The organism is Falsiroseomonas frigidaquae (genome assembly GCF_012163145.1).
Classification (GTDB): domain Bacteria; phylum Pseudomonadota; class Alphaproteobacteria; order Acetobacterales; family Acetobacteraceae; genus Falsiroseomonas; species Falsiroseomonas frigidaquae.
Window position 1 is genome coordinate 555407 of record NZ_JAAVTX010000004.1, and the last position, 193820, is coordinate 749226.

At 69.7% G+C, this 193820-nt stretch carries 188 protein-coding genes, 1 tRNA gene and 7 pseudogenes (1 of these 196 cut by a window edge); 130 read left to right on the forward strand and 66 right to left on the reverse strand.

The window, feature by feature from the left end; translation table 11 throughout:
* Window positions 1–741 carry the 3' portion of a WD40/YVTN/BNR-like repeat-containing protein gene (locus HB662_RS15320; RefSeq protein ID WP_168050663.1) on the forward strand. It extends 342 nt beyond the left edge of the window, so the window shows 741 of its 1083 coding nt (coding positions 343–1083); the start codon falls outside the window, past its left edge; it ends in the stop codon at window positions 739–741.
* 3 nt (window positions 742–744) lie between these two features.
* A complete protein-coding gene (locus tag HB662_RS15325; RefSeq protein ID WP_168050664.1) occupies window positions 745–1008 on the forward strand; it encodes a ubiquitin family protein in 264 nt (87 codons plus the stop codon).
* Here HB662_RS15325 and HB662_RS15330 read toward each other — a convergent pair.
* Window positions 1005–1604 (reverse strand): HupE/UreJ family protein, encoded by a 600-nt coding sequence (locus HB662_RS15330; RefSeq protein ID WP_168050665.1) that lies wholly within the window; start codon window positions 1602–1604, stop codon window positions 1005–1007. The two genes, HB662_RS15325 and HB662_RS15330, sit on opposite strands and share 4 nt — an antisense overlap.
* A gap of 121 nt (window positions 1605–1725) precedes the next feature.
* Between HB662_RS15330 and HB662_RS15335 the strand changes: the two genes are divergently transcribed.
* Both HB662_RS15335 and HB662_RS15340 read left to right on the forward strand, forming a co-directional pair.
* A complete protein-coding gene (locus HB662_RS15335) occupies window positions 1726–3033 on the forward strand; it encodes a DUF1800 domain-containing protein (protein ID WP_168050666.1) in 1308 nt (435 codons plus the stop codon).
* Entirely contained in the window at window positions 3030–4250 is a 1221-nt protein-coding gene (locus HB662_RS15340; RefSeq protein WP_168050667.1) for a DUF1501 domain-containing protein, read from the forward strand. Before HB662_RS15335 ends, HB662_RS15340 begins: the two co-directional genes overlap by 4 nt.
* An 8-nt stretch (window positions 4251–4258) precedes the next feature.
* Here HB662_RS15340 and HB662_RS15345 read toward each other — a convergent pair whose 3' ends face one another.
* From HB662_RS15345 to HB662_RS15355, 3 genes are all read right to left on the reverse strand, one after another.
* Complete coding sequence (locus tag HB662_RS15345) at window positions 4259–4729, reverse strand: DUF2269 family protein (RefSeq protein WP_168050668.1); 471 nt, start codon at window positions 4727–4729, stop codon at window positions 4259–4261.
* Window positions 4729–6021 (reverse strand): SDR family oxidoreductase, encoded by a 1293-nt coding sequence (locus HB662_RS15350; RefSeq protein WP_168050669.1) that lies wholly within the window; start codon window positions 6019–6021, stop codon window positions 4729–4731. Before HB662_RS15350 ends, HB662_RS15345 begins: the two co-directional genes overlap by 1 nt.
* A gap of 105 nt (window positions 6022–6126) precedes the next feature.
* Complete coding sequence (locus tag HB662_RS15355; RefSeq protein ID WP_168050670.1) at window positions 6127–7230, reverse strand: DNA topoisomerase IB; 1104 nt, start codon at window positions 7228–7230, stop codon at window positions 6127–6129.
* 92 nt (window positions 7231–7322) lie between these two features.
* On the opposite strand from HB662_RS15355, the gene HB662_RS15360 reads away from it, so the two are divergent.
* Window positions 7323–8111: an exodeoxyribonuclease III gene (locus HB662_RS15360; RefSeq protein WP_168050671.1), complete on the forward strand. Its 789-nt coding sequence runs from the start codon at window positions 7323–7325 to the stop codon at window positions 8109–8111.
* A 9-nt stretch (window positions 8112–8120) separates the two neighbouring features.
* Here the strand turns inward: HB662_RS15360 and HB662_RS15365 are convergent, their stop codons facing one another.
* The 5 genes from HB662_RS15365 to HB662_RS15385 form a co-directional block, all read right to left on the reverse strand.
* On the reverse strand, window positions 8121–8486 hold the full coding sequence (locus tag HB662_RS15365) for a hypothetical protein (protein WP_168050672.1): 366 nt from the start codon (window positions 8484–8486) through the stop codon (window positions 8121–8123).
* Between the two features lie 127 nt (window positions 8487–8613).
* Window positions 8614–9543 carry a PRC-barrel domain-containing protein gene (locus tag HB662_RS15370; protein WP_168050673.1) on the reverse strand — a complete coding sequence of 310 codons (930 nt, stop codon included), beginning with the start codon at window positions 9541–9543 and terminating at the stop codon, window positions 8614–8616.
* Between the two features lie 86 nt (window positions 9544–9629).
* Complete coding sequence (locus tag HB662_RS15375) at window positions 9630–9806, reverse strand: CsbD family protein (protein ID WP_168050674.1); 177 nt, start codon at window positions 9804–9806, stop codon at window positions 9630–9632.
* Between the two features lie 145 nt (window positions 9807–9951).
* Complete coding sequence (locus tag HB662_RS15380) at window positions 9952–10437, reverse strand: PepSY domain-containing protein (protein WP_168050675.1); 486 nt, start codon at window positions 10435–10437, stop codon at window positions 9952–9954.
* Window positions 10438–10634: 197 nt separating this feature from the next.
* A complete protein-coding gene (locus HB662_RS15385; protein WP_168050676.1) occupies window positions 10635–11735 on the reverse strand; it encodes an AI-2E family transporter in 1101 nt (366 codons plus the stop codon).
* 184 nt (window positions 11736–11919) lie between these two features.
* Between HB662_RS15385 and phnD the strand changes: the two genes are divergently transcribed.
* Genes phnD through phnE (HB662_RS15405) form a run of 4 tightly spaced genes read left to right on the forward strand, consistent with a single transcriptional unit; the run spans window position 11920 to window position 15362 of the window.
* Entirely contained in the window at window positions 11920–12915 is a 996-nt protein-coding gene (gene phnD / locus HB662_RS15390; protein WP_168050677.1) for a phosphate/phosphite/phosphonate ABC transporter substrate-binding protein, read from the forward strand.
* 13 nt (window positions 12916–12928) lie between these two features.
* A complete protein-coding gene (phnC, locus tag HB662_RS15395) occupies window positions 12929–13729 on the forward strand; it encodes a phosphonate ABC transporter ATP-binding protein (RefSeq protein ID WP_408871631.1) in 801 nt (266 codons plus the stop codon).
* Window positions 13726–14544 carry a phosphonate ABC transporter, permease protein PhnE gene (phnE, locus tag HB662_RS15400; protein WP_168050678.1) on the forward strand — a complete coding sequence of 273 codons (819 nt, stop codon included), beginning with the start codon at window positions 13726–13728 and terminating at the stop codon, window positions 14542–14544. Before phnC ends, phnE (HB662_RS15400) begins: the two co-directional genes overlap by 4 nt.
* The gene (phnE, locus tag HB662_RS15405; RefSeq protein WP_168050679.1) at window positions 14544–15362 is read left to right on the forward strand and encodes a phosphonate ABC transporter, permease protein PhnE; all 819 of its coding nucleotides are present in this window, start codon (window positions 14544–14546) and stop codon (window positions 15360–15362) included. The genes phnE (HB662_RS15400) and phnE (HB662_RS15405) overlap by 1 nt, the downstream gene beginning before the upstream one ends.
* Here phnE (HB662_RS15405) and HB662_RS15410 read toward each other — a convergent pair whose 3' ends face one another.
* Genes HB662_RS15410 through HB662_RS15435 form a run of 6 tightly spaced genes read right to left on the reverse strand, consistent with a single transcriptional unit; the run spans window position 15363 to window position 22273 of the window.
* A complete protein-coding gene (locus HB662_RS15410) occupies window positions 15363–16430 on the reverse strand; it encodes a mandelate racemase/muconate lactonizing enzyme family protein (protein WP_168050680.1) in 1068 nt (355 codons plus the stop codon). It lies immediately after the preceding gene.
* The gene (locus tag HB662_RS15415; protein ID WP_168050681.1) at window positions 16427–17209 is read right to left on the reverse strand and encodes a tellurite resistance TerB family protein; all 783 of its coding nucleotides are present in this window, start codon (window positions 17207–17209) and stop codon (window positions 16427–16429) included. The genes HB662_RS15410 and HB662_RS15415 overlap by 4 nt, the downstream gene beginning before the upstream one ends.
* 49 nt (window positions 17210–17258) lie before the next feature.
* Window positions 17259–17972: a phytanoyl-CoA dioxygenase family protein gene (locus HB662_RS15420; protein WP_168050682.1), complete on the reverse strand. Its 714-nt coding sequence runs from the start codon at window positions 17970–17972 to the stop codon at window positions 17259–17261.
* Window positions 17972–18694 carry a hypothetical protein gene (locus HB662_RS15425; RefSeq protein WP_168050683.1) on the reverse strand — a complete coding sequence of 241 codons (723 nt, stop codon included), beginning with the start codon at window positions 18692–18694 and terminating at the stop codon, window positions 17972–17974. The genes HB662_RS15420 and HB662_RS15425 overlap by 1 nt, the downstream gene beginning before the upstream one ends.
* A complete protein-coding gene (locus HB662_RS15430; RefSeq protein WP_168050684.1) occupies window positions 18691–21201 on the reverse strand; it encodes an ATP-binding cassette domain-containing protein in 2511 nt (836 codons plus the stop codon). The genes HB662_RS15425 and HB662_RS15430 overlap by 4 nt, the downstream gene beginning before the upstream one ends.
* Window positions 21185–22273, reverse strand: a complete 1089-nt coding sequence (locus HB662_RS15435) for an ABC transporter permease subunit (RefSeq protein ID WP_342449516.1) — start codon at window positions 22271–22273, stop codon at window positions 21185–21187. Before HB662_RS15435 ends, HB662_RS15430 begins: the two co-directional genes overlap by 17 nt.
* A gap of 36 nt (window positions 22274–22309) precedes the next feature.
* Here HB662_RS15435 and HB662_RS15440 point away from each other — a divergent pair, with 36 nt between their 5' ends.
* The gene (locus tag HB662_RS15440) at window positions 22310–24112 is read left to right on the forward strand and encodes an extracellular solute-binding protein (protein WP_168050685.1); all 1803 of its coding nucleotides are present in this window, start codon (window positions 22310–22312) and stop codon (window positions 24110–24112) included.
* Window positions 24113–24121: 9 nt separating this feature from the next.
* On the opposite strand, the gene HB662_RS15445 is transcribed toward HB662_RS15440, so the two are convergent.
* Window positions 24122–26434, reverse strand: a complete 2313-nt coding sequence (locus HB662_RS15445; protein ID WP_168050686.1) for a TonB-dependent hemoglobin/transferrin/lactoferrin family receptor — start codon at window positions 26432–26434, stop codon at window positions 24122–24124.
* Between the two features lie 405 nt (window positions 26435–26839).
* Window positions 26840–27322, reverse strand: a complete 483-nt coding sequence (locus HB662_RS29725; RefSeq protein ID WP_168050687.1) for a methyltransferase family protein — start codon at window positions 27320–27322, stop codon at window positions 26840–26842.
* Window positions 27323–27441: 119 nt separating this feature from the next.
* Between HB662_RS29725 and HB662_RS15455 the strand changes: the two genes are divergently transcribed.
* Window positions 27442–27516 (forward strand) — tRNA-Gly (locus HB662_RS15455).
* A gap of 112 nt (window positions 27517–27628) precedes the next feature.
* Here the strand turns inward: HB662_RS15455 and HB662_RS15460 are convergent.
* Window positions 27629–27832 (reverse strand): hypothetical protein, encoded by a 204-nt coding sequence (locus HB662_RS15460; RefSeq protein WP_168050688.1) that lies wholly within the window; start codon window positions 27830–27832, stop codon window positions 27629–27631.
* Between the two features lie 410 nt (window positions 27833–28242).
* Window positions 28243–28365: a hypothetical protein gene (locus HB662_RS29730; protein WP_280864605.1), complete on the reverse strand. Its 123-nt coding sequence runs from the start codon at window positions 28363–28365 to the stop codon at window positions 28243–28245.
* A gap of 83 nt (window positions 28366–28448) precedes the next feature.
* On the opposite strand from HB662_RS29730, the gene hisD (HB662_RS15465) reads away from it, so the two are divergent.
* The 9 genes from hisD (HB662_RS15465) (at window position 28449) to HB662_RS15505 (ending at window position 37975) form a co-directional block, all read left to right on the forward strand.
* A complete protein-coding gene (gene hisD, locus HB662_RS15465) occupies window positions 28449–29756 on the forward strand; it encodes a histidinol dehydrogenase (protein WP_168050689.1) in 1308 nt (435 codons plus the stop codon).
* 1 nt (window position 29757) lies between these two features.
* Window positions 29758–30522: an SDR family NAD(P)-dependent oxidoreductase gene (locus tag HB662_RS15470; protein ID WP_168050690.1), complete on the forward strand. Its 765-nt coding sequence runs from the start codon at window positions 29758–29760 to the stop codon at window positions 30520–30522.
* Window positions 30519–31592: a LacI family DNA-binding transcriptional regulator gene (locus HB662_RS15475; protein WP_168050691.1), complete on the forward strand. Its 1074-nt coding sequence runs from the start codon at window positions 30519–30521 to the stop codon at window positions 31590–31592. The genes HB662_RS15470 and HB662_RS15475 overlap by 4 nt, the downstream gene beginning before the upstream one ends.
* A gap of 125 nt (window positions 31593–31717) precedes the next feature.
* Entirely contained in the window at window positions 31718–33034 is a 1317-nt protein-coding gene (locus tag HB662_RS15480) for an ABC transporter substrate-binding protein (protein WP_168050692.1), read from the forward strand.
* A gap of 6 nt (window positions 33035–33040) precedes the next feature.
* Entirely contained in the window at window positions 33041–33922 is an 882-nt protein-coding gene (locus HB662_RS15485) for a carbohydrate ABC transporter permease (protein WP_168050693.1), read from the forward strand.
* Entirely contained in the window at window positions 33919–34764 is an 846-nt protein-coding gene (locus HB662_RS15490; RefSeq protein ID WP_168050694.1) for a carbohydrate ABC transporter permease, read from the forward strand. Before HB662_RS15485 ends, HB662_RS15490 begins: the two co-directional genes overlap by 4 nt.
* A gap of 6 nt (window positions 34765–34770) precedes the next feature.
* Window positions 34771–35832: an ABC transporter ATP-binding protein gene (locus HB662_RS15495; protein WP_168050695.1), complete on the forward strand. Its 1062-nt coding sequence runs from the start codon at window positions 34771–34773 to the stop codon at window positions 35830–35832.
* Window positions 35833–35837: 5 nt separating this feature from the next.
* Complete coding sequence (locus tag HB662_RS15500) at window positions 35838–36836, forward strand: cupin domain-containing protein (protein WP_209443300.1); 999 nt, start codon at window positions 35838–35840, stop codon at window positions 36834–36836.
* A gap of 11 nt (window positions 36837–36847) precedes the next feature.
* Window positions 36848–37975: a cobalamin-independent methionine synthase II family protein gene (locus tag HB662_RS15505; RefSeq protein ID WP_168050697.1), complete on the forward strand. Its 1128-nt coding sequence runs from the start codon at window positions 36848–36850 to the stop codon at window positions 37973–37975.
* 9 nt (window positions 37976–37984) lie between these two features.
* Here HB662_RS15505 and allE read toward each other — a convergent pair whose 3' ends face one another.
* Window positions 37985–38776, reverse strand: a complete 792-nt coding sequence (allE, locus tag HB662_RS15510; protein ID WP_168050698.1) for a (S)-ureidoglycine aminohydrolase — start codon at window positions 38774–38776, stop codon at window positions 37985–37987.
* Between the two features lie 429 nt (window positions 38777–39205).
* Here allE and HB662_RS15515 point away from each other — a divergent pair, with 429 nt between their 5' ends.
* Window positions 39206–39796, forward strand: a complete 591-nt coding sequence (locus HB662_RS15515; RefSeq protein ID WP_168050699.1) for an NADPH-dependent FMN reductase — start codon at window positions 39206–39208, stop codon at window positions 39794–39796.
* 50 nt (window positions 39797–39846) lie between these two features.
* Here HB662_RS15515 and HB662_RS15520 read toward each other — a convergent pair whose 3' ends face one another.
* The 3 genes from HB662_RS15520 to HB662_RS15530 form a co-directional block, all read right to left on the reverse strand.
* Window positions 39847–40035, reverse strand: a complete 189-nt coding sequence (locus tag HB662_RS15520; RefSeq protein WP_168050700.1) for a hypothetical protein — start codon at window positions 40033–40035, stop codon at window positions 39847–39849.
* A 159-nt stretch (window positions 40036–40194) separates the two neighbouring features.
* Window positions 40195–41040 carry a DUF6920 family protein gene (locus HB662_RS15525; RefSeq protein ID WP_168050701.1) on the reverse strand — a complete coding sequence of 282 codons (846 nt, stop codon included), beginning with the start codon at window positions 41038–41040 and terminating at the stop codon, window positions 40195–40197.
* Between the two features lie 152 nt (window positions 41041–41192).
* A complete protein-coding gene (locus HB662_RS15530) occupies window positions 41193–41672 on the reverse strand; it encodes a (2Fe-2S)-binding protein (RefSeq protein WP_342449517.1) in 480 nt (159 codons plus the stop codon).
* Window positions 41673–41830: 158 nt separating this feature from the next.
* Between HB662_RS15530 and HB662_RS15535 the strand changes: the two genes are divergently transcribed.
* Both HB662_RS15535 and HB662_RS15540 read left to right on the forward strand, forming a co-directional pair.
* Window positions 41831–42553, forward strand: a complete 723-nt coding sequence (locus HB662_RS15535; protein WP_168050702.1) for a response regulator — start codon at window positions 41831–41833, stop codon at window positions 42551–42553.
* Window positions 42550–43974, forward strand: coding sequence for an ATP-binding protein (locus tag HB662_RS15540; RefSeq protein WP_168050703.1), 1425 nt, complete (start codon window positions 42550–42552; stop codon window positions 43972–43974). The genes HB662_RS15535 and HB662_RS15540 overlap by 4 nt, the downstream gene beginning before the upstream one ends.
* On the opposite strand, the gene HB662_RS15545 is transcribed toward HB662_RS15540, so the two are convergent.
* On the reverse strand, window positions 43937–44464 hold the full coding sequence (locus HB662_RS15545; protein WP_168050704.1) for a TetR/AcrR family transcriptional regulator: 528 nt from the start codon (window positions 44462–44464) through the stop codon (window positions 43937–43939). The genes HB662_RS15540 and HB662_RS15545 overlap by 38 nt on opposite strands.
* A 72-nt stretch (window positions 44465–44536) precedes the next feature.
* Between HB662_RS15545 and HB662_RS15550 the strand changes: the two genes are divergently transcribed.
* Window positions 44537–46648, forward strand: a complete 2112-nt coding sequence (locus HB662_RS15550) for a phytoene desaturase family protein (protein ID WP_168050705.1) — start codon at window positions 44537–44539, stop codon at window positions 46646–46648.
* Between the two features lie 1039 nt (window positions 46649–47687).
* Here HB662_RS15550 and HB662_RS15555 read toward each other — a convergent pair.
* The 5 genes and pseudogenes from HB662_RS15555 to HB662_RS30065 all read right to left on the reverse strand — a co-directional run.
* Window positions 47688–48149 (reverse strand): DUF6525 family protein, encoded by a 462-nt coding sequence (locus HB662_RS15555; protein ID WP_168050706.1) that lies wholly within the window; start codon window positions 48147–48149, stop codon window positions 47688–47690.
* 38 nt (window positions 48150–48187) lie between these two features.
* Window positions 48188–48574, reverse strand: a complete 387-nt coding sequence (locus HB662_RS15560) for a hypothetical protein (protein WP_168050707.1) — start codon at window positions 48572–48574, stop codon at window positions 48188–48190.
* 101 nt (window positions 48575–48675) lie between these two features.
* Window positions 48676–49533: an alpha/beta fold hydrolase gene (locus tag HB662_RS15565; protein WP_168050708.1), complete on the reverse strand. Its 858-nt coding sequence runs from the start codon at window positions 49531–49533 to the stop codon at window positions 48676–48678.
* Window positions 49534–49579: 46 nt separating this feature from the next.
* A complete protein-coding gene (locus tag HB662_RS15570; protein WP_245185679.1) occupies window positions 49580–50008 on the reverse strand; it encodes a Bug family tripartite tricarboxylate transporter substrate binding protein in 429 nt (142 codons plus the stop codon).
* Window positions 50009–50032: 24 nt separating this feature from the next.
* Window positions 50033–50149 (reverse strand): annotated as a pseudogene (locus HB662_RS30065) (IS481 family transposase); the annotation flags it as partial.
* Here HB662_RS30065 and HB662_RS15575 point away from each other — a divergent pair.
* Window positions 50114–50299, forward strand: a pseudogene (locus HB662_RS15575) (erythromycin esterase family protein); the annotation flags it as partial. The pseudogenes HB662_RS30065 and HB662_RS15575 overlap by 36 nt on opposite strands.
* Window positions 50300–50532: 233 nt before the next feature.
* Here the strand turns inward: HB662_RS15575 and HB662_RS15580 are convergent.
* Window positions 50533–50643, reverse strand: a pseudogene (locus HB662_RS15580) (integrase core domain-containing protein); the annotation flags it as partial.
* A gap of 268 nt (window positions 50644–50911) precedes the next feature.
* Here HB662_RS15580 and HB662_RS15585 point away from each other — a divergent pair.
* The 19 genes from HB662_RS15585 (at window position 50912) to HB662_RS15675 (ending at window position 69206) form a co-directional block, all read left to right on the forward strand.
* A complete protein-coding gene (locus HB662_RS15585) occupies window positions 50912–51091 on the forward strand; it encodes a Flp family type IVb pilin (protein WP_168050711.1) in 180 nt (59 codons plus the stop codon).
* Between the two features lie 45 nt (window positions 51092–51136).
* A complete protein-coding gene (locus tag HB662_RS15590) occupies window positions 51137–51640 on the forward strand; it encodes a prepilin peptidase (RefSeq protein WP_168050712.1) in 504 nt (167 codons plus the stop codon).
* 15 nt (window positions 51641–51655) lie between these two features.
* A complete protein-coding gene (gene cpaB, locus HB662_RS15595; protein WP_168050713.1) occupies window positions 51656–52516 on the forward strand; it encodes a Flp pilus assembly protein CpaB in 861 nt (286 codons plus the stop codon).
* 11 nt (window positions 52517–52527) lie between these two features.
* Entirely contained in the window at window positions 52528–54033 is a 1506-nt protein-coding gene (locus HB662_RS15600; protein ID WP_168050714.1) for a type II and III secretion system protein family protein, read from the forward strand.
* 5 nt (window positions 54034–54038) lie between these two features.
* A complete protein-coding gene (locus HB662_RS15605) occupies window positions 54039–54350 on the forward strand; it encodes a hypothetical protein (RefSeq protein WP_168050715.1) in 312 nt (103 codons plus the stop codon).
* The gene (locus HB662_RS15610; RefSeq protein ID WP_168050716.1) at window positions 54340–55563 is read left to right on the forward strand and encodes an AAA family ATPase; all 1224 of its coding nucleotides are present in this window, start codon (window positions 54340–54342) and stop codon (window positions 55561–55563) included. The genes HB662_RS15605 and HB662_RS15610 overlap by 11 nt, the downstream gene beginning before the upstream one ends.
* Window positions 55560–56921: a CpaF family protein gene (locus tag HB662_RS15615; RefSeq protein ID WP_168050717.1), complete on the forward strand. Its 1362-nt coding sequence runs from the start codon at window positions 55560–55562 to the stop codon at window positions 56919–56921. Before HB662_RS15610 ends, HB662_RS15615 begins: the two co-directional genes overlap by 4 nt.
* Complete coding sequence (locus HB662_RS15620) at window positions 56911–57873, forward strand: type II secretion system F family protein (RefSeq protein ID WP_168050718.1); 963 nt, start codon at window positions 56911–56913, stop codon at window positions 57871–57873. Before HB662_RS15615 ends, HB662_RS15620 begins: the two co-directional genes overlap by 11 nt.
* Window positions 57874–57877: 4 nt before the next feature.
* A complete protein-coding gene (locus HB662_RS15625; protein WP_168050719.1) occupies window positions 57878–58828 on the forward strand; it encodes a type II secretion system F family protein in 951 nt (316 codons plus the stop codon).
* Complete coding sequence (locus HB662_RS15630; RefSeq protein ID WP_168050720.1) at window positions 58825–59574, forward strand: tetratricopeptide repeat protein; 750 nt, start codon at window positions 58825–58827, stop codon at window positions 59572–59574. The genes HB662_RS15625 and HB662_RS15630 overlap by 4 nt, the downstream gene beginning before the upstream one ends.
* A gap of 526 nt (window positions 59575–60100) precedes the next feature.
* Window positions 60101–60937 carry an alpha/beta fold hydrolase gene (locus tag HB662_RS15635; protein ID WP_209443301.1) on the forward strand — a complete coding sequence of 279 codons (837 nt, stop codon included), beginning with the start codon at window positions 60101–60103 and terminating at the stop codon, window positions 60935–60937.
* A gap of 669 nt (window positions 60938–61606) precedes the next feature.
* A complete protein-coding gene (locus tag HB662_RS15640; RefSeq protein WP_168050722.1) occupies window positions 61607–63130 on the forward strand; it encodes a sensor histidine kinase in 1524 nt (507 codons plus the stop codon).
* Window positions 63127–63732 carry a response regulator transcription factor gene (locus HB662_RS15645; protein WP_168050723.1) on the forward strand — a complete coding sequence of 202 codons (606 nt, stop codon included), beginning with the start codon at window positions 63127–63129 and terminating at the stop codon, window positions 63730–63732. Before HB662_RS15640 ends, HB662_RS15645 begins: the two co-directional genes overlap by 4 nt.
* A gap of 272 nt (window positions 63733–64004) precedes the next feature.
* Entirely contained in the window at window positions 64005–64361 is a 357-nt protein-coding gene (locus HB662_RS15650; protein ID WP_168050724.1) for a hypothetical protein, read from the forward strand.
* Window positions 64362–64453: 92 nt separating this feature from the next.
* Entirely contained in the window at window positions 64454–65107 is a 654-nt protein-coding gene (locus HB662_RS15655; RefSeq protein ID WP_168050725.1) for a hydrolase, read from the forward strand.
* Window positions 65108–65114: 7 nt separating this feature from the next.
* Window positions 65115–65351, forward strand: a complete 237-nt coding sequence (locus tag HB662_RS15660) for a DUF1427 family protein (RefSeq protein ID WP_168050726.1) — start codon at window positions 65115–65117, stop codon at window positions 65349–65351.
* Window positions 65348–67216, forward strand: a complete 1869-nt coding sequence (locus HB662_RS15665; RefSeq protein WP_168050727.1) for an amidohydrolase — start codon at window positions 65348–65350, stop codon at window positions 67214–67216. The genes HB662_RS15660 and HB662_RS15665 overlap by 4 nt, the downstream gene beginning before the upstream one ends.
* The gene (locus HB662_RS15670) at window positions 67213–67602 is read left to right on the forward strand and encodes a DoxX family protein (RefSeq protein WP_245185649.1); all 390 of its coding nucleotides are present in this window, start codon (window positions 67213–67215) and stop codon (window positions 67600–67602) included. Before HB662_RS15665 ends, HB662_RS15670 begins: the two co-directional genes overlap by 4 nt.
* Entirely contained in the window at window positions 67599–69206 is a 1608-nt protein-coding gene (locus HB662_RS15675) for an MFS transporter (RefSeq protein ID WP_168050729.1), read from the forward strand. Before HB662_RS15670 ends, HB662_RS15675 begins: the two co-directional genes overlap by 4 nt.
* A 266-nt stretch (window positions 69207–69472) precedes the next feature.
* On the opposite strand, the gene HB662_RS15680 is transcribed toward HB662_RS15675, so the two are convergent.
* A complete protein-coding gene (locus tag HB662_RS15680) occupies window positions 69473–70174 on the reverse strand; it encodes an FCD domain-containing protein (protein WP_168050730.1) in 702 nt (233 codons plus the stop codon).
* Window positions 70175–70297: 123 nt separating this feature from the next.
* On the opposite strand from HB662_RS15680, the gene HB662_RS15685 reads away from it, so the two are divergent.
* The 7 genes from HB662_RS15685 (at window position 70298) to HB662_RS15715 (ending at window position 77877) form a co-directional block, all read left to right on the forward strand.
* Window positions 70298–71743 carry an aldehyde dehydrogenase gene (locus HB662_RS15685; protein ID WP_168050731.1) on the forward strand — a complete coding sequence of 482 codons (1446 nt, stop codon included), beginning with the start codon at window positions 70298–70300 and terminating at the stop codon, window positions 71741–71743.
* Between the two features lie 6 nt (window positions 71744–71749).
* Window positions 71750–72778, forward strand: a complete 1029-nt coding sequence (locus tag HB662_RS15690; RefSeq protein ID WP_168050732.1) for an NAD-dependent epimerase/dehydratase family protein — start codon at window positions 71750–71752, stop codon at window positions 72776–72778.
* Window positions 72779–72862: 84 nt separating this feature from the next.
* Window positions 72863–73834 carry a Bug family tripartite tricarboxylate transporter substrate binding protein gene (locus HB662_RS15695; RefSeq protein WP_168050733.1) on the forward strand — a complete coding sequence of 324 codons (972 nt, stop codon included), beginning with the start codon at window positions 72863–72865 and terminating at the stop codon, window positions 73832–73834.
* A gap of 10 nt (window positions 73835–73844) precedes the next feature.
* Window positions 73845–74510: an RraA family protein gene (locus HB662_RS15700; protein ID WP_168050734.1), complete on the forward strand. Its 666-nt coding sequence runs from the start codon at window positions 73845–73847 to the stop codon at window positions 74508–74510.
* A 5-nt stretch (window positions 74511–74515) separates the two neighbouring features.
* The gene (locus HB662_RS15705; protein ID WP_168050735.1) at window positions 74516–75454 is read left to right on the forward strand and encodes an NAD(P)-dependent oxidoreductase; all 939 of its coding nucleotides are present in this window, start codon (window positions 74516–74518) and stop codon (window positions 75452–75454) included.
* Window positions 75451–76875: an FAD-binding oxidoreductase gene (locus tag HB662_RS15710; RefSeq protein ID WP_168050736.1), complete on the forward strand. Its 1425-nt coding sequence runs from the start codon at window positions 75451–75453 to the stop codon at window positions 76873–76875. The genes HB662_RS15705 and HB662_RS15710 overlap by 4 nt, the downstream gene beginning before the upstream one ends.
* A 36-nt stretch (window positions 76876–76911) precedes the next feature.
* The gene (locus HB662_RS15715) at window positions 76912–77877 is read left to right on the forward strand and encodes a tripartite tricarboxylate transporter substrate binding protein (protein WP_168050737.1); all 966 of its coding nucleotides are present in this window, start codon (window positions 76912–76914) and stop codon (window positions 77875–77877) included.
* Window positions 77878–78021: 144 nt separating this feature from the next.
* Here the strand turns inward: HB662_RS15715 and HB662_RS15720 are convergent, their stop codons facing one another.
* Genes HB662_RS15720 through HB662_RS15735 form a run of 4 tightly spaced genes read right to left on the reverse strand, consistent with a single transcriptional unit; the run spans window position 78022 to window position 82300 of the window.
* Window positions 78022–79620 (reverse strand): ABC transporter substrate-binding protein, encoded by a 1599-nt coding sequence (locus HB662_RS15720; RefSeq protein ID WP_245185650.1) that lies wholly within the window; start codon window positions 79618–79620, stop codon window positions 78022–78024.
* A 30-nt stretch (window positions 79621–79650) separates the two neighbouring features.
* On the reverse strand, window positions 79651–80520 hold the full coding sequence (locus tag HB662_RS15725) for a BKACE family enzyme (protein ID WP_168050738.1): 870 nt from the start codon (window positions 80518–80520) through the stop codon (window positions 79651–79653).
* A 47-nt stretch (window positions 80521–80567) separates the two neighbouring features.
* Window positions 80568–81449, reverse strand: a complete 882-nt coding sequence (locus HB662_RS15730) for a BKACE family enzyme (RefSeq protein WP_168050739.1) — start codon at window positions 81447–81449, stop codon at window positions 80568–80570.
* Window positions 81450–81466: 17 nt separating this feature from the next.
* The gene (locus HB662_RS15735) at window positions 81467–82300 is read right to left on the reverse strand and encodes a TIM barrel protein (RefSeq protein ID WP_168050740.1); all 834 of its coding nucleotides are present in this window, start codon (window positions 82298–82300) and stop codon (window positions 81467–81469) included.
* Window positions 82301–82525: 225 nt separating this feature from the next.
* On the opposite strand from HB662_RS15735, the gene HB662_RS15740 reads away from it, so the two are divergent.
* The 4 genes from HB662_RS15740 (at window position 82526) to HB662_RS15755 (ending at window position 86952) form a co-directional block, all read left to right on the forward strand.
* Window positions 82526–83956 carry an amidase family protein gene (locus HB662_RS15740; RefSeq protein ID WP_168050741.1) on the forward strand — a complete coding sequence of 477 codons (1431 nt, stop codon included), beginning with the start codon at window positions 82526–82528 and terminating at the stop codon, window positions 83954–83956.
* Between the two features lie 11 nt (window positions 83957–83967).
* Window positions 83968–84933, forward strand: a complete 966-nt coding sequence (locus HB662_RS15745; protein WP_168050742.1) for a Bug family tripartite tricarboxylate transporter substrate binding protein — start codon at window positions 83968–83970, stop codon at window positions 84931–84933.
* Window positions 84934–84995: 62 nt separating this feature from the next.
* Window positions 84996–86279: an amidase gene (locus tag HB662_RS15750; RefSeq protein WP_168050743.1), complete on the forward strand. Its 1284-nt coding sequence runs from the start codon at window positions 84996–84998 to the stop codon at window positions 86277–86279.
* Window positions 86266–86952 (forward strand): GntR family transcriptional regulator, encoded by a 687-nt coding sequence (locus tag HB662_RS15755; RefSeq protein ID WP_168050744.1) that lies wholly within the window; start codon window positions 86266–86268, stop codon window positions 86950–86952. The genes HB662_RS15750 and HB662_RS15755 overlap by 14 nt, the downstream gene beginning before the upstream one ends.
* A 239-nt stretch (window positions 86953–87191) precedes the next feature.
* On the opposite strand, the gene HB662_RS29735 is transcribed toward HB662_RS15755, so the two are convergent.
* From HB662_RS29735 to HB662_RS15770, 4 genes are read right to left on the reverse strand one after another with little or no spacing between them, the layout of a single operon-like run.
* Window positions 87192–87314: a hypothetical protein gene (locus HB662_RS29735; RefSeq protein ID WP_280864632.1), complete on the reverse strand. Its 123-nt coding sequence runs from the start codon at window positions 87312–87314 to the stop codon at window positions 87192–87194.
* A gap of 27 nt (window positions 87315–87341) precedes the next feature.
* Window positions 87342–88298, reverse strand: a complete 957-nt coding sequence (locus HB662_RS15760; protein ID WP_168050745.1) for an SDR family oxidoreductase — start codon at window positions 88296–88298, stop codon at window positions 87342–87344.
* 25 nt (window positions 88299–88323) lie between these two features.
* Entirely contained in the window at window positions 88324–88764 is a 441-nt protein-coding gene (gene trxC, locus HB662_RS15765; protein WP_168050746.1) for a thioredoxin TrxC, read from the reverse strand.
* A 14-nt stretch (window positions 88765–88778) separates the two neighbouring features.
* Window positions 88779–89051: a hypothetical protein gene (locus tag HB662_RS15770; RefSeq protein ID WP_168050747.1), complete on the reverse strand. Its 273-nt coding sequence runs from the start codon at window positions 89049–89051 to the stop codon at window positions 88779–88781.
* A gap of 320 nt (window positions 89052–89371) precedes the next feature.
* Here HB662_RS15770 and HB662_RS15775 point away from each other — a divergent pair, with 320 nt between their 5' ends.
* Entirely contained in the window at window positions 89372–90568 is a 1197-nt protein-coding gene (locus tag HB662_RS15775; RefSeq protein ID WP_168050748.1) for a M20 aminoacylase family protein, read from the forward strand.
* Between the two features lie 82 nt (window positions 90569–90650).
* Here HB662_RS15775 and HB662_RS15780 read toward each other — a convergent pair whose 3' ends face one another.
* Entirely contained in the window at window positions 90651–92054 is a 1404-nt protein-coding gene (locus HB662_RS15780; protein WP_168050749.1) for a M20/M25/M40 family metallo-hydrolase, read from the reverse strand.
* Between the two features lie 349 nt (window positions 92055–92403).
* Here HB662_RS15780 and HB662_RS15785 point away from each other — a divergent pair, with 349 nt between their 5' ends.
* Window positions 92404–93900 carry a M81 family metallopeptidase gene (locus HB662_RS15785; protein WP_168050750.1) on the forward strand — a complete coding sequence of 499 codons (1497 nt, stop codon included), beginning with the start codon at window positions 92404–92406 and terminating at the stop codon, window positions 93898–93900.
* Window positions 93901–93943: 43 nt separating this feature from the next.
* Complete coding sequence (locus tag HB662_RS15790; RefSeq protein WP_168050751.1) at window positions 93944–95521, forward strand: ABC transporter substrate-binding protein; 1578 nt, start codon at window positions 93944–93946, stop codon at window positions 95519–95521.
* Between the two features lie 76 nt (window positions 95522–95597).
* Here the strand turns inward: HB662_RS15790 and hisD (HB662_RS15795) are convergent, their stop codons facing one another.
* Window positions 95598–96875, reverse strand: a complete 1278-nt coding sequence (hisD, locus tag HB662_RS15795; protein ID WP_342449519.1) for a histidinol dehydrogenase — start codon at window positions 96873–96875, stop codon at window positions 95598–95600.
* A 481-nt stretch (window positions 96876–97356) separates the two neighbouring features.
* On the opposite strand from hisD (HB662_RS15795), the gene HB662_RS15800 reads away from it, so the two are divergent.
* The 12 genes from HB662_RS15800 to HB662_RS15855 all read left to right on the forward strand — a co-directional run bounded on the left by HB662_RS15800 (window position 97357) and on the right by HB662_RS15855 (window position 111213).
* The gene (locus tag HB662_RS15800) at window positions 97357–98520 is read left to right on the forward strand and encodes a thiolase domain-containing protein (RefSeq protein WP_342449522.1); all 1164 of its coding nucleotides are present in this window, start codon (window positions 97357–97359) and stop codon (window positions 98518–98520) included.
* A 5-nt stretch (window positions 98521–98525) separates the two neighbouring features.
* Entirely contained in the window at window positions 98526–98918 is a 393-nt protein-coding gene (locus tag HB662_RS15805; RefSeq protein WP_168050753.1) for a Zn-ribbon domain-containing OB-fold protein, read from the forward strand.
* On the forward strand, window positions 98915–101005 hold the full coding sequence (locus tag HB662_RS15810; RefSeq protein ID WP_168050754.1) for a 3-hydroxyacyl-CoA dehydrogenase NAD-binding domain-containing protein: 2091 nt from the start codon (window positions 98915–98917) through the stop codon (window positions 101003–101005). The genes HB662_RS15805 and HB662_RS15810 overlap by 4 nt, the downstream gene beginning before the upstream one ends.
* Window positions 101005–102213 (forward strand): acyl-CoA dehydrogenase family protein, encoded by a 1209-nt coding sequence (locus HB662_RS15815; RefSeq protein ID WP_168050755.1) that lies wholly within the window; start codon window positions 101005–101007, stop codon window positions 102211–102213. Before HB662_RS15810 ends, HB662_RS15815 begins: the two co-directional genes overlap by 1 nt.
* A gap of 3 nt (window positions 102214–102216) precedes the next feature.
* Window positions 102217–103353, forward strand: a complete 1137-nt coding sequence (locus HB662_RS15820) for an acyl-CoA dehydrogenase family protein (RefSeq protein WP_168050756.1) — start codon at window positions 102217–102219, stop codon at window positions 103351–103353.
* 23 nt (window positions 103354–103376) lie between these two features.
* Window positions 103377–104354, forward strand: coding sequence for a tripartite tricarboxylate transporter substrate binding protein (locus tag HB662_RS15825; protein ID WP_168050757.1), 978 nt, complete (start codon window positions 103377–103379; stop codon window positions 104352–104354).
* Window positions 104355–104356: 2 nt separating this feature from the next.
* Window positions 104357–106468, forward strand: a complete 2112-nt coding sequence (locus tag HB662_RS15830; RefSeq protein ID WP_342449520.1) for an acetate--CoA ligase family protein — start codon at window positions 104357–104359, stop codon at window positions 106466–106468.
* 75 nt (window positions 106469–106543) lie between these two features.
* Complete coding sequence (locus HB662_RS15835; protein ID WP_168050759.1) at window positions 106544–107170, forward strand: TetR/AcrR family transcriptional regulator; 627 nt, start codon at window positions 106544–106546, stop codon at window positions 107168–107170.
* A gap of 84 nt (window positions 107171–107254) precedes the next feature.
* Window positions 107255–108451 carry a CaiB/BaiF CoA transferase family protein gene (locus HB662_RS15840; protein ID WP_168050760.1) on the forward strand — a complete coding sequence of 399 codons (1197 nt, stop codon included), beginning with the start codon at window positions 107255–107257 and terminating at the stop codon, window positions 108449–108451.
* Complete coding sequence (locus tag HB662_RS15845; protein ID WP_168050761.1) at window positions 108448–109272, forward strand: enoyl-CoA hydratase; 825 nt, start codon at window positions 108448–108450, stop codon at window positions 109270–109272. Before HB662_RS15840 ends, HB662_RS15845 begins: the two co-directional genes overlap by 4 nt.
* A 4-nt stretch (window positions 109273–109276) precedes the next feature.
* Window positions 109277–110110 carry an alpha/beta fold hydrolase gene (locus HB662_RS15850; protein WP_168050762.1) on the forward strand — a complete coding sequence of 278 codons (834 nt, stop codon included), beginning with the start codon at window positions 109277–109279 and terminating at the stop codon, window positions 110108–110110.
* A 128-nt stretch (window positions 110111–110238) separates the two neighbouring features.
* On the forward strand, window positions 110239–111213 hold the full coding sequence (locus tag HB662_RS15855) for a Bug family tripartite tricarboxylate transporter substrate binding protein (RefSeq protein ID WP_168050763.1): 975 nt from the start codon (window positions 110239–110241) through the stop codon (window positions 111211–111213).
* 65 nt (window positions 111214–111278) lie between these two features.
* Here HB662_RS15855 and HB662_RS15860 read toward each other — a convergent pair whose 3' ends face one another.
* Entirely contained in the window at window positions 111279–112004 is a 726-nt protein-coding gene (locus HB662_RS15860) for a GntR family transcriptional regulator (RefSeq protein ID WP_168050764.1), read from the reverse strand.
* Window positions 112005–112152: 148 nt separating this feature from the next.
* Between HB662_RS15860 and HB662_RS15865 the strand changes: the two genes are divergently transcribed.
* From HB662_RS15865 to HB662_RS15905, 9 genes are all read left to right on the forward strand, one after another.
* Window positions 112153–112722: a carboxymuconolactone decarboxylase family protein gene (locus tag HB662_RS15865; protein WP_168050765.1), complete on the forward strand. Its 570-nt coding sequence runs from the start codon at window positions 112153–112155 to the stop codon at window positions 112720–112722.
* A gap of 95 nt (window positions 112723–112817) precedes the next feature.
* Complete coding sequence (locus HB662_RS15870) at window positions 112818–113795, forward strand: Bug family tripartite tricarboxylate transporter substrate binding protein (RefSeq protein ID WP_168050766.1); 978 nt, start codon at window positions 112818–112820, stop codon at window positions 113793–113795.
* Window positions 113792–114868 (forward strand): ketopantoate reductase family protein, encoded by a 1077-nt coding sequence (locus HB662_RS15875; RefSeq protein ID WP_168050767.1) that lies wholly within the window; start codon window positions 113792–113794, stop codon window positions 114866–114868. The genes HB662_RS15870 and HB662_RS15875 overlap by 4 nt, the downstream gene beginning before the upstream one ends.
* A complete protein-coding gene (locus HB662_RS15880) occupies window positions 114865–115686 on the forward strand; it encodes an alpha/beta fold hydrolase (protein WP_168050768.1) in 822 nt (273 codons plus the stop codon). Before HB662_RS15875 ends, HB662_RS15880 begins: the two co-directional genes overlap by 4 nt.
* A gap of 4 nt (window positions 115687–115690) precedes the next feature.
* Window positions 115691–116530, forward strand: coding sequence for a polysaccharide deacetylase family protein (locus HB662_RS15885; protein WP_168050769.1), 840 nt, complete (start codon window positions 115691–115693; stop codon window positions 116528–116530).
* The gene (locus HB662_RS15890) at window positions 116527–117147 is read left to right on the forward strand and encodes a carboxymuconolactone decarboxylase family protein (protein WP_168050770.1); all 621 of its coding nucleotides are present in this window, start codon (window positions 116527–116529) and stop codon (window positions 117145–117147) included. Before HB662_RS15885 ends, HB662_RS15890 begins: the two co-directional genes overlap by 4 nt.
* A 36-nt stretch (window positions 117148–117183) precedes the next feature.
* Entirely contained in the window at window positions 117184–118155 is a 972-nt protein-coding gene (locus HB662_RS15895; RefSeq protein WP_168050771.1) for a Bug family tripartite tricarboxylate transporter substrate binding protein, read from the forward strand.
* 4 nt (window positions 118156–118159) lie between these two features.
* Window positions 118160–118945: an SDR family NAD(P)-dependent oxidoreductase gene (locus tag HB662_RS15900; protein WP_168050772.1), complete on the forward strand. Its 786-nt coding sequence runs from the start codon at window positions 118160–118162 to the stop codon at window positions 118943–118945.
* A 10-nt stretch (window positions 118946–118955) separates the two neighbouring features.
* Entirely contained in the window at window positions 118956–119804 is an 849-nt protein-coding gene (locus tag HB662_RS15905) for an aspartate/glutamate racemase family protein (protein WP_168050773.1), read from the forward strand.
* A gap of 1 nt (window position 119805) precedes the next feature.
* On the opposite strand, the gene HB662_RS15910 is transcribed toward HB662_RS15905, so the two are convergent.
* The 3 genes from HB662_RS15910 to HB662_RS15920 are packed head-to-tail and all read right to left on the reverse strand — an operon-like array spanning window position 119806 to window position 122960.
* Window positions 119806–121008, reverse strand: coding sequence for an MFS transporter (locus HB662_RS15910; RefSeq protein WP_168050774.1), 1203 nt, complete (start codon window positions 121006–121008; stop codon window positions 119806–119808).
* Window positions 121005–121991: a dihydrodipicolinate synthase family protein gene (locus HB662_RS15915; protein WP_168050775.1), complete on the reverse strand. Its 987-nt coding sequence runs from the start codon at window positions 121989–121991 to the stop codon at window positions 121005–121007. The genes HB662_RS15910 and HB662_RS15915 overlap by 4 nt, the downstream gene beginning before the upstream one ends.
* A gap of 3 nt (window positions 121992–121994) precedes the next feature.
* The gene (locus HB662_RS15920) at window positions 121995–122960 is read right to left on the reverse strand and encodes a tripartite tricarboxylate transporter substrate binding protein (protein WP_245185652.1); all 966 of its coding nucleotides are present in this window, start codon (window positions 122958–122960) and stop codon (window positions 121995–121997) included.
* A 111-nt stretch (window positions 122961–123071) separates the two neighbouring features.
* On the opposite strand from HB662_RS15920, the gene HB662_RS15925 reads away from it, so the two are divergent.
* The 17 genes from HB662_RS15925 to HB662_RS16005 all read left to right on the forward strand — a co-directional run bounded on the left by HB662_RS15925 (window position 123072) and on the right by HB662_RS16005 (window position 145613).
* The gene (locus HB662_RS15925; RefSeq protein ID WP_168050777.1) at window positions 123072–123902 is read left to right on the forward strand and encodes an alpha/beta fold hydrolase; all 831 of its coding nucleotides are present in this window, start codon (window positions 123072–123074) and stop codon (window positions 123900–123902) included.
* 166 nt (window positions 123903–124068) lie between these two features.
* Window positions 124069–125535 (forward strand): MocR-like pyridoxine biosynthesis transcription factor PdxR, encoded by a 1467-nt coding sequence (pdxR, locus tag HB662_RS15930; protein WP_245185653.1) that lies wholly within the window; start codon window positions 124069–124071, stop codon window positions 125533–125535.
* Window positions 125536–125608: 73 nt separating this feature from the next.
* Window positions 125609–126934 (forward strand): aminotransferase class III-fold pyridoxal phosphate-dependent enzyme, encoded by a 1326-nt coding sequence (locus tag HB662_RS15935; protein WP_168050778.1) that lies wholly within the window; start codon window positions 125609–125611, stop codon window positions 126932–126934.
* Entirely contained in the window at window positions 126931–128181 is a 1251-nt protein-coding gene (locus HB662_RS15940; protein WP_168050779.1) for an aminotransferase class V-fold PLP-dependent enzyme, read from the forward strand. Before HB662_RS15935 ends, HB662_RS15940 begins: the two co-directional genes overlap by 4 nt.
* A gap of 2 nt (window positions 128182–128183) precedes the next feature.
* Complete coding sequence (locus HB662_RS15945; RefSeq protein ID WP_168050780.1) at window positions 128184–129665, forward strand: M81 family metallopeptidase; 1482 nt, start codon at window positions 128184–128186, stop codon at window positions 129663–129665.
* Between the two features lie 4 nt (window positions 129666–129669).
* Window positions 129670–131163, forward strand: coding sequence for a M81 family metallopeptidase (locus tag HB662_RS15950; RefSeq protein WP_168050781.1), 1494 nt, complete (start codon window positions 129670–129672; stop codon window positions 131161–131163).
* 14 nt (window positions 131164–131177) lie between these two features.
* Window positions 131178–132809, forward strand: a complete 1632-nt coding sequence (locus tag HB662_RS15955; RefSeq protein WP_168050782.1) for an ABC transporter substrate-binding protein — start codon at window positions 131178–131180, stop codon at window positions 132807–132809.
* Window positions 132806–133810 carry an ABC transporter permease gene (locus tag HB662_RS15960; RefSeq protein WP_168050783.1) on the forward strand — a complete coding sequence of 335 codons (1005 nt, stop codon included), beginning with the start codon at window positions 132806–132808 and terminating at the stop codon, window positions 133808–133810. Before HB662_RS15955 ends, HB662_RS15960 begins: the two co-directional genes overlap by 4 nt.
* Window positions 133807–134712 carry an ABC transporter permease gene (locus HB662_RS15965; RefSeq protein WP_168050784.1) on the forward strand — a complete coding sequence of 302 codons (906 nt, stop codon included), beginning with the start codon at window positions 133807–133809 and terminating at the stop codon, window positions 134710–134712. The genes HB662_RS15960 and HB662_RS15965 overlap by 4 nt, the downstream gene beginning before the upstream one ends.
* Complete coding sequence (locus HB662_RS15970) at window positions 134709–135545, forward strand: ABC transporter ATP-binding protein (protein ID WP_168050785.1); 837 nt, start codon at window positions 134709–134711, stop codon at window positions 135543–135545. The genes HB662_RS15965 and HB662_RS15970 overlap by 4 nt, the downstream gene beginning before the upstream one ends.
* On the forward strand, window positions 135542–136306 hold the full coding sequence (locus HB662_RS15975; protein WP_168050786.1) for an ABC transporter ATP-binding protein: 765 nt from the start codon (window positions 135542–135544) through the stop codon (window positions 136304–136306). Before HB662_RS15970 ends, HB662_RS15975 begins: the two co-directional genes overlap by 4 nt.
* A 488-nt stretch (window positions 136307–136794) precedes the next feature.
* Entirely contained in the window at window positions 136795–139200 is a 2406-nt protein-coding gene (gene ppsA, locus HB662_RS15980; RefSeq protein WP_168050787.1) for a phosphoenolpyruvate synthase, read from the forward strand.
* On the forward strand, window positions 139197–139529 hold the full coding sequence (locus tag HB662_RS15985) for a hypothetical protein (protein ID WP_168050788.1): 333 nt from the start codon (window positions 139197–139199) through the stop codon (window positions 139527–139529). The genes ppsA and HB662_RS15985 overlap by 4 nt, the downstream gene beginning before the upstream one ends.
* Before the next feature lie 111 nt (window positions 139530–139640).
* Entirely contained in the window at window positions 139641–140627 is a 987-nt protein-coding gene (locus tag HB662_RS15990) for an HlyD family secretion protein (protein ID WP_245185654.1), read from the forward strand.
* Window positions 140624–143353, forward strand: a complete 2730-nt coding sequence (rbbA, locus tag HB662_RS15995; RefSeq protein ID WP_168050790.1) for a ribosome-associated ATPase/putative transporter RbbA — start codon at window positions 140624–140626, stop codon at window positions 143351–143353. The genes HB662_RS15990 and rbbA overlap by 4 nt, the downstream gene beginning before the upstream one ends.
* 3 nt (window positions 143354–143356) lie before the next feature.
* Complete coding sequence (locus HB662_RS16000) at window positions 143357–144484, forward strand: ABC transporter permease (RefSeq protein WP_171970251.1); 1128 nt, start codon at window positions 143357–143359, stop codon at window positions 144482–144484.
* A gap of 85 nt (window positions 144485–144569) precedes the next feature.
* Window positions 144570–145613: a TauD/TfdA family dioxygenase gene (locus HB662_RS16005; RefSeq protein WP_168050791.1), complete on the forward strand. Its 1044-nt coding sequence runs from the start codon at window positions 144570–144572 to the stop codon at window positions 145611–145613.
* A 50-nt stretch (window positions 145614–145663) separates the two neighbouring features.
* Here the strand turns inward: HB662_RS16005 and HB662_RS16010 are convergent, their stop codons facing one another.
* A complete protein-coding gene (locus HB662_RS16010) occupies window positions 145664–146335 on the reverse strand; it encodes a response regulator transcription factor (RefSeq protein WP_168050792.1) in 672 nt (223 codons plus the stop codon).
* Between the two features lie 301 nt (window positions 146336–146636).
* Here HB662_RS16010 and HB662_RS16015 point away from each other — a divergent pair, with 301 nt between their 5' ends.
* Window positions 146637–146945: a hypothetical protein gene (locus HB662_RS16015; RefSeq protein ID WP_168050793.1), complete on the forward strand. Its 309-nt coding sequence runs from the start codon at window positions 146637–146639 to the stop codon at window positions 146943–146945.
* Window positions 146946–146964: 19 nt separating this feature from the next.
* Here the strand turns inward: HB662_RS16015 and HB662_RS16020 are convergent, their stop codons facing one another.
* Both HB662_RS16020 and HB662_RS16025 read right to left on the reverse strand, forming a co-directional pair.
* Window positions 146965–148035 (reverse strand): endonuclease/exonuclease/phosphatase family protein, encoded by a 1071-nt coding sequence (locus HB662_RS16020; protein WP_245185688.1) that lies wholly within the window; start codon window positions 148033–148035, stop codon window positions 146965–146967.
* 49 nt (window positions 148036–148084) lie between these two features.
* Entirely contained in the window at window positions 148085–149533 is a 1449-nt protein-coding gene (locus HB662_RS16025; protein ID WP_168050795.1) for a Do family serine endopeptidase, read from the reverse strand.
* 827 nt (window positions 149534–150360) lie between these two features.
* Between HB662_RS16025 and HB662_RS16030 the strand changes: the two genes are divergently transcribed.
* From HB662_RS16030 to HB662_RS29260, 18 genes and pseudogenes are all read left to right on the forward strand, one after another.
* Complete coding sequence (locus HB662_RS16030) at window positions 150361–152292, forward strand: methyl-accepting chemotaxis protein (protein WP_168050796.1); 1932 nt, start codon at window positions 150361–150363, stop codon at window positions 152290–152292.
* A gap of 13 nt (window positions 152293–152305) precedes the next feature.
* Window positions 152306–153895, forward strand: a complete 1590-nt coding sequence (locus tag HB662_RS16035; protein WP_168050797.1) for a chemotaxis protein CheW — start codon at window positions 152306–152308, stop codon at window positions 153893–153895.
* 21 nt (window positions 153896–153916) lie between these two features.
* Complete coding sequence (gene cheB / locus HB662_RS16040) at window positions 153917–155002, forward strand: chemotaxis-specific protein-glutamate methyltransferase CheB (protein ID WP_168050798.1); 1086 nt, start codon at window positions 153917–153919, stop codon at window positions 155000–155002.
* A gap of 17 nt (window positions 155003–155019) precedes the next feature.
* Window positions 155020–155658 carry a HEAT repeat domain-containing protein gene (locus HB662_RS16045; protein WP_168050799.1) on the forward strand — a complete coding sequence of 213 codons (639 nt, stop codon included), beginning with the start codon at window positions 155020–155022 and terminating at the stop codon, window positions 155656–155658.
* The gene (locus HB662_RS16050) at window positions 155658–156545 is read left to right on the forward strand and encodes a CheR family methyltransferase (RefSeq protein ID WP_168050800.1); all 888 of its coding nucleotides are present in this window, start codon (window positions 155658–155660) and stop codon (window positions 156543–156545) included. Before HB662_RS16045 ends, HB662_RS16050 begins: the two co-directional genes overlap by 1 nt.
* Window positions 156546–156547: 2 nt before the next feature.
* Window positions 156548–156988 (forward strand): response regulator, encoded by a 441-nt coding sequence (locus HB662_RS16055; RefSeq protein ID WP_168050889.1) that lies wholly within the window; start codon window positions 156548–156550, stop codon window positions 156986–156988.
* Complete coding sequence (locus tag HB662_RS16060) at window positions 156985–159303, forward strand: chemotaxis protein CheA (RefSeq protein ID WP_168050801.1); 2319 nt, start codon at window positions 156985–156987, stop codon at window positions 159301–159303. Before HB662_RS16055 ends, HB662_RS16060 begins: the two co-directional genes overlap by 4 nt.
* 28 nt (window positions 159304–159331) lie before the next feature.
* The gene (locus tag HB662_RS16065) at window positions 159332–159589 is read left to right on the forward strand and encodes a hypothetical protein (RefSeq protein ID WP_168050802.1); all 258 of its coding nucleotides are present in this window, start codon (window positions 159332–159334) and stop codon (window positions 159587–159589) included.
* Window positions 159590–159592: 3 nt separating this feature from the next.
* Window positions 159593–159964 (forward strand): response regulator, encoded by a 372-nt coding sequence (locus HB662_RS16070; protein WP_168050803.1) that lies wholly within the window; start codon window positions 159593–159595, stop codon window positions 159962–159964.
* A 2-nt stretch (window positions 159965–159966) separates the two neighbouring features.
* Window positions 159967–160407, forward strand: a complete 441-nt coding sequence (locus HB662_RS16075) for a hypothetical protein (RefSeq protein ID WP_168050804.1) — start codon at window positions 159967–159969, stop codon at window positions 160405–160407.
* Window positions 160404–161549, forward strand: coding sequence for a methyl-accepting chemotaxis protein (locus HB662_RS29960; protein ID WP_168050805.1), 1146 nt, complete (start codon window positions 160404–160406; stop codon window positions 161547–161549). The genes HB662_RS16075 and HB662_RS29960 overlap by 4 nt, the downstream gene beginning before the upstream one ends.
* Window positions 161550–161609: 60 nt before the next feature.
* On the forward strand, window positions 161610–163118 hold the full coding sequence (locus HB662_RS16085; protein WP_168050806.1) for an ATP-binding protein: 1509 nt from the start codon (window positions 161610–161612) through the stop codon (window positions 163116–163118).
* Window positions 163096–163497, forward strand: coding sequence for a response regulator (locus tag HB662_RS16090; RefSeq protein WP_168050807.1), 402 nt, complete (start codon window positions 163096–163098; stop codon window positions 163495–163497). Before HB662_RS16085 ends, HB662_RS16090 begins: the two co-directional genes overlap by 23 nt.
* Window positions 163494–164348, forward strand: coding sequence for an STAS domain-containing protein (locus HB662_RS16095; protein WP_168050808.1), 855 nt, complete (start codon window positions 163494–163496; stop codon window positions 164346–164348). The genes HB662_RS16090 and HB662_RS16095 overlap by 4 nt, the downstream gene beginning before the upstream one ends.
* Entirely contained in the window at window positions 164348–164713 is a 366-nt protein-coding gene (locus HB662_RS16100) for an STAS domain-containing protein (RefSeq protein WP_168050809.1), read from the forward strand. The genes HB662_RS16095 and HB662_RS16100 overlap by 1 nt, the downstream gene beginning before the upstream one ends.
* Before the next feature lie 56 nt (window positions 164714–164769).
* Window positions 164770–165135 (forward strand): anti-sigma regulatory factor, encoded by a 366-nt coding sequence (locus HB662_RS16105; protein WP_209443303.1) that lies wholly within the window; start codon window positions 164770–164772, stop codon window positions 165133–165135.
* On the forward strand, window positions 165123–166145 hold the full coding sequence (locus tag HB662_RS16110; protein ID WP_168050810.1) for an ATP-binding protein: 1023 nt from the start codon (window positions 165123–165125) through the stop codon (window positions 166143–166145). Before HB662_RS16105 ends, HB662_RS16110 begins: the two co-directional genes overlap by 13 nt.
* Before the next feature lie 282 nt (window positions 166146–166427).
* Window positions 166428–166529: pseudogene (locus HB662_RS29260) on the forward strand (IS481 family transposase); the annotation flags it as partial.
* 89 nt (window positions 166530–166618) lie between these two features.
* Here HB662_RS29260 and HB662_RS30070 read toward each other — a convergent pair.
* The 4 genes and pseudogenes from HB662_RS30070 to HB662_RS16130 all read right to left on the reverse strand — a co-directional run.
* A pseudogene (locus tag HB662_RS30070) lies at window positions 166619–166858 on the reverse strand (IS3 family transposase); the annotation flags it as partial.
* Window positions 166855–167148 (reverse strand): transposase, encoded by a 294-nt coding sequence (locus HB662_RS30075; protein WP_408871632.1) that lies wholly within the window; start codon window positions 167146–167148, stop codon window positions 166855–166857. The gene HB662_RS30075 and the pseudogene HB662_RS30070, both read right to left, overlap by 4 nt.
* 35 nt (window positions 167149–167183) lie before the next feature.
* Window positions 167184–168337 (reverse strand): IS3 family transposase gene (locus HB662_RS16125; protein WP_168050812.1). Its coding sequence is split into 2 segments (ribosomal slippage): window positions 167184–168088 and window positions 168088–168337, totalling 1155 coding nucleotides; the frame shifts between segments, so codons are not numbered across the junction.
* A gap of 27 nt (window positions 168338–168364) precedes the next feature.
* Window positions 168365–168523, reverse strand: a complete 159-nt coding sequence (locus HB662_RS16130) for a hypothetical protein (RefSeq protein ID WP_209443305.1) — start codon at window positions 168521–168523, stop codon at window positions 168365–168367.
* Window positions 168524–168768: 245 nt separating this feature from the next.
* On the opposite strand from HB662_RS16130, the gene HB662_RS16135 reads away from it, so the two are divergent.
* Window positions 168769–169251, forward strand: coding sequence for a phage tail tube protein (locus HB662_RS16135; RefSeq protein ID WP_342449521.1), 483 nt, complete (start codon window positions 168769–168771; stop codon window positions 169249–169251).
* A gap of 68 nt (window positions 169252–169319) precedes the next feature.
* Here the strand turns inward: HB662_RS16135 and HB662_RS16140 are convergent, their stop codons facing one another.
* Entirely contained in the window at window positions 169320–170297 is a 978-nt protein-coding gene (locus HB662_RS16140) for an alpha/beta hydrolase family protein (RefSeq protein WP_168050813.1), read from the reverse strand.
* Between the two features lie 191 nt (window positions 170298–170488).
* Here HB662_RS16140 and HB662_RS16145 point away from each other — a divergent pair, with 191 nt between their 5' ends.
* The 3 genes from HB662_RS16145 (at window position 170489) to HB662_RS16155 (ending at window position 171658) form a co-directional block, all read left to right on the forward strand.
* Complete coding sequence (locus HB662_RS16145) at window positions 170489–170839, forward strand: hypothetical protein (protein WP_168050814.1); 351 nt, start codon at window positions 170489–170491, stop codon at window positions 170837–170839.
* A gap of 164 nt (window positions 170840–171003) precedes the next feature.
* A complete protein-coding gene (locus HB662_RS16150; RefSeq protein WP_168050815.1) occupies window positions 171004–171156 on the forward strand; it encodes a hypothetical protein in 153 nt (50 codons plus the stop codon).
* A 178-nt stretch (window positions 171157–171334) separates the two neighbouring features.
* Entirely contained in the window at window positions 171335–171658 is a 324-nt protein-coding gene (locus HB662_RS16155) for a hypothetical protein (protein WP_168050816.1), read from the forward strand.
* An 86-nt stretch (window positions 171659–171744) separates the two neighbouring features.
* On the opposite strand, the gene HB662_RS16160 is transcribed toward HB662_RS16155, so the two are convergent.
* From HB662_RS16160 to HB662_RS16180, 5 genes are all read right to left on the reverse strand, one after another.
* On the reverse strand, window positions 171745–172533 hold the full coding sequence (locus HB662_RS16160; protein WP_168050817.1) for a substrate-binding domain-containing protein: 789 nt from the start codon (window positions 172531–172533) through the stop codon (window positions 171745–171747).
* A gap of 134 nt (window positions 172534–172667) precedes the next feature.
* The gene (locus HB662_RS16165; protein WP_168050818.1) at window positions 172668–173336 is read right to left on the reverse strand and encodes a DsbA family protein; all 669 of its coding nucleotides are present in this window, start codon (window positions 173334–173336) and stop codon (window positions 172668–172670) included.
* A complete protein-coding gene (locus tag HB662_RS16170; protein ID WP_168050819.1) occupies window positions 173333–175507 on the reverse strand; it encodes a protein-disulfide reductase DsbD family protein in 2175 nt (724 codons plus the stop codon). The genes HB662_RS16165 and HB662_RS16170 overlap by 4 nt, the downstream gene beginning before the upstream one ends.
* Window positions 175504–176898 carry an ATP-binding protein gene (locus HB662_RS16175; protein ID WP_168050820.1) on the reverse strand — a complete coding sequence of 465 codons (1395 nt, stop codon included), beginning with the start codon at window positions 176896–176898 and terminating at the stop codon, window positions 175504–175506. The genes HB662_RS16170 and HB662_RS16175 overlap by 4 nt, the downstream gene beginning before the upstream one ends.
* On the reverse strand, window positions 176895–177560 hold the full coding sequence (locus tag HB662_RS16180; RefSeq protein WP_168050821.1) for a winged helix-turn-helix domain-containing protein: 666 nt from the start codon (window positions 177558–177560) through the stop codon (window positions 176895–176897). The genes HB662_RS16175 and HB662_RS16180 overlap by 4 nt, the downstream gene beginning before the upstream one ends.
* Window positions 177561–177727: 167 nt before the next feature.
* Between HB662_RS16180 and HB662_RS29270 the strand changes: the two genes are divergently transcribed.
* Window positions 177728–178531 carry a prolipoprotein diacylglyceryl transferase family protein gene (locus HB662_RS29270; RefSeq protein ID WP_168050822.1) on the forward strand — a complete coding sequence of 268 codons (804 nt, stop codon included), beginning with the start codon at window positions 177728–177730 and terminating at the stop codon, window positions 178529–178531.
* 10 nt (window positions 178532–178541) lie between these two features.
* On the opposite strand, the gene HB662_RS16190 is transcribed toward HB662_RS29270, so the two are convergent.
* From HB662_RS16190 to HB662_RS16205, 4 genes and pseudogenes are all read right to left on the reverse strand, one after another.
* Window positions 178542–179987: a bifunctional metallophosphatase/5'-nucleotidase gene (locus tag HB662_RS16190; protein ID WP_168050823.1), complete on the reverse strand. Its 1446-nt coding sequence runs from the start codon at window positions 179985–179987 to the stop codon at window positions 178542–178544.
* Between the two features lie 19 nt (window positions 179988–180006).
* A complete protein-coding gene (locus HB662_RS16195) occupies window positions 180007–180912 on the reverse strand; it encodes an MBL fold metallo-hydrolase (protein WP_168050824.1) in 906 nt (301 codons plus the stop codon).
* Window positions 180913–181037: 125 nt separating this feature from the next.
* Window positions 181038–181468 (reverse strand): annotated as a pseudogene (locus HB662_RS29275) (IS701 family transposase); the annotation flags it as partial.
* A gap of 70 nt (window positions 181469–181538) precedes the next feature.
* Window positions 181539–181922, reverse strand: coding sequence for a winged helix-turn-helix transcriptional regulator (locus tag HB662_RS16205; protein WP_168050825.1), 384 nt, complete (start codon window positions 181920–181922; stop codon window positions 181539–181541).
* An 84-nt stretch (window positions 181923–182006) separates the two neighbouring features.
* Between HB662_RS16205 and HB662_RS16210 the strand changes: the two genes are divergently transcribed.
* Window positions 182007–182876, forward strand: coding sequence for an alpha/beta fold hydrolase (locus HB662_RS16210; protein ID WP_168050826.1), 870 nt, complete (start codon window positions 182007–182009; stop codon window positions 182874–182876).
* 60 nt (window positions 182877–182936) lie between these two features.
* On the opposite strand, the gene HB662_RS16215 is transcribed toward HB662_RS16210, so the two are convergent.
* On the reverse strand, window positions 182937–183830 hold the full coding sequence (locus HB662_RS16215; protein ID WP_168050827.1) for a LysR family transcriptional regulator: 894 nt from the start codon (window positions 183828–183830) through the stop codon (window positions 182937–182939).
* Between the two features lie 102 nt (window positions 183831–183932).
* Between HB662_RS16215 and HB662_RS16220 the strand changes: the two genes are divergently transcribed.
* Complete coding sequence (locus HB662_RS16220) at window positions 183933–184748, forward strand: SDR family NAD(P)-dependent oxidoreductase (RefSeq protein ID WP_168050828.1); 816 nt, start codon at window positions 183933–183935, stop codon at window positions 184746–184748.
* A gap of 118 nt (window positions 184749–184866) precedes the next feature.
* Here HB662_RS16220 and HB662_RS16225 read toward each other — a convergent pair.
* Window positions 184867–185313 (reverse strand): annotated as a pseudogene (locus HB662_RS16225) (transposase); the annotation flags it as partial.
* Window positions 185314–185358: 45 nt separating this feature from the next.
* Here HB662_RS16225 and HB662_RS16230 point away from each other — a divergent pair.
* The 4 genes from HB662_RS16230 (at window position 185359) to HB662_RS29965 (ending at window position 188725) form a co-directional block, all read left to right on the forward strand.
* The gene (locus HB662_RS16230) at window positions 185359–186144 is read left to right on the forward strand and encodes a sigma 54-interacting transcriptional regulator (protein ID WP_168050829.1); all 786 of its coding nucleotides are present in this window, start codon (window positions 185359–185361) and stop codon (window positions 186142–186144) included.
* Between the two features lie 230 nt (window positions 186145–186374).
* Window positions 186375–186641, forward strand: coding sequence for a hypothetical protein (locus HB662_RS16235; protein WP_168050830.1), 267 nt, complete (start codon window positions 186375–186377; stop codon window positions 186639–186641).
* Between the two features lie 342 nt (window positions 186642–186983).
* Window positions 186984–187586, forward strand: coding sequence for a Crp/Fnr family transcriptional regulator (locus HB662_RS16240; protein ID WP_168050831.1), 603 nt, complete (start codon window positions 186984–186986; stop codon window positions 187584–187586).
* A complete protein-coding gene (locus tag HB662_RS29965; protein ID WP_168050832.1) occupies window positions 187583–188725 on the forward strand; it encodes a molybdate transporter family protein in 1143 nt (380 codons plus the stop codon). The genes HB662_RS16240 and HB662_RS29965 overlap by 4 nt, the downstream gene beginning before the upstream one ends.
* Before the next feature lie 43 nt (window positions 188726–188768).
* On the opposite strand, the gene HB662_RS16250 is transcribed toward HB662_RS29965, so the two are convergent.
* Window positions 188769–189518 (reverse strand): acetolactate decarboxylase, encoded by a 750-nt coding sequence (locus HB662_RS16250; RefSeq protein WP_168050833.1) that lies wholly within the window; start codon window positions 189516–189518, stop codon window positions 188769–188771.
* Window positions 189519–189649: 131 nt separating this feature from the next.
* Here HB662_RS16250 and HB662_RS16255 point away from each other — a divergent pair, with 131 nt between their 5' ends.
* The 4 genes from HB662_RS16255 to HB662_RS16270 all read left to right on the forward strand — a co-directional run bounded on the left by HB662_RS16255 (window position 189650) and on the right by HB662_RS16270 (window position 193498).
* Complete coding sequence (locus HB662_RS16255) at window positions 189650–190234, forward strand: hypothetical protein (RefSeq protein WP_168050834.1); 585 nt, start codon at window positions 189650–189652, stop codon at window positions 190232–190234.
* A gap of 269 nt (window positions 190235–190503) precedes the next feature.
* Window positions 190504–191661, forward strand: coding sequence for an efflux RND transporter periplasmic adaptor subunit (locus tag HB662_RS16260; protein ID WP_168050835.1), 1158 nt, complete (start codon window positions 190504–190506; stop codon window positions 191659–191661).
* On the forward strand, window positions 191658–192791 hold the full coding sequence (locus tag HB662_RS16265; protein ID WP_168050836.1) for an ABC transporter permease: 1134 nt from the start codon (window positions 191658–191660) through the stop codon (window positions 192789–192791). Before HB662_RS16260 ends, HB662_RS16265 begins: the two co-directional genes overlap by 4 nt.
* A gap of 20 nt (window positions 192792–192811) precedes the next feature.
* Window positions 192812–193498: an ABC transporter ATP-binding protein gene (locus HB662_RS16270; RefSeq protein WP_456305475.1), complete on the forward strand. Its 687-nt coding sequence runs from the start codon at window positions 192812–192814 to the stop codon at window positions 193496–193498.
* Between the two features lie 126 nt (window positions 193499–193624).
* On the opposite strand, the gene HB662_RS28820 is transcribed toward HB662_RS16270, so the two are convergent.
* Window positions 193625–193820, reverse strand: a 196-nt coding sequence (locus HB662_RS28820; RefSeq protein WP_209443307.1) for a hypothetical protein, incomplete at its 5' end; no start/stop codon positions are given.

The following is a 193820-nucleotide window of genomic DNA, read 5'->3' on the forward strand; positions in this document are numbered from 1 at the left end:
AGCGCCGATGGCGGCACCAGCTTCACCCATGTGCAGGGGCTGCGCGACCATCCCTCCCGCCCCGAATGGCAGCCGGGCGGCGGCGGGCTGATCCTGCACGGGCTGCTGCCGCATCCGGCGGACCCGGAGCAGTTCTGGGTGGCGATCTCGACCGGTGGCGTGTTCCACACCGCCGATGGCGGGCGAAGCTGGGCGCCGCGCAACCGCGGCACGCGACAGGACTACGCGCCGGAGGACCAGCGCTACCCCGAACACGGGCAATGCGTGCATTGCCTGGTGATGGCGCCGGGCCAGCCGGACCTGCTGTACCAGCAGAACCATTGCGGCATGTACCGCAGCGAGGATGGTGGGCGCAGTTGGACCAGCATCGAGCGGGGCCTGCCCTCCTCCTTCGGCTTTCCCGCCGCCACCCATCCGCGCGACCCGTCCACGCTGTTCCTGCTGCCGCTGAATGGCGACCAGGCCGGGCGCTACGTGCCGGATGCGAAGGCCGCGGTCTGGCGCACCCGCGATGGCGGCGCCAGCTGGCAGGCGCTGCGCGAGGGGCTGCCGCAGCAGGACGCCTATTTCGGCGTGCTGCGCCAGGCGATGGCGACCGATAGGCTGGACCGGGCCGGGGTGTATTTCGGCACCAGCGGCGGCGAGCTTTACGCCAGCGCCGATGAGGGCGAGAGCTGGCGCTGCATCGCGCGCCACCTGCCCACCATCTCCTCCGTCGAGACCCTGGTGCTGGACGGCTGAGCGATGGTGCAGGTGCTGCTGCCGGCCTCCCTGACCCGCCTGTTCCCCGGCGCGCCACGGCAGATGGAGTTGGAAGCGGCCTGCGTTGCGCAGGCGATCGCGGGGCTGGAGGCGCGCTGGCCCGGCATGGCCGACCGGATCTGCGATTCCAGCCCCGCCATCCGCCGCCACCTCAAGGTCTTCGTCGATGGCGAATTGGCGGGGCTGCAATCCCCGCTGCGGCCAGGGGCGGAGATGCTGGTGATGACGGCGATGAGCGGCGGCTAGACCAGCGCGAAGACGCCTACCGCCAGTACCGCCGCCCCCACCAGCCGCGGCACCGGCCCGGCCGCCAGCCCCGGCACCTGCCGCGCCAGCCAAGCCACCAGCGCCACCAGCGCCCCCTGCACCACCGCCAGGCCGATCAGGTAGCCGAGGATCGGCGTCGCCTCCGCGCCGAGCAGTTCCGCCGCATAGGCCTGGCCATGCGCGATGCCGGCCACCGCCAGCAGCGCCATCCAGGCGGCCACCGGAACCGCCCTGCCCGCCAGCAGCGCAGCCCCCGCGGCCAGCACCGTCGCCGCCACGATCCATTCGACCGCCGGCAGCAACAGCCCGAGCCAGGCCGCGGCGACGCCGGCGAGCGAGGCCAGCACGAACAGCATCGGCCGCGCCAGGCCCCAGCCCGCCAGCCCCGCCACCAGGCCGATCGCCAGCAGGAAGGCCAGATGGTCCGGCCCGATCACCGGATGCGCGAGGCCGGAGGCCAGGCCATGCCACAGCGTGGACGGTACCTCTCCGCCCATCGGGTGATGCGCCAGGGCGGCGCCGGGCAAGGCCAGCAGGCCGGTGACGAGGGCAAGGCGGTGGCGAAGCTGTCGCATGTGGCGATGTCCCGTTCTGGTTCGGGGACAGGCTAGGGGAGGCCCGGCGCGGCGGGAACCCTCACGCACACGTCACGGACTTTGCACGGGTTTGGCCACAATTACGGTGTGTGATCCACCCATGGACACACGCTCCCAGATCGCGGCCGTCCGCTTCGGCACCGGTCCGCGCGCCCCGCACTCGCTGCCGGATGATCCGGTCGCCTGGCTTGACCAGCAGACCCGCGCCGCGCCCGCGCCCCTGCCGCCACCGGACGGGCGGGACGCGCCGGCCTCGCTGGAGGAAGGTTATTCTGCCTGGATCGCGCATGACGCGACCCCGCCGCCCGCCGGCCAGGCCAGCGTGCCGACGCAGCTGTTCCGCGCCGAGCAGCAGGCCTGGGTGCGCCATCTACTGACCAGCGACGTGCCCTTCCACGACCGGCTGACCAATTTCTGGCTGAACCACTTCACGGTGGCGGAGCGTGGCGGCTTCGGCATGACCACGGGCTTCCCGCATTTCCTGCGCCAGGCGATTCGCCCGCATGTCACCGGCCGCTTCGTGGACATGCTGCTCGCCGCCTCCAAGGCGCCGGCGATGCTGTACTACCTGGACCAGGTCGCCTCGGTCGGGCCGAACAGCAATTTCGGCAAGCGCAGCGGCCGCGGGCTGAACGAGAACCTGGCGCGGGAAATCCTGGAACTGCACAGCGTCTCCCCCGCCGCCGGCTATACCCAGGCGGATGTGACGGAATTCGCGCGGATCATGACCGGCTGGGGCGTCGAGCGCCTGCGCCCGCCCTTCGACCTGGTCTTCCGCCCCGGCAACCACGAGCCCGGCCCGAAGACCCTGCTTGGCAAGAGCTACGCGGAGGGGCCGGAGGCCTATGAGGCGGCGCTCCGCGACCTGGCCGCGCACCCCGCCACGCATCGCTTCCTGGCGGATCGGCTGGTGCGCCATTTCGTCGCCGATGCGCCGCCGCCGGCCGCGGTGGCGCGGATCGAGGGCGTGCTGCGGGACACGCAGGGCGACCTCGGCGCGGCATCCCGCGCCCTGGTCCGCCTGCCGCAGGCCTGGGGGCCGCCGCTGACCAAGCTGCGCGCGCCGCTGGATTATGTGGTGGCGATGCACCGCGCCGCCGGCGCCACCGATCCCGGCCCGGTGCTCGGCGCGCTGTCGGCGCTCGGACAGCCGCTGTGGAACGCGCCGCAGCCGAATGGCTGGCCGGACACCGCCGCCGGATGGGCGGCGCCGGAGCCGATGATGCAGCGCCTCGACATTGCCTATGAGACCGCCGGCCGCCATGCCCGGCTGGACCCGCGCCAGGTGCTGGAGACCGCGCTCGGCCCGCTGGCGCGGGAGGAAACGCGCAGCGCCCTCAGCCGCGCCGGCAGCGCGCGGGATGCCATCACCCTCGTCTTCGCCAGCCCGGAGATGCAACGCCGATGAGCCAGACGCACCTGCCCCGGATCGGCCGCCGCGGCTTCCTGCTCGGCCTGACCGCCCTTGCCGCCGCTGGCCCCGCCCGTCTGGCAGTGGCCAATGTGGCCGCGCCGGGCGCGCAGATCATGGACCGCCGCCTGGTGGTGATCCTGCTGCGCGGCGCGATGGATGGGCTGCATGCCGTGGTGCCCTATGCCGACCCGGATTACGCCGCGCTGCGCGGCGCGCTGGCGCTCGGCGAACCGGGCGCGGAAGGCGGCGTGCTGGACCTCGGCGGGACCTTCGGGCTGCATCCGAAGCTGACCGCGCTGCACGGGATGTATGCGCGGGGCGAGTTGCTGCCGGTGCATGCGGTGGCCGGCCCCTATCGCACCCGCAGCCATTTCGACGGGCAGGACCTGATGGAGGGCGGCGGCCCGCAGCGGCTGGAATCCGGCTGGCTGAACCGCGCTTTGACGCACATCCCTGAATCCGCCGGCCAGCCCGCCCGGACCGGCCTGGCGCTCGGCCTCGACCTGCCGCTGCTGATGCGCGGGGATGCGCCGGTCGGCATGTGGGCGCCACCACGGGCGACGCGGCCGGAACCGGATCTCTATGCCCGCATGGCGGAGCTGCTGCATGGCGACCCGGTGCTCGGCCCCAGCGTGATGGAGGGGATGCGCGGCCGCGGCTACGCCACCGGGGCGCTGGCCGCCGGCGCGCCGATCCCGACCAACCAGGGCGGCTTCACCCGGCTGGCCAATGCGGCAGGGAGGATGCTGGCGCGCGCCGATGGGCCGCGCGTGGCGGCGCTGGAGCTCGGCGGCTGGGACACCCATGCGGGCCAGGCGCAGCGCATCGACCCGGTGCTGCTGCAGCTCGACCGCGGCATCGCGGCGCTGCGGACGCAGCTCGGCGAGGCCTGGTCGCGCACCGCGGTGCTGGCCATCACCGAATTCGGCCGCACGGCGCGCGCCAATGGCAATCTCGGCACCGACCACGGCACCGGCGGCGCCGCCTTCCTGGCCGGTGGCGCCGTGCAGGGCGGGCGGGTGCTGGCGAACTGGCCCGGGCTGAAGCGGGACGCCCTGTTCGAGAACCGGGACCTGCAGCCGACGCGCGACCTGCGCGCCCTGGCCAAGGCGCTGCTGCGCGACCATCTGCGGCTGCCTGCCAGCGCCGTGGCCGCCGCCTTCCCGGGCAGTGAGGCGGTGGCGGCGGAGATCGGGCTGCTGCGCGCCTAGGATCCGCCTCAGAGGTTGGGCTTGGCCACCATCAGCCAGACGATGCCCAGCACCGCTGCGAAGGCCGGGAAGCCCAGCAGGAACCACAGCCTGAACAGGCGAAAATACTGGCCGGGCAAGGGCGCGCCCGTGGCGACCGCCTGGCGGGCCAGATCCCGCAGGCGGAGCTGGATCCACACCACCGGCAGCCAGCACAGGCCGGTGACGACATAGAGAACCAGACTCAGCCCGATCCATCCCGACAGCAGCGGATAGCCGGCCAGATGGGCCAGGGCCGCGCCGGTCATGGGCTGCAGGACCACCGCCGAGGCCGTGAACACAGTATCGGCCAGCACCACGATGCTGGCGGTGTGGGCGATCAGCGCCGGATCCCGCGCGCGATGCGCCATCAGCATGAAGAAGGCGATGCCGGCCCCGGTGCCAAGCAGCACCGCCGCGCCAACCACATGCGCGACCTTGAGCAGAGTCTGGAGGTCCATCAGCGCTCGTCCAGCGTCGCCAGTGCAGCCAGGGCCAGGAAGGCGGCGGGAATGCTCTTGAGCAGCGGGCCCATCGGGTCGAGCCACATATCCGGGCGCAGCAGGGCAGCGGCCAGCAGATAGCCCGCCGTGACCAGCATCATGCCCTGCAAGGCACGGGCAGCGGTCGGTCGCCAGATCAGCAGCAGGGCCAGGGCGATGTCGACCAGACTGCCGCCGATCACCGCGCCGGCCGCCAGCCGGGCATCCATGCCCGCGGCGGTCAGGATGGCGATGGCGTCCTGCAAGCCGACCGTCAGGCCGATCAGGCCTGACAGCAGCCAGAAGGCGAACAGGCAGGCCAGGATGGCGGGCTTGGCGAAGTAGGTGCGGGCGAACCAGCGCTCCTGCACGCCCGATGGGGCGGCGGCGAGCAGGGCGTCGAAGGATCGCGGCACCAGGCCCAGCCGCGCCGCGTCTTCGGCCTGGCCTCGAACGCCCATCCGCAGTTGCTCCAATGCGGCGGTGCGCATCGGGCTGCGCCAGCCCAGCCAGGCCAGGGCATCGCTGACGGCGGCCGTCGCGCGGGCCAGAAGCAGGGGCAGGCGGAGCGTCGGCACGGGTCGCAAGCCCAGCCAGCCGCGCAGACGCCCGACGAGGTCGATCAGGGTCAGCGCCTCGCCGTGGACCAGGTCCAGGCTGACGCGCCTGGGCGCATCCGGCGCCAGGCAACTTGCGACCGCGACCGCCAGGTCCTCGGCACCGATGGTCTGTACCAGGCTGTCGCCGAAGACCACGGGGCTGGCACCGGGAAAGCCGGCCAGGCCGCGCAACAGGGCCGTGCCGCCATAGGCGGCGGGGGCGAATACAAGGCCCGGACGCAGGATGATCCAATCCAGCGGGCTCCGGGCCAGAAGGGCCTCGGCCTCCAGCTTGGTGGCGTTGAAGGCGGTGCTCCGTCCCGGCCCCACCCCGGCCGCCGAGATATGCACGAGACGGCGGACGCCTGCCGCCTCGCAGGCCTCGGCCAGTCGACGCAGCCCTTCGACATGGACGGCCTTCAGGTCGTCGCGCGGACTGTCCTGAAGGGCGCCGGCGCAGTTGACCACGGCCTCGGCACCAGCGAGCACGGCGACCCAATCCGCGACGGAGGCGGTGGCCAGGTCGGCGCGCTTCCATTCGAGGGCGGGGAAGCGGCGGCGGGCCGCCTCGACGTCGCGCCCGACGCCGACGGTCCTATGACCGTCAGCCGCGAGGCGGGCGGATACATAGGATCCGATGAGCCCATAGGCTCCGATGATGACGATGCGCATTGACGGCGCTTAGCGTCTCGGCCCCTAACGGGAAAGCAACGGTTTTCTTTGGTGGGCGCGACCGAGGAGGGGGTTGTGCGAGACCCTGTGTCTGGTCGGGGCCCGCTAGGCCCGCGCCATCTCCCGCAATGGGCCGAGGAGCAGGGCCAGCACGGCCGCTTCCTCCGGCCGCAGGCGGTCGATCCCCTCCCGCAACTCCGCCTTCGCCTCCGCCGCCACCTCCAGCGCCAACTCGCCGCCCAGGTAGGTCTCCAGGATGGTCGGGTGGACGTAGCATTTGCGGCAGATGGTGGGCGTGTTGCCGAGCCGTGCGGCGACCCGCTCGATGGCCGCGCGGACATTGCGCTTGGCCGCCGCCTGGCTGTCCACCCGCTGGTATTCCTGCAGGGCGAGTGCCGCCAGCACGGTGCCAGCCCAGGTGCGGAAATCCTTTGCCGTGATCTCCTGCCCCGCGATCTCCCGCAGATAGGCATTCACATCGGCGGAGGTGACGTCGTGCAGGGTGCCGTCGGCGTCGCGGTACTGGAACAGCTCCTGCCCCGGCAGGTCCTGGCAGGCGCGGACGATGCGGGCGACGCGGCGATCCGTCACGCGCAGATTCCAGCTCTTGCCGCTTTTACCCTTGAAGGCGAAGCGCAGCTCGCTGCCCGCCACCGCCACATGGCGCGTCTGCAGCGTGGTCAGGCCGTAGCTGTCGTTCTGCTTTGCGTAGTCGTCATTGCCGACGCGGATCAGCGTGGTCTCCAGCAGATGCACCACCGTCGCCAGCACCTTCTCCCGCGCCAGGCCGGTGCGGCGCATATCGGCCTCGACGCGGGCGCGCAGGCCGGGCAGCGCGCGGGCGAAATCCACCATGCGGTCGTATTTCGCGGCGTCGCGCACTTCCCGCCATTTCGGATGGTAGCGGTACTGCTTGCGGCCCTTCTGGTCGCGCCCGGTAGCCTGGATGTGGCCATCGGGGCGCGGGCAGATCCACACCTGCGTCCAGGCCGGCGGCACGGCCAGCGCACGGATGCGCTTCAGCTCCGCCGCATCCCGCAGCGCGCCGCCCTTCGGCAGGCGAAAGCTGAATCCCTTGCCGGCACGGCGCCGGGTGATGCCCGGCGTCTCATCGGAGACGTAGCGCAGCCCGGCCTCGAGGGCCGCCTCGCGCGGGTCGATGATGGGGGATTGGCCGGCTTCGTCTCTACCTGGGTCGTCGCGCGGCATGGGCGCGGGGCCTCCTCCCGAGCGGATTGGGATAACCCCTGGCGGAGCAACCGGTTGCAGGCACGAATTGCGGCGCGCGGCGTTGGCAGGCCATGAAGATCGCGACCTACAACATCAACGGCATCAACCGCCGGCTGCCGAACCTGCTTGGCTGGCTGGAGCAGGCTGCGCCCGATGTGGTGTGCCTGCAGGAACTGAAGGCGCCGCCGACGCAGTTTCCCGCGCAGGCGCTGCGGGATGCAGGGTATGAGGCGGTCTGGCAGGGCCAGCGAAGCTGGAACGGCGTCGCCATCCTGTCGCGCGGCGTCCTGCCGGTCTGCACCCGCCGCGCCCTGCCCGGAGACGAAGCGGACCGGGAGGCCAGGTACATCGAGGCGGCGGTGCAGGGCGTGCTGGTGGCCTGCCTGTACCTGCCCAACGGCAATCCGCAGCCAGGGCCGAAATTCGACGCCAAGCTGGCCTGGTTCCGCCGCCTGAACGCGCATGCGAGGACGCTGCTGGAGGCCGCCGTGCCTGCCGTGCTGGCCGGCGACTTCAACGTGGTGCCGGAGCCGCAGGACATCTACCCGACCAGATCCTGGGATCGCGACGCGCTGGTGCAGCCCGAAAGCCGCGCCGCCTTTGCCGGGTTGCTGGCGCAGGGCTGGGTGGATGCGCTGCGCCGGAAGCACCCCACCGGGCCGCTATTCACCTTCTGGGACTATAAGCGGAACCGGTGGGCACGTGATGCCGGGCTGCGGCTGGACCACATCCTGCTCAGCCCGGAACTCGCCCCGCGGCTGTCGGCCGCAGGGGTTGATCGCGCGGCGCGCGGCGCCGAGGGCGCCAGCGACCATGCGCCCGCCTGGGTCACGCTGCGGCGTGTTGCGCGCCGCGCCTGACCCGGCAGGTCAGCGCGTCGGGCCGCCGCCGCCACTCGCGCCCGCATCCGGGCTGCCGGTGCCGGTTGCCGTGCCGGACGGCGCCGTCGTGCCAAGCCCCGGGGTGGTGGTGACGCCGGTCGCGGTGCCGGTCCCGGGCGGCAGCGGGTTCCGCGAGCCGATCGGCGCGGTGCCGCTGGAACCCGGCACGCTGACGCCGGCGCTGCCGGTGGTGCCGGTGCCGCCGGCGGTCGGCGAGGATGTAGCGCCCGACTGGCCGGTGCGGGTCTCGACCGGCACGTCAGTCCGCTCGGAGGTCTCCACGGCGTCGTCACAGGCGACGAGCCCGAGCGCCAGGAAGGCGGCCAGGGCGGGTACGATCAGGGGGCGGGTCATCGGATTCTTCCTTCTGTGCATACCCACTTCAGCGCGGCAGCCGGCTTCAGGTTGCCAGCCCCGGCCCGGGCGGCGGCCCCACGAGCCGCAAGGGGTTCGCCTTCGGCGGCCCCATGCGGAGCGGGCGCTATCGGTATGTGCGGAGCGCGCCCCAGCCATCCATGCGGCCGTATTCCTCCAGGCGGTCCGGATCGTAGCGCGGCAGGCGTTCAAGCTGGTCCCGCGTCAGATCCATGCGGACGCGTTCATCCGGCGCACCGAAGGTCAACTGCTCGACCGGCACCACTGAACGGCGTGCGCCGATGCCCAGGAAGCCGCCCCACTCCACCACCGCGGCGCGAACCTGGCCGCCGCTGTCGATCAGCAGGTTCTCGATCTCGCCCGCATCGCGACCCGTGCTGGCGACCACATTGGTGCCGACGAGGTTGGAGGCGCGTGAAAGCTCCACGCCGCCCGCCGTGCGCGCGGCCGCCTGCTGGCCCATCCCGCCCGATTGCGCGGGCGCCGGGGCGGCGCTGGCGCCGGTCGCCGGGGTGCCCGGCTCACCCTGTCGCATCGTCGCCACCACCGGCGGCAGCGCGGCCAGCACCTCGTCGATAGCCAGGCGCGCCTGCAGCGCATCCGGCGTTTCCGATGCCAGCACGCGTCGCGCCTGGTCCACACGCTGCTGCAGGGCGTTGGTCGCGCCCTGCGTCAACCGGCCGGGCTGCGACTGGTCGATGCTGCGGCTGACGCCTTCCAGCGCCAGCCGGGCGCGGCGCAGCGCCTGCGGCGAAATGTCGTTCTGCGCGGCAGCCATCTGCTGGTGCGCGACGCGCAGTTCCTGCTCCGCCTCCGGCATCGATCGGGGCAGCGCACGCGGCAAGGCCTCATCCTGGCGCGCATCCGGCTGGGCGTTCTGCTCCGCAGGGGCAACCCTCGGCGGATCGCTGGTCACCTGGCTGTTGGCGCCGCTGGCGAAGGCGAGTGCGAGCGCCGCGGCGGTCGCCGTGGTCGCCAGCAGGTTCGGCCGGGAGCGGGCGGCCACATGCGGGGGCGAGATATGGTTCTTGGCCATCATGTCCTCCTGGGGTGAACGCACGACGCCGCGCGACGAGCCGGAGGCTCGCCGCACGGCGCGGCATGGGTCAGAGGCTGGGTGGCTCAGTCGCTGTCGCGCGCCTTGTCCTTGGCACCGCCGACGGCGTTCAGGACCTTGCCTTCAGCCTTGTCCGCCTTGCCCTCGACCTGCATGGAGGTGTCACCCGTAACCTTGCCGACACCCTCCTTGACGGCGCCCTTGGCCTGCTTGCCGGCGCCTTCGATGCGATCCTTGTCCATGCTGGCTCTTCCTTCCGTTGTGGGCCTCACCGATGCCCGGCGTGATGCCTGGGCGGGCGGCCCTGGCGGAGCTTCGCCTGCCCGCCGCGGGTGACTAACGACCGAACCCCGCCCCCGGTTGCCCGGGGGCGGACTGGCAGGGTGCTCAGTTGCTCGCCTGCTGCTGCGTCACGGTGCCGGTCTCGGCATCGATGCGCACCTGCCACTCCCGGTCGTTCTGGGTCGCTGTGGCGGTGATCATGTCGTCGTCGCGGCTCACATCGGTGACGTCGGAATAGCCGCGATCCTCAAGCAGGCGCTTCGCCTGGTCCTCGCTCAGCCGCTCCTCGTCCTGCACCTGGCCGGTCCGGGCATCGACGCGCAGATCCTCGACATCCTTGCCGTAGCGCTCGGCGGAACCGATGCTGAAGCTGTCGCCATCCCGCTCCATGTCTTCGAAATCCGAGTAGCCGCGGGCGCCGAGGATGGTGCGGACCTGATCCTCGTTCATGCGCGGGGCTTCCACGGTGCCGACACGGCTCGACGAGGACGCGCCCTGCTGGCTCGTGCTGCTGTTCTGCGCCGCGGCGACGCCATAGCCACCCAGGACCAGCGTGGCGGCGAGAGCGGTGGCGTTCAGGAAATTGGTCATCGGATGACCTCCAGTTTGAAGACGTACCGCAGTTTGACCCACCACTTGTTGCTACCGGACAGTTCTAGGGAAGCTGTGGGTGTGATCGTCTGCGGCACCATCAAGGATTGCTGCCCGGCTGTTCGATACAACACGCCATGCCGGGCTGCGTTCGCTGACCTTCCGCCTCGCCAAGGACTTTCCTGACCGGGTGGTTGCTAGTTCTTCTTCTGCTCTTCAGTTTCATCTTCTTCACCTGGGACCTCGGTGTCCTGTCCCAGCGTCTCCCGCACATACAGCATCTTGACCAGCACGAAGGCCACCACGGTGATCGGCGCGGCCAGGATCACGCCCGGCAGCCCGAACAGCAGGCCCACCGCCACCACCGCGAACAGCATCAGCGCCGGCGGCATGCTGACCATGTGCTTTTCGACCAGCGGCAGGATCATGTTGGATTCAAGCTGCTGGATGCCGAGGAACAGCAATCCGGTCCACAGGAAGGCATTGCCGCCCTCCGCCAGCGCCAGCAGCAGGGCCGGCACGGCGCCCGCCACGGCCCCGATCAGCGGCACGAAGCCGGCAAGCCCCGCGAACAGCCCCAGCGCCAGCGGCGAGGGCAGACCCAGCATCCAGGTGCCGAGCCCGGCCAAGGTGCCGACGATGGTCATGGAGATGAGCTGCGCGCCGAGCCAGAGCCGCAGCGCACGGCCGCTGGCCACCAGCGCCTCATCCGCCCGCGCATGCTGTTCCCGCGGCAGCAGCTTCTCCACGCCGCGCCGGTACAGCGACGGGTTGGAGGCCAGGAAGAAGCCCCCGACGACGGCGACCACCAGGGCGGAGGCGGCATCCAGGAAGATCCGCCCGGCGGTGGCCGCATGGCCGGCCAGGGTGCCGATCAGCGAGGTATCCAGTCCCGCCGGTCCCTGCTCGGCGCGCTGCACGCCCTCCATGGAGGGCAGATCGACATCGAAACGGTCCTCGAAGGCGCTCACCGCCTCGGGCAGCCGGCTCCAGAGCTGGCCGACCTGGGCCGTGACCTCGCTGCCCACCAGCATCCCGGCCAGCCCCAGCCCGAGGCAGATCAGCACGCCCACCAGCGCCAGCGACCAGGTCCGTGACAGGCCGGCATGCCGCTCCAGCGGGGCTGCCGCCGCCAGCAGCATGGCCGCCACCACCACGCCGCCGAAGGCGAGCAGCAGCGCATAACGAATCTGCCACAGCGCCAGCAGCAGCAGCACGACGGCCGCGACGATGAGCACGCGGCGCAGGAAGGCCACTTCCCCCGGTCCGCCACGGTTCCACGAACGAACACGATCCATGCGCCAGCAACTCCCATTCACGGCCGGAGAAGCGGTGTTGCTGCGAAAGGGTTGCATCACGAAACGCCCGGATCGGGGCTTGCTGCCACTGTCACGCGCCGGCAATCTTCATAAATCTGACGTCGAAGCCTTTCGGACTGTCCCATAGAAGGCAGCCGCACCAGCACCACAGGGAGTTACCGCCATGCTGCGCCGCCTTTTCGCCTCCAGTGTCCTGGCCACATCGGCCCTCGCACTCGGGCTGTTCGCCGGCCAGCCGCGCACCGCCGCGGCCCAGGAATGCCCGCGCGGCACGCTCGATGCCCGCTACTGCGACCGCGACGGTGACCTGGTAGCCGACGCGCCAACCGCGGCGCGGGAGCAGGTGGACCCCTCCACGCTGATCTTCGCCTATACCCCGGTGGAAGACCCCGCGGTCTACCGCACCGTCTGGCAGCCCTTCATGGACCACCTGGCGCGCGAGACCGGCAAGCGGGTGCAGTTCTTCTCCGTGCAGTCCAACGCCGCGCAGATCGAGGCGATGCGCGCCGGCCGCCTGCACATCGCCGGCTTCAACACCGGATCGAACCCGCTCGCCGTGAACTGCGCCGGCTTCGTGCCCTTCGCCATGATGGCGAGCAACAACGGCGCCTTCGGCTATGAGATGGAGATCATCGTCCCCGCCTCCTCCGACGCGCAGCGCATCGAGGATCTGCGGGGCCGCACCATCGCCTTCACCTCCGAGACCTCCAACTCCGGCTTCAAGGCGCCGTCCGCCCTGCTGGCCAGCGAGTTCAACATGCGCGCCGGCCGCGACTTCACCGCCGCCTTCTCCGGCCGCCACGACAATTCCATTCTCGGCGTCGCCAACCGCGACTATGATGCGGCGGCCATCGCCAATTCCGTGCTGACCCGCATGGTGGCGCGCAACGTCGTGCGGATGGACCAGATCCGCAACATCTACCGCAGCCAGTCCTTCCCGACGACCGGCTATGGCCACGCGCATAACCTGGCGCCGGCGCTGGCGGAGAAGATCCGCGCCGCCTTCTTCAACTTCAACTGGAGCGGCACCGCGCTGGCGACCGAATTCGGCAAGAGCGAGCCGCCGGCGGAGAAGTTCATCCCGATCACCTACCGCGAGCATTGGAACGTGGTGCGGCAGATCGATGCGGCGATGGACGTCTCCTACGCCTGCCGCTGAGGATCATCACACCGTGCTGCTGTCGATCGAAGGGCTGACCAAGCGCTACCCGACCGGTGACCTCGCACTCGACAAGGTCGATCTGCAGGTTCCGGCGGGCCAGGTGATGGCGCTGATCGGCCCTTCGGGCGCCGGCAAATCCACGCTGATCCGCTGCGTCAACCGGCTGGTGGAACCCTCCGCCGGCCGGGTGATGCTGGACGGGGTGAACCTCACCGCACTCGGCTCCGGCGCGCTGCGCCGGGCGCGGCGACGGATGGGCATGATCTTCCAGGAATACGCGCTGGTCGAACGCCTGACGGTGATGGAGAACGTGCTGTCCGGCCGGCTCGGCTATGTCGGCTTCTGGGCGTCCTGGTTCCGCCGCTTTCCGCGCAAGGATGTCGAGGAAGCTTTTCGACTTCTGGACCGCGTGGGGCTGGCGCATATGGCGGACAAGCGCGCCGATGCCCTGTCCGGCGGCCAGCGCCAGCGCGTCGGCATCGTGCGCGCGCTGATGCAGGACCCGAAGCTGCTGCTGGTGGACGAACCCACCGCCAGCCTCGATCCCAAGACCAGCCGGCAGATCATGCGGCTGATCGTGGAGCTCTGCGCCGAACGCGGCCTCGCCGCCATCATCAACATCCATGACGTGGCGCTGGCACAGCAATTCGCGCGCCGCATCGTGGGGCTGCGCGCCGGCCGTATAGTCTTCGACGGCCCGGCCGAGGATCTGCGGGCCGAGGGCCTGACCGACATCTATGGCGAGGAGGATTGGTCGCAGACCATCCGCAAGGCCGAGGAGGAGGACGAGGCAGCCGAGGTCTTGGCATGAGCGCCACGCATTTCGACGCCGCTGCCGCCGCCCGCGCCTGGCGCCCGCCGCCGCTGATCGAGACGCCCTGGCTGCGCTACGCCGTCTATCTCGGTGCGCTGGCCTATGCGCTGGTCGCCTTCTCCACCATCGAGGTGAACTGGACCCGCGCGGCGGAAGGCGTGGAACGCGCGGGGCGTTTCCTCAGCGGCTTCTTTCCGCCGGACTTCGTCACCAAGGGCGACGACATCCTGGCCGGGCTGCTGGAGAGCCTGACCATGACGGTGGTCTCCACCGGCATCGGCATCATCCTGTCCATCCCGGTGGCGCTGGGGGCGTCGCGCAACCTGGCGCCGCTGCCGGTCTACCTGTTCTGCCGCGGCATCATCGCCATCAGCCGCACCTTCCAGGAAATCATCATCGCCATCGTCTTCGTCGCCATGGTGGGCTTCGGTCCGCTGGCCGGCACGCTGACGCTGGCCTTCGCCACCATCGGCTTCATGGCGAAGCTGATCGCGGAGGATATCGAGGATATCCAGGCGAGCCAGGCGGAGGCGGTGCGCGCCACCGGATCATCCTGGTTCCAGCTGCTGGCCTGGGGCGTGCTGCCCCAGGTGCGGCCGCGCCTGATCGGGCTTTCGGCCTACCGCCTCGACATCAATTTCCGGGAGAGTGCGGTGCTCGGCCTGGTGGGTGCCGGCGGCATCGGCGACACGCTGAACACCAGCTTCGACCGCTACGAATTCGACACCGCCGCGGCGGTGCTGATCGTCATCATCGTCATCGTGCTGGCCTGCGAATACGCCAGCGGGTACATCCGCCGGCAGGTGCAGTAATGGCCATCCTGACCCGCGCGGACGGCACGCCGGATTGGCGCCGGCGCACGCCGAAGGCGGATCTGCTGGTCTGGGCCGGCTGGTTCGGCGCCGTGGCGCTGACCGTGGCCTGCTTCCAGTTCATCTCCGACCGCACCATCTGGCCCTTCGTCTGGGATGCGCCGGCGCAGGGCGCGGACCTGATCGGCCGCATGTTCCCGCCGCGCTGGTCCTATGCCAGCCAGTTGTGGAAGCCGCTGCTGGACACCATCAACATGGCGACCATAGGAACGGCGCTGGCCATCGTCATCGGCGTGCCGCTGGCCTTCCTCGCCGCGCACAACACCACGCCGAGCCGGCTGGTGGTGCGGCCGGTGGTGCTGTTCATCATCGTCGCCAGCCGGTCCATCAACTCGCTGATCTGGGCGTTGATCCTGGTGATCATCCTCGGGCCCGGCATCCTCGCCGGCATCATGGCGATCGCGCTGCGCAGCGTCGGCTTCATCGCCAAGCTGCTGTATGAGGCGATCGAGGAGATCGATGCGACGCAGGTCGAAGCCGTGACCGCCACCGGCGCCTCCCGCCCCCAGGTGCTGGGCTGGGCCATCGTGCCGCAGGTGATGCCCGCCTTCGCCGGCATCAGCGTGTTCCGCTGGGACATCAACATCCGGGAGGCGACGGTGCTCGGCCTGGTGGGCGCGGGCGGCATCGGCATGCAGATGCAGGCCAGCATCAACGTGCTGGCCTGGCCGCAGGTGACGACGATCTTCGTGCTGATCCTCGGCACCGTGCTGGTCAGCGAATGGCTGTCCGCAAGGGTGCGGCACGCGGTGATCTAGCTACAGGCTGGGCTCCAGCCCCAGCCCGGGCCCGCCCGGCACCGCCACGCGGCCATCCCGCGGCACCAGCGCCGGGTAGACCGGCGTGGCGAGGTCGGCGAAGTAGATCTCCAGCGGCGCCGGCTGTTCCGCCGCGGCCAGCACATGCAGCGTGGCCAGCAGGCCCGGCCCGAAATAGGGCGAATGCGGTACCACCCGCACCCCGGCCTCCGCCGCCAGCGCCGAGACCTGCAACAGGCCGGAGACGCCGCCATGCTTGGTGGCACTCGGCTGCGCCACATCCACCGCGCCGGCGGCGAAGAGCCGCGCGAAATCCTCGGCACCGCCCAGGTTTTCGCCGGCCGAGATCGGCACCCCCGCCTCCCCGCGCAGCGCGGCCAGCCCGGCGAAATCCTCGGGCGGCCAGAGCGGTTCCTCGACCCAGCCGATGTTCAGCCCGCGCACCGCGGCGCAGAACTCCAGCGCCGGCGCCACGCGGTCCCAGGCGCAGTTCACGTCCAGCATCAGCGGCAGGTCGCCCGCCGCATCGCGCGCGGCGCGGATGCAGTCCGGATCCACCTCATGCAGCTTGATCTCGCGGTAGCCGCGGCGCCGCGCCTCCGCCGCGTTGCGCGCCACATCCGCGGCCGCGCCGTAGCGCAGCAGGCTGGCATAGGCCGGCACCTCCGCCCGCCTGCCATTGCCCAGCAGCACATGCAGCGGCACGCCGGCCGCCTTGCCGGCGATGTCCCACAGCGCGATGTCGATGGCGGAGATGGCGAAGCCGACCGGCCCGTTGCGGCCGAAATTGTGGAAGCGCCGCGCCAGCATCCGGCCGAGGCCGGCGATGTCGCGCGCATCCTGGCCGATGCAGGCGGGGCCGATCAGCCGCTCCACCACATCCTGCGTGGTCTGCGCCAGGGTGAAGCCGAAGCCCTCCCCCCAGCCATGCAGCCCGCCCTCCGTCTCCACCCGCACCAGCAGCGTGTCCATGCGGGTCAGGCGCAGATTGCCGCCCATGGAGGTCGGGCCCGCGCCATAGGTGAAGTCGCTGCGATGCAGATGCGTCTCGACGCGGGTGATCTTCATGCCGCGGGGGCGGCGTCGATCTGGCGGTCGAGATGCGCGACCAGCCCGGCGGGCAGCTTCAGCCGGTGCGCCAGGGCCTCGAGATAGGCGCGCTCCGCCGGATGGTCCGGGTCCACCGCGAGGCGGGAAACCAGGTAGATCTCGCTGGCCTGTTCCTGGGTCTGCGCCGCGGCCGCGACCTCGCTGACGCCGATCGGGGATTCGAGGGCGTCGAAGACGAAGGCCTTGGCCTCCGCATCCAGCCCGGCCTTGTCCACATGCGCGAAGATGCGGGCGCGTTCCTCGGCATCGATATGGCCATCGGCGCGGGCGGCGCCGATCATGGCGCGGATCAGGGCGAGTTCGAAGGCCTCGCCGCCCGCGGCCGGGGTGGCGCCGGGCAGGAAGCGCGGCTCCACCGCCGCGGCGTCCTGCGGGGTGGCGGGGGGCGCGGTGGCCGGCGCCTGGCCGGCCTGCCAGTTCTGCCAGGCCCGATGCGCCAGCGCGCCGAGCACGGCCGCGCCGCCATGGCTGATCAGCCCGCCGCCACGACGCATCCCCTTGCCGCCCAGCAGCAGGCCCAGGATGCCGCCCGCGGCCGCGCCGCCGGCGAAGCCGCCCAAGCCGGAGCCACCACCGCCGGCGCGCTGCAGCGCCTGGCGTGCCATGTCCGCCAGCCCGCCCGATCCCTGCTGGGACACGGCGGGCGGCTGGCCCTGGGCGGGATTGGTCCAGGGCGAGGGCGCGGCGCCCTGGCTGGAGCCGAGGAAGCGGTCGAGGAGGGATTTGGCGTCGATCATGCCCCGGATGTTGCCATTGGCGATGCCCGCTGCAAGCGCCGGCCGGTCATCATCCCGTCAGCCAGCGCGGCGGGCGGCGCAGCAGGTTCGGCGCAAGGCCGGTCTGGGATTCGCGGCTGCGCGTCGCCACCGGGTCATCCCACCGGCCCCATTGCACCACCAAGTTGCGCCGGGCGCTGGCGGAGCGGTTGGGCGCGCCGCCATGCAGCACCCGCGGATGGATCAGCACCATCGCCCCCCTGCGGCAGCGCGGCACCACCTCCGGCCGCCCCGGGCCGCGATGCGAGCCGGGGCGGAAGCCGGTGCCGCCATTGCCGGGGTGCATGCCATCCAGGCACAGCATGGCGCGCAGGAAGCGGCTGCGCCGGGTCGGCATGTATCGGTTGGCGGCATCCCGGTGCCAGGCGATGCCGCTGCCGAAGCGCGCGGCCTTCATGGTGACATTGGCGAAATGCAGCACCAGCCGCCGCGTGCCCAGCGCCCGCGCCACCGCCGCCAGGACGCGCGGATGCGCCGCGGCGGCGGCGAAGGCGGGATGCAGGCGGGTGGGCTCGCCCAGGATGAAGGGCGCGTCCTGGCCCGGCGGCAGCGGCGCGCCGCGCTGGGCCTCCCGCACGCCCGACTCCATCACGCAGCGCGCGGCTTCGGCCGCGCTCAGCCGGCGTCGTGCCAGCCGGCCGAGCAGCGCGCGCAGCCGGTCCTGCAAGGCGGCCGGCGGGCCGGGCAGGATGGCAAAGCCGCCCCGCGCCAGCGACGGGCGCATCAGCCGAAGCCGGCCAGCGCCGCCTCCGCCGCCGCATCCAGCGGGCGCAGCACCAGGCCGGTCTCGGCGCCTGCCGCATCCAGCGCCGCCAGCCCGGCCTCCCCGCGCCGGAAACCGCTGACGGAGCCGCCGCGCAGATGCAGGTGGAAATCGGGGCGGATGATGTTGGCGTAGCCCATCATGCCCCTCACCTCCTCCACCGCGCCGCGCCAGGCCTGGCTGGCGCCGGCCTCCTGGAAGCGTATCTCCACCTGGCCGCCGCTGGCGCGCAGCGCCTCCAGCGCCGCAGTGCCGGCATCGGCCTCGGGCGGCTGTTCGGTGGGGGGCAGGTCCGGGCGCGGCGGTGTCTCAAGCTCCGCGCCGACATGGCCGCGCACGGCGGCGTCGTACTGCTCCGGCCCATCCATCGCGGTGACGGACATCAAGGTCGCATCCGCCGCGTCCTTGAACTCGAAGCGCGGATAGGATTTGCCGCGCATCACGCTGCTGCGGTCGCCCACCACGCGCACCACGCGGTCCAGCGCCAGTTCCGAATCATGCAGCGGCCCCTGGATGCGCAAGGTATCGCCGGTGCAGGTCGCGGCTTCGATCACGCCGATGCGTTCATGCGTGGTGCCACCGCCGCTGATGCCCACCATGGCGCGACCGATGGCGGGCAGCAGGGCCGCGACCTCGGCCGGGGTGGCATCCAGCAGAAAGCGTCGCGGCAGGGTCTCGGTCATGCGGGGATCTCCTTCAGGACTGTGCGGCGGGGCAGCGCGCGGAAGCCGGCGATGCGGCCAGCCTCCAGGCGCAATTCGTCATCGGCGAGCGCCGCGACCACGCGCGGGTCGTGGGTGACCAGCAGGCAGGCGAAGCCGCGCGCGGCCTGCAGCCGGGCGATCAGGGCCAGCACCTCCGCCTCCACGCTGCGATCCAGCGCCGAGGTCGGCTCATCCAGCACCAGCACATCCGGCCCGGCGATCAGCGCGCGGGCGATGGCGACGCGCTGGCGCTGGCCGCCGGAGAGTGCGGCGGGGCGGCGGGTGACGAACGCCGGGTCCAGCCCCACCTCCTCCAGCGCCGCCCGCACCCGTTCGGCGCGCAGCCGGGGCGAGAGGTTGGGCAGGTGCAGGATCAGCGGCTCCGCCAGGATGGCGCCGAGGGTCAGGCGCGGGGACAGGCTGCCGGCGGGGTTCTGGAACACCACCTGCACGCGGCGGCGCCAGGCGCGGCCGGGCGGTAGCGGGCGGCCATCCAGCAGCACTTCCCCTTCCGCCGGCAGCAGCCGCAGCAGCGCCAGCGCCAGGGATGTCTTGCCGCAACCGGAGGGGCCGACCACCGCCAGCGTCCGCCCGGGCTGCAGGGTCAGGTCCACCCCCTCCAGCACCTGCGTGGTGCCATGGCGCAGGCCGAGGCCGCGCGCCGCCAGCACGGGGCGGCCGGGGGGCGGCGGATTGCGCGGCGGCGGGGGCAGCGGGTGCAGCAGGCGGCGCAGCGCCGGCTCCCGCGCCCGGTCCAGCCCGGCCATCGGCAGCTCGGCCAGGATGCGCCCCTGGTCCATCACCGCGATGCGGTCGGCCACGGCGCGGGCCGCATCCACATCATGCGTGATCAGCAGCAGCGCCATGCCGAAGCGCCGGCGCAGCCCATCCAGCAGTTCCAGCAGCGAGCCGCGCAAGGCGGCATCCAGCGAGGCGGTGGGCTCATCCGCGATCAGCAGCAGCGGGTTGCGGGCGATCGCCATGGCGATGACGGCACGCTGCAACTGCCCGCCGGAGAACTGGTGCGGCAAGGCGCGCGGCCGCAGCACCGGCTGCGGCAGGCCGACCAGGCGCAGCAGCTCCGCCGCGCGCGCCTCGGCCGCGGCGGCGCCGAGGCCCGCGGTGGCCGCAGCCTCCACCACCTGGCGCAGCACCGGGTGCAGCGGGTTGAAGGCGGCGCCGGTTTCCTGGAAGACCAGCCCGATGCGATCGCGCAGCGCGGCGCGGCGCGCGGCTTCGGGTGCGCCCAGCAGCTGCTCGCCGGCCAGGCGGATGCTGCCGGACAGGCGGCTGGCCTGCGGCGGCAGCAGCCCGGCGATGGCCAGGCCCGTGACGGTCTTGCCCGAGCCTGATTCGCCCAGCAGCGCCACCGCCTGCCCGGCCTCGATCGTCAGATCCACGCCGCGCAGGGCGCGGGTGGCGCCGAAATCCAGCTCCAGCCCACGCACCTCCAGCAGCGCGTCGCCGGCGGGGGCGGGGCGCGGCTGCAGCAGGCGGCGGGCGGGGGCCAGGCGCGGGTCCATCGCATCCCGCAGATGCTGGCCGACCAGCGTCACCAGCAGCAGCAGGCCGCCCAGCGTGCCGACCGCCGCCGCCGCCAGCCAGGGCGCGTGCAGGTTGTTGCGCGCCTGCGCCAGCAGCTCGCCCAGCGAGGGCGTGCCCGGCGGCATGCCGAGCCCGAGCAGGTCCAGCCCCGCCAGCATGGTCATGGCGCCGGCCGCCAGGAAGGGCGCGACGGAGAGGGTGGGCGCCAGGGCATTGGGCAGGATGTGGTGGAAGATGATGCGCGGCGGCGGCGCCCCCATGGCCACGGCCGCGCGCACGAAATCCTGCCCGCGCAGGCGCAGGAACTCCGCCCGGGTCAGCCCGGCGATGCCCATCCACAGGAACAGCGACAGCACGCCGGCCAGCACCCACAGATTGGGCGCGATGGCGCTGGCCACCATCATCAGCAGGAACAGCAGCGGCACGCCGCCCCAGATCTCGGTCAGGCGCTGCAGCAGCAGGTCGGTGGCGCCGGCGAAATAGCCCTGGATGGCGCCGAGGGTGAGGCCCAGGGCCAGGCTCAGCAGCGTGACGATGGCGGCGAAGCCGAGCGACAGGCGCAGCCCCCAGACCAGCCGTGCCAGCACGTCGCGGGACTGGTCATCGGTGCCCAGCCAATGCTGGGCGGAGGGCGGCGCGGGGGCGGCCTGCGGCACGCCGGGTGCGACCGTATCCGGCGCGAAGCGGATCGGCGGCCAGATCTGCCAGGCGCCGCGCACGGCGAGCAGCGCCTGCACGGCGGGGTCGTGGAAATCGGCCGGGATCGGCAGCACGCCACCCAGCGCCCGTTCCGTCGGCCGCGCCAGGGCGGGGGAGGAGACGGCGCCGTCCAGCAGCAGCAGCAACGGCCGGTCATTGGCGATGAATTCCGCCGGCAGCACCAGCAGCACCACCAGCGCCAGCAGCCGGACCGGCCAGGCGCGTCTAGTTGCGGCGGCCATCGAAGCCGATCCGCGGGTCGATCGCGACATAAAGCAGGTCCGAGGCCAGATGCATCAGCAGGCCGAGCAGCGTGAACAGCCAGAGCGTGCCGAAGATCACGGGGAAATCACGCGACAGCGCCGCATCGATGCCGAGCAGGCCGAGACCCTGCAGTCCGAACAGCGCCTCGATCATCACCGCGCCGCTCGACAGCTCCATCAGCAGGGCCGCGGGCAGGCCGGCAGCGACGACCAGCATGGCGTTGCGGAAGACATGGCCGAAGAGCACGCGGCGCGGCGCCAGCCCCTTGGCCTGGGCCAGCAGGACATAGGTCTTGCCCAGCTCCTCCAGGAACAGGTTGCGCGTCATCAGCGCGAGGGAGGAGAAGCCGGCAATGACCATGGCGGCCACGGGCAGCACCAGGTGCCACAGCCAGTCCAGCAGCAGGCGCGGCCAGGAAAAGCTGGCGGCATCGGCGGAAAGCAGGCCGCCGGCGGGGAACCACTGCCAGAAGCGCCCGCCGGCGAAGACCACCAGCAGCACCACGGCGATGACCATGCCCGGCAGCGCATGGGCCGCCACGGTCAGCGCGGTGGCGGCCCGGTCGAAGCGGCTGCCGCGGCGCACCGCCAGCGCGATTCCGAGCGGCACGGCGATGAGATAGGTGAGCAGCATGGACCAGGCGCCGAGCGAGGCGGTGACGGGCAGCCTCTCCCACAGCAGCTGCGCCACCGGGCGGTCGAGGAACAGCGAACGGCCGAGGTCGAAGGTGACCAGCCTTTGCAGCAGCAGCCAGAAGCGTTCCAGCGGCGGCTTGTCGAAGCCGAATTGCCGCTCGATCTCGGCCACCAGGCGCGGGTCCATGCCCTCGCTGCCGCGGTAACGCAGCGCCGGGTCCAGCGGCTCCTCCACCGCCTGGGCGCCGAGCACGCGTTCCGCCGCATCCTGCACATCGCCGGACAGCGTCGCGATCATGTGCTCCACCGGGCCGCCGGGGGCGAGTTGCGCCACCGCGAAGTTCAGCGCGACGATGGCGAGCAGCGTCGGCGGCAGCAGCAGCAGGCGACGGAGGATGTAGCGGTGCAGAAGCATCTTGCCCTTGGGCGGCGTTGGCTCTGATATATGCGAATGACTCGCATTTGCATATACGCCCTATCCACCCTGCCGTTTCTTTTCAGCCCGGCGGGCGCGCAACCCGCCCGCACGGATGCGATCGCGGCGCATGGCCCCCCTGCCCTGCCGCCCGGCTTCGCGCATTTTCCGCATGTGAACCCGGCGGCGCCCAAGGGCTGCACCATCCGCATGGTGCAGCCCGGCACCTTCGACACGCTGAACCCCTTCACGCTCCGTGGCCGCATGGTGATGGGGGTGTGGAGTTGGGTGCATGACTCGCTGCTGATGGAGAGCCCGGACGAGCCGCAGGCCGCCTATGGCCATCTTGCGGAGCGCTTCGAGATCGACGCGGCGGCGCGCGTGGTGCGCTTCACACTGCGGCCGGAGGCGCGCTTCAGCGATGGCACGCCGGTGACGGCGGAGGATGTGGTCTTCACCGCGCAGATCCTGGGCAACGAAGGTCGGCCGCATCTGCGCGCGCTGTTCGAACATGCCGACCCGGTGGCGGAGTCCCCGCATGTGGTGCGCTTCCGCCTGCCGGAGGGCGACCCGGCGCGCGCCGTGCTGCGGCTCGGCACCGTGCAGATCCTGCCGCGGCATGACTGGCAGGGGCGGGAATTCGGCGCGCTGACGATGGACCTGCCACTCGGCAGCGGCCCCTATCGCGTGACGGAGGTGGAGCCCGGCCGCCGCGTGGTGTTCGAGCGCAACCGCGACTGGTGGGCCCGCGACCTGCCCACGGCGCGCGGCCGCTGGAATTTCGACCGCATCGAGATGACCTATCACCGCGACCGCATCGCCGCCTTCGAATCGCTGCTGGCCGGCCGCGCCGACTGGATGGTGGAAGGCGACACGCGCCGCTGGGCGGTGGGCTACGACACGCCGGCGGTGCGCGAGGGGCGCACCCGCCGCGTCGAGCAGCCGCAATTCTTCACCACCGGCATGAACGGCTTCGCCTTCAACCTGCGCCGCGCCCGCTTCGCCGATGTGCGGGTGCGGGAGGCGCTGACCCTGCTGCTGGATTTCGAATGGGCCAATGCCGCGCTGTTCCACAACAGCTACCGCCGCACCGCGAGCTTCTTCGAGAATTCCGACCTGGCCGCGACGGCGGCGCCGGATGCGGCGGAGCGTGCGCTGATGGCGAATTTTTCCGCGTTGTTCCCAGCCGAGGCATTCGAGCGCGCTTGGCAGCCGCCCGTCAGCGATGGCAGCGGCCGCGACCGCGCCATGCTGGAACGCGCGCTGGCGTTGCTCGACGCCGCCGGCTGGGCACCGCGGGAGGATGATGGCCGCCTGGTGCACAAGCAGACCGGCGAGGCCTTCACCCTGTCCGTCCTGGCGCAGAGCAACGCGCAGCAGCCGCTGATCACCGTCTGGTTCCGCGCGCTGCGGCGCATCGGCATCGCGCCGCGCTTCGAGATCCTGGACGCCTCCACCTTCGCGCAGCGCACCCGCGCGCGGGATTTCGACCTGGCCTTCCGCTTCACCATCCCGCCCGACTGGCCGGGTGCGGAACAGCGCAACCTCTGGTCCTCCGCCACCGCGGACCGGCCGGGCAGCGGCAACCTCAGCGGCGTGGCGGACCCGGCGCTGGATGCGCTGCTGGACCGGCTGGTGGCGGCGCCGGACCGCGCCACCATGCAGACCACGGCGCGGGTGCTGGACCGGGCGCTGCAATGGCAATGGCTGGTGGTGCCGTCCTACTACAATCCGGTCCGGCGCCTGGCGGTCTCCGCCCGCTTCACCGCGCCGCCCCGGCCGCCGCGCCATGGCTATGGCGACGACGCCTGGTGGTGCCGCGAGGCCGCGGCACCATGAGGCACGGCTTCAGAAGGTGATGCGCGCGCCGATCCGGAAATTGCGGCCTGGCGCCACCTGAAGCTCGATCGGGTTCGCCGCCTTCGTGGCATCGGAGGCGAATTCCGAACGGTTGTAGGTGGTGCCGCCCGGCGACAGCGGCAGGTAGCGCGTATCCAGCAGATTGAAGATGCCGCCATTCAACTCGAGATTCGGCAGCGGGCGCCAGGAGGCCAGCAGGTCGAACACCTGGTAGGATTTCGGCATGTAGAGCTGCGAGGAACTCGCCTCCGTCACCTCCGCGGCATAGGTGCCGTTCAGCGTCACGCTGGTGCGCAGGTCGCGGTTGTCATAGGTGACGCCGGCCGTCGCCGTCAGCGGACGCGCGCCGTCGAAGGCGGTGCGGGCGGCGCCCGGCGTGGCGCGCTGCGTGCCTTCCTGCCAGGACGCCGCGCCATTCAGCGTCCAGTCCCGCGCGAAGCGCCAGCCGCCGGCGAATTCCACGCCCTGCACCGTCACCTCGCTGAGGTTCTGGTAGGTGATGTCGATGGTGCCGGGGATGCTGACGAAGCTCTGGATGAAATCGGTGTAGTCGGCGCGGAACACGCCCAGGCTGGCATAGGCGTTGGGAAGCTGCATGCGGATGCCGCCTTCCACGCTCGTCACCTCCTCCGGCCGCAGGCCCGGGTTCGGCACCAGGTTGAAGGTGGTGCTGGGCAGCGAGGTGTAGAGCTGTTCCGCCGTCGGCTGCTTGAAGCCCTCGCCGTAATTCGCATAGAGCGAGAACACCTCATCCAGCCGCCAGATGGCGCCTAGGCCGAGCGAGACGTTGCTGTCGTCCTGCACCCGCGGCTCCGCCCCCGCCACCGGCTTGTAGTCGCCATCCGGGCGCGGCGAGATGCGCGTGGTGGAATAGCGCAGGCCCGGCACCAGGGTCAGCCGCCCGCCGAACAGCGTGATCTCGTCCTGCGCGAAGCCGTCGATGCGGCGGGTATCGGCGTTGGAGAAGTTGAAGCCCCCTGCCCGGGTCACCGTGCGGACGCCGGTGTTCAGGTTGGTGGCGATATCCTCGCGCTCGTAGTCCGTCTCGGTGGTGCTGGCGGAGACGCCGTAGGTCAGGACGTGGCGCGTGCCCAGCAGGTTGAAGCTGGAGCCGAGCTGGATCTCGCCCTGCAGCACATTCTCGGAATAGGTCAGCCGGTCATAGGTGCTGGTGCGCTGGCCATTGGCCAGCTGGCGCAGGCGCGTGCCGGTACGCTCGATCTCCTGCGGCGAATAGCCGGCCATGACGCGCAGGCTGTCCAGCCAGCCATATTCCGGGCGCCATTCGGCATCGGTGGAAAACAGGCCGCGCTGGATCGCCTGGCGACGGTGGTAGTCGAGGTTGGTGATGCCGCCGCTGGCCGGGCCAAGGTCGTAGCGCTGATCCACATCCGTGGCGCGCTGCAGCACATCGGCGGTGACGCGCAGGCGGAAATTCGGCAGCGGGTCCCAGACCACGCGGGCGAAGTAGTTGTCGGCGGCGACGTCGGTCGGGTTGAACTGGTTGCAGGGCGTGGCGCCGAAGGACAGGTTGCGCGTGCAGTTCCAGATGCCGTCCGGCGAGCGGGAGTTGTTGCGCGACGGCTCGCTGGCATCGCGGCGCTGGTAGGAGAACATGGCGGAGAATTCGGCCGCCTGTGCGGCGACGGTCAGCCGGCTCTGCAGGCTGTTGTCCACCGAGCCGAAGCTGGTGCTCGCCTCGCCGCCCCAGGTCTCGCCGGGGCGGATGTAGTCCGAGGGATTGCGGGTGATGTAGTTGACCACGCCACCCAGCGCGTCCGAGCCGTAGAGCACGGAGCCGGGGCCGCGCACCACCTCCACCCGGCTGAGATTCCAGGGGTCCACCACGTCGCGCGTGTTGTCGGTGATGCGTTCGATGGTGCGGAAGCCGTCCACCACCGTCAGCACGCGGTTGCCGCCGACGCCGCGCACCGTGATGCCGCCGAGGCTGGCGAAGGGATCCGTGCCGGTTGTCTGGCGGTTCACCGTGATGCCGGGGGTGTAGCGGAACACATCCTCCGCATTGCGCACCATCTGCCGGTCCAGCTCCGCGCCCGGGATGACATCGACGGTCGCTGGCGTGTCCATCAGGCGGCGCTCATTGCGCAGGCCGGTGGTGTTGACGGGCGGCAGCAGGGTCAGCGGCGGCAGGCGCACCTCATCCCGCGCCGTCACTGGTGCGTCCTGGGCCGGCGAATCCTGGGCCTGGGCGGGGACGGCGGAGAGGATGGCGGCGGAGGCGAGCAGGAGCGCTCGCCAGCGCCATGGATGCGGGCGGGAGACATGTGGCGTGCGCGACATTTGCGGTAACCCCCTCGTGAGTGGGAGCTCATGCAAATGCGAATCATTCGCATTGTCAACGGTGACCGACCTGCGCGCTTGGATTTGCCGCCCGCGTCGCGCGAACTGCCTGGCTGCTGGTTAGCTGAACCAGATGTTAGCGTGAGCGAGTGCTGCGCCAGCAGCGGGGCTTCATCAGCTGGGTGCGGAGCGCCTGGATCTGGCGCCGCCTTTTCTTCATGCTGCAGCAGCAGTGCCCGCTCAGGCGGGCCAGCTTGAGGCTGACGCTGTCGCATAGCCCGGTCGCCTCCGATGCGGCTGCAGCCGAAAGGGCTGCCTGATGCGCCGCACCGTGGAGACCGACAGACCGCCGGCGGGCATCAGGCCGGGCGAACTGCAGCGCTTGGAAGACGCAGGCGGGCTCTCCTAGCGGCCGAACCAGCGGGCGGTACGCTGCCGGTAGGCCAGCCAACTCGGACCGAAGAGAATCTCGAGATGCGCCTCCTCTCGCCGGATCGCGAGATGCGTGACCGCCACGGCGGCGGCAGCGGCGGCCGGCAGGAACCACGGGTTGCGAAGGACCAAGCCGAACCCGATCAGCATCAGCGTGTTGCCGAGATAGATCGGGTTGCGCGACCACGCGAAGGGCCCCGTTGTCACCAACGCCGTAGCGGCCCGATGCGGCAGGATATTCGCGCGATGGCGGCGCATGGTGGCCATCGCCCAGAGATCCAGTCCGCCCCCAGCCGCCAGCACCAGCCATCCGAGTCCAGAAAGGACCTCAGCCACCGGCCAGTCCGGCCTCGGCCAAGCGCAGCCCAAGCCGAGCGCTACCAGGGCTGCCAGCAGATAGATCAGTGGCGGCCAGGGAACCCGGTTGGGCGGCCTGGTCGGATCGGCGGCTTGCATACCCCGATCTAGGGTCGCAGGAGGCGATCCGCCAGAACTTGTCACCTGTGTGCAAGAAGTCGGCGAAGGGCGCCTTGCAATCCCGCTCCGGCATGGTAGAGAGCGCCTACCGACGGAGCGCGGGCGTAGCTCAGGGGTAGAGCACAACCTTGCCAAGGTTGGGGTCGAGGGTTCGAATCCCTTCGCCCGCTCCAGTCGGCCTCAAGTAAAACAACGGTTTCCGGCTCGGTCCTCCAGATCGGGCCGTTGTTGTTTCTGGGCCTTCCGGGCAGCCAATTGGGCACCTGTTGGGCAAGGCCGCGGTCATCACCCGGTGGCCGGCTGTACCGCCTTCGCGACCTTCATGGCCATCCAGCCCGGCCGCAGGTTGCCGTCATCATGCGGCCGAAGGTGACCAAGGCCGCGCCTTGATCCTGTCCGTTTCGAGATCCGCGATCCGCGCATGCGGCGGAGATCACCTCCGGGGCCGGGGGATGCGACGCCGACGATCGGCATGATCATCACCATCATGGACGCAGTCAGCGGCTCCATCGCGTCTGGAGGCGTCCGTGGCGTCGGTCAAGGGCCTTCGCCAACCAAGCTCAACCAGCCCGAGAACTTGCGTAGACCCCGGACCAGAGACAGGGGCGGGGCCAAGGAAGCCAGCTCTCTCATCACAGGTGGATCCCAGGCAGGGGGAAAGGCCACTCGGTGTTCGTCTTGCAGACGCGACCAGGGTTGCTGCGCGATCCGCATGTGGTCCAGCTGCGGGACTTCCTGCTGGCGGGATGGTAGCATGGGCTGTCAGCCGCCATTCCGGCTTGCGGACCGAGACGGCGAAGCGCCTAGGTGCCATCAGGCGAGCGCTGCATCGAACCCGGCCGCGCGCCCGGACCAGTCGTCGCGCCTCTTCTCCTTGAGGTTGGAATTGTCGGTCCGGTTCACGGCAGGGCCGCGTCGATCATCGGGGTGCCGCGCTGCGATGGCTCGGCGACGAGGTCCACGCCATGGTGCGGCCGCAGACCGGGCCGTCGAACATCCGCCGGGCGTGCTGGTCGGTTCATGCAGCTGCCGCCCTCCCCGGACGCATCTTGCATACGCATGCAGCTTACGGGCAATCTCATGCCGGATCGAAGGGGAGAACAACATGGCGACCTGGCTCAAGCGCTCGATCGGTGCCGCCGACAAGGAAGCCGCGCAGACCGAGGTGCGCGCCACGGTGGAGCGCCTGCTGGCGGATATCGCCGCGCGGGGTGACACGGCGGTGCGGGAGATGTCGGCCCGTTTCGACGGGCTGGAGCGCCCGGATTCCCGCCTGACCGATGCCGAGATACGCGCCTGCCTGGCGGAGCTGCCGGCTCGCGCGCTGGACGATATCCGCTTCGCCCAAGCCCAGGTCCGCAACTTCGCCGAGCACCAGCGCGCCGCGCTGCGCGACATCGAGGTGGAGACGCTGCCGGGCGTGGTCCTCGGTCACAAGAACATCCCGATGAACTCGGTGGGCTGCTACGTTCCCGGCGGCAAGTATCCGCTGCTGGCTTCCGCCCATATGTCGGTGGTGACGGCGAAGGTGGCCGGCGTGCCGCGCATTGTCACCTGCGCCCCACCTTATCAGGGCCGCCCCGCCCCGGCCATCGTCGCGGCGCAGCACCTGGCCGGCGCCGATGAGATCCACTGCCTCGGCGGCGTGCAGGCAGTTGGCGCCATGGCGCTGGGCACCGAGACCATCGCGGCGGTGGACATGCTGGTCGGGCCCGGGAATGCCTATGTCGCGGAGGCCAAGCGGCAGTTGTTCGGCCGCGTCGGCATCGACCTGTTCGCCGGCCCAACCGAGACGCTGATCATCTGCGACGAGACGGTGGATGCCGAAATCTGTGCCACGGACCTGCTCGGCCAGGCCGAGCACGGCCCGACCAGCCCCGCCATCCTGCTCACCACCAGCGAGAAGCTGGCGCGCGCCACCATGGCGGAGGTCGAGCGCCTGCTGACCATCCTGCCAACGGCCGCCGTCGCCGGAAAGGCCTGGGCGGATTATGGCGAGGTCATCGTCTGCGAGGACCGTGCGGAAATGCTGCGCGAGGCCGACCGCATCGCATCCGAGCATGTGCAGGTCATGACGGCGGATGACGACTTCTTCCTGGCTAACATGACCAACTACGGCGCGCTATTCCTCGGCCCGCGCACCAATGTCAGCTATGGCGACAAGGTCATCGGCACCAACCACACACTGCCGACCATGGGCGCGGCGCGCTACACGGGTGGGCTCTGGGTCGGCAAGTTCCTGAAGACGGTGACCTACCAGCGCGTCCTGACGGATGAGGCGAGCGCGATGATCGGCGCCTATTGTTCCCGGCTCTGCATGCTGGAGGGGTTTGTCGGACATGCCGAGCAGGCGAATATCCGCCTGCGCCGCTATGGTGGCAGCAATGTGCCCTATGGCCAGGCGGCCGAGTAGCATGACCCTGCCTCGCACCCCCTCCTTCCGGCTGGACGGACGCCGTGCGCTGGTGACCGGCGCGGGCCGTGGAATCGGCCTGGCCGCGGCTGCGGCGCTGGCGCAGGCTGGCGCGCATGTCGTGCTAGCGGCGCGGTCTCGCGACGAGATCGAGGCGGCCGCGGCGGAGATCCAAGCCGAGGGCGGCAGTGCGGAGGCGCTGGTGCTCGACGTCGCGGATATCGAGCAGGCGGCCGCGCAGATCGCCGCGCTGCCGCCTTTCCACGCGCTGGTGAACAATGCCGGCACCAACCGCCCCGCCGCCTTCCAGGACGTGACGCCGGAGGATTTCGACGCGGTGATGGCGCTGAACCTCCGCGCTGCCTTCTTCGTCGCGCAGGCTGTGGCGCGCGGCATGATCGCGGCCGAGATTCCGGGCACAATTCTGCATATCTCGTCGCAGATGGGCCATGTCGGCGGCGCCCGGCGCAGCGTCTACTGCGCCTCCAAATGGGCGATCGAGGGCGTGGCGCGGGCCATGGCCATCGACCTGGCGCCGCACGGCATTCGCGTGAACACGCTATGCCCGACCTTCATCGAGACGCCGATGACGCGGCCCTTCCTGCAGGATGAGACATTCCGGACGCAGGTGATGCAGAAGATCAAGCTCGGCCGGCTTGGCCAGGTGGAGGATCTGATGGGCGCCATCCTGTTCCTGTGTTCCGACGCGGCGTCGCTGATGACTGGCTCCTCCCTGCTCGTGGATGGTGGCTGGACGGCGGGATGAGCCCGAAGCGGCACGCCACGGCGACCGATGTCGCGCGTCTCGCCGGGGTTTCGCAATCCGCCGTCAGCCGCGCCTTCACGCCCGGCGCCTCCATTGCCGAGGAGACGCGGCTGCGCGTGGCGGAAGCGGCGCGCCAACTCGGCTATCGCCCCAATGCCATTGCGCGGTCGCTGACCACGCGGCGTAGCCGCATCATCGGTGTTGCCGCCAGTTATCTGCAGAATCACTTCTACCCGGATGTGCTGGAGGCGCTGTCGCGCGGCCTGCAGGCGCGCGGCTACCAGATGCTGCTCTTCATGCCCGATGCCGGCCGCCACGCCGACCCGCAACTGCAGGAGGTGCTGGCCTGGCGCGTCGATGCGTTGATCCTGGCCTCCACCACCCTGTCCTCCGAGCTCGCGGACCAGTGCCAGGCGGCCGGTATTCCGGTGCTGCTGTTCAACCGCACCAGCCGCGCGCCAAGCGTTTCCTCCGTGACAGGTGAGAACCTGCGCGGTGGCCGTCTGATCGCGGAGTTCCTGGTGACCGGCGGCCATCGCCGCCTTGGTTTCCTGGCAGGCATCGAGAACTCCTCCACCAGCCGCGACCGCGAGCGCGGCTTCTGCGGCTGGCTTGAGGAGCATGGGCATCGGCCGCCACTGCGCGAGGTCGGGCTGTACCGCTTCGACGAGGCCTCCGCCGCCGCTCGCCGGCTGCTGGCGCGGCCGGACCGGCCGGATGCGATCTTCTGCGGCAACGACCACATGGCGACCGCGGTGGCGGAGGTGGCGCGACACGAATTCGGCCTGCGGATTCCGCGCGACCTGTCGCTGGTCGGCTTCGACGATACCGGCCCGGCGCGCTGGCCCAGCTTCTCCCTCACCTCCTTCTCCCAGCCGGTGCAGCCGATGGTCGATGCAACCGTCGCGCTGGTCTGCGAGATGATCGAGAACCCCGCGGCGCCGACGCGGCATGAGGTGGTGCGGGGAGAGTTGGTGGTGCGCGGATCCGCTCGGATGCCGACCGAAGGCTGTGTCAGCCTGGCGGAGCAGCTCGTCTGGCGCCCTGCGGTAGTCGACGCCGCCGGTTGAGGCTTGCCAGCCGGGGAAACACGCGGCTAGGGTTGCATGCGTATGCAAGCTGGCGCGGCCGAAGGTCCTGCCAGGCAAGAAAACGGCGCGGCGATCAGCCGACGCCAAGGGAGGAGGGACCGACCATGGCGATCCGCCGTCGTGAACTTTTGGCCGCAGCCGCAGGAGGCGCCGCCTTCGCGGCCGCCGCGCCGGCCCGCGCCTCCGTCACCGCGACACCCGGCCTGCGTCCGGGAAAGCCCTTCGCCGGGCAGGAATTGAAGGTGCTCTGCGTGGTATCCTCGCAGTTCCGTGCGCATGAGGCGCGGCTCGCCGCTTTCACCGAACAGACCGGCATCACCGCAAAATACACCTTCGTTCCCTTCGCCAGCATGCGTGAGGCGCTGACGGCCGAGATGGTCGGCGGCGGCGGCGACTACGACCTCGCCATCGCGATGGACCAGTGGGTCGCCTCGCTGAACAACCTGTTCGACCCGATCGATGACATCGTACGCGCCAAGTCCATTCCGCTGGATCGCTGGCCGGAGGCGCATCTGCGCCAGGGCCGCGTCAACGGCAAGCTGCTCGGCCTGCCAAGCCGCGGCCATGTGCAGCTGTTGTTCTACCGGCGCGACCTGTTCGAGAAGCATAACCTGACCGTGCCGGCGACCTGGTCCGCACTGGTCGAGACCGCCAAGGCGGTACAGGAGAAGGAGAGTGGCATCGCCGGGGTCTCCGTGCCCTACGGCCGCGGCAACGGCCAGAACCTGATGGTCTGGTACAACTTCCTCTGGGGCCGTGGCGCCAGCCTGTTCGATGACCGCGGCCAGCCCGCCTTCAACAGCGCGGCCGGCCTGCAATCAGTGCAGGATTATGTGGATCTGCTGCGCGTCCATCGCGTGGTGCCGTCCGGCGCGCTGTCCTTCACGGAACAGGATGCCGTGAACAGCATGGGCCAGGGCAATGCGGCGATGCTGCCGGTCTGGTGGTGGGTGCGCTCCACGCTGCTCAATCCGCAATCCAGCCGGCTCACTGAAAGCCAGATCGGCTTCGCTCCGATGCCGTCCTATGAGGGCCGGCCGCGCACCACCTTCACCAATACCTGGGTATGGGGCATCCCGCGCCGCTCGCGCCGCAAGGAAGCCGCCGCGGAACTGCTGGCCTGGATCGCCAATCCGGCGCTGGAGCGCGAGATCCTGCTCGACCCGCGCGAGAACGACGTGGTGGCCGTGATGCAGCCGAACCTGCTGGATGAGGCGGTGAACGCCCGCTTCGGCGGCATGCACCGCTTCGCCGCGGAGGGTCTGGCCCGCACCGAGAGCATCACCTACGGCCCCGAATGGCCGCAGATCAGCGAGGCACTGGAGACGGCGATGAGCGAGGCGGCAACGGGCACCCGCAGCGTGCCAGATGCCTTCAACGGCGCCGCCGCCCAGGTGCGCCGCATCATCCGCCGCGGCTGATCGGCGATGCAGGACCGCCGGCTCAAATATGTGTTGATCCTGCCGGCGGCCCTGCTCGTGTTGGGTACGACGATCTGGCCGCTCGCCGTCTCGCTGGTCACCAGCTTCCGGGACTGGCGGCTGACGCGGTCGCTGACGCCCGGGCCGTTCATCGGGCCCGAGCACTACGTGACGGCGCTGACCGACGACCCGGACTTCGCCAATGCCCTGCAGGTGACGGCGAGCTTCGTCGCCATCGATGTGGCTCTTACTGTGGTCTGCGCGCTCGGCCTGGCGCTGCTGCTGCGTCGCGCCGGCGTGCTCCACAGCATGACACGCGCGGTGCTGATCCTGCCCTTTGCCGTCTCCCCTGCCCTCGTCGGCATCTCCTTCCGCTTCATGTTCAACGCGGAGATGGGCGTCTTCACCTGGCTGGCGGGCACGCTGGTGCCGTGGCTGCAAGGCTACGTCTGGCTCGGCGACCCGGTAGCTGCCCTGCTGGTGCTGGTCTTCTCCGATGCCTGGCGCTGGATCCCGTACATGACGCTGGTGGTGCTCGGTGGACTCTCGGCCTTGCCGAAGGAGCCGGAGGAAGCCGCGCGCATCGACGGCGCCAGCGAATGGCAGGTGCTGCGCGACGTGACGCTGCCGGCGCTGATGCCGGTACTGGCCGTGGTCGCCATCCTGAAGACCGTCTTCGCGCTGAAGATGTTCGACCAGGTGGTGACCCTGACGGGCGGCGGCCCGGGCCAGTCCACAGTCACCCTCGCCTACCTGGTCTATTCCATCGCCTTCCGCTGGTACGACATGGGCTATGCCTCGGCGGTGGCCTGGATCCTCACCGCGATGCTGGTGTTCCTGGCGGTCTGGTACATGAAGCTGATCCTGCGCAAGCCAGGTGGAGCATGAGCGGGACACGTGCGGCAGCGGCGCGCAGGCGCAAGCTGGTACTGAAGGCGCTGGAATCCGCCATCCTGCTGCTGGCGCTGTTCCTCATCCTGTTCCCGATCGTCTGGATGGCGCTGACCGCCTTCAAGCGGCCGGTCGACCTGTTCGACCTCACCGTCCTGTTCACGCCGACGCTCGACAATTTCCGCACGATCTTCGCCGCGCCCTGGAACATCGGCGCGGCGGTGTGGAACAGCACCGTCGTTGCCGGACTGACGGTGCTGATCTCCATCCCCTGCTCCACCATGGCGGCCTATGCCTTCAGCCGCTTCGAGATGCGCTTCAAGGGCGCGCTGTTCTTCACCATCCTCGCAACCCAGTTCATCCCGGCCGTGGTGGTGGTGCTGCCGTTCTATCTGTTGTTCCGCGATCTGGGACTGCTCGACACCCATCTGGCGCTGGTCATCGTCAACCTCGCCATCGTCACGCCTTTCGCGGTCTGGATGCTGAAGGGCTTTCTGGATGCGGTGCCGACCGAATCCGAGGAAGCGGCGCTGGTCGATGGCGCGACGCGGATGCGCGTGATCCTCGATATCGTCGTGCCAATGGTCTGGCCGGGCGTGCTGGTGACGGCCGTGTTCTGCTTCATCCTGACCTGGAACGAGTTCCTGTTCGCGCTGATCCTGACGCGCGACGACGCGGTGACGCTGCCCGTCGGCATCACCCGCTTCCGCACAGAGCGGGGCGACCTGTGGGAGCTGATCGCCGCGGCCGGCATCCTGATCTCCATTCCAATGTTTCTTCTGTCCTCCGTCATCCAGCGCCATTTCGTGCGCGGCATGACCGGCGGCGCGGTGAAGTGAGGGACCATGGCTGAAGTCAGCCTGCGCAACGTCACCAAGGCCTGGGGCAGCTTCACCGCCGTGCGCGATCAGTCGCTGGAGATCCGCGACGGCGAGTTCATGGTGCTGCTCGGCCCATCCGGCTGCGGCAAGACCACGACGATGCGCATGATCGCCGGGCTGGAGGAACCGAGCGCCGGCGACATCCTGATCGGCGGCCAGCGGGTGAACGACCTGCCGCCGCGCGACCGCGACATCGCCATGGTGTTCCAGTCCTACGGCCTCTATCCGCACATGACGGTGGAGGACAACATCGGCTACCCGCTGAAGCTGCGCGGCATCAAGGGTGCCGAGCGCAAGGCGCAGGTGCGCGCCGCGGCGGCGAAGGTGGAGCTGGAAGCACTGCTGCATCGCAGGCCGAAGGAGCTGTCCGGCGGCCAGCGGCAGCGCGTGGCGCTGGCCCGCGCCATCGTGCGGCGGCCAACCGTGTTCCTGATGGACGAGCCGCTGTCCAATCTCGATGCCAAGCTGCGCGTCTCGACGCGGGCCGAGATCAAGCATCTGCAACACGAGCTTGGCGTCACCACGGTCTATGTCACCCATGACCAGATCGAGGCGATGACGCTGGCGCACCGTGTCGCGGTCATGCAGGGCGGCGAGATCCGCCAGCTCGATACGCCGGAGGTGATCTATGATCGCCCCGCCGATCTCTTCGTCGCGGGCTTTATCGGATCCCCGCCGATGAACCTGGTGACAGGCGACCACGCTGATGGCCGCTTTACCGCACCCGGCGGCTTCCAGGCCGCCACCGGCGTCGCCCGCCACAGGGGCAAGGCTGTGCTGGGTGTACGGCCGGAGGATGTCACCGTGGCGCCCGCCGGCAGCGGCGACCTCGATGCCAGCATCTATGCGGTGGAACTCACCGGCGATGCGGTACTGGTCACCGTGCAGGCCGGCGAATCGCGGATCATCGCCAAGGCGGATCGGGCCTGGCGGGCCGAGATCGGCAGCACGGTGGCCCTGCGCCTCGACGCCTCCCGCCTGCATCTTTTCGACGCCGCTTCCACCAAGCGCCTGCAACCGGAATGACCGCCATGCTGACCGATCGCCTGATCCGCTATGCGGACCTCATCCCCTGCCGCAACGCCTTCGTCGACAGCCGCACGCCCGGCTCCGACGCCAAGGAGAATTTCACCCTCATCGGGCCCGGCGTCAGCGAAAATCCGAACCAGCATGTGCATATCCCGGAGGCGCATGGCTTCAACATCGGTGGCGCGCGGCAGCCGCCGGGCTGCCTGAACAGCCAGCACAGCCACGAGACGGCGGAGGTCTTCATCGTCCACAAGGGACGCTGGCGCATGATCTTCGGCGTGAATGCCGATGAGGGTGACGTGGTGATGGAGGAAGGCGATACCATCTCCATCCCCACCCACATGTATCGCGGCTTCGAGAATATCGGCACGGAGACCGGCTTCCTGTTTGCCGTGCTGGGCCGCGACAATCCGGGCAAGGTCACCTGGGCGCCGCGCGTCTTCGAGTTGGCGCAGCAATACGGCCTCGTGCTGCTGGAGGGCGGCCGCCTGGTGGACACCACGGTCGGCGAGAGCGTGCCGGCCAATGCCGTGCTGCAGCAGCCGCCCGGGCCGGAGCAGATCGCGGCGCTGGCCACCCCGCCGGCGGATCGCCTGCAGGGCTGCGTCATCAAGGCCGGCGACCTCCGCGCCAATCCGCACTCGCCGCTGGCACGGGAAGGTGTGGAGGAACTGCCCATCATCGGCCCCGCCAGCACCGGCGACGGTTTCGAGCCTGGCCCGCTCATCGGCTGGTGGCCGCACGGCTTCAACCTGCGCGCGCTGCGCCTGGAATCCGGCGCCAGCGTGCCGAGCCATGTGCGGGATGAGGAGGAGGTGATCTTCGTGCATCGCGGCGTGCTGCAGATCACGACGCCGGAGGGCGAGGTCATCCTGGGACCGGGCGATACCTTCACCACGCCAAAGGGTCTGGCACGCAGCTTCCGCGCCAGTTCCTCCAACGGTGTGGCCGCCTATGTCGTGCGCGGCGGCGATGCCCCCGCCGCACCGCGCTTCCTCTGAGGCATCGCAGCATGACCCGTATTCGCACCACCCATGTCGGCTCCCTGCCGCGCAACCAGATCGTCGCCGACTTCCTGTTTGCCCGTGAGCGCGAGGAAGCGATCGACCCCGCCGCCTATGACGCCGCGATGGACCACGCGACGCATGAGGTACTGCGGCGGCAGAAGGAGATCGGCATCGACATCCCCTCGGATGGCGAAACCTCCAAGATCTCCTACGCCACCTATATCAAGGACCGGCTGACCGGCTTCGCCGGCGACAGCCCACGCCGCATGCCGGCCGACCTCGGCGACTTCCCGGCCTATGCGGAGAAGATCGCGCGTGGCGGCGGCACGCCGACCTATCGCCGGCCGCGCTGCACCGGGCCGATCGGCGTGAAGTCGATGGACCCGCTGGCGCATGACCTGCGGCTGATGCGCGAGGCGCTGGATCGCGCCGGCTACGGCACGGGCTTTATGAACAGCGCCTCCCCCGGCGTCATCGCGCTGTTCCAGCCCTCCGACATCCATCCCGACATCGACAGCTACATGACCGACCTGGCGGAGGGGATGCGGCATGAGTACGAGGGCATCGTCGCCGCCGGCCTGACACTGCAGATCGACGCGCCGGATCTCGGCCTCGGCCGCCACATGCTGTATCCGGAGCTGACGGAGGAGGACTTCCTGCTCCGCGCCGAGCGGCACGTCGAGGTCATCAATCACGCTCTGCGCAATATCGCGCCCGCGAATGTCCGGCTGCACATCTGCTGGGGCAACTACGAGGGCCCGCATACGCGGGACATCGCGCTGGGCCGCGTGCTGCCAGTGTTGCGCAAGCTGCGTATCGGCGGCCTGCTGTTCGAAGCCTCGAACCCGCGCCATGCGCATGAATGGACGGTGTGGCGCGACCAGAAGCTGCCGCAGGACTGGGTCCTGATCCCCGGCTGCCTCGACAGCACCACCAACTTCGTCGAACACCCGGAACTGGTGGCGCAGCGGATCGAGACCTTCGCCCGGATCGTCGGGCCGGACCGCGTCATCGCCGGAACCGATTGCGGCTTCGGCACCTTCGCGGGCTATGGCGCCGTGCATGGCGATATCGCCTGGGCGAAGCTCGCCTCGCTGACGGAGGGTGCACGAATCGCCTCGGCGCGGCTCTAGGCGGGCCGTCTACCGTGCTGCCGCAAAGCCTTCGAACCGCACGTCGCGGTTCACATCCTTGTAGAGCAGGTAGGCCGTTTCGCCCCAGCCGGTGGCGTAGAATTGCTGCGGGACATAGGCGCCCATCCAGATGAAGTCGCCGGCCCAGCATTCGTGCCATTCCCGGCCGAGCAGATACAGCCCCTGCCCCTCCAGCATATACAGCCCGTGCTGCATGATGTGGGTCTCGACGAAGGGAAAGTAGGTGCCTGGCGCGAAGGACAGGATGTTCACCTCCATGTCCATGGCGAGGTCTGCCTCGCCGAGCAGCGCCTGCCAGTTGCGGCCCTGGGTATGCTTGTTGACGCGCGGCACCGCGTCCCGGCTGCCGAAGAAGCTGGCGCGCGGCGTGATGCCAGGTGCGGCGAGGTAGGGCCGCTTGATCCAGATGGCGCGCGCCTCGCCGCCCAGGGCGCGGAAGCCATAGCGGCGGCCACCCTGCACATAGGCGAAGCCACCAGCGCCGAGGCGGCGTTGTGCACCATCGGCTTCGCAGTCAACTTCGCCAGCCAGCACATAGAGGAAGTGCTCCAGCCCGTCCTCGATCGGCGCCGTGGTGCCACCGCCCTGCTGCATCACCAGTAGCGCCTGCGCGAAATTCGCGCCCATGGCCGGCGAGGTCTGGAAATGCACCTTGGTTCGCTCAAGGCCGGGCAGGCGGCTTTCGAGAATTCCCTCGGGCGGCATCACCGCGTAGTGCGGCGTCACCATGGTGCGGTTCTGCCCGAAGATGCCAGGCGGCAGGATTTCACGGCGGCTCATGCGGTCTCTCCAGGGCGGTGGTGAGGATGGTCTCGGCCAGGTCGCCGGCCGGCTTTCTGTGTGAGATGATGTAGCCCGCAGTCGGCGTCGCATCCATCAAGGCGCCTGCGTCGCCGCCTGTAGCGGCCATCCTTCGCCGCCAGCGACACCACCGCCTCGCCCAGAGAGATATCGTCGGCCGACACCGCTCGCGCGACCGAGGCATGTTCACCACCGGCCAACGACCACTGGTCGGTGGTCAGCAGGGCGGAGGTGGCTCGCGCCGGGGTGCCCTGACACATCCTTTTCTTCGTCCGGGATCGGCCTCAAGGTTATCGTGCCGCCCCACGCAGGGCGCGTGCCAGCGTCGCCATCGAAGCACACGGCGGAGGCGACTGCGCGGGTGCGTCGATAGCTGAGGAACAACCGCAACTGGAAGCTGGAGACACCATGGCCCTTACGCTTCTCGTTCTCTACGGCTCCTACCGCTCGGACCGCACCGGCATTCGGCTGGCCCGCTTCCTGGTCGATGCATTTGCTGCCCGCGGAGCTCAGGCGGAGTTGATCGATGCCCAGGCGGTCGGGCTTCCCATGCTGGACCGGATGTACAAGGAGCATCCGCCCGGGACGGCACCGGAGGCCCTCGAGACCCTGGCGACGAAGATTCGAGGCGCCGATGGCTACGTCTTTGTCGCCGGCGAGTACAACTGGGGCGTCCAGCCCGGGCTTAAGAACCTCACGGATCACTTCCTTGAGGAGTGGTTCTGGCGGCCGGCAGCCATTGCCAGCTACTCCGCCGGCCGGCTGGCCGGGGCTCGGTCCAACCTGGTCTGGCACGGCACCCTCTCCGAGATGGGCATGGTTGTCATCTCGAGCACGCTCCTGGTCGGGCCGATTGCCTCATCGCTCGATGAGGCAGGAAAGCCGACCGGTGAGGGCGGCGCTGCGCTGATGCGGGCATTCCCGCGCTTCGCCGAGGATCTGGAGTGGTGGGCCGAGGCGGTACGTCGGCAGCGAGACCACCGGGCGCCCCCCTATTGATTTCAGCCAGTTGAAGAATCCGGTCTTCCTGGCATGACGGCTCAGAATGCTCAGCCAGCCTGGCTGCGCTGCCGGCCCTGCACGCGGAAGCGGCCGACCGGCAGCAGGAAATCGCCCTGCTCGGTCCAATCCACGGCGCGCAGCGTCACCGCGGCCTGCCCATTGAACGCGAAGTCGAAGTAGCGGCGCACCGGGGCCTGCAGCCCGGCATGGACGTCCGGGCGCAGGTCGATGGTCACGGCTTCGGCCGGCGCAAGGATGCGCGAGGCGACAAGCGCCCGGGTCCCGCGCGCGGCGGACAGCAGCCCGCCCGCCGCCAAAGCAGCGGACAGAAGCGGAAGCCGCGCAAGGAGGAAAAAGCCAGGCGGGGCGAGATCGGCGGGACGCCCCGGTTCGGGTCACTCGAAGACGATCCCGGTGACACGCCCGCGCCAGAAGGGATGGATCCGCCCGCCCGCCGCCCGCGCGATGACAAAACCCATGGGGATCATCACGCCCTCGACCAGCCGATAGTCCGTCCGCGTCACATGCTCGCCCGAGCCGTGATAGGGCGCGGTCAGATCGCCATCCTGTTCCGCGTCGAAGCGTTCCAGGCTGCCATCGGCGCGGAAAGTCGCGACCAGGCTGGCCTCCAGCCCATGCGCGGCAACGACGGCGCGCGCGCGGCGCGCATCCACCGCCTCCCAGCGCACCGGCCCGCCGGGCAGCAGCGCCATGGGGTAGAGCGGGCTTTCCAGCAGCCAGCGGCGCAGCGAGGTGCGGTTCAACGCCTCGGTCTCGTGCTCATTCACCACGCCCAGGGTGGAGAGTATCTTGGCGCGCATGCGCATCCGCCCGGCGGCGTAGAAATCATAGGCCCGCGCCCAGAGTCCCGGCAGCAGCGGCGTGGTGGCCGCGAACATCAGGGCGGGGGTGCCGATGGCGATGGTCTGCTCGGCCGTGGTCGGCGCGAAGCCTTCGGTCAACGGGCGGCGGAATTCGCCCGCCTGAGCAAGCCGCACCGTGTGCAGCGGCCGCAAAGGCCCCGGCAGGGCGAATCGCAGATAGGCCTGCACCGGCTCGGGCAGGGCTGCGATCGCTGCCGGATCGGCGGGCCGTGCCGGCTGCAGCCGGCCGATGGCGGCGACCTGCGCCGCATGGCCGGCGATCTCGCGCTCGGTCAGCAAGGTGCCGATGCCGACCGCGCCGCCGGCCAGCAGGAAGGGCGCGGCGATGACGGCGGCGATGATCCAGGTCTTTCTCATGCGTTCCTCACTGTTGCTGGGGAAGATCCGCCGGACGGATCGGCAGGCGCGTGGCGGTGTGGCCGGTGGCGTCGCGCAACGCGTTCACCAGGGCCGGCAGGGCGGCGATCAGCGCGACCTCCCCGGCGCCGGCCGGCGGCGTGGCGGCAGCCTCATGGCACGCGCCCCGCGCGCATCGCGGCGGCGGCGCGGTGGATGGCGCGGCGCATCCGCGGCTGGGTGCCGCAGCGGCAGGGCATCCGCCCCAGCGCTGCCTCTACCGCCGCCGTGTCTGGATCGGGGTTCGCCGCCAGCAGCGCCGCCGCCTGCATCAGGTGGCCAGCCTGGCAGAAGCCGCATTGCGCCACGCCCTCGGCAATCCACGCCGCCTGCAGCGGATGCAGCGCGCCATCCGGCCCGGCGAGGCCCTCGATGGTCAGAATCGCCTCCCCCGCCACGGCGCGCATCGGCAGGCGGCAGGCGCGGCGCGGCCGGCCGGCGACATGCACCACGCAGGTGCCGCAATCGCCCTCCCCGCACCCCGCCTTCGCGCCGATCAGGCCGAGCCATTCCCGCGGCACGGTGAGCAGGCTTTCGCCCGCCCAGGGCTTGGGCACGTCGCGCATGACGCCATTGACCAGCAGCCGGACCACCGAGGGTTGCTCCACACCAAGCCGGCCCACAGGAAAGCCTCTGCGCGTATGCCGTTCATGCCGGCCCGGTATCGGCCCGCATCGGCGCCCGCCTGCGGATACACGACGATACATCGGCGCCCTGCCCGCGCCGGTGCCGCGTGCTAGCCTGCCGCGCCATGACGGACGCACCCCTGATCCTGGTGGTGGATGATGACCGTGGCATCCGCGAGCTGCTGGCCCGCGCCCTGCCGCCGCATGGCCTGCGCGTCGCCACGGCGCGCGACGGGCGGGAGGCGAATGCGGTTCTGGCCAGCCAGCGCGTCGCCTGCCTGGTGCTCGACCTGATGCTGCCCGGCGAGGATGGCATCGCCATCTGCCGCCGCCTGCGCGCCGCCAGCGCCGTGCCGATCATCATGCTGACGGCGCGCGGCGATGAGACGGACCGGGTGGTCGGGCTCGAGGTCGGCGCGGATGACTACGTGCCGAAACCCTTCGGCACGCGCGAGCTGGTGGCGCGCATCCGCGCCCTCCTGCGCCGGGCCGAAATGCTGCCGGCGGCCGAGCCCCGCCGCAATGCCGGGCGGCTCACCTTCGCCGGCTGGGTTCTCGACCTCGGCACGCGGGTGCTGGAGGGGGCGGATGGCGTCGCCCTGTCGCTCACCACCGGCGAGTTCGAGCTGCTGCGCTGCTTCGTCGAACACCCGCGCCGCGTGCTGACGCGCGACCAGCTGCTGGACTTGGCGCGCGGCCGCGCGGCGACGCCCTTCGACCGCTCGATCGACCTGCAGGTCAGCCGGCTGCGCCGCAAGATCGAGGCCGAGGCGAAGGACCCGCAGATCATCAAGACCGTGCGCGGCGGCGGCTACCTGTTCGCGGCCCCGGTCGAGCGCCTGGCGTGAGGCCGCGCTGGCCCGGCGGCATCCTGGCGCGCAGCCTGCTGGCGCTCAGCCTCGCGCTGGGTGTGGCGGCGCTGCTGGCCTTCCTGCTCTACGAACGCAGCCGGGCGGAGGCGCTCTTCGCCTTCGAGGCGGCGCGCACCGCGGACCGGATCGCCGACCAGATGCTGCTCTCGGGCCTGCCGGACCACTACCGCCCGCTGCCGGCCGAACCGCTGGGCGTGACCTTGCGGCTGGAGGCAGCGCCGCGCCTGGGCGCCGAGTTGCCGGGCGGCTTCGCCATGCTGGCGGCACAGGGCATCGCGGCCCGGCTGCCCTGGGCGGCGGAGCTGCGCGCCCGGCTGGATAACACGATCCCGGCGCCGGAGGCCGGGCGCAGCTTCGGCCGCGCGGAGCAGCTGGCGCTGCTCAAGCGCCGCCCGCCGCCGCCGCGCCTGCTGGTGGTGGCCCTGCGCCTGCCCGATGGGCGCTGGGCCAATGCCGAGGCGATGGCCTTCACCGCCGCCCCCCCTGCGCTGTGGGAGCCGCGCTTCCTGGCCGCCTTCGGGCTGCTCGCGCTGGCCACGGCGCTGATCCTGGCCGGGGTGGTGGCTGCGGCGACCCGGCCGCTGCGGCAGGTGGCGCAGGCCGCCGAGCGGCTCGGCGCCGACCTCAACGCGCTGCCGATGAACGAGGCCGGCGCGCGGGAGGCGCGCGCCACGGCCCAGGCCTTCAACCGCATGCAGGACCGGCTGCGCGACTTCGTGGCCGGCCGCACCCGGCTGCTGGCCGCGATCTCGCACGATCTGCGCACGCCGCTGACCCGCGCGCGCATCCGCGCCGAGACGATGGAGCCGCTGGCGGAGCGCGCCGCGTTGCTGGCCGACCTTGCGCGGCTGGAGGCGATGCTGGCCACCACGCTCGCCTTCGCGCGCGGCGATGTGGCGCGCGAGCCGCGCCGGCTGCTCGACCTCGCCGTGCTGCTTGGCGATGTGGTGGAGGAGCGCGCCGAAATCGGCGAGGCTGTGCGCTATGTCGGGCCGGAGCGCGGCGCGGTGGTGCTGGGCGCGCCCGCCGCGCTGCGCCGGGCGCTGGAGAACCTGGTGTCGAACGCCCTGACCCATGGCGGCGACGCGCGGCTCGCCCTGGCGGCGGCGGGCGCGGCCTGGCGCGTCACGGTGGAGGATGACGGCCCCGGCCTTCCGGAGGCCGAGCTGGAGCGGGTGTTCGAGCCCTTCCATCGCGGCGATGCGGCGCGCGGCGCGGAGAGCGGCGGCACCGGGCTCGGCCTTGCCATCGTGCGCGACGTTGCGGCCGCGCATGGCGGGCGGATCTGGCTGGAGAACCGGGCCGCGGGCGGGCTTTGCGCGGTGCTGGTGCTGCCCGCGGCCTGCCCGCCGCCGCCGCTCAGCCCTCCGGCTCACGGTGGAGGACGCGCTGGATGAAGGCCTCCCGGTCGGGCACCGGGATCGCGCCGTCGAGCAGCAGATGCGCCAGGCCATGCACCATGCCCCAGGCGCGCAGCGCCGCCTCCGGCGAGGCGGCAGCGGCGCGCAGCGTGGCGAAGGCGGCGGCCGAGGCGGCCTGCAACTCGGGATGCATCGCCGCGCGCGCCAGCAGCGGACCGAAGATCAGCCGGAAGCGGCCGGGCCGGGCCAGGGCGAAGCGCAGATAGGCCGCGCCCATGCCGTTCAGGCTGCCGGCCTCGGCCAGGGCGCGGCCGAAATCGCCGTAATGCCGCGTCGCGAGCGCCGCCAGCAGCGCCTCCTTGTCGGCAAAGTGGCGATAGGCTGCGGTGGGCGAGACGCCAGCCTGGCGCGCCACCTCCCGCAGGCTCACCGCGCCATCACCGCCCGCATCGAGCAGCCGATCCGCCGCATCCAGCAGCGCGGCGCGCAGATCGCCATGGTGATAGGGTCGCTCGGATGTTGACATTGCTCACATGGGCCGTATGTTGACGTTGATAACATCGCTGTCCCGACGCATCCTGTCCATGGGGCCCCTGCCATGATGTCCTTCCTGCGCGCGCATCTCGGCATGGTGCCGATGCTGGCCTATCTGCCGCTCGCCGGCCTGGGCTGGCCGGTGGCCGGCGCGGCGGTGGGGCTGGTGCTGGCGCTGATGCGGGCCGCCTGGCTGGCCCGCCAGGGGCGCTGGCTGGTCTTCGAACTGGCGCTGCTGGGCGCGCTGGCCCTGCTGCTGCCGCTGCATCTGGCCGGCACGCCCCTGCCCCGCGGTGCGGCGCCGGCGGTACTGTTCGGCGCGCTGGCGCTGGGGGCCACGGCGAGCCTGCTGCTCGGCCGGCCCTGGACGGCGGAATTCTCCGCCGCCGACTACCAGGGCACCACTGGGACACTGCTGTTCGGGCAGGTGAACCGGCTGATCTCCGGCCTTTGGGCCGGGCTTTTCGCCTGGCTGGCGCTGAGCGCGCTGCTGGGCGTGCCGGCCTGGCTGCATTGGGGCCCGACGGCGCTTGGCGCCGCCGCCTCCATCCTGGGCCCGAGGCTGCTGGTGCGCCGCGGCCTGCGGGCCATGCTGCGCGATCCCGACGCCGCCACCTGGCCGGCACCGGCTCTGCTCGGCGCTGCCGCGCCGGTGCGCGTCATCGGCGCGGGACTCGGTGGGCTGACCGCGGCGGCGCTGCTGGCCGATGCCGGCGTGCCGGTGGAGGTGCATGAGCAGCACGACCTACCCGGCGGCTTCGCCCATACCTGGCCGCGCCGCGCCCGGGGGCGCGACCCCGAGACGGGCGCGCCGCTGCTCTTCCGCTTCGATTCCGGCGTGCATGACATCTCCGGCTGGCAGGTGGGCGGGCCGCTGCGCGCGGTGTTCGATCGCCTGGGGATTGCCGACGCGGTGGAGATGCGCCGGCTCGATCATCGCCATTGGGACCACGGCGCCGTCTTCGACGTGCCGCGCGACCCCATCGCCCATGCCGAGGCGCTGGCCGCACGCCACCCCGCCGATGCCGCGGGGCTGCGCCGCTTCTTCGCTGAGACGCGCGAGGTCTTCGATGCGATGTACAGCACGGGCAAGGAACGCGGCGGCATCCCGGGCACGCCCGCCACGCCGGAGGCGCTGCTCGCTTTCGCCCGCGCCCATCCCCTCGCCGCCGCCTGGATGTCGCGGCCCTGGGCAGAGTTCGTCGCCCGGCACCTGAACACCGAGGCAGCGCGCCGGCAGGTCTCGGCGTTGACTGGCTACATCACCGACCGGCCGGAGAGCCTGACGGTGGCGCAGATGGTGCCGCTGTTCGGCTATACATTCCATGGCGGCCACTACCCGACCGGCGGCTCCGGCCGGCTGGCGGAGGCGCTGGTCGGCGCGATCCGCGCGCGCGGCGGGCAGGTGCATCTGCGCCAGGCGGTCTGCCGCGTGCTGACCGAGGGCGGCCGCGCCAGCGCGATCGTGCTGCGCGAGGCCGATGGCCGCGACGCCACGCTGCCCGCCTCCGCGGTGGTGCTGAACGGCGATCCGCTGGCCGCCGCGCGCCACCTGCTGCCGCCCGGCGCGATGACCGGCCGGCTCGCCGCGGCGCGGCCCGCCTGCTCGGCCTTCGCCGTGCATCTGGGCCTGCGCGGCGGGCTCGACATGCCGCCCATCGTGCAGGCGCACACGCGGCTGGGCGCGCTGCACATGGTCGCGCCCTCGGTGGTGGACCCCTCGGCCGCGCCGCCCGGCCATGCCACGCTGGAACTGCTCGCGCTGCTGCCGCAGGCCGAGACCTCGCCCTGGCTGCCGCCGCAGGACGGCCACCCGCCGGCACTGGAGGCTTGGCGCCGCGGCCAGGCCTATGGCGCCCGCAAGGCGGCGCTTGGCGATGCGCTGGTGGCGCGTGCGGCGGAGGTGATCCCGGACCTGGCCGAGAGGATCGTGTTCCGCTCCGATGCCTCGCCGGTGACCTTCCGGCGCTACGCCTGGACCACGGACGGCGCGATCTACGGCGTGGACCGTCGTCTGCCGGCGAAGCAGCCACTGCCCGGGCTGGTGCTGGCCGGGGCCGCCACGCATGGGGCGGGCGTGGAGGCGGTGGTCATCTCCGGCGCGCTGGCGGCGGAGGCCTTGCTGCCCGGGCTGCTGGCCACAGCCGGACAGAAGCGCGAGGCGATCCCGGCCTGAGCGGGGCGTCGTGGCTTGCCATGTCATGCGACAAGCCAACGCAGTGCACGCCGGACGGCTCAGATCAGCCGAGGTCATGTCGGCGACCGGGCGACTTCTCGACGCCGATCACCGATCCCTGGCGGCGCGCTACCGCCAGAGAGAAGGCCGGATTCCGGTTCCCACCGCTGCGCCTGCCGGTCCTTCCCGGTTACGCCGCAACCCGCAATTCGGTCCAAGGTACGGGACACCGTACAACCGGCTGCCACACCATCAGCAGTACCGCAACGAGCACAGGCCCGGCCGCCTCCTGCAACGGCGTCGGCATATCACCCCGGCCCGGCCGATCCGCGGCAGCCTGATTTCGCGACATCACATGGGCCGGCAAGGGCAATCCTCTGGCTCAGCCATATGTCCGAGAATAATATCCCCATGCTGTCCGTCCTGTTCATAACCCCGGCGCTTCCCGCCACAGCGTGGGCGCTTCGCGCGGTTCACGCCTCGGGGAGGCCTGAGACCTGTACCCTGCGCTGCGAGGGCGAGCAGGTCACGACGATCTCACAAAGCCGCACCGTCAAACTCCACAGCCCCGAGCCTGATCCTGCGGGAATTTCGGCGCTCCGCTGCCCTGCCTGCGGCCGCCGCATTGGCACTGGCCATCAGGTCGCGACGCCCGGAAGTCACTCCTGACTTGTGACCTTCCCCCGCGCGCCAGTCCGCACGCCATGCCGGGGCTCTGCGGCCGGGGCGCCGCCGTCCGGCCGCGCGAAAGCGGGCGCGGCAGGCCAAATTGAGCAAGGCAGCGCGGCCCCAAACGGGCGCGCGAAAGCAGACGAGGCATGAAAGCTTCAAGGATAACGACGCAGGAGGGCGCGTAGGCGCCGTTTGGTCAGGCGAGCGTCGTGTCGCCGCGTGGAGGGCGGTCGGGATGGCAGGACAGCGTGCCGGTCAGCCGGGGCGACGGGGCCCAGCTTCGGTTCGCATCGGGGCTGCCAACGGGCATGCAGGACAAGGTCGGCAACACAGCGGCGGGGGAGACCGGGTAGCTGCCGGCCCGTGATCAGTGCCTGGCGCGGCGGCCCGCCTTGCGCTTCGCTGGTGCCTTGGACCGCTTTGCCCCGGTCTTTGACGGCTTAACCGCCATCCTGTGCCGTTCTGCCTTCGGGGTGACGATGATCGGCTCGGCAGCCGGGATGCCCTCCGTCCCGACATAGCGCTGAAGCGTCGCCACGGCGGCAAGGTGGGGATAGGCCTCGGGGCCTTTCGGCCATGTCCTGGCGAAGGCGGAGACTTCGGCGTGATCGTGCCGACGGATTGTCTGAACCAGGAACGACGCCGCCTGGGCAGGCCGCAGCCTCTGCTCGCGCAGCAGGCGAAGATGCCATTCACGCGCCCGCAGCGAGCACCAGTCCACCAGGGCTTCCTGAAGAGCGCGGCGCACCTCGACCGGCAACTCCTCATACGCCTGGTAGGGATCGCCCTTGAGCTTGCTGAACGGCTTGGTGGCGGTGCTGTTGTCCATCGCCGGCTTCTAACGAAGGCGGGGCACGCAGGGAACCGTCATGCCAAATGCACCGGGGTCGCGGCCTGCCTCCGCGGCCCGCAGCGCGCCGAGGCGACGGGCTGAGCCAGCCTTGGCCGGGGCCATGACGTGGTGACCGGGCGGATCTCAATGCGCATGCCGCGCGGCAGGTCGAGCCAGTACTGCGCGACCGGGCGGCGCTCCCAATCGCCCTCATCGCCACCAGCTCTTCGGGCGGCATTGATGCGGCTGCTGAGTGCGGCCCCGGAGACGAGGCGGCCATTGCAGGCAACGCTGTACAATCCGTCCTTGCTGACCACGCGATCACGGTTACGCACGAGACGGGAAATTTTCCTAGACCTGCGGCTCGACATGGACAGGCACGGCGCCCCGGCACAGTTCCTGCCGGCGCCGATCCGGTCCATGGCCGGCAAGCGTGATGCGCATGGTCCGTTCTCCCGCGTAGCTGGATGCCCGAAGCCGAACGCTGACGGGGAGATGATCTCGCCGGCTGTGTCGCGGCCGGCTATCGGGCGACGGGCGTCCTGGCCAGGAAGTCGGTGAAGATCGCGACCATCCGCGGCTCCGCGGCCTTCCATTCGGCGCGATCCCACTCCACCAGCAGATCCTCATCGGCGCGTTGCGCGACCACGTCATCATGGTAATCGCAGCGCGGCAGCAGCGTGGCCATCCTGTGCGCCGTTTCTGGACGATGAACCAGGTCATTGCCCGCGATGATGCAGCTGGGCGCGTCCATCGCGCGCAACTGCTCCTCCGTCGCACCGATGATCGGCATGTTGGCGGCGCGGATGAAATGCTCCCGCCAGTTGCGCATCACGGCGATGAAGTGCTGCGGGTCCATCGCCAGCACACGCTCACGGTTCGAGGGCCGCGCCGCGATGCATGCGGCGAAATGCTCGGTCTCCGCAACCGCCGCCATGCCGCCTGATTCGGCCAACGGGATGAAGTCGCCATAATAGCGGGCGGCGAGCTTCTCCGAAGCGTGGCGCCCGCCGGTGACGCGCCACAGCAACAGGCCGTCCAGCGCCGCGCGATGCCGCAATGCGAACAGCACGGCCAGCCGTGCGCCGGAGGACGAACCCCCGACATGCAGCCGGGTCGCCCCGAGGCCTGCCGCCAATTCCCGCAGGTCGTCGGCCCAGATCTCGTATTCCGAGCCCTCGCCATCGATGGAGACATCGGAGGCGCCGCAATTGCGACGGTCGTGCAACAGGATCCGGTAGCCATGGCGCGCCAACTCCCGCGCCATGGGTACCAGTTCGGCATAGCCGCGCCGGCTGCCGGGCGTCAGCGCGACCCATGCGCCCCGATCGCCGATCACTTCGTAGTTCAGGGTCACGCCCCGCACATTGGCTTCCGGCATCCTCGTCATCCTCCAGTGTCTGTTCAGGCGGGGGCGAAGCCCGCTTCTATTGCTGCGCAACCCCGGCGCTGCTCATGATCGCCGCCCATCTCGTGATCTCGCTGCGCAGGAAGGTTCGGAGATAATGCCGAGAGTGGCGGTCCGGCGCCACGGCGGTCGATGCCGCCGTGCGCAGACGGTCCTGGACGGCCTGCCGGTCCAGCGCCGTCCGCATGAAGAAGGCGTTCCAGTAGTAGCCGTCGACCACCGGAATGCACTGCTCCTGCGTGGTCGGCAGGTTGGGAAACAGCGGCGACCGTTCCGCCGTCAGCACCGCGAGCGCCTGGAGGGAATGGTCGTTGATGAAGCTGACCGCGGCCGCGGCGAGCAGGCAATAATGGTCGAGGCGCCCGGCTATCATGTTCTGCAAGGCCGGCGCTGCAGCGCGGTAGGGCACATGCACCGCATCCTGAACGCCGACGGCGGAATTGAACATGCGCAGGCGAGGTAGGGTGGATGCCTGCCTGGTGGGCTCGTGGCCTTCGACCTCAGGCAGGCGGGAGATGCCGTGACGCTGCAGGCAACGAAGCAGCGCCGCGCGCAACGGCTCGAGCGGTACATCGGCGTCATCTACCGGCCCGAAACCGAACGTTGGAGCCATTATTCCCACGCGAGCCTGCCAGACCGGTACCAGGCCTTCGTCTGGTTCAATGAAACGACCGCCGTGATCCCTCTGCCGACCGAGACAACCGGTGGTGAGGACGAGACCTTTCGCTTCGGCTTCTGACTCGCTGCCCGCCCCCCGCATGGTGGAGCGACAAGGCAAGGTCGCCTTGACCACGAGGGTCCATGGCCACGGAACTCACCTGGCAGGAGCTTTATGATCTCGTCTGGTCGCAGCCACCGCCGAGGCTGTTGCCAACGAAGGGGATCTACGGGGTTGGTGCTGACCGCTGGTCTGGTCCGGGGTCTACGCGACTCCTTGGGCTTGCTGGGCCTGCTCGGCGAAGGCCCGCGGGGTCACGTTTCCCCGTCCGGCCGTTCCTCGTCGTACTCCGTCCTCCACGCCTCAAGCCGGTCCCGCGCATCGGCCAGGGACAGGAAGCAGGAGGCGTTGAGGCATTCCGGCCGGAGGAGGCGGCTGCGGCCCGCCACTATCGCTGTAAGGCAATGTCACGAAAGTTGAGCTGTCACGCATTCTAAAACCTGCGGTTGAGTGAAATGGCATAACATGTCCTTACAATTGCTGCCTGGAGAGTCTCGTCGCCCGAGGCCTAGGTTCAGCTATCCCGAGATGCCGTCGCTGGCAGCAAAGGGAGGGGGTCTCACCGGTGTGGACGCGCCACGCCGGCAAGGGGATCCCACACATCGCAAATGCTCACCCACCGGGAACCGCATCATGATCCGCTCTGCCATCCTCGCCCTGCGCAGCACGAAGGCGGTTTCGGCCGCCGAGTACGCGATCCTCGCCGTCGGCATCGTCATCGTGGTCGGCGGTGCCGCTGCAGCTCTCGGTCCCAACCTCGAAACGGCGTTCCAGGCGATCGGCACGAAGATCACCGGCGCAACGCCGGATTGACGGCAACCATTTGGCATTGACCGTACCTCGCGAGGCAGTCTCGCCGTGGATGTCTCGGTCCAGCTTCTCCTGATCCTGCCACTGCTCGCCTACGCCTGCTGGCGCGACCTCTCGGCGCGCATGATCCCCGATGCCGTCTCCCTCCTGCTCGCCGGCATCGGCATTCTGTCCCGGCTTTCACTCGGCTGGGATGCGGCGCTGGTCTCCCTTGCCAGCGCCGCGGTGCTGTTCCTGGTGTTGCTGGGCTGCGCCATGCGCGGCTGGCTCGGCGGGGGCGATGTGAAGCTCGCGGGCGCGGTGGCGCTCGGCTTCGCGCCCGCCGCCACCTGGGATTTCGTCTTCGCCACCACCTTGGCCGGTGGCCTGCTGGGCGTGCTGTACCTCGCCGGACCGTCCTTCGCACCACGCCTCGCGCCATCTTCCGGCACGGCGCTGCTGCCGCGGCTGGCCGCCATCGAATCCTGGCGCCTGCGGCGGCGCGGCCCCCTGCCCTATGGTTTTGCCATCGCCGCCGGGGCGCTGGCCGCACTGCTCGCGAACCCCCAATAAGGCGGGACCGCCCACATGTTCCTTCGTATCCTGGTTGTCCTATCACTGATCATCACCGCCGCGGGGCTCGGCGCGGTGGGGGTGCAGATGCTCGCCCCCCCGACTCAGACCCCCGCCTCCGCAACCTCCGCCGCGGCCCCGCCACCTCCGCCGGCCCGCGCGCAGATGCTGGTCGCCGCCCGCGCGCTGCCCGCCGGCACGCTGCTGAAGGAGGAGGATTTCGCGACGCGGGAGGTCGCGCCGGAGCTGCTGCCCGAAGGCGCCGTGCCGCCGAGCGACGAGGCGAAGGCGGAGCTTCGCGGCGCCATGCTGCGGCATTTCATGGAGGCCGGCGCGCCGCTGGACCGCGCGCAATACCTGCGCCCGCGGGACCGCGGCTTCCTCGCCGCCGTGCTGGCGCCCGGCAAGCGGGCGATCTCGGTCGGCGTCGATGTGGTGACCGGCACGGCCGGCCTGATCTGGCCGGGCGACCAGGTGGACCTGATCCTGACCCAGGAACTCGCCGCCGGCGACGCGCCGCTTGCCCGCCGCGTGGTGGGGGAGACGCTGCTGACCGATGTGCGCGTGATCGCCGTGGACCAGCAGATCACCCAGGGCGCCACCGGGGCCGAAGCCACCGCCAGCCGCATCGCCCGCACCGTGACGCTGGAGGTGACGTCCTCGCAGGCGGAACGCGTCGCCGTCGGCAGCCGGCTCGGCCGGCTTGCGCTGACGGTGCGCGCGATCGAGGCGGAACTGCCGCTCGCTGCCGTCGTCCCGCCCGGTTCGGTGTTCGGCGAGGACGTGTCCCCCGCGCTCGCGCGTGCCGGGGTCAGCCAGGGCATGCGGATGCGGGTGATCCAGGGCGACGAGACCCAGAACGTCCTGTTCCGATGAATCGCGTATTCATGCTCATGGCCTGCCTGCTGGCAGGTGGACCGGCCCTGGCGCAGCAGGCGGTGACGATGCCGCGGGACCAGCTGGCGCCACGCCCTTCCGCCGGTACCTCCGTGCCCGCCGCGACGGTGGCCGCAGCGCCGCGCGTGACCGGCGCGCAGCGGCTGACGCTGGTGGCCGGCACGGGCCGCCTGCTGGTGCTGCCCGAAGCGGCGCTGACGGTGCTCGCCGCCGATCCGCGCATCGCCCGGGTACAGCCCGCCTCCCCCACCAGTCTGTTCCTGATGGCGGTCGGCGCCGGCCGCACCACCATCATCGCGACGGCGGAGGATGGCAGCCCGGTCGCCGAATACGACGTGACCGTGCTGTCCAATACGCCCGCGCCGGAACCCGCCTTCGCTGCTCCGGCCGCGAGCCCGGACGCCAGCCCCGCCGCGATCCAGAGCATGATCCGCCGCATGGTGCCCGGCGCCGCCACGGCGCGCGTTGCCGCCGCCGGGCCGCGGATGCTGGAACTGACCGGCCAGGCCGCCTCGGCCATCGATGCGCGTCGCGCGGAGGCCATTGCGCAATCCATGGCCGGGGCGGATCGGGAGGTGACGAACAGCCTGGTTCTGCTCGGCTCGATCCAGGTCAATGTCCGGGTGCGCGTTGCCGAGATCTCGCGTCAGGTCTCGCGGGATCTGGGCTTCAACTGGCAGGCGCTGGCGAATACCGGCGGCAATTTCCTGCTCGGGCTGCGCAGCGGCGGCGCGGGCGCAGTTGGCGGAGCACTGCTCGGCGCCGCCGGCACGGACGTGCCACAGCGCTATGGCGCGGCCTACAGATCATCGCGCTTCGACATCAACGCGGTGATCGACGCGCTGGCCGAGGACCAGCTCATCACCATCCTGGCGGAACCGAACCTGACGGCGCAGTCGGGCGAGGTGGCGAGCTTCCTGGCCGGCGGCGAATTTCCGGTGCCGGTCTCTGCCAGCACCACTTCCGGCGGCATCACGATCGAATTCAAGCCCTACGGCATCAGCCTGGCCTTCGTGCCCACCGTGCTGGCGCCGGACCGGCTGAACCTGCGAATCCGGCCGGAAGTGAGCGAGCTGACCGAGAACGGCGCGATCTCCCTGCCGCTCGGCGGTGGCGTGGTGCGGATCCCGGCGCTTTCGGTACGGCGGGCGGAGACCACGGTGGAACTGGGCAGCGGGCAATCCTTCGCCATCGCCGGGCTGTTGTCGCAGGGCAGCACCACGGCGAATGAGGGCCTGGCCGGCCTCGCCGACGTGCCGGTGCTGGGCGCCTTGTTCCGCTCCGACCGGTTTCGCCGGAACGAGACGGAGCTCGTCATCATCGTCACGCCCTATCTGGTGCGGCCGGTGTCCGACCCGAACCTGCTGGCGGCGCCGACCGACGGCTTCCGTCCGGCAACCGACCTCGATCGCATCCTGCATCGCCGCCAGATCGCCCGTGGGGCGCCGCCCCTGGCAGGCGTCAGCGCTGTCGATGCCGGCTTCATTCTGGAGTGACGCGGATGCGGATGCTGCCGATCCTCTCGATGCTGCTGCTCGCCGCCTGCCAAAGCGAGGGAGGTGATTTCGCCCGCCCCGGCACCTGGCGTTCCAGCGGCGCCAACGAATCCAACCTGCGCGCCATGCTGGAAGACCCGCAGGATGCGAGGCGTGGCCGCGCCGCGATCGGCGACCGCGGGCAGGCCGCTACGGTTGCTGTGCGGCGCCTCGAATCCGGGCGCCGCTTCCCGCTGCCAGCCTCCACCCTGTCCAGGATCGTGCCGGTCAGCAGTGAGCCGGTGGCGCAACCGACGGGCAGCCCCGATGCGCGCTGACCCGCCGCGGGAGGCCGCCGACCACGCCCGCGGCGGCGGCGCAGGCCGCGGCGAACGCGCACCGTTCCTGGCCTTCGTGCAGGATGAGGCCTCCGAGGCTGCGATCCGGGGCGGCCTCGCGGCCTTTGGCGGCGGACTTGCCGTGCGCCGCGGCGGCATCGCCACCGCCATCAAGGCGTTGGAGCGGGAGGCGACGCCGCGCGTGCTTCTGGTCGACATCGCGGGCATCGACGACCCGATGGAACAGCTCGAGGCACTGGCCGGAATCTGCACGCCGGACCTGCGCATGCTGGTGCTGGGCGACAACACCGAGATCGGCTTCTACCGGCAACTGACGCGGGACCTCGGCGTCGCCGAATACGTCCACAAGCCGCTGACGCGTGACAGCGCGGAACGCCTGTTCGGCCCCTTCCTGAAAGGCGGCGAGGCGGAAACCGAGGCGGCGCGGCGCGGTGGTCAGGTCGTCGCCGTCTGCGGCGCCCGCGGCGGCGTCGGCACCACCACCGTCGCCGTGAACCTGGCGCTGCAACTCGCCGATGTCAGCCGCGGCCATGTGGCGCTGCTCGACCTCAACCTGCGTGGCGGCACCACCGGGCTGATGTTCGGCGTGCGCCCGGCCCCCGGCCTGCGCGTGGCGCTGGAAGATCCGGAGCGGGTGGATGGGCTGTTCCTGGAACGCTGCGCGATGCCGATCGGCGAGCGGCTGAAGCTGATCGCGGCGGAGGAGCCGATGGACGCGGTGCCACTGCCGACGATCGAGGGCGTCGCCGGACTGCTCGGCCTGCTGCGGCAGCGCTTCAACCATGTGGTGGTGGACCTGCCAATGCCGCCCGGCCCGGCGGAACGCGCCGTGCTGGCGGCGTCCCGCCTGATGCTGCTGGTGATGGGGCCGGATCTCGCCGGCATCCGGAACGCCATCGCCGCGCGCAAGCTGGCCGGGGGCGGCGCGGCGCGGATGATGACGGTGCTGAACCGCGAGGGTCTGCCCGGCGGACTGAAGCGCAAGCACATCCTCGAAGGTCTCGGCGCCACGCCGGAGGTCACCATACCCGACCTGCCGAAGCTGCTGCCGCGCGCCGCGAACCTCGGCAAGCCGGCGCTCAATACCGTGCTGCGCCGCGCGCTGGCGCCGGTGACGGAGGAGATCGCGGCGGTTCATGCAGGAAAGGTGCGCGGCAGCCTGATGGCGCGGCTGTTCGGAGGCAGTGCATGAAGCCCTTCGGCCGCCGTCAGGACGCGCCGATGTCGATGGTGGAAGCGAAGCTGCCGGCGGAGGCCGGGGGCACCGTCCTGCCACTGGCACCCGGTGTGCCGCTGGACCAGTTGCGGGCGCGGGTAATGGAGCAGGTGGACCCCATCGTCGCCTCCGAACTGCCGCGCGCGGCGCTGCGGGCGCAGCTTGAATCGCTGGTGCACGATTTGGCGAACCGCGAGCGCATCGGCCTTTCGGCACGCGAGCAGGCGCGCATCGCGGAGGAGTTGGAACACGACATGGTGGGCTACGGCCCGCTGGAGCCGCTTCTCGCCGACGATACCATCAGCGACATCATGGTGAACGGCCCGGACCACGTCTTCATCGAGCGGCGCGGCAAGCTGGTGCGCGCCGATGTGCGCTTCCGCAATGCGCAGCAGGTCGCCACCATCGCACAGAAGATGGCCGCGACGGTCGGCAGGCGCGTCGATGAGAGCAGCCCGCTGGTCGATTGCCGCCTGCTCGATGGCAGCCGCGTCAATGTGGTCTTCCCGCCGCTGGCGATCGACGGCTGCAGCATCTCGATCCGGAAATTCTCCAAGAAGAAGATCGACCTGCAGGCGATGGCCGATGGCGGCTCGATGTCGCACAGCGTGGCCCGCGTGCTGGAGATCGCGGCGCGATGCCGGCTGAACGTGGTCGTCTCCGGCGGCACCGGCTCCGGCAAGACCACCATGATGAATGCGATGAGCCGCTTCATCGACCATGGCGAGCGCATCGTCACCATCGAGGATGCGGCGGAGTTGCAGCTGCAGCAGCCGCACATCGTCCGCCTGGAGACCCGGCCGCCGAACCTGGAGGGCAAGGGCGAGATCAACCAGCGCGATCTGATGAAGAACGCGCTGCGGATGCGGCCGGACCGCATCATCGTCGGCGAGGTGCGCGGTGCCGAGGCCTTCGACATGCTGCAGGCCATGAATACGGGCCATGACGGTTCCTACTGCACCGTCCACGCCAACACCGCGCGCGACGCCGTCGTGCGGATCGAGAACATGGTCCAGATGGGACAGAACAACCTGCCCTCCCGCGCCATCCGCACGCAGATCGCCAGCGCCGTGGACCTGATCGTGCAGGTGGAGCGCATGCGCGACGGCGGCCGCCGCGTCTCGCAGGTATCGGAGGTGGTCGGGCTGGAAGGCGAGGTCATCACCATGAACGATGTCTTTGCCTTCGAATACCTGGGCGACGACGAGAATGGCCGCATCCGCGGCCGCTGGGTGACACCCGGCATCAGGCCCGGCTTCTTCGACCGGCTGACCTATTTCGGCCTCGGCGAGGCCTGGATGCGCGCCATGCAGGAGGGTCGCGATGCGGCGTGACCTGCTGTTGATCATCCTGGTTGCCCTGCTGCTGCTATGCGTGCTGCTCGCCTGCCTCGCGCTGACGCAATCCGGCGACGGCCGCGCCCTGCGCGCCCGGCTGCGCGACCTGGGCAGTGGCAATGCGGAGGCCGATGCGAGGGTGGTGCTGCCCTCCATCCGCGTGGCGCGGTCGCGGCATGGCCATGCCTCCCTGCGCCTGCTGCGCCTGATCCGCTTCGACCCGGAGATGCCGCAGGCGCGGTCCATGCCATGGCCGCTTGTTGCGCTGATGGCGCTAGGAATGGCGGCTGTGGTGCATGCCATGGCGAGCGGGCGGCTCAGCCAGCCGCTCACCTGGCTGGCGACCGTGGCGGCCGGCATCATGGCGGCGCGGTTTCTGTTCGGCATGCAGCTGGCCCGCTATTCGGAGGCGGTATTCCAGCAGATCCCGGACGCGCTGGGCCTGATGGTCCGCGCCATCCGCGCCGGGCTGCCACTGGCCGAGGCGCTGCGCGGCGTGGCACGGGAAATCTCCTCCCCGACGCGGGAGGAGTTCGCCCGCGTCGCCGGCGAGATGGCGATCGGCCGGCCGGTCGAGGATGCGCTGGTCAGCCTGTCGCGGCGCACCGGGGTGACCGAATATGCCTTCCTGGCGGTAACGCTCGGCCTGCAGTCGCAGACCGGCGGCAGCCTGGCGGAGACGCTGGATAATCTCGCGGACCTGGTGCGCAAGCGCGTCGCCATGGCGAAGCGGGCGCGGGCGCTGGCAGCGGAGGCCAATATGCAGGCGGGGTTGCTGGTGATCCTGCCATTCCTGGCCGCCGGCGCCATGGCGATGATCCAGCCCTTCTACATCGAGACCTTCACGCAGAACCCGACCGGCCAGACCATGGCCGTCGTCGGCCTTGTGATGATGGCGATGGGGCTGATCATGATCCGCTGGCTGATCCGCCAGGCCGGGCGGGGTTGAGACGATGCTGACACCGGACACCCTGCTGATGCTGGCGGCCGTCGGTGGCGCGGTCTGCCTGGCGTTGATCGCGGCACTGCTGCTGGCCCATGCGGCGGAGGATCGCGACATGGCGGTGCATCTCCGCAGCATGGTGGCGGAGGCGCAGCCGAAGGCGGTGGAGCGGCGGCCGGTGAGCCTCGGCGCCCGCGCATTGGGGCCGGTGCTGTGGCTCGGTGAGGTTCTGCGCAACAGCGCCTTCGTCTCGGAAAAGGATGCCGCCGGGTTCCAGCGATCCGTCGCCGCGGCGGGGCTCGACCCGCGCGCGGCGGTTCCGGCCCTGATCGGGGCCAAGGCGGTGCTCGTGGTCCTGCTGCCGGCCGCGGCCACGACCTATGGCGCGATGGCCGAGGTCAGCACCATGAATGGCGCCATGCTGTTCGCGTCCGCGCTGTGCCTCGGCGTCGTGCTGCCGAACTGGCTGGTGGGCATGCTGCGGCGCCGGTTCCAGCAGCGCCTTCGCATGGGGCTCCCGGACGGGCTGGACCTGCTGGTCGTCGCGGCGGAGGCCGGCCTCGGCCTGGAGACGGCAGTGGACCGCGTAGCGCGGGAGATGCAGGGCTCGAACCCGGCCATTGCGCTGGAGTTCAGCATCCTGGTGCAGGAGCTGCGCATGCTGCCGGATCGTCGTGCCGCGCTGGAGCGGATGGGCGAGCGCACCGAGATGGAGGGCTTCAAGCGGCTTGGCGCGACGCTGTCGCAAACGCTGCGCTACGGCACGCCGCTGGCGCAGGCGCTGCGTGTGCTGTCGGCGGAAATGCGGACGGAACGCATGCTCCGTATCGAGGAGAAGGCAATCCGCCTGCCGGCGCTGCTGGTCGGGCCATTGATCCTGTTCATCCTGCCGGCGCTGTTCATCGCGCTGGTCGGTCCCTCCGTGCTGGAAATTGGACGTCAATTCTCGGGGACACCATGATGTATTCACCGGCATGGGCGGGACTGGCGTTGCTGCTGCTGGCGGGATGCGCCGGCCAGGGCCCACGCAGTGCCCCGGCTACGCACGACACTGCGGCACGGCTTCGGGTGGCGGCCGCGGCCGAGGCATCCGGGCAGACCGATGTCGCGCTGTCCATGCTGGCCTCCGCGGCGGCAGCGGTGCCCGGGGATGCCCTGGTGCAGTCGCGCTACGCGGCGGCGCTGCTGCGCGCGGGACAGGCCGGGCAGGCGGAGGACGTGCTGGCGCGGGCCATGCGCAGCCAGCCGGATGCGGCGCCGCTGCTGGTCGGTCTGGGCCGCCTGCGGCTGCGTGCGGGCGCGGCGCCGCAGGCGCTGGAGATATTCGGCCGGGTGCTTGCGCGCGATGCGGGCAATGCGGCGGCGCTGTCCGGCCGGGGCGTTGCACTGGATCTCCTGGGTCGGCACGCGGATGCTGCCGTCAGTCACCAGGCGGCGCTGGCCCGGGCACCGGACAGCCTGGCAACCGCCAACAACCTGGCCGTTTCGCTGCTGCTGGCGGGCCGGCCTGCCGAAGCGGCCGTCCTGCTGGCGCCCCTCGCCCGCCGTCCGGACGCGCCGGAGCGGGTTGCGGTAAACCTCCGATTGGCCCAGGCGGCTGCCGGAAATGGCGGCAGCCCCGATGGCGGCAGCACCGGCGGCCAGGGCAGCATGCAGGGTGGAGAAGATGGGCTGATCGCCCTGGCGGCGGCGCTGCGCACGCCGTGAGCGCTGGGCGCCGACGACCAGATGGCGGTGCCTTGGAAGCAGCGGCCAGGGTCAGGAAGCAGCCGCCGGCAGCACCGCTCAGCGCTGCGGCGGCGTAGCCTCGCTCTGGCCCGCCGCGACCAGCCGCGCGAAGCCGCCGCCCTGCGATCATCGCAGAGGGAAAATCAGAAGCAGCCTGCGACGCGTAGCCGAGTGCAAGCCTGACTTGCCCCCCCCCCGCACGGGCCACCGTGAACCTTCCTTCAGCAGTAGTCCGGCTATCTCCTCGCATAATGGCGCCCACCCTGTGCGGCCGCCTAGGGTCGGGCCGTGCTCTCCGTCACGCGGCACTCCGCGCACGACGCTCGGGGTGTCCGGGGCAGTGAAAGGATCCGGAATGCCCGCAGAGAACCAGCCCTCCGGCCGCCATCATCTGCCGACCCGCAGGGAAGCCATCGGGTTGGGAGGGGCAGCTCTGGCCCTTTCAGCCGGCCTGCCGCGCGCTTCCGAAGCGGCCACGAGACCCCATGCAGAAGGACCCACCGACATGCCCCACGTCACGACAACCGACGGCGTCGACATCTTCTACAAGGATTGGGGGCCGAGGCAGGCCCAGCCGATCATGTTCCACCACGGATGGCCGCTGTCCAGCGACGACTGGGACACGCAGATGCTGTTCTTCCTGCAGCAGGGCTTCCGCGTCGTCGCGCATGACCGCCGCGGCCATGGCCGCTCGGCGCAGGTCAGCGAGGGCCATGACATGGACCATTACGCGGCGGACGCCTTCGCCGTGGCGGAGCATCTGGACCTGCGCAACGCCGTGCATATCGGCCATTCCACCGGCGGCGGCGAGGTCGCGCGCTATGTGGCGAAGCATGGGCAACCGGCCGGCCGCGTCGCCAAGGCGGTGCTGGTCAGCGCGGTGCCGCCACTGATGCTGAAGACCCCAGGCAACCCCGACGGCCTGCCGATCGAGGTGTTCGACGGCTTCCGCAAGGGCGTCGCCGACAACCGCGCGCAGCTGTTCCTCGACGTGCCCTCGGGCCCCTTCTACGGCTTCAACCGGGAGGGCGCGACGGTGTACCAGGGCGTCATCCAGAACTGGTGGCGACAGGGCATGATGGGCAGCGCCAAGGCCCATTACGACGGCATCAAGGCGTTCTCCGAAACCGACCAGACCGAGGATCTGAAGGCCATCACCGTGCCGACGCTGGTGATGCACGGCGATGACGACCAGATCGTGCCGATCGCCAACTCGGCGCTGAAGGCGGTCACGCATCTGCGAGCAGGCACGCTGAAGGTCTATCCGGGCTATCCGCACGGCATGCTCACCACCCATGCCGAGGTCATCAACCGGGACCTGCTCGCCTTCGTGAAGGGCTGATACTCCAGCAACCGGGAGGGTAAAGCCCCTCCGGCCTGGCCAGGCCCGCCCGGCGCCATCCTCGTGCTCGCTCGGCACGGCGCTCGGGCGGATGTATCCAGCCGATCCGTCCAACGTGAGGTCCACGCCCCGGGTGCAATGCGCCCGGGGCCGCGCATCTGCCGGCCAGGCGGACCAGCTCCGCCAGCGACCGCGCGCCCATCTTCCGCATCGCATCGGCCCGCTGGCTCTTCGCCGTGCCCAGGCCGGAAGGCCACCTTACTGTTCATGGGGCCGGCGGCGACCAGCGCCATCACCTCCCGCTCCCGCAGCTACAGGCTGGCATAGCGCAGCCGCGGCGCGCCACTGGCTGCACCGAGCGTGGCCCTTCCCATGCATCCGCGCATCAGCGATGGCGGCACCGGCCCGAACTTCGGTTCCGCGCGCCCCCTTGGGCTGCGGCAATCATCCAAAGATAGGCCGCTGCGCCTTGAGGTGGTGCCAGGTGGGCGGGCAGGATGGCCCGCCGGCATCCGGGCGGCGTCATGTACAACCCTTCCCGTATCGGGCAGCTTGGGCCCGGCTGGGGACGGAGGCATCGATTTGCGCAGGGTTCGGCAGGATGAACAGCCCTCCCTCCTCTCGACCACCCCGCCTTCCTCTGCGCAAAGGCGGCTCGCGGCGGGCGTCATGGCGTCGCTGCTGTTCGGCCTGGCCCTTGCGGCGCCGCATGCGCAGACACCGCTGGCGGGCTCCGAAGTGCTGCTGCCGGCCTATGCCGCGGCGCTGGTGGTCATCGAGCTGGTCACCGGGGCGCTGCTGCTCGCACTGTTCTCCGTGCACCGCATCCTCGCCGTGATGCTGCTTGCCGCCGCCTACCTGTTTTCCGGCCTGATGGCCGTGCCCTGGGCGCTGACCTTTCCGGGCGTCTTCGACGCCATGGGCCTGCCGCCGGCCGGGCCGCAGACCACCGCCTCCATTGCCGCGGTGCGCCGGCTCGGCTTCGCGCTGCTGCTGCTGACCTATGCGGTGCTGGCATGCCGGCAGACGCGCAGGGCGGCGCCGCGGTACAGCGGAATGGTCATCGCAGCCTGCATCCTGGCGGTGTTCGCCGCCGCCGCCGGCCTCGCGGTCCTCATTATCCGGAACGACGCGCTGCTGCCGCGCTTCATGATGGATGCGGCGACCATCACCGTGAACTGGACCTATTTCGCCGTCCTGGTCGCCGCGGTCTACGCCGCCACGCTCGCCATCCTGCTGCTGCGCGGCTGGTCGGTGCTGGACCTGTGGCTCACCGTCGTCACCTTCTCGCTGCTCATCGACATCCTGATGCTGAGCTTCATCAGCGAAGGGCTGCGCCTCAGCCTCGGCTGGTGGGCGGGGCGGCTCTATGGGCTGGTGGCCGCCATGGTGGTGCTGCTCGTGCTGCTGGCGCAGACCACGGCGCTGTCCGCGCAGCTGACCCGCGCAGTCGCGGCGGAGCGGCGGGCGCGCGAAGCACGGCTGCTCTCGATGCAGGCGCTGTCCGCCTCCATCGCGCATGAGGTCAACCAGCCCCTGGCCAGCATGGTGACCAACGCGGATGCCGGGCTACGCTGGCTGGCGCGGAACCCGCCGGACCTTGCCGAGACCCGCGCGGCGCTGGAGCGGATCGGCCGCGAGGGACTGCGCGCCGGCCGCATCATCGACGGTATCCGCGCCATCTTCCGCAAGGGCGGGCAGGAACGGGCGGCGCTGGACCTCAACCGGCTGCTGCAGGCCGTGCTGACGCGCTGCGAGGCGGAGGCACGCCCGCATGGCGTGACGCTGGAATTGCGGCTGGGCGAGCGGCTGCCGCCGGTCAGCGGCAGCGCGGCACAGCTGGAACAGGTGGTTTCCAACCTCGCCACCAATGCCTTCGAGGCGATGTCGGGCATCAAGGGCCGGCCGCTCGTACTGCGCATCACCAGCCATGCGGCCCCGGAGGGCGAGGTGCAGGTCTCCTTCGCCGATACCGGGCATGGCGTTGCCGAGGAGCAACGGCGCCACATCTTCGAGCCATTCTTCACCACCAAGCCGGAGGGGACGGGCATGGGCCTGATGTACTGCCAGTCGATCCTGGAGGCGCATGGCGGCCGCTTGTGGGTCGAGGACAACGTGCCGCACGGCGCCATCTTCCACTTCGCCCTGCCGGCCGCCCCCGGCGCCGCGGCGCCGCGGGACATCGCCGCATGACCCCGGTGGTCTTCATCATCGACGACGACCAGGCGATCCGCGAATCGCTGCAGAGCCTGTTGCGTTCGGTGGGCCACGAGGTGCAGGCGCATGCCTCGACGCGGGATTTCCTCGCCGCGCCACGCCGCGATGCTCCCGGCTGCCTGGTGCTGGATGTACGCCTGCCCGGCCAGAGCGGGCTGGAGTTCCAGCGTGCGCTGGCCCAGCTCGGCCTGCCGCTGCCGATCATCTTCATCACCGGCCATGGCGATGTGCCGATGTCGGTTGCCGCCATGAAGGCGGGCGCCATCGAGTTCCTGACCAAGCCCTTCCGCGACCAGGACCTGCTCGATGCCGTGCATCGCGGCATCGCGCTCAGCGAGGCCCGCCGCGACGATGCCGCGGCGCTGGCGGTGCTGCAGGCGCGCTATGCGACGCTGACGCAGCGGGAGCGGGAGATCATGACCATGGTCGCCGCCGGGCAGCTTAACAAGCAGGTCGCGGCGCAGCTCAATCTCAGCGAGATCACCGTGAAGGTGCATCGCGCGCAGGCGATGGCGAAGATGCAGGCGCGGTCGCTGCCTGATCTGGTGCGCATGGTGGACCGGCTCTCGCTCCGCTAGGCCCGGCGGCACCATACCTTTGTATAGGCGTCCTGGCGCAGGGGTCATGGCCGCCACATGGCGTCGCCCGCCAAGCCGGGGCGCGCGCGGACACGGGTCCGTGGTGAGGGCGCGCGGCGATGGTCGTAGCCGAAGGATCAGGCCCGGCCATACCAGCGCATAATTGCTCCAACCCTGCCATTCTCGGCATCGTCCGACCCGCATCGGATCCCTCCGGTGTAGGCGATCCGGCGCCTCGGTGCCGGGCCTGATCCCCAGGAAGGACCATCCCGATGAGGCATCCCCACGCCGTTGCCGCCACCCTGCTGCTGGCCGCCGCCGCGCTGCCCGCCGCCACGTCGCCGGCCGCCGCACAGACCCTGATGAGCTGCCAGGTGCAGGAGGTCCGCGGTTCCGGTGAGAACGTCGAGATCGTCTACAACATGAACTGCATGCCCGTGGTGGGCGGCGACGCCACCCGCGTGGAACCGACCGGCAACGGTGAATACCGCGTCACCTACGGCAATGGCCGCCCGGCCTTCGGCGGCGGCCCCGTCTACATCCTGCGCTTCAACAGCGAGTTCGGGGCCCCCGGCGAGACCCGCTACGGCGCGCCGCTGGACGGCAACCCCGGCACCGCGCGCCGCTGACGCCGATGGCAGGCCCCGGCGCGCCCCCGGCGAAGGCGGCCTGCATCGCCTGACACCGCCCCTGCCAGGGGATCCTTCCAAGGATGACACCCATGCCCGAAGCCAAGCCCATACCCGGTGCGCAGCTGCTGACGCCCGGCGACCACACGCTGGTGATGATCGACTTCCAGCCGCAGATGGCCTTCGCGACCAAATCCATCAGCGCCATCGAGCTGCGCAACAACGCCGCGCTGCTGGCGCGCGCCGCCAAGGGATTCGGTGTCGCCACCATCCTGACCACCGTTGCCGCCAAGGGCTTCTCCGGCCCGATGTTCGAGGAGGTGACGGCCCCCTTCCCGGACCTGCCGCTGCTGGACCGCACCAGCATGAATGCGTGGGAGGATGCGGCGGTGACGGCGGAGGTGAACCGCCTCGGCAAGTCCCGGATCGTGCTCAGCGGGCTCTGGACCTCGGTCTGCATCGTCGGCCCCGCGCTGTCCGCGCGCGACCAGGGCTTCGACGTCTATGTAGTGGCCGATGCCTGCGGCGATGTCTCGGCTGAAGCGCATGACCGCGCGATGGACCGGATGGTGCAGGCCGGCTGCGTGCCGATGACCTCGCTGCAATACATGCTGGAGCTGCAGCGCGACTGGGCGCGGGCCGAGACCTACGACATGACGACCGGCGTGGCCCGCCAGCTCGGCGGGGCCTATGGCATCGGCATCACCTATGCAAAGTCCATGTTCGGCGCCAGCGAAGGGCATTGAGACGCAGATGGCGCCCTACATCATCTCGACGCTGCTCGGGCTCGGCGTGGGCGTCACCTATGGGCTGTTCGGCGTGCGCTCTCCCGCACCACCGGTGATCGCGCTGCTCGGCCTGCTTGGCATGCTGGTGGGCGAACAGGCGGTCGGATGGTGGCGCGGCCATGTCGACCTGGCGCAGGCCGTGTCGCGCATCTGCACGCACGGCACGCATCAGGCGAAACCGGAAGGGAAGCACGAGACATGACCGACGGGCACGACCTCATCCTCGTCAATGGCCGCTTCACCACGCTGGACCGCGCGAACCCGGCGCCGGAAGCTGTCGCCATCGCCGGCGGCCGCTTCGCCGGGGTGGGCGACCTGCGCGATCTGCGCGACGGCGCCGGCCCTGCCACGCGGGTGATCGACCTCGGCGGTCGCCGCGTCATCCCCGGGCTGATCGACAGCCACATGCACATCATCCGCGGCGGGCTGAACTACAACATGGAGCTGCGCTGGGACGGCGTGGCAAGTCTTGCGGATGCCATGGCTATGCTGCGCGCCCAGGTGGCGGTGACGCCGCCGCCGCAATGGGTCCGCGTGGTCGGCGGGTTTACGCGGCATCAATTTGCCGAGAAGCGCCTGCCGACGATCGAGGAGCTGAACGCCGCGGCGCCCGACACGCCGGTCTTCATCCTGCACCTGTATGACCGCGCCTTGCTGAACGCCGCGGCACTTCGCGTCGTCGGCTATACGAAGGACACGCCGGACCCGCCGGGCGGCGAGATCCAGCGCGATGCCGCGGGCAACCCCACCGGGCTGCTGCTGGCGCGCCCCAACGCCACCATCCTGTATGCCACGCTGGCGCGTGGCCCGAAGCTGCCGCCGGATTACCAGCTGAACTCCACGCGGCATTTCCTGCGGGAGATGAACCGGCTCGGCGTCACCGGCGTGATCGATGCAGGCGGCGGCTTCCAGAACTACCCCGAGGATTACGAGATCATCCGCAAGCTGCATGCGGATGGGGAGCTGACGCTGCGCATTGCCTACAACCTGTTCACCCAGAAGAAGGGCGAGGAGGTTGCGGACTTCACCCGCTGGGCCGGCATGGTTCAGCCCGGGCAGGGCGATGACAGCCTTCGCCACAATGGCGCCGGCGAGATGCTGGTCTTCTCCGCCGCCGATTTCGAAGATTTCCGGGAGCCGCGCCCGGAGCTGCCGGCGGAGATGGAGGCGGAGCTCGAGCAGGTGGTCCGCGTGCTGGTCGCCAACCGCTGGCCCTGGCGCCTGCACGCCACCTATGACGAGACGATCACCCGCGCGCTGGATGTCTTCGAGAAGGTCAACCGCGACCAGCCGATCGATGGCCTGCACTGGATCTTCGACCATTGCGAGACCATCAGCGACCGCAACATCGACCGCGTCGCGGCGCTCGGCGGCGGCATCGCGGTGCAGCACCGCATGATGTACCAGGGCGAGGATTTTGCGGAGCGCTACGGCGCGGAGGCGACGGCGCATACGCCGCCGATCGCGCGCATGCTGGCCAGCGGCGCCAAAGTCGGCGCAGGCACGGATGCGACGCGCGTCGCCAGCTACAACCCCTGGGTCTCACTGGCCTGGCTGGTCACCGGCCGCACCCTTGGCGGTCTGCGGATGTACCCCCCCGCGAACCGCCTGGATCGCGAGCAGGCGCTGCGGCTGTGGACCGAGCAGAACACCTGGTTCTCGACGGAGGAAGGCAAGAAGGGCCAGATCAAGGTGGGCCAGCTCGCCGACCTCGCCGTGCTGTCCGAGGATTTTTTCAGCGTGCCGGAAGAGCGCATCCTGCATCTGGAATCCGTGCTGACGCTGCTCGGCGGCAGGGTGGTGCATGGGGCGGGCGACTTCGCCGACCTCGCCCCCGCGCTGCCGGCGGCGATGCCGGACTGGTCGCCGGTGCGCCGCTTCGGCGGCTACCAGCGCGGCACGCCACGGCTGATGGCGGATGATGCGGCAACGGCGGCCGCCTGTGGCTGCGCCAGCGCCTGCGCCGTGCATGGCCATGCGCATGGGCGGGCCTGGGGCGCGGAGGCGCCGGCCACCGATGCCGCCGGCTTCTGGGGCGCCTTCGGCTGCGGATGCTGGGCGATATGAGGGCGCTGCTGGCGACAACCTGGCTGCCGCGGCTCGCGCTGCTTGGCCTCTGCGCCGCCTATATCCAGGGCGGGCTGAACAAGCTGCTGGATTTCAACGGCGCGGTGGCGGAGGCCGCGCATTTCGGGCTGCCGCTGCCTGCTGCGACAGCCGCGCTGACCATCCTGCTGGAACTCGGCGCAAGTGGGCTGGTGCTCTCCGGCCGCTACCGAGCGGCAGGCGCGCTGGCGCTGGCCGGCTTCACCCTGGCCGCCACCTTCATCGCCAACCGCTTCTGGACACTTCCCGCGGGGCATGAGCGCTTCATGACGGCGAACGGCTTCTTCGAACATCTCGGCCTGGTCGGCGGCTTCCTGCTCGTCGCCTGGCGGGACGCCACGCGATGAGCGAGCCCAGCGCCTTCGCGCCCTTGCGCCACAAGGTTTTCGCCGTGCTCTGGACGGCGACCGTGCTGGGCAATATCGGCACATGGATGCGCGATGTCGGCTCCGGCTGGCTGATGACCTCGCTCGCGCCATCCCCGGTGATGGTGGCGCTGGTGCAGGCGGCGAGCACGCTGCCGGTCTTCATCCTCGCGCTGCCGGCCGGTGCGCTGGCGGATCTGATGGACCGCCGCCGCCTGCTGATCGGCGTGCAGGCCTTCCTCGGCGTCGTCGCGCTGACGCTCGCAATCACCACGGCGCTGGGAATGATGACGCCCTGGCTGCTGCTGGTGCTGGTGCTGGCCGGTGGGGCGGGTGCCGCGCTCGGCGCGCCCGCATGGCAGTCCTCGGTGCCGGAGATGGTGCCGCGCGCCGATCTGCGGCCAGCCATCGCACTAAACTCGCTCGGCGTGAATGTCAGCCGCGCCATCGGGCCGGCGCTGGGCGGCGTCATCGTTGCGACGCTGGGCGTGGCGGCGACCTACCTTGCGGATGCGATCAGCTACGTCATCGTCATCGCCGCGCTGCTCTGGTGGCGGCGCAGCGCGCCGGTGGTGGAAGGGCCGCGCGAAAGCCTGCCGGGGGCGATGCAGGCGGGGCTGCGCTATGCGCTGCATGCGCCCGCCCTGCGCCGCGTGCTGCTGCGCGCCGCCGTCTTCTTCGCCTGCGGCGCCGCGCATTGGGCTCTGCTGCCGCTACTGGCGCGGCAGACGCTGGCCGGCGGCCCGGGGCTCTATGGCTTCATGCTGGCGGCGATCGGCGCTGGCGCTGTGCTGGGCGCCGTGCTGATGCCCTGGCTGCGGACGCGGCTCGGCGGCGCGGAGGGTCTGATGCGGTTCGGCGCGCTCGGCAGTGCCGTGGCGCAGGCCGGGCTGGCGCTGGCGACCACGGGTATCCTCGCCGTGCTGCTGTGCCTGCTGGCGGGCATCGCCTGGATCACCGTGCTGACCACGCTGAACGCCACGGTCCAGGCCGTACTGCCGAACTGGGTGCGCGGGCGCGGGCTGGCGCTGTACCTCACGGTGTTTTCCGGCGCGATGGCATTGGGCAGCCTGGGCTGGGGCCAGCTGGCCAGCTGGCTCGGCATCCCCGGCGCGCTGCTGGTCGCGGCCGCGGGCGGCGCGGCTGCGGTGCTGCTGGCACGTATCCTGCCATTGCCCTCGGGCGAGGATGAACTCGACCCGTCCCACCACTGGCCCGACCCGCATGCGGTCGTGGCGGAGCCGGCCGAGCGGGGACCGGTCGCCGTCCAGGTGGCCTACCGCGTCGCGCCGGAGCGGCACGCCGCCTTCGATGCCGCGATCCGCCCACTCGGGCAGATCCGCCGTCGCGATGGCGCACTGGCCTGGTCGGTCTACGTCGATGCCGCGGACCCGGAACGCATCATCGAGTGGTTCGTGCTGGCGAGTTGGGCAGAACACCTGCGCCAGCATGGGCGCGTCACGGTTGCGGACCGCGCCGTTCAGCAGGCAGTGGCCGCGCTGCATGAGGGCGATGCGCCACCGCAAGTCACGCATCTGCTCGGCCTGTCAGCTTCCACTGCCGCGCGGCCCGCCAAGCCCGCGTGAGTGCGAGACATGCGGCGATGGACCACGCCGCGCAAGCGGATGGCTCGGCGCCGCCAGCCGGCAGCATCGATGCGCCGCCCTGATGCTGACCCATCCGCCGAACGAGAGAGGCACCTTCGGCCCCTTGCCGGTGCGGCCATACTTTACCTCGAGCGACACCACCGGCATCTTGCGCGGGGTTGATCCTGGCTGCCCGGCGCAAGGCAGGCGCGGCTTGCTGATACCCCGGGACACCGGACGTGCCGCACGTCGGCCTGGCGGCCGCGTCAACGGCGCGGCTGCTGCTGCCCAGCCAGGAACTTCTGAACATAAAGCTGCCGGGCGCGCTCCATATGCGTCACGGCAAGATGCTCCAGCACCTCCCGGTCCCGATCGCGCAGGGCCTTCACCATGGCCTCGTGCTCCGCGCAGGCCTGCGCCAGGGCGCCCGGATCGGCGGCGCCGTAGGCACGGGCGGGGAAGCTCAGCCAGTCGTGCAGGCGGATCGACTCAGCCAGATAAGGGTTGTCGCAAAGGCCGAAGATCAGGCGGTGGAAGACCATGTTCTCGCGGTGGATGCGGATCAGGTCGCCACTGCGCGCAGCTGTCGCATGCGCCTTCATGGCCGCGCTCACCTCCGCCAGGCGCGAGCGGGGGACGGGCAGCACGATGGCCCGGGCCGCCGCCTGGTGCAGCACGGCACGCATCGCATAGAGGTCATTCAGCTCCGCCGCCGTGAACAGCGGCAGCTCCGCGCCACGATGGCGCGGCTTCGTCACCACGCCGAGGCGCTGCAACTCCGCCAGCGCCGCACGCACCACGTGCCGCTTGGCGTCGTAATCCTCCATCAGGTGATCCTCGATCAGCCTGGTTCGCGGCAGGATCCGGCCGCGGATGATGTCGGTCTCGATGGCCGCGATCACCGCCAGAACCTGCTCCGGCAGTTCGACGTCGCGCGTCGTGCGCGGAAGATGGGGTGAATTCTGCACGGGCGGCGCGATCCCTCTGCATCATTATCGATAATATTGTGACCCATATCACCGACATCGACGGCCTTTGCAAGCCGGGCGGGCCGGCGCAAACCCTCGGGCCAAGCAACCGAGGAACGCCGCATGGATACGCTACCGCCTTCCACCAGAGGGGAGGAGCTCATCAGCAGCGACCCCGCCACGGGCGAGGAGGTGGGCCGCGTTCGCGTCACGACCGCCGGGGAGCTCGACCGCATGGTCGAACGGGCCTGGCACGCCTTCCACAATTCGGGCTGGAAAGCGCTGCTGCCGCACCGCCGCGCCCTGGTGCTGCAGGCCATCGCGGATGGGCTGGTGGCGGAGAAGGAAGCCCTGGCGCGGCTGCAGATGCGCGACAACGGCAAGCCGCTGGCCGAATGCCGCGCCATGGTGGAAAGCGCCATCGGCACCTTCCGCTACTACGCCGGCGTCTGCGAGACGATCGAGACGGATGTGACACCGCCGCGCGGCGACTATGTCTCCTTCACCCTGCTGGAGCCGTTCGGCGTGGTCGCCTGCATCACGCCGTGGAATTCGCCGATCATGAACGATGCCACCAAGGTGGCGCCCGCGCTGGCGGCCGGCAATGCCGTGCTGCTGAAGCCCTCCGAGGATTCGCCGCTGCTGGCGCCGGAACTCGCCCGCATCGCCCGCCAGGCCGGGTTGCCGGAGGGGATGCTGCAGGTGGTGCAGGGCAAGGGCGCGGAGATCGGCGCGGCGCTGGTCGCGCATCCCGGCGTGCGGATGATCTCCTTCACCGGCGGCACCGTGACGGGCCGCGCCATCGGCCGCGTGGCCGGGGAACGCCTGGTGCCGGCGGCGCTGGAGCTGGGCGGCAAGAGCCCGCATGTGGTCTTCGCCGATGCCGATCTCGATCACGCGGTGGCAGCCGTCGTCGCCGGCATCTTCGGCTCCGCCGGCCAGTCCTGCGTCGCCGGGTCGCGCCTGCTCATCGAGGCGTCGGTCTATGACGACGTGCTGCGCCGTGTCGTTGCGCGTGCCGAGACGCTGCGCGTCGCGGCACCGGATGCGGAAGGGGTGGAGATGGGCCCCCTCGCCTCCTTCCACCACCGCGACCGAGTGATCCGCTTCGTCGACCGCGCGCGGGCCGAGGGCGGGCGCATCCTGTGCGGCGGTTGCGTGCCGGACGGCGCGGAGTATGCCCGCGGCGCCTACTACCTGCCGACGGTGATCGATGGCCTCGGCATGGACTCCCTGACCTGCCAGGAGGAGGCCTTCGGACCCGTCCTGGTCGCCCTGCCCTTCAAGGACGAGGCCGACCTCATCGCCCAGGCGAATGACACGGCCTTCGGCCTTGCCTGTGGAATCTGGACCGAGAGCTTCAAGCGGGCCTGGCGCATCGGCCGCGCGCTGGAAGCCGGCTCGGTCTGGATCAACACCTACAAGCAATCCGTCACCACCACGCCCTTCGGCGGCTTCAAGAACAGCGGAATCGGTCGCGAGAAGGGCATCGACGGCCTCCGCCTCTACGCACAGGTGAAGAGCATGTATTTCGGTCTGCATCAGAACCCCATGTCGGTGGCACGGTAGACGGCCATGGCACGCAAGGAATCCGCAGCTGTCCCGGTGAAGGACAGCAAGGTCATGGTCATCGGCGGCGCCAGCCTGGTCGGCTCCGCCACGGTCGAGGAACTGCTGTCGCGCGGCGCGACGCAGGTCGTGATCTACGACAACCTGTCCTTCGACGGCGAAGCCAATATCGCACATCTGAAGGGCGACCCCCGCGTCAAGGTGGTGCAGGGCGACATCCTGAAGCTGCACCAGCTTCTGGCGGCGACCGAGGGCCTGGACGGCATCGTCCACCTCGCCGCCTTCATGACGCTGAACTTCGACCGCGACCCCTGGGGCGGCATCGACGTGAACATCCGCGGCCTGCAGAACGTGCTGGAGGCCTGCCGCGCCAACCGGGTGAAGAAGCTGGTCTTCGCCTCCTCCAACGCCGTCTATGGCTATGGCCACGGCGTGAAGGGCGACCTGGTGGAGGACACCCCCTTCCACGCCGCCGGCGCTCCGCCCGCCGCAATCCTGTACGGCGCCAGCAAGATCATGGGCGAGCAGCTGTGCCGCGACGCCCATCGCAAGCACGGCCAGGATTACGTCGTGCTGCGCTACTCCACCGTCTATGGCGAGCGCCAGCACTACCGCGCGGCCAATGCGCTCTACATCGTCGAGACGCATGATGCCATCAAGCGTGGCGAGCGGCCGAAGGTGATCGGCGACGGCAGCGAGACCAAGCACTTCGTCTATGTCGGCGACCTGGCACGCGCCAATTGCATGGCGCTGGAGGCGCCGGCGACCGATGTCGCCGTCAACACCTCCGGCCCCGCCCCGGTGACGACGCTGGAGCTGGTGACGCTGGTGGCGGAGCTGACCGGCCGCCCCGACCTGAAGGCGGAGCTGGTGCAGCCCGATCCGACCAAGGTGCGCCTGACCTCCGGTGGCGCCTTCACCATCGTCCACAAGGCGGCCAAGGACGCCATCGGCTGGGAGCCGCAGGTGGATATGCGCGAGGGCCTGCGCCGCCTGCTTGCCTGGCGCGACGCATCCCTGACCAACGCGGGCTAGCCACGGCTGGGGCCGGCAGCACGCCCGGCCCCTTCCCCGCGCCTGGCTGCGCGGCGGATTTGTAGAACTGACGAGGAAACGAACATGAAGATCGAACGCCGCAAGCTCGGCCTGCTGGCCGCTGCCGCCCTGCTGCCCGCCACGGCACACGCCCAACCGGCCTATCCTTCCCGCGTCGTGCGGATCGTGGTGCCCTATCCTGCCGGTGGCGCCACCGACGTGATCGCACGCATGATCGGCGAGAAGCTGACCGCGCAATGGGGCCAGCCGGTGGTGATCGAGAACCGTGCAGGCGCTGGCGCGACGCTCGGCGCCGAGCTCGTCTCGCGCGCGGAACCCGATGGCTACACGCTGTTCGAGACGACCAGCGCCCACACCATCAGCCGCAGCCTGTATCGCAACCTGACCTATGATCCGGTCCGCGACTTCACCGCCATCACGCTCACTGCGATCGTCCCGCTGGTGCTGGTGGTGCCCCGTCGCGTGGCGGCCAACGACCTGCAGGCCTTCATCGCCTGGGGCAAGGCGCAGCGTCAGGGCGTCACCTTCGGCACCACCGGCAACGGCACCGCGCAGCACCTGACGGCCGCGCTGTTCAAGCTGAAGGCGGATGTGGCAGGCGAATTCGTGCCCTATCGCGGCGACGCGCCGCTGAACACGGACCTGCTGGCCGGGCTGGTCGATGCTTCCTTCTCCACCCTCTCCGCCGTGCTGCCCTATATCCGCAGCGGCGAGCTGAAGGCGATTGCGCTGGCCCATAGCCGGCGGATGGAGGCCATCCCGAATGTGCCGACCTTCGCCGAGGCCGGCATGACGGATTTCGAGGCCGCCACTTGGTTCGGCACCTTCGCCCCGCGCGGCCTGCCGAACGAGATGCGCGAGAAGATCGCCCGCGACATCAGCGCCATCGTGGCGGACCCCGCCTTCACCCAGCGCCTGGTCGAGATGGGCGGCGACGTCACCAACTATCCGCCCGCGCGCTTCGACCAGTTCATCGCCGCCGAGACGGCACGCTGGGCCGAGGCCGTGCGCGTCTCCGGCGCCACCATCAACTGAGGGCCGCGCCATGACCGAGACCGAGACCGCCCTCCTCGCCCGCTGCCGTGCCATCCCCGTCAGTACCTGGTCCGATGCGCTGGACCAGCTGGATGTCTGGGGCGTGGTGCAGGGCATTCCGCTGCAATCCGGCAGCGGCCGCATCTGCGGCTTCGCCACCACGGCGCGCCAGATGCCAGGCCGGTTGCATGAATTCGAGAAGGCGGAATTCGCGGTGGGGCGCCTGGTCTCGGCGGCCGCCCCCGGCCGCGTGCTGATGGTGGATGTCGGCGGCGAGCCGATCTCCACCATGGGCGGGCTTGCCGCCTATGGCGCGAAGCAGCTCGGCGCGGAAGGCGTGGTGATCGATGGCGCCTGCCGCGACGTGGACGAGATCCGGAACACCGGTCTCTGGCTGGCCAGCCGCTGGGTGGCGCCCACCACGGGCAAGGGCCGCCTGCGCCTGCTGCCACTGGGCGGGCCGGTGACGATCGGCGGCATCGCCGTGCAGCAGGACGACCTGGTGGTCGGCGATGAGACCGGCATCGTCGTGGTGCCGCGCCAGAAGCTGGAGGCCGCGCTGCCGCTGGCGGAGAAGCTGATGGCGGCCGACCAGGCGGTGGAGGACCGTATGAAGGCCGGCGAGAGCTTCGCCGAGGCCGGCCGGGCCACCGGCTACCTGACGCCGAAGGGCTGACCGGCGTGACCGCGGGCGTCGTGCTGCAAGCCGCGCCGATCGGCCCCCTGGCCGACCGGCTGCTGCGGGAGGAGCTGGGTGCGGTGCGGCTGTGGGACCAGCCGCCCGGCTGGCTCGCCGCACAGGGCGCCTCCGTCCGGCTGCTCGCGACCAGCGTGCGGCAGGGCTGCGACGCGGCGATGCTCGCGGCGCTGCCCAATCTGCGCGCGGTGTCGAGCTGGGGTGTCGGCTACGACACGCTGGATGTCGCCGCGGCCCATGCCCGCGGCATCCAGGTGGCCAATACCCCGGATGTGCTGGATGACTGCGTCGCCGATCTCGCCTGGGGCCTGCTGATCGCGACGGCACGGCGCATCCCGGCCGCCGATCGCCATGTAAGCGCTGGCGAGTGGACCACGCTGGGCTCCTTCCCGCTGGCGACACGCGTTTCCGGCAAGCGGCTGGGCATTCTCGGCCTCGGCCGCATCGGCCAGGCGATCGCCCGCCGCGGCGAAGGCTTCGCCATGGAGGTTCGCTACCACGGCCGCCGTCCGAAGGATGTGCCGTATCGCTTCGAACCGTCCCTGCCGGCGCTCGCGGCATGGTGCGACATGCTGGTGGTGGCCTGCGGTGGCGGGCCGGAGACGCATCACCTGGTCTCGGCGGAGGTTCTCGCCGCGCTGGGGCCGCGCGGCATCCTGGTGAATATCGGCCGCGGCTCCGTGGTGGACCAGCAGGCGCTGGTCGCCGCGCTGGAAGGCGGGGTGATCGGCGGCGCCGGGCTGGACGTGCTGCAGGGTGAGCCCGGCGCCCCGGCCGCGCTGCGCGAGCGCGACGAGGTCGTCATCACCCCGCATATCGGCAGCGCAACGATCGAGACGCGGGAGGCGATGGAGCGGCTGGTAGTGGACAACCTCCTCGCCTTCCTGCGCGACGGCCGCGTGCTGACGCCGGTGCAGGCATGAACGATGCGCTGCAGGATGAGCTGGCCGCGCTGCTCGGCACCGCCCATGTGCTGACCGGTGATGCCGCCACGCCCTACCTGACCGACTGGCGCAAGCTGGTGCAGGGCCGCGCGCGCCTGGTCGCCCGGCCCGGCAGCACGGAGGAGGTCGCGGCCGTGATGCGCGCCTGCGCCGCGCGCGGCGTGCCGGTGGTGCCGCAGGGTGGCAATACCGGCCAGGTCGCGGGCGGCGTGCCGGGGCCGGAGGGGGATGCGGTGCTGCTCTCCCTCGCGCGGATGAATCGGGTGCGCGCCATCGACGCGCAGAACGATACCATCACGGTGGAAGCCGGCTGCATCCTGCAGGCGCTGCAACAGGCAGCGCGCGAGGCCGGCCGGCTATTTCCGCTGTCGCTCGGCGCCGAAGGCAGTTGCATGATCGGCGGCAACCTCGCCAGCAATGCCGGCGGCACCCAGGTGCTGCGCTACGGCAATGCGCGCGAATTGTGCCTCGGCCTGGAGGTGGTGCTGGCCGATGGCGAGGTGTGGCACGGGCTGCGCGGCCTGCGGAAGGACAATGGCGGCTACGACCTGCGCGACCTGTTCATCGGCAGCGAGGGCACGCTGGGCATCATCACCGCGGCGACGCTGAAGCTGTTTCCCCTGCCCGCGGCGCGCTGCACCGCCTTCGCGGCGCTGGCCGGCATCCAGGATGCCGGCCGCTTCCTGGCGCGATGCCGCGCCGGGCTGCATGCCGTGCTGACGGGCTTCGAACTGATCTCCGGCGACTGCCTGCGGCTGGTGACCCGCACCTACCCACAGCAGCGCGCCCCCCTCGCCACGCTTGACGCCCCCTGGTACGTGCTGCTGGAGACCAGCGATTCTGAGGATGAGGCGCAGGCCCTCGCGCGGCTGGAGGCGGTTCTGGCCACGGCGCTGGAGGCCGGCGAGATCGGCGACGTCGCGCTGGCGCAGAGCAGCGCCCAGGCGCGCGCCATGTGGCAGCTGCGGGAGAGCATCACCCTTGCCCTGGCGGAGGACGGCAAGTGCATCAAGCACGATGTCTCCCTGCCCGTCTCCGCCATCCCGTCCTTCGTCGAAGGCTGCGACGCGGCGCTGCGGCGGGCATTCCCGGGCGTGCGCAACTTCACCTTCGGCCATCTCGGCGACGGCAACCTGCACTACAACGTGGCGCGGCCCGAGGGGCTGGACGATGCGGCGCTGCACGCCATGCAGCCGGGCCTGTCGCGCCTCGTGCATGATGCGGTGCATGCGCTCGGCGGATCGATCAGTGCGGAACAGGGTATCGGGCGCATCCGGACCGAGGACCTGCTGCGCTACAAGCCCGCCGTCGAATTGCGCCTGATGCGGGCGATCAAGCAGGCGATCGATCCGCGCGGCCTGTTGAATCCGGGCGTGCTGCTACAGCCCCCGCCCCTCTGACTCTCTCGCCCCTGCAACAACGAGGAACGTCTCCCCATGTCACGCCCGATCACACGCCGCGCCCTGGCCGCCTGGGCCGCCCTGCCGCTGGCCAGCCCCGCTTTGGCGCAGGCACGCTGGCCGGACCGGCCGATCGAGATCGTCGTCGGCTTCGCCGCCGGCGGCGGCACCGACATCACCGCCCGCACCTTCGCGCGCTTCCTGCAGGATGCGCTTGGCGGCTCCGTAGTGGTGAACAACCGCCCCGGCGCCTCCGGTGAGATCGCGCTCGCCGCCGTCGCGCGGGCGCGGCCGGATGGCCATGTGCTCGGCATCACCAACATGCCGGGCCTCGTCACCCTGCCGATCGAGCGGCCGACGCCGCAGTTCAAGCTGGACGACTTCGCCTATGTGGCAAACCTCGTCTCGGATCCCTCCGCCTTCAGCGTGCTGGAGCAGAGCCCGATCCGCAGCATCCAGGACCTGATCGAGACGGCACGCCGCGCGCCGGAGACGGTAACCTTCGGCTCCACCGGCATCGGCACGGATGACCATCTGGCGCTGGTGCTGTTCCAGGCTGCCTCGCGCGCGCGCCTGGTGCATGTGGCCTTCCAGGGCGCCGGCCCGCTGCGCACGGCCATGCTGGGCCGGCAGCTCGACGTGGCGGGGCTGAATGTGGGCGAGGTCGCCAGCACCGCGAATGGCCTGCGCATGATCGCGCAGGGCGGCGCCACGCGCTCGCCCTTCGCGCAAGGCGTGCCCACGCTGCGCGAGGCCGGCGTGGACGTGACCATGGGCTCCGAGCGGGGCATCGTCACCGCCCGCGGCACGCCGCCCGAGATCCTGGCCCGGCTGCGGGAGGCGACGGCGCGCATCGTGCAGGACGCCGCCTTCCGTCAGCAGGTCCAGGCGCAGTTCACGGAGATGGATTACCTGGACGGCCCTGCCTGGCGCGCCCGCCTGGACGAGGCCGACCGCCGATTCCGCAACCTGTGGCAGACGCAGCCCTGGTCGGAGCGGTAGGCGCTTCAGCCGGCCGCGCGGCGCTCCGCCTCCTTGGAAGGAAGCCAACCCGCATCGCAGGTGGGCCCCGGACAGGGGAAGTCGGCCAGTCGTCGTGGCGCGCGCCGCCCACCGAGCGTGGTGGAGCGGCGCGTCGCAGTCTGATCAATCGGCTGGACGCACGCTCGTGGCCAGCGTCCACTCATCCGCCCGCGCGGTGTGCTGCAACCCCGCCCGCACCCCCCACAGATTCACCTGATGGTGCATCGGCACGAGGCCGACATCGCGCATGGCGACCTCGGTGGCTTGGATGAAGATCTGCCGACGCGCTTCGTCATCGAGGGTCGCCAGTCCCTGCGCCACCAGCCGGTCGACTTCCGGATTCGAGTAGCGCGACCGGTTGGAAGCACCTTGTCCCGTCGCGCGGTTATAGGTGGCGAGCAGCGATCCGAGCGGCGAGGAGGGTTCGGCGGTATCGATCCCCCAGCCACCGAAAAGCATCGAGTAGTCCTGCCGGCTGGCGGCGGTGATCCAGGTGGAGAAGGGCAGCGCCTGCACCTCCGTCTGGATGCCGATGCGTGTCAGCATCTGGCCGATTGCCTGGCAGATGCGCTCGTCATTCACGTAGCGGTTGTTGGAGCAGTGGATGGTGAGGTTGAAGCCATTCGGGAAGCCGGCCTCCGTGAGCAGGCGACGGGCGCCCGCCGGGTCGTAGGCCGGGACCGGCAGCGTTGGCGTCCAGCCGAACCAGTCGCGCGGCATGACCTGGCCAGTCGCCTCCGCCGCACCATCCATGACACGGGAGACGATGGCGTCTCGGTTCATCGCCAGGCTCACCGCCTGCCGCACCCGCAGGTCGCGGAACGGATTCTGCGCCATCGGCTGGCCCTGCCGGTCGCGCACGAAGGGAGAGGCCCGATCGAGGTGATCGACGAAAACATACATGTTGCGGTTCGAGATGGCGCGGCTGACGCGGAAGCGCGTATCCCGCTCCACGCGTGCAATATCGCTGGTCGGTAGCGCGTCGATCAGGTCAACGTCGCCGGACAGCAGCGCGGCGACGCGCGATGCGGCGCTCCGCATGAAACGTGTGGTCACCGTGGCCCAGGGCTGCGCGCCACCCCAGTAGTCGGGGTTGCGTTCCATCACGATGCTTTCGCCCTGGCGCCATGACACAAAGCGATAGGGCCCGGTGCCGATCATCGCCTTGCCGCTATTGTAGTCAGCGGTGCTCGCTCCCTCGCCATGCTTGCGGGAGACGATGCCGAAGGTGCTGAGGTAGACTGGCATCAGCGGGAATACGCCGTTGGTGCGGAAGCGGATGGTGTGGGCATCCACCACCGTGGTCTCCGCGATCTGGCGCAGATACAGCCCGAAGGAGGAGGGGCTGTTCGGCACGGATGGCGCGCGCTGTACGGTGAAGGCGACGTCGTCCGCCGTGAAGGGCGACCCGTCGTGCCAGGTCACGCCCTGCCGCAGCTTGAACTCCCAGGTCGTATCATCAATGGCGCGCCAGGACTCGGCAAGGCCCGGCTGCAGGCGCTGCTGCGCATCCTGCAGGATCAGCGGATCGAAGAAATGCGCAGACACCGCCTTGTTCGGCGCCAGGTTGTGGAAGTGCGGATCTGTCGAGGTGATGTCCGCCTCAACCGCGATACGTAGCGCCGGTGCCGTCTGGGCCCGCGGGCTGGCGCCCAGCGGATGCAGGGACATGAGCAGCGCGAAGGCGGCCAACAAGCTGCGACGTGGGTGTGGTGCGGGCATCCTCGGTTCGCTCCTAGATGATGGGATTGTTCAGCCGGGCGGCATGCGCAGCAATTCGCGCGCATCCGCAGATGTCGCGACCTCGCGCGCCATGTCGCGCGACATGCGGGCGATACGGTGCACGATGTCGGCGTTGGTCGGGCAGCCGAGTTCCGGGTAGTGGTAGTCACCCAGCCCCGGCGCGACATGACCACCCTCCGCGATCGCCATGGCGGCACAGGGGAAGATGTTGGCATGCTTGGTACAGACCGCCCATTGGATGCTCTCATCCTTGGGAATGGCGTGCAGGAAGGCGGCGAGGCCCGCCGGCGTCGCCTCATGCCCGGCCAGCCGGCCACCACCGCAGAGTGGGATCTTCGCCAGCGCGGGATTGTCCAGCAGCCCCATCTCGATGAAGGCGGCGGTGGCGCGCATGAAGGCGACGGTCCAGACGCCGACGCTGGGCTTCACGCCCAGTTCCTTCATGGTGCGGGCGAAGAACATGCAGCTTTCGATGCTGTTCTGATAGACCTTGTCGGTCGTCTCCCACCGCTTCTCGGCCGGGTTGTACCGATCCATGTTGGTGCTGCCGATATCGATCGTCGCTATGTCTGGCTTGGACGCCGCGACATGCTTCACCCGGTCCTCCGCCTCGCCTTCCAGATACACATTGCCCAACGTGGTGTGGATCAGGATGTCGCTGCGCGCCCGGATCTCCTTCGTGATCTCGGCGTAGAGTTCCGGACTGTGGCTGCGCTCGCCATTCGGGCCGCGCGCATGGACATGCACGATCGAGGCACCGGCCTCGCGGCATTTCGCGGCGTCCTCGGCGATCTCGCGCGGCGAATAGGGGATGTGCGGGTTGGGCCCGCGCTTCTCCCACTCGTTCAGGCGCACGTTGATGATGAGCTTCTTCGTCATGGTCACCTCGAAGGATAAGCAAGCGGCGTGCCGCGTGCCGGGAAGAGTCAGGCGCGAATGCCGAGCATGGCGCGGGTCTCGGCCGGGGTTGCGGGTTCCCGTCCGAAGCCACGGGCGAGGCCGGCGAAGAAGCGCACCAGCTCCGCATTGCTGGGGCAGCCGAGTTCCGGATAGGGATAGTCGCCGATGCCGGGCGAGAGGTGCCCGCCGCGCTCCAGCGCAACCGCAGCGGCCGGCAGCAGATTTCCCTCCTTGCAGGTCACCGTCCATTCGATGCGCCGGTTCGGCGGCAGCACATCGAGGAAGGCGAGCGTGCTGGCGATGGTGCAGGGATGCCCGCCGACGATGCCGCCCTCGCAGAAGGCGAATTGCACATAGGCAGGTTCCTGGAATACGCCCATGTCCATCAGCGCATCCGCCGCGCGCAGGAAGGGAATGGCCCAGCAGGTCAGGTGCGGCTTGACCCCGACCTTGTCCATCTCCGAGGCCAGGTACATGCAGGTCGACATGGTGTTGACATAGGTCTTGTCGGTGGTCGTGAAGCGCTTCGCCTGTGCGTCGTACACATCGATATTGGTACTGCCGACGTCGATCGCCGCCATGTCCGCGCGATTGGCCGGGCTACCCTGCATGCGGGCAATATGCGCAGCGCGCGCGGCGTCGCCCTTGATCGTGTTCTGGCCCAGCGTACAGTCGATCAGGATGTCACTGCGGGCGCGGATGGCGCGGATGATCTCGAGATACATCTCCGGATCATGGCTTGGCGAGCCGTCCGGGTTGCGCGCGTGAAAATGTACGATGGAAGCACCTTCCGCGGCGCAGGCGGCAGCGGTCTCGGCGATCTCCGTCGGCGTGAAGGGGATGTGTGGATTGCGGTCGCGCGGCGCATATTCGTTGATGCGCGCCATGATGATGACCTTCTTGGCCATGGCCCGGTTCCTCCCCTTCAAGCCTTCGCAATACCGGCGCGAACTGCGCGCTCGGCCAGCTCATCGCGCCCCTCGCGCATTTCCTCGATGGTGCCGTAGGCCAGCATGTAGTGGCCGCGGTAGCCGGCGCCCTCGATCAGCGCGAAGGTTGCTTCGAAGTCGACCGTGCCATCTCCCGGCTTGAGATGTTCCTCCTTGCCGCCGCGATTGTCAGCGAGGCGTACCTCCTCCATGCGGGCAGGGCCGAAGGCTTCGAAGAAGCCGTCGATGCCGACAGGCAGCATGTGGGCGTGATTGGCCGTGAAGGTCCAGCCGATGGTGGCCGGGTCCAGGCGATCGAAGTAGTAGCGGCATTCCTCAACATCGCTGGCAAGGTAGCGAACCTCGGCATCGGCAGGTTCTGGATTCATGTTCTCCAGCAGCAACCGGATTCCGCGTGACTTGGCGTAGTCGCCAAGCCACTGCAGGCGCTCCACGCCCTTCGCCATACGGCGTTCATAGTCCCCGGTGAAATGGAACCCGCCATGCATGACGATCCAGCCGGCGCCGAGTGGCCCTGCGAGATCGATGTAGCGCCGCAGATACTCATCCACCGCCTCGCTCAGGAAAGGGGCGGTCTCAGCCGCATTCACCGCGGACAGCGTATGCAGGCCAAGCTGGATGCCAGCCGCCTCCGTGGAACGGCGGACGCCGGCGATGCGCTCCGCGTCGAAGCTGGCGAAGACATTGCCGGTGTCGCCGAGGCGGACGTCGATCACGCTGACGCCGGATGCGGCGGACCAGGCGACGGCGTCCTCGATCGGCAGCCGGGCGCCGAAGTCGATGCCGATGCGGTCCCTGAAGCCTGTCACGATGGCTCTGCCCCTCAAGTGATTGTTGACGATCCTGAGGGAAGCCCCAGCAGGGCCACCCTGTCAATGCGAGATTGCCGCGTAAAACGGCACATCCTGCCCGGAAAAGGCGCCGTGCCATACAAGCGGCGTATCAGCTATCGTCTTTGGTTGTTGACAAGATGATGCTTTGGGATTGCGATGCATCAGAAGCGCCCACAGGGGCCAACCAGGCCGGAGACCCGCGTGAACGACCCGCACGACACCCCGCTGCCCGTTGCTCCGCTCGCCCCCCAGGCCCCCGGACGCCGGATTGCCTACGACCCGGCACACCCCCTCGCGCGCCCCTTCGTGCCGAACGGTGCCGCCTTTCGCGCTGGCCGCAATTCTCCCCGCGCCTTCCTCGAGGAGCGACTGGCCACGATCGAGCGGGATGAACCCGCGATCGCCGCCTTCGTCACGCATGACCTGGAAGCGGCGCGCCGCGCGGCCGATGCATCGATGGCTCGATGGCAGGGGGGCCAGCCACTTTCGCCGATCGATGGCATGCCGCTGGTCGTCAAGGACATGATCGAGACCATCGACCTGCCGACGCAGATGAACAGCCCGATCTTCCGGGGCTTCCAGGCGCGGCGCGATGCCGCATGCGTGCGGGCGCTTCGCCAGGCGGGCGCCGTCATCATCGGCAAGACCGTGACAACCGAATTCGCCTGCAGCAACTCGGGACCGACGCGCAACCCGTATGACAGCAGCCGCACGCCTGGCGGATCATCCTCGGGCTCCGCCGCCGCGGTGGGCGCCGGCATGGCCTCGCTCGGCCTTGGTACGCAGACACACGGCTCCACCATCCGTCCCGCCGGTTACTGTGGCGCCTATGCGCTGAAGCCCACGCACGGCGCGCTGCATGTCGGTGGCCTGGCACCGCTGGCGCCAACGCTGGACCATCTCGGCGTGATCGGCGCCAGCCTGGAGGATGTCTGGGCCGGGGCCCGCGCCATCGCCCGCTTCGCGGGCGGCACGCCACCGCAGCCTGCCCTGGCCGGGCCTGACGAAGCCCCACCCGCACGGGCGCCGCGAACCCTGGTGCGGCTGGACACGCTTGGCTGGCAGGAGACGCCACCCTCGTCCCAGGCAGCCTTCGAGGTCGCCATCGAGGCCCTTGCGCGCGGCGGCGTGCGCATCCTGACAGCCGAGAATGATCCCACGACCGCGGCGCTGGAGCGGGCGCTGCGCGGGATCAACGAATTCGCCAATGACTTGTTGGCCTGGGAGGCGCAATGGCCGCTGCGGGCCTATCGCGCCCATGGCGCCGACATGGTCGGCGAGCGCATCCATAACCTGCTGGCACGCGCCGACGGGATGGATGAAGCGCGCTATGTCCGCGCCTTGTCCGACCGTACGAAGCTGCGCGCTCGGCTGGCGGATTTCGCGGGCCGCGTCGATGGCTTCGTGATGCTCTGTTCATCCGGCCCCGCCATCCAGGACCACGCCTTCACCGGATCGCGTAGCTACGCGCTGCCCTGGACCTTGTTCGGCGCACCCGCCTACGCGTTGCCACTGCTGGTCGCGGATGAATTGCCGCTGGGCCTGCAGGTCGCCGGCTTTGCCGGACAGGATGCGGAAACCTGCGCCATAGCCGCGTGGGTGCGCGATACGCTGCTGCCACACGTCCGATAGGAGTGAAGACCATGCGTCGCCGACACCTGCTGGCCAGCCTCCCCGCACTGCTCGCAAGCCCCGCCGTGCTTGCGCAGGGCACCTTCCCCAACCGGCCGATCCGCTTCCTGGTCGGCTTCCCGCCCGGCGGCACGACGGATATCGCGGCGCGGTTGATGGCGCCGAAGATGCAGGCGCTGCTGGGCCAGCCGGTGGTGGTGGAGAATCGTGCCGGCGCCCATGGCAACATCGCCTCCGAGCATGTCGTGCGCTCGGCGCCCGATGGGCACACCATCCTGATGGGAACGATCGGTGGTCTCTCGATCAACCCGATCCTGTACGGTAATCTGAGCTTCGACCCGCAGACCGACCTCACCCCGGTCACGCGTGTCGGCATGATCGTCAATGTGCTGGCCATCCCGGCGGACCGCCCTTGGCGCAACGTCCAGGACGTGATCGCCGCAGCGAAGCAGCGGCCGTTGAACTACGGATCCTCCGGCTCTGGCGGCGCGGGTCACCTGGCGGGCGAGCAGCTCAACCTGATGGCTGGGGTTCGAAACGTGCATGTGCCGTATCGCGGCGGCGCGCCGCTGGTGACGGATCTGGTGACAGGTCAGATCGACTTCGCCTTCACTCCCGCCTCCGGCGCCAAGGGGCTGGCCGAAAGCGGCCGACTGCGGATGCTGGCGGTCTCCACCAAGGCGCGCAGCCCGCTGCTGCCGGATATCGCCGCCGTCTCGGAAACCGCCGGGCTGGGTGAGTTCGACATGCAGGACTGGAGCGGCCTGATGGCTCCGCGCGCACTGCCTGCACCGATCCTGTCGGCGCTGCATGGCGCGGCGACCGCGGCGCTGCGGGATCCGGAACTGGTCGCGGCCCTCGGCGCGCGCGCCATCCAGGCGACGCCCTCCTCGCCAGACGAGCTGGGCGCTTTCATCAAGGCGGAAACGGCGAAATGGACGCCGATCGTGCGGGCCTCCGGCGCCACGCCCGGCTGAACGATGCTTGAAGTGGCTGCGCCAAGGCGGTAGCAGCCTCCGAAACCAGGGGTAGTTGGCCGATGACGGCGCCGAGACTGAATGAGCTGACGGCGACCGAGGTCGCGCATCGCGTGGCACGTGGCGAAACAACCGCGCGTGCCGTCATCGAGGCCTGCCTGGAGCAGGTGGCGCGTCGAGAGGCGGAGGTGATGGCCTTCGCGCATCTCGACGCCGAAGGAGCCCGCGCCGCCGCCGACGCCACGGACCGGCACGGTGCCACCATGCCCTTGGCTGGTGCTGGCCTCGGCGTGAAGGACATCATCGATACGGCGGATATGCCGACAGGCTATGGCTCGCCGATCCATCAGGGGCATCAGCCCTCCGCCGATGCGGCCTGCGTCGCCTTGGCGCGCAAGGCCGGCGCCACCGTGCTGGGCAAGACGGTGACCACCGAGTTCGCCAACATCCATCCCGGGCCGACGCGCAATCCGCATGATGCGACGCGCACGCCAGGGGGATCCTCCTCCGGCTCCGCTGCCGCCGTCGCCGCGATGATGCTGCCGTTGGCGCTGGGCACGCAGACCACCTCCTCCACAATCCGCCCTGCATCTTTCTGCGGCGTGGTGGGCTTCGTGCCGAGCCTGGGCGAGATCCCGCTCTCGGGCGTGCGCACCGCCGCGCAATCCTTCGACCGCATCGGCGTCTTCGCACGCTCCGTCGCGGATATCGCATCGGCCTTCGACGCGCTGCGCGGCTTGGCCGCGTCCGCGGCGCCGGAGCCTTTTGCGCCGCGCATCGGCTACTGCCGCGGCCATCTGGCGGAGCGGATGGATGCCGGAACGGCGGAACGGATGGACGCGCTCGCGCTGCATCTGTCGCGAGCCGGTGCGAATGTCTCGGATGTGTCCGTCGGTCCGACCTTTGTGGGCCTTTCGCAGACGCACCAGGCGATCTCCAGCTTCGAGTTCCTCCGCAACTTCACCTACGAGATCGAGCACCACTGGTCGCGTATCAGCACCACACTGCGCGAAGGTCGCATCGCCCATGGCCGCGCCTGCAGCCACGCGGAGTATCGGGCAGCCCTGCAGCAGGCGATCGAGGCGCGCGCTGCGATCGGTGCATTGTTCGAAGGCCGCGACGTGCTGTTGGCCGCCGCCGCGGCCGGCGAGGCTCCGCAAGGTAGCGCGACCGGCGATTTCCAGTTCTGCGCCATCTGGACCGTCCTTGGATTGCCAGCGCTTTCCCTGCCTCTGATGAGCGGGCCGCACGGACTCCCGATCGGCGCGCAGTTGCTGGCCCGACCCGGTGACGAGGCCAAGCTGTTGGCCGCGGCGGAATGGATGATGCGCCATGGCATTGGATGAGGCGCCGGCGCTCGGCCTGGTGCCGCAGACCCATGCCGACCGCGCTTTCGCCAGCATCGAGCATGCCATTGTCACGGGGGAGTTCCAGCCTGGCAGCCGGCTGGGGGAGGAGACGCTGGCGGCGCGCTACGGCATCAGTCGCGGGCCGTTGCGGGAAGCGCTTCGGCGGCTCGAAGGCCGCGGCCTGGTGGTGCGGCTGCCACATGCGGGCGTCCGCGTGGTGGCGCTCGACCGGCAGGACCTGATCGAGCTCTATGAGATCCGCGCCAATCTCGAAGGCCTGGCGTGCCGCCTGGCCGCACAACGCGCGACGGAGGCGGAGATCGCGGCGCTGGAGGCCCTGCTGCATGAGCATGCGGCGGATGCGCGCGTGCGCTCAGGCGAGTCCTACTTCCAGGAGCACGGCGCCTTCGACTTTCACTTTGCCGTGGCGGCGCTGTCCAAATCCCGCAGGCTGGAGCAGCTCCTGTGCCACGACCACTATTCGTTGACGCGCCTTTTCCGCTTCCACACCAGCCACAAGCCGGATCGGGCGCTGCGTGCCTATGATGATCACCTTCGGATCTCGGCTGCCTTGCGCGACCGGGATGGCGAATTGGCCGAGATGCTGATGCGCAGGCATGTGGAAGCAGCCCGGCGGGAATTGGAGGCGATGGGCCTGCCAGGGCAATGACTATTGAGGCGGCAGCGGAGCAGTTGGCCCGCCAGCCATGTCATGCTGCCGCAAGGATCAGGCAGCCCGCGACTCTCTGATCGGGCGCGGGCCAGGGCCAGCAGCTTGCGCGGTCAGCACCGCCAGAAGGGACGCTCCAGCTCGCGGCGTGCCTCGTAGTGACTGATGCCCATGTCGCGCAGCTCCCTGTGGTCCAGGCTCCGGCAATGGCGAGTGGCTTCGGCTGGCACCCGTGCGCCTCAGGCCCGTCGCGTGACGAGGACGAACACCGTCAGCGCCGCAACCGCGAGCGCCGCCAGTCCGAGCATCGCGGAGGTGTAGCCGCCGCCCTGCTGCCAGAGCGCCGCCGGCTTGCTACGCACCGCCCGGCGGACGCGTAGCTGGGCACGCTACGCAAGCCTGCCACGCGAGACCGGCGAGCCGAAATCCTTGCCGGTCAGACGGGCCGAAACCTCCCACAGACGCTGCGCGACACGCACGTCGCGCGCCTGCGGCGCGATGCGGGCCGGCGCCGGCGGTCCGCGCATTTCCCACAGCCAGCGCCTTCCATGGAAGCTGCCGCCATGCACCGTGGGCGAGGTCGCGGCGAACAGGATCGGCCCCGCGCCGCGCACCGCCGAATGACTGAAGACGCGCGTGCCGAGCCGCATCATGCGGGTCAGGAAGGGCGGCGTGCCTTCGGAGGCCGGGCCGTTGGAGTAGAGGTTGGTCATGGCCCAGCCGGGATGCGCGGCCACGCTGGTAAGGCCCCAGCCCGCCGCGTCGCTGCGTCGCTGCAGTTCCAGCACGAACATCAGCACCGCCAGCTTCGACTGGCTGTAGGCCTTCCAGGGCGCGTAGCACCGCGCGGCCTGCAGGTCGTCAAAGTCTATCCGGCCCATGCGGTGCGACAGGCTGGTCACGCCCACCACGCGGGCCGCAGGCGCGCGGCGCAGCAGCGGCAGCAGCAGGGCGGTGAGCGCGAAATGGCCGAGATGATTGACGCCGAACTGCATCTCGAAGCCGTCCGCCGTGACGCGCCGTTGCGGCAGCGCCATCACCCCGGCGTCGTTCACCAGGATATCCACCGCGTCATGCCGTGCCGCGACCCGCGCGGCGAAGGACGCCACCGAAGCGAGGCACGCCAGATCCAGCCGCTCGAAGCATACGCTGGCACCAGGCGCATGTTCGGCGATCTGCCGCATGGCCTCGGCACCGCGCGCCGGGTCGCGGCCGGCCACGATCACCTCCGCGCCAGCGGCCGCAAGTCCTGTCGCCGTGGCGCGCCCGATCCCGCTGGTCCCACCGGTCACCACGGCGCGCCTGCCGTGCAGCGACGGGATGTCGTGCTCGGTCCAGCCTGTCATGCCTGCCTCCGCTGCGACAGTTGCGTCAGCGCGGCGCCGCGGCTTCGGCCCAGGCGATGATGCGACCGGCCGGCATGGCGCCGGCCTGGCGCGCAACCTCGCGGCCGCCGGCGAATAGGGCGAGGGTCGGGATGCTGCTGATGGCGAGTTCCCCCGCCAGGGCCGGCGCCTCCTCGGTCGAGACCTTGATCAGCCGCATGCGCGGCTCCAGGGTTGCTGCCGCAGCCTCGAAGGCTGGCGCCATGGCGCGGCAGGGGCCGCACCAGGAAGCCCAGAAATCCACCAGTAGCGGCAATCCGCTGAGGCGCAGGTGGCGCCGGAAACGTTCCTCGGACAGCGCCAGCGGCTTGCCCTGAAACAGGGGCGATTTGCACGCACCGCAGCGCGGCCCATCGCCGAGGCGCGCCGTGGGCACGCGGTTGATCGCGTCGCATTGCGGGCAGAGAATCTGGGTCATCTCGGTCATGGTCATGCCTTCCTTCACGGCGCCAGCAGCAGGGATGGGCTGACGAACAGCGTGGTCCGCGTCGAAGGATTGAGCGCCTCGCGCAATTGCGCCGCCTGGTCGACCATCATGTATCCCGCCGCAGGAGAAGACCAGATCGGCTTGCCCGGCCACGCGCGCAGCCTCGCCTGACGTGGGGCCGAGGCCGAAGCCCGGGCGCGGCGCTCTGGCTGAGCGGGCCGGCCAGGGGCCTGGGCTGCGGTCTCCACCAGGTTCTCGTAGACCACCGCGCCCGGCAGGATGATCACGAAGGCCGGCGTGCCCTGCAGACGATCGACAGGGCCTGCATAGCGACGCGCCCCGGGCTCTGCTCGACCTCGCCGGCCCCCGCCGCCGGGCGGATCATGGAGCCGTCGAGCTGCCGCCCAGCCTTGAACAGGGCGTCGTTCACCGGCGCGAAGCGGCCCTGCAGATCGGCTGTCCTCGCAAAACAGGTTTGGGCGCCCGGGAACACGGCTGTGGCTTCAAGTCCGGCACGACCTGAGACAGTCTGGGCTCTCACGGCTGCATCGCGCCCGGCTCCTAGCCGGGCGGCGGCGCCACCTGGGACAGACAGAGGAACAACGACATGAACCCGGACACGCAGGCGCAGATCGCCCGGCTGCTGCCCGACCTGGTCGCCGTGCGGCGCGACATCCATGCCCATCCCGAACTCGGTATGGAGGAGACGCGCACCGCCGCCCTGGTTGCGGAGCGCCTGCGTGCGATGGGACTGGAGGTGACGGAGGGCGTCGGTCGCTTCGGCGTCGTCGGCACGCTGCGCGGGCGGCGTCCGGGCCAGGGCGCCATCGGCCTGCGCGCCGACATGGATGCACTGGCACTGACCGAGCAGACGGACCTGCCCTACGCCTCCACGGCGTCGGGCCGCATGCATGCCTGCGGCCATGACGGCCACACGACCATGCTGCTCGGCGCGGCACAGATCCTTGCCGATGATCCCGACTTCGCCGGGACGGTCCACTTCCTGTTCCAACCGGCGGAAGAAGGCCGCGGCGGTGCGAAGGCCATGCTCGACGACCAGCTGTTCGAGCGCTTCCCCTGTGATGCCGTCTACGGGATGCACAACATGCCGGGCCTGCCACTGGGGCAGTTCGCGCTGCGCAAGGGGCCGTTGATGGCCGGTTCCGGGCGGTGGATCACGACCTTCCGCGGCAAGGGCGGGCATGGCGGCAACTCGCCGCATCTGGCGAATGACCTGGCGCTGGTCCAGGCCGTCTTCATCCAGATGCTGCAGGGCATCGTCAGCCGCAATGTGCCAGCGCTGGAGAGCGTGGTGGTCAGCGTCGGGCACATCGCCGGCGGCGCGCGGGAGGCGCTGAACGTCATGCCGGCGGAACTGGTCGTCGGTGGGACCATGCGCGCCTTCAACCCGGCCATGCAGGAACTGGTCGAACGCCGCATCCGCGAGCTCGCCGAACTGGCCGCGGCCAGCCAGGGTGCGACGGTGGAGGTGACCCTCTGGTGGAACGCCATTCCGCTGGTCAACCACGAGCGGGAGACGGAGGTGATGGCCGCGGCGGCGCGCGCCGTGGCGGGCGAGGACGGCGTGGATACCGCGACCCGCCCCGTCACGGGCGGCGAGGATTTTGCGTTCATGCTGAAGGCAAAGCCTGGTGCCTTCGTCTTCCTCGGCACCGGCACCGCGCCCGATGGAACGGCCCACGCGCTGCACTCGGCGCTCTATGATTTCAACGATGCCGCGCTGCCGCATGGCGTGGCCTTCTGGGTCAGCCTGGTGCGGCAGGAGCTGGCTGCGACGGGCTGAACACCTTCCCCAATGGCGGCGAACGGCGCCTCCCGCGCTCGCGCAACGGGCGCGGGGAGGCAGGAGGCGCGAGGCTGCGAGCCTAGGAGGTGCGGCGGAACGCGGCGGCCGGCATCCGGCCGATTTCCGTCAGCAGCAGCGGCCAGAGGCGCAGGCCCTCGTCCAGCGAGGAAAGCCGGAAGAACTCATTCGGCGCATGTGCATCCTCATCGGCGCTGGCGAGGCCGAACATCAGGCTGTCCATGCCGAGGCTTTCCTGGAAGAGCGTCGTGATCGGCACCGTCCCGCCGAGGCGCATCACGGCCGGTTCCGCCCCCTTCTCCCGCCGCAGCACTGCCGATGCGGCGGCGCGCAGCGGGTGGTCGGCGCCGAGCGTATAGGCACGCGTGCCCCCCGGGCTGTAGTGGAACTCGAGCGCCACCCCATTCGGGGCGTGACGTTCGAGATGCGCCTTCACCGCCGCCTGCGCCGCCGCCGGGTCCTGGCCGGGCACCAGGCGCATCGTCAGCTTTGCATGCGCCTCGGCCGGCGTGACGGTCTTTCCGCCGCGGCCCGTATAGCCACCCCACATCCCATTGACCTCGACGGACGGGCGGAGCGTCGTGCGCTCACGCACCGTATAGGCGGGGTCTCCAAAGGGGGCGGCACCGAACTCCGCATACCAGGCTGGCTCATCCAGAGGGAGCGAGGCGGATTCGACGCGCAGGGCGTTGGTGAGCGGCCCTGCCCCGGCCTGGAAGCCCTCGACGACGACACGGCCGTCATCGTCGTGCAGCGTCGCGACAAGGCGCGCCATCTCATGCAGGGCGTTGCGCATGGCGCCACCGACCTTGCCCGAATGCGCGTCCTTCTTCGCGGTGCGCAGGCTGAACTGCAGCGCGGTGATGCCGCGGCAGCCGATGTTGAGCACCGGCACCTTGCCGGCGGCGCCGCCGCCATCGGCCGACAGCATGGCATCGGCCGCCAGCAGCCCGCGATGCGCCTCGATCAGTGCCGGCAGGCTCGGACTGCCCACCTCCTCCTCGCCCTCGAGGAACAGCTTGACGTTGACCGGGCAACCACCCTCGACAGCCAGGAAGGCCGCCACCGTTTCGATGGCAATGGTGGTGGAGCCCTTCACGTCGCTCGCACCGCGCGCATAGATCCGGCCATCGCGGAGCGTCGGCTCGAAGGGCGGCGACTGCCAGAGCTCGAGCGGGTCAGCCGGCTGAACGTCGTAGTGGCCATAGATCATGATGGTGGGCTTGTCCGGACCCGCGCCGGTCCAGGCGCCGTAGACCGCCGGCTGGCCGGCCGGCGCATCCAGCAGCTGGACATCCTGCATGCCGATCACCCGCAGCCGGTCGAGCAGGAACTCACGGGCGCCGCGCATGCCCTCGGCGAAAGCCGGGTCCGTGCTGACCGAGGGGAAGCGGATCAGCGTCAACAGCCTTTCGAGGATCGCTTCCCTCTGGCCTGCGAGGTGCTGCGCGACGCGTTCGCTCATGGACGGTTCTCCGGGTTGCCTGGCCACAGTAGAGCCGGCGCCCCGGTTGTGCCACGGGTCGGACCGCGCCCGCGGCCATGGGGCGGCTGCCGTGGTAATGCCGACCTCGGTCGGTGAACGCGCAGCCATCCGTCGCATCGGCGATCGCCGGCCACACACCGCCAGAACGACCACGCACTTCCTCGGTCCCCGATCGTATGCAAAAGGGATCTCGCCCACACCGGATTGATGCCGCGCACGCGAGCGGGCATGCTTCCGCGCGCATGACCCAGCGCCCCGATCCCGGCATCCTCGACATGCCGCAATCCACCCCGATCGCCCGCCCTTCCGCTGCTCGCCGGGTGGCACCATGATGCGGGCCGCCGTCGCGAGCTTCGAATTCGAAGGCAACAGCCTGTCGCTGCGCGTAACGCGGCGCGCGGATTTCGAACGCAGCGGAATCTTCGAGAGCGCCGCTCTGCTTGAAGCGGCGGCAGGCAAGGACCTGGCCCTGACTGGCGGCATCGACACCCTGCGCGCCGCCGGCATGGAACTTGTGCCGGTCTTCGCCGCCAAGGGCGGTGCCGGCGGGCATATCGAGGATTCCTTCTTCGCCGAAGCACGCAGCCGCATCGTGGAAGGCATCGCTGCGGCCCTGCCGCTGCAGGGCGTGTACATCGCGATGCATGGCGCCATGATCTGCGCCGAGGAGAAGGACCCGGAAGGCGCCATCCTGGCCGCGCTGCGCGCGCGCATCGGGCCGGGGATTCCCATTGCCGTCAGCCTCGACCTGCATGCTCATGTCACGCACCGCATGGCGGCAGCGGCCGACATCATCGTGGGCTACGAGACCTACCCGCATGTGGATGCGTATCGCACCGGCGCCTGCGCCGCCGGCCTGCTGGTGCGTACCATGCAGGGCGCGATCAGGCCCCTCACCCGCATCCGCAAGTACAATGCCATCGTCCCCGTGCTCGGCGGTGCCACGCTCGGCGATGCGCCGATGGCCCAGGTGGCCGCGGAGGCGCGTGCCCTGGAAGCCGCGGGGCGCGCCCTGTCCGTCAGCTACTTCCCGGTGCAGCCCTGGCTCGACATGGCAGATGTCGGCATCACCGGCGTCGCCGTGACGGATGCCGATGCGCCGGCCGCCGATGCGGCGGCGCAGGCGATCCTGGATGCGATGTGGACGCGCCGGCGGGACTTCGAACTGCCCGCGCTAATTCCGGCCGAGGCGGTGCAGGAGGCACTGCGCCGCGAAGGCCGCACGTTGCTGATCGATGCGCCGGATTCCATCGGCGCAGGCGCATCCGGCGATGCGCCGGCGCTGCTCGCCGCGCTGCTGGCGCATGCGCCCGAGGTTGAATCGGCGCTCTGCATCGTCGACCCGGGCGCGGCGGCCAAGGCCGGTGAACTGGGCGAAGGCGCCGAGGCCATCTTCGAAATCGGTGCCTGGCAGGATCGGCGCTGGTTCAAGCCGGTGCCCGTGACGGCGCGCGTGGAACGGCTGTGCGACGGCCTGTTCACCTATCGCGGCGGGCCGGTCGGCGGCGCGACTGGCAGGCTCGGGCCCAGCGCGGTGCTGCGCGCCGGCGGCCTGCGCATCCTGGTCACCACCCACGCCGTGTACGAACACATGGACGAGCATTACGCCGCCTGCGGCATCGACATCGGCGGCTGCAGGCTGGTCTCGTTCAAGAACCTGATGAACTACCAGAAGCTGCTGGGCCCGGGGGTCGGCTTCATCGCGCTGCACGGCCCCGGCGGCGCGCCGCTGCGCCTGCAGGATGTGGCGTGGGAGAAGCGGCAGCGCCCCTTCTGGCCCGCCGAGGACATGCCGCAACCCGTGACCATCACGCGGGATACCTGACGCGGCGCCACCGCCTTGCTGCAACGAGAAAAAGGAGACCGTCATGCTCAACCGGAGGACCTTCCTGGGCTCTACCGCGGCCGTGCCGTTCCTGTCCCTGCCGGCGGTGGCACAGAACCGGGCGCGTGTGCTGCGCTACGTGCCCGGCACCAACCTCACCGTGCTGGACCCGATCTTCACCCCCGCCGCCGTCACCATCACCCATGGCTACTGCGTCTTCGACACGCTGTACGGCGTCGATGCGCAGATGAAGGCGGTGCCGCAGATGGCCGCCGGGCACAGCGTTTCCGATGACGGGCTGACCTGGGAAATCACACTGCGCGACGGGCTGAAATTCCATGACGGCGAGCCGGTGCGGGCGCGCGATTGCGCCGCGAGCCTGGAGCGCTGGTCCAAGCGCGACAGCTTCGGCCAGGCGCTGGGCGCAGCGACCGAGAGCTTCGGCTTCAAGGACGACAAGACCATTGTCATCAAGCTGACCCGCCGCTTCGGAAGGCTGCTGGACGCGATCGGCAAGCCGCATTCCTCGCCCGCAATGATCATGCCGGAGCGCCTGGCCAAGACCAGCCCGACGGTGCAGGTGACGGAGATGGTCGGCTCCGGCCCCTTCCGCTTCGTGCAGGGCGAATACGTCTCCGGCTCGCGCATGGTGTACGAGAAATTCGCCGACTACGTGCCGCGCAGCGAGGCGCCGGCCTGGACCTCCGGCGGCAAGGTGGTGCATTTCGACCGGCTGGAATGGCAGGTGCTGCCCGACCCGGCGACGGCCGCGGCCGCGCTGCAGGCCGGCGAGGTGGATTGGCTGGCGACGGTGTTGCCGGACCTGGTGCCGACCATCAGCCGCAACCGCCAGCTTCGCCTGTTCCGTGGCGATCCCTATGGCGTGCAGTCGGTGCTGCGCTTCAACCATCTGCTCCCGCCCTTCGACAAGGTCGCGGTGCGCCAGGTGGTGCTGCGCGCGGTGGAACAGTTGCCCTTCATCCAGTCGATCACCGCACGGCCGGAAGATGGCGAGGTCTGCCGCTCCCTGTATCCCTGCGGCATGCCTGGCGTGACCGAGGTGGGCCAGGGCGTGATGGGCACGCTGGATGTCGAAGCGGCAAAGCGCGCCCTGGCCGCGGCCGGCTACAATGGCGAACGCATCGTCATCCTGAACCCGACCGACATCGCCACCATCAATGCCCACAGCCTGCTTGTAGGCGACCTGCTGCAGCGCATCGGCATGAATGTGGACATGCAATCGCTGGATTGGGGCACGGTGGTGCAGCGGCGCATCTCGAAGAACCCGGTCGAGCGGGGCGGCTGGAGCATCGCTTGCACCAACTGGCCGGCGATCTCGATCGACAACCCCGCCACCAACGCAACCACGCGCGGCCAGGGCGATTCCGGCTGGTGGGGCTGGTTCCGCGACGCGACGACGGAAGAGCTGGTGCAGAAATGGCTGAGCGCCGCCTCCGCCGAGGAGGCCAATGCCACCTTCCTGGCGGCGCAGCAGCGGGCGTTGGAGATGGTGCCCTCCGTCCCGCTTGGCCGCACCTTCTCCGACGGCGCGATGCGTGCCGACCTGCAGGGCGCGCTGGCGGGTTCCGTGCAGATGTTCTGGAACGTGCGGCGCGGCTGAGTTCAGCCCGGGGCGATATTCCCCCACCGGTCGCGGCGGCGCCGCGACCGGCCGGACCGGGCCTCATGCCCCGGCTTCAACGCGGCAAGGGGCGAAGGCGCAGATCCGCGGTGCGGGCATGCCCCTCCATGCCCTCCAGCCGTGAGATGCGCGCGGTCACCTCGGCAACGGGCCGGGCCGCCTCCGCTGTGGTGCGTTGCCAGGTGACGGTCTTGAGGAACTTCAGCACCGAGAGCCCGCCCGTGTAGCGTGCCGCGCCGGATGTCGGCAGCACATGGTTGGGGCCGGATGCCTTGTCGCCGAAGGCCACCGTGGTTTCCGCGCCAAGGAACAGCGACCCATAGGCCGTCAGCCGGCCAAGCCACCAGTCGAGGTCGCGGGCCTGGACATGCAGGTGTTCCGGCGCGTAGCGGTCCGCGACCGCGGCCATCGCCTCGCGGTTGTCGCAGAGCGTGACCTCCGCCATCCCGTCCCAGGCGGCGCGGGCGGAGGCCGCATTGGCCTCCGGCAGCGTCGCGATCAGGCGCGGCACGCCGGCGAGCACGGCCTCGGCCAGCGCGGCATCGTCGGTGACCAGCCAGACCGGCGAATCCGCGCCATGTTCCATCTGGCCCACCATGTCCCAGGCGACTGTCTCGGCATCCGCCGAGGAGTCGGCGATGATCAGGGAATCGGTCGGGCCCGCCACCATGTCGATGCCGACGCGGCCGAATAGCTGGCGCTTCGCTTCCGCCACATAGGCATTGCCGGGACCCGCCAGCACATCGGCGGCCGGCAGGCCGAAGAAGCCGAAGGCGAGCGAGGCGATCGCCTGCACGCCGCCCATGCACAGGATCCGGTCGGCGCCGGCCAGGTGCATGGCGAAGACCATCTCGTCTGAAAGCCCCCCGGCGCCACGCGGCGGCGAACAGGCGGTGATCTGCCCCACCCCGGCAGCGCGCGCCGTGGTCACCGTCATCAGCGCCGAGGCGATGTGGCTGAAGCGGCCGCCTGGCGCGTAGCAGCCTGCGGCGTTGACGGGGATGGAACGCTGGCCGGCGATGAAGCCTGGCGCCATCTCGATCTGCATGTCGGTCAGCGTGGCGCGCTGCGCTTCGGCGAAGCGACGGATATTGGCGTGGGCAAATCGGATATCCGCCTTGGCCTGCGCGTCCAGGCGCTGAACCGCCGCCTCGATCTGCGCCGGAGTCAGCAGCGGCTCGCCATGCCAGCCATCAAGCTCGCGCGCGAAGGCGAGGGCCGTCGCTTCGCCGCCGGCCTCGATCTCGCGGAGCATACGGGTCACGCGTTCCGGAACCGCCGCGTCCTGTTCCTGACGAAGCGGCTGGGCGGATTTCAGACGACGAGTGGCCACGGCAGAACTCCAGCTTCAACCTGGGGCGCATGGTCAGGCCAAATGCCTCCGCCTGGAAGCCCTCCCGTGGCGGTGACCCCTCATCATATCGGCACCGGCGTGCCGCGCAGCATATGTGGGGGCTCTGGGCCGTTGATGACGCGGCCATTGGTGAAGCTGCCGCTCCGATGTGGGGCACGAACGCCTTCAACACGGTGTCGCGAGAGCGGCAGCGACCGCCAATCGGGCGAGCGTGCGCATGCATGGGAAAAAGGGGTGCGCAGTCGGACCTTCGGATCAGGCAGCCCCCCCTCGATCTCGGGCTCGCCCCGCACAACAAGGCTTGTCGTACCAGATGAATGCTGCTTAGCTTTCTCCCGACCGACCGGTCGGCCGAAGGCAGGTCAGCCATCGAAGGGGGAAGCTACCTGATGAAATCGGGAGCAAGTGAACGTCAGTGCGCCAATGCCATATCCATGCCTCAAGAGGCGCGGTGGTGACCGTGCGAGGCGCTGCCTGCATCGTGGGCGCATACGAGCATCCGACGCGGAAGGCGCCGGACACGTCGCTGGCCCAGCTGCATGCGGAGGTGGCACTCGGCGCCCTGGCCGATGCCGGGCTCACGCTGCGCGACGTCGACGGCTACTTCTGTGCCGGTGATGCGCCGGGCCTCGGCCCGCTCTCGATGGTGGATTATCTCAACCTGCGCGTCCGGCATGTCGATTCCACCGATGTCGGCGGCTCCTCCTACCTTCTGCATGTGTCGCATGCCGCGCAGGCCATCGCCGCCGGGAAGTGCGACATCGCGCTGATCACGCTGGCCGGCCGTCCGCGCAGTGAGGGCGTTGCCACCGGCACCACGGCGCGCGCGGGCAATCCGGCGCAGCCGGATGTGCAGTGGGAATATCCCTACGGCCCCACCATCGCGAACATGTACGCGATGTGCGCGACGCGCCACATGCATGAGTTCGGCACCACCTCCGAACAACTCGCCTGGATCAAGGTCGCCGCCAGTCACCATGCGCAGCACAACCCCCACGCCATGCTGCGGGACGTGGTGACGGTGGAGGATGTGGTGAATTCGCCGCTGGTTGCCGCCCCGCTGCACCGGCTGGATTGCTGCGTCATCAGCGATGGCGGCGGCGCATTGGTGGTCGCGCGGCCGGAGATCGCGCGCAGCCTCAAGCGCCCGGTCGTCATGCTGCGCGGCGCCGGTGAAGCAGTGAAGGGCCAGATGGGTGGGGATGTGGACCTCACCTTCACCGGCGCACGCTGGTCCGGCCCGCGCGCCTTTGCCGAGGCCGGCGTGACGCCCGCCGATATCCGCTACGCCAGCATCTATGACAGCTTCACCATCACTGTGCTCATGCAGCTCGAGGATCTGGGCTTCTGCGAGAAGGGACAGGGCGGCCGCTTCGTCGCCGATGGCAACCTCATCTCCGGCGTCGGCCGCCTGCCCTTCAACACGGATGGCGGCGGGCTCTGCAACAACCATCCCTCCAACCGCGGCGGCATGACCAAGGTGATCGAAGCGGTGCGGCAATTGCGCGGAGAGGCGCATCCGGCCGTGCAGGTGAAGGATTGTGCGCTGGCGCTGGCGCATGGCACCGGCGGGTCCCTTGGCACCCGCCATGGCAGCGCAACCCTGATCCTGGAGCGGATGTGACCCGCATGGCTGGCCGCAGCATTCCCTTCTCCCCGGCCTCGCCGGATTCCGCCCCCTTCTGGCAGGCGGCCGGCGAAGGCCGGCTGCTGCTGCGCCGCTGCGAGGCCTGCAAGCGCGTGCATTGGTATCCACGCCCGATCTGCCCGCATTGCGGCGGCGCCACGGCATGGGAGGAAGCCTCCGGCCGCGGCACCATCTACAGCCACAGCGTGATGCGCCGTGCGCCGGAACCCTACGCCATCGCCTATGTGCGGCTGGAGGAGGGCACGACGATGATGACGAACATCGTCGATTGCGACTTCGACGCCATCCATGTCGGCCAGCCCGTGCGCGTGGTCTTCGTGCCGCGCGATGGCGCGCCGCCGATGCCCATGTTCACGCCGGAGGCCGCCGCATGAGCGAGCCGGTGCGGATGCGTATGGCGGCCGATGGCATCGCCGTGCTGACCCTCGACAACCCGCCGGTGAACACGCTGGCGACGCCGCTGCGCACGGCGCTGGACGCCGCGCTGCGGCGCTGCGGTGCCGATCCGGCGGTGCGCGGCATCGTGCTGGCCAGCGCCGGGCGCATGTTCAGCGCGGGCGCGGAGATGCGCGAATTCGGCAAGCCCCGCGTGCCGCCGCTGCTGCGCGACGTCATCGAGCTGATCGAGACGCTGGGCAAGCCGGTGGTGGCGGCGCTGCATGGCCGTGCGCTCGGCGGCGGGCTGGAACTGGCACTCGGCTGCCATGCGCGCGTCGCGGCACCCGGCACGCTGCTCGGCCTGCCGGAGGTCAAGCGCGGCATCCTGCCCGGCGGCGGCGGCACGCAGCGCCTGCCGCGCCTGGTGGGTGCCGAGGCCGCGCTGCGGATGATCGGGGGCGGCGAGCCGGTGACGGCGGAGGCGGCGCTTGAGATGGGCCTGGTGGAGGCGGTGGCAGAGGGCGATCCGGCGGACGCCGCCTGCCGCTTCCTCGCCGCTGCCCTGGCGGAAGGCCGCCCCCTGCCGCTGGCGCGCGACCGCACCGCCCCGCACGACCCGCAGGCGCTGGCAGCCTCCATCGCGGAGGTCCGTAAGCGCGCCCGTGGCCAGGCGGCGCCGCAGGCCTGCGCCGAGGCCGTGCGCCTCGCCACCGAATTGCCGCTGGAGGAGGGCCTGGCGCGCGAGCGTGCGCTGTTCCAGGAGCTGGTGGAGGGCGAGCAGTCCCGCGCCCTGCGCCACCTGTTCTTCGCGGAGCGTGAGGCCCAGAAGGTGGCCGGCCTGCCGGCGGATATCGCGCCGCCGCCGGTGCGCCGCGCCGCGGTGATCGGGGCCGGCACCATGGGCGGCGGCATTGCCATGTGCTTCGCCAATGCGGGCATCCCCGTCACCGTCATCGACATGGATGCGGCCGCCCTGCAACGCGGCCTCGATCGATGCGCGCAGAATTGGCAGCGCACCGTGCAGGGCGGCCGGCTGGATCAGGCCGAGATGGACCGGCGCCGCGCGCTGCTGTCCGGCAGCACCGATCTCGCGGCCCTGGCCGGTGCGGATGTGGTGGTGGAGGCGGTGTTCGAGGATATGGCGCTGAAGCAGCGCATCTTCGCCGAGATCGACCGCCTGGCCGATACTGGTGCGCTCCTCGCCTCCAACACCTCGACGCTCGACATCGACCGCATGGCGGCGGCGACGGCACGGCCGGGCGATGTGTTGGGCCTGCATTTCTTCAGCCCGGCCAATGTGATGAAGCTGCTGGAGATCGTCCGCGGCAAGGCGACCAGCGGCATGTCGCTCGCGCGCGGCGTGGCGCTCGGCGGGCTGCTCGGCAAGGTGCCGGTGGTGGTCGGCAATTGCGACGGCTTCGTCGCCAACCGCATGACCGGACGCCGCGGCGCGCAGGCCGAGCGCCTGTTGCAGGAAGGCGCCCTGCCGCAGCAGGTCGATGCCACGATGACGGAATTCGGCTACCCGATGGGTCCCTTCGCCGTGGGCGACCTGGCAGGCCTCGATATCGGCGCGGCGGCGCGGCGGCGGCGTGGCGCGGTCTTCCCGGTGGCGGATGCGCTGGTGGCCGCGGGGCGGCTCGGCCAGAAGACCGGCCGCGGCTACTACCGCTACGCCGAGGGCAGCCGCAAGGCGGAGCCGGACCCGGAGGTGGCGGCGCTGATCGCGCACGTGGCCGCCGAGCTCGGCGTGCCGCAGCGCAGCCATGACGCGACCGAAATCCGGGAGCGGCTGATCCTGCCCATGGTGAACGAAGGCGCGCGCGTTTTGGAGGAGGGCATCGCCGCCCGCGCCTCCGACATCGACGTGATCTTCGTGCATGCCTTCGGCTGGCCCGCCTGGCGCGGCGGGCCGATGTTCTGGGCCGATGGGCTCGGGCTGGCGACGGTGCGCGACCGGCTGGCGCATTACGCGGCGCTGACGGGGGACGAGACATTGCAACCCGCGCCGCTGATCCAGCGCCTGGCCGCCGTCGGCGGCAGTCTGCTGGGCGGCGTGCCGCGCGCCGGGGAGACCGCCTGATGGATCTGCGATTCACCGCGGAGGAACGTGCCTTCCGCGCCGAGGTGCGCGACTTCATCGAAGCCAACCTGCCACCCGAGACGCGCCAGCGCATGATCGAGGGCCGCGTGCCGACCAAGGCGCAGACGGTCGCCTGGCAGCGCATCCTGAACGCCCGCGGCTGGGCCGTGCCGGATTGGCCGGAGGAGCATGGCGGCACCGGCTGGACCGCCGTCCAGCGCTACATCTTCCGCGAGGAGCTGCAGCAGACCCCGGCGCCGCAGCCGCTCGGCTTCAACACCAACATGATCGGCCCCATCATCATCGCTTACGGGACGGAGGCGCAGAAGCAGCACTTCCTGCCGCGCATCCGCAACATCGATGACTGGTGGTGCCAGGGCTTCTCCGAGCCTGGTGCGGGTTCCGACCTCGCCTCATTGAAGACGCGCGCCGTGCGGGATGGCGACCATTATGTGGTGGATGGCCAGAAGACCTGGACCACCTACGCACAGCACGCCGACTGGATCTTCTGCCTGGTCCGCACCAACCCGCAGGCGGTGAAGCGGCAGGAGGGAATTTCCTTCCTGCTGATCGACATGCGAAGCCCCGGCATCACGGTGCGGCCCATCATCACCATCGATGGTGGGCATGAGGTGAACGAGGTCTTTTTCGACAATGTCCGCGTACCCGTCAGCAATCTGGTGGGCGAGGAGAATCGCGGATGGGACTGCGCCAAGCTGCTGCTCGGCCATGAACGCACCGGTGCGGCACGCGTCGGCGTCAGCAAGGAAAGGTTGCGGCGGCTGAAGTTCATGGCGGGCGAGGCGACGGAGAATGGCCGCCCGCTGATCGAGCAGCAGCGCATCAGGGAGAAGATCGTCGGCATCGAGGTGGAGCTGAAGGCGCTGGAAATGACGGTGCTGCGCGTACTGGCCGGCGGCCGCCGCGCCGGGGAATCGCGGCAGGCGGATCCGGCCTCCTCCATCCTGAAGCTGCGTGGATCCGAGATCGCACAATCCATCACGGAGCTGATGATGGAAGTCGCCGGTCCCTACGGCCTGGCGGCACCAGGCGACGCTGATGCGGAAGGCAGCAATGCGCCGGAGCTGATGCCCGACTGGGCGCGCAGCGCCGCGCCGCTCTATTTCAACTGGCGCAAGCTCTCGATCTTCGGCGGTACGAACGAGATCCAGCGGCAGATCATGGCCAAGGCCTTCATGGGACTCTGACGCATGGATTTCGACCTGACGGAGGAACAGCGGTTGCTGCAGTCCAATCTGCGGCGCCTGCTGGCCGATCACTATGGCTTCAACCGCCGCGCCAACTACCAGGCGGAGGCGCCGGGCTGGAGCCGCGCGATGTGGGGCCGCTACGCCGAGCTCGGCCTGCTGGGCCTGCCCTTCGCCGAGGCGGATGGCGGCTTTGGCGGCGGCCCGGTGGAGACGATGCTGGTGGCGGAGGCGCTGGGCGAGGTGCTGGCGCTGGAGCCCTGGCTCAGCACGGTCGTGCTCGGCGGCGGGCTGCTGCGCCACGGCGGCGACGCGGCGCTGCGCCAGCGCATGGTGCCCGCCATTGCGGCCGGCGAGGCGCTGCTTGCCTTCGCCCAGGCCGAGCCGCAATCCCGCTACAGCCTGTCCGACATCACCACCACGGCGCGGCGCGACGGCGATGGCTGGGTGCTGGAAGGCCGCAAGAGCGTTGTGCTGCACGGCGACACGGCGGATTGGCTGCTGGTGACCGCGCGTTGTGCCGGGGCGCGGCATGATCGCGGCGGCATCGGCGTCTTCCTGCTGCGCGGCGATGCGCCGGGCGTGCTGCGTCAGGGCTACTCCATGGTCGATGGCCAGCGCGGCGCGGAGATCACCCTCTCCGCCGCGCGCGCCGAGGCGGTGCTGGGCGAGGCGGAGGATGGGCTGGCGCTGGTCGAGCGTGTGGTGGATGAGGCGATGGCTGCGCTGGCCGCCGAGGCGGTCGGCACCATGTCCGCCCTGCATGCGATGACGCTGGACTACCTGAAGACACGCAAGCAGTTCGGCGCGCCGATCGGCAGCTTCCAGGTGCTGCAGCATCGTGCCTCCGACATGATGGTGGCGCTGGAACAGGCGCGCAGCATGGCGATGTACGCGACAATGATGCTGGATGAGCCGGCCGCGGCGCGGCGCGCGGCGCTCTCCGCCGTGAAGGTGCAGATCGGCCGCTCCGCGCGGCTGATCGGCCAGCAGGCGGTGCAGATGCATGGCGGCATCGGCATCGCCACCGAATACGCCGCCGGCCACGCCTTCAAGCGGCTGGCCGCGATCGACACGACCTTCGGTGATGCCGACCACCATCTGCGCGCGTTGGCGGCGGAGGTCTCCACCGCCGCCTGACGCGTCCGAGCAAGGAGGAAACGATGAAAAACATCACAACGAATCTGACGCGACGCGGCGTGCTGGCCGCGGCGGCCGGCGGCCTGGCCCTGCCGGCTCTGGCGCAGCCGCGCGCCGGCTTCCCCAACCGTCCGGTCCGCATCTTCGCCGCCTGGGCGCCAGGCCCCAATGTCTATACGCGGGTGTTGGCGGATCTGGTCGGGCCGAAGCTGGGCCAGCCGGTGGTGATCGAGAACCGCGCCGGCGCCAATGGCACGCTGGCGGCACGTGCTGTGTCGTCGGAGCCGGCGGATGGACACACGCTGGCGCAGATCCCGGGCTCCGTCTTCCGCGTGCCCTATATGATGCCGCGCATGCCCTATGATCCGGTGGAGGATTTCACCTACATCATCTGCCTCACCGGCTATACCTTCGGTCTGGTCGTGCGCGCGGATTCACCGCACAGGACATGGGCGGATTTTGTCGCGGCCACCAAGCGCCAGCCCGGGCGCATCTCCTACGGCTCGCCTGGCGTCGGCACCGAATCGCATGTGGTGATGGACCGCATCGCGGAGATCGAGAAGGTCGAATGGCTGCATGCGCCGTATCGCGGTGGCAGCGAGCTGACCAGCGCGCTGCTCAGCGGCACGATCGATGCGGTGGCAACCGCCAGCCACTGGTCCTCCCTGGTGCTGGACGGAAGGCTGCGGCTGCTGAATGTGTGGACGCCCGAGCGCATCGCCCGCTACCCGGATGCGCCGACGCTGAAGGATCTCGGCTACGACATCGTCGCCACATCGCCCTATGGCCTGGCCGGGCCGAAGGGCATGGATCCCGGCGTCGTGAAGGTGCTGCACGACGCCTTCAAGGAGGCGCTCTACCATCCGGACTCGTTGGCCTATCTGCAGGGGCTCGACCAGCCGGTGATGTACATGGACAGCGCCGCCTATACCGATTTCGCGCGCCGGCAGGTGGTCAAGGAACAGGCCATCGTGCAGCGCCTGAACCTGCGGATCGAATGAGCGTGGACACCATCCTGGAGCAGGCGGCACGGCCGCAAGGGCTGGATGCGCTGTTCCGGCCGCGCAGCATCGCGGTGCTGGGGGCTTCGAGCGACCCGCGCAAGATCGGCGGCAGGCCGGTGGACTACCTGCTGCGGGGCGGCTTCACGGGCGCCATCTATCCGGTGAACCCGGCGCAGCCCACCGTCCAGGGCCTGCCCGCATTCGCCACGCTGGAGGATCTGCCCGCCCCGGCCGATCTCGTCGTCATCGCCCTGCCGGCGCGCATGGCGGAGGAGGCGGTGGAGTCCTGCATCCGCTGCGGCGCCGGCGCCATCCTGATGTTCACCTCCGGCTTCGGGGAGGTGGATGAGGAAGGGCGCGCGCGGCAGGCGGCGATGGCGGCGCGCTGCCGGCAGGCCGGCATCCGCATGCTGGGGCCCAATTGCCTCGGCCTTTTCAATCCGGCGGATGGCGTGTTCTGCACCTTCTCGGCCTCCCTGCAGGGCACTTGGCCGAAGCCGGGCGGCATCGCCATCGCCAGCCAGAGCGGCGCCTTCGGTACCTATTGCTACACGCTGCTGCACCAGCGCGGCGCCGGCATCAGCCACTTCGTCGCCACGGGCAATGAGGCGGATGTGGATGTCGCCGCCTGCATCGCCTGGTTCGCCGAGGATCCGGCGACGCAGGTTATCGTCATCTCCATCGAGGGCTGCCGCGACGGGGCGCGGATGCGCGCGGCGCTGGCCCTGGCGGCGGCGCGCGGCAAGCCGGTGGTGGCGATGAAGGTCGGCACCTCCGCACTCGGCGCGGATGCCGCGGCGTCCCATACCGGCGCGCTGGCCGGCACCGATGCGGCCTATGACGCCGCCTTTGCCGAGGCGGGCGTGCATCGCGCGCAGTCGATCGAGGAAATGGTGGATGTCGCGCTGGCCTGTGCCGCCGGCGTCTTTCCGCCGGGAAACCGGCTCGGCGTCATCACCATCTCGGGCGGCGTCGGCGTGCTGCTGGCGGACCATGCGGAGGCACGCGGGCTGGACATGCCGGCGCTGCCCGCGGCGGCACAGTCCCGCATCCTCGAACTGGTGCCCTTTGCCAATCCGCGCAACCCGGTGGATGCCACCGCGCAGGTGGTGAACGACCGCACGCTGCTCGGCCGCATGATCGACATCATGATGGAGGGCGATGGCTTCGACATCGTCATCGCCTTCCTGGCGCTGATGGGGCTGAGCGAGCGGGCGATGGAGACGCTGCGCCCGATGCTCGCCAGGCTGCGCGCCGCGCATCCGGACAAGCTCTTCATCCTGTGCTTCGTCTGCCCGCCGGCGACGCGGCTGGAGCTGGAGGCGCTGGGCTTCCTGGTGATCGAGGATCCGAGCCGCGCGGCGACGGTGGCCGGCGCCCTGGCACGATTGCGCGCCCGCCCCGCCGCACTGCCGGCCGCGCCGCTGCCGCCGGCACTTCCCCTGCCGTCCGGCCCGCTGGACGAGGCCGCGGCAAAGCGCCTGCTGACCGACGCCGGAATTCGCTTCGCGCCTGAACGCACCGCCCGCAGCACGGAGGAAGCGGTGGCGGCGGCCGAGGCGCTTGGCTTCCCGGTGGCGCTTAAGGTGCTCTCAGCCGATCTCGCGCATAAATCCGATGTCGGTGGCGTGCGGCTGAACCTACGCGACGCGGCGGAGGTTGCTAGCGCCTGGGAGGCGATGATGCGGGAGGTCGCGGCCAAGGCGCCGCAGGCCCGGCTGGATGGGGCGCTGGTGGCGCCCATGGTCACCGGCGGCGTGGAGACGGTGCTGGGCGTCACCATCGACCCGGTCTTCGGCCCGCTGGTGATGTTCGGCCTCGGCGGTGTCTTCGTCGAGGTGTTCCGCGACGTGGTCTTCCGCCTGGCACCGCTGACGCGGGAGGCGGCGCTGGCGCAGCTGCACGGCATTCGCGGCCTGCCGCTGCTGCAGGGCGCGCGCGGCCGTCCACCGATGGATCTGCAGGCGCTGGCGGCTGCGCTGGTGGCGCTTTCCGACTTCGCCCTGCGGCACCGGGATGCGCTGGCGAGCGTCGAGATCAATCCCTTCATCGCGCTGCCGCAGGGTGGCGTCGCGGTGGATGCGGTGATCCTGCGGCGCGAAGCCGGTTGACAGCGCCGGCCCGCCGCCGCAAGGGTCCGCGCCGGGCCGGCTGAGATCGGTCAAGGCCGGATAACCGGAAAGCCCATGGAAGACCTCAGCGAGCTTCTCAGCCTCAGCGCATCGCAAAGCCCGCCGCCGGAACGGATGCTGCAGATCCTGACCGCGGCGGCCAAGCTGTTCGCCACGCAGGGCTTCGACCGCACCTCGATGCGCGACATCGCGCAGGAATGCGGAATCTCCAAGGCCACGCTGTACCACTACTTCCCGGACAAGGATTCCATCATCCGGCCGATGGTGATGGGCACCACGCGGTCCATTTTCCAGCACGTCTCCGCGCTGGACGATCCGGAGCGGCCGCCGCTGGAGCGCCTGCGGACGCTGATGGTGGAGACGGCGACCTTTTTCGAGCGCTATCGCTGGGCCTGGATCGCCGGATCCGCCATCTTCTGGAACGATCCGCAGGTCCGCCGCCGCAAGCAGCGCCTGGAATGGCGCGACCGGTATGAGACGCTGCTGCGCAGCATCATCGAGGAAGCCATCCGCCGCGGCGATATGCGGCCGATGGATGTGGCGCTGGCCGGGCGGCTGGTGGCCAGCACGCTGAGCTGGTTGCCCCGCTGGTACAACCCGGAGGGTCCGCTGACCGCGCCCGAGATCGCCGACCAGTTCTACGGCATGATCGTCGCCGGCTTCATGCCCCGCCCCGGCTGAACGCGCCCCTCTTGCCAAGGCGGCGCGGCTGCGCGCCTAATCGACCGACCGGTCGGTCGAAGCCCGGAGCAAGGGAGGTTGTGGATGCCGGATGCCCCTCATGATGCACCCGCCGCAGGGCCGCTCGCGGGCCTGCGCGTGCTGGACCTGACGCTGGCGCGCGCCGGCCCGACCTGCGTGCGACACCTGGCCGATTGGGGTGCGGATGTGGTCCGGCTCGAGCCGCCGGCCGGGCCGGGCGAGGATGTCGCCGGGCGCCGCCACGGCGCCGATTTCCAGAACCTGCACCGTAACAAGCGCGCCATCCAGCTCGACCTGAAAAGCCAGGCCGGCCATGCCGCCTTCCTGCGCCTGCTGCGGGATGCCGATGTGGTGGTTGAGAACATGCGGCCCTCCGTGAAGCGGCGCCTGCGCGTCGCCTGGCCGGATGTCCATGCCGTCAATCCGCGCATCGTCTATGGCAGCATCAGCGGCTTCGGCCAGGACGGCCCCTATGCCGATCGCGCCGGCGTGGACCAGATCGCCCAGGGGATGAGCGGCCTGATGTCGATCACCGGCCTGCCGGGCCAGGGGCCGGTTCGGGCCGGCATCGCGGTGGCGGACCTCACCGCCGGCAACCTGCTCGCGCTCGGCATCATGATGGCGCTGTACGAGCGCATGCGGACGGGGGTTGGCCGCTGGGTCACCACCTCGCTGCTGCAGGCTCAGGTCTTCATGCTGGATTTCCAGGCGGCGCGCTGGCTTGTGGACCAGGAGGTGGCCCGCCAGGCTGGCAATGACCACCCGACCGGCATTCCGACCGGCGTCTTCCCCACCAGCGATGGTCATATCAACATCGCCGCCAGTTCCAGCCGCCTGTTCACCCGCTTCTGTGCCGCGATCGGCCGGCCCGACTGGGCGGAAAGGCCCGGCTGGACCACGCAGGCCGGCCGCAGCGCCGATCGCGTGGCGATCAACGCCGCCATCGCGGAAGTAACGCGAAGCCAGCCCGCTGCGCATTGGATCGAACTGTTCGAGGAAGCCGGCATTCCCTGCGGGCCGATCTACGCCATCGACCAGGTCTTCGCCGATCCGCAGGTGCAGCACCTCGGCCTGGCGATGCCGATGCAGAGCCCGGCGCTCGGCCGTGTGGATGTGGTGAGCTCGGCGCTGGATTTCTCGGGCCATGTGCGCGCCGTCAGGCGGCCGACGCCCGAGGCCGGCGAACACACGCGGGAGGTGCTGCGCGAGGCCGGGCTGAGCGAGGCGGAGATCGATGCCGTGACCGGAGCCGCACCATGAAGCGCTTCAGCGACCTCGGCCCGCCGCACGCCTTCGCGGAGGGGCGGATGCTGGCGGCGCAGGCCGGCGGCATCGGCCTCGTCACCTTCAACCAGCCGGAGAAGCGCAACGCCATCTCCGTCGAGATGTGGCAGGGGCTGGGGGAAATCCTGCAGGGGATGGAGGCCGATCCCGCGGTACGCGTCGTCATCCTCACCGGCGCCGGCGACCAGGCCTTCGTCTCCGGCGCCGATATCAGCCAGTTCGAAAGCCAGCGCGGCGACCATGCGGCGCAGCGGGACTATGCCGCGCGGATCCAGTCCGGCCGTGACGCGCTGCGCGGCTTCGGCAAGCCGTTGATCGCGGCGATCCGCGGCTATTGCCTGGGCGGCGGGCTGGCCATCGCCATGGCGGCGGATCTGCGCCTGGCCGGCGCTGGCAGCCGCTTCGGCATCCCGGCCGCTCGGCTCGGCATCGCCTATGGCTTCGAGGGGCTGCGCCTACTGGTCTCCCTCATCGGCCCGGCCCGCGCCCGCATGCTGCTGTTCAGCGCGCGCCGCATCGGGGCGGAGGAGGCGGAGCGGATTGGCCTGATCAACCAGGCCGTGCCCGATGATGCGCTGGAGGCGGAGGCGCTGGCGCTGGCTGGCGAGATCGCGCAGAACGCGCCGCTGGCGATCCAGGCGGCGCGGCTCGGCATCGCCGCGGTGCTGCAGGACCCGGCACAGCGTGACCTGGCGCGGCTGGAGGCCCTGGCGGCGACCTGCGCCGACAGCGCCGACTACCGCGAAGGCCGCACCGCCTTCATGGAGAAGCGCCCGCCACGCTTCACCGGGCGCTGAGCCGATGGAGCGCGATGACGCCGCCAAGCTGCTGGACCGGTTGGACCGCGAGGCCGCCCGCTGGTCCACGCCGTGTGGCGATGGCGTGATGGCCTGGCGCGGCTGGGGCGAAGGGCCGCCCTTGCTGCTGCTGCATGGCTGGGGCGGGTCCTGGATGCATTGGGCGCGCAACATCCCTGTGCTGGCGCGGCAGCATCGCCTGCTGGTGCCGGACCTGCCCGGCATGGGGGATTCGGACCTGGCGCCGCCGGGCACGCTGCACGCAGATCTGGCGGAGATGCTGGGCCAGGGGCTGCGGCGGATCCTCGGCGCCGATGCGCGCTATGCGGTCGCCGGCTTCTCCTTCGGTGGTGCGCTTGCCGGGCTGCTGGCGGCGGCGGAGCAGGAGGCTGTGCGCCGTGTGGTGCTTGCCGCGCCGGGTGGTCTCGGCACCTTCACCCCGCGGCCGACACGGCGCCTTCGCGGCTTGCCGCCGGAGGCGCGCGCCGAGGCGCTGCGCGCGAACATCCTGAGCTTGATGCTAGCGGATCCCGTTTCCGTGGATGGGCTGGCAATGGAGATCGAGGACCGCAACGCCAGCAAGCTGCGCGCCACGCCGCTGCCGCGCGAGGGCCTCGACCTTGGCGCCGCGCTGCCGCGCCTTGCGGTGGCGCCGCTGGTGGTCTGGGGCAGCCACGACAATTTCTGCGCTGCCGTGTTGCCGGAGCGGATGGCGCGGCTGCGCGCACTGCGCCCCGATGCTCGGATTGAGCTGCTGGAAGGGGCGGGGCATTGGGTGGCGCATGAGGCCGCGCCGGATTTCGATGCCCTGCTGCTGAAGCTGCCGCAGATCGCTTGACCAGTAACTGAACGCAGGTTTAGCGTTTCGACCGACCGGCCGGTCGAAGCGCCGCAAAGGATGCAGGGCCGGTGGAGGAACGCGCCGATGCGCGCTTGGGCGCCTTCGGCCATGCCAGGGAGGAAGCCATGATCACACGCCGCCTGCTGACAGGTGCCGCGCTCTCGCTCGCCGCCACCGCAACGGCCCGTGCGGATGCGGCCTGGCCGACGCGGAACATCCGCATGCTGGTCGGTTCCGCCGCAGGTGGGTCGCAGGACCTGACGGCGCGGCTCGTCGCCCCCGGCATCGCAGCCCGCCTCGGCCAGAATGTGGTGGTCGAGAACAAGGGCGGTGGCGGCGGCATGCTGACCTTCGAGCCGGTGGCTCGCGCCGCGGCCGATGGCTACACCATCTGCACCGGCAATATGGGCTCGCTGATCATCAACACGATCACAGAGCCCAGTCTGCCGATCAAGCCGATGAACGATCTCGCCCCGGTCTCGTTGGTCGCGGATGTGATGACGGTGCTGGTGGTGCCGGCGAACCGCCCGTGGCGCAGCGTGGCGGATCTTGTGGCTGCGGCACGGGCACGGCCCAGCCAGCTGTCCTGGGCGCATCCCGGCATCGGCTCCAGCCCCTGGCTGGCCGGGCTGCTACTGCAGAAGGATGCAGGAATCGATACCATCGAGATTCCCTATCGCGGCGGTGCGCCGGCGCTCGTGGATGTGATGGCCGGCCGCATCGATTTCTGCTTCGCCACCACGCCCACGGCGCTGCCGCAGGTCCGCGACGGTACGCTGCGTGCCCTGGCGGTGCCGACGCCGGAGCGGCTGGCGTTGCTGCCGGATGTGCCGACGATGCAGCAGCAGGGCTTCCGCGATTTCGTCGTCAGCGGCTGGTTCGGCATCATGACGACGAAGGGCACGCCGCCGGCGGTGATCGAGAAGCTGAACCGCGCGATCAACGCCACCACCGCCGACCCCGCCGTTGTCGCGGCCTTTGAGCGCGAGGGCATGGCCCCGCTGCACAGCACGGCCGAGGAGTTCGCACAGCGCGGTGCGGCGGAGCGGGCGAAATGGGCACCGATCGCGCTGGCGGCGATTGAGCGCAGTCGCCGCTGAAGCTTGGCGTTGGTGCGCCGGTCAGGATACGCCGGCGCCGCGCATCAGGCAGAAGGGCGCCATGTTCAGCATGGCTCCCCTCCCTCGTGGTCCGCTGCCTGCGGACCGGAAGCGGCAACGGCGCTCATCCGCGCCAGCGTGTCGGCGGTCCGCGACAGATGCTGTGCGATGAGAGAGGCCGCAAGCTCCGGCTGCCGCGCCGTCAATGCCTCGACCAGTTGCCAATGCTCCGCCTGCTGCTGCTCGGCGCCGAGATGCGCAGCCCCTGCACGAACGTAGCGCTCCACATTCGTCCGCTGCACGCGGATCAACTCAACCAGGCGCGGCCATCGCGACGCCGCATGAAGACCGTCGTGGAACGCCGCGTTCAGCTTCATCCAGGTCTCGTCACGGATCGGGAGCTTGTCCATCCGGCGCAGGATGCGACGCAACTGCTTGAGTTCGGCATCCGTCACCTTCACCGCCGCCTGCGCAAGCGCCAGGCGCTCCAGCGCGATGCGGATGGCGAACAGCTCGTGCAGATCCCCGGCCGTCAGGCGTGTGACCTCGACGCCGCGATAGGGCAGCACCTGGATCAGGCCTTCGCCCTCCAGCTGCTTCAGCGCGTCACGAACTGGCGTCCTGCTGACGCGATGCCGGTTCGCGATCTCGTCGATGTCGAGGCGCGCGCCCGCGGGGATCCGTCCCTGCAGGATATCCAGGCGCAGCGCGGCCGCCACCGCCTCCTGCCGGCTCGGGTAGATCGGATGCGCCGGGGTCGGCACAATCGATTTCGTCGACGAGGGTGCCATAGACGGCTTGCGCGATGGTTTGGGTGGAGTCATCGTGACACTAATATATTATGCATGGGTCACTCGGAAAGGCCAGAAATCCGCGGGAAGCCGTGGATTTAGCGGCCCGGATCGCCCTCCTGGCCCAGGTTTGCGACAAGGATTGCGCATGAAGCTCCTCCCGCTCGACCAGGTTGCCGAAAGCGCGGAATCCAGGGCCGTGCTCGACCGCGTGGCGGCCAGCCGGGGCTGGGTTTCGAATGCGATGCGGTCGCTCACCGCCGCGCCCGAGGGGCTGCGCGTATTCTCCGCCGTCGGCCATTACGGGCGCTACGGCACCGAGCTGTCCGAGCCGCAGCGGGAACTGGTCATCCTGATCACCGGACGCGGCGTTCCCTACGCAGTGGCACACCACACCCCGCTCGGCCTGCAGGCCGGGCTGAGCCAAGCGCAGATCGACGCCGTCATCGCGGGTCGCACGCCCGGCGACCTCGACGCGGCGGATCGCCTGTTGTGCGACTACGTCTTCGCCTTCCTGGCCGGCCAGGGCCTTGCGCCGGAGCTCGCGACAGAGCTGAACCAACATTTCACGCCGCGCCAGATCACGGATATCGCGCTGCTCGCCGGCTACTACCTGGCGCTGGGCACCATGCTGCTGGCCTTCGGCGTCGAGGTCGAGCCACCGGACATCCTCGCCATCGAACTCAAATGGCAGAGGAAGCAGAATCTCGGGGGATGAACCCTCGGATCGCAGGGAAGCAAAGTCGCACGTCACCACCAGCCAGAACAGGAGACGGCACCATGGATTCATCATCGAAGGCAGGGCGGCTTCACATGCCCGGCCTGACGCGCCGCACGGCGCTGCTCGGGCTCGGTGCCGCCTCGCTTGCGGGGACGGCCCGGGCACAATCAACCGAATGGCCGACGCGGGCGGTTCGCATCCTGGTCGGCTACCCCGCCGGCGGGGCGAATGACCTGGTCGCACGCGCGGTGGCGACGCCGCTGTCGCAGTCGCTCGGCCAGCCGATCGCAGTGGAGAACCGTACCGGCGCCGCCGGCACCATCGCCGCCGATGCCGCGAAGCGGGCCGATCCGGATGGCTACACGCTGTACATGATGTCGAGCGCACAGGTGCTGGCGCCGTTCGTGCGCCGGGATGTGGGCTTCGACCCGGTGGCGGATTTCACGCCGATCGCGATGTGCGCCTCCGCGCCCTATTTCCTCGTGGTGCATGAGAGTGTGCCCGCGCGCAGCGTGGCGGAGTTGGTGGCGCTGGCGAAGGCGCAGCCGGGCCGGCTGAGCTATGCCTCCTCCGGCGTCGGCGCCGGGCCGCATCTGACCTCCAGCCTGTTCATGAGCGTCGCCGGCATCGAGATGAATCACATCCCCTACCGCGGCGACGCCGATGCGCTGATCGACCTGACGGCCGGGCGCGTGCAGGTCTCGTTCATCTCGGTACCGCCGACCTGGCCGCACATCGAATCCGGTCGTCTGCGCGGCCTGGCTGTGTCGAGCGCGGAGCGGCTGGCGATGGCGCCGAACATCCCGAGCGTGGCGGAAAGCGGTTATCCCGGCTTCGACATGGGCGCCTGGTGGGGCTTGGTCGGACCGAAGGGCTTGCCGTCGGAAATCGTCAACAAGGTCGCCTCCGCGGTGCGGCCCATTCTCGACGGCGCCGAATTCGGCCAGCGCTTCGCAACGCAGGGCATTTCGCCCGCCAAGGATACGCCGGCCTCCTTCGCGCAGCGCATCGCCGCGGACAAGGTGAAGTTCGCGGAGATCGTGCAGCGGGCGGGCATCACGCCCACATGATCGCAGGTACTCGCGGCCGCGTGGTGCTGCTGGGTGGTGGCGCGGTCGGCAGCCTTATCGGCGGCGGCCTCGCGGCCGCCGGGCATGATGTGGTGCTGGTCGATGGCTGGCACGACCATGTCGAGGCGATCCGCGCCAACGGCCTGCTGATGACGACGCCGGAGGGTGCACAACGGGTGCGCTTGCAGGCCTGGCATCTCGGCGATGCGCATCGGCTGCGAGACGCTGGCGCGGAGGTCGCCTTCCTCACGGTGAAGCTTTACGATACCGATTGGGCGGCGGCGCTGCTGGCAACCTGGCTACCCTCCTCGGTCCCCATCGTCACCCTGCAGAACGCCCTGGTGGAGGAGCGTGTTGCCCGCTTCGTCGGGCATGGCCGGACGCTGGGTGGCATCGGCAGCGGGCTTGACGTCTTCATGGCCGGGCCTGGTGAGGTACGGCGCACCCGAAAGCGTGGTGCCGCCGGCGGGGCGGTGTTCAAGATCGGCGAGATGCATGGCCGCCGCACGCCGCGTGCGGAAGCCATTGCCGCGCTGCTGTCCGATGTCGACACCGCCACCGTCACCAGCGACCTGTGGACCGAGCGCTGGGTGAAGCTAACCGCCAACACCATGACATCCGGCCTGTCGGGACTCACCGGCCTGTCACTGAAGGCGGTCTATTCACGTGACGATACGCGCCGCATCGCGATCCGCCTCGGGGCCGAGGCGATTTCGCTTGGCCGTGCGATGGGCTTCGCGCTGGAACGCCTGTTCGGATTGCCGGGCGAAGCCTGGATCAGCGCCGCGGCCGGCGATGCCGAGGCCACGGCCACTGCGATGGACGCCATGGCCGTCCAGGCCGCCAGCATGGTGGAGGGTGGCATGTCCGGCACCCTGCAGGACCTGTCGAAGGGACGCCCCACCGAGGTCGCCTTCTTCAACGGCTTCATCGCGGCCGAGGCCGCAAGACTTGGCTTGGCAGCACCGACGCATGCGCGGGTTGCCGCGCTGATCGCCGAGGCCGAAGCCGGCACCTTGCGGCTCGGCCTTGGCAACCTCGACCTGATAACTGCAGGAACCACCGTCACATGACCACGCGTCAGACCTTCACCGCCAGCGACGGACAGAACATCGCCTACTATATCGACGACTTCACCGATCCCTGGACCCAGCCGCCGGTGCTGGTTCTGCTGCATTCCGCCATGGGCAACTCGCAGCGCTTCTATTCCTGGGTTCCGGCACTGGCGCGTCACTTCCGGGTGGTGCGGATGGACCTGCGCGGCCATGGCGGCTCCGACATCCCGCCCGCCGACATGCCGCTTTCGATGGATCGCTTTGTGCGCGACGTCGAGGAGCTGATGGACACGGTCGGCGCGAAGCAGGCGCATATCGTGGCCAATTCCGCCGGTGGTTACCTGGCGCAGAAGCTGGCGATCAAGGCGCCGGAACGGGTGCTCGGTCTCTGCGTCGTCGGCTCCACCCCCGGCCTCAGCCCGTCGGCGCTGGATTGGTTGCCACTGATCGAGCAGGAGGGGCTGACGCCATTCCTGACGCGCACCATCCACATGCGCTTCGACCTGGCCTCCACCGATCCGGGCATGGTGCGCTGGTTCCTGGAGCAGACGGCGGAGAATGACCCGGCCTATGTCGTGCGCTTCATCGGCTACATGGCGACGCAGGAATGGAGCGCGGAGCTGCCGCGCATCAAGGCGCCGACGCTGGTGATCTATCCGGGCGGCGAGACGGTCGGCAGCGCCAACAGCTACGACACGATGCGTGAGCGCATCCCCGACGTCACCATGATCGAATACGAGCACATGCCGCACAACATCGCCGACATGATGCCGGATCGCTGCACCAGCGACATCCTGGCATTCCTGTCCGCGAAGTTCGGCACTTCGAAGGTCTGATCCCATGCCCCGTCACATCGCCTGCCTGTCCTTCGACTTCGATACATGGTCCGGCTTCGCCGCGCGCGGCATGACCACCCCGACCCCGACATCCCGCGGCGAGTTCGGCGTGATCGGCGCCGAGCGGATCCGCCGGCTGCTGAAGGACCGGCAGATCAAGTCGAGCTGGTACATCCCGGGTGTCGTCATCGAGACCTATCCGGAGGCCTGCGCCGCCGTGGTCGAGGGCGGCCACGAGGTCGGCCACCATGGCTACAGCCACATGCCGCCGGCCTGGCTGGAGGCGCAGCGCGAAGCCGACGAATTCGGCCGCGCGATGGACTGCATCGCGAAGCTGACAGGCGGCAAGCCGGCCGGCTACCGCTCGCCATCCTGGGACATCAGCGACCGCACCATCGACCTCATTTCACAGTACGGCCTGCGCTACGACAGCAGCATGATGGGCCATGATTGCAGCCCCTACTTCGCGCGACGCGGCGATGTGGTGGCGGCGGATGCGCCAATGCAGTTCGGCGAGACGACGGACCTGGTCGAGATCCCGATCAGCTGGTCGCTCGACGACCATCCGCATTTCGAGTTCATCCGCGCCAAGACCGAGGTGCTGCCCGGCCTGTCCAACGCCAATGCGGTGCTGGAGAACTGGCTGGCGGATTGGGAGTACATGCAGCGCACGGAGGAATGGGGCGCGCTGGTCTTTACCTTCCACCCCTATGTCGTCGGTCGCGGTCACCGCATGCTGATGCTGGAGAAGCTGATCGATGCGCTGATGAAGCAGGGGGCGGTCTTCCAGACGCTGGACGAATTGCAGCGGGAATACCGCGGCCGCGTCGGCAAGCCGGCATGAGCGCGCCCTGGAATGCGGCGCCCGGCCGCGCCTGCCGCCTGCCGGACCCGACACCCGAGACCGCACCGGAAACCGCCGCGGCCTTCGCCAAGGTCGCAGCGAGCCGTGGCTGGGTCTCCAACCTGCTGACCTCGCTCGGCCACGCGCCGGAGGCGCTGGCCCGCTTCTCCGCGCTGGGCCACTACGGCCGCTACGGAACGGAGCTCAGCGAACGGCAGCGGGAACTCGTGATCTGCATCGTCGGGCGGAACATCGCCTATGCCTGGGCGCATCACGCGCCGCTGGCACTGGACAATGACGTGACGGAGGCGGAACTGGCGGCGATCAAGGCCGGGCGCACGCCGGATGGGCTGGACGCCGCCGACCAGGCGCTGTGCGACTTCGTCTTCGCATTCACCGCCTTCGGCGGCGTGCCGGAGCCGATCTGGGAGGCGGTATCGGCCAGCTTCACGACGCGCCAGGCCACGGACATCGCCATGCTCGCGGCCTACTACCTTGCGGCCGGGTCGCTGATCATGGGCCTCGGCGTGCAGGTGGAGCCGCCGGAGATCCTGGCGATCGAACGCGATTGGCAGAAGCGGCCCCGCCAGGGCGACCAGGTGGTCGCGAAGGGCTGAGGCCCGATCAAACATCACGAGCAGGGAACAGGATCGATGCACCGCAGAACTCTCGGGGCCGCCGCGGCGGCATTCGCCCTCGGCACCCTGCCGCGACCCGGCGCCGCGCAGGATTGGCCAAGCCGACCGATCCGTATCGTGCTGCCGGTGCCGCCGGGGGGCGGCACCGATATTCTCGGCCGCATCGTGCAGCCGCATCTGCAGGAACGCCTCGGCCAGCCGGTGCTGATCGAGAATCGTGCCGGCGGCGGCATGACCATCGGCACCAACATCGTCGCCAAGGCGGAACCCGATGGCCACACGATGCTGATGATCGACACCGCCATCGCGGTGAATCCGCATCTGTACCGCAACCTGCCCTACGACACGCAGCGCGACCTGCAGCCGGTGGCGCTCGCGGCGACCGCGCCGGTGATCCTGGTGACCACGCCGAGCTTCCCCCCGAACACGGTGGCGGAGCTGCTAGCCTATGTGCGCGCCAATCCCGGCCGCGTGAATTTCGCCTCGGGCGGCAACGGCACCTCGACCCATCTGTCGGGTGAATTGCTGCGCCATGTCGGTTCGCTCGACATCGTGCATGTGCCCTACCAGGGCACCGGCCCGGGTGTGGCCGCGTTGCTCGGCGGGCATACCCAGATGATGTTTGCGGGCATCAGCTCGACCCGGCCGCATGTCGAAGCCGGACGGTTGAAGGCGATTGCCGTGACCGGCGAATCCCGCTCCGCCTCCATGCCGCAGGTGCCGACCTTCGCCGAGGCCGGGCTGCCGCAGATGGATGCCGAGACGATCTGGGGATTCTGGCTGCCGGCCGCGACACCCCCGGCGATCGGCGAGCGCTTTGCGCGCGAATTGACGGCCGTGCTCGCGATGCCCGCGGTGAAGCAGCGCGTGGCGGAACTCGGCTTCGTGCCACGCGGTGGCACCCCCGCCGCCTATGGCGCCCGCTTCCAGGCGGAGCTGGCGAAATGGGGTCCGATCGTGCGCGCCGCCGGCGTGCAGGCGGGCTGATCCGATGAACGCTCGCTTCGACGGCAAGGTCGCCGTCATCTCCGGCGGCGGCGGTGGCATCGGCCACGCCGCCAGCCTGGCATTCGCCGCCGCGGGCGCGCGCATCGCGGTCTGCGACCTCGACGCCGCGCGCTGCGAACGCACCGCGGCCGCCGTCGTGGCCGCGGGTGGCGAGGCGATCGCGCTACCCACCGACATCACCGACGATGCCCAGGTGGCCGCCGCAGTCGCCAAGGCCGTTGCGCGCTTCGGGCGCCTGGACATCCTGTACAACTGCGCCGGCGGCACCGTGCCGCAGGACGGCACCGTTACCGACGTGCCGCTGGATGTCTTCGACCGCACCTTCAACCTCGACGTACGCGGCACCTTCCTGTGCTGCCGCCATGCGGTGCCGGAGATGATCCGCGCCGGTGGCGGCGCCATCATCAACATGTCCTCCGGCGCTGCCCTGCGCGGTGCCAGCCCGTTCCACGTCTACAGCGCCGCCAAGGGCGCGATCCTGTCGCTGACACGCGCCCTGGCCGGGACCTACGCGAAGCAGGGCATCCGCGCCAATGTCATCGCCTCCGGCCGGGTGATGACGGACCGCATCATCCGTACCTTTGGCGCGCTGGACGATCAGGCGAAGCATAACGACCCGCAGGACCCGGTTGGGCGGCTGCGCGACTATCCGTTCTGGGTCGGTGAGCCGGAGCACATCGCTGCGACTGCGGTGTTCCTCGCCTCCGATGCCGCGCGGATGATCACCGGCGCCACCATTCCGGCCGATGGCGGCCGATCCGCCTATTGAGGACCCTTGCATGCCCTACCGCTTCCTGCTGGTCAGTGCCTTCTCCCTGCCCGATACCGCCGGCTACCGCATGCGCGCCTTCAGCGGGCGGAAGCAGGACATGTTGCTGAACCACGAGATGCTGGAGCCGCTGCTGGACGGCGAGGAATGGGACGTGCATCCGGGCGCGCCCGCCACACATGGCGAATGGCCGGTCGAGACGCGTGAGGAATTCGCCGTCACCGGCGTCAACCGGCTGAAGGTGGTGCGGGAGGCCTGCGAGACCGGCCGCTACAACGCGATCGTCCTGCTCGGCGGTGGCGATCCGGGCTATGTGGAAGCGCGCGAGATCGGCCATCGTCACGGCATCGCCATCACCGCCTGCGCGCATGCGCAGATGCATGCGGCGGGAATGCTCGGGCATCGCTTCTCGATCATCGACATCTCGGAGAACCATAACCTCCGGATGGCGGATCTGGTGGTGCAGTACCGCATGACCGACCGCTGCGCCTCGATCCGCAACCTCGAATTCCCGCTGCCACGCCCGGCCCATGCCGGCCGCGTCTCGGTGCAGGATGAGAGCGAGCGCTACCGGCGCGACCAGACCTCGGACATGCTGGAGAGCGCCGTCGCGGAATCCATCGCCGCGATCGAGGAGGATGGCGCCGAGAGCATCATCCTCGGCTGTTCCGCGGCGTATTGGCTGCAACCCGTGCTGCGCCGTCGCCTGGCGGAGATCGGCTGGGACGTGCCGGTGCTGGAAGGCTACCGCTGCGCCATCGCACAGGCGAAGATGCTGGTGGACCTTGGCGTGGATGCCAGCGGCGTCGCCTTTCCGAAGGACCCGCCGCCACGCACCCGCCGCCGCAAATTCGTCTGACCTATCGGCGCAGCAGCGCCGGCGCGACCAGGGCCGTCACCACCGCAAGCTGCAGCGCCACCGCCACCATCGGCACACCCCAGCCGCCGCTCGCGGCCACCAGCAGCGCGAAGATCGCGGGACCGGCAACATAGCCGAGGAAGGTCAGCAACGTGGAGCCGGAGGTGGCGTCGGACACATGCTCCCGCGGCACAAGCCGCGCGACCTCCGCCAGGTAGATGCCGTTCCAGCTTGCGGCGACGAAGCCGGCGACCGCGGCAAGCGTTGCCGCCAGGGCCGGGCTGGCGCCGACCGGAAGCGAGGCGAAGACCAGCACCGCCACCGCCGCCACGCCGCCCTGCACCAGCAGGTTGAGGCTGGGCCTGCCGGTGCGGTCCGCCAGCCACCCCAGCAGGATTCGCGCGACGACGCCCGCCCCCTGCATCGCCGCGAAGGCGCCACCCGCCTGCACCAGCGTCAGGCCGCGGGCTTCCACCAGCCAGGTGACGGTGAAGGCGAACAGGCAGCCCTGCACCATGGCGAAGGACACGGCGAGCAGGGTCAGCGGCAGCAGCGCCGGCGACAGGCGCAGCGCGGCATAGGGCGCGGCGAGCGTCTTCGGACTGAACACGCTGCGCAGACCGATGGATCGTGCCGGGTCGCGCTCCGCGTCCAACTCCTGCCGCAGACCTTGGATAGCCAGCGCAGAGACCAGCGCCGTGGCGGCACAGACCAGCAGGGCAGCGCCCCAGCCATAGGCGCTGGCCACCGGCGCGGTCACCAGCCCCGCCAGCACGCCGCCCAGCGGCGCGCCGGCCTGCTTGACGGAGAAGATCAGCGACCGGTGGCTCGGCGGCGCCGTGGCGGCCAGGATGCGGCTGCCGGCCGGCGGGCTGGGGCCGTAGCCGATGCCGAGCAGCAGCGCCGCCAGCACCAGCGCCGGCATGGTACCGACCGCGAGCGTCAGCAGCCCAACCGCGGACAGCGCGGCGCCCACCTGCAGCATCCGCACCGGACCCAGCCGCGCCAGGAACGGGCCGCCGAAGGCCAGGAACAGCACCGTGCCGAAGGCATTGATCGCGGACAGGTTGCCGATCGCCTCCGATGCAAGTCCGAGGCTGCCGGTCAGCAGCGGTGCGACGACCGGCAGGCTCTGCGCCATGAAGGACGCGATGACCTGCATCAGCAGCGTCGCGCCCAGCGCCGCGACCCACGGTGCCCTCACGCCGCTTCGCCCGGCAGCAGGCCGGCCTGGCGCAGCACCGCGACGCATTCCGCCACATCGCGCGGATCCGGCGAATCCAGCGCCGGGCGCCATCCGCTGCCCGCATTCATGCCGAGCAGCCCGGCGAGTGTCTTGAACAACGCGACATGGTGGAACCCCTGGGCGAAGTAGCGGCTCTGCAACCGGCTGGCGATGGCGCCGAGGCTTCGCATGTGGCGTGCCGCCTCGGTGAAGTCGTCGCGCAGCGCGGCGTCCAGGAAGCGGCCGCAATGCGGCGTCTCCGGCGTCTGGCACAGCACGGGGCGCGAGGAGCCGATCATGAAGCGCGGCGCACGGTCCGGATAGGCCAGCCGGCCGTGCAGGAAGTACTCCTCGAGCGAGGTGGCGACGGCGATGCGGTCGCCGACGCGCTCCATCATGCGTGCATAGGCGGCGACATCCAGCGTGGTGTTCTGCAGGGCGCAGACATTCGGCAAATGCAGCAGCGCCTCCACCTGGTCCGGCGCCAGGTAGTAGCCGAGCTCCGACAGGGTGGTACTGTAGACCACCATGCCGATGTCGATGCGCGCCGCGACATGTTCGTAGAAGCCGCGCACGCCCGCTGCATTGCGCGGCCCGTAATAGGGCGGCCAGACCATCACCAGGTCGGCGCCCGCGGCCTTCGCGTGCCGCGCCAGTTGCACGACATTTGCCGCGGCGGGGTCGGAGCAGCCGATGACCACGGGCATGCGCCCGGCCACCTCATCCAGCACCACCTCCGTCACCCGCTCGCGCTCCGCCAGCGTCAGCGCCCAGAACTCCTGGTGCAGGGAATGTACTGAAAGCCCGCCGACGCCGGGCAGCGACAGGGTGCGCCGGACATTGTGGCGCAGCCCCGCCTCGTCGATCGCGCCATCAGCCTGGAACGGCGTGTAGAGGATGGTCATGTAGCCGCGCAGTTCCGCGCGCACCCATTCCCGCGCCTCGGCCATGGCGTAGCGCATGGCTCAGTCGAGCCTGACGCTGGCTCGCCGCACCACATCGGCCCATTTCGCCGTCTCGGTCCGCAGATTCTCGGCATAGGAAGCGGCCGGGCCGCCGATCGGATCGAAGCCGAGGCTGCGCAACCTGTCCTGCACATCCGGATGCGTTACCGCAACGCGGAATGCCTCGGACAGCCGCGCGACGATCGGCGCGGGCACGCCAGCCGGCGCGAGCGCGCCCCAATAGGTGGAGGCTGTGACATCCGGCAGGCCGGCCTCCGCGAAAGTGGGCACATCCGGCAGTGCGGCGGCGCGCTGGGGTCCCGTCACGGCCAGCGCACGCAGGCGGCCGCTGTCGACATGCGGGCGTGCGGCGCTGATACCGTTGAACATCAGCGGCACATGGCCGGCCACCACATCCGTCGTCGCAGGGCCGGTGCCGCGATACGGCACATGCACCAGGTCGATGCCGGCGACCAGCTTCAACAACTCGCCCGCCAGATGAGTCGAGGCGCCGTTGCCACCGGAGGCATAGCTGAAGCGCCCCGGCTGCGCCTTCGCCTGCGTCACCAGTTCCTGCAGCGTTCGCATCGGCGCGCCGGGATGCGCGAGCAGGATCACCGGCCCGGTGGCCAGCAGGCTGACCGGCGCGAAGTCCTTGGCGCTGTCATAGGGAAGTTGCGGGAACAGCGAAGGGTTGATGGCGAAGCTGCTATCCACGACCACCACGGAATAGCCATCCGCCGGCGAGCGCGCGACAAGATCGGCGCCGATGGTGCCGCCCGCGCCGGCACGGTTCTCGATCACCACCGGTTGGCCGAGCGACGCGCGCAGATGCGGCTCCAAGATTCGCACCAGATTGTCGGTGCCACCACCCGGCCCGAAGGGCACCACGATGCGCACGGGACGTTCGGGAAAACCTTGCGCCAGCGCGGGGGCTGCAAGTGCCATCAGGCTCGATGCGGCGAGCAGCGTTCGGCGATGGATCATGGGCATGTCGATCTCCCTTGGCTCGAAGCAGCATCGTAATCCTCAGGGTGGATTGCGCAATGCCGCGTCACGAAGGACCCTGTGCGCAGCACAGCGCAAGGAGACTCTGCGATGCCCCATCCCACCGGGCTGCAGCCCAACATGGCCTTCCTGACCGCGAGCGACGGCGTGCGCCTGGCTTGGCGGGTCGATGACTTCACCGATCCCTGGCGCACACCGCCGACACCGGTGCTGCTGCTGCACGCCGCGATGGGTTCCTACCGCCGCTGGTTCGGCTGGATTCCGCAACTGGCACGCCGGCGGACCACGCTGAGCCTGGAGCTGCGCGGGCACGGGGCCTCCGCCGTGCCGACGGAAGCGCAGCCGCTGACCGTGGAGCGCCTTTTTGCGGATGTGGTGGAACTGCTCGACCATCTCGGCATCGCACGCGCGCATGTCGTCGGCCTGTCGGCTGGCGGCTATGTCGGGCAGCGACTGGCGATGGAACATCCGGACCGCGTCGCCACGCTGTCCCTGTTCGCCTCCACCCCGGGCCTGCGCAACAGCCAGGCGGGCACCTGGCCCGCCAAGGCCGCGGAGATGGGGCTGGAGGCCTTCATGCGGCAGGGTATCGCCGACCGCTTCGCGCCGGACAGCGACCCGGGCCTGGTCGACTGGTTCTGTCGCCAGACCGGCAGCAACAACCTGCCCTTCATCGGCCGCTTCGTCGCGCATATGGCGAGCCGCGACTGGGAGGATGAACTGCCGCGCATCCAGTGCCCGACACTGCTGGTTGCGCCGGGCCATGAGCCGATCGGGTCGCACGACCAGTATGAACGCATGCAGGCGCTGATTCCGGATGCACGGCTGATCTCGCTGGAGGGCATGCCGCACAATATTGGCGATGCCGCGCCGCAAGCCTGCGTCGAGGCCTTGCTCGGCTTCCTGCCCGACGCCGACTGACGAGCCGCCCGGTCGGCCCGGCATCCGGCGCCGCGTTGACGCTGGCTGCCAGGGGCCATCGCACGCCCTCCCCGCGACGGCGGGGGTGGGTCGGGGTGGGGGCAGGCGCCGATGCGACACCATGCGAGGCGTTCCGATGGCGCTGTCGCTCCTGTAGGATGGCCGCATGTGGTCTTCGCTGCTGGGTCTCGACCTGAATGCCGGCATGCCGAGGCAGATGGCGCTGCGCCAGGCCGTGGTCGCCGCGATCAACGCCGGCCGGCTGGCGCCGGGGCAGCGGCTGCCAGCTTCGCGCAGCCTGGCGCGCGAACTCGGCCTGGCCCGCAACACCGTGGTCGCGGCCTATGAGGCCCTGGTCGAACGCGGAGTACTGGCCGTGGAGCCGCGTCAGGGCGTCTTCGTCGCCAGCCTTGGCGGCATGGCCCCGCCGCCAGCAACTCCGCCGGCAGGCCTGGACTGGGATGCGAGGCTGGCACGGCGTCCGAACCGGCAGCGCAACATCATCAAGCCGACGGATTGGCAGCGCTACCCCTTCCCCTTCGTCTATGGCCAGGTGGACCCGGAGCTGTTCCCGCTGGCCACCTGGCGCGCCCTGTCGCGCGATGCGCTGGGCCGCGCGGCGGTGAACCATTGGGCGGCGGACCATGCCACCGCAGACGACCCGCAATTGATCGACGCCATCTGCCGCCACGTGCTGCCGCGTCGTGGCGTGCATCCCCGCCCCGGCGAGGTGCTGGTGACTCTCGGGACGCAGCACGGCCTGTTCCTTCTGGCTTCGCTGCTGGCGCGGCCCGGAGGCCTGGTCGGCATCGAGGACCCCGGCTACCCGGATGCCCGCAACATCGCCGAGCTGCACGGCGCCACGATCCGCCCGCTGACGCTCGATGAGCATGGCGTGCGGCTGGATGCGCAGATGCAAGGCGTGGGGCTGGCGATTGTCACGCCGGGTCACCACTGCCCGACCATGATCACCATGCCACTGTCGCGGCGGGAGGCACTGCTCGACTGGGCCGGGCGGGAGGATGCCCTGCTGGTCGAGGATGACTACGAAACCGAGGCCGGGCCGAGCATCGCCCTGCCACCGCTGATGGCGCTGGACCGCGGTGGACGCGTGATCCTGCTCGGCAGCTTCTCCAAGATCCTGGCGCCTGGACTCAGGCTCGGCTTCATGGTCGGCCCGGCGCCGCTGATCGCCGAGGCCCGTGCCCTGCGGCGGCTGATGCATCGCAGCGTGCCGCTGAACAACCAGCGCACCGCAGCGCTGTTCCTCGCCGAGGGCCATTACCAGGCGCTGCTGCGCAAGCTGAGCGAGGCGCTGCGTAACCGCTGGGACGTCGCGGCACGGGAAGTGGCGCGGCATCTGCCCGGCTTCCAGCGCAGCCCGAGCACCGGCGGCAGCAGCCTGTGGCTGTGCTGCCCAGCCGACATCGATGGCCCCGCTTTGTTCGCCGCCGCCCGCACGCGCGGCGTGCTGGTGGAGCCGGGCGAGGCCTTCTTCGCCACGCCTGGCGCCGGGCGGCAGCATTTCCGGCTGGGGCTTTCCTCGATCCCCGCGACGCGCATCGCCGCCGGCATCGCGGCCCTGGCGGCAGCCGCGGCCGAGGTGGCTGGCAGGCCTGGACCCATCGATTAACCCTTCGTGGACCTGTCGCGGGCCGCCGGCGCAGGCGCCCAATCCGCCTGTCGAGCATTCAAGGGCATGACAGATGTCGCAGGCGGTGATCCGGTCGCACAACCAGCCTTATGAGCATCACTGGATGCCCTTCACGGCGAACCGCGCCTTTCGCGACGATCCGCGCGTCCTGGTGCGCGCCGAGGGCATCCATTACTGGAACGACCGTGGCGAGAAGCTGCTGGACGGCATCGCCGGCCTGTTCTCCACCCCCGCCGGCCATGCACGGCCGGAGATTGCCGCCGCAGTTGCCAGGCAGCTTTCGCAGCTCGATTTCGCCCCGCCCTTCCAGTTCGGCACCCCCGGCGCCTTCCAGCTCGCCACCGAGCTGGCCAAGCTGACGCCGGCCGGACTCGACCGGATCTTCTTCGTCGGCTCGGGTTCCGAATCCGTTGAGACGGCCATCAAGATCGCGATCCAGTACCATCGCCGCCGTGGCGAGGGGCAGCGGCTGCGCGTGGTGGGGCGCGAGAAGGCCTATCACGGCGTGAATTTCGCGGGCTGGTCCGTGGGTGGCATGGTGCGCAACCGGGACCAGTTCGGCCTCGGCATGCCCGGCGCGCTGCACATGCGCCACACCCACCTCCCCGATAACCACAACGTGATGGGGCAGGGCGAGCACGGCGCGGACCTCGCCGATGATCTGCAGCGCTTCGTCGATCTGCATGGGGCGGACACCATCGCCGCCTGTATCGTCGAGCCTGTGGCCGGTTCGGTGGGCGTGCTGGTGCCGCCAAAGGGCTACCTCGACCGCCTGCGGAAGATCTGCACCGACCACGGCATCCTGCTGATCTTCGACGAGGTGATCACGGGTTTCGGCCGCATGGGCGCCAATTTCGGCAGCCAGGCCTTCGGCGTGACGCCCGATATCATGACCATGGCGAAGGCGATCACCAACGGCGCGATCCCGATGGCCGGTGTCGCCGTCTCCCGCGCCGTGCATGAGACGATCGTCGAGCAGGCGCCGATGGGCGGCATCGAGTTCTTCCACGGCTACACCTGGTCCGCCCACCCCGCCGCCTGCGCCGCCGCACTGGCCAGCCTGGCGATCTACCGGGAGGAAGCGCTGTTCGAGCGGGCGCGCGCGCTTTCGCCGTATTTTCTCGAAGCCGTTGCGTCCTTGAACGATCTGCCCGTGGTGACCGAGACGCGCGGCTTCGGCCTGATGGCGGCGGTGGATCTGGCACCCGGCACCTCCCCGGGCGCGCGCGGCTTCGAGGTGCTGAACAAGCTGTTCCAGGCCGGCGTCGTGGTGCGGGTGACCATGGACACCATCATCCTCGCGCCGCCCTTCACCTACACATGCGAGAATGTTGACGAACTCGTCGGCCTGATCCGCAAGACGGTCGGCAAGCTGTGAGCCGCACCCGCTTCCCGAGCAACGGCCGCCCGCGCGCCGAATTGCTCGATGCCCTGGAAGCGATGCGGGACGGCGATGCGGATTGGCGGCATGGCCGCGTGCCGCTCTATGTCTTCGGAGCCACGGATGACGTGGCGGAGATCGGCAAGGCCGCCTTCAACGCCTACTTCACGGAGAACGCGCTGGGCGGCAAGCGCGCGTTCGCCAGCCTGCGTCGGATGGAGGAGGAGGTGCTCGGCATCGGGCTCGACCTGTTCCACGCGCCGGAAGGGGCCAGCGGCACGCTGACCGGTGGTGGCACAGAGAGCATCCTGCTCGCGGTGAAATCGGCGCGGGATGCGCAGCGGGCGCTGCGCGGTGGCCGTCATGCCGCCAATCTGGTGCTGCCGGTCTCGGCGCATCCAGCCTTCGACAAGGCGGCGGTCCTGATGGATCTGGAGGTCCGCCGCGTACCGGTCGCGCCCGACTACCGCGCCGATGTGGCGGCAATGGAAGCGGCCATCGATGCCGACACCATCCTGCTGGTCGGCTCCGCACCCTGCTTTCCCTATGGCGTCGTGGACGACATTCCGGCGATCGGCGACGTCGCGCTACGGCACGGCGTGGCGTTGCATGTCGATGCCTGCGTCGGCGGCTATGTCGCGAATTTCGCGCGGGAGCTTGGCGCGACGTTCGGTCCCTTCGATTTTGCGGTGCCGGCTGTCGTCTCACTCTCCGCCGATCTGCACAAGTTCGGCTTCTGTCCAAAGCCGGCCTCCACCGTCTTCTTTAGGGATGCGGTGCGCGCGGGCGCAGCGGGCTTCGATCTCGATGTCTGGCCGAATGGCCGCTTCGCGACCAACACCTTCGTCGGCACACGGCCGGGCGGCGCGGTGGCCGCGGCCTGGGCGGTGTTGAACTTCCTGGGGCGCGAGGGCTATCTGGAGATCACGCGTCGCCTGCTGGCGATGCGCCAGGACTACGAGGCGGGGATTTCCCGGATCGATGGCCTGGCGGTGGTCGGCAAGCCGGACCTGTCGATCCTCGCTGTCGGCAGCAGCGACCCTGCGATCGACATGTTCAAGGTCGCGGACGGAATGTCGGCCCGCGGCTGGATTCCCGGCCTGGTGCGGCAGCCGCGCGCCCTGCACAGCATGATGTCCCTGCTGCATGAACCGGCCCGGGAGGATTGGCTGCGGGATGTCGCAGCCTCCGTCACGGAGGCGCGGTCCGCGGTGGCTCCGGCGCAGCAGCAGGCGGTGTACTGATCATGACGCGCCACGTCCTGCTCGCCTCGATCAAGCATGAGAGCCACACCTTCAACCGCTTTCCCACCAGCTTCGCGCTGATCCGCCGCCAAGGCTGGCGGGAGGGCACGGCGGTGGTGCAGGCCTATCGCGACACCGGCTCCGAGATGGCCGGCTTTCTCGACGTGGCGGAGGCGGCGGGCTGGCACATCATGACGCCGATCGCGATGAACGCCACATCCGGCGGTCGTGTCGCGGCGGACGCCTTCGCCGCGGCACTGGACGCGCTGGAGGCCGGGATCAAGGCGGCGGGAAAGCTGGACGGGATCCTGCTGGCGCTGCACGGCGCCATGGCGGCGGAGGGCGAGGATGATGCGGATGGCGCGATCCTGTCGCGCGTCCGCACCCTGGTCGGGCCCGACATCCCGCTGGCCGCGACGCTGGACCTGCATGCGAACGTGTCTGACCGCATGGCGGCTTCTGCGAACATCCTTGTCAGCTACCGCACCAACCCGCATGTCGATCACCGTGAGACGGCGCATCGCGCCGCGCAACTGTTGATGCGCGCGATGGAAAGCGGCGTGCTGCCGGTCAGCGTGGTGGAACGCGCACCGACGCTGGTCGGATTCGACCGGGGCCGCACCCATACCGGCCATGGCCCGATGATCGATGCGCTCGCCGAGGCGGATCGCCTGGAACGCGATGTGCCTGGCGTGCTCGCGGTCTCCGTCAATGGCGGCTACAGCCACGCCGACATGCAGGATGCCGGGCCCAGCGTGATTGTTACGGGCGAAGGCGATGCGGCGCTGCTGCGCGAATACGCCGCGTCGCTGATGCGCATGGGCTACGAACGCCGGGCGGAGGAGACGGTGCGCCTCGCCACCATCCCGGAGGCGATCGCCGCCATGCGGGAAGGTCCGTTTCCTTGCGTCGTGGCGGACTACACTGATGCACCAGGCGGCGGTGCCTATGGCGATGCCACGCCGATGTTGCGCGCGATGATCGAGGCGGGACTGACAAACGCCGCCTTCGGCGCGATCTTCGACCCGAAGGCGGCGGCCATGGCTTGTGACGCCGGCGAGGGTGCGCGGCTGCACCTGTCCTTCGGCGGCTGGATCGATCCCGCCTTCTCCGGCGCGCCGATCGAGGCGGAGGTTGAGGTGCGGCATGTGTCGGATGGCGCCTATGTGCATGACGGCCCCTATGCCCCTGGCACCTGCGCCAGCTTCGGGCGCAGCGCGCTGGTCCGCGTCGGTGGGGTCGATGTCATCCTCTCCACGGAGAACAAGAACATCCTCGACCTGCAGCAATTCCGCATCTTCGGATTGGAGCCTGCGCGCCTTAGCGCCATCGGCCTGAAATGCATGCATGGCTTCCGTGCCGCCTTCGAGCCGATCGCGGCGCGCGTGCTGGCCTGCGATGCAGGCGGGCTCACCACCTACCAGTATGAACGCCTCGGCTTCACCCGGGTGCGCCGGCCGGTCTGGCCGCTGGATGCGGTGTAGCGCCATGCGGGTCCTGGCAGCACAGATCAAGCACGAGACCAACGGCTTCAACCGCAACCCGACGACGCTCGCAGACTACCGCAGCGCCAGTCTCCGCCTCGGGGAGGAGGTGGCGCGGATCTATCGCGGCACCAGGCTGGAGATGGGTGGCTTCATCGCCGCGGCGGAGGCGCAGGGTTGGACGCTGTTCCACCCGGTCTGCGCTACCGCCAACCCGTCCGGCCCCGTCACCGATGAGGCTTTCGAGTACCTCCTCACGCAACTGCTGGATGGCATCCGTGCCGCGCTGCCCTTGGATGGCGTGCTGCTGGCGCTGCACGGCTCCATGGTGACGGAATCGCTGGACGATCCCGAGGGCGAAATCCTGCGCCGGGTACGCCAGGCGGTCGGGCCCGATGTGCCCGTCGCGGTGACGCTCGACCCGCACGGCAATGTCACGCCGGAGATGGTGGCGCATGCCGACATCATGACGGCGTTCCGCACCAGCCCGCACACGGACCACTACGAAACCGCGCGCCGCGCCGCCGCGATGCTCGCCCGTGCCATGCGCCGGGAGGTGCGCCCAACCCTGTCACTGGCGCGCCGCCCCATGCTGACCGGCTTCGATGGCTGCCGCACCCATACCGGCCACGGCCCGATGATCGAGGCGCTGGCCATGGCAGCGGAGATGGAGGCGGAGCCTGGCGTGCTCTGCGTCTCCATCCAGTCCGGCTACTCGCGCTGTGACAGCGAAGCGGTCGGGCCCAGCGTCATCGTCACCGGCGATGGCAACGATCCGCGCTACCAGGTCCTCGCCGAGCGAATGATGGATTTCTGCTGGCAGACGCGCGGCGTGGTGACCGAGACGGTGCTGCCGGTCGAGGCCGGCATCGCGGCGGCCAGGGCCTGGAAGCCGGGCGAGCGCCCTGTCGTACTCGGCGATTTCGGCGATGCGCCAGGCGGTGGCGGCTATGGCGATGGCACCGCGATCCTTGCCGCATTGATCGAGGCGCGGATCGAGGGCGCGGTGGTCGCGGCCATGATCGATCCGGCCACCGCGGCACAGGCCTGCGCCGCCGGGCGCGGCGCGCGCATCCAGGTCAGCCTGGGTGGGCGGGAGGATCCGGCGATGGGTGGCGGTCCTGTCATCGGCGAGGCCGAGGTGCTGGCCATCTCGGACGGCGCCTATGTCCACAAGGGCCCCTACGGAACCGGCACGCGCAACAGCTTCGGGCCCAGCGCGGCGCTTCGCATCGGTGGCGTGGAGGTGATCGTCGCCAGCCAGACCCGCGGCATCTACGATCTGGAGCAGCTCCGCATCTTCGGCATCGAGCCGACCGAGCGCGCCGTGCTGGCGGTGAAATGCATGCATGGCCACCGCGCGGCCTTCGAACCAATCTCCAGCCGGTGCCTCGACATCGATTCCGGCGGATTGACGAGCGGCGATCCGAAACGCTTCACTTTCCGCCGCGTCCGGCGCCCGGTCTGGCCGCTCGACGACATCGCCTGGCCATCATGAGGAAGGGCAGACACATGCTGACTGACCGGCGCGGCTTTCTGGGTTCCGCGGGGCTGCTGGCCTCGGCGGCGATCGTCACACGCGGCGCGCAGGCGGCGACGCCGCGCGACGCACTTGTCATCGTGCGGGAGATCTCCTCGATCTCGGATTGGGACCCCGCAGTTTCCCAGATCCTCGACACCAACGAGATCAATGGCGACCTTTATGACCGGCTGATCGGCTTCGATCCGCGTGATCCCCGGCAATTGGGCCCGATGCTGGCCGAGCGCTGGGACGTGGCGCAGGACGGCAAGCGCATCACTTTCCACATGCGCGCCGGTGCCAAATTCCACTCCGGCAACGCGGTCACGGCGCATGATGTCGCCTACAGCTTCAAGCGCCTCCTTCTGCTGGGGCGGGAGCCTTCTTCCGGCATCCGCCAGCTCGGCTTCACGCCGCAGAACATCGATGCCAATGCGCGCGCCGATGGCGACAGCCGCTTCGTCCTGACGCTGGAGGAGCGTTTCGCGCCCAGCTATGTGCTGGCGCTGCTGTCGAGCGCCTCCTTCTCCATCCTCGACGCCAAGCTGTTGCAGGCGCATGTCGAAGGCGGCGACTTTGGCAGCAAGTGGGTCTCGCGACGTACCGGTTCGGAACCCTCCGCAGGTTCGGGCCCCTACCGCATCCAGACCTACCGCGCGTCGGACCTGCTGATCCTGGCGCGCAACGACGATTACTGGCGCTTCCGCCCGCCGCTGCGGCGCGTGATCTTCCGGCATGTGCCGGAAGCCGGCACGCAACGCCTGCTGCTGGAACGCGGTGACGCCGATGTGGCCTTCAACCTGACGGCACAGGATGCGGAAGCCCTGCGTGGCGTCTCAGGCGTCAAGGTCGAGGACTTCCCCTCCCGCCGCATCCTGTATTTCGGCTTCAACACGCTCACCAAGCCCTTCGACGATCTGCGGGTGCGGGAAGCCATGAAGTGGCTGATCGATTACGAGGGCCTGGAACGCACGGTGATGCGCAACCTGGGCTTCGTGCATCAGAGCTTCGTGCCGCGCGGCTGGCTCGGTGCGCTGGATGAGAAGCCGTACAAATTCGACGTCAACCGCGCCAAGCAGTTGCTCACCGAGGCTGGCCATGGCGATGGCTTCGGCTTCCGCTTCACCGCCTACAACCGCAAGCCGGAAATGGACCTCGCGACCTCCTTCCAGGCGACGGCCGCGCAGGCTGGCGTGCGCGTCGAAGTGCAGAACATGCCGCCGAGCCAGTCCATTCCACTCTATCGCGACCGCCGCGTGGAGGCCCTGCAGCTTTCCTACTACGGCGGCTACGGCGACCCGCATGCGACGGCGAGCAAATTCGCCTTCAACCCCGCCGCGATGCCCGGCGTCGATCCGGAAAGCCGCTGGCCGAGCGAGCTGACCTGGCGCCTCGGCTGGGCGCCGCGCGACCTCTCGCGGCGCGTGGCGGAGGCGACGCAGGAACTGGACGAGTCGAAGCGCGGCACGTTGTACCAGGACATCCAGCGCGACGCCCGAAAGGAAAGCCCCTTCGCGTTCATGTTCCAGGCCACGCTGGCGCTCGGCATGCGCGACAATGTGCGGGGCTATGTCTATGGCAGCCGCGGCGCCGATACGAGCTTCGCGAATACCTCGAAGACATGACCAGGGCGCTGGCGCGGCAGGCGGGCATTCTTGCCGCGACCTTCCTGGGGCTGTTCTTCGTGACCTTCGCGATCGGGCGGCTGATGCCGCTCGATCCGGTGCTGGCCGTCACCGGGCCGGATATCTCGGACGAGATCTACCAGCAGGTGCGCGCGGAGATGGGGCTGGACGACCCGATCATCGTGCAGTTCTTCCGCTATACCTGGCAGGTGGCGCGGCTTGATTTCGGCACATCGATCGTGACGCGGGAGACGGTGGCGGCGGATATCCTCCGCGTCTTTCCGGCGACGCTGGAACTGGCGACGGCGGGCACGCTGATCGGCATGCTGATCGGGGTGCCGGCCGGCATCGCCGCGGCGGTCTGGCGTGGCGGGGTGGTGGATGCGGTGGTGCGGGTGCTGACGCTGGTCGGCTACTCGGCGCCGGTGTTCTGGAAGGGGCTGATGCTGCTTCTGGTCTTCTACGTCTGGCTCGGCTGGGTGGAAGGCCCGGGCCGCATCGATGTGGTCTGGGAAGGCATGGTGGAGCCCGTGACCGGCATCATCATCCTCGATGCGGCCATGGCCGGGGAATGGGAGATGGTGCAGAACGCCTTCGGCCATCTGATTCTGCCGGCCGTCAGCCTGGGCTATGGCGCGGCCGCGTATATCGGGAGGATGACGCGCAGCTTCATGCTGGACCAGATGCGCCAGGAATATGTCACCGCCGCGCGTGCGAAGGGGCTTTCCGAATTGCGCATCGTGGTGCGCCACGTGCTGCCAAACTGCGCGGTCCAGCTCATTACCGCCGTGGCACTGACCTATGGCCTGCTGCTGGAGGGCGCGGTGCTGACCGAGACGGTGTTTGCCTGGCCGGGGCTCGGCCAATACATGACGCGGGCGATGTTCAACGCGGATATGAACGCCGTGCTGGGCGGCACCTTCGTCATCGGCGCCGTGTTCGTTGCGCTGAACCTGGCTGCCGACACGCTGTACCGGGTGCTGGACCCCCGCGCAGGATGAGCGACACCCTTCCCTGGCGCGCCCGGCTGCTCTCGGGCGAATACGCGTCCCGCCGGGAGGCGTCGCTGGCGCGCTTCTATCTAGGCTGGCTGGCGCTGCGGCGCAGCCCGGCGGCGATGGCGGGCCTGCTGATTGTGGGCCTGCTGATCCTGACCGCGATTCTGGCGCCGTGGATCGCGCCGTACCATCCGGATGTGCAGGCGCTGGACCGTGCGCTGCAGCCGCCTTCCGCCGCGCATTGGTTCGGCACGGACGAATTCGGCCGCGATGTCTTTTCCCGAATCGTCTGGGGCGCGCGCGTCACGCTGTACATCGTGCTGCTGGTCGCGGCCCTGGCCGCGCCGGTCGGGCTGCTGGTCGGCTGCGTCGCCGGCTATCTCGGCGGCTGGGTCGAGGTGGTGCTGATGCGCCTGACGGACATTGCGCTGGCATTTCCACGGCTGGTGCTGGCCCTGGCCTTCACCGCGGCGCTGGGGCCGGGTCTGGAGCATGCCGTCATCGCCATCGCCCTCACCGGCTGGCCGCCCTATGCCCGCATCGCCAGGGCGGAGACGCTGACCCTGCGGCGCAGCGACTTCATCGCGGCGATCCGGCTGCTCGGTGGTTCCTCCTCCCGCATCGTGCTCAAGCACATCGTGCCGCTTTGCCTGCCCTCCCTGCTGGTGCGGGCGACGCTCGACATGGCGGGGGTGATCCTGATCGCGGCGGGGCTCGGCTTCCTGGGATTGGGTGCGCAGCCGCCGACCGCCGAATGGGGCGCCATGCTGTCCTCCGGGCGGGACTACCTGCTCTCCGCCTGGTGGGCGGCAACCTTTCCCGGGCTTGCCATCTTCATCGTCAGCATGGGCTTCAACCTGCTGGGCGATGGCCTGCGCGACGTGCTGGATCCGAAACACGCATGAATCCGCTATTGCAGGTCGAGGATCTAGATGTCCGCTTCGCCACGCCGATGGGCCTGGTCCATGCGGTGCGCGGCGTCGGCTTCACCATGGGGCGGGAGAAGCTGGCGATCGTCGGGGAATCCGGATCGGGAAAATCGGTCACGGGACGCGCGCTGATGGGGCTGGTTGCCCCACCCGGGCGGGTTTCCGCGCATCGGCTGGATTTCGACGGCATCGCACTGGCCGATGCCGGTCCCGTGGCCTTCCGGCGCCTGCGCGGCAAGCGGATCGGCCTGGTGATGCAGGACCCGAAATTCTCGCTCAATCCGGTGCAGCGTATCGGCGAGCAAATCTCGGAAACCCTGCGGCTGCACACCGGCCTGTCCTCCGCCGCGGCGCGTTCGCGCAGCATGGCGATGCTGGAAGCGGTCCGGATCAGCGACCCGGAGCGCGTCTATCGCGCCTACCCGCATGAGCTTTCCGGCGGCATGGCGCAGCGCGCAATGCTGTCCATGATGCTAGTCGCGGAACCGGACCTGCTCATCGCCGATGAGCCGACCTCGGCGCTGGATGTGACCGTGCAGCTGGAGATCCTCTCGATTCTCGACGAGCAGATCCGCCTGCGCGGCATGGGCCTGATCTTCATCAGCCACGACCTGCGGCTGGTCTCCCGCTTCTGCGACCGCGTTCTGGTCATGTATGCGGGACGTGTCGTGGAGACCATCGCCGCCGCCGATCTCGCGCACGCAAAGCACCCCTACACGCAGGGACTGTATCGCTGCCTTCCGAACCTCGACCGTCCGGGCGAGAAGCTGCCGGTGTTGAACCGCGACCCGGCCTGGCTGACCGCATGAGCCTCCCCTTCCTTGAGGTCGCGGCGCTGGAGGTCAGCTTCGGCGCCGGCGCACAGGCGGTGCGCGCGGTGCGCGGCGTGTCCTTCGCCGTGCAGCGCGGCGAGAGCTTCGGGCTGGTCGGTGAATCCGGCTCCGGCAAATCCACCATCCTGCGCGCGCTGGTCGGCCTCAATCCGGCGAGCGGCGGCAGCATGCGGGTGGATGGCGTGGAACTCGGCATGACGCGCGACAAGGCGCTGCGCCGCCGCATGCAGATGGTGTTCCAGGACCCATACGGCTCGCTGCATCCGCGCCAGACGGTTGACAGCCAGCTTTCGGAAGCGCTGCGGATCCAGAGCCTGGCGGATGGCGAACGGCGCATCCGTACCATCCTCGACCAGGTTGGCCTGGGTCCACGCTTTCGCTTCCGCTATCCGCACCAACTATCCGGCGGCCAGCGGCAGCGTGTCGCCATCGCCCGTGCGCTGATCGTCGAGCCGGAGATCCTGTTGCTGGATGAGCCGACCTCGGCACTGGATGTCTCGGTGCAGGCGGAGGTGTTGAACCTGCTGATGGCGCTGCGGCAGGAACGCAACCTGACCTACATCTTCGTCAGCCACGATCTTTCCGTCATCGCCACCATGTGTGGTCGCCTGGCCGTGATGCAGTCGGGCGCCATCGTGGAGGAGCTGTCGGCGTCGCAGCTGCGCGATCGCCACACCACCACCGACTACGCGCGCACCCTGCTGGCTGCCAGCGAAGGCTATCGTCCGCAAGGCTGAGACGACGCCGCGCATGTCGCGCGGAAAGGACCGCGGGATGTGCCGCAGCCGCCCCAGCTGCCGAAGCAGCCGCGAGGGGCGACTTTCGCCGCAAGGCCTCGGTGCGCCGCATGCCGAAGCGGCTGCGCCGGCCGATCTCCTGGCAAACGCATGCGGACCGGCAGGGTCGCTCGAAGCCGCCGGCAAGGCCGGCAAGGCTCGGTGACCCTGCCAGCGCCAAGCCCGAGACGCAGGTTCCGCGACCGCCCCAGGATAGCACCATCGGGCCGGCCGGCTTGACACAGCGCAAGGCGCAGCATGCCCGCGCCGGTCCAGGATGCCGCCGAGCCGATGATGCGACCCATGCGAGGAAGGTGCCGATGAACCGTCAAGGCGTTGCCGCCGACGTCCGCGCCGATCGAGCCCCGACAAGCCCGACCACGCCGACACACACCGCAACGTTTCGAGCCGATGCGGACCACTCGCCATCCCAGCATGAAGGGGCACCCATGTCACAGGACCTGGTCATCTGGTTCGAGGAACTGGGCGTCGCGGATGTGCCGCGGGTCGGCGGCAAGAACGCATCGCTCGGCGAGATGACCCGGGCGCTAGGCGCCGCCGGCGTGCAGGTACCTGCCGGCTTCGCCACCACCGCCACGGCCTATCACGCCTACCTCGACGCCAACGGGATCGCGGGCCCGCTGCGCGACCGTCTGGCCGATTTCCGCGCCGGGACCGCGACCCTGCAGGAGGCCGGGGAGGCCATCCGCCAATTGTTCCTGGACGGCCAGATGCCGGCCCGGATCGCCGAGGCGGTACGGGACGCCTATCGCCAGCTCGGCCAGCGCCAGAAGGAGGATGCGCCATCCGTCGCGGTGCGGAGCAGCGCAACGGCGGAGGACCTGCCCACCGCCAGCTTCGCCGGCCAGCAGGAGACCTTCCTGAACGTGCGCGGCGAGACTGCCCTGCTCGACGCCTGCCGCCGTTGCTACGCTTCGCTGTTCACCGACCGCGCGATCGCCTACCGCGAGGCGCAAGGCTTCGATCACCTGGCCGTGGCTCTCTCCATCGGGGTGCAGGTGATGGTCCGCTCCGACCTGGCAGGGTCGGGCGTGATCTTCACGCTCGACACCGAGACGGGCTTTCCCGACGTGGTCGTTCTCAGCGCCGCCTGGGGGCTTGGCGAGACCGTGGTGCAGGGGACCGTCGAGCCCGACAAGCTCACGGTCTTCAAGCCGTTGCTGGACGACGAACGGATGATCCCCATCATCGAGCGGACCCGTGGGGCCAAGGCGCAGAAGCTGGTCTATGCGACCGGCGGCAGCGCGCGAACCATGCTGGTGGAAACGACGCGGCGCGAGCGCGAGAGCTTCGTGCTGCGGACGGCGGAGGTACTGCAGCTCGCGCGATGGGCCGTCGCGGTGGAGCGGCATTACGGCCGACCGATGGATCTCGAATGGGCCAAGGACGGCCGGACCGGCGAGTTGTTCATCGTGCAGGCGCGGCCCGAGACGGTGCAGGCCCGGCGTGCCGGCCCCCTCCGGAGCTGGCATATCCGCGCGCACCGCGCGCAACCCATTCTCACGGGATCGGCGGTCGGCGAGGCCGTTGCGGCGGCCGAGGCCTGCGTGATCCGCAGCGCCGAGGACATCGCCGGCTTCCGGGACGGCGCCATCCTCGTGACGGAGGCGACCGACCCGGACTGGGTTCCGATCATGCGCCGCGCCGCCGGTATCGTGACGGATCACGGCGGCACCACCAGCCACGCCGCCATCGTCAGCCGCGAACTGGGCGTACCGGCCGTGGTCGGGACCGGCCACGCCACCACGACGTTGAAGGAGGGGCAGATCATCACCCTGTCCTGCGCCGAGGGTGACGAGGGGCGCGTCTATGAGGGCCGGCTCGAGTTCAGCGAAACCGAGCTCGACATCGCCGCACTGCCGCCGACGCGCACGGCGCTCATGCTGAACCTCGCCAATCCGGCCGCGGCGCTACGCTGGTGGCGGCTGCCGGCGGCAGGGGTCGGCCTGGCGCGGATGGAGTTCATCATCAACGATCACATCCGCATCCATCCCATGGCACTGGTCCGCTTCGATACGCTGCGCGACGAAAAGGCGAAGCGGCAGATCCAGGAAATCAGCCGCGGCTGGCCCTCCAGGACCGAGTATTTCGTCGATCGGCTGGCGCAAGGCATCGCGCGTCTCGCAGCGCCCTTCCATCCGCATCCGGTGATTCTTCGGCTGTCTGACTTCAAGACCAACGAATACGCCCACCTGCTCGGCGGCGCGGAGTTTGAGCCGGCGGAGGAGAACCCGATGCTCGGCCTGCGCGGCGCCTCACGTTACTATTCCGACCGCTATCGCGATGGCTTCGCCCTGGAATGCCGCGCCATCCGCCGGGTGCGGGAGGAAATCGGGCTGCGCAACCTCATTGTCATGGTGCCCTTCTGCCGCAGCCCCGCGGAGGCCGACCGCGTGCTGGCGGAAATGGCGCGGAACGGCCTGCGTCGCGGTGAGGATGGGCTGCAGGTGTATGTAATGTGCGAGATCCCCTCGAACGTCATCCTGGCCGAGGAATTCGCCGCGCGCTTCGACGGCTTCTCCATCGGCTCCAACGACCTGACGCAACTCGTGCTCGGGGTGGACCGCGATTCGGCTGAGCTCGCGCCGCTGTTCGATGAGCGGGACGAGGCGGTGAAACGCATGATCGCCGATGTCATCCGGCGCGCGCATGCCTGCGGCGCGAAGGTGGGCATCTGTGGCGAGGCGCCGAGCAACCATCCCGACTTCGCCGCCTTCCTGGTCGAGCAGGGCATCGATTCGATCTCGTTGAACCCCGACAGCTTCGCCGGCACGCTGCGACGCGTGGCGGAAATGGAAGCGCAGCTGGCTACCGGAAAGGAAGTGGCACCATGACGACGCAAAGCGTGCTGGTCGAGGTCGCGGCGGAGCGCACGCGGCAGGATGCGCAATGGGGCGGCGGAGAATGCGATGATGCGCTGCCGGTGACGACCTTCGTCCAGTTGATCGGGGACTATGCCGGCTGGGCGCGGGTGAAGGCCCGCGAAGGCTCCGCCGTCGAGGCACGGCAACGCCTGGTCCAGGTGGCGGCTTTGGCCGTGGCGGCGGTGGAGACGCTCGACCGCCGTGGCGGCGGCCGGGCCGACCCCGCGCAGCCCGGCGAAATGTCCAAGGCTTCCGCCGACAGCCCTGCCCCGGGAAGCGCAGGGCTGAGTTGGGAGTGATGCCGGGCCGGCAGCTTCAATCCGCCAGGCGGCGCCGCACAGCCACGCCGCCGTGGGTTCCGGATCTGTCGCGCTGCCTGGGCGCCTGAACTGATGCGGCGCGGAACGAGGATGCTGTTGGCGCTGCTGGTGGCCGGCGCCGTGCTCGCCGCGGGCGGCTGGTCCTGGTGGCAGGGGCGGCAAGCGCGGCTGCCCGAGGGCATCGCCTTCGGCAATGGCCGGCTGGAGGCCGAGCAGGTGGATGTCGCCACCAAATATGCCGGCCGGGTCATCGAGATCCTGGCGCGTGAGGGCGATATGGTGGAGGTGGGCCAGATCCTGGCCCAGATGGACACCGCCGAGCTCGAGGCGCAGCTGCGCCAGGCCGAGGCCGAGACACGTCGCTTCCGGCGCTCCGTGGAGGAAGCGCTGGCGCAGCTCGAACAGCGGCGCGGCGAGGCCACCCTGGCGGCGCGCAACCTCGACCGGACCCTGCGGCTGGCGGCCCAGGGCCATTCGCCGCAGCAGACGGTGGACCGGCACCGCACCGAGGCGCGGTCGGCCGATGCGGCGCGTGACGCGGCGGAGCGGCATGTCGAGGCGCTGCGGGAGGCGGTGCAGGCCGCCCAGGCCGCCGCCGAGCGGCTCAGCCAGCAGATCCAGGAGACGTCGCTGCGCGCCCCGCGGTCGGGCCGCGTGCAGTATCGCCTGGCACAACCGGGCGAGGTGCTGGCGCCGGGCGGCAAGCTGCTCACCATCCTCGACCTGACCGATGTCCATATGACGATCTTCCTGCCGGCGCGGGCGGCAGGCCGGCTGGCGATCGGCGCGGATGCGCGGCTGGTGCTGGATGCCGTGCCGGATACCCCCCTGCCCGGCCGCGTCTCTTTCGTCGCCGCCCAGGCCCAGTTCACGCCGCGCCAGGTCGAGACGCGGGAGGAACGCGAGAACCTGATGTATCGCGTGCGCGTGAAGCTGCCGCCAGCGCTGCTGCGCCGCTACGAGGACCAGGTGAAGGTCGGCATCACCGGGCTCGCCTATGTGCGGCTGGACGCCGGCGTGCCCTGGCCAACCACCCTCCAGTCCCGCCTGACGGAACCGGATTGGTGGGCGGAATGAGCGCGGCGGCAGCACCCACGGTCGAGGCGTCGGGCCTGATCCATCGCTACAAGGCGACCGTCGCGCTCGACGATGTTTCGCTGATGCTGCAGGCGGGGGGCACGCTCGGCGTCATCGGTCCCGACGCGGTCGGCAAATCCACGCTGCTCGGGTTGCTGGCCGGGGCGCGAAGCATCCAGGCGGGGCGCGTGCGCGTGCTCGGCGGCGACATGGCGGAGGCAGCACATCGCCGCGCCGTCTCGCCGCGCATCGCCTATATGCCGCAGGGGCTCGGCCGGAACCTCTATGCGGACCTGACCGTGGCCGAGAACATCGACTTCTTCGCCAGGCTCTTCGGCCAGGCGCGGGCGGAGCGGCGCCACCGGATTGGGGAATTGCTGGAGGCGACCGGCCTCGCGCCCTTCCCGGACCGCCCGGCGGGCAAGCTCTCCGGCGGCATGAAGCAGAAGCTCGGCCTGTGCTGCGCGCTGGTGCACGACCCTGACCTGCTGATCCTGGATGAGCCGACCACGGGCGTCGACCCGCTTTCGCGCCAGCAATTCTGGGAGCTGATCGAGCGCATCCGGCAGCGTCGGCCCATGATGGGCGTCATCGTCGCCACCGCCTACATGGAGGAGGCGGACCGCTTCGACCGGCTGGTCGCCATGCATGCCGGCCGCGTGCTGGCCTCCGGCGCGCCTTCCGAGTTGCGCGCGCGGACCGCGACGGCGACGCTGGAGGAGGCATTCGTGGCGCTGCTGCCGGAGGCCGCGCGGCACGGCGCGCGTCGCCTGGAAATTCCACCACACCGCACGGCGGAGGCCGCGCCCGCCATCGTCGCGGAGGGGCTGACGCGCCGCTTCGGCAGCTTCGTGGCCGTGGACCATGTCAGCTTCCGCATCGCGCGCGGCGAGATCTTCGGCTTCCTCGGATCGAATGGCTGCGGCAAGACGACGACGATGAAGATGCTGACCGGCCTGCTGCCGCCATCCGAGGGCCGTGCCTGGCTGTTCGGCGAGCCGGCCGGCGGCGGCGGTCTCGAAACCCGCCGGCGCGTCGGCTACATGTCGCAATCCTTCTCGCTCTATGCCGAGCTGACGGTCGAGCAGAACCTCAACCTGCATGCCCGTCTCTTCCACCTGCCACGCGCCAGCATCCAGCCGCGGGTGCAGGAGATGGTCGAGCGCTTCGGCCTGCTGGCGCACCGGGACGCGCGGGCAGCCGAACTGCCACTCGGCGTGCGGCAGCGGCTGTCCCTGGCCGTCGCGGTGATCCACGCGCCGGAGATGCTGATCCTGGACGAGCCAACCTCCGGCGTGGATCCGCTGGCGCGCGACGCCTTCTGGGAATTGCTGGTCGACCTGTCGCGCCGCCAGGGCGTCACCATCTTCATCTCGACGCATTTCATGAATGAGGCGGCGCGCTGCGACCGCATCTCCCTGATGCACGCCGGCCGCGTCCTGGCGAGCGGCACGCCGCAGGAACTGCAGGCCGCGCGGGGCGCGGCGACGCTGGGCGAGGCCTTCATCGGCCACCTTCGCGAGGCGGAGACGGACGCTGCGGTGGTGGAGGCTCCGCGGGCGGCCACACCGCCCGGTATCGGCACAAGGCGGCCAGGCGGTGCGGGGCGTGCGGCGCTGCGCCGCCTGCTCGCCTATTCGTGGCGGGAGGCGCTGGAGCTTCGCAGGGACCCGATCCGGCTTTCCGTCGCGCTCATCGGGACGGCGCTGCTGATGCTGGTCTTCGGCTTCGGGATCTCCACGGACGTCAACCGCCTGACCTTCGCCGCGCTGGATCGCGACCAGACCACCGAAAGCCGCGCCTATCTGCGCGACTTCTCGGGCTCGGCCTATTTCGGGGAGCGGCCACCGATCGAGGACGCGGCGGCAATGTGGCGCCGCCTGCAATCCGGCGAGATCGTCGTGGCCATCGAGATTCCGCCGGGCTTCGGCCGCGATCTGCGTGCGGGCCGCCCGACGGAGGTCGCAGCCTGGGTCGACGGCGCCCTGCCGTTCCGTGCCGAGACGGCCACCGGCTACGTCGCCGGGCTGCATGCGCGCTTCCTCGCCGAGCGCAACCCAGGCAGCACGCAGACCGCGGCACCGGCCGTGACCGAGACGCGATTCCGCTACAACCAGGCCTTCAAGAGCGTCTATGCGATGGTGCCCAGCACGATCGCCATCCTGCTGATGCTGATCCCCTCCATCCTGATGGCGCTTGGGGTGGTGCGGGAGAAGGAGCTGGGCTCCATCACCAATTTCTACGTGACGCCGGTGACGCGGCTGGAATTCCTGCTGGGCAAGCAGCTGCCCTATGTCGTGCTGAGCATGGGCAACTTCGCCCTGATGTTCCTGATGGCCCTGTTCGTCTTCGATGTGCCGTTGAAGGGCAGCCTGGCCGGGCTGACGCTCGGCGCCTTGCTCTACGTGACCGCGGCAACCGGGATCGGCCTGGTGATGTCGGCCTTCACCCGCACGCAGATCGCGGCGCTGTTCGGCACCGCGATCGCGACGATGATGCCGGCCACGCAATTCTCCGGCATGCTGCAACCGGTCGCGAGCCTGGAGGGCGCCGGACGTGTGATGGGAGAACTCTTCCCGACCGGCCACTTCATGAAGATCAGCGTGGGTGCCTTCACCAAGGGGCTCGGCTTCGCGGACCTCCTGCCCTTCCTGCTGCCGCTCGCCGCCTTCATCCCGGTGCTGACGATGGCGAGCGTCCTGCTGCTGCGCAAGCAGGAGCGCTAGCGGATGGTGCGTGCCCTTTCCAACATTCTCTGGCTCGGCGTGAAGGAGTTGCAGAGCCTCCGCCACGACACCTTCCTGCTGGCCTTCGTCATCTATTCCTTCACCTTCGCGGTCTACAGCCAGGCGACGGGGGTACAGCACGACCTGCGCAACGCCGCGATCGCCATCGTGGACGAGGACCGGTCCATGCTCTCGGGCCAGATCGCGGACGCCTTCCTGCCGCCGAGCTTCCGGCGCCCGGACATCATCGCGCCGCCCGACCTGGCGCCTGGCATGGATGCCGCGCGCTGGACCTTCGTGCTGGATATTCCCCCAGACTTCGAGCGCGACGTGCGTGCCGGGCGGCATCCGGTCCTGCAGCTGAACGTGGATGCCACGGCGATGCTGCAGGCCGGCATCGGCGCGGGGTATATCGAGCGCATCGTCGCCAACGAGGTCCTGACCCATGCCGGGGGCGAGGCGGCACTGCGGAACACGGGGGAAGCGGTGGCGCTGCAGCTGCGGATCGCGTTCAACCAGGCGATCGATAGCGCACGCTTCTCCGGCGCCATGGCGATCGTCAGCAACGTGACCCTGCTTTCGGTGCTGCTCGCCGGCGCCGCGCTGATCCGTGAGCGGGAGCACGGCACCATCGACCATCTGCTGGCCATGCCGCTGACGCCGCTGCAGATCATGGTGGCGAAGCTCTGGGCGAATGGCGTGGTCATCCTGACGGCGGTGGCGGTCTCGCTGGTCGTGGTGCTGCGCTGGATGGTGGGCGCACCGCTGGCCGGCTCGCTCGGCCTGTTCCTGGCGGGGACCGCGCTCTATCTGTTCTTCGCGACCTCGCTCGGCATCTTCCTCGGTACCGTGGCGCGATCCATGCCGCAGCTCGGCCTGCTCTTCATCCTGACGGTGCTGCCGATGAACATGCTTTCGGGTGCCGACGCGCCGATCGAGAGCATGCCGCTGCCGCTGCAATACGCGATGCAGCTGGTGCCCTCGACGCATTTCGTGGCCTTCGCGCAGGCGATCCTGTTCCGCGGGGCGGGCCTTTCGATTGTCTGGCCCAGCTTCCTGGCCACCGCGGTGGTCGGCGCAATCTTCCTGGTTCTTGGCCTGTGGCGCTTCCGGCGCGCCCTGGAAGCATGACGGCGCCGGCAGGCGATCCAGGACCGGGAAACACCTCAACAGCCGCCGCCGCGGCGATGTATCCTCGGGCAGAAGGAGAACGCGCATGACAACCACGACCTTCGCCCCGATCGGCGGGCGTGCGGCCTGGACCGGGGCCGAACTCGGCCGCGACGCGAGCTGGGTCGTCGCCCTGCCGCAAGCGGCGCTGAGCGAGATCGAGGCTGCGCTGGCAGGGCTCGGGGACCGCACCCAGCCGCGCTTCGATGCGCGCCACTTCCCCCTGCCGCGCACAGCTCCGCTGCTGGCCGAGGTGGCGCGGGAACTGGAGGAGGGGCGCGGCCTCGTGCGGCTGACCGGGCTGGATCCGGCGCGCTACCCGGCAGAGGATCTGAAGCGCATCTTCTGGGGGCTGATGTGCCACCTCGGCACGCCCCTGCCGCAGAACACCACCGGCGAGATCCTCGCGGAGGTCAAGGACGAGACCGGCAGCGGCGCGGCGGTGGCCAGCGGCACGGCCCGCGCCCGCAGCCGCTCCACCGGGCCGCTACGCTTCCACACCGACAAATGCGACCTGCTGGCCCTGATGTGTGCCTCGAACGGCATCGCGGGCGGCGTCTCCCGCATCGTCTCGACGGTCGCGATCCACGATGCCATGGCCATCAGCCGGCCCGAGCTGCTGGAGGTGCTGTACGAGGATTTCTGGCGAGCCAGGCCGGCCGATGAGGAGGGCGAGAACATGGCCGCACGCCCGTTCCCCATGCCGGTCTTCGCGCGCGGCCCGGATGGCCATTTCACCAGCCAGTACAGCCGGACCTATGTCGAGCTTGCCCAGGGCCAGCCCGGCGTGCCGCCGCTGACGCCACGGCAGGTCGAGGTGATGGACCTGCTCGCCGCGCTGGCGGAAGAACTGTGCGTCGAGATGCCCTTCGAGCCCGGGCAGATCCAGTTGATGAACCAGCACGTCACCTATCACGGCCGCACCGCCTATGCGGATGGCGCGGGCGGACGCCGGAACCTGCTGCGCATCTGGCTGGCAAGCCCGCTCAGCCGGGCGCTGCCAGCCGGGCATGCCGGTCAGTGGGGCGACGTGCGCGCCGGCGCGGTGCGCGGCGGCGCCATGCCGGGACGCAGCGCGCTGGCGGCATGACACTCAGCGAGGCCCCGCGACCAGCGGCGGGGTTCCGACTATCTGTGCGATCACCTCGATCCGTGGATATAGCCGCCGGGCGGGCCAGCATCGGGGCCACCGGGAGCGCCGCCGTTGGGCCGTATGCCGCCGGCGAGCGCCACGCACACCACCTCCGACAGGCTGCGGGCGCGCAGCTTCGCCATCAGGTTCGCGCGGTGGATCTCCACCGTGCGCGGACTGATCCCGAGGTCGAGGGCGATGATCTTGTTCTGCCGGCCGGAAACCAAGCCGCGCAGCACCTCGGCCTCGCGCGGCGAAAGTGCCGCAAGGCGCTGCTTCGCAGCCTGCGCTTCCTCCGCCTCGTCACGCAGTGCCAGCGCGGCGGCGGCGGCACGCAACAGGATGTCTCCGCTGAACGGCTTCTGCAGCACGTCGCAGGCGCCGGCCTTCATCATCCGCACCGCCAGCGGCACGTCGCCATGGGCGGTGATGACCACGACAGGATGCCGCAGCCCCCGCGCCACCAGTTCCTGCTGCACCGCGACACCGTCGGTTCCCGGCATCCGCACATCCAGCAGCACGCAGCCGAAGGGCAGGTCATGATGAGCGCGCTCCAGGAAGGCATCGCCCCCCGCGAATGTCTCAACGGCATAGCCCACCGAGCCCAACAGCATGGCGAGCGAGCGCCGTACCGCCGCCTCATCGTCTATGACGTAGCAGATGGAAGCTTCAGGCGGCATGTTGAGCCTCCTTGTCACCCGGCGCAGTCGCGGCGGCCACATCGATGGCGGTCAATGTGGAGCTGAACACCGAGCCGCCCTCCGGGTTTGGTGCCCAGGCGAGACGTCCGCCATGTTCTTGCGGCACCCCGGCGCGGGACGATGACGCAGCGGCGGAAGGCGATGGCAGGCGCGGTGCCTGCCTATGCCGCGAACAGGCACGCACGGCGGCGCGGGAGGTCGCTGCCGGATTCAGCCACGTCGGCGCAACCACAAAGCCGTTCCAGCGTCTGTCCTGCAGCCGCAAGAAGGAATAAGCGCGATGCGAAACGCCATGATCCCTGCCGCCGCCTGCTTTGCAGCCCTGGCCCTGGCTGGCGGCGCCCGGGCGCAGACGCATGAAGTGACCGTCTGTTCCTCGCGCGGGGACGCCGAGCTGATGCTGGAGGCAGGCCGCCCTTCCTCGTTGCCGGAGGGTTGTCGCACCGCGACCTTACGCCGCATCGAGACGCCCGCCGGCCAGCTCTGCGCCATCGATATCGGGGGGCGGAGCGGCGTGGTCGCGGCATTGCGGGATGCGGTTGCGGAGACGGAGTGGTGGACCTCCTGCGCCAATCTGCGGGTGCCTTGAGACTGGCGCCCCGTGCCGGCTATGGCGGCGTCCCGGCTTCCCCGCGGCCCGCGGCTATGACACGTGCGGCCGCACGCGAGCGCGAGGGCACCGGCTGCGTTTGCGGCCCGTCAGGGTCCAGGCACAGCTCAGCATAGAGCGGCAGGTGGTCGGACCCGATATCCGGCAACCTGGCGAGGCGGAGCAGCCGGAACTCGCCGCTGAAGAAGACATGGTCCACCGGCCAGCGCAGGAACCATGGCCAGCCCGCCGGGAAGGTGGAGAACAGGCCACGCCCGATGCGCGGATCCATCAGCCCGCCTTCCCGCATGAACAGCTCCGTCTCACGCGACCACGCCACTGCATTCAGGTCGCCCGCGAGCACGGCCGGTCGCGGCCCGCAGCCGACGGCCCGCGAGGCCAGCAGAAGCTCGGCATCACGCTGCACCGTGCCATGCCCGAACAGCGTCGGCGGCTTCGGATGCACGCCGTGAAACGCGACCACCGCACCGGATGGCAGGCGCAGCCCGGTGCGGATCGACGGCACATAGGATTCCAGCAGGAATTGCACCCCGGGATCCACCAGGGGCAGCCGCGCGTAGATGGCCATGCCCCAGAAATCGGCGCGCGGATGCACGAGATGATGCGGATAGTCCCGCTTGAGCGGCTCAAGCGCATCGGCCCAGCTCGCATCCAGCTCCACGACGAAGACCACATCCGGGTTTGTCCGGCGGACCTGCTCCAGCAGCCGCTCCGCGCCGCTGTTGCGAAGTTTGAGGTTGGCCGTCAGCAGGGTCAGCTTCTGGCCAGCCGCACAGCGGGCCGCAGGCTGCGCCTGCACCGCATGCAGAGGCGTGAAGGGCCAGATGCGGCGCAGCTGCGCCGCCAGTGCCAGCCCGCCGCTAGCCAGGATGCCGAGATGGGCCCAGCGGCCGGGATCACCCAGCGCGGCCAGCCCGGCCAGCGTGAGAGCCAGGAGCCCGGCGATCTGCGGCCGGGGAAAGTCCCAGACGCGAACCCACCAGGCCTGGCTGTGCAACCGCGGCAGCGCGGTCAGGAAGACCAGCAGGACTGCCAGCACAAACAGTACCGCATAGGCCGCGGAGGCCATCACGCCTCCGCCGATCATGGCCGCCCGGCCGGGCGGCGGCGCTTGCCGTTCAACCCTGGCCCTGTCTCAGCGGCAGCGCCACGAAGGTGCTGGCATTGCCACGCTGGATCTGGATGGCGATGGAGGATCGGTTGGCGCTGCGTGCCGCCTCCAACGCCGCGGCCACGTCGTCCGGGCCAGTCACCTCTCGTCCCCCCGCACGCAGGATCATGTCGCCAGCGCGGATGCCACGTTCCTCCGCGATGCTGCCGGGGGCGACACGGATCACGACCACGCCCTCCGCACCCTGGCGCGGGGCCAGGGCGAGGCCGACGGCGCCGGTGCTGCGCTCGCCCTGCCTGCCGCCGCTGCGATCGGCCGTTTCCGGCTGGTCGGGCCGCGGGGCGAGCGTCACCTGCTGCTGGCGTTGCTCGCCATCGCGGTGCAGCGTCAGCGTGATCGTGGCGCCGGGGTTCGCATTGCCGACCGCGGTGGCGAGGTCCCGCGAATCCTGAACCTGCCGGTCGCCGGCCTGGGTGACGACATCGCCGGGCCGCAATTCGGCGCGCGCCGCCGGCGACCCCGGCTCGATCGCTGCGATCAATGCGCCATGCGCCTGCGGCACGCCGAGCGCCTCGGCCAGCTCGCTGTCGACGTTCTGCAGCGACACGCCGAGCCAGCCACGCTCCACCCGCCCATCGTCGCGCAGATCCGAAACCACGCTCTGGGCGATCTGCGAAGGGACCGCGAAGCCGATGCCGATATTGCCGCCGGAGGGCGAGAAGATCGCCGTATTCACGCCAACCACCTGCCCGCGCATGTTGAACAGCGGGCCGCCGGAATTGCCCGGGTTGATCGAGGCATCGGTCTGGATGAAGTCGTCATACGGGCCGGCGCCGATCTGCCGGCCGCGCGCGGAGACGATGCCCGTGGTCGCGGTGCCGCCGAGGCCGAACGGGTTGCCCATCGCCAGCACCGGCTCACCAACGCGGAGATCGGCGCTCGGCCCCCAGGACACGGTCGGCAAGGATCCGCCCGCTTCCACCTTCAGCAGGGCGATGTCCGTCTGCGGGTCGGAACCGACGACGCGCGCCGGAAGTTCCCGCCCATCGGCAAGTTCGACGGTGACGCGGCCGGCACTGCCGACGACGTGGTTGTTCGTCACGACGAAGCCGCTGGCATCCACAATGAATCCCGAGCCCTGCCCCATCGCCCGGCGCGGCTGCTGCTGACGCTGCCCCGGGCCGCCAAACCTCCGGAAGAAATCCTCCAGCGGCGTGCCCCGCAGCTCCGGCGGGATCTGCGCCACCTGCGCGTCCCGCTGGCCCATGACGGTAACACGCACGACGACCGGCGCGACCTCGGCGACCAGATCGGCGAAATTGGGTGCGGCGGCCTGGACCCCGGAGGATGTGGAGGAGGAGGAAGATTGTGCGACCGCCGGCGGCACGGCAGGCGCGAGGACCAACAGGCCGAGGGCAAGCGCACCGGCCTGGGAGACGGTTCGGGCTGCGGACACGGGGGGCCTCCTTCATTTCGAAGCCCCTGGTGAAGACGCCCGGCGCTCCGGGGTTGCAGGACTAGGGGATTGCCCGGATGGCACAGGCCCGCGCGACGCTCAGACCGAGAAGGGGATCTGGCCGTGATGGCCGTGCAGGCGTTCCTCGAAAGCCGCAGACATCGGCCTCCGTCTGTCGCGAGACCGGTTCGTCGTGACCTCTCCCGGGGCCGTCCTCGACCTGCTTCCGGGTTGCGTTCACCGAGGACATGCGGGTTGCCGGGTCGGGATGCCCAGGCACGGAAGTGGGCAGAAGTGTGGGCTTCGAGGTGGCTCACCCTGCTTCGGTCGGCTTCCCAACCTCGCTCGTGAATCCCCCGAAAGCGCCTTGAACCCCAGGCCTTCCGAGGCTTTGCCGCGGTCGGAAGCCGAAGCGGCGGCGCTGACCGGCCGGTTCACTCGGCTGCTTCCGCAGTTCCGCATCCCCGCCATCGGCGCACTCATGCGGGAAAGCCGGGCGATCCACCCCGATCGACCCGTAGAGTTGTGCAGCTTGTAGACGTCGCCCTTGTCCAGCGGCCGGCTCGCCTTGTGCAAGCATCACCAGGGACGGTGCTCTCGGCGCACTTAGCTGTTTGTCAACCTTCCGTGGGCGATAACATTCTCGGCAACCGCACCACCTCAACCCTCCGGTGCGGGCAGGGCCAGTTCTCCACAGTGTGAAGTCGCAGCCGGGCCCGATGAAGCGGTGCGTCGGCGAGGATCTCATGCATCTCGAAACGCCTTGGCCACCTGCCGTCCGCCCTGGCCGGACCGGCACCCCGATCCCTGTTCCACGGAGAAGTCTGATGGCTTTGGCGAAGCGAGCGCAGGTTGTCACGGCCCGCCGCGATGAAGCGGCCATGCCGCCCCCGGCGCCCGAGCGCAATGCTGCCCAGGCCGACATCCAGCGCCGCCGGGCACGGACCTTCGCACGCCACCAGAAGATCGCCGAGCGCGTCGCCGCCGCGACCGCCGAGATGGCCTCCGGCATCAGCGAATCCGCATCCGCCGCAGCCCAGCTCCGCAAGTCGATGGAGCAGATCGCAACCGGCGCAGAGGAAGCCGCCGGCGCCTCCCAGGAATCACTGAGCGCCGTCACCAGCATCGCCGCCGGAATCGTCCAGGCACGCGAGAAGGCGGAGGAGAGTCAACAGAAGACTGGCACCCTGCAGGTCCTGCTGATCGACCTGATCAAGCAGATCGCGACTTCCGTCACGAACATCGGCACCAGTGCCGACCGCCAATCGGCCTCGGTTCAAATGGTCGTCGAGTTGGAGAAGCAGGCCGCGAATATCGGCGAGATCGTCAAGGCCGTCGCGCGCATCGCCGACCAGACCAACCTGCTCGCGCTGAACGCCGCGATCGAGGCGGCGCGGGCCGGACAGCATGGCAAGGGCTTCGCGGTGGTGGCCGATGAGGTCCGTACCCTGGCCGAGACCTCCGAGAAGAGCGCCCGGGACATCCAGGACCTGGTCGGCCAGATCCGCGGCGAGGTGAAGACCATAGCCGAGGGTATCAACGGCGCGGCCGAAGCGGCCCGCAGCGAGGTCGAGAAGGGTCGCGTGGTCTCCGTGCAGCTTGAGAAGGTTGCCGCCGAGATGAATACGGTCCTGGACGGCAGCGCGGAGATCCTCGCTTCGGCGATGGAATCCGACCGTGCCGCGCAGGAAGCGCAGAAGGGCGCCGAACAGATCGCCGCTGCCGCCGTCGAGCAATCCGCGGCCTGCGAGGAAGCGCTGCGCACCGTGGGCCAGCAGACCCAGGCGCTTGAGCAGAGCCAGACGGCCTCGGAGGAACTCTCAACCATCGCCGAGGATCTGAAGAACAGCACCGACATCTCGAAGAGCGCCGAGGAACTTGCCTCCGCCGCCGAGGAGCTCTCCTCCGCGGTGCAGGAAATCAGCGGTGCTGCCACGCAGATCATGGCGGCCATCGAGCAGATCAACAAGGGGTCGCAGCAGGCTGCCGCCGCCGCACAGCAATCCACTACGGCCATCGTGCAGATCGAGCGTGGCGCAACGCTCTCCCAGGGCCGGGCAAGCGCCGCACGCGATAGTGGCCGCTCCATCGCCGAAATGGTCAGGACAAGCCGCGCCTCTGTCGACGAGCTGATCCAGGGCGTATCCACCGCCCTCGACGAGACCAACAAGAACAGCACCCGGATCGGGACGCTGGAGCAGGTCAGCCGCCGGATCGACAAGATCGTCGACTCGATCAACACCGTCTCGATCCAGACCAACATGCTCGCGGTGAACGGCTCGATCGAGGCGGCCCGCGCCGGCGAGTTCGGCAAGGGCTTCATGGTGGTTTCGACCGACATCCGCAACCTGGCGCGTGAATCGGCCGAGAACGCCGACCGCATCAAGGATGTGGTGAAGGCGACGCAGGATCAGATCGTGGCCGTCCGCCGCGACCTGGAGCAGATCGCCGCCGCCGCGGAGGTGGAAGTCCAGAACAACAAGTCCATCACCGCCAATCTGGCGACCGTCGAGCAGGACATGCAGGTCGTCATCAGGGGCAGCGAGGAGATCCTGGCTGGGGCGGACGTCATCCTGCGCGGCGTATCGGAGGCGCAAAAGGGTACCCAGCAGATCGCCATCGCAGCCGACCAGTCGAGCAAGGGTGCGGGCGAGGCGGCAACGGCCGCCAAGCAGCAGTCGCGCGGCGCGGAGGAACTGGCCGCCGCGGTCGAGGAAGTGGCTTCGCTGGCCGACGAGCTGCAGAACTCGCGCGATTGATCGGGGCCAGCGCATGAACATCCAAGCGCCACACCCGGGGGCTGCGGCCCTGACGGATCTTGCCTCTGCCACAGCCGACGCAGGCGGCAATGCCAGCCAGTACGTTACCTTTCACATCGACGACGGCATCTTCGCAGTGCCGCTCGCCGAGGTGCAGGAAATCATTCGCGTCCCCGACGTGGTGAAGGTGCCACTCAGCCCGCCGAGCCTTGAGGGGCTGGCCAATCTGCGCGGCACCGTGATGTCCATCACCAGCCTCCGCCGCATCTTTCGCTACCCAGACCTGGGGCATGATGACGCGACGCGCGTTGTCGTCATCAACCAGGGCGTGCCCGTCGGCCTCGTGGTCGACCGTATGTCAGCGGTGGTAACCGCCGACGCCGACCAGATCGAGACGGTGGCCGCCATCGAGGCGACGATCGACACGGACCTGCTTCGCGGGCTGATCAAGGCCGGCGATGGACGCGGTATGATCATGATCCTCGATCCGGCGCGCCTGGTGGCAAGCGAGTTCGGCGCAACCAACATCGCGAGCGGTCACGCCATGACGGCGGAGAGCACGCATTCCGAGGAAGTCGAGTCCACGCCCACGGCGACCGCCCAGGACGAACTGCAGCTCGTGAGTTTCGTGGTCGCCGAGCAGGAGTACGCACTCGGCATCGAGAGCGTGCAGGAAATCGTGCAGATGCCCGAGCGCATCGGCCGGGTGCCGCGTACGCAAAGCCATGTTCTGGGCGTTGTCACGCTGCGCAACCGGCTGCTGCCGCTGGTCAGCCTGCGCGAGATGTTCGGCCTGCCCACAGCGCCGCTCGATGAGCGCAACAAGATCGTCGTCGTGCCGCTGCCCGACAAGACGTCCGTCGGCATCGTCATGGACATGGTCCGTGAGGTTCTTCGGGTCAATCGCAACCTGCTGGACCCGGTGCCGAGCCTGCTGCGCGGCGCCACCCGTCAGAACGAGATCCAGGGCATCTGCCGGCTCGCGGGTGGCAAGCGGCTGGTCTCCGTGCTCTCGGCCGAGGCGCTGTTCGAGAACGAAGCGGTGCGCCGCGCAGTCGCGGGTGGCGCGGATGCCGAGGAAGGGGAAGCAATGACTGCGCAGGATCAACTCCGTGACGCCGGTGTGCTTGAGGATGAGGAGCAGTTTGTCGTCTTCCGCCTTGCCAACGAGGAGTACGGAGCGCCCATCGCAGCAGTACAGGAAATCGTGCGCGTGCCCGAGGAACTCACCCGGCTGCCCAAGGCACCCGCCTTCATCCGCGGCGTGGTCAACCTGCGCGGCTCCGTACTGCCGGTGGTGGATCAGCGCACCCGCTTCGACCTCGAGGATATCGAACGCAACGATCGTCAGCGCATCATGGTCTTCACCATCGAGGGAATTCGAACCGGCTTCATCGTCGACCAGGTAACCGAGGTCCTGAAGATTCCGCGCGGGGCAATCGGGCCCACACCCGCGCTCTCGGCCGAACAGGCCCGCCTGATCTCGCGCGTGGCCAATCTGGAGAAGCAGCGCCGGATGATCCTGCTGATCGATGTGGACCATCTCCTGGCACCAAACGAGATCGGTGCGGTGCGTAGTGAGGCCGGCGTCGCGGTCCACTGAATCTCGGAACGGATCAGGCCGATGCCAAAGCTGCTGATCGCCGACGACAGCGCGCTGATGCGCAAGTTTCTCGGCGAGATATTTCGCATCGAAGGCGATTTCGAACTCGCCTTCGCACGCAATGGACTTGAGGCGCTGGCGATGGCGCACAGCTTCGCACCGGACGTGATAACGCTCGACGTGAACATGCCCGAGATGGATGGCATCACCTGCCTGAGCCGGATAATGGTCGAGTGCCCGAAGCCGGTTGTGATGGTCTCCTCGCTGACCAGCCAGGGCGCGGAGGTGACGTTGCAGGCGCTGAGTCTTGGCGCCATAGACTTCATCGCCAAGCCCGACGGAACTGTCTCGCTGCACATCGACAAGATCCGCGGCGCGCTGGTCAGCCGGGTACGCAACGCGGCGAGTACCAGGATCCGCGCCAGCCGGAACCTGCTCGAGCGGTTGCGCCACGGTGCCGAAGCCGGCGGCACCTCTACTGCCCGCGCATCGCGCGGGACCGTCGCAAGGGTCGGTACCGGGGCCTCGGGACCGGTTCGTGGCGTCGTGTTGATCGGCGTCTCGACCGGCGGACCGTCCGCGATCGAGACGATCCTGCCACGCCTGGCCGAGGACTTTCCCTGGCCGATCGTGGTCGCGCAGCACATGCCGGAGAGCTTCACCGGTGTCTTCGCTCGGCGGATCGATAGCCTCTGCCAGATCCGGGTGGTCGAGGTGTCGCGGGCAACGCCGCTTGCTGCCGGAATGGCCTACGTCGGCCGGGGCGACGCTGACATCGTGCTGACCACCCGCGCCGGCGCATTGCACGCGGTGCCGATGCCGGCCTCGGCCCGACACGTGTGGCACCCAAGCGTCGAGCGTCTCGTGACGAGTGCGATGGACCAGGTCCCTGTGCAGAATCTGCTTGGCGTGATGCTCACCGGGATGGGCGACGATGGCGCCGAAGCGATGACTGATCTGCGTGCGCGCGGCGGCAGGACCATTGCGGAGGCGGAGGAAACCGCGGTGGTCTGGGGCATGCCGGGCGAATTGGTGCGGCGTGGCGGTGCCAATCTGGTGCTGCCGCTGCACCGCATCGCCGACCAGATGGCGCGATGGACGAACTGACATGAGGGAGCGCTAACATGGCATTCGTCAGGGCCGCCGTACCGGGCCTTGCGCCGCCACCGGCAGCGACGGTGGAGGAGCGGGTCGCCCGCCTTGCAGATGCCGATCCAACCGTGCGCCGGCTTGCGGCACGCAGCCTGGCGGACGCGCCCGTGGCAGCCGCCGCACTGGCTGCGCGCATCGAGGACGAGGCTGATCTCCGTGTACGGGAGGCGCTGTTCGGCAGCCTCGTGTCGATCGGCGGCACCGATGTCGCGGCGCTGATGGCGCCCTTCCTGCGCAGCCAGGATGCCGGCCTGCGGAACGGCGCATTGGAATCGTTGAAGCAGATCGGCGCGGAGTCCTGCCGTGCCGCAATCGATGCTTTGGTGGTGGACGCGTCCCCGGATGTGCGGCTGCTTGCCATTGAGGTCACGCGCGCCTGGCCTGGCCCGCTGGCCGAGCCACTCCTGCGCCAGCTGATCGAGACCGATCCGCATGTGAATGTCTGCGGCGCCGCAGTGGATGTTGCGACCGAGCTTGGCAGCGCTGCGCTACTGGCGCCGCTCGCCGCCCTTCGGGCCCGCTTCGTCGATGAGCCCTTTCTCGCTTTCGCGGTCGATGTGGCGCGCGCGCGGATTGCGGGCTGGCAGCAGCCTTCGGGGCCGAAGCGCTGATGCCCCCACTCTCCGCGACCGCAACGGGAAGCCGTGCCGCGCTGGACGCCGCCGGCATTACTGAATCCGACTACCTGCGCTTCTGCGAGTACTTCTATCGCCGAACCGGAATCGCCTTCGGCGACAACAAGCGCTACTTCGTCGACAAGCGCCTGATCGAGCGCATGCACGCCACCGGACATGGCAGCTTCGAACCCTACTTCCTGAGCCTCAGGCGCTTCGATGCCCAGGCCGAGATCGAGCGCCTGACCAACCTCCTGACTGTCAACGAGACGTATTTCTACCGCGAGGATCACCAGTTCCACTGCCTCAGCGCCAGCATCCTGCCGGAGGTCACCGCGGGGCGCCGGCATGGTGACCGCGTACGCATCTGGTCGATGCCGTGTTCGACCGGCGAGGAGCCCTACTCCATCGCGATCCACCTGCTTGAGAATTGGGCGCGGGTGGATGACTTCAACATCGAAATCATCGCCTCCGACATCGACACCAAGGTGCTGCGTTCGGCCGCCGAGGGCCTGTATGACGCGCGCTCGCTGCATCGTCTGCCGCGCGACCTCGTGCGGCGCTACTTCGTGACCGAAGGCGCGGACCGCTTCCGCCTGATCGATGCGATCCGGCAGTCGGTCAGCTTCACCACGCTCAACGCGAGCGATCCGGCAGCGATGCGCGCCTATGCCGGCGTCGATGTGATCTTTTGCCGCAACATGCTGATCTACTTTGACGACAAGTCGCGCAAGCAGGTCGTTGAGTCATTCTACGACAGTCTGACCGAAGGCGGTTTCATCTGCCTCGGCCACTCCGAGTCGATGAGCAGAATCTCGCCCATCTTCAAGGCCCGCGCCTTCGCCCAGGCCATCGTCTACCAGAAACCCGGAGGTCCGCGGTGACCATGCCAGACAGCCCGGCGCAGGACAGAACGGCCGGCGCCGACGCGCCCGCGAAGATCCTCGTGGTCGACGACGCAACCGTGGTGCGGCTCTACTACGGCCAGACCCTGGCTGCCGAGGGTTACGCGATGGCCGAGGCCATCAATGGCCAGGAAGGGATCGAGCGCGCGCTTTGCGAGCGCTTCGACCTCTGCGTGGTCGACGTGAACATGCCGGTGATGGATGGCTATGCCTTCGTGCGCGCGCTCCGCGCCGAACCCGCGACGGCCGCAACACCGGTTCTGATGACCAGCACCCAGTCGGGCGACGTGGATCGCCGGCTGGCGGTCGAAGCAGGGGCGAATTTCTACCTGGTCAAGCCGGTGCAGCCGGCGGCCCTCGCCGCAACGGTCGCCGCCATGATCGGCCGCCGACCCGCGCCCCAGGAAGGATCGAGCGCATGAACGAGCTGCTGGCCAGCTTCGTCACCGAAGCGCGCGACCTGCTGGCGGAGGCCGCCGAGGATCTGCTGGCGCTGGAGCGCACACCTGACGACGAGGCCGCGATCAACCGCCTGTTCCGCTCTGTGCATACGCTGAAAGGCTCGTCGGGACTGTTCGACGTGGCGCCGCTGACACGCATTCTGCACGCGGCCGAGGACATGTTCCAGGCGGTGCGCGAGCAGGGCGTGGCGCTGAGCGCCGAGATGGTGGACGTGGCGCTGCGCACGCTGGACCAGACCGGGCTCTGGATCGACGCGCTGGAACGCAACCAGACCTTGCCGGACACCGCGGCCGCGGCGTCGCAGACCCTGGCGGCCACGCTCCGGGCGGCATTCGGCTCCGTCGCCACTGGCGGTGCAGCAGCCACGGCGGCGAGCCCGGACACCGCCCCGGAGGCAGGCGCAGCCGCCGAACTCCTGGCCTGCTTCGACGCGACGCTGCGCCGCGTGCTGTCGCGCGAGTCCGGCTCCTTCCGACTGATCACCTATGAGCCTGACGAGGCCTGCTTCTTCAAGGGAGAGGACCCCTTGCATCTGGCGCTGCAGATCCCGGGCATGGCAGCGCTGGCCAGCACGGCGCGCAGCCCCTGGCAGACGCCGGACGCGCTCGACCCGTTCATGTGCAATCTGCGCTTCCACGCCCTGTCCCGCGCCGGCCACGACACGTTGGAGGCGCTGTTCCGCTATGTGCCTGAACAGGTCACGATCCTCGACATCCCGGCGGCCGCGTTGCTCCATGCGATTCCGGCAGGCGCTGCGCCGGCCACGCCCGCGGCCAACCCGCTGACGGGGGAGTTGCTCTCGGCCCAGCTCGCGCTGCTCGATGCCCCTGCGCCGGAGGCGGAACGCGCCGGCCGCTGGGCGGCGGCGGCGGACGTCGCGCGCCATGTGCTCCAGGCCGACGGCCATAACGCCGCGGCAGCGTCGGTCGCGGCGGCGCATGCCGAAGCCGAGGCAGCATGCCTGCCCGGCCGGCTGCGATCCGCGATCGCCGACGTGCTCGCCAATCTCGCAGCCGTTGTTCCTGCCTTGGCCGCCGCGCCGGCCATGCCCGGCCGGGATGCCCAGGCCCGGCCCGCCGCCGAGCCACCGGAGCGTACGGCACCGCGCACGTTGCGGATCGACCAGGAGAAGATCGACCAGATGATGAATCTGGTAGGCGAGCTGATCGTCGCGAAGAACAGTCTTCCCTTCCTCGCCCGCCGCGCCGAGCAGCAGTTCGGCCAGCGTGAACTGGGGCGCGAGATCCAGGACCAGTACAGCGTGATCGACCGCATCGCGCAGGAGCTGCAAGGCTCCGTCATGGCGGTGCGGATGATGCCCATGGGTCAGGTCTTCCAGCGATTTCCGCGCCTGGTCCGCGACCTCGCACGGAAGCTCGGCAAGCAGGTCGAGCTGGTGATCGAGGGCGAGCAGACGGAAGCCGACAAGAACGTCATCGAGACCCTGTTCGACCCGCTGCTGCACATGGTGCGCAACTGCCTTGACCATGCCGTGGAGCCACCCGCGGAGCGCATCGCGCTGGGCAAGCCGGAGACCGCGATCGTCAAGCTCGCCGCCCGGCAGGACAGCGATCAGGTCGTGATCGAGATCATCGACGACGGGCGCGGACTGGACCCCGAAAAGCTGAAGCGCAAGGCCTATGAACGCGGCCTGATCGATGAGGACCGAATGGCCGCGATGAGCGACCATGAGGCCCGCATGTTGATCTTTGCCGCCGGATTTTCAACCGCCGCGACGATCTCCGACGTATCCGGCCGCGGTGTCGGCATGGATGTGGTGCGCAATGCGGTGGAGAAGGCCGGCGGGCGCGTAGCGCTGTCGAGCGAGCTTGGGCGTGGGACGACGGTACGGCTCAACCTGCCGCTCAGCATGGCGGTGACGCGGGTGATGACCGTGACGCTGCATGAGCGGCTGTTCGGCATCCCGATGGACCTGATCCGGGAGACGGTACGCGTGCCGGCGGCAGACATCCTGCGTATCAAATCAAGCGAAGCCTTCCTGCTGCGTGACCGGGTGGTACCGCTGCTCCGCCTGGCCTCGCTGCTCGAGATGACGGAGCCAGAAGCTGCCGGGGATGATGTCGCGGTGCTGGTGGTACGGGTTGGCGGGCAGACCATCGGGCTCGGCATCACTGCATTCGGCGAGGGCATGGAAGTCATTCTTAAACCGCTGGCTGGCATGCTGGCCGCTCTCGGCGGCTACGCCGGCACCGCGCTCCTCGGCGACGGGCGGGTTCTCCTGGTGCTCGATCTGAAGGAGTTGATCGCGACATGACCACCCTGCACCGGCCGGCCAAGGCGCCATGAGCATCCGACGCGACGGCGACGGCATCCTGCTCGAGGGCGTCTGCCCGATCGAGGATGCCGAGGCCATGCTGCGCCACGCCCAGGAGGGTGCCGGCTTTGTCGACTGGAGCGGCTGCACGCATCTGCATGCGGCCTGCCTGCAGGTGCTGCTGTCCAGCGGCCTCGCCTTGCGCGGCACGCCGGCCTCGCCGCTTCTCGCCCAATGGCTGGTGCCCATGCTGCCGGTCGCAAGCACCCAACTGAGTGAGGCCTGAGCCATGGCTGCCGTCCTGGTACTCGACGATTCCGCGACCATGGTCATGAGCCTCTCGCGCATCCTGAAGAACGCCGGCCACACCGTCGATACCGGCGCCGATGGGCGCGAAGGCGTGGCCAAGCTGACTGGCGGGTTGAAGCCGGCAATCATCCTGACCGACCTGAACATGCCGAACATGGACGGCATCGCCTTCATCAAGGAGGCACGGCGCAACGCCGCCACGCGTTTCACGCCGATCGTGGTGCTGACCACGGAATCAAGCGCCGGCAAGCGTGAGGAAGCGCGCGCTGCCGGCGCCTCCGCCTGGTTGATCAAGCCGACGGAGCCGAATGCGCTGCTCTCCACCTTGAAGCAGTTACTGCCGGCGGCATGAGCATGGCCTCGGCTCATTCGCCCAGCTCGGCATCGGCCGCGGCCGACGCCGAGGAACGCCTGGCTTGCGCGGTCCTCGCCGCGCAGGTGCTTGCATTGCGCGAGGAGTTTCGTGTTGTCGCACTGTCGGACCAGATCTGGACCGCAAGCGAGACGCTGACGCGCCTGGCCGATCCGGCGGCGGCAGTCGATGCCGCGACGCTGGAGCAGGTCGCGCGCATGCTGGAGACCCATGCCTTCCTGCAGGCCCAGAGCTTCGACCGCGCCAGCCAGATGGCCGATACCGTGGCCACCGGGCTGCGCGCGCTTGCCGCCTCCGAACGGCCGCCGGGCGCCCGCCTCGCCGCGCTTGACCTGCTAGGGCTGTATGTCTGCGAGGAGCAGCGCCGCGTTCATGATGCGGTGGTCAACCCGATGCCGGACAGCCCAAGGGAAACATCGTGAACGGACGCGAAGCCTGTTTCCCGCTCGGCCATGGCGCAGCCGGAATCGCGATCCTGGTTTCGGCTGGGTCCTCGCTGCCGGTTACGCTGCTGGGCGCCGCCGTCACCACGCTCTCGATCACCGCGCTGCTGCTGCGCCGCCCCTGGAGGCGCCAGGCCCCGGTCGGCGTGCTGGAATCATCCAACGATGCCGACGCCGTGGCACCGCTGGGGCATGACGGCATGGCGCTCGCCGTCGCCTCGGGCGGCACGTCGCGCGACATGGAAACCGCGCTGCGCCTGCTCGGCTCCACCATCGTCGAACAGGTGGATACCTCGGTACGCACGGTGCTGGAGGAAAACCACCAGATGCGCGAGATGGCGAGTGAGATGGCCTCCGCGGCGGAGCAGGCCAAGACACAGTTCTACCACTCCATGCAGCGCGCCACGCAATCCGAAGCGAGCATCGAGGAACTGCAATCCTTCAGTGGCGAGCTTGCCGGGTCGATCGGGGTGATCGGCGCGGCGGTCGGCAGTTCCATCGCCATCGTCAAGGACGCAACCGCGCGTGCGGCCGCGACGCGCGCCTGCGTGGAGACCATGGCGCAGCTATCGGACGCGGTTGCCGAGGCAATCCGGATGATCGACCAGATCGCGCGGCAGACCCGGATGCTGGCGCTCAACGCCACGATCGAAGCAGCACGCGCCGGTGCCGCCGGCAGCGGCTTCGCAGTGGTGGCTGAAGAGGTCAAGCAACTCGCGAGACAGACCGCGGAAGCAACGCAGACCATCGGTGCCAAGCTGGCCGAACAGAATGCCATGGTGGCGAGCGTCGTTCTTTCACTGCAGGAGCTGACGGGTACGATCGAGAGCGTCGACCAGGCCAGCGGATCCATCGGCCGCGCCATTGCGGACCAGGAAGGCATCGCGCTGCGCGTCACCTCCAGCCTCACGCAGATGCGCGACGCCGTCTTCACCCTCTCGCGTGAGATACGCGAAGCGGCACAGATCGCGGCCAATAGCGGAATGCTGTCGGACCTGGTCCTGGAGACTGCGAATTCCGTCGATGGGCTGATGAACGGTCTCAAGGTGAAGCTAAGCGATATCGGTGAGGGCATGATCCCGAACGGTTCGGACGCCGCCCGCCGGCGTGACGCGGCCTGATCGGCCATGCCCGGCCGGCTTTGCCCTGGGTCATCCACATCGCCAGGCGGCGGGGCGCGCATGGCGCGCGCGCTGGGGCTGGCGCGGATCGCCTGCTTCGAGATGGAAGCGGGAAAGGACGGTGCCTGGCGCTGGTTCGGTGCGACCTTCGGCATCACCGGCGTCGACGGGCCGGAGGGGCGCGCGCGGCTGCTGGAGGCCGTCTTCGATGCCGACCGCCCGAGCCTATGGGTCTTGTTGAGCGAGGAAGGCGCTGCAGCCGCAGACAACGGCCTGCTGAGCGTGGAGATCCGCATCCTGACCGCGCATGGCGGCAGCCTGGACCTGCAATGCGAGGTCACGGCCGAGCCTGCGTCGCCGTTCGGGCCGGCCACCCTGATCGGCACCATCCGCGACGTCACCCACGAACGGCGCTTCGAGGCCGACCTCAGCGAGCTGGTGCGGCACAACCACCTGCTTCTGGCGACCATCGATGCCTGTCCGCTCAGCATCACGGTTTCCGACATGACGCGGCCGGACGCGCCGCTGATCTATGCCAACCGGCGGTTTCTCGAGATCACCGGCTACCAGGCCGATGAAGTGATCGGGCACAACTGCCGCTTCCTCCAGGGTCCGGGTACGGACCGCACGGCGGTGGAGCGCATCCGCGGCGCGATCGCGCGCGGAGAGCAGACCGAGCTTCGGCTGCTGAACTACACGCGGGCCGGCGAGCCCTTCCTCAACAACCTGATGCTGTCGCCGTTGCGCGACGAGGCCGGCGCGCTCAGCGCCTATCTGGGCCTGCAGGAGGATGTGACACTTGAGGCCGCGCGGAGCGAGGCCGAGGCGCAGCGCCAGAAGATGGAGGCGCTCGGGCGGATGATGGGCGGGGTGGCGCATGAGGTGAACAACATGCTCCAGCCGATCGCCCTGCTCGCGCAGCATCTGCTCGACGCCGGGCTCGCGCAGGGCGAGGCGCGCGAGCATGTAGAGGTGGTACTGGATTGCAGCCTCAAGGCGCGCCAGATCATTGGCGACCTGCTCACCTTCTCCCGCCCTGCCACCCGCCTTGCGCAGCGCCACGCGGCCGCGGCACTGATGCAGGACGCCCTGCGCCTGGTGCGCCCGGCGCTGCCCGCCGGCATCGCCCTGGTGGTGCAGATCCGCGAGACGCTGCCGGATGTGGCCATCGAGCGCACGGTCTTCGCACAGATCGTCCTGAACCTTGCCACCAACGCGGCCGCAGCCATGCAGGGCAGCGGCCGCCTGTCAGTTACCGTCGAGCCAATGCCATCGGCGCTGCCGATCGAGGCGCCTTCCCTGGCTGGCGGGCTCCGGATCCGCGTCATCGACACCGGCTGCGGCATGGACCGCGTGACCCTCGACCGTGCCTTCGAACCCTTCTTCACCACCAAGCCGGTCGGCCAGGGCACCGGGCTTGGCCTGCCGATGGTCTATGGCCTGGTCCGCGAAGCCGGCGGCAGCATCACGTTGCAAAGCCAGCCTGGAATCGGGACCGCCGTGACGATCCTGCTGCCCCCTGCCCCGCCCGAGGAGATGCCCGCCCATGGCCACCATCCTGGTCATTGAAGACGTGTCCGCCGTGCTGCTTTCGCTGCGCATCGTGCTGCAGGGCGCCGGCCACAAGGTTACCGGAGCCGGGGACGGAGCCGCTGGGCTTGAGCTGATTGCGGGCGGCGGCTTCGACCTCGTCATCACCGATATCTGGATGCCGGGCCTGAGCGGTGCCGAGGTCATCCGTGCCGGACGCGCGCAATCGCCGCGCACGCGCTTCCTGGCGATCAGCGGCGGCGATCCGAACAGCGAGTCTCGCCCCGAATGCCTGGCCTCGGACGCTTTCGGCGCAGACCGCCTGCTGTCGAAGCCCTTCGAGAAGGAGGCCCTGCTGCGCGAGGTCGCCCTGCTGCTCGATCCCGCCCCTGCCAACTCACAAGGAAGGACTCCATGAGTGACACCCCGGATGCGGCTGGTCCGTCGCATCGTATCGCGCTGTGCCTGCGGGAACACCGAGCCGCCATTCTCCGACAGTGGTTTGCCCATCTGGTGGAGGACGGCCAGATCGCGCGGATCGATGCGGAGACGCTGCGCGACCTCTCGACCCGCCTGCTGGATGAGTTGATCGGCGCGCTCGACCAGCCGCATCGCCGCGATCTCGCAAAGGGCATGGCCGATCTTCTCTCAGGCATCTCCATCGATTTCGTCGAGCGCGGCTTCACTCCCTCACGGACCGCCACCTTCATCTTCAGCCTCAAACACCCGATCTTTCCGCTATTCGCGCAGGACCCCGCAGCGCAGTTCGAGGTGCTCGGCTGGATCGACCGGATGGGCCTGCACAGCATCGATGCCTTCATCGCGCGTCGCGAGGCGGTGATCAGGCGGCAGACGCAGGAACTGCTCGAGGTCTCGGTACCGGTGGTGCCGCTTGCGGAGGGCATTCTCTCGCTGCCGATCATCGGCACGCTCGATTCCGGACGCGCGCAGGCAATCACCGAGAAGCTTCTGTCGGAGATCGCACGTACCGCCTCGCGCTACGCAGTCCTCGACATCAGCGGGGTGCCGACGGTCGATACCCAGACGGCGCAGTATCTCGCCAGGACCGCTGCGGCGGCGCGGCTGATGGGCTCCGAATGCGTCATCACCGGCATCCGCCCGGCGATCGCGCAGGTCATGGTGGCGCTCGGCATCGATATGGCATCGATCGAGACTCGCTTCTCGCTGGCGGATGGGCTGCGCCATTGCCTCGGGCAGCAGGGCCTGGAGATCGCGCCGCGGGCCCCTGCCCTGCGCGGCATCGGCTGATGGCCGGCGCCACCATCATCGCCATCGGCGGTACACTCATCGTGACGCTGCACGACGACGCCGCCTCGACCGAGGCCGACGACCTCATGGCGCTGGTCTGCGGACGCATCGTGGCACATGCGGCGAACAACGTCGTGATCGACATCGCGCCACTCTCGATGGTGGACAGCTACCTCGCGCGGACGCTGGGCGGCCTGGCGGCCGCGGGCCGGCTCCTCGGGGCGGAGACGATCCTTGCCGGGATGCGGCCGGAGGTCGCGATCGCGATGGTGGAGCTCGGCACGGACCTGCCCGGTCTCCGCACCGCGATGAATGTCGAGCTGGCCATGGCCGCGCTGGGGCCGCATCATCGGCCAAGCCGTTGATCGCGGCCGGGGCGTCTTCCGATGGCGCGAGCCTTGTCCTTCCCATCGAAACCGCGGTGAGCCTGGTCGCGGTGCAGCGCGCGGTCACCGGGGCGGCGGGACTGATCGGCCTCGGCCTGGTCGAGAAGACCAAGCTCCTGACCGCCAGCAGCGAACTCGCGCGCAACATCCTGGTCCATGCCGGCAAGGGCGAGGCCCGGATCGACACCATCGAGGGTCTGCCCCGCAGCGGCATCCGCATCAGCTTCACCGATAGCGGCCCGGGCATCACCGACATCGACCGAGCGATGCAGGATGGCTTCAGCAGTTCGCGTGGCATGGGTCTCGGCCTGCCGGGAAGCCGCCGGCTGGTGCATGAATTCGCCATCGATTCCACGCCGGGACGGGGCACACGCGTCGTGATCGCCATATGGAAGCGGTAGCACGACCCGACCACCAGCACCTGGCGGTGACCGTGGCCCTGGCGCCAGATGTTCTGGAGGCACGCAACACCGGCCGCGCGATGTGCGAAGGCACGACCCTGTCGCCGACGCAGCGGGAGCGCGTCGCGCTTATCGCTACGGAACTGGCCACCAATCTGGTGCGTCACGCTTCCGCCGGGGGCACCATGCTGTTCCGCAGGATCGATGGGCGCGCCGGGGTGGAGTGCCTCTGCCTCGACCGCGGGCCTGGCATGGCGGATATCGCAGTGGCGCTGCGGGATGGCGCCAGTGGAGGGCCGGGGCGCGGCGAAGGGCTCGGCGCGGTGCGGCGGCTCAGCGACGCCTTCGACATCCACTCAAGACCCGGCCTCGGCACCGCCATCCTCGCGCGCGTCTCGGCGGAAGGCGATGAGGAGGCGGGACGGGCCGGGCCCGGTGTCGGGGCCGTGATGCTCGCAATGGCCGGAATGGAACAGTGCGGCGATGGCTGGATGGTGCGGCCGGACGGGCTCGTGGTCGTTCTCGACGGGCTGGGCCACGGGCCGGAGGCCTCGCTGGCGGCGCGGCGGGCGGAGGCCAGCGTGATGCACGGAGATCCGGACCCGCTCCACCTGCTGCACGCCATGCACGAGGCGCTGCGCGGCACCCGCGGCGCGGTGGCATTTGTCGCCCGGCTCGAAGCCGATGCCGTGGAATTCGCAGGCGTCGGGAACATCGCGGGCGCCATCATCGGCGGGGACGGCATCCGGCGGCTGCATAGCAGTTGGGGGGTGGTCGGCGGTCGTCTTGGCACGCCAGGTCGGCGCCGCATGCCCTGGAAGGCCGGCGAGGCGCTGTTGCTGCACAGCGATGGCGTGAGCCGGGCTGCGGAAGCCTATGCGGCGGCGCATCTGCGCTATGCCGATCCGACGCTGGCCTGCGCCATCGCGCTGCGCGACGGCACCACGAAGCTGGATGACCAGACCGTGTTCATCGCCCGGCATGGAGGGATAGAGAGCAGGCCTCATTGAGATTGACGTGTTCCCCGCGGTTCCGGCCAGGGATGCGATAGGCCCGCGACGCCAGGAGCCACCCGGTTCGCGGCGAACCCACGGTCGGGCGATTTGCGGCACTATCCGGACGCAAGAAAGCCGCCTTCGGAGTGGTTCTCCGAGGCGGCTTGGAATGCGGTGATTTGGATAGGTGTTTGGGAGGCGGGGACAGGGTTCGGCTTATACCGAACGAAACTTGGCTAGGTGTTTGGTCCCACGGTTTGATGGTGCGATCCTTTCGAACGAGTGGAAGGAGGCACTATGGGCCAGGTTCGTCACGGCAGCCCCACGACCACGCACGCCGTCAGAGCAGCAATACAGCGATCGCAGGCTTCGCTCTCGCCGCTGAGCCGCCAACTGGGTGGAGGCGAGGGCGACGACGGTGCCCTCATGGGCGCGGATCGGCGCCTGCCGGTGTGGGGCTGAAGCAGCCATGAGGAGAGGCGCATCAGCCGGAAGATGCGCTTGTGATTGATCAGGGGCTCGTCGGAGCTGCGCCTGGAGCGGTTCAGCAGGGCGGTGACGCGCCGGTAGCCGTAGGTCGGGCGAGCGTCGGTGATTGCTCGGATCTCGGCCAGCACGGCCTCGTCCTCGGCACGGCGGTAGGGGCCACGCCGCGGCCGGTCGGGGCGCCGGAGTTCCTCGACCAAGTTGGACCTGGCGACGCCGAGTGTGTCGGCCACGGCCTTCACCGGGAACCGCCCCGTGGCGGCGACGGCAAGCGCAACGCCTGTTTTTTTGGGCGTGCGGCTTCCAGGGCCTCGCGGAGGATCTCGGTTTCCATGGTCTTGCGGCCGAGGAGGCGCTCCAACTCACGCACCTTCGCCTCGAGCTCGCGGACACGGCTCGCGGCCACCACGTCCTCGTCAGCCCTGACCGCCTCCAGGCCACCCTCGGTCATGCGTCGCCTCCACCCGAAGAGAAGGCTGGGGGACACGCCATGGAGCCGGGCGACGGCGGAGACCGTCATGCCGGGCTGCATCGTCTGGCCTGCTGGCGGTTCGCTGGACACCCAGTTTAGCCTGAACTGGCCAAGCGCTCGAACGCCACGGGGCTGAGATAGCCGATGGCCGAGTGACGTCGCGTCGGATTGTAGAACCGCTCGATGTAGTCGAACACTTCTGCCCAGGCGGCGTCGCGAGTACGGTAGATCTTGCGAGCAAGGCGCTCGGTCTTCAACGATGAGAAGAAGCTCTCCATCGCGGCGTTGTCCCACACATCGCCCGATCTGCTCATCGAGCAGGTGACGCCGTGGTCGGCCATCAGCCGCTGGAAGCCCTCGCTGCTGTACTGGCTGCCCCTGTCCGAATGGTGCAGGAGGGCTCTTGGCCTGCCACGTCGCCAGATGGCCATAACCAGGGCATCGGTGACTAGCTGCGCCGCCATCGTGGCACTCATCGACCACCCCACGACGCGGCGTGAGAAAAGGTCGATGACGACTGCGACATAGAGCCAGCCCTCCGCGGTCCAGATATAGGTGAAGTCGGCCACCCACTTCTGGTTCGGAGCCTCCGCCTGGAACTGGCGGTCCAGGATGTTGGCTGGGACGACGCCTGATGCCCGCTCGCCCCTGTCCGGCGGCAGGCCACGTCGCCGCGGCCTGGCCCGAGGCGCGCCCTGGCGCATCAGCCGCTCGATCTTGTGCAGCCCGCAATTGACGCCGTCCGCCAGGACGTCGTGCCAGACGCGGCGGGCACCATAGGTCCGGTCGCTCGCCAGAAAGCTGGTGCGGGCCATCGCGCCAACCCGCTCGTCGTCGAGGGCGCGTTGGCTCGGCTTGGGGGTCAGCCAGGCATGGAAGCCGGAGCGCGATACACCCAGCGCCGAGCACAGCCAGGACAGCGGCCAGATACCCTTGTGCTTCGCGATGAAGGCGAACCTCTTGTCGCATCTCTCGCGAAGTAGGCCGCGGCCTTTTTTAGGATGTCACGCTCTGCCTTGAGCTTGGCGACCTCCCGCCGGAGACGGCCAATCTCCTGCTGCTCAGGCTTTACCTGGCCATGGCCAGGAAAGGCGTGTCGCGGGTCCGCCTCGGTCTCCCGCATCCAGCGGCGCAGCACGCTCTCCGCGATCTCGAGGTCGCGACAGGCCTGAGCCACCGCAACCCCGCGATCTCTGACCAACTTTACCGCCTCGAGCTTGGACTCGCGGCTGAACGTCCTTCGTCCCATCCCAGGGCCTCCGATCGGGTGAAAACCTTATCCAGGTGTCCACCAAACCGGCAGCAGGCCACACTGCTGCTTCAGCGTGGTCGTCGGCGCCGCCTGCAGCGCGGCGAGGCGACTCAGTACCTGCGTCGGCGGGATCTTCGGGATGGTGGGCGCCGGCACGGGCGCGGCGGTCGATCGTCTGGTCATGCGAGTCCCTTCCTGTTGGGGTTCGCATGCAGGCGCTACCTGGCGGTGGAGTGTACTGGCACGACCAACTTCATCCACACCTTCGCCTCGGGCGCGGCGTCGCTGCCTAGCGACGCGATGGAGATCGGCAACCCGGACGCACCGTCCTTCGACGTCTGCACCGGCGTGCGTGTCGACACGCTGGAGATGGACTTCACGCCGACCGGCGCGGCGACGGCGACCTTCGGCTGCTGGGCCAGGGCTCGGTGCGCACCGTCGCCACGTCAGGCGGCACACCAACCAGCGCGGCGTACACCGCCTTCAACAAGGCGCAGGGCAGCATCACGCGCAGCGGCTCCGCGCTGGCGCAAGTCACCGGCGCCCGGCTGACCTATGCGAACGGAATGGAGGCGGTGCGCACCATCCGTGCCGATCGTCGCGTCGAAGGCGTGGATCCTGGCATCGCGCGTTGCACGGGCCAGATCACGGTGCGCTTCGTGAACACCACGCTGTTGGCGCAGGCACAGGCCGGCACCTCGGCGGAATCCGCCCTGGCCTTCACCATCGATGCCAACCGCAGCCTGACGATCACGCTGCACGAGGTCAATCTCGCGGCGGCCAAGACGCCGATCGAGGGGCCGGCCGGGCTCGAGGCCAGCTTTGACTTCCGGGCGGCGTTCAACGCGACTGCGACGCGGATGATGACGGCGGTGCTGCGGAACCAGCAGGCGGGGCCAGAGTATACCTAGGATTGGCGAGGCACCCTGAGGATTCGTCCAGAACGAAAGTCGGATTCCTAACTTCTTGGCGGCGAGGCTCACGGCCGTAGTGCATCCGTCATGAATCGCACCATCTCGGCGTTGAATCGCGCATGAAACACAGCTCGGTCAAAGCCTGGCCTGTTCTCGCAGATCGCCGGCGCGACGCGGGCCAGCCCCTCCGGGCAGGGTGCCATGAAGTCAAAATGTCCGGCACCGGCCACCCTGTGGAACTCCGGCGCCCGAGGCAGGGCGGCTCGCACAGGTTCCGCATAGTGTGGCGCAGGCAGTATGGCATCCTCCTCCGCCTGCCAGAGCTGCACGGGCATGGTCAGTTCGGCCAAGGATCCGGGGCCGAAGGTGTAGCCGAGCGCCGGCGCGGCTAAGACCAACGCACGCAGTGCGCGCGGCGCGCGCGTCAAGACCGGCGGTGTGATGGAGGGCGTTGCGGCGGCGATCAACCGGCACTCGAAGAAACTGGGATGCTCCGCGCAATGCACTACGACCCGGCTGCGATCCGGTGTTCCGCCCGCCGCCACCAGCACAGTGAAGGCGCCAGCCGAATAACCGAAGGCGCCAATCCGGTCGGGATTCACGGCACCGGGATCCCAATGGTCCGCAACGTAGTCAATCACCGCCGCGAATTGGCGCGTGCGGGCGCCAAGATCAGCGGCGCCGCTGCGGTCGCGCGTGTTGTCGCCAGTGTGGGTCGGTGCGGCTACGACGAAGCCTGCCTGGGCAAGGGCGAAGGCCGTGTCCACATGTCCGGTGAACGAGCTGCTGCTGCCATGCGAGATGACGATGAGTGGCAGGTTGCGGCCCTGCACCGGGGCCCCCGGCGCTAGATCCTGGCTCAAGACGTCGAGCCGTGTGGCACGTGGCGTCACACTCTCCGCCGGGTACCACAGGGCAGTTTCAATCGGGGCGGCCGTGCCGTTCGGCACCGCGATTACCGCGAACCCCACGACCCCATTCTCGGCCCGGGCCGGAACACAGGCGGCAAGAAGTACAAGCACGACGACCTGGAGGAGGCGCATCCATCGATCCTTCGGGACGAGGTATCGCCCAATCCTCTGTAGCGCGACCGGCCTCCGCGCTGCGTTACGTCTGGAACACCCAGGCTTCCATCGAGTGAGGGTCCTGTCCTGGCTCAGCGTAATGCCTGACTTTCCTCTGCCGCCGTGCTGCGCGACGGCGCAGCACCAAATGCAATCCAGCGGAGAATCTGATGCTCACCCTCGACCTGCCGCGCGGCGTGCGCGTGGAAATCCGCCCCGTCAACACCGCCGTCATGGCCGCCGCCGAGGCCGGCTCCGCCCGCCGCCTCGGCGCGGTGCGGGCCGCGGAGGCCGACCTCGACCCCGACATGGCGCGCGGCATGGCCTTCGCCTTCCTGGTCAAGGCGCTGGCCCGCCACGCCGTCACCGCCTGGGAGGGTGTCGGCGACGCCGCCGGCAAGCCGCTGCCGCTCTCGCCCGAGGCTGTCGAGCGGCTGATGGACATCGACGAGATGGCTGCTGCCTTCTGGGATCGCGCCATCGGCCCGGTTGCCGCCGTGGCCCTGGAGGGAAACGGCTAAGGGTCCGGGCCGAATGGCACTTCGGCCAGGGAACTGACTACTGCCGCGGCTGCGCGGCGCTCGATCGCGACTGCGGCCTCGCCTGCCCCTACGCCGCGCATGCCTCTGCCAGCGTCGAGGGCGCTGCAGCTTGGTCCGCCGGCACCACCTGCGCCACGGCGACCATGGCGGGCCTTGATCTCGACATGCCGGCGGCGCTGACCACCGCCCGCGAGATGGGCGCCTCCGGCTGGGCTGCCGTCGAACTGCTGCTGGCCCTGCGCATGGGCCTCGCCGCCGGCAGCGCCGCTCGACGCACTGATCCCCGCGGGTCCTGACCGCCCGCAACGCCGAGAAGCTCTACACCGGGCTGAACGTCATCCGGCAGACGCTGTCGGACTGGCCCTCCGAGGCCGACATCGGCATCACCGTGCGCAACGTCGGTGCCCCGCAGATCGAGCTGCGACGGGTGGAGGGCTTCACCATCGGCATGCGCACGCTGGGAGATGGCGCGGGGTGGAGGACAGCACCTTCACGCTGGGTCGCATCGTCAACAACCGCATCGGCCTCGACATCTGGTGCGCGACGGCCACGGCCTGGAACACCTCGATCCGCTACTATGGCGGCCACTTCGCCCAGGCCACCGGCGTGAATGCCTTGCAGGACCGGTTTGGCGTGCGCTTCGGCAATGCGGTCGGCGTCTATTCCAACCACAACCGCCACGTCTTCGACGCGCCGAACTTCGAGCTCCGCCAGGCCGGCAGCAACATCGCCATCCCCTTCCTGAACCAGACCTCGGGCAGCGCCATCATCGCGCGCAACATGCGCATGGAAGCCTGATCGCCGCTGGCGGCACGGCACACCGCCGGGGCGCAAGACTGCGAGTACGACATCGCCTGGACCAACACCTACATGGTGGGCATCGACTACACGGCAATGTGGTGATCAACCGGCATCGGGCGCCGGCGTCGCGGTTCCAGCGCTTCCTGGCCGGCGTGCCGAACACTCGGGCCGCGGCCTTCCGGCAGTCGGCGACCGAGGTCGGCGTTGAAGGGCTGATCACGATCGCCACCTCCACCACCACCACAACCTTCATGGCGGATTTCTGCTTCAACGGGCTGACTGACTTGACGCCGACTGATCGCGCCGTGACGCTGGCGGCGAACCGTGGGCTGGGCTGGATGCTCGACACGTCCCAGGCGGCGGAATTCGCGCTGGCACACTGGCTGACGAGTAGCGCTTCGGGCGGTCGGCTCTTCGTGCGCGTGTTCGACGGCGCCGGTGGCCAGGATGCACGCCTGCCCCGGTGGACGCGACAGCAAGTCCCGCAGGCCGGTGATGGTGCGCGGATTGCCGACCCGCACGAGCAGTGCGGCGGGCCGGACGAACAGCGTGGTGCGGGTCGCAGCCTCCAGCAGGTCGCGGAACTGCGCCATGAAATCGTCCTTCATGTATTCGGCGCCGGAGAAAACGAGATCGGCCTCTCGGGCCACGCGCCCGGCCCAGCCCGGTGTAGGGCCAGCGATGACCTCGACCGGCACGCGCTGGGCGGCGCGAAAGGCCTCAGCCGCGGCGCGCATGGCCGGGGCGGGCCCGCCGGGACCGAAGACGCGGATCGGCGCGGTCTTCTGCGCGGCCGCGACACGCGCTATGGACAGCGTCGTAGCGCAGGCCTGCTGCGCCTTGGAGCATAGCACGGCGGCCATGTGCGACATTATCGGAAGAACTCATGCGAAGATCCTTTCGATCGATGAGGCAGTAGGCCCCGAGTGAAGCCGCCGACAGGCGAGCCTTGCGTGCAGCATGGCGGAGGTGCCGCGTGCGATGTTCGCGCTGGCTCGGCTCGGCACTATTGCTGCGCGGTTCGACCGCGGGCCTTGGCTACCGTCTCCACCAGGTTCTCGTAGGTCATAGCGCCCGGCACGAGATACGACCCGATGATGAAGGCAGGCGTGCCTTGCAACCCAATCGACAGGGCCTGCATGGCGACGCGCCCCAGGCTCTGCTCTATCTCGCCGCCTTGGGCCGAAAGGTCCGCGTCCATCCGCGCCAGGTCCAACCCACCCTCCTCCGCCGCCGCGCGGATTTTGGAATCGTCGAGCTGCCGGCCGACCTTGAACAAGGCATCATTCACCGGCGCGAAGCGGCCCTGCAGATGGGCCGCCAGCGCCGTCCGCGCGGCGCCGACCGAAGGCCCGCCGAAGACCGGCCATTGCTTGGCGACCAAGCGGATATCGCGATCCTCCGACAGCAGCATCTCCGTCAGCGCGTGCATCCGGATGCAGTAGGGGCAGCGGTAGTCGTAGAACTCGACGATGGTGAGCCCGCCGGCCGGATTGCCGAGCACGGGGTCGCGTGGATCGCGGAACAGCGCCTCCGCGGCCGCTGCGGCCTGCTCCCGGTCTTCGCGGCCCTCGGCGGCGCCAAAGAAGAACTTGCGGGCGAAGATGCCGCCGCCGATTGCGAGGCCCGTCAGGCCGAGCATTCCGGCGGTCCGTCGATTGAACGTCAGCGTCATGGCTGGGATCCTCTGCTTTGTCGTGAGATCAGCGCGGCCGCCTGCGGGCCGGCACCCGCGGCGGCGTCCAGCGCCTCCAGCACCCGCGCCCGGGACAGCAGTTCCGGCAGCACGATGCCGTCCGGCGCCGCGGGTCCGTAGACGGCGGTGAAGGGAATGCCGTAGCGGCCGAAGCTCTGGAGATAGGCGGTGATGGCGGGGTCGGGCCGGGTCCAGTCGGCCAGCATCGGCGCGACGCCGGCAGCCGCCAGGCGTTCGCGCACCGTGGCGTCGGCCAGCACAACCCGTTCATTGACCTTACAGGTGATGCACCAATCGGCGGTGACCTCGACGAACACCACCTCGCCGCCGGCGACGCGGCGGGTGATTTCGGTGGTGTCGAAGTGGGTCCAGTCCAGGCCGGCGACGGCGCGGGGAGCCGCATCCGGGGTGGCGGGCGGCGCGGTGGCGGCCAGCGGCGCCAGCAATGCCGCCGCGGCCAGCGCCACCGCCGAAAAGCTGGCGAGGCGCTGCCGCCCCACCGCCGACTGCCTGCTGGCGAGCATCAGGCCTAATGCGAGCATCAGCAACGCAACCAGCAGCGCCGTGAGCGCCCCAGCCTGCGCCGCCAGCACCGCCAGCAGCCAGGCGGCGGTCAGCAGCAGCGGCACCGCCAGCAGCCGGCGAAGCACCAGCATCCAGCGCCCCGGCCGCGGCAGCCGCGCGGCCACGCCAGGGAAGGCGGCGACGAGAAGGTAGGGCAGGCCCAGGCCCAGACCGAGGGCCGTGAACACCAGGTAGATCTCGGCCGGCCCCTGGGCCAGCGCGAAGCCCACCGCAGTACCCAGGAAGGGCGCCGAACAGGGCGTCGCCAGCAGCGTGGCGAAGGCCCCAGTGGCGAAATGCCCGGCCAGCGAACCGCCCTGTCCCTGCCGGCCGCCGTTCAGCCGGTCGGCCAGGGCGCGAGGCAGCGGAATCTCGAAGCCGCCCAGCAGGTTCACCGCGAACAGCGTCAGCAGTGTGACCAGCAGCACCAGGAAGACCGGCTGCTGGAACTGGATGCCCCAACCCACCGCCGCGCCGGCCGCCTTCAGCCCGACCATGGCGGAGGCCAGCACGAGGAAAGAGGCGACGATGCCGGCCGCCGAGGCCAGGAAGCCCAGCCGGATGGCGCGCGGCGCCGCGCCGCCCTGCCGCGCGAGGGAGACCAGCTTCAGCGACAGCACCGGCAGCACGCAGGGCATCAGGTTCAAGATCAGCCCGCCCAGCAGCGCCGTCGCCAGCATGGCCAGCAGCCCGACGCCGGCCGCCTCGGCCACGAAGCCGCCGGTATCGCCCGCTGGCAGCGCAGCGAGCCGCGCCTCCGCCATCACGGCGCGCGCGCCATCCACCAGGGTCAGCCCTGCGAGCAGCCCCTCCAGCGCCACGCCGGGCGGCAGCGGGGCGGTGAGCGGCGCGATCATCTCCACGCGGCGCCGGTCGTCGGTGAAGCGCAGCCGGGGGGCGCCGAACGCGATCGGCGGGTCGGTCTCGACGAACAGGTCTGGCGTGCCGAATGCCGTCGCGCCGGTCGCCACCACGCGCAGCGCGGGGCCTTCCGGGGTCTGCAGGATACCGGCATCGCCCAGCGCCAGGCCTGCCTCGGCGGGGGCAACCGGCACCCGGGCGCGGAAGGTCTCGATCCGCGCGTCGCCGGGCCCGGTGACGCCGGGCGTCACCTCAGCCGCGAAGGCGATCTCGACGCGGGTGCAGACATCGCTACAGACATAGACGGCGCCCTGCAGGTCGAGGCGAGCCGGTGCCCCCGGGTCGGCCAGCTGCACATCGATCGGCAGCACCACGTCGGCGCCGTAGCCGATGGTCTCAAAGCCCAGGAAATGCTGCCGCTCCGGCGCCGGCCACAGCAGCGTGGCGCGCGTCACATTGGTGGAGGCGGCGGTATCGATTTCGGCCGGAAAGCCGCCTTCGCCGGGCGTGCGCCAATAGGTTTTCCAGCCCGGCTGCAGATCAATCTCCAGCCCGAAGCGCGCCATGCCCTGCGCGTCCGCCTCGCCCTGCAGCAGCCGGATGGTGGCGCCGGGCGAGATCACCTCCTCCGCCTGGCCAGGCACGGCGCCGAGCATGAGCAGCGCCGCCAGGCTGGCGTGCAGCAGCAGGCTTTTCAGGGGCCGCCGGAGGAAAGCGAGGGTCATGGCACCTGCCTGAAAGGAGTGGGCAGCACCGCATCAGGTGCCGCATCGTCGGCCGGGACCCGCGTCGCCCCAAGCAAGATTTCCGCGCGCAGACCGCCGCCCGTTCGGTTCGCCAGATGCAAGCCGGCGCCGCAGCGGCGCAGCGCCTGCTCCGCGATGGACAGGCCAAGGCCGGTGCCGAGGCCGTTGCGATGGCGGCCGCGGAAGAAGCGCCGCGTCACCAGCGCCAACTCCTCCGCCGGGATGCCCGCCCCCTCATCCTCGATCGCCAGCGCGGTCCCATCGCGCTCCAGCGAAAGCCGCACGCGACCGCCGGTCGGCGTGTGCTGAATGGCGTTCTCAACCAGGTTGCGAAGGGCCGTGGCAAACAGGTGCTCATCGACACGCAGGAGGACCCCGTCGATCGCCGCGTCGGTCTCCAGCACGATGTCGCGCGCTCGGCAGGGCGCTTCCAGTGCCTGTTGCAGCCCGACGACCAAGGCACCCAGTGCGACCACGGCGAGCGCCGGCGGTGCCGCCTCGGCATCCAGGCGCGACAGATCGAGAAGCTGCCGCACCAGCCGCGTGGTGCGGTCGACCGAGACCAGGATCTGCCGCAGCGCCTGGCTCCGCATCGCGGGCTCCTGCGCCGCCAGCGCGACCTGCGCCTGGGTCCGCAGCCCGGCCAGGGGCGTCCGAAGCTCATGCGCGGCGAAATCGATGAACTGCCGCTCGCGCTCGCGCGCCGCCGCCAGGCGGTGGAATAGTCCGTTCAGTGCCTCCGCCACCGGGCGGATCTCGGCTGCGTCGGAGCCTGGATCGAGCGGCGCCAAATCCTCCACGTCGCGGGTGCGCAGCGTGCCGGCGATGCGGCGCAGCGGCGCCAGGCCACGGCCAACGCCGAGCCAGATCAGCAGCGCCAGCGCCGGCAGCACCAGCGCCACCGGCAGCAGCAGGCCGAGGATGACATCCCGCACCAGCCGGTCCCGCACGGCGACGTTGTCGCCGACCAGGATGCGCGCCTGCCCGCCCGGATCCTCGATGGCGAAGACGCGCCAGGTGACGCCGTCGATGACGGTTTCGGAGATGCCGCTGCGGAGCGAAGTCAGTGCCGCCTCCGGCGCATCCGCGGAACGGCCGAGCAGGCGGCCATCCAGTGACCATATCTGGCAGGAGAGCTGGCGCCCATAGCCGCCTTGCGCCGCTACCGGCAGTTGTGCCGCCGCACCAGGGTCGATCCGCTGGCCGGCGACCAGCGAGGCCACCATGCGCCCCGCTTCCACCAGCCGCGCATCCAGCGCACGGTCCAGCTCCCGTTGCGTGCTGATCCAGATCCAGCCGGCGGCAAACAGCCAGACCAGGCCGGTGGCCGCCGTCAGCAACAGGAAAAGCCGGGCGCGCATCGAGCTCATGGCCCCTCGCCACCCAGCCGATAGCCGGCGCCGCGCACGGTCTCAATGGCGTCGCGACCAATCTTGGCGCGGAGATTGTGCACATGCACCTCCACCGCGTTGCTCTCCACCTCCTCCTGCCAGCCATAAAGACGGTCCTGCAGCCGGTCCTTGGAGAGGATCGTGCCCGGACGCTCCATCAGCGCCTCCAGGATGGCGAATTCGCGCCGCGACAGGGCGATGGCCCGGCCCTCGTTCTCCAGACTGCGCCGCGCGGGGTCGAGGCGCAGGCCACGCCAGGCGAGCAGCGGGGCAGAGCGGCCCTGCGCCCGCCGGATGATGGCGCGCAGCCGCGCCGCGACCTCCTCCAGGTCGAAGGGCTTGCCGAGATAATCATCGGCACCAGTATCCAGCCCGGCGATGCGGTCGCCTACCGCATCGCGCGCCGTCAGCAGCAGCACCGGCGTGCGGTCGCCACGGCCGCGCAGCTCCTTCAACACCGAGAGGCCGGAGCCATCCGGCAGCATCAGGTCGAGCACCACGGCGCTGAAGCTGTTGGCCCGCAGGGCGGCGCGCGCATCCTCGCAGGTGCCGACCGTCTCCGCCGCAATGCCATGCAGCGACAACCCGGCGCGGATTCCGTCCGAAAGCACCTCATCGTCCTCGACCAGCAGGATTCGCATGCTTGACCCTTTCGTGCCGTCCGCTTGCCGGGCTTGGCTTAAGGCCACCTTAAGGTCTGCCGGCGATAGCGCAGGTCGGTGTCCGGTAGCGCGGGCATATCGGCGGGAGGATCGGCCTTGCGACAAGATTTTTATGGGACGACGCCAGCGACGGCCGCATCATGGGCGTGATCTCGATCGGACCGCTGGTGATGGCGGCGGATCGCTTCGCAGCGATCCTTGGAATCGGTGCCTTCCTTCTCGTCGCGTCGGTCCTGGCAGAACGGCGGGAGCCACGGCTGGGCTCCTGGGCCATGCTGGCGGTCGTCACGGGCGTGGCAGCGGCGCGAATGGGCCATGTCATCGAACATGCCGGCAGCTTTGCAATGGAGCCGCTGCGGGCCTTCGCCTTCTGGCAAGGCGGCTTTTCCTTCACCTGGTCGGTGCCGGTCCTGGCGATGGTGAGCCTGCTGCGACTGCGGGACACAAGCGCGCGGGCCTGGGCCGTGGCACCGCTGGCCGCCGGGCTGCTGGTCTGGAGCACCACACTGCATCTGGCCGAAGCCACCGCCGCGCCGCCCCGACCGCTGCCGGCTCTGATCCTGCCGCAGATGGCCGGGGCTCCGATCGACCTTGGCAGCACCGGCGGCCGGCCACGGATGCTGAACCTCTGGGCCACCTGGTGCCCGCCCTGCAGACGGGAGATGCCGCTGCTGCAGGAGGTGGCACGGACCACGCCGGGAGTCGATTTCCTGTTCGTGAACCAGGGGGAGGACCGCGCGCGCATCGCCGCCTATCTGGCACAGGCAGGTCTGAACCTGCCGCATGTGGTGCTGGATTCCACCTCCGCCGTCTCCCGGCATTTCGCGTCGCGCGGTCTGCCGGCAACCTTCTTCTTCGACGCGGATGGCCGCATGCGGCACCTGCATGTTGGCGAGGTGTCGCGCGAGTTCCTCGCCGGCTACCTGCACGACATGGCGCCGGCGCCCTGATGCGGCCGGGTCAGACCGCGAGCACCGCGGACGGCGCTTCCACCGCGGCATCGACATGGGTGGCGAGGTAGCGGCGCAGCGCCTCGATGGCGCGGATGTCGAGGTCGCGGCGATCCCGGCCAAATTTTCCGGGCACGCCCTGGGCGGTGACATAGGCGGCGCGGTAGCTGCGTTCTGGCTCCACCTCCGCCGCGCCGATGAACAGCCGCTCCACGCGCTGGCCGTACGGGTTTTCCAGCTTGGCGTGCAGGCGCAGCCCGCGGCATCGCTTCACATAGCCGCCCATCTGGCCGTAGGGATCCGGGCAGAAAGTGCGTTCCAGATTCTCCTCCAGCATCGCCACCAACTCCGCCCCTGTCAGCTCCACCACCGATACCGGCGGGTTGGGCGGGATGATGTTCCACAGATCGTTCATCGTGACTGGGCCGGGCGGTACCGGCGCGCCGTAGCGCCAGCCATTCGAAAAGGCGAGGTCGGTGTCCGCGGCCTCCGCGATGGCAGCGAGCAGCAGAGCGTCCATCGGGGTGTGGAACATGGTGTTACGATGCAGCGGCTGCGCCGTGTGGCCGACCACCTCTTCCAGCATCCCGCGATGCGGCGCCAGCGCGGCATCGACCAGCGCCTTCACCGCGGCATCTTCGGGGAAGCTGTCATCCAGCGCGATCAGTTCATGCGCGACGCGTACCACCTTCCCATCCGCTACATCGAGGTCGAGCCGGCCGGCGAAGGCGCCGTGGCAGCCGGACTGGATGATGGGCGTTCCGTTGACGAAGGCCGGCTGCGCCATGCGGTTGTGGGTGTGGCCACTGAGCAGCGCGTCGATGCCCGGCACCGCGGCAGCCAGCTTCATGTCCTGCGGAAAGCCGAGATGCGAAAGCACGACAATGAGATCGGCGCCGTCCCGCAGCCGCAGCCGTGCGATGTGGCCAGGCAGTTCATCCTGCCCCAGGGTCAGGCGCACGCCGGTGCTGAAATGCGGCGGCATGGTCTTGTCCACGATGGTCGCGGCGATACCAATGACCCCGACGCGCAGCCCGCCGCGTTCCAGCACCCGCGTTTCCGGGAATGCGGGCGCGCCGCCCTCCTTCTCGAAGCAGTTGATGGCGAGCAGAGGATAGTCGAGTTGCGCCGCCAGCGCCCGCAGATGCTGCGTGCCATAGGCGAAATCCCAATGCGCCGTCATCCCATCCAGCCCAATGGCATTCAGGATCGGCACCAGCGCCTGGCCCTTGCTGCTGACTACCGGATAGGTACCGTGGAAGGTATCGCCATTGTCGAGCGCGACGACCGCGCCGGGCCGCTCAGACCGCAGCCTTCGCAGCAGCGTCGCGATGCGCGCATAGCCGCCGAGGCGCCTGAACGCCATCCGGTCGCCGTGCCAGACCGGCTCCGCATGAGGTTCCAGGTAGCCATGCACGTCATTGAGTTGAAGCAGGGTGACGCTGCCGGATGCCATGTCGTCCTCCGAATCGTGTTCAGTCCCAGGGCGCGTCGCCGAGCGCATCCAGCGGAATCTTGAGGTTGCGGCGGCCGTCGCTTTCCGCCTGCGGCAGGCGGCCGCCGGTGATATTCACCTGCAACGATGACAAGATGAGCTTCGGCATGGGCAGGGTCCGGTCGCGCTCGATCCGCAGCTTCACGAAGCTCGCCTCGTCCTGGCCGCGCAGATGCGCGTTTTCCGTCTTCTGTTGCGCGACGGTGCTTTCCCACGCGACCTTGCGGCCGCCGGGCTGGTAGTCATGGCCGGTGAACAGGCGCGTCGCGTCGGGCAGCGCGATGATGCGCTGGATGCTGGCCCACAGGGCCTTCGCATCGCCGCCGGGGAAATCCGCGCGCGCGGTGCCGCCATCCGGCATGAACAGCGTATCGTGGATGAAGGCGGCGTCACCGATGACATAGGTGATGGAGGCCATGGTATGGCCAGGCGAGAACATCACCGCGGCCTCGAGATCACCGATGCGGAAACGGTCGCCATCGGCAAACAAGCGGCTCGACTGTCTACCATCGGTCGGGAAGCCGTCCGGGTAATTGTACAGGCGCTTCCAGAGTTGCTGCACCTTGACGACATGCTCGCCAATCGCGGTCGGGGCACCCGTGGTGTCGTGCAGATAGCCGGCGGCCGAGAAATGGTCGGCATGCGGATGCGTGTCGAGGATCCAGTCCAGGCGCAGCCGCTGCTCTCGGATGAAGTCCAGCATCGCATCGGCGGAGCGCGTGGCGGTGGCGCCGGACTTCTCGTCGAAGTCGAGCACCGGGTCGATGATGGCGCAGGCCCGCGTGGCGGGATCGGCGACGACATATTGCAGGCTGGAGGTGCGCTTGTCGTAGAAGGCGGTCACCTCGGGACGGCCTGCCATGCCGGGTCGCGATGGAACGCTCATGCGGCCCGCGCCTCGGCGAAATGCCGTTCGCGGTGCTTCACGTCGAACTCGCTGCCGCGCAGCATCATGTTCCAGTACGGGGCTCTGCTGAGGGGGAAATCGTCGTCCATTCGGCGATCAAAAAGCCCGTAGGCGGCGATGCGAAGGGTGGCGTGGTGGTGGAAGCCACGCCAGCCGCAACCCTCGTAGTGGCCGAGCCCGATCTCTTGCTTCAGCTCCTGGTAGTCGCGCTCGATGCGCCAGCGCAGCATCGCGTGGCGGACCAGCCTGACGCGGCTGGTGGTGGCCGGCAGGGTGGAGAGCCAGAACTTGCTGGGCTCGGCCTCCCCGATCGGCCATTCGATGAGGCACCACTCCTCGGGCCTTGGCGTTGCGGCGTTGTAGTCCCGGTGGGCGGGGCGAACGCGGATGGCGGCAAAGCGGGAGGCGAGAGGCGCATTCGTGCCCTGGCGCCAAGTCGCCCGGCGTCCTTGGGCAGACTAGCGGCGAGGTCCTTGGCCGAAACCGGCTTGTGGTCGGCGCTGCGCCCGACACGGCTCGTCGGGCGCCCCCGTCCACTCCGGGGAAAATCACCCTACATACGAACGCGACGCCGAATCGCACAGGTATATTATGACACAGTAGTATTAGGCCTGGGAAGTAGAACCTATGGGCGTTGGCAGCATGTCGAACGCATGTGTTTCGACCCAGCGGTCAAGCGTGATGACAACCGGGCTGAGTGACCAGCCTCTTTCGGTGAGTGCGTATTCCACCCTTGGCGGGACTTCGCGGTAGTCGCGCCGGTCGATGAGGCCGACTGATTCCAGACGCCGCAATGTCTGAATCAACATTTTCTCGGAGATGCCGCCGATCTGCCGCCTCAGCGCACTCGTGCGCTTGGGTCCTTCGCTAAGCGCCTCGATCACCAGCAACACCCATTTCTCCGCGAGCAACGCCAGCACGGCCCGCGCCCGGCATTCCGCCAGCATCACGTCGCCAGCGACTGGGGTGGGCTCCGGGAAGCCGGCCATACTTACTCCTGGGTCAGTACTTGAGAGATGGTATGTATGCGGTCATCTGCGGCCTGACAATCGCAGAAAGATCGAGGTGAAACCGTGGCGACCATCCATTACCGGCGACAGCAGGTCAGCGACGTTGAGGTGTTCTACAGAGAGGCGGGACCTGCCGACGCTCCGGTCCTCCTGCTTCTCCATGGCTTTCCGACCGCCAGCCACATGTTTCGTGACCTGATCCCACTGCTTGCGGATCGCTACCGGGTGATCGCGCCAGATCTTCCCGGCTTCGGGCAGACCAAGGCGCCGAAGCGCGGGCATTTCAACTATAGCTTCGACGCGCTTGCCGAGGTCATCGGCGGCTTCGTCGATGCGATCGGTCTCGAACGCTACGCCTTGTACATCTTCGACTATGGCGCGCCGACCGGCCTGCGCCTCGCGATGCAGCACCCCGAGCGCGTCACCGCGATCATCTCCCAGAACGGCAATGCCTATGTCGAAGGCTTCAGCGATCAATGGGGCGCATGGAAAGCCTATTGGCATGTCCCAAACGAGGCGAACCGGGAAGCGTGCCGGGCTTCCCTTTCGCCGGAGACGATCCGCAACTGGCAATATGGCACAGGATCGGACCTCACCCTGTTGTCGCCTGATGGGTATGAACTGGACATCGCCTACATGGCGCGTCCGGAGGCCGAGGAGATCCAGCTCGACCTGATCCTCGACTACCGCAGCAACGTGGCCTTGTACCCGGCATTTCAGGCCTATTTCCGCGAGCATCAGCCGCCGCTTCTCGCAGCATGGGGATGCCATGATCCGGCCTTCGTTCCCGCCGGCGCCAACGCTTACAAGCAGGACCTCCCGGACGCCGAAATTCACCTGCTCGACGCGGGGCACTTCGCGCTGGAGACGCATCATCAGGAGATCGCCGCGCTGGTACGCGACTTTCTTGGTCGCCAATCGGCGACCTTCTAACGATCCGCCGGGCGACTGGATCGAGATTGAGGAACCTGCTGCCCAACGGATTTGGGCCCTTCAACCAGCCCTGCTTGCCCCAAGCGCTTCCTTGAACAGTTCGAAGGCCGTCGTGCCCTGCCGATCGGGGTAATAGAGGTGGTAGCCGGCGAACGGCTCGCACCACGGTTCGAGCAGGCGGATCAGACGGCCATCGGCAACCGGCGCCGCCACCAGGTCCTCCAGGATATAGAGGACGCCGAACCCCTCGAGCGCGGCGGCCACCAGCAGGTCGCCGTCGTTGAACACCGGCCCGCGGCCCGGCGTGACCGTCACCGCATGGCCGTCGCGCTCGAACGACCAGGGAGACAGGTCGCTCTGCGCGTCGCGATAGGCGATGCAGCGATGGCCTACGAGGTCGGCGGGCGCCATCGGCGCCGGATGGTCACTCAGATAGCCGGGAGCGGCCACTACCGCGACGCGCAGTGGCGGCCCGACCGCCAGCGCGATCATGTCCTTCTCCAGTCGCTCGCCCAGCCGGATGCCCGCATCACAGCGGTCTGCCACGACGTCGGTCATGCCGTCCTCCACGCGCACCTCCACCTCGATGCCGGGGTAGCGGCGCAGGAAGGACGGGAGCATCGGCCACAGCAGCGTGTCCGCGGCGTGTTTGCCCGTCGCGATCCGGACCGTGCCGATCGCTGCCCCGCGTGCCTGCGACAGCGCCGCGACCTCGGCGGCGAGCCCGGCGAGCGCCGGCGACAGGGTGGCGAGCAGGCGCTCGCCGGCGGCGGTCGGGGCAACGCTGCGCGTCGTGCGGGAGAGCAGGCGAAAACCCAGCTGCCCCTCCAGCCGCTTCATGGTCTGGCTCAGCGCCGACTGGGTGACTCCCAGCCGTTTCGCGGCACGCGTGAAGCTGCGGTCGGCGGCGATCGCCGCGAAGACGGCGAGGTCGCCGAGCTGGTCCGGACGCATTGATGATCCCGGCTACTGGGGCCCATGACTGATTAGGCGGTTATCGCGATCCATTAGCAGGACTACCTGTTCAGCAACAGCGGACAGAATGAGGATCAGGCGATGGGCAAGGTGTGGCTGGTGACAGGCGCAAGCCGCGGACTCGGGCGCGAGATCGCGCGCGCGGCGCTCGATGCGGGCGAGACGGTCGTGGCGACGGCGCGGTCCGCCGACGCGGTGCGCGATGCCTTTGGCGGCGAACAGGGCCGCCTGCACGCCCTCGCGCTTGATGTCACCGACGCCGCAGCCGCGACCGCGGTCGCCGCCGAAACCGCCGGGCGGTTCGGAGCGATCGACGTGCTGGTCAACAATGCCGGCTATGCCGAACTAGGCTTTTTCGAGACCTTCACCGATGCCGCTGTGCGGCGCCAGTTCGAGGTCAACCTGTTCGGCACGATGAACGTCGCGCGCGCGATCGCCCCCCATATGCGCGTGCGTCGCTCAGGCCTCATCGTCACCATCTCGTCGGTGAGCGGGCTCGTCTCCAACGGCGGCGGGGCGGTTTACTCGGCCTCGAAGTTCGCGATCGAGGGATGGATGGAGGGCTTTGCGCAGGAGCTGGCACCGCTGGGCGTCCGCTCCCTGCTGGTCGAGCCGGGGATGCTGCGCACCGACTTCATGGGCGGCAAGTCGGCGCGCTTCGGCAGCATCGACATTCCGGATTATGCCGAGGCGGTCGCGCAGTACCGCGCGTTCGTGGACGGGGCCAACGGCAACCAGCCGAACGACCCGAAGCTGCTCGCCGCGCGGATCGTCGCCCTGGCTTCCCAGGACAAGCCGCCATCGCGGCTCATCTTCGGTGACGACGCTCGGCAGTGGGCCGGCGCGAAGGTCGACCAACTGCGGCAGGAGATCGCCCAGTCCGCCGATCGCGGCTGACACGATAAGGTGCCGGCAAGGGAGGTGATTGCCCCGCCCCGGCGGTACCCCTCGGGCTGAAGTGGCCCCCATCCGTCGGACAGCTTGACGGCCTGGATAAGCTCGGTCCTGGTTGTCCTCAGGCCGCCAACTTCTCTAGCTCGTTCGCCGCATATGCTTCGTCGGGAGTCCGGCCCGCCAGCGCGCTATGTGGGCGCCTGGCGTTGTAGTAGCCGATCCACTTCGACAGCCCGCCCCGCACCTCCGAGCCGGTCTCAAAAGCATGCAGGTAGACGCTCTCGTACTTCAGGCTGCACCACAGCCGTTCGATGAACACGTTGTCCATCCAGCGACCGCGACCGTCCATGGAGATCCGGACCCCAGCCTTCAGCAGCAAGCCGGTGAACCGCGGCGAGGTGAACTGGCTGCCCTGGTCGGTATTGAATATCTCCGGCCGCCCGAAGCGCGCCATGGCCTCCTCCAGCACCTCAAGGCAGAACTCCACCTCCATGGTGTTTGACACCCGCCAGGCCAGCACCTTCCGCGTCGCCCAGTCCATTACCGCAACCATGTAAAGGAAGCCGCGCGCCGGCTGCATGCCCTGTCCGGCGCCCGCGCCGCGGCGCCCTTCGTGGTGGTCGACTGCGCCGCCCTGCCCGCCGAGACGGCCGCGGCGGAGGCTGCGTTGTTTGGCGGCGACGAAACGCCGGGCCTGGTGGAATCCGCCGGGGCTGGAACGCTGTTCCTGGACGAGATCGGCGATCTGTCCGCGTCCTTGCCGGCGCGGCTGCTGCGGCTGATCGCGGAGCGCCGCTTCCTGCGGATCGGCGCAGCGGCGCCGGTGGAGACGCAGGCGCGCATCGTCGCCGCGACCAATGCCGACCTGCCTGCCCGGGTGGCCGCAGGCGCGTTCCGCGCGGATCTGTGGTTCCGGCTGTCGGGCATCAGGCTCGCCCTGCCGCCGCTCCGCACCCGGCCTGACGACCTGCAGGATCTTGCGCCGCACTTCCTGCGACGCTTCGCAAAGACCGAGCGAACCTTCGCCGACGACGGCATGGCGGCGATCCTGGCGCATCCCTGGCCTGGCAACGTGCGGGAACTGCGCAACCGGCTGGAGCAGGCGGTCCTGTTGGCTGATGCTGTCGCTCTTGGCGCGTCAGACCTTTTTCCGGAACGCGCCAACCGGGCGGAACCGGCGCCTTCTCCCGCGGTGGATCCGCCGGGTGACGTCGTCGAGGCCGCGACGGAGACGGAGCTGCTCTCACTGGCCGAGGCGCGTGATACGGCGGAGCGGGCGCATATCCAGCGGGTGCTGGCGCGCTGCGGCGGGCGGATCGGCGATGCCGCCGCCGCGCTGGGCGTCTCGCGCACGACGCTGTGGGACCGGATGCGTCGGCCTGGCATCCCGGCTCGCTGACCCAGCGTATCGCTGAACTCAGCCGAGGCCCGCGGCATGTCCAGTATTCCGGGCGTCGGCGTCAGCGATTGCGGACACCCTGTCCTCGAGGGTGAGCGCCAAGGCATGACTGGGCTCCAAGCGGAACAGCATCGAACGCCTCCCGCACGAGACGGTTGAAGCAGCACGCGGAATGCTGCGCCCGCACGACCGGCCAGTCCGCGTTCCCCTCGGATATGCAGGAGTATCCCGTGACCAGATCGACCACGTCGCCGCGCATGGAAGAACTCGACGCGCTGCGCGGCATCGCGGCCTTGATCGTGCTGCTTCATCATGCCTGGCTGCTGTTGCCCCGGTCACCGGGGGACATGCTGGGCCCGGTGGACTGGCTGCTGGAGGAGACCCCGTTACGCGTGCTGGCGCTGGGCCGGCCGCCGGCGGTGATCCTGCCGACACGGCCCTCCGTCGATCGAAGGCGCTCATCGCCATCGCTCCGTAATGGCCCAGGGCGATGGTGAGGCCGGCAACGGCCAGGCTGTGGACGAAGAAGCCGGCGACCGAGGCCTCGAAATCCCACCAGTCGAGCGAGACCTGCATCGAGAGCCTGGTGCCCAGGCCTACGCGGTCGGACGAGGATGTGCGCCGTCCGGATGATGTAGCTGGGACGCAATCAGCCTCGGTCCGAGCGGGTCAGGGCACCCGCCGCTTGGCCAGCCCCACCGAGAGCGTAACCGCCGCCCGATCGAACGTGGCGCCGGAGATGTTTCGCGCCATCACGCGCCCTGACTGAACAGTCACCACGAGACGCCCGGGATTCGAGGGTCGCGCGGCCAACCACGCCTCTGTATGATCGCAGTCACATGAGCCCCGATCTCCTCAGTACCCTGCCGCCCGGCCGTGCTGTCGCCTTAGCGCGTGGCGAGACCTTGTTTCGCGCCGGTGATCCCGCGCTCGGCCTCGTCCTCGTGCGCCAGGGGACACTGGAACTCGTCCGCACTTCGCCGGAGGGGCGCCGGCTGGTTCTGCACCGTGCCGGGCCCGGCGACACCTTCGCGGAGGCCTCGATCTTCGAAACCTGCCATCACTGTGACGCCGTCGCCGCCATGCCGAGCCGCATGACGCTCTACGCGGCATCAGACCTGCGACGGGCGGCCGAGACCGATCCCACCCTCGGCTGGCGCATCGCAGCACACCTGGCGTCGCGCCTGGTCGCCGAGCGGGCACGGGCCGAACGCCTGGCCCTGCCACATGCGGCGGATCGGATCCTGGACGTGCTGCATGCCCTTCCGTCGGAGCCTGACGGTTCGCGGCGGCTCGACAGGTCCTGGAAGACCCTCGCAGCGGAACTCGGCCTGTCCCACGAAGCGACCTATCGCGCCCTGGCCCGGCTGGAACGGTCAGGCCGCCTGTCGCGGGAGGGCGATGGTCGCGTGCGGCTGCCAGCTGCGGCGGCCCTGGCGTGACGACTCTCGCGCGCCCGACCGTCGCCGGCGAGGTGGGCGGCGCTTTCGGTGATCTCGGCACCCTGCTACCGATCCTGCTTGGCGCGATCGCCGTCGCGGGCATGTCGGCGGGCGGCGTGCTGATGGGTTTCGGCGTGTTCCTTATCGCTACCGGCCTGATCTATCGGCTGCCCTTGCCGGTACAGCCCATGAAGGCGGTCGGCGCGCTGGTCATCGCCGGCGGCCTCATGTCGGGCGAGGTGGCCGCCGCCGGCATCGCGGGGGGGCTGATCCTGCTGGCGCTCACGCTGTCCGGCGCGACATCCTGGGCGGCGCGCGTCGTGCCGCGTTCGGTGGTGCTGGGGCTGCAGCTTGGTGTCGGCGCCAGCATGGCCTGGATCGGGCTTGGCCTCGTCTGGGCGGGGCCGCTCGTGGCGGGCGTCGCCCTGGTTCTGCTGATCGGCCTGCCGCGGGTCGCGCCGCGGCTTCCCGCGGTGCCGCTGGCGCTCGCGGGCGCGATCGCCGTGGACCTCGCCGCCGGCGGGGTGCTGCCGCCGCTGCCCTCGATGGCCTTCACCTTGCCGCCGCTCGTCCTGCCGAGCGGTGGCGAGGAGGCGTGGCGCGGCTTCCTGCTCGGCGCGCTGCCGCAACTCCCACTTACCCTCGCCAATGCCGTTCTGCTGCCGGCCCTGCTGGTGCGCGAGATGTTCCCGCCCGGCGCCGCGGCACGCGCCTCCGAAGGCAGGCTTGGTCTCGTGACCAGTGGCGCCAATGTGCTGCTCGCACCATTCGGTGCCTTGCCGATGTGCCATGGTGCGGGTGGGCTGATCGCACAGCACCGCTTCGGGGCGCGCACGGGCTGGGCGCCGGTGCTGCTCGGCGCCCTGCTGCTGCCGCTTGGCCTGTTCTTCGCCGAGGATGCGGCCCGGCTGCTCGCGGTGGTTCCCGCGGGCGCGCTCGGTGCCCTGCTGATCCTGGCGGGCAGCGACCTCGCCTTGTCGCGGCGGCTGCTCGAGGTCCGCAGCGAATGCCGGCCCGCCATCGCCGCGGCGGCGCTCGCGACCTTCGCGCTCAACCCCGCCCTCGGCGTGGCAGCCGGCTGGATCCTGGAGGGGGTGCGCGCGGCCCTGCGTCCCGACCGGCGCACCGACGCGGCCTGAGCGCGGCGCCCGGGTGCGGCCACGACCCACCCCGACCGGCGCCTCATCCAAGGGGAAATGATAGCGTCCCGCCCGCCAGCAGTCCGAACTCATCGAGATGCGCCGTGGCATCGCGCGCCGGCGACACCCAGTGGCAATGCAGCGGATCCCCGGCATGGGAGATGATGCCGACCATGTCAGCGCTGGCGTGGAAGCCGATAACCTCGCCCTCGAGCCGGGCTTCCCGAAACAGGTCGGCCACCGCCATGGGGACGGGCGAGCCATGCCCGGTGAAGCGCGGGTCGGGGCCGCCGTTCACATGCATCAGAACGTCCTGCAACGTACCTCGGAACCGGAAGGGGAAGGCCATGCCGAGATTGAGGCCATTGGCCCGCGCCCGCTCCGCGATAAAGGCTCGCAGCGCGCGTTCCGGCACATCCTGCGGCACGGTCTCGCTGCGCCAGTGCGACACGCGCGTGGCAACGAGCAGGGTAGCGGATTCTGCGGCTGGCCCACAGCCTGCGCAGGGTCCGAGCGAGACGACCTCGCGCCCATCGATCACCGTGACCTCGCCGCGCAGTTCGGACAATGCCCCGACCGCCTCCGTCACCCCTTCGGCGCGCAAGCGCGCAAGCTCCACCTTGGGTGTGAAGTCGCGGCGCTGCATGAGATTGCGAAAGGCGCCATGGGCGACGATGCCACCGGGAGCGGTGGCGGCTGCCGGCTGAGCCGAGGCGCTGCCCGCCGCCAGGCAACCGAGGCACAGCGTCCCTGCCCCTTGCAGGAAACGACGACGGGAGCGCGGTTCGGTCATGGGCCGGGTCTTTCGATGCATTATCGGCGGAGATATCCCAGCCCGACGCGTGACCTGTATGACCGGGATCATATGATCCGCCTCGCGGGGGGTGTAGCCTGCGCGACAACCGGCACCCTGCGGAGAACTCCATGTCGCCAAAGCTCATCGCCATGACGGCCGGCGCCGTGCTCGCCATGGTGGCCGCCATGGGCGCCCTGCATTTCGCCCCGTCCTTCGCGCAGTCGCCGGCGCATGGCCACGCGGCCATGCACCGGGACGCGCCGGCCGCCATGCCGACGCTGCCGGGCCAGGATGCCTTCGGTGCGATGCAGGAAATCGTCCAGATCCTTCAGGCGGATCCCTCGACCGACTGGTCCAAGGTCAATCTGGCCGCGCTGCGCGAGCACCTGGTGGACATGAACGAGGTGACCCTTCGGGCCGTGGCCACCGAAAGCGCGGTTGACGGTGGTGTTGCCATCGCGGTGACCGGCAGTGGCCGGACGCTGGACGGCATCCGGCGCATGATCCCGGCCCACGGGCAGGAATTGAATCGGCTCAATGGCTGGCGCGCTACCACGGAAGCCCTGCCCGATGGCGTGCGGCTGACCGTCACCTCGGCCGATCCTGCACAGGTGGTCCGCCTGCGGGCGCTCGGCTTCGCGGGCCTGCTGGTGAGTGGCGGACACCACCAGCCGCATCACCTGATGATGGCCCGCGGCGAGCATTTCCACTGATGTGAGCCGAGCCGGTCATCGAAGCGGTCAGGCTGACGCGGCAATACGGCGATCGGCTGGCGCTGGACGACGTCCACTTTGCCGTCGCAAGTGGTAGGATCGTTCTCGGCCCGAACGGAGCCGGCAGGAGCACCATGGCCTTGATGGCGCGCGATACCTCTCCGCCGTGACGAGCGTTGCGGCGCTGCCCGGCCTCTCGACCGGATTGCGGGTGGCGATCCGCGTGCTTCACTCGGTGACGCAGTTACGGGCGCGATAGGGGGATGGCCATGCGTCGTCGGTTGGTATTGTTTGTTGCCCTTCCGCTTCTGCTGCTCGGCATGGCAGGGGGATTCGCCTACCTGCGAAACTGGCGGCCGCTCGACGTCGCGGTCGCGCCGTTCCGCCAGGATGTGCCGGTGACGGTGTTCGGCCTCGGCGCGATCGAGGCGCAGGTGCTGTCCCGCCTTGGCTTGGAGGTGCCGGGCATGCTCATCGAACTGGCAGCGGACCATGGCGATCGCGTGGCCGCCGGCGCCGTGCTCGCGCGTCTCAACCCGATCAGCCAGCAGGCGCGGCTCGCCCGCGCCGAGGCCGCGGTGCTGTCGGCCGATGCGGCCGCCGCGCGGGCGGATGCGCAGCGCGAACGCGCGGAGGCGCAGTTCACGCAGAAGCAGGCCACTGCTCGGCGGCGGCGCGACCTCGCCAATCGTGGCGTCGGCAGCCAGGAGGCCGCCGAACTGGCCGAGACCGAACAGGAATTGGCGCGCGTCGATCTTGTCGTGAACCGCGCCGATGCGGAGGTGGCGCGCGCCGCCCAGGCCGAGGCGCGCGCCAACAGGGAGACGGAACGCGCCGCGCTGGAGAAGCACACACTGCGCGCGCCCTTCGATGCCGTCGTCATTGCCCGGTCGCGGGAGGCCGGAACCGCGCTGAACCCGGGGGAAGCGGTCTTCACCCTGGTCGCGCCCGAGAGCATCTGGATGCAGGCCTTCATCGACGAAGGCCGCGCCGGCGATCTCGCACTCGGGCAGACCGGGATGGTTACGCTGCGCAGCCGTCCTGGCCGCCCGATCGAAGCCCAGATCGTCCGCATCGGGCTCGAGGCCGACCGTGTCACGGAGGAACGCCGCATCTATCTGCGCTGCCGTTCCTGCCCCGCCATGCCCGTGGTGGGCGAGCAGGCCGAGGTGGTCATCGAGACGGCGCGGCTGCCACGCGCCAGGCTGCTGCCGGAACAGGCGCTGCACGGCTTCGACGGTGCCGGCGGCACGGTCTGGACGATCGAGGATGGGCGCCTCGCGCAACGGCGGGTGAGCATCGCCGCACGGCTGGTCGATGGCCGCGTGGCCATCACCGATGGCTTGCCGGAGGACGTCGCGCTGGTGACGCAGATCGGTTCCCGCTTCGCGGTTGGGCGCGCGGCGCGTGCGGTGCCGGCGCCATGAACCTCGCCCTGGCCGATATCCGGCACAAGTTCGGCCGCTTCGTGCTGACCTGCTTCGGGCTCGGGCTGCTGATGGCGGTCGCCTTGTCCATGGTCGGCATCTATCAGGGCGTGGTGACCGAGGCGCTGGCGCTGTCGCGCAGCTTGCGGGCGGATCTGTGGGTGGTGGAATCCGGCACGCGCGGCCCCTTCGCCGAAGCCTCGCGCATCCCGGGCGATGTGCGAGAAATGGTGGCCCGCCTGCCGGGCGTTGTTGAGGCCGGTGCCATCACGCTGCGCACCGCCGAAGCCCAGGCGCCGCAGGGCACCATTCGGGTGCAGGTCATCGGCTACGAACCCGGGCGGCCAGGCGGACCATCGGTCCTCGCCAGCGGAAGGGGACTGGGTGGCGCGCGGTTCGAGATCGTGGCCGATGCCCGCTCCGGCCTGCCCTTGGGGGCCACCTTGATGCTGGGGCGCTACCGGTACCATGTGGTCGGCACCACGCGAGGGCTGGTCGCATCAGGTGGGGACCCGCTGATCTTCATGCAATTGCGCGACAGCCAGGACCTGCAGTTCCGCCTCGCACCCGCGGCGGCGCGGCGCGCGATCGCGGCCAACGCCGGCAGCGGCGGCACCGACACGGTGAACGCCATCATCGCCCGCCTGCACCCGGACGCGGACCCGGCCCTGGTGGCGGAGACCGCGCGGCGCTGGAAGCACCTCGCCGCGCTGACGGATCAGGAGCAGTCGAATCTGCTGACGCTGTCCGTGGTGAACCGCGCGCGCGTGCAGCTTGGCATGTTCACCGTCGTGCTGCTGTTCGTCTCGGCGGTGATCATCGCGCTGATCATCTACACCATGACGATGGACAAGCTGCGCGAGATCGCCACGCTGAAGCTGATCGGCGCGCCCGACAGCACGATCGTCGGCCTGGTGCTGCAACAGGCGTTGCTGCTGGGCGGCGTTGCCTATGTCGCCGCCGTGGCGATCGTGTTCTCCGCGCGCGATGTCTTTCCCCGCGCCGTCGCTCTCGGTCCAACGGAGGTCGCGGTGATGGCCGCGGTCATTGCCGTGATCTGCATGCTGGGCAGCCTCGTCTCGATCAGGGCCGCGCTGCGGATCGAACCGCAACAGGCGCTGGGAGGCTGAAGCGCGTGGCAGGCCCCCTGGTGCAGATCGAGAAGCTGAGCAAGACATTCGGTGCCGGCGACACAGCCGTGCGCGCGTTGGCCGAGGTGGACCTCGTGGTCGGGGCTGGGGAGGTGGTCGGGTTGAAGGGGCCGTCCGGCAGCGGGAAATCAACACTGCTGAACCTGATCGCCTGCATCCAGGAACCCACCGGCGGCAAGCTCTCCATTGGAGGGGAGACGGTGTGGGAGGGACGTTGGCGCGTGCCCGATCTACGCCGGCTGCGACGGGAGCGGATCGGCTTCATCTTCCAGTTCCACAATCTGCTGCCATTCCTGAATGCCATCGACAATGTCGCGCTGGCCATGACGCTGGATGGCGTGGACCGCGCCACGGCGCGGCAGCGGGCGGCCGCCCTGCTCGACTACCTTCAGGTCGGTAAGCGCGCCGCGGCAATGCCTGCGCGGTTGTCGGGCGGCGAGGCGCAGCGTGTGGCCATCGCCCGCGCACTGGTCAACCGCCCGCAGGTCATTCTCGCCGACGAACCGACCGCGGCGCTCGATTCTGAGCGCGCCCGGGTGGTGATGGACCTGCTGCGCCAGGTGGCGCGGGAACAGCAGGCGGCGATCCTGGTGGTCACGCACGACGAGAAGATCTTCGATCGCTTCGACCGCATGGTGGCGCTGCGGGACGGCCGGATTGAACAGGAGCAGCGACGCGTGGCGTGACGAGACAGTTGCGCAGGAGCTGTTCTACGCGTTCAGCTGATCTCTGGCGTCGGATGCAGCGTCAGGCGGTCTCGACCGCGTCGATGCGGCCCTGCAGGATGCCGTGGTTCCGCTGAACAGCGCTGGTCATTTGCTGCGCACCGCGGATCCGCTGATACACGGCGCAATCCGGCGGGCGACCACCACCTCGACATCGTCGCCGAACTCGACAACGATATGGCCGGGCACCTGGACCCTGATGCGCGCGCCAGCGTGCCGTAGGTGGACGCGGTAGCGCGTCCCGGGCGTCCATCGACAATCCACTGGCGGTGCAACCGAGCGC

Excerpts from the sequence above, each read along its gene's own strand:
- HB662_RS15325 (WP_168050664.1), top strand. The coding sequence starts at position 745 with ATGGTGCAGGTGCTGCTGCCGGCCTCCCTGACCCGCCTGTTCCCCGGC.
- HB662_RS15330 (WP_168050665.1), bottom strand. The coding sequence starts at position 1,604 with ATGCGACAGCTTCGCCACCGCCTTGCCCTCGTCACCGGCCTGCTGGCC.
- HB662_RS15335 (WP_168050666.1), top strand. The coding sequence starts at position 1,726 with ATGGACACACGCTCCCAGATCGCGGCCGTCCGCTTCGGCACCGGTCCG.
- HB662_RS15340 (WP_168050667.1), top strand. The coding sequence starts at position 3,030 with ATGAGCCAGACGCACCTGCCCCGGATCGGCCGCCGCGGCTTCCTGCTC.
- HB662_RS15345 (WP_168050668.1), bottom strand. The coding sequence starts at position 4,729 with ATGGACCTCCAGACTCTGCTCAAGGTCGCGCATGTGGTTGGCGCGGCG.
- HB662_RS15350 (WP_168050669.1), bottom strand. The coding sequence starts at position 6,021 with ATGCGCATCGTCATCATCGGAGCCTATGGGCTCATCGGATCCTATGTA.
- HB662_RS15355 (WP_168050670.1), bottom strand. The coding sequence starts at position 7,230 with ATGCCGCGCGACGACCCAGGTAGAGACGAAGCCGGCCAATCCCCCATC.
- HB662_RS15360 (WP_168050671.1), top strand. The coding sequence starts at position 7,323 with ATGAAGATCGCGACCTACAACATCAACGGCATCAACCGCCGGCTGCCG.
- HB662_RS15365 (WP_168050672.1), bottom strand. The coding sequence starts at position 8,486 with ATGACCCGCCCCCTGATCGTACCCGCCCTGGCCGCCTTCCTGGCGCTC.
- HB662_RS15370 (WP_168050673.1), bottom strand. The coding sequence starts at position 9,543 with ATGGCCAAGAACCATATCTCGCCCCCGCATGTGGCCGCCCGCTCCCGG.
- HB662_RS15375 (WP_168050674.1), bottom strand. The coding sequence starts at position 9,806 with ATGGACAAGGATCGCATCGAAGGCGCCGGCAAGCAGGCCAAGGGCGCC.
- HB662_RS15380 (WP_168050675.1), bottom strand. The coding sequence starts at position 10,437 with ATGACCAATTTCCTGAACGCCACCGCTCTCGCCGCCACGCTGGTCCTG.
- HB662_RS15385 (WP_168050676.1), bottom strand. The coding sequence starts at position 11,735 with ATGGATCGTGTTCGTTCGTGGAACCGTGGCGGACCGGGGGAAGTGGCC.
- phnD (WP_168050677.1), top strand. The coding sequence starts at position 11,920 with ATGCTGCGCCGCCTTTTCGCCTCCAGTGTCCTGGCCACATCGGCCCTC.
- phnE (WP_168050678.1), top strand. The coding sequence starts at position 13,726 with ATGAGCGCCACGCATTTCGACGCCGCTGCCGCCGCCCGCGCCTGGCGC.
- phnE (WP_168050679.1), top strand. The coding sequence starts at position 14,544 with ATGGCCATCCTGACCCGCGCGGACGGCACGCCGGATTGGCGCCGGCGC.
- HB662_RS15410 (WP_168050680.1), bottom strand. The coding sequence starts at position 16,430 with ATGAAGATCACCCGCGTCGAGACGCATCTGCATCGCAGCGACTTCACC.
- HB662_RS15415 (WP_168050681.1), bottom strand. The coding sequence starts at position 17,209 with ATGATCGACGCCAAATCCCTCCTCGACCGCTTCCTCGGCTCCAGCCAG.
- HB662_RS15420 (WP_168050682.1), bottom strand. The coding sequence starts at position 17,972 with ATGCGCCCGTCGCTGGCGCGGGGCGGCTTTGCCATCCTGCCCGGCCCG.
- HB662_RS15425 (WP_168050683.1), bottom strand. The coding sequence starts at position 18,694 with ATGACCGAGACCCTGCCGCGACGCTTTCTGCTGGATGCCACCCCGGCC.
- HB662_RS15430 (WP_168050684.1), bottom strand. The coding sequence starts at position 21,201 with ATGGCCGCCGCAACTAGACGCGCCTGGCCGGTCCGGCTGCTGGCGCTG.
- HB662_RS15435 (WP_342449516.1), bottom strand. The coding sequence starts at position 22,273 with ATGCTTCTGCACCGCTACATCCTCCGTCGCCTGCTGCTGCTGCCGCCG.
- HB662_RS15440 (WP_168050685.1), top strand. The coding sequence starts at position 22,310 with ATGACTCGCATTTGCATATACGCCCTATCCACCCTGCCGTTTCTTTTC.
- HB662_RS15445 (WP_168050686.1), bottom strand. The coding sequence starts at position 26,434 with ATGTCGCGCACGCCACATGTCTCCCGCCCGCATCCATGGCGCTGGCGA.
- HB662_RS29725 (WP_168050687.1), bottom strand. The coding sequence starts at position 27,322 with ATGCAAGCCGCCGATCCGACCAGGCCGCCCAACCGGGTTCCCTGGCCG.
- HB662_RS15460 (WP_168050688.1), bottom strand. The coding sequence starts at position 27,832 with ATGATGGTGATGATCATGCCGATCGTCGGCGTCGCATCCCCCGGCCCC.
- HB662_RS29730 (WP_280864605.1), bottom strand. The coding sequence starts at position 28,365 with ATGAACCGACCAGCACGCCCGGCGGATGTTCGACGGCCCGGTCTGCGG.
- hisD (WP_168050689.1), top strand. The coding sequence starts at position 28,449 with ATGGCGACCTGGCTCAAGCGCTCGATCGGTGCCGCCGACAAGGAAGCC.
- HB662_RS15470 (WP_168050690.1), top strand. The coding sequence starts at position 29,758 with ATGACCCTGCCTCGCACCCCCTCCTTCCGGCTGGACGGACGCCGTGCG.
- HB662_RS15475 (WP_168050691.1), top strand. The coding sequence starts at position 30,519 with ATGAGCCCGAAGCGGCACGCCACGGCGACCGATGTCGCGCGTCTCGCC.
- HB662_RS15480 (WP_168050692.1), top strand. The coding sequence starts at position 31,718 with ATGGCGATCCGCCGTCGTGAACTTTTGGCCGCAGCCGCAGGAGGCGCC.
- HB662_RS15485 (WP_168050693.1), top strand. The coding sequence starts at position 33,041 with ATGCAGGACCGCCGGCTCAAATATGTGTTGATCCTGCCGGCGGCCCTG.
- HB662_RS15490 (WP_168050694.1), top strand. The coding sequence starts at position 33,919 with ATGAGCGGGACACGTGCGGCAGCGGCGCGCAGGCGCAAGCTGGTACTG.
- HB662_RS15495 (WP_168050695.1), top strand. The coding sequence starts at position 34,771 with ATGGCTGAAGTCAGCCTGCGCAACGTCACCAAGGCCTGGGGCAGCTTC.
- HB662_RS15500 (WP_209443300.1), top strand. The coding sequence starts at position 35,838 with ATGCTGACCGATCGCCTGATCCGCTATGCGGACCTCATCCCCTGCCGC.
- HB662_RS15505 (WP_168050697.1), top strand. The coding sequence starts at position 36,848 with ATGACCCGTATTCGCACCACCCATGTCGGCTCCCTGCCGCGCAACCAG.
- allE (WP_168050698.1), bottom strand. The coding sequence starts at position 38,776 with ATGAGCCGCCGTGAAATCCTGCCGCCTGGCATCTTCGGGCAGAACCGC.
- HB662_RS15515 (WP_168050699.1), top strand. The coding sequence starts at position 39,206 with ATGGCCCTTACGCTTCTCGTTCTCTACGGCTCCTACCGCTCGGACCGC.
- HB662_RS15525 (WP_168050701.1), bottom strand. The coding sequence starts at position 41,040 with ATGAGAAAGACCTGGATCATCGCCGCCGTCATCGCCGCGCCCTTCCTG.
- HB662_RS15535 (WP_168050702.1), top strand. The coding sequence starts at position 41,831 with ATGACGGACGCACCCCTGATCCTGGTGGTGGATGATGACCGTGGCATC.
- HB662_RS15545 (WP_168050704.1), bottom strand. The coding sequence starts at position 44,464 with ATGTCAACATCCGAGCGACCCTATCACCATGGCGATCTGCGCGCCGCG.
- HB662_RS15550 (WP_168050705.1), top strand. The coding sequence starts at position 44,537 with ATGATGTCCTTCCTGCGCGCGCATCTCGGCATGGTGCCGATGCTGGCC.
- HB662_RS15555 (WP_168050706.1), bottom strand. The coding sequence starts at position 48,149 with ATGGACAACAGCACCGCCACCAAGCCGTTCAGCAAGCTCAAGGGCGAT.
- HB662_RS15560 (WP_168050707.1), bottom strand. The coding sequence starts at position 48,574 with ATGGACCGGATCGGCGCCGGCAGGAACTGTGCCGGGGCGCCGTGCCTG.
- HB662_RS15565 (WP_168050708.1), bottom strand. The coding sequence starts at position 49,533 with ATGCCGGAAGCCAATGTGCGGGGCGTGACCCTGAACTACGAAGTGATC.
- HB662_RS15570 (WP_245185679.1), bottom strand. The coding sequence starts at position 50,008 with ATGTTCAATTCCGCCGTCGGCGTTCAGGATGCGGTGCATGTGCCCTAC.
- HB662_RS15585 (WP_168050711.1), top strand. The coding sequence starts at position 50,912 with ATGATCCGCTCTGCCATCCTCGCCCTGCGCAGCACGAAGGCGGTTTCG.
- cpaB (WP_168050713.1), top strand. The coding sequence starts at position 51,656 with ATGTTCCTTCGTATCCTGGTTGTCCTATCACTGATCATCACCGCCGCG.
- HB662_RS15600 (WP_168050714.1), top strand. The coding sequence starts at position 52,528 with ATGCTCATGGCCTGCCTGCTGGCAGGTGGACCGGCCCTGGCGCAGCAG.
- HB662_RS15605 (WP_168050715.1), top strand. The coding sequence starts at position 54,039 with ATGCGGATGCTGCCGATCCTCTCGATGCTGCTGCTCGCCGCCTGCCAA.
- HB662_RS15610 (WP_168050716.1), top strand. The coding sequence starts at position 54,340 with ATGCGCGCTGACCCGCCGCGGGAGGCCGCCGACCACGCCCGCGGCGGC.
- HB662_RS15615 (WP_168050717.1), top strand. The coding sequence starts at position 55,560 with ATGAAGCCCTTCGGCCGCCGTCAGGACGCGCCGATGTCGATGGTGGAA.
- HB662_RS15620 (WP_168050718.1), top strand. The coding sequence starts at position 56,911 with ATGCGGCGTGACCTGCTGTTGATCATCCTGGTTGCCCTGCTGCTGCTA.
- HB662_RS15625 (WP_168050719.1), top strand. The coding sequence starts at position 57,878 with ATGCTGACACCGGACACCCTGCTGATGCTGGCGGCCGTCGGTGGCGCG.
- HB662_RS15630 (WP_168050720.1), top strand. The coding sequence starts at position 58,825 with ATGATGTATTCACCGGCATGGGCGGGACTGGCGTTGCTGCTGCTGGCG.
- HB662_RS15635 (WP_209443301.1), top strand. The coding sequence starts at position 60,101 with ATGCCCCACGTCACGACAACCGACGGCGTCGACATCTTCTACAAGGAT.
- HB662_RS15640 (WP_168050722.1), top strand. The coding sequence starts at position 61,607 with ATGGCGTCGCTGCTGTTCGGCCTGGCCCTTGCGGCGCCGCATGCGCAG.
- HB662_RS15645 (WP_168050723.1), top strand. The coding sequence starts at position 63,127 with ATGACCCCGGTGGTCTTCATCATCGACGACGACCAGGCGATCCGCGAA.
- HB662_RS15650 (WP_168050724.1), top strand. The coding sequence starts at position 64,005 with ATGAGGCATCCCCACGCCGTTGCCGCCACCCTGCTGCTGGCCGCCGCC.
- HB662_RS15655 (WP_168050725.1), top strand. The coding sequence starts at position 64,454 with ATGCCCGAAGCCAAGCCCATACCCGGTGCGCAGCTGCTGACGCCCGGC.
- HB662_RS15660 (WP_168050726.1), top strand. The coding sequence starts at position 65,115 with ATGGCGCCCTACATCATCTCGACGCTGCTCGGGCTCGGCGTGGGCGTC.
- HB662_RS15665 (WP_168050727.1), top strand. The coding sequence starts at position 65,348 with ATGACCGACGGGCACGACCTCATCCTCGTCAATGGCCGCTTCACCACG.
- HB662_RS15670 (WP_245185649.1), top strand. The coding sequence starts at position 67,213 with ATGAGGGCGCTGCTGGCGACAACCTGGCTGCCGCGGCTCGCGCTGCTT.
- HB662_RS15675 (WP_168050729.1), top strand. The coding sequence starts at position 67,599 with ATGAGCGAGCCCAGCGCCTTCGCGCCCTTGCGCCACAAGGTTTTCGCC.
- HB662_RS15685 (WP_168050731.1), top strand. The coding sequence starts at position 70,298 with ATGGATACGCTACCGCCTTCCACCAGAGGGGAGGAGCTCATCAGCAGC.
- HB662_RS15690 (WP_168050732.1), top strand. The coding sequence starts at position 71,750 with ATGGCACGCAAGGAATCCGCAGCTGTCCCGGTGAAGGACAGCAAGGTC.
- HB662_RS15695 (WP_168050733.1), top strand. The coding sequence starts at position 72,863 with ATGAAGATCGAACGCCGCAAGCTCGGCCTGCTGGCCGCTGCCGCCCTG.
- HB662_RS15700 (WP_168050734.1), top strand. The coding sequence starts at position 73,845 with ATGACCGAGACCGAGACCGCCCTCCTCGCCCGCTGCCGTGCCATCCCC.
- HB662_RS15710 (WP_168050736.1), top strand. The coding sequence starts at position 75,451 with ATGAACGATGCGCTGCAGGATGAGCTGGCCGCGCTGCTCGGCACCGCC.
- HB662_RS15715 (WP_168050737.1), top strand. The coding sequence starts at position 76,912 with ATGTCACGCCCGATCACACGCCGCGCCCTGGCCGCCTGGGCCGCCCTG.
- HB662_RS15720 (WP_245185650.1), bottom strand. The coding sequence starts at position 79,620 with ATGCCCGCACCACACCCACGTCGCAGCTTGTTGGCCGCCTTCGCGCTG.
- HB662_RS15725 (WP_168050738.1), bottom strand. The coding sequence starts at position 80,520 with ATGACGAAGAAGCTCATCATCAACGTGCGCCTGAACGAGTGGGAGAAG.
- HB662_RS15730 (WP_168050739.1), bottom strand. The coding sequence starts at position 81,449 with ATGGCCAAGAAGGTCATCATCATGGCGCGCATCAACGAATATGCGCCG.
- HB662_RS15745 (WP_168050742.1), top strand. The coding sequence starts at position 83,968 with ATGCGTCGCCGACACCTGCTGGCCAGCCTCCCCGCACTGCTCGCAAGC.
- HB662_RS15750 (WP_168050743.1), top strand. The coding sequence starts at position 84,996 with ATGACGGCGCCGAGACTGAATGAGCTGACGGCGACCGAGGTCGCGCAT.
- HB662_RS15755 (WP_168050744.1), top strand. The coding sequence starts at position 86,266 with ATGGCATTGGATGAGGCGCCGGCGCTCGGCCTGGTGCCGCAGACCCAT.
- HB662_RS15760 (WP_168050745.1), bottom strand. The coding sequence starts at position 88,298 with ATGACAGGCTGGACCGAGCACGACATCCCGTCGCTGCACGGCAGGCGC.
- trxC (WP_168050746.1), bottom strand. The coding sequence starts at position 88,764 with ATGACCGAGATGACCCAGATTCTCTGCCCGCAATGCGACGCGATCAAC.
- HB662_RS15775 (WP_168050748.1), top strand. The coding sequence starts at position 89,372 with ATGAACCCGGACACGCAGGCGCAGATCGCCCGGCTGCTGCCCGACCTG.
- HB662_RS15780 (WP_168050749.1), bottom strand. The coding sequence starts at position 92,054 with ATGAGCGAACGCGTCGCGCAGCACCTCGCAGGCCAGAGGGAAGCGATC.
- HB662_RS15785 (WP_168050750.1), top strand. The coding sequence starts at position 92,404 with ATGATGCGGGCCGCCGTCGCGAGCTTCGAATTCGAAGGCAACAGCCTG.
- HB662_RS15790 (WP_168050751.1), top strand. The coding sequence starts at position 93,944 with ATGCTCAACCGGAGGACCTTCCTGGGCTCTACCGCGGCCGTGCCGTTC.
- HB662_RS15805 (WP_168050753.1), top strand. The coding sequence starts at position 98,526 with ATGGCTGGCCGCAGCATTCCCTTCTCCCCGGCCTCGCCGGATTCCGCC.
- HB662_RS15810 (WP_168050754.1), top strand. The coding sequence starts at position 98,915 with ATGAGCGAGCCGGTGCGGATGCGTATGGCGGCCGATGGCATCGCCGTG.
- HB662_RS15815 (WP_168050755.1), top strand. The coding sequence starts at position 101,005 with ATGGATCTGCGATTCACCGCGGAGGAACGTGCCTTCCGCGCCGAGGTG.
- HB662_RS15820 (WP_168050756.1), top strand. The coding sequence starts at position 102,217 with ATGGATTTCGACCTGACGGAGGAACAGCGGTTGCTGCAGTCCAATCTG.
- HB662_RS15825 (WP_168050757.1), top strand. The coding sequence starts at position 103,377 with ATGAAAAACATCACAACGAATCTGACGCGACGCGGCGTGCTGGCCGCG.
- HB662_RS15835 (WP_168050759.1), top strand. The coding sequence starts at position 106,544 with ATGGAAGACCTCAGCGAGCTTCTCAGCCTCAGCGCATCGCAAAGCCCG.
- HB662_RS15840 (WP_168050760.1), top strand. The coding sequence starts at position 107,255 with ATGCCGGATGCCCCTCATGATGCACCCGCCGCAGGGCCGCTCGCGGGC.
- HB662_RS15845 (WP_168050761.1), top strand. The coding sequence starts at position 108,448 with ATGAAGCGCTTCAGCGACCTCGGCCCGCCGCACGCCTTCGCGGAGGGG.
- HB662_RS15850 (WP_168050762.1), top strand. The coding sequence starts at position 109,277 with ATGGAGCGCGATGACGCCGCCAAGCTGCTGGACCGGTTGGACCGCGAG.
- HB662_RS15855 (WP_168050763.1), top strand. The coding sequence starts at position 110,239 with ATGATCACACGCCGCCTGCTGACAGGTGCCGCGCTCTCGCTCGCCGCC.
- HB662_RS15860 (WP_168050764.1), bottom strand. The coding sequence starts at position 112,004 with ATGGCACCCTCGTCGACGAAATCGATTGTGCCGACCCCGGCGCATCCG.
- HB662_RS15865 (WP_168050765.1), top strand. The coding sequence starts at position 112,153 with ATGAAGCTCCTCCCGCTCGACCAGGTTGCCGAAAGCGCGGAATCCAGG.
- HB662_RS15870 (WP_168050766.1), top strand. The coding sequence starts at position 112,818 with ATGCCCGGCCTGACGCGCCGCACGGCGCTGCTCGGGCTCGGTGCCGCC.
- HB662_RS15875 (WP_168050767.1), top strand. The coding sequence starts at position 113,792 with ATGATCGCAGGTACTCGCGGCCGCGTGGTGCTGCTGGGTGGTGGCGCG.
- HB662_RS15880 (WP_168050768.1), top strand. The coding sequence starts at position 114,865 with ATGACCACGCGTCAGACCTTCACCGCCAGCGACGGACAGAACATCGCC.
- HB662_RS15885 (WP_168050769.1), top strand. The coding sequence starts at position 115,691 with ATGCCCCGTCACATCGCCTGCCTGTCCTTCGACTTCGATACATGGTCC.
- HB662_RS15890 (WP_168050770.1), top strand. The coding sequence starts at position 116,527 with ATGAGCGCGCCCTGGAATGCGGCGCCCGGCCGCGCCTGCCGCCTGCCG.
- HB662_RS15895 (WP_168050771.1), top strand. The coding sequence starts at position 117,184 with ATGCACCGCAGAACTCTCGGGGCCGCCGCGGCGGCATTCGCCCTCGGC.
- HB662_RS15900 (WP_168050772.1), top strand. The coding sequence starts at position 118,160 with ATGAACGCTCGCTTCGACGGCAAGGTCGCCGTCATCTCCGGCGGCGGC.
- HB662_RS15905 (WP_168050773.1), top strand. The coding sequence starts at position 118,956 with ATGCCCTACCGCTTCCTGCTGGTCAGTGCCTTCTCCCTGCCCGATACC.
- HB662_RS15915 (WP_168050775.1), bottom strand. The coding sequence starts at position 121,991 with ATGCGCTACGCCATGGCCGAGGCGCGGGAATGGGTGCGCGCGGAACTG.
- HB662_RS15920 (WP_245185652.1), bottom strand. The coding sequence starts at position 122,960 with ATGATCCATCGCCGAACGCTGCTCGCCGCATCGAGCCTGATGGCACTT.
- HB662_RS15925 (WP_168050777.1), top strand. The coding sequence starts at position 123,072 with ATGCCCCATCCCACCGGGCTGCAGCCCAACATGGCCTTCCTGACCGCG.
- pdxR (WP_245185653.1), top strand. The coding sequence starts at position 124,069 with ATGTGGTCTTCGCTGCTGGGTCTCGACCTGAATGCCGGCATGCCGAGG.
- HB662_RS15935 (WP_168050778.1), top strand. The coding sequence starts at position 125,609 with ATGTCGCAGGCGGTGATCCGGTCGCACAACCAGCCTTATGAGCATCAC.
- HB662_RS15945 (WP_168050780.1), top strand. The coding sequence starts at position 128,184 with ATGACGCGCCACGTCCTGCTCGCCTCGATCAAGCATGAGAGCCACACC.
- HB662_RS15950 (WP_168050781.1), top strand. The coding sequence starts at position 129,670 with ATGCGGGTCCTGGCAGCACAGATCAAGCACGAGACCAACGGCTTCAAC.
- HB662_RS15955 (WP_168050782.1), top strand. The coding sequence starts at position 131,178 with ATGCTGACTGACCGGCGCGGCTTTCTGGGTTCCGCGGGGCTGCTGGCC.
- HB662_RS15960 (WP_168050783.1), top strand. The coding sequence starts at position 132,806 with ATGACCAGGGCGCTGGCGCGGCAGGCGGGCATTCTTGCCGCGACCTTC.
- HB662_RS15965 (WP_168050784.1), top strand. The coding sequence starts at position 133,807 with ATGAGCGACACCCTTCCCTGGCGCGCCCGGCTGCTCTCGGGCGAATAC.
- HB662_RS15970 (WP_168050785.1), top strand. The coding sequence starts at position 134,709 with ATGAATCCGCTATTGCAGGTCGAGGATCTAGATGTCCGCTTCGCCACG.
- HB662_RS15975 (WP_168050786.1), top strand. The coding sequence starts at position 135,542 with ATGAGCCTCCCCTTCCTTGAGGTCGCGGCGCTGGAGGTCAGCTTCGGC.
- ppsA (WP_168050787.1), top strand. The coding sequence starts at position 136,795 with ATGTCACAGGACCTGGTCATCTGGTTCGAGGAACTGGGCGTCGCGGAT.
- HB662_RS15985 (WP_168050788.1), top strand. The coding sequence starts at position 139,197 with ATGACGACGCAAAGCGTGCTGGTCGAGGTCGCGGCGGAGCGCACGCGG.
- HB662_RS15990 (WP_245185654.1), top strand. The coding sequence starts at position 139,641 with ATGCTGTTGGCGCTGCTGGTGGCCGGCGCCGTGCTCGCCGCGGGCGGC.
- rbbA (WP_168050790.1), top strand. The coding sequence starts at position 140,624 with ATGAGCGCGGCGGCAGCACCCACGGTCGAGGCGTCGGGCCTGATCCAT.
- HB662_RS16000 (WP_171970251.1), top strand. The coding sequence starts at position 143,357 with ATGGTGCGTGCCCTTTCCAACATTCTCTGGCTCGGCGTGAAGGAGTTG.
- HB662_RS16005 (WP_168050791.1), top strand. The coding sequence starts at position 144,570 with ATGACAACCACGACCTTCGCCCCGATCGGCGGGCGTGCGGCCTGGACC.
- HB662_RS16010 (WP_168050792.1), bottom strand. The coding sequence starts at position 146,335 with ATGCCGCCTGAAGCTTCCATCTGCTACGTCATAGACGATGAGGCGGCG.
- HB662_RS16015 (WP_168050793.1), top strand. The coding sequence starts at position 146,637 with ATGCGAAACGCCATGATCCCTGCCGCCGCCTGCTTTGCAGCCCTGGCC.
- HB662_RS16020 (WP_245185688.1), bottom strand. The coding sequence starts at position 148,035 with ATGGCCTCCGCGGCCTATGCGGTACTGTTTGTGCTGGCAGTCCTGCTG.
- HB662_RS16030 (WP_168050796.1), top strand. The coding sequence starts at position 150,361 with ATGGCTTTGGCGAAGCGAGCGCAGGTTGTCACGGCCCGCCGCGATGAA.
- HB662_RS16035 (WP_168050797.1), top strand. The coding sequence starts at position 152,306 with ATGAACATCCAAGCGCCACACCCGGGGGCTGCGGCCCTGACGGATCTT.
- cheB (WP_168050798.1), top strand. The coding sequence starts at position 153,917 with ATGCCAAAGCTGCTGATCGCCGACGACAGCGCGCTGATGCGCAAGTTT.
- HB662_RS16045 (WP_168050799.1), top strand. The coding sequence starts at position 155,020 with ATGGCATTCGTCAGGGCCGCCGTACCGGGCCTTGCGCCGCCACCGGCA.
- HB662_RS16050 (WP_168050800.1), top strand. The coding sequence starts at position 155,658 with ATGCCCCCACTCTCCGCGACCGCAACGGGAAGCCGTGCCGCGCTGGAC.
- HB662_RS16055 (WP_168050889.1), top strand. The coding sequence starts at position 156,548 with ATGCCAGACAGCCCGGCGCAGGACAGAACGGCCGGCGCCGACGCGCCC.
- HB662_RS16060 (WP_168050801.1), top strand. The coding sequence starts at position 156,985 with ATGAACGAGCTGCTGGCCAGCTTCGTCACCGAAGCGCGCGACCTGCTG.
- HB662_RS16065 (WP_168050802.1), top strand. The coding sequence starts at position 159,332 with ATGAGCATCCGACGCGACGGCGACGGCATCCTGCTCGAGGGCGTCTGC.
- HB662_RS16070 (WP_168050803.1), top strand. The coding sequence starts at position 159,593 with ATGGCTGCCGTCCTGGTACTCGACGATTCCGCGACCATGGTCATGAGC.
- HB662_RS16075 (WP_168050804.1), top strand. The coding sequence starts at position 159,967 with ATGGCCTCGGCTCATTCGCCCAGCTCGGCATCGGCCGCGGCCGACGCC.
- HB662_RS16085 (WP_168050806.1), top strand. The coding sequence starts at position 161,610 with ATGGCGCGCGCGCTGGGGCTGGCGCGGATCGCCTGCTTCGAGATGGAA.
- HB662_RS16090 (WP_168050807.1), top strand. The coding sequence starts at position 163,096 with ATGGCCACCATCCTGGTCATTGAAGACGTGTCCGCCGTGCTGCTTTCG.
- HB662_RS16095 (WP_168050808.1), top strand. The coding sequence starts at position 163,494 with ATGAGTGACACCCCGGATGCGGCTGGTCCGTCGCATCGTATCGCGCTG.
- HB662_RS16100 (WP_168050809.1), top strand. The coding sequence starts at position 164,348 with ATGGCCGGCGCCACCATCATCGCCATCGGCGGTACACTCATCGTGACG.
- HB662_RS16110 (WP_168050810.1), top strand. The coding sequence starts at position 165,123 with ATGGAAGCGGTAGCACGACCCGACCACCAGCACCTGGCGGTGACCGTG.
- HB662_RS30075 (WP_408871632.1), bottom strand. The coding sequence starts at position 167,148 with ATGCAGCCCGGCATGACGGTCTCCGCCGTCGCCCGGCTCCATGGCGTG.
- HB662_RS16130 (WP_209443305.1), bottom strand. The coding sequence starts at position 168,523 with ATGACCAGACGATCGACCGCCGCGCCCGTGCCGGCGCCCACCATCCCG.
- HB662_RS16140 (WP_168050813.1), bottom strand. The coding sequence starts at position 170,297 with ATGCGCCTCCTCCAGGTCGTCGTGCTTGTACTTCTTGCCGCCTGTGTT.
- HB662_RS16145 (WP_168050814.1), top strand. The coding sequence starts at position 170,489 with ATGCTCACCCTCGACCTGCCGCGCGGCGTGCGCGTGGAAATCCGCCCC.
- HB662_RS16150 (WP_168050815.1), top strand. The coding sequence starts at position 171,004 with ATGGCGGGCCTTGATCTCGACATGCCGGCGGCGCTGACCACCGCCCGC.
- HB662_RS16160 (WP_168050817.1), bottom strand. The coding sequence starts at position 172,533 with ATGTCGCACATGGCCGCCGTGCTATGCTCCAAGGCGCAGCAGGCCTGC.
- HB662_RS16165 (WP_168050818.1), bottom strand. The coding sequence starts at position 173,336 with ATGACGCTGACGTTCAATCGACGGACCGCCGGAATGCTCGGCCTGACG.
- HB662_RS16170 (WP_168050819.1), bottom strand. The coding sequence starts at position 175,507 with ATGACCCTCGCTTTCCTCCGGCGGCCCCTGAAAAGCCTGCTGCTGCAC.
- HB662_RS16175 (WP_168050820.1), bottom strand. The coding sequence starts at position 176,898 with ATGAGCTCGATGCGCGCCCGGCTTTTCCTGTTGCTGACGGCGGCCACC.
- HB662_RS16180 (WP_168050821.1), bottom strand. The coding sequence starts at position 177,560 with ATGCGAATCCTGCTGGTCGAGGACGATGAGGTGCTTTCGGACGGAATC.
- HB662_RS16190 (WP_168050823.1), bottom strand. The coding sequence starts at position 179,987 with ATGGCATCCGGCAGCGTCACCCTGCTTCAACTCAATGACGTGCATGGC.
- HB662_RS16195 (WP_168050824.1), bottom strand. The coding sequence starts at position 180,912 with ATGAGCGTTCCATCGCGACCCGGCATGGCAGGCCGTCCCGAGGTGACC.
- HB662_RS16205 (WP_168050825.1), bottom strand. The coding sequence starts at position 181,922 with ATGGCCGGCTTCCCGGAGCCCACCCCAGTCGCTGGCGACGTGATGCTG.
- HB662_RS16215 (WP_168050827.1), bottom strand. The coding sequence starts at position 183,830 with ATGCGTCCGGACCAGCTCGGCGACCTCGCCGTCTTCGCGGCGATCGCC.
- HB662_RS16220 (WP_168050828.1), top strand. The coding sequence starts at position 183,933 with ATGGGCAAGGTGTGGCTGGTGACAGGCGCAAGCCGCGGACTCGGGCGC.
- HB662_RS16240 (WP_168050831.1), top strand. The coding sequence starts at position 186,984 with ATGAGCCCCGATCTCCTCAGTACCCTGCCGCCCGGCCGTGCTGTCGCC.
- HB662_RS16250 (WP_168050833.1), bottom strand. The coding sequence starts at position 189,518 with ATGACCGAACCGCGCTCCCGTCGTCGTTTCCTGCAAGGGGCAGGGACG.
- HB662_RS16255 (WP_168050834.1), top strand. The coding sequence starts at position 189,650 with ATGTCGCCAAAGCTCATCGCCATGACGGCCGGCGCCGTGCTCGCCATG.
- HB662_RS16260 (WP_168050835.1), top strand. The coding sequence starts at position 190,504 with ATGCGTCGTCGGTTGGTATTGTTTGTTGCCCTTCCGCTTCTGCTGCTC.
- HB662_RS16265 (WP_168050836.1), top strand. The coding sequence starts at position 191,658 with ATGAACCTCGCCCTGGCCGATATCCGGCACAAGTTCGGCCGCTTCGTG.